Source organism: Helicobacter mastomyrinus (assembly GCF_039555295.1).
Lineage (GTDB): Bacteria > Campylobacterota > Campylobacteria > Campylobacterales > Helicobacteraceae > Helicobacter_C > Helicobacter_C mastomyrinus.
The window spans coordinates 1607377-1838062 of record NZ_CP145316.1 but is presented as its reverse complement, the minus strand read 5'-3'; the positions used below and the strand labels follow the sequence as shown (position 1 = coordinate 1838062).

At 38.8% G+C, this 230686-nt stretch carries 235 protein-coding genes and 3 tRNA genes (2 of these 238 running past the window's edge); 110 read left to right on the top strand and 128 right to left on the bottom strand.

The genetic code is table 11. The features are described 5' to 3' along the window. The 11 genes from prpD to V3I05_RS09255 all read right to left on the bottom strand — a co-directional run. A protein-coding gene (prpD, locus tag V3I05_RS09305) for a 2-methylcitrate dehydratase (protein ID WP_343353412.1) crosses the window boundary here: on the bottom strand, positions 1-1258 show its 5' portion. It extends 200 nt beyond the left edge of the window; only the first 1258 of its 1458 coding nucleotides appear in the window; its start codon is at positions 1256-1258; its stop codon lies beyond the left edge, outside the window. 22 nt (positions 1259-1280) lie between these two features. Next, complete coding sequence (gene prpC, locus V3I05_RS09300; RefSeq protein WP_300448217.1) at positions 1281-2429, bottom strand: bifunctional 2-methylcitrate synthase/citrate synthase; 1149 nt, start codon at positions 2427-2429, stop codon at positions 1281-1283. A gap of 11 nt (positions 2430-2440) precedes the next feature. Next, positions 2441-3313, bottom strand: coding sequence for a methylisocitrate lyase (gene prpB / locus V3I05_RS09295; protein ID WP_295701540.1), 873 nt, complete (start codon positions 3311-3313; stop codon positions 2441-2443). 59 nt (positions 3314-3372) lie between these two features. Beyond that, positions 3373-4719 (bottom strand): butyryl-CoA:acetate CoA-transferase, encoded by a 1347-nt coding sequence (locus V3I05_RS09290; RefSeq protein ID WP_343353410.1) that lies wholly within the window; start codon positions 4717-4719, stop codon positions 3373-3375. 286 nt (positions 4720-5005) lie between these two features. After that, entirely contained in the window at positions 5006-6703 is a 1698-nt protein-coding gene (locus V3I05_RS09285; protein ID WP_300448221.1) for a sensor histidine kinase, read from the bottom strand. 8 nt (positions 6704-6711) lie between these two features. Beyond that, positions 6712-7383, bottom strand: a complete 672-nt coding sequence (locus V3I05_RS09280; RefSeq protein WP_300450713.1) for a response regulator transcription factor — start codon at positions 7381-7383, stop codon at positions 6712-6714. Between the two features lie 41 nt (positions 7384-7424). Then, entirely contained in the window at positions 7425-7997 is a 573-nt protein-coding gene (locus V3I05_RS09275; protein WP_295701550.1) for a phosphate signaling complex PhoU family protein, read from the bottom strand. Further along, positions 7997-8755 (bottom strand): phosphate ABC transporter ATP-binding protein PstB, encoded by a 759-nt coding sequence (gene pstB, locus V3I05_RS09270; RefSeq protein WP_300448228.1) that lies wholly within the window; start codon positions 8753-8755, stop codon positions 7997-7999. The genes V3I05_RS09275 and pstB overlap by 1 nt, the downstream gene beginning before the upstream one ends. A gap of 11 nt (positions 8756-8766) precedes the next feature. Beyond that, positions 8767-9648 carry a phosphate ABC transporter permease PstA gene (gene pstA / locus V3I05_RS09265; RefSeq protein ID WP_300448231.1) on the bottom strand — a complete coding sequence of 294 codons (882 nt, stop codon included), beginning with the start codon at positions 9646-9648 and terminating at the stop codon, positions 8767-8769. Then, positions 9641-10513, bottom strand: a complete 873-nt coding sequence (gene pstC / locus V3I05_RS09260) for a phosphate ABC transporter permease subunit PstC (protein ID WP_300448234.1) — start codon at positions 10511-10513, stop codon at positions 9641-9643. The genes pstA and pstC overlap by 8 nt, the downstream gene beginning before the upstream one ends. A gap of 37 nt (positions 10514-10550) precedes the next feature. Next, positions 10551-11414 carry a substrate-binding domain-containing protein gene (locus V3I05_RS09255; RefSeq protein ID WP_300448237.1) on the bottom strand — a complete coding sequence of 288 codons (864 nt, stop codon included), beginning with the start codon at positions 11412-11414 and terminating at the stop codon, positions 10551-10553. A 556-nt stretch (positions 11415-11970) separates the two neighbouring features. On the opposite strand from V3I05_RS09255, the gene galE reads away from it, so the two are divergent. Next, positions 11971-13008, top strand: a complete 1038-nt coding sequence (gene galE, locus V3I05_RS09250; RefSeq protein WP_300448240.1) for a UDP-glucose 4-epimerase GalE — start codon at positions 11971-11973, stop codon at positions 13006-13008. Between the two features lie 145 nt (positions 13009-13153). On the opposite strand, the gene msrB is transcribed toward galE, so the two are convergent. From msrB to V3I05_RS09230, 4 genes are all read right to left on the bottom strand, one after another. Further along, the gene (gene msrB, locus V3I05_RS09245) at positions 13154-14329 is read right to left on the bottom strand and encodes a peptide-methionine (R)-S-oxide reductase MsrB (protein ID WP_300448243.1); all 1176 of its coding nucleotides are present in this window, start codon (positions 14327-14329) and stop codon (positions 13154-13156) included. Between the two features lie 84 nt (positions 14330-14413). Beyond that, positions 14414-15316, bottom strand: coding sequence for a DMT family transporter (locus V3I05_RS09240; protein ID WP_300450728.1), 903 nt, complete (start codon positions 15314-15316; stop codon positions 14414-14416). A 50-nt stretch (positions 15317-15366) separates the two neighbouring features. Next, on the bottom strand, positions 15367-15852 hold the full coding sequence (locus V3I05_RS09235; RefSeq protein WP_300448249.1) for an ankyrin repeat domain-containing protein: 486 nt from the start codon (positions 15850-15852) through the stop codon (positions 15367-15369). 706 nt (positions 15853-16558) lie between these two features. Next, positions 16559-17992 (bottom strand): catalase, encoded by a 1434-nt coding sequence (locus V3I05_RS09230; RefSeq protein ID WP_295701571.1) that lies wholly within the window; start codon positions 17990-17992, stop codon positions 16559-16561. A 178-nt stretch (positions 17993-18170) separates the two neighbouring features. Here V3I05_RS09230 and ribA point away from each other — a divergent pair, with 178 nt between their 5' ends. The 9 genes from ribA (at position 18171) to V3I05_RS09185 (ending at position 24585) form a co-directional block, all read left to right on the top strand. Further along, positions 18171-18755, top strand: a complete 585-nt coding sequence (gene ribA, locus V3I05_RS09225) for a GTP cyclohydrolase II (protein ID WP_295701573.1) — start codon at positions 18171-18173, stop codon at positions 18753-18755. A 20-nt stretch (positions 18756-18775) separates the two neighbouring features. Then, the gene (locus V3I05_RS09220) at positions 18776-20017 is read left to right on the top strand and encodes a molybdopterin molybdotransferase MoeA (protein ID WP_343353409.1); all 1242 of its coding nucleotides are present in this window, start codon (positions 18776-18778) and stop codon (positions 20015-20017) included. Between the two features lie 52 nt (positions 20018-20069). After that, entirely contained in the window at positions 20070-20294 is a 225-nt protein-coding gene (locus V3I05_RS09215) for a MoaD/ThiS family protein (protein WP_343353407.1), read from the top strand. Continuing rightward, positions 20294-20740: a molybdopterin synthase catalytic subunit gene (locus V3I05_RS09210; RefSeq protein WP_295701579.1), complete on the top strand. Its 447-nt coding sequence runs from the start codon at positions 20294-20296 to the stop codon at positions 20738-20740. Before V3I05_RS09215 ends, V3I05_RS09210 begins: the two co-directional genes overlap by 1 nt. A gap of 9 nt (positions 20741-20749) precedes the next feature. Next, on the top strand, positions 20750-21295 hold the full coding sequence (gene mobB / locus V3I05_RS09205) for a molybdopterin-guanine dinucleotide biosynthesis protein B (protein WP_300448261.1): 546 nt from the start codon (positions 20750-20752) through the stop codon (positions 21293-21295). Between the two features lie 8 nt (positions 21296-21303). Next, entirely contained in the window at positions 21304-21834 is a 531-nt protein-coding gene (gene mog / locus V3I05_RS09200; protein ID WP_295701620.1) for a molybdopterin adenylyltransferase, read from the top strand. Positions 21835-22127: 293 nt separating this feature from the next. Beyond that, positions 22128-22604, top strand: coding sequence for a cyclic pyranopterin monophosphate synthase MoaC (gene moaC / locus V3I05_RS09195; RefSeq protein ID WP_295701583.1), 477 nt, complete (start codon positions 22128-22130; stop codon positions 22602-22604). Further along, positions 22594-23943 carry a DNA recombination protein RmuC gene (locus V3I05_RS09190; RefSeq protein ID WP_295701585.1) on the top strand — a complete coding sequence of 450 codons (1350 nt, stop codon included), beginning with the start codon at positions 22594-22596 and terminating at the stop codon, positions 23941-23943. The genes moaC and V3I05_RS09190 overlap by 11 nt, the downstream gene beginning before the upstream one ends. Positions 23944-24201: 258 nt before the next feature. Then, the gene (locus tag V3I05_RS09185; RefSeq protein ID WP_343353406.1) at positions 24202-24585 is read left to right on the top strand and encodes a DUF1104 domain-containing protein; all 384 of its coding nucleotides are present in this window, start codon (positions 24202-24204) and stop codon (positions 24583-24585) included. Positions 24586-24604: 19 nt separating this feature from the next. On the opposite strand, the gene V3I05_RS09180 is transcribed toward V3I05_RS09185, so the two are convergent. The 13 genes from V3I05_RS09180 to V3I05_RS09120 form a co-directional block, all read right to left on the bottom strand. Continuing rightward, positions 24605-27709, bottom strand: coding sequence for a CusA/CzcA family heavy metal efflux RND transporter (locus V3I05_RS09180; RefSeq protein WP_343353405.1), 3105 nt, complete (start codon positions 27707-27709; stop codon positions 24605-24607). Next, complete coding sequence (locus V3I05_RS09175) at positions 27706-28668, bottom strand: efflux RND transporter periplasmic adaptor subunit (RefSeq protein ID WP_343353404.1); 963 nt, start codon at positions 28666-28668, stop codon at positions 27706-27708. Before V3I05_RS09175 ends, V3I05_RS09180 begins: the two co-directional genes overlap by 4 nt. After that, positions 28665-29891, bottom strand: coding sequence for a TolC family protein (locus V3I05_RS09170; protein WP_295701595.1), 1227 nt, complete (start codon positions 29889-29891; stop codon positions 28665-28667). Before V3I05_RS09170 ends, V3I05_RS09175 begins: the two co-directional genes overlap by 4 nt. A gap of 11 nt (positions 29892-29902) precedes the next feature. Continuing rightward, complete coding sequence (locus V3I05_RS09165; RefSeq protein WP_295701596.1) at positions 29903-30295, bottom strand: FixH family protein; 393 nt, start codon at positions 30293-30295, stop codon at positions 29903-29905. A gap of 205 nt (positions 30296-30500) precedes the next feature. Further along, positions 30501-32678, bottom strand: coding sequence for a ferrous iron transport protein B (gene feoB, locus V3I05_RS09160; RefSeq protein WP_343353403.1), 2178 nt, complete (start codon positions 32676-32678; stop codon positions 30501-30503). A 152-nt stretch (positions 32679-32830) separates the two neighbouring features. Further along, entirely contained in the window at positions 32831-34075 is a 1245-nt protein-coding gene (locus V3I05_RS09155) for an Opr family porin (RefSeq protein WP_343353401.1), read from the bottom strand. Between the two features lie 16 nt (positions 34076-34091). After that, entirely contained in the window at positions 34092-34922 is an 831-nt protein-coding gene (gene panC / locus V3I05_RS09150) for a pantoate--beta-alanine ligase (protein ID WP_295701602.1), read from the bottom strand. Next, on the bottom strand, positions 34919-36217 hold the full coding sequence (locus V3I05_RS09145) for an Eco57I restriction-modification methylase domain-containing protein (protein ID WP_343353398.1): 1299 nt from the start codon (positions 36215-36217) through the stop codon (positions 34919-34921). The genes panC and V3I05_RS09145 overlap by 4 nt, the downstream gene beginning before the upstream one ends. Next, positions 36214-36921 (bottom strand): orotidine-5'-phosphate decarboxylase, encoded by a 708-nt coding sequence (pyrF, locus tag V3I05_RS09140; RefSeq protein ID WP_300731842.1) that lies wholly within the window; start codon positions 36919-36921, stop codon positions 36214-36216. The genes V3I05_RS09145 and pyrF overlap by 4 nt, the downstream gene beginning before the upstream one ends. Positions 36922-36930: 9 nt before the next feature. Next, positions 36931-37368 (bottom strand): transcription antitermination factor NusB, encoded by a 438-nt coding sequence (gene nusB, locus V3I05_RS09135; protein ID WP_295701609.1) that lies wholly within the window; start codon positions 37366-37368, stop codon positions 36931-36933. Continuing rightward, positions 37369-37839, bottom strand: coding sequence for a 6,7-dimethyl-8-ribityllumazine synthase (gene ribH, locus V3I05_RS09130; protein WP_295701611.1), 471 nt, complete (start codon positions 37837-37839; stop codon positions 37369-37371). A gap of 16 nt (positions 37840-37855) precedes the next feature. Next, entirely contained in the window at positions 37856-38653 is a 798-nt protein-coding gene (gene kdsA / locus V3I05_RS09125) for a 3-deoxy-8-phosphooctulonate synthase (protein ID WP_300448287.1), read from the bottom strand. A 10-nt stretch (positions 38654-38663) separates the two neighbouring features. Further along, positions 38664-39308, bottom strand: coding sequence for a carbonic anhydrase (locus tag V3I05_RS09120; protein WP_300448289.1), 645 nt, complete (start codon positions 39306-39308; stop codon positions 38664-38666). A gap of 107 nt (positions 39309-39415) precedes the next feature. Between V3I05_RS09120 and V3I05_RS09115 the strand changes: the two genes are divergently transcribed. Together V3I05_RS09115 and thiD are read left to right on the top strand one after the other, a co-directional pair. Continuing rightward, positions 39416-40105: a DedA family protein gene (locus tag V3I05_RS09115; protein WP_343353395.1), complete on the top strand. Its 690-nt coding sequence runs from the start codon at positions 39416-39418 to the stop codon at positions 40103-40105. Positions 40106-40215: 110 nt separating this feature from the next. Further along, the gene (thiD, locus tag V3I05_RS09110) at positions 40216-41013 is read left to right on the top strand and encodes a bifunctional hydroxymethylpyrimidine kinase/phosphomethylpyrimidine kinase (RefSeq protein ID WP_300448295.1); all 798 of its coding nucleotides are present in this window, start codon (positions 40216-40218) and stop codon (positions 41011-41013) included. Positions 41014-41353: 340 nt separating this feature from the next. Here thiD and V3I05_RS09105 read toward each other — a convergent pair whose 3' ends face one another. From V3I05_RS09105 to folD, 9 genes are all read right to left on the bottom strand, one after another. Next, on the bottom strand, positions 41354-41512 hold the full coding sequence (locus tag V3I05_RS09105; RefSeq protein WP_295701618.1) for a hypothetical protein: 159 nt from the start codon (positions 41510-41512) through the stop codon (positions 41354-41356). Between the two features lie 836 nt (positions 41513-42348). After that, positions 42349-43449 (bottom strand): redox-regulated ATPase YchF, encoded by a 1101-nt coding sequence (ychF, locus tag V3I05_RS09100; protein WP_343353393.1) that lies wholly within the window; start codon positions 43447-43449, stop codon positions 42349-42351. 1 nt (position 43450) lies between these two features. After that, positions 43451-44872 carry a leucyl aminopeptidase gene (locus V3I05_RS09095; protein WP_300450763.1) on the bottom strand — a complete coding sequence of 474 codons (1422 nt, stop codon included), beginning with the start codon at positions 44870-44872 and terminating at the stop codon, positions 43451-43453. Between the two features lie 23 nt (positions 44873-44895). Continuing rightward, positions 44896-45651 (bottom strand): DedA family protein, encoded by a 756-nt coding sequence (locus V3I05_RS09090; RefSeq protein WP_300448847.1) that lies wholly within the window; start codon positions 45649-45651, stop codon positions 44896-44898. After that, the gene (locus tag V3I05_RS09085) at positions 45651-46190 is read right to left on the bottom strand and encodes an adenine phosphoribosyltransferase (protein ID WP_295701822.1); all 540 of its coding nucleotides are present in this window, start codon (positions 46188-46190) and stop codon (positions 45651-45653) included. The genes V3I05_RS09090 and V3I05_RS09085 overlap by 1 nt, the downstream gene beginning before the upstream one ends. A 19-nt stretch (positions 46191-46209) precedes the next feature. Further along, complete coding sequence (locus V3I05_RS09080; protein WP_295701824.1) at positions 46210-46548, bottom strand: hypothetical protein; 339 nt, start codon at positions 46546-46548, stop codon at positions 46210-46212. Positions 46549-46576: 28 nt separating this feature from the next. After that, positions 46577-47029 (bottom strand): ribose 5-phosphate isomerase B, encoded by a 453-nt coding sequence (gene rpiB, locus V3I05_RS09075; protein WP_300448840.1) that lies wholly within the window; start codon positions 47027-47029, stop codon positions 46577-46579. Positions 47030-47039: 10 nt separating this feature from the next. After that, positions 47040-47972, bottom strand: coding sequence for a signal peptidase I (gene lepB, locus V3I05_RS09070; RefSeq protein ID WP_369809106.1), 933 nt, complete (start codon positions 47970-47972; stop codon positions 47040-47042). 90 nt (positions 47973-48062) lie between these two features. Beyond that, positions 48063-48917 (bottom strand): bifunctional methylenetetrahydrofolate dehydrogenase/methenyltetrahydrofolate cyclohydrolase FolD, encoded by an 855-nt coding sequence (gene folD, locus V3I05_RS09065; RefSeq protein WP_295701830.1) that lies wholly within the window; start codon positions 48915-48917, stop codon positions 48063-48065. A gap of 65 nt (positions 48918-48982) precedes the next feature. Between folD and V3I05_RS09060 the strand changes: the two genes are divergently transcribed. Next, positions 48983-49312 carry a c-type cytochrome gene (locus tag V3I05_RS09060; RefSeq protein WP_295701832.1) on the top strand — a complete coding sequence of 110 codons (330 nt, stop codon included), beginning with the start codon at positions 48983-48985 and terminating at the stop codon, positions 49310-49312. 452 nt (positions 49313-49764) lie between these two features. Here the strand turns inward: V3I05_RS09060 and V3I05_RS09055 are convergent, their stop codons facing one another. From V3I05_RS09055 to V3I05_RS09015, 9 genes are all read right to left on the bottom strand, one after another. After that, positions 49765-49890: an anion permease gene (locus tag V3I05_RS09055; RefSeq protein ID WP_300450771.1), complete on the bottom strand. Its 126-nt coding sequence runs from the start codon at positions 49888-49890 to the stop codon at positions 49765-49767. A gap of 391 nt (positions 49891-50281) precedes the next feature. Then, positions 50282-51133 carry an ankyrin repeat domain-containing protein gene (locus V3I05_RS09050; protein ID WP_300448831.1) on the bottom strand — a complete coding sequence of 284 codons (852 nt, stop codon included), beginning with the start codon at positions 51131-51133 and terminating at the stop codon, positions 50282-50284. Positions 51134-51136: 3 nt separating this feature from the next. Next, positions 51137-51631: an HIT family protein gene (locus V3I05_RS09045; protein WP_295701836.1), complete on the bottom strand. Its 495-nt coding sequence runs from the start codon at positions 51629-51631 to the stop codon at positions 51137-51139. Between the two features lie 17 nt (positions 51632-51648). After that, positions 51649-53130 (bottom strand): UDP-N-acetylmuramoyl-tripeptide--D-alanyl-D-alanine ligase, encoded by a 1482-nt coding sequence (locus V3I05_RS09040; protein ID WP_343353391.1) that lies wholly within the window; start codon positions 53128-53130, stop codon positions 51649-51651. Positions 53131-53138: 8 nt separating this feature from the next. Next, positions 53139-53429 carry an acylphosphatase gene (locus tag V3I05_RS09035; RefSeq protein ID WP_295701839.1) on the bottom strand — a complete coding sequence of 97 codons (291 nt, stop codon included), beginning with the start codon at positions 53427-53429 and terminating at the stop codon, positions 53139-53141. Then, a complete protein-coding gene (locus V3I05_RS09030; RefSeq protein ID WP_295701841.1) occupies positions 53426-54169 on the bottom strand; it encodes an alpha/beta fold hydrolase in 744 nt (247 codons plus the stop codon). The genes V3I05_RS09035 and V3I05_RS09030 overlap by 4 nt, the downstream gene beginning before the upstream one ends. Positions 54170-54175: 6 nt before the next feature. Then, positions 54176-55228, bottom strand: a complete 1053-nt coding sequence (locus tag V3I05_RS09025) for a D-alanine--D-alanine ligase (protein ID WP_343353390.1) — start codon at positions 55226-55228, stop codon at positions 54176-54178. Next, entirely contained in the window at positions 55225-58065 is a 2841-nt protein-coding gene (gene uvrA / locus V3I05_RS09020) for an excinuclease ABC subunit UvrA (protein ID WP_343353389.1), read from the bottom strand. Before uvrA ends, V3I05_RS09025 begins: the two co-directional genes overlap by 4 nt. 22 nt (positions 58066-58087) lie before the next feature. Further along, a complete protein-coding gene (locus V3I05_RS09015) occupies positions 58088-58354 on the bottom strand; it encodes a putative Se/S carrier-like protein (protein WP_343353387.1) in 267 nt (88 codons plus the stop codon). A 376-nt stretch (positions 58355-58730) separates the two neighbouring features. On the opposite strand from V3I05_RS09015, the gene V3I05_RS09010 reads away from it, so the two are divergent. The 4 genes from V3I05_RS09010 (at position 58731) to V3I05_RS08995 (ending at position 61962) form a co-directional block, all read left to right on the top strand. Further along, positions 58731-59489, top strand: coding sequence for a TSUP family transporter (locus V3I05_RS09010; RefSeq protein ID WP_343353386.1), 759 nt, complete (start codon positions 58731-58733; stop codon positions 59487-59489). Between the two features lie 73 nt (positions 59490-59562). Beyond that, a complete protein-coding gene (locus V3I05_RS09005) occupies positions 59563-59985 on the top strand; it encodes a DUF1104 domain-containing protein (protein ID WP_343353384.1) in 423 nt (140 codons plus the stop codon). 50 nt (positions 59986-60035) lie between these two features. Beyond that, a complete protein-coding gene (locus V3I05_RS09000) occupies positions 60036-60734 on the top strand; it encodes a response regulator transcription factor (protein WP_295701853.1) in 699 nt (232 codons plus the stop codon). Continuing rightward, positions 60721-61962 carry a HAMP domain-containing sensor histidine kinase gene (locus V3I05_RS08995; RefSeq protein ID WP_343353383.1) on the top strand — a complete coding sequence of 414 codons (1242 nt, stop codon included), beginning with the start codon at positions 60721-60723 and terminating at the stop codon, positions 61960-61962. Before V3I05_RS09000 ends, V3I05_RS08995 begins: the two co-directional genes overlap by 14 nt. A gap of 68 nt (positions 61963-62030) precedes the next feature. Here the strand turns inward: V3I05_RS08995 and V3I05_RS08990 are convergent, their stop codons facing one another. The 7 genes from V3I05_RS08990 to V3I05_RS08960 all read right to left on the bottom strand — a co-directional run bounded on the left by V3I05_RS08990 (position 62031) and on the right by V3I05_RS08960 (position 69781). Further along, positions 62031-63353: a ComEC/Rec2 family competence protein gene (locus tag V3I05_RS08990; protein WP_343353381.1), complete on the bottom strand. Its 1323-nt coding sequence runs from the start codon at positions 63351-63353 to the stop codon at positions 62031-62033. A gap of 2 nt (positions 63354-63355) precedes the next feature. Then, entirely contained in the window at positions 63356-64828 is a 1473-nt protein-coding gene (locus tag V3I05_RS08985; protein WP_343353379.1) for a replicative DNA helicase, read from the bottom strand. A 256-nt stretch (positions 64829-65084) separates the two neighbouring features. Further along, positions 65085-65681, bottom strand: a complete 597-nt coding sequence (locus V3I05_RS08980; protein ID WP_295701861.1) for a peroxiredoxin — start codon at positions 65679-65681, stop codon at positions 65085-65087. Between the two features lie 711 nt (positions 65682-66392). Then, a complete protein-coding gene (locus tag V3I05_RS08975; RefSeq protein ID WP_295701863.1) occupies positions 66393-67286 on the bottom strand; it encodes a hypothetical protein in 894 nt (297 codons plus the stop codon). Then, positions 67279-68496 carry a replication-associated recombination protein A gene (locus V3I05_RS08970; protein WP_300448816.1) on the bottom strand — a complete coding sequence of 406 codons (1218 nt, stop codon included), beginning with the start codon at positions 68494-68496 and terminating at the stop codon, positions 67279-67281. Before V3I05_RS08970 ends, V3I05_RS08975 begins: the two co-directional genes overlap by 8 nt. Positions 68497-68505: 9 nt before the next feature. Beyond that, positions 68506-68868, bottom strand: coding sequence for a heat shock protein transcriptional repressor HspR (locus tag V3I05_RS08965; protein ID WP_295701867.1), 363 nt, complete (start codon positions 68866-68868; stop codon positions 68506-68508). A gap of 10 nt (positions 68869-68878) precedes the next feature. Beyond that, entirely contained in the window at positions 68879-69781 is a 903-nt protein-coding gene (locus V3I05_RS08960) for a J domain-containing protein (protein ID WP_295701869.1), read from the bottom strand. A gap of 161 nt (positions 69782-69942) precedes the next feature. Between V3I05_RS08960 and V3I05_RS08955 the strand changes: the two genes are divergently transcribed. Continuing rightward, the gene (locus V3I05_RS08955; protein WP_343353377.1) at positions 69943-72834 is read left to right on the top strand and encodes a RecB-like helicase; all 2892 of its coding nucleotides are present in this window, start codon (positions 69943-69945) and stop codon (positions 72832-72834) included. 1109 nt (positions 72835-73943) lie between these two features. Here V3I05_RS08955 and V3I05_RS08950 read toward each other — a convergent pair. The 5 genes from V3I05_RS08950 to accB form a co-directional block, all read right to left on the bottom strand. Further along, the gene (locus V3I05_RS08950) at positions 73944-75698 is read right to left on the bottom strand and encodes a methyl-accepting chemotaxis protein (protein WP_343353375.1); all 1755 of its coding nucleotides are present in this window, start codon (positions 75696-75698) and stop codon (positions 73944-73946) included. Between the two features lie 64 nt (positions 75699-75762). Beyond that, positions 75763-76929, bottom strand: coding sequence for a UDP-4-amino-4,6-dideoxy-N-acetyl-beta-L-altrosamine transaminase (gene pseC, locus V3I05_RS08945; protein WP_300451902.1), 1167 nt, complete (start codon positions 76927-76929; stop codon positions 75763-75765). A 5-nt stretch (positions 76930-76934) separates the two neighbouring features. Further along, the gene (locus V3I05_RS08940; RefSeq protein ID WP_300451899.1) at positions 76935-77627 is read right to left on the bottom strand and encodes a hypothetical protein; all 693 of its coding nucleotides are present in this window, start codon (positions 77625-77627) and stop codon (positions 76935-76937) included. A 47-nt stretch (positions 77628-77674) separates the two neighbouring features. Further along, positions 77675-79039, bottom strand: a complete 1365-nt coding sequence (locus V3I05_RS08935) for an acetyl-CoA carboxylase biotin carboxylase subunit (RefSeq protein WP_300449049.1) — start codon at positions 79037-79039, stop codon at positions 77675-77677. A gap of 9 nt (positions 79040-79048) precedes the next feature. Further along, the gene (gene accB / locus V3I05_RS08930) at positions 79049-79522 is read right to left on the bottom strand and encodes an acetyl-CoA carboxylase biotin carboxyl carrier protein (protein ID WP_295698167.1); all 474 of its coding nucleotides are present in this window, start codon (positions 79520-79522) and stop codon (positions 79049-79051) included. Positions 79523-79619: 97 nt separating this feature from the next. On the opposite strand from accB, the gene dcd reads away from it, so the two are divergent. Then, entirely contained in the window at positions 79620-80186 is a 567-nt protein-coding gene (gene dcd, locus V3I05_RS08925; protein ID WP_343353371.1) for a dCTP deaminase, read from the top strand. A 346-nt stretch (positions 80187-80532) separates the two neighbouring features. On the opposite strand, the gene V3I05_RS08920 is transcribed toward dcd, so the two are convergent. The 11 genes from V3I05_RS08920 to V3I05_RS08870 all read right to left on the bottom strand — a co-directional run bounded on the left by V3I05_RS08920 (position 80533) and on the right by V3I05_RS08870 (position 90465). Continuing rightward, a complete protein-coding gene (locus V3I05_RS08920; protein WP_300451896.1) occupies positions 80533-80928 on the bottom strand; it encodes a GtrA family protein in 396 nt (131 codons plus the stop codon). Between the two features lie 23 nt (positions 80929-80951). Next, positions 80952-82463, bottom strand: a complete 1512-nt coding sequence (locus tag V3I05_RS08915) for a DUF6056 family protein (RefSeq protein WP_343354258.1) — start codon at positions 82461-82463, stop codon at positions 80952-80954. Between the two features lie 677 nt (positions 82464-83140). Next, positions 83141-83512 (bottom strand): hypothetical protein, encoded by a 372-nt coding sequence (locus V3I05_RS08910; protein WP_295698175.1) that lies wholly within the window; start codon positions 83510-83512, stop codon positions 83141-83143. After that, positions 83466-85247 carry a hypothetical protein gene (locus V3I05_RS08905; protein WP_343353369.1) on the bottom strand — a complete coding sequence of 594 codons (1782 nt, stop codon included), beginning with the start codon at positions 85245-85247 and terminating at the stop codon, positions 83466-83468. The genes V3I05_RS08910 and V3I05_RS08905 overlap by 47 nt, the downstream gene beginning before the upstream one ends. Before the next feature lies 1 nt (position 85248). Beyond that, positions 85249-86034: a glycosyltransferase family 2 protein gene (locus V3I05_RS08900; protein ID WP_300449045.1), complete on the bottom strand. Its 786-nt coding sequence runs from the start codon at positions 86032-86034 to the stop codon at positions 85249-85251. Then, entirely contained in the window at positions 86009-86242 is a 234-nt protein-coding gene (locus tag V3I05_RS08895) for a glycosyltransferase (RefSeq protein ID WP_343353368.1), read from the bottom strand. The genes V3I05_RS08900 and V3I05_RS08895 overlap by 26 nt, the downstream gene beginning before the upstream one ends. A 59-nt stretch (positions 86243-86301) precedes the next feature. Beyond that, complete coding sequence (locus V3I05_RS08890; protein ID WP_300600189.1) at positions 86302-86772, bottom strand: hypothetical protein; 471 nt, start codon at positions 86770-86772, stop codon at positions 86302-86304. A 39-nt stretch (positions 86773-86811) separates the two neighbouring features. Continuing rightward, positions 86812-87387: a hypothetical protein gene (locus tag V3I05_RS08885; protein ID WP_343353365.1), complete on the bottom strand. Its 576-nt coding sequence runs from the start codon at positions 87385-87387 to the stop codon at positions 86812-86814. Continuing rightward, entirely contained in the window at positions 87365-87694 is a 330-nt protein-coding gene (locus V3I05_RS08880; RefSeq protein WP_295698186.1) for a hypothetical protein, read from the bottom strand. The genes V3I05_RS08885 and V3I05_RS08880 overlap by 23 nt, the downstream gene beginning before the upstream one ends. Before the next feature lie 324 nt (positions 87695-88018). Next, positions 88019-88996 carry a glycosyltransferase family 2 protein gene (locus tag V3I05_RS08875; protein ID WP_343353363.1) on the bottom strand — a complete coding sequence of 326 codons (978 nt, stop codon included), beginning with the start codon at positions 88994-88996 and terminating at the stop codon, positions 88019-88021. Between the two features lie 263 nt (positions 88997-89259). After that, positions 89260-90465, bottom strand: coding sequence for an HD domain-containing protein (locus V3I05_RS08870; RefSeq protein ID WP_295698191.1), 1206 nt, complete (start codon positions 90463-90465; stop codon positions 89260-89262). Positions 90466-90676: 211 nt separating this feature from the next. Here V3I05_RS08870 and V3I05_RS08865 point away from each other — a divergent pair, with 211 nt between their 5' ends. Further along, positions 90677-91261: a hypothetical protein gene (locus V3I05_RS08865; protein ID WP_343353362.1), complete on the top strand. Its 585-nt coding sequence runs from the start codon at positions 90677-90679 to the stop codon at positions 91259-91261. Positions 91262-91519: 258 nt separating this feature from the next. Here the strand turns inward: V3I05_RS08865 and V3I05_RS08860 are convergent, their stop codons facing one another. Genes V3I05_RS08860 through tig form a run of 6 tightly spaced genes read right to left on the bottom strand, consistent with a single transcriptional unit; the run spans position 91520 to position 97005 of the window. Beyond that, positions 91520-91798, bottom strand: coding sequence for a metal-sensing transcriptional repressor (locus V3I05_RS08860; protein ID WP_295698197.1), 279 nt, complete (start codon positions 91796-91798; stop codon positions 91520-91522). A 14-nt stretch (positions 91799-91812) separates the two neighbouring features. After that, entirely contained in the window at positions 91813-93348 is a 1536-nt protein-coding gene (locus V3I05_RS08855) for a YifB family Mg chelatase-like AAA ATPase (protein WP_300448970.1), read from the bottom strand. Positions 93349-93350: 2 nt separating this feature from the next. Then, entirely contained in the window at positions 93351-93878 is a 528-nt protein-coding gene (gene def / locus V3I05_RS08850; RefSeq protein ID WP_300448968.1) for a peptide deformylase, read from the bottom strand. Further along, the gene (locus tag V3I05_RS08845; RefSeq protein ID WP_343353360.1) at positions 93841-95013 is read right to left on the bottom strand and encodes a GGDEF domain-containing protein; all 1173 of its coding nucleotides are present in this window, start codon (positions 95011-95013) and stop codon (positions 93841-93843) included. The genes def and V3I05_RS08845 overlap by 38 nt, the downstream gene beginning before the upstream one ends. Positions 95014-95041: 28 nt before the next feature. Then, entirely contained in the window at positions 95042-95632 is a 591-nt protein-coding gene (gene clpP, locus V3I05_RS08840) for an ATP-dependent Clp endopeptidase proteolytic subunit ClpP (protein WP_295698207.1), read from the bottom strand. After that, positions 95632-97005 carry a trigger factor gene (gene tig, locus V3I05_RS08835; RefSeq protein WP_300448964.1) on the bottom strand — a complete coding sequence of 458 codons (1374 nt, stop codon included), beginning with the start codon at positions 97003-97005 and terminating at the stop codon, positions 95632-95634. Before tig ends, clpP begins: the two co-directional genes overlap by 1 nt. A gap of 73 nt (positions 97006-97078) precedes the next feature. Between tig and fliI the strand changes: the two genes are divergently transcribed. From fliI to V3I05_RS08820, 3 genes are all read left to right on the top strand, one after another. Continuing rightward, positions 97079-98458: a flagellar protein export ATPase FliI gene (gene fliI / locus V3I05_RS08830; RefSeq protein ID WP_300448962.1), complete on the top strand. Its 1380-nt coding sequence runs from the start codon at positions 97079-97081 to the stop codon at positions 98456-98458. Positions 98459-98594: 136 nt separating this feature from the next. Beyond that, positions 98595-99761 carry a NifS family cysteine desulfurase gene (locus tag V3I05_RS08825; RefSeq protein WP_295698215.1) on the top strand — a complete coding sequence of 389 codons (1167 nt, stop codon included), beginning with the start codon at positions 98595-98597 and terminating at the stop codon, positions 99759-99761. A gap of 23 nt (positions 99762-99784) precedes the next feature. Continuing rightward, positions 99785-100765 carry an iron-sulfur cluster assembly scaffold protein gene (locus V3I05_RS08820; protein WP_295698218.1) on the top strand — a complete coding sequence of 327 codons (981 nt, stop codon included), beginning with the start codon at positions 99785-99787 and terminating at the stop codon, positions 100763-100765. 670 nt (positions 100766-101435) lie between these two features. Here V3I05_RS08820 and V3I05_RS08815 read toward each other — a convergent pair. Next, complete coding sequence (locus V3I05_RS08815) at positions 101436-103277, bottom strand: menaquinone biosynthesis decarboxylase (protein WP_300732141.1); 1842 nt, start codon at positions 103275-103277, stop codon at positions 101436-101438. An 84-nt stretch (positions 103278-103361) separates the two neighbouring features. Next, positions 103362-103883, bottom strand: coding sequence for an outer membrane beta-barrel protein (locus V3I05_RS08810; RefSeq protein ID WP_300449332.1), 522 nt, complete (start codon positions 103881-103883; stop codon positions 103362-103364). Positions 103884-104133: 250 nt separating this feature from the next. Between V3I05_RS08810 and V3I05_RS08805 the strand changes: the two genes are divergently transcribed. Then, positions 104134-106227, top strand: coding sequence for an RNA degradosome polyphosphate kinase (locus V3I05_RS08805; protein WP_300449335.1), 2094 nt, complete (start codon positions 104134-104136; stop codon positions 106225-106227). A 31-nt stretch (positions 106228-106258) separates the two neighbouring features. Here the strand turns inward: V3I05_RS08805 and V3I05_RS08800 are convergent. Next, positions 106259-106335: transfer RNA gene (locus V3I05_RS08800), tRNA-Arg, on the bottom strand. A 146-nt stretch (positions 106336-106481) separates the two neighbouring features. Here V3I05_RS08800 and gap point away from each other — a divergent pair. Then, on the top strand, positions 106482-107486 hold the full coding sequence (gap, locus tag V3I05_RS08795) for a type I glyceraldehyde-3-phosphate dehydrogenase (RefSeq protein ID WP_295698229.1): 1005 nt from the start codon (positions 106482-106484) through the stop codon (positions 107484-107486). Positions 107487-107496: 10 nt separating this feature from the next. Continuing rightward, positions 107497-108753: a glucose-6-phosphate isomerase gene (locus V3I05_RS08790; protein WP_300732145.1), complete on the top strand. Its 1257-nt coding sequence runs from the start codon at positions 107497-107499 to the stop codon at positions 108751-108753. Between the two features lie 123 nt (positions 108754-108876). Here the strand turns inward: V3I05_RS08790 and der are convergent, their stop codons facing one another. After that, positions 108877-110352 (bottom strand): ribosome biogenesis GTPase Der, encoded by a 1476-nt coding sequence (gene der, locus V3I05_RS08785; protein ID WP_295698600.1) that lies wholly within the window; start codon positions 110350-110352, stop codon positions 108877-108879. Between the two features lie 125 nt (positions 110353-110477). Between der and V3I05_RS08780 the strand changes: the two genes are divergently transcribed. The 3 genes from V3I05_RS08780 (at position 110478) to V3I05_RS08770 (ending at position 112761) form a co-directional block, all read left to right on the top strand. Continuing rightward, positions 110478-111074: a hypothetical protein gene (locus V3I05_RS08780; RefSeq protein WP_343353355.1), complete on the top strand. Its 597-nt coding sequence runs from the start codon at positions 110478-110480 to the stop codon at positions 111072-111074. Positions 111075-111137: 63 nt separating this feature from the next. Next, positions 111138-112067, top strand: a complete 930-nt coding sequence (locus V3I05_RS08775; RefSeq protein ID WP_295698237.1) for a ribose-phosphate pyrophosphokinase — start codon at positions 111138-111140, stop codon at positions 112065-112067. A gap of 7 nt (positions 112068-112074) precedes the next feature. Next, positions 112075-112761: a sulfite exporter TauE/SafE family protein gene (locus tag V3I05_RS08770; protein ID WP_343353353.1), complete on the top strand. Its 687-nt coding sequence runs from the start codon at positions 112075-112077 to the stop codon at positions 112759-112761. A gap of 296 nt (positions 112762-113057) precedes the next feature. On the opposite strand, the gene V3I05_RS08765 is transcribed toward V3I05_RS08770, so the two are convergent. From V3I05_RS08765 to rplI, 9 genes are all read right to left on the bottom strand, one after another. Continuing rightward, positions 113058-113201 carry a hypothetical protein gene (locus V3I05_RS08765; RefSeq protein WP_295698242.1) on the bottom strand — a complete coding sequence of 48 codons (144 nt, stop codon included), beginning with the start codon at positions 113199-113201 and terminating at the stop codon, positions 113058-113060. Between the two features lie 275 nt (positions 113202-113476). Then, positions 113477-113785: a hypothetical protein gene (locus tag V3I05_RS08760; protein ID WP_295698245.1), complete on the bottom strand. Its 309-nt coding sequence runs from the start codon at positions 113783-113785 to the stop codon at positions 113477-113479. A 59-nt stretch (positions 113786-113844) separates the two neighbouring features. Further along, entirely contained in the window at positions 113845-114126 is a 282-nt protein-coding gene (locus V3I05_RS08755; RefSeq protein WP_300448943.1) for a hypothetical protein, read from the bottom strand. A 12-nt stretch (positions 114127-114138) separates the two neighbouring features. After that, positions 114139-114312 carry a hypothetical protein gene (locus V3I05_RS08750; protein ID WP_343353351.1) on the bottom strand — a complete coding sequence of 58 codons (174 nt, stop codon included), beginning with the start codon at positions 114310-114312 and terminating at the stop codon, positions 114139-114141. 234 nt (positions 114313-114546) lie between these two features. After that, positions 114547-115557, bottom strand: a complete 1011-nt coding sequence (locus tag V3I05_RS08745; protein WP_300449342.1) for a L,D-transpeptidase Cds6 family protein — start codon at positions 115555-115557, stop codon at positions 114547-114549. Between the two features lie 24 nt (positions 115558-115581). Continuing rightward, a complete protein-coding gene (era, locus tag V3I05_RS08740) occupies positions 115582-116487 on the bottom strand; it encodes a GTPase Era (RefSeq protein WP_300449345.1) in 906 nt (301 codons plus the stop codon). 17 nt (positions 116488-116504) lie between these two features. Next, positions 116505-117833, bottom strand: a complete 1329-nt coding sequence (gene hslU, locus V3I05_RS08735; protein ID WP_300732153.1) for an HslU--HslV peptidase ATPase subunit — start codon at positions 117831-117833, stop codon at positions 116505-116507. 4 nt (positions 117834-117837) lie between these two features. After that, positions 117838-118389, bottom strand: coding sequence for an ATP-dependent protease subunit HslV (gene hslV / locus V3I05_RS08730; RefSeq protein ID WP_300448932.1), 552 nt, complete (start codon positions 118387-118389; stop codon positions 117838-117840). A gap of 28 nt (positions 118390-118417) precedes the next feature. Next, the gene (gene rplI, locus V3I05_RS08725) at positions 118418-118864 is read right to left on the bottom strand and encodes a 50S ribosomal protein L9 (protein WP_300856066.1); all 447 of its coding nucleotides are present in this window, start codon (positions 118862-118864) and stop codon (positions 118418-118420) included. A gap of 57 nt (positions 118865-118921) precedes the next feature. On the opposite strand from rplI, the gene V3I05_RS08720 reads away from it, so the two are divergent. The 5 genes from V3I05_RS08720 (at position 118922) to V3I05_RS08700 (ending at position 124230) form a co-directional block, all read left to right on the top strand. After that, positions 118922-119605 (top strand): SprT family zinc-dependent metalloprotease, encoded by a 684-nt coding sequence (locus tag V3I05_RS08720; protein WP_300448925.1) that lies wholly within the window; start codon positions 118922-118924, stop codon positions 119603-119605. A 1481-nt stretch (positions 119606-121086) separates the two neighbouring features. Continuing rightward, positions 121087-121686, top strand: coding sequence for a hypothetical protein (locus V3I05_RS08715; RefSeq protein ID WP_343353349.1), 600 nt, complete (start codon positions 121087-121089; stop codon positions 121684-121686). A gap of 140 nt (positions 121687-121826) precedes the next feature. Beyond that, positions 121827-122957, top strand: coding sequence for a hypothetical protein (locus V3I05_RS08710; protein WP_343353348.1), 1131 nt, complete (start codon positions 121827-121829; stop codon positions 122955-122957). 396 nt (positions 122958-123353) lie between these two features. Next, the gene (locus V3I05_RS08705; RefSeq protein WP_300446352.1) at positions 123354-123830 is read left to right on the top strand and encodes an ImmA/IrrE family metallo-endopeptidase; all 477 of its coding nucleotides are present in this window, start codon (positions 123354-123356) and stop codon (positions 123828-123830) included. Further along, entirely contained in the window at positions 123823-124230 is a 408-nt protein-coding gene (locus V3I05_RS08700) for a hypothetical protein (RefSeq protein ID WP_300732159.1), read from the top strand. Before V3I05_RS08705 ends, V3I05_RS08700 begins: the two co-directional genes overlap by 8 nt. A gap of 281 nt (positions 124231-124511) precedes the next feature. On the opposite strand, the gene V3I05_RS08695 is transcribed toward V3I05_RS08700, so the two are convergent. The 3 genes from V3I05_RS08695 to V3I05_RS08685 are packed head-to-tail and all read right to left on the bottom strand — an operon-like array spanning position 124512 to position 125919. Continuing rightward, complete coding sequence (locus tag V3I05_RS08695) at positions 124512-124874, bottom strand: hypothetical protein (protein ID WP_034343749.1); 363 nt, start codon at positions 124872-124874, stop codon at positions 124512-124514. Positions 124875-124896: 22 nt separating this feature from the next. Beyond that, positions 124897-125655: a Fic family protein gene (locus V3I05_RS08690; RefSeq protein WP_300732165.1), complete on the bottom strand. Its 759-nt coding sequence runs from the start codon at positions 125653-125655 to the stop codon at positions 124897-124899. 39 nt (positions 125656-125694) lie between these two features. Then, positions 125695-125919, bottom strand: coding sequence for a hypothetical protein (locus V3I05_RS08685; RefSeq protein ID WP_300449363.1), 225 nt, complete (start codon positions 125917-125919; stop codon positions 125695-125697). A gap of 136 nt (positions 125920-126055) precedes the next feature. Here V3I05_RS08685 and secG point away from each other — a divergent pair, with 136 nt between their 5' ends. From secG to rplT, 6 genes are all read left to right on the top strand, one after another. After that, positions 126056-126430: a preprotein translocase subunit SecG gene (gene secG / locus V3I05_RS08680; protein WP_300446342.1), complete on the top strand. Its 375-nt coding sequence runs from the start codon at positions 126056-126058 to the stop codon at positions 126428-126430. A 9-nt stretch (positions 126431-126439) separates the two neighbouring features. Continuing rightward, positions 126440-126997, top strand: a complete 558-nt coding sequence (gene frr / locus V3I05_RS08675) for a ribosome recycling factor (RefSeq protein WP_295698271.1) — start codon at positions 126440-126442, stop codon at positions 126995-126997. A 2-nt stretch (positions 126998-126999) separates the two neighbouring features. Further along, positions 127000-128814, top strand: a complete 1815-nt coding sequence (thrS, locus tag V3I05_RS08670) for a threonine--tRNA ligase (protein ID WP_343353343.1) — start codon at positions 127000-127002, stop codon at positions 128812-128814. Beyond that, positions 128811-129335 (top strand): translation initiation factor IF-3, encoded by a 525-nt coding sequence (gene infC, locus V3I05_RS08665; protein ID WP_300446337.1) that lies wholly within the window; start codon positions 128811-128813, stop codon positions 129333-129335. Before thrS ends, infC begins: the two co-directional genes overlap by 4 nt. A gap of 20 nt (positions 129336-129355) precedes the next feature. Continuing rightward, complete coding sequence (gene rpmI / locus V3I05_RS08660; protein WP_295698279.1) at positions 129356-129550, top strand: 50S ribosomal protein L35; 195 nt, start codon at positions 129356-129358, stop codon at positions 129548-129550. A 76-nt stretch (positions 129551-129626) separates the two neighbouring features. After that, entirely contained in the window at positions 129627-129980 is a 354-nt protein-coding gene (rplT, locus tag V3I05_RS08655; RefSeq protein WP_295698281.1) for a 50S ribosomal protein L20, read from the top strand. A 291-nt stretch (positions 129981-130271) separates the two neighbouring features. Here rplT and V3I05_RS08650 read toward each other — a convergent pair whose 3' ends face one another. From V3I05_RS08650 to argB, 3 genes are all read right to left on the bottom strand, one after another. Beyond that, positions 130272-131942, bottom strand: coding sequence for a hydrogenase small subunit (locus tag V3I05_RS08650; RefSeq protein WP_343353341.1), 1671 nt, complete (start codon positions 131940-131942; stop codon positions 130272-130274). 80 nt (positions 131943-132022) lie between these two features. Then, positions 132023-132532: a hypothetical protein gene (locus tag V3I05_RS08645; RefSeq protein ID WP_295698286.1), complete on the bottom strand. Its 510-nt coding sequence runs from the start codon at positions 132530-132532 to the stop codon at positions 132023-132025. Between the two features lie 2 nt (positions 132533-132534). Continuing rightward, positions 132535-133401 carry an acetylglutamate kinase gene (argB, locus tag V3I05_RS08640; protein WP_295698288.1) on the bottom strand — a complete coding sequence of 289 codons (867 nt, stop codon included), beginning with the start codon at positions 133399-133401 and terminating at the stop codon, positions 132535-132537. A 65-nt stretch (positions 133402-133466) separates the two neighbouring features. On the opposite strand from argB, the gene V3I05_RS08635 reads away from it, so the two are divergent. The 7 genes from V3I05_RS08635 (at position 133467) to V3I05_RS08605 (ending at position 141806) form a co-directional block, all read left to right on the top strand. After that, positions 133467-134396 (top strand): D-2-hydroxyacid dehydrogenase, encoded by a 930-nt coding sequence (locus tag V3I05_RS08635; protein WP_343353339.1) that lies wholly within the window; start codon positions 133467-133469, stop codon positions 134394-134396. A 138-nt stretch (positions 134397-134534) separates the two neighbouring features. Then, positions 134535-135032, top strand: a complete 498-nt coding sequence (locus V3I05_RS08630; protein WP_300449380.1) for a PAS domain-containing protein — start codon at positions 134535-134537, stop codon at positions 135030-135032. After that, complete coding sequence (locus V3I05_RS08625) at positions 135029-136357, top strand: methyl-accepting chemotaxis protein (RefSeq protein WP_343353338.1); 1329 nt, start codon at positions 135029-135031, stop codon at positions 136355-136357. Before V3I05_RS08630 ends, V3I05_RS08625 begins: the two co-directional genes overlap by 4 nt. A 178-nt stretch (positions 136358-136535) precedes the next feature. Beyond that, positions 136536-137033 carry an S-ribosylhomocysteine lyase gene (gene luxS, locus V3I05_RS08620; protein WP_300446326.1) on the top strand — a complete coding sequence of 166 codons (498 nt, stop codon included), beginning with the start codon at positions 136536-136538 and terminating at the stop codon, positions 137031-137033. Positions 137034-137173: 140 nt separating this feature from the next. Continuing rightward, positions 137174-137341 (top strand): hypothetical protein, encoded by a 168-nt coding sequence (locus V3I05_RS08615; RefSeq protein ID WP_300446324.1) that lies wholly within the window; start codon positions 137174-137176, stop codon positions 137339-137341. A 199-nt stretch (positions 137342-137540) separates the two neighbouring features. Beyond that, positions 137541-138671, top strand: coding sequence for an efflux RND transporter periplasmic adaptor subunit (locus V3I05_RS08610; RefSeq protein WP_300446322.1), 1131 nt, complete (start codon positions 137541-137543; stop codon positions 138669-138671). A 9-nt stretch (positions 138672-138680) separates the two neighbouring features. Beyond that, positions 138681-141806 (top strand): multidrug efflux RND transporter permease subunit, encoded by a 3126-nt coding sequence (locus V3I05_RS08605; RefSeq protein ID WP_343353337.1) that lies wholly within the window; start codon positions 138681-138683, stop codon positions 141804-141806. 640 nt (positions 141807-142446) lie between these two features. Here V3I05_RS08605 and purH read toward each other — a convergent pair. Continuing rightward, positions 142447-143982, bottom strand: coding sequence for a bifunctional phosphoribosylaminoimidazolecarboxamide formyltransferase/IMP cyclohydrolase (gene purH, locus V3I05_RS08600; protein ID WP_343353336.1), 1536 nt, complete (start codon positions 143980-143982; stop codon positions 142447-142449). A gap of 63 nt (positions 143983-144045) precedes the next feature. On the opposite strand from purH, the gene V3I05_RS08595 reads away from it, so the two are divergent. The 4 genes from V3I05_RS08595 to trxB all read left to right on the top strand — a co-directional run bounded on the left by V3I05_RS08595 (position 144046) and on the right by trxB (position 146825). After that, entirely contained in the window at positions 144046-144948 is a 903-nt protein-coding gene (locus V3I05_RS08595; RefSeq protein ID WP_343353334.1) for a 3'-5' exonuclease, read from the top strand. After that, positions 144941-145177 carry a hypothetical protein gene (locus tag V3I05_RS08590; RefSeq protein ID WP_343353333.1) on the top strand — a complete coding sequence of 79 codons (237 nt, stop codon included), beginning with the start codon at positions 144941-144943 and terminating at the stop codon, positions 145175-145177. Before V3I05_RS08595 ends, V3I05_RS08590 begins: the two co-directional genes overlap by 8 nt. Then, positions 145170-145808 (top strand): imidazole glycerol phosphate synthase subunit HisH, encoded by a 639-nt coding sequence (gene hisH, locus V3I05_RS08585; RefSeq protein ID WP_343353331.1) that lies wholly within the window; start codon positions 145170-145172, stop codon positions 145806-145808. Before V3I05_RS08590 ends, hisH begins: the two co-directional genes overlap by 8 nt. Positions 145809-145889: 81 nt before the next feature. Next, complete coding sequence (gene trxB / locus V3I05_RS08580) at positions 145890-146825, top strand: thioredoxin-disulfide reductase (RefSeq protein ID WP_295698318.1); 936 nt, start codon at positions 145890-145892, stop codon at positions 146823-146825. A gap of 288 nt (positions 146826-147113) precedes the next feature. On the opposite strand, the gene V3I05_RS08575 is transcribed toward trxB, so the two are convergent. Further along, on the bottom strand, positions 147114-148493 hold the full coding sequence (locus tag V3I05_RS08575; RefSeq protein ID WP_343353329.1) for an MATE family efflux transporter: 1380 nt from the start codon (positions 148491-148493) through the stop codon (positions 147114-147116). Next, on the bottom strand, positions 148490-149209 hold the full coding sequence (kdsB, locus tag V3I05_RS08570) for a 3-deoxy-manno-octulosonate cytidylyltransferase (protein ID WP_295698323.1): 720 nt from the start codon (positions 149207-149209) through the stop codon (positions 148490-148492). Before kdsB ends, V3I05_RS08575 begins: the two co-directional genes overlap by 4 nt. 343 nt (positions 149210-149552) lie before the next feature. Here kdsB and dapB point away from each other — a divergent pair, with 343 nt between their 5' ends. From dapB to V3I05_RS08405, 33 genes are all read left to right on the top strand, one after another. Next, entirely contained in the window at positions 149553-150320 is a 768-nt protein-coding gene (dapB, locus tag V3I05_RS08565) for a 4-hydroxy-tetrahydrodipicolinate reductase (protein ID WP_295698325.1), read from the top strand. 852 nt (positions 150321-151172) lie between these two features. Beyond that, on the top strand, positions 151173-152570 hold the full coding sequence (purF, locus tag V3I05_RS08560) for an amidophosphoribosyltransferase (RefSeq protein ID WP_300446309.1): 1398 nt from the start codon (positions 151173-151175) through the stop codon (positions 152568-152570). Then, positions 152570-153532, top strand: coding sequence for a TIGR01212 family radical SAM protein (locus V3I05_RS08555; RefSeq protein WP_295698331.1), 963 nt, complete (start codon positions 152570-152572; stop codon positions 153530-153532). Before purF ends, V3I05_RS08555 begins: the two co-directional genes overlap by 1 nt. Before the next feature lie 106 nt (positions 153533-153638). Then, positions 153639-154643, top strand: a complete 1005-nt coding sequence (gene holA / locus V3I05_RS08550) for a DNA polymerase III subunit delta (RefSeq protein ID WP_343353326.1) — start codon at positions 153639-153641, stop codon at positions 154641-154643. Between the two features lie 76 nt (positions 154644-154719). After that, positions 154720-155142: a 30S ribosomal protein S6 gene (gene rpsF, locus V3I05_RS08545; RefSeq protein ID WP_295698337.1), complete on the top strand. Its 423-nt coding sequence runs from the start codon at positions 154720-154722 to the stop codon at positions 155140-155142. Between the two features lie 17 nt (positions 155143-155159). After that, positions 155160-155651: a single-stranded DNA-binding protein gene (locus V3I05_RS08540; protein ID WP_295698339.1), complete on the top strand. Its 492-nt coding sequence runs from the start codon at positions 155160-155162 to the stop codon at positions 155649-155651. Between the two features lie 27 nt (positions 155652-155678). Beyond that, positions 155679-155933 (top strand): 30S ribosomal protein S18, encoded by a 255-nt coding sequence (rpsR, locus tag V3I05_RS08535; protein ID WP_034587961.1) that lies wholly within the window; start codon positions 155679-155681, stop codon positions 155931-155933. Positions 155934-156047: 114 nt separating this feature from the next. Further along, positions 156048-158090, top strand: a complete 2043-nt coding sequence (locus V3I05_RS08530; RefSeq protein ID WP_343353323.1) for a hypothetical protein — start codon at positions 156048-156050, stop codon at positions 158088-158090. 97 nt (positions 158091-158187) lie between these two features. After that, positions 158188-158469 carry a hypothetical protein gene (locus V3I05_RS08525; RefSeq protein ID WP_300933367.1) on the top strand — a complete coding sequence of 94 codons (282 nt, stop codon included), beginning with the start codon at positions 158188-158190 and terminating at the stop codon, positions 158467-158469. A gap of 128 nt (positions 158470-158597) precedes the next feature. Then, positions 158598-158801: a hypothetical protein gene (locus V3I05_RS08520; RefSeq protein ID WP_343353321.1), complete on the top strand. Its 204-nt coding sequence runs from the start codon at positions 158598-158600 to the stop codon at positions 158799-158801. 1187 nt (positions 158802-159988) lie between these two features. After that, positions 159989-161041, top strand: a complete 1053-nt coding sequence (locus V3I05_RS08515; RefSeq protein ID WP_295698353.1) for a GDP-L-fucose synthase family protein — start codon at positions 159989-159991, stop codon at positions 161039-161041. A 21-nt stretch (positions 161042-161062) separates the two neighbouring features. Beyond that, positions 161063-161857 (top strand): glutamate 5-kinase, encoded by a 795-nt coding sequence (gene proB / locus V3I05_RS08510; protein WP_295698355.1) that lies wholly within the window; start codon positions 161063-161065, stop codon positions 161855-161857. Then, entirely contained in the window at positions 161854-162762 is a 909-nt protein-coding gene (locus V3I05_RS08505) for a methionyl-tRNA formyltransferase (protein ID WP_343353319.1), read from the top strand. Before proB ends, V3I05_RS08505 begins: the two co-directional genes overlap by 4 nt. Beyond that, on the top strand, positions 162756-163487 hold the full coding sequence (locus V3I05_RS08500; protein ID WP_300731346.1) for a biotin--[acetyl-CoA-carboxylase] ligase: 732 nt from the start codon (positions 162756-162758) through the stop codon (positions 163485-163487). Before V3I05_RS08505 ends, V3I05_RS08500 begins: the two co-directional genes overlap by 7 nt. Positions 163488-163496: 9 nt before the next feature. Next, positions 163497-164282, top strand: a complete 786-nt coding sequence (locus tag V3I05_RS08495; RefSeq protein ID WP_300446292.1) for a ParA family protein — start codon at positions 163497-163499, stop codon at positions 164280-164282. Between the two features lie 5 nt (positions 164283-164287). Further along, entirely contained in the window at positions 164288-165151 is an 864-nt protein-coding gene (locus tag V3I05_RS08490; RefSeq protein ID WP_300742479.1) for a ParB/RepB/Spo0J family partition protein, read from the top strand. A 78-nt stretch (positions 165152-165229) separates the two neighbouring features. Then, the gene (locus tag V3I05_RS08485; RefSeq protein ID WP_295698367.1) at positions 165230-165655 is read left to right on the top strand and encodes a FoF1 ATP synthase subunit B'; all 426 of its coding nucleotides are present in this window, start codon (positions 165230-165232) and stop codon (positions 165653-165655) included. A 9-nt stretch (positions 165656-165664) separates the two neighbouring features. Continuing rightward, positions 165665-166180, top strand: coding sequence for a F0F1 ATP synthase subunit B (locus V3I05_RS08480; RefSeq protein ID WP_300446288.1), 516 nt, complete (start codon positions 165665-165667; stop codon positions 166178-166180). Beyond that, positions 166180-166704 carry a F0F1 ATP synthase subunit delta gene (locus tag V3I05_RS08475; protein ID WP_295698373.1) on the top strand — a complete coding sequence of 175 codons (525 nt, stop codon included), beginning with the start codon at positions 166180-166182 and terminating at the stop codon, positions 166702-166704. Before V3I05_RS08480 ends, V3I05_RS08475 begins: the two co-directional genes overlap by 1 nt. A gap of 21 nt (positions 166705-166725) precedes the next feature. Further along, positions 166726-168240, top strand: a complete 1515-nt coding sequence (atpA, locus tag V3I05_RS08470) for a F0F1 ATP synthase subunit alpha (protein ID WP_300446286.1) — start codon at positions 166726-166728, stop codon at positions 168238-168240. 14 nt (positions 168241-168254) lie between these two features. Next, positions 168255-169148 carry an ATP synthase F1 subunit gamma gene (atpG, locus tag V3I05_RS08465; protein ID WP_295698379.1) on the top strand — a complete coding sequence of 298 codons (894 nt, stop codon included), beginning with the start codon at positions 168255-168257 and terminating at the stop codon, positions 169146-169148. 18 nt (positions 169149-169166) lie between these two features. Next, on the top strand, positions 169167-170567 hold the full coding sequence (gene atpD, locus V3I05_RS08460; protein WP_343353316.1) for a F0F1 ATP synthase subunit beta: 1401 nt from the start codon (positions 169167-169169) through the stop codon (positions 170565-170567). Between the two features lie 14 nt (positions 170568-170581). Continuing rightward, positions 170582-170986 carry an ATP synthase F1 subunit epsilon gene (gene atpC / locus V3I05_RS08455; protein ID WP_343353315.1) on the top strand — a complete coding sequence of 135 codons (405 nt, stop codon included), beginning with the start codon at positions 170582-170584 and terminating at the stop codon, positions 170984-170986. Between the two features lie 4 nt (positions 170987-170990). Further along, positions 170991-171554 carry a MotA/TolQ/ExbB proton channel family protein gene (locus V3I05_RS08450; RefSeq protein ID WP_300449417.1) on the top strand — a complete coding sequence of 188 codons (564 nt, stop codon included), beginning with the start codon at positions 170991-170993 and terminating at the stop codon, positions 171552-171554. Between the two features lie 6 nt (positions 171555-171560). Then, positions 171561-171959: an ExbD/TolR family protein gene (locus tag V3I05_RS08445; protein ID WP_370527816.1), complete on the top strand. Its 399-nt coding sequence runs from the start codon at positions 171561-171563 to the stop codon at positions 171957-171959. A 2-nt stretch (positions 171960-171961) separates the two neighbouring features. Beyond that, positions 171962-172654 (top strand): energy transducer TonB, encoded by a 693-nt coding sequence (locus V3I05_RS08440; protein WP_300446281.1) that lies wholly within the window; start codon positions 171962-171964, stop codon positions 172652-172654. Positions 172655-172674: 20 nt separating this feature from the next. Beyond that, positions 172675-173931 (top strand): Tol-Pal system protein TolB, encoded by a 1257-nt coding sequence (gene tolB / locus V3I05_RS08435; protein ID WP_300731358.1) that lies wholly within the window; start codon positions 172675-172677, stop codon positions 173929-173931. A 61-nt stretch (positions 173932-173992) separates the two neighbouring features. Beyond that, positions 173993-174463, top strand: coding sequence for an OmpA family protein (locus tag V3I05_RS08430; RefSeq protein WP_295698396.1), 471 nt, complete (start codon positions 173993-173995; stop codon positions 174461-174463). A gap of 18 nt (positions 174464-174481) precedes the next feature. After that, positions 174482-175351, top strand: coding sequence for a hypothetical protein (locus tag V3I05_RS08425; RefSeq protein WP_343353313.1), 870 nt, complete (start codon positions 174482-174484; stop codon positions 175349-175351). Then, entirely contained in the window at positions 175348-175917 is a 570-nt protein-coding gene (locus tag V3I05_RS08420) for an FKBP-type peptidyl-prolyl cis-trans isomerase (protein WP_295698400.1), read from the top strand. Before V3I05_RS08425 ends, V3I05_RS08420 begins: the two co-directional genes overlap by 4 nt. A gap of 38 nt (positions 175918-175955) precedes the next feature. After that, positions 175956-176054, top strand: a tRNA-Sec gene (locus V3I05_RS08415). Positions 176055-176082: 28 nt separating this feature from the next. Then, entirely contained in the window at positions 176083-176349 is a 267-nt protein-coding gene (gene fliQ / locus V3I05_RS08410) for a flagellar biosynthesis protein FliQ (protein ID WP_295698401.1), read from the top strand. 3 nt (positions 176350-176352) lie between these two features. Then, a complete protein-coding gene (locus V3I05_RS08405; RefSeq protein WP_300449420.1) occupies positions 176353-177144 on the top strand; it encodes a UDP-N-acetylmuramate dehydrogenase in 792 nt (263 codons plus the stop codon). Positions 177145-177316: 172 nt separating this feature from the next. Here V3I05_RS08405 and V3I05_RS08400 read toward each other — a convergent pair whose 3' ends face one another. From V3I05_RS08400 to mltG, 7 genes are all read right to left on the bottom strand, one after another. Continuing rightward, on the bottom strand, positions 177317-178480 hold the full coding sequence (locus V3I05_RS08400) for a metallophosphoesterase (RefSeq protein WP_295698405.1): 1164 nt from the start codon (positions 178478-178480) through the stop codon (positions 177317-177319). A 181-nt stretch (positions 178481-178661) separates the two neighbouring features. Further along, positions 178662-179216, bottom strand: a complete 555-nt coding sequence (locus V3I05_RS08395) for a 2-oxoacid:acceptor oxidoreductase family protein (RefSeq protein WP_295698408.1) — start codon at positions 179214-179216, stop codon at positions 178662-178664. Next, complete coding sequence (locus V3I05_RS08390; RefSeq protein WP_300446267.1) at positions 179213-180052, bottom strand: 2-oxoglutarate ferredoxin oxidoreductase subunit beta; 840 nt, start codon at positions 180050-180052, stop codon at positions 179213-179215. The genes V3I05_RS08395 and V3I05_RS08390 overlap by 4 nt, the downstream gene beginning before the upstream one ends. A gap of 1 nt (position 180053) precedes the next feature. Continuing rightward, a complete protein-coding gene (locus V3I05_RS08385; RefSeq protein ID WP_295698413.1) occupies positions 180054-181178 on the bottom strand; it encodes a 2-oxoglutarate synthase subunit alpha in 1125 nt (374 codons plus the stop codon). Between the two features lie 14 nt (positions 181179-181192). Further along, complete coding sequence (locus V3I05_RS08380; protein ID WP_295698414.1) at positions 181193-181504, bottom strand: 4Fe-4S binding protein; 312 nt, start codon at positions 181502-181504, stop codon at positions 181193-181195. 38 nt (positions 181505-181542) lie between these two features. Next, positions 181543-182499, bottom strand: a complete 957-nt coding sequence (locus tag V3I05_RS08375) for a malate dehydrogenase (protein ID WP_300449428.1) — start codon at positions 182497-182499, stop codon at positions 181543-181545. A 120-nt stretch (positions 182500-182619) separates the two neighbouring features. Next, positions 182620-183549: an endolytic transglycosylase MltG gene (mltG, locus tag V3I05_RS08370; RefSeq protein ID WP_300449431.1), complete on the bottom strand. Its 930-nt coding sequence runs from the start codon at positions 183547-183549 to the stop codon at positions 182620-182622. Here mltG and V3I05_RS08365 point away from each other — a divergent pair. The 10 genes from V3I05_RS08365 to V3I05_RS08320 all read left to right on the top strand — a co-directional run bounded on the left by V3I05_RS08365 (position 183497) and on the right by V3I05_RS08320 (position 192176). Then, the gene (locus tag V3I05_RS08365; RefSeq protein ID WP_343353309.1) at positions 183497-186556 is read left to right on the top strand and encodes an AsmA-like C-terminal domain-containing protein; all 3060 of its coding nucleotides are present in this window, start codon (positions 183497-183499) and stop codon (positions 186554-186556) included. The genes mltG and V3I05_RS08365 overlap by 53 nt on opposite strands. A gap of 429 nt (positions 186557-186985) precedes the next feature. Continuing rightward, the gene (locus V3I05_RS08360; RefSeq protein ID WP_295698425.1) at positions 186986-187216 is read left to right on the top strand and encodes a FeoA family protein; all 231 of its coding nucleotides are present in this window, start codon (positions 186986-186988) and stop codon (positions 187214-187216) included. A 16-nt stretch (positions 187217-187232) separates the two neighbouring features. Then, on the top strand, positions 187233-187904 hold the full coding sequence (gene nth / locus V3I05_RS08355; protein WP_295698427.1) for an endonuclease III: 672 nt from the start codon (positions 187233-187235) through the stop codon (positions 187902-187904). A gap of 57 nt (positions 187905-187961) precedes the next feature. Then, positions 187962-188366, top strand: a complete 405-nt coding sequence (locus V3I05_RS08350; protein WP_295698430.1) for a chemotaxis protein CheX — start codon at positions 187962-187964, stop codon at positions 188364-188366. A gap of 20 nt (positions 188367-188386) precedes the next feature. Further along, positions 188387-188743 carry a flagellar motor switch protein FliN gene (gene fliN / locus V3I05_RS08345; RefSeq protein ID WP_295698433.1) on the top strand — a complete coding sequence of 119 codons (357 nt, stop codon included), beginning with the start codon at positions 188387-188389 and terminating at the stop codon, positions 188741-188743. Positions 188744-188770: 27 nt separating this feature from the next. Then, positions 188771-189688, top strand: coding sequence for a flagellar biosynthetic protein FliO (locus V3I05_RS08340; RefSeq protein WP_295698435.1), 918 nt, complete (start codon positions 188771-188773; stop codon positions 189686-189688). Next, positions 189688-190449 (top strand): TonB family protein, encoded by a 762-nt coding sequence (locus V3I05_RS08335; RefSeq protein WP_343353305.1) that lies wholly within the window; start codon positions 189688-189690, stop codon positions 190447-190449. Before V3I05_RS08340 ends, V3I05_RS08335 begins: the two co-directional genes overlap by 1 nt. Before the next feature lie 165 nt (positions 190450-190614). Then, positions 190615-190785: a hypothetical protein gene (locus tag V3I05_RS08330; RefSeq protein ID WP_295698439.1), complete on the top strand. Its 171-nt coding sequence runs from the start codon at positions 190615-190617 to the stop codon at positions 190783-190785. 832 nt (positions 190786-191617) lie between these two features. Next, on the top strand, positions 191618-192013 hold the full coding sequence (locus V3I05_RS08325; RefSeq protein WP_300449437.1) for a hypothetical protein: 396 nt from the start codon (positions 191618-191620) through the stop codon (positions 192011-192013). A 13-nt stretch (positions 192014-192026) separates the two neighbouring features. Beyond that, on the top strand, positions 192027-192176 hold the full coding sequence (locus V3I05_RS08320; RefSeq protein WP_295698443.1) for a hypothetical protein: 150 nt from the start codon (positions 192027-192029) through the stop codon (positions 192174-192176). Between the two features lie 103 nt (positions 192177-192279). Here the strand turns inward: V3I05_RS08320 and V3I05_RS08315 are convergent, their stop codons facing one another. Next, a complete protein-coding gene (locus tag V3I05_RS08315; RefSeq protein ID WP_300446256.1) occupies positions 192280-192579 on the bottom strand; it encodes a YciI family protein in 300 nt (99 codons plus the stop codon). 11 nt (positions 192580-192590) lie between these two features. Continuing rightward, complete coding sequence (thiC, locus tag V3I05_RS08310) at positions 192591-193955, bottom strand: phosphomethylpyrimidine synthase ThiC (protein WP_300731370.1); 1365 nt, start codon at positions 193953-193955, stop codon at positions 192591-192593. 195 nt (positions 193956-194150) lie between these two features. Here thiC and V3I05_RS08305 point away from each other — a divergent pair, with 195 nt between their 5' ends. From V3I05_RS08305 to V3I05_RS08295, 3 genes are read left to right on the top strand one after another with little or no spacing between them, the layout of a single operon-like run. Then, on the top strand, positions 194151-195350 hold the full coding sequence (locus V3I05_RS08305) for a bifunctional 2-C-methyl-D-erythritol 4-phosphate cytidylyltransferase/2-C-methyl-D-erythritol 2,4-cyclodiphosphate synthase (protein WP_370527815.1): 1200 nt from the start codon (positions 194151-194153) through the stop codon (positions 195348-195350). A 28-nt stretch (positions 195351-195378) separates the two neighbouring features. After that, positions 195379-196284, top strand: coding sequence for a response regulator (locus V3I05_RS08300; RefSeq protein WP_300446253.1), 906 nt, complete (start codon positions 195379-195381; stop codon positions 196282-196284). A gap of 3 nt (positions 196285-196287) precedes the next feature. Then, positions 196288-196761 (top strand): phosphatidylglycerophosphatase A family protein, encoded by a 474-nt coding sequence (locus V3I05_RS08295; protein WP_295698453.1) that lies wholly within the window; start codon positions 196288-196290, stop codon positions 196759-196761. 605 nt (positions 196762-197366) lie between these two features. Here the strand turns inward: V3I05_RS08295 and ruvB are convergent. From ruvB to V3I05_RS08245, 10 genes are read right to left on the bottom strand one after another with little or no spacing between them, the layout of a single operon-like run. After that, positions 197367-198440, bottom strand: coding sequence for a Holliday junction branch migration DNA helicase RuvB (gene ruvB / locus V3I05_RS08290; protein WP_295698456.1), 1074 nt, complete (start codon positions 198438-198440; stop codon positions 197367-197369). Beyond that, positions 198440-199237, bottom strand: coding sequence for a 3-methyl-2-oxobutanoate hydroxymethyltransferase (panB, locus tag V3I05_RS08285; protein WP_300446251.1), 798 nt, complete (start codon positions 199235-199237; stop codon positions 198440-198442). The genes ruvB and panB overlap by 1 nt, the downstream gene beginning before the upstream one ends. Positions 199238-199262: 25 nt before the next feature. After that, positions 199263-199604: an SMR family transporter gene (locus V3I05_RS08280; RefSeq protein WP_295698459.1), complete on the bottom strand. Its 342-nt coding sequence runs from the start codon at positions 199602-199604 to the stop codon at positions 199263-199265. Further along, positions 199597-199965 carry a DMT family transporter gene (locus V3I05_RS08275; protein WP_295698462.1) on the bottom strand — a complete coding sequence of 123 codons (369 nt, stop codon included), beginning with the start codon at positions 199963-199965 and terminating at the stop codon, positions 199597-199599. The genes V3I05_RS08280 and V3I05_RS08275 overlap by 8 nt, the downstream gene beginning before the upstream one ends. Beyond that, positions 199962-200861, bottom strand: coding sequence for a prolipoprotein diacylglyceryl transferase (lgt, locus tag V3I05_RS08270; protein ID WP_295698465.1), 900 nt, complete (start codon positions 200859-200861; stop codon positions 199962-199964). The genes V3I05_RS08275 and lgt overlap by 4 nt, the downstream gene beginning before the upstream one ends. Before the next feature lie 2 nt (positions 200862-200863). Further along, complete coding sequence (locus tag V3I05_RS08265) at positions 200864-201181, bottom strand: hypothetical protein (RefSeq protein ID WP_295698467.1); 318 nt, start codon at positions 201179-201181, stop codon at positions 200864-200866. 24 nt (positions 201182-201205) lie between these two features. Then, positions 201206-201682 (bottom strand): hypothetical protein, encoded by a 477-nt coding sequence (locus V3I05_RS08260; RefSeq protein WP_295698470.1) that lies wholly within the window; start codon positions 201680-201682, stop codon positions 201206-201208. Then, a complete protein-coding gene (locus V3I05_RS08255) occupies positions 201683-203281 on the bottom strand; it encodes a methyl-accepting chemotaxis protein (protein ID WP_343353300.1) in 1599 nt (532 codons plus the stop codon). An 18-nt stretch (positions 203282-203299) separates the two neighbouring features. Continuing rightward, positions 203300-203872 carry a Holliday junction branch migration protein RuvA gene (ruvA, locus tag V3I05_RS08250; protein ID WP_300446247.1) on the bottom strand — a complete coding sequence of 191 codons (573 nt, stop codon included), beginning with the start codon at positions 203870-203872 and terminating at the stop codon, positions 203300-203302. 3 nt (positions 203873-203875) lie between these two features. Then, positions 203876-205741, bottom strand: a complete 1866-nt coding sequence (locus V3I05_RS08245) for a hypothetical protein (RefSeq protein ID WP_300446245.1) — start codon at positions 205739-205741, stop codon at positions 203876-203878. A gap of 75 nt (positions 205742-205816) precedes the next feature. Between V3I05_RS08245 and murJ the strand changes: the two genes are divergently transcribed. Both murJ and cysS read left to right on the top strand, forming a co-directional pair. Further along, complete coding sequence (murJ, locus tag V3I05_RS08240) at positions 205817-207301, top strand: murein biosynthesis integral membrane protein MurJ (protein ID WP_295698482.1); 1485 nt, start codon at positions 205817-205819, stop codon at positions 207299-207301. Continuing rightward, the gene (cysS, locus tag V3I05_RS08235) at positions 207301-208761 is read left to right on the top strand and encodes a cysteine--tRNA ligase (RefSeq protein WP_295698608.1); all 1461 of its coding nucleotides are present in this window, start codon (positions 207301-207303) and stop codon (positions 208759-208761) included. Before murJ ends, cysS begins: the two co-directional genes overlap by 1 nt. A gap of 474 nt (positions 208762-209235) precedes the next feature. Here cysS and truA read toward each other — a convergent pair whose 3' ends face one another. The 12 genes from truA to hisC form a co-directional block, all read right to left on the bottom strand. Beyond that, positions 209236-209994, bottom strand: coding sequence for a tRNA pseudouridine(38-40) synthase TruA (truA, locus tag V3I05_RS08230; RefSeq protein WP_295698484.1), 759 nt, complete (start codon positions 209992-209994; stop codon positions 209236-209238). Next, complete coding sequence (locus V3I05_RS08225) at positions 209994-211028, bottom strand: LptF/LptG family permease (protein ID WP_300446241.1); 1035 nt, start codon at positions 211026-211028, stop codon at positions 209994-209996. Before V3I05_RS08225 ends, truA begins: the two co-directional genes overlap by 1 nt. Next, positions 211006-211674, bottom strand: a complete 669-nt coding sequence (locus tag V3I05_RS08220) for a prepilin peptidase (protein WP_295698489.1) — start codon at positions 211672-211674, stop codon at positions 211006-211008. Before V3I05_RS08220 ends, V3I05_RS08225 begins: the two co-directional genes overlap by 23 nt. A 2-nt stretch (positions 211675-211676) precedes the next feature. Next, positions 211677-212312: a protein-L-isoaspartate(D-aspartate) O-methyltransferase gene (locus tag V3I05_RS08215; RefSeq protein WP_295698491.1), complete on the bottom strand. Its 636-nt coding sequence runs from the start codon at positions 212310-212312 to the stop codon at positions 211677-211679. Beyond that, positions 212312-213049 (bottom strand): carbon-nitrogen hydrolase family protein, encoded by a 738-nt coding sequence (locus tag V3I05_RS08210; RefSeq protein ID WP_300446239.1) that lies wholly within the window; start codon positions 213047-213049, stop codon positions 212312-212314. The genes V3I05_RS08215 and V3I05_RS08210 overlap by 1 nt, the downstream gene beginning before the upstream one ends. Then, a complete protein-coding gene (locus V3I05_RS08205; RefSeq protein WP_295698496.1) occupies positions 213039-214088 on the bottom strand; it encodes a ribonucleotide-diphosphate reductase subunit beta in 1050 nt (349 codons plus the stop codon). Before V3I05_RS08205 ends, V3I05_RS08210 begins: the two co-directional genes overlap by 11 nt. Before the next feature lie 114 nt (positions 214089-214202). Further along, positions 214203-214287 (bottom strand) — tRNA-Leu (locus V3I05_RS08200). Positions 214288-214335: 48 nt separating this feature from the next. Next, complete coding sequence (gene dxs / locus V3I05_RS08195; protein ID WP_300859895.1) at positions 214336-216201, bottom strand: 1-deoxy-D-xylulose-5-phosphate synthase; 1866 nt, start codon at positions 216199-216201, stop codon at positions 214336-214338. A 17-nt stretch (positions 216202-216218) separates the two neighbouring features. Next, a complete protein-coding gene (gene fliH, locus V3I05_RS08190; protein ID WP_343353298.1) occupies positions 216219-217040 on the bottom strand; it encodes a flagellar assembly protein FliH in 822 nt (273 codons plus the stop codon). Then, positions 217027-218058, bottom strand: coding sequence for a flagellar motor switch protein FliG (gene fliG / locus V3I05_RS08185; protein ID WP_295698503.1), 1032 nt, complete (start codon positions 218056-218058; stop codon positions 217027-217029). The genes fliH and fliG overlap by 14 nt, the downstream gene beginning before the upstream one ends. A 15-nt stretch (positions 218059-218073) precedes the next feature. Beyond that, positions 218074-219786 (bottom strand): flagellar basal-body MS-ring/collar protein FliF, encoded by a 1713-nt coding sequence (fliF, locus tag V3I05_RS08180; RefSeq protein WP_295698506.1) that lies wholly within the window; start codon positions 219784-219786, stop codon positions 218074-218076. An 8-nt stretch (positions 219787-219794) separates the two neighbouring features. After that, positions 219795-220910 carry a histidinol-phosphate transaminase gene (gene hisC, locus V3I05_RS08175; RefSeq protein ID WP_300449465.1) on the bottom strand — a complete coding sequence of 372 codons (1116 nt, stop codon included), beginning with the start codon at positions 220908-220910 and terminating at the stop codon, positions 219795-219797. A gap of 638 nt (positions 220911-221548) precedes the next feature. On the opposite strand from hisC, the gene V3I05_RS08170 reads away from it, so the two are divergent. From V3I05_RS08170 to V3I05_RS08120, 11 genes are all read left to right on the top strand, one after another. After that, the gene (locus tag V3I05_RS08170; protein ID WP_300449468.1) at positions 221549-222967 is read left to right on the top strand and encodes a phosphomannomutase/phosphoglucomutase; all 1419 of its coding nucleotides are present in this window, start codon (positions 221549-221551) and stop codon (positions 222965-222967) included. Between the two features lie 2 nt (positions 222968-222969). After that, entirely contained in the window at positions 222970-224001 is a 1032-nt protein-coding gene (gene pyrC, locus V3I05_RS08165) for a dihydroorotase (protein ID WP_343353296.1), read from the top strand. Beyond that, positions 223991-224866, top strand: a complete 876-nt coding sequence (locus tag V3I05_RS08160) for a glycosyltransferase family 2 protein (protein ID WP_300446227.1) — start codon at positions 223991-223993, stop codon at positions 224864-224866. The genes pyrC and V3I05_RS08160 overlap by 11 nt, the downstream gene beginning before the upstream one ends. 98 nt (positions 224867-224964) lie before the next feature. Continuing rightward, positions 224965-225144, top strand: a complete 180-nt coding sequence (locus V3I05_RS08155) for a hypothetical protein (protein WP_300446225.1) — start codon at positions 224965-224967, stop codon at positions 225142-225144. Further along, complete coding sequence (locus V3I05_RS08150) at positions 225108-225968, top strand: glycosyltransferase family 10 domain-containing protein (RefSeq protein WP_343353294.1); 861 nt, start codon at positions 225108-225110, stop codon at positions 225966-225968. The genes V3I05_RS08155 and V3I05_RS08150 overlap by 37 nt, the downstream gene beginning before the upstream one ends. Positions 225969-226013: 45 nt before the next feature. Next, positions 226014-226469 (top strand): hypothetical protein, encoded by a 456-nt coding sequence (locus tag V3I05_RS08145; RefSeq protein ID WP_300446219.1) that lies wholly within the window; start codon positions 226014-226016, stop codon positions 226467-226469. Beyond that, positions 226459-226857: a glycosyltransferase family 2 protein gene (locus tag V3I05_RS08140; protein ID WP_300446217.1), complete on the top strand. Its 399-nt coding sequence runs from the start codon at positions 226459-226461 to the stop codon at positions 226855-226857. Before V3I05_RS08145 ends, V3I05_RS08140 begins: the two co-directional genes overlap by 11 nt. A gap of 1 nt (position 226858) precedes the next feature. Next, a complete protein-coding gene (locus V3I05_RS08135) occupies positions 226859-227920 on the top strand; it encodes a glycosyltransferase family 2 protein (protein ID WP_300933905.1) in 1062 nt (353 codons plus the stop codon). Further along, positions 227806-228903 (top strand): glycosyltransferase family 2 protein, encoded by a 1098-nt coding sequence (locus V3I05_RS08130; protein ID WP_343353291.1) that lies wholly within the window; start codon positions 227806-227808, stop codon positions 228901-228903. The genes V3I05_RS08135 and V3I05_RS08130 overlap by 115 nt, the downstream gene beginning before the upstream one ends. Before the next feature lie 118 nt (positions 228904-229021). Then, complete coding sequence (locus tag V3I05_RS08125) at positions 229022-230206, top strand: glycosyltransferase family 2 protein (protein ID WP_343353290.1); 1185 nt, start codon at positions 229022-229024, stop codon at positions 230204-230206. Next, positions 230196-230686 carry the 5' portion of a glycosyltransferase family 2 protein gene (locus V3I05_RS08120; RefSeq protein ID WP_343353288.1) on the top strand. The gene runs 310 nt beyond the window's last position, so the window shows 491 of its 801 coding nt (coding positions 1-491); it begins with the start codon at positions 230196-230198; its stop codon lies beyond the right edge, outside the window. The genes V3I05_RS08125 and V3I05_RS08120 overlap by 11 nt, the downstream gene beginning before the upstream one ends.

Here is a 230686-nt window from a genome sequence, read left to right as displayed (position 1 = left end):
TTTGGCTCTTACTCCCATCTTTATAGAAAATCTGCACCGCATTAGCGATACTGCGCTTATCGGATTCTAAATACTCCTTTGTGTATCGGTCATCAACCTCCACTACCATCTTATCACGCAACGCGTCAATACGGGAATCCTGCGCGATAGAATCCTCATAATGCTCCGCCTTCAACTCCCCATACACAAGCGGCACGGCTACCATATATTGGATGCAATGGTCTCTATCGGCGGGATTTGCCAAAGGTCCTACTTTATTGATGATTCTATGTCCGGATTCTTGTGTGGTAATGATGATTTTCTCAATCTCATCAAGGCGATTTTTCACTTCGTTATGTAGCTTAATAGCGCATTCTACTGCGGTTTGTGCGTGAAATTCTGCCGGGAAGCTGATTTTAAATAACACATTCTCCATCACATAGCTACCAAACTCCTGAGGGATAGTGAGCTTCTGCCCCTTCATCTTGACATCTTCAAATCCCCAAAATGCAGCACTTAGCGCACTAGGATAACCCATTTCACCGCTTAAAGCCTTTAATGCAAGATTTACTCCCCTAGAACTCGCATCTCCTGCCGCCCAGCTTTTACGACTTCCTGTGTTAGGTGCGTGGCGATATGTCCTTAACGCTCCTCCATCAATAAAGGCGTGGCTCACTGCATTGCGCACTTCTTCAAAGTTCCCGCCTAGCATTACACACGCTACCGCTGTGCTAGCAATCCTCACAAGCAAGACGTGATCTAGCCCTACTTTGTTAAAGCAGTTATCCAATGCCAAAATACCTTGAATCTCGTGTGCCTTAATCATAGCACTTAGCACATCTTTGACAAGTAAAGGAGGCTTATTTTGCGCGATATTTTTGCGGCTTAGATAATCTGCTACTGCCCAAATCGCCCCGAGATTATCACTAGGGTGTCCCCACTCCGCAGCAAGCCACGTATCGTTAAAATCTAGCCATCGCACCATCGCCCCGATATTAAATGCCGCACGTTCAGGCTCTAACTGATAGCTTGTGCCGGGAATCTTCGCACCAAGCGGTCTGAACTCCGCTCCCTCTACCACAGGTCCTAAAAGCTTCGTGCAAGCCGGAAAGTTTAATGCCAAAAGTCCGCAGCCTATCGTATCCATTAGACAATATCGTGCTGTCTCATACGCTAAAGGCGATGTAATCTCATATTCCAACGCATACCGCGCAATCTTGGTGAGTAGCTCATCAAATTCCGGTCGTTTTGTTTCCAAAATACCCATATCTACGCTCATTGTATCTTCCTTGTGTGATTTTTTATCGTTTATCTATAGGCACAAATGCCTTGTTTTCAGGTCCTATATATTCGCTGCTTGGGCGGATAAGCTTATTATTTGCCCTTTGCTCAAAAATATGTGCCAACCACCCTGCTGTGCGTGAGAAAATAAAAATAGGTGTAAAATAAGCCGTAGGAATCCCCATAAAATGATAAGCAGACGCGCTATAAAAATCAAGATTAGGGAAAAGCTTCTTTTGATCCCACATTACCTTTTCTATGGCTTCACTGATAGGATACAAGCCCTTTGTATCGCCTACATCTTCGCTTAAGCGTTTGCTCCATTCTTTAATCACCACATTGCGCGGGTCAGCCTTGACATACACACGATGTCCAAAGCCCATAATTTTATCTTTCTTTGCTAACTTATCTAAAATGCCTTGTGTAGCCTCTTGTGGGCTTTTATATTCAGTGATAAGCTCCATTGCTGCTTCGTTTGCCCCGCCGTGTAGTGGTCCTCTTAATGCGCCAATCGCTCCTGTAATACCTGAATAAATATCCGACATTGTTGCAGTAATCACCCTCGCGCTAAAAGTGCTTGCGTTAAATTCGTGTTCTGCATAGAGTATAAGGCTTACGTGCATAGCCTTTACCCATAGCTCTTTTGGAGGCTTTTGATGAAGCAGCTCCAAGAAATATCCGCCAATAGAATCTTGATTTGATTGTGTGCTAATCTCCTTGCCACTATGATGATAATGATGCCAAAATGTCAGCACAGAGGGGAAAATCCCTAGCAATCTCACGGCGATTTTTTGCTGCATAGGAAATGATAGCTTATGAAGATCATATTCCTCACTCTCAAGACAGCCTAGCATAGAACAAGCTGTGCGCATAATATCCATAGGGTGCGCGTTTTTAGGCAATAGCTTTAATGTCTCCTTTAGTGCCTGTGGCAATGCTCTAGCCGCCATAAGCTCTTTTTTAAAGGATTCTAATTCCGCCTTATTGGGTAGCTTCTCCCGCAGAAGCAAATACGCCACTTCCTCAAACTCACACTCACGTGCCAAATCATAAATATCATATCCACGATAGTTTAGCCCGTGTCCTGTGCCAACGGTGCAAATAGCTGATTGTCCAGCATTTACTCCTGCAAGTCCGCCTACCTTTTGTATTTTAATTGCTTCTCCCATTTTTTACTCCTTTATTTTGATTGAAAAAGCCTATCAAGCTTTTGCTCGTATTCGTGATAGCCTAATGTCTCATAGAGTTCTGCACGTGTCTGCATTGCTTCAATACTATTTTTCTGTGAGCCATTTTGCAAAATATCCTCAAACACACCTAACGCCGCCTTACACATCGCCCTTGCCGCAGATAATGGATAAAGCACCATAGCTATCCCTACATCTCCTAGCTCATCGCGTGTAAAATAAGGTGTCTTACCAAATTCCGTGATATTTGCTAACACAGGCACTTTAATGTGCTGCGTGAATTGCTTGTATTCCTCTAATGTGTGGATAGCCTCGGCAAATATCATATCTGCTCCAGATTCTACATATAATGCCGCCCTATCAAGGGCCGCTTGCTGCCCTTCACTCGCGTGTGCATCTGTGCGCGCCATTACTACAAAGCTTGCATCTAATCTCGCATCTACAGCGGCTTTTACCCTATCGCACATCTCTTGGGGGCTTACCAGCTCTTTATTAGGGCGATGTCCGCATCGCTTCTGTGCTACCTGATCTTCGATATGACACCCTGCCGCACCGCTGCGGGTAAGCTCTCGTATCGTCCTAGCGATATTAAACGCCCCTCCCCAACCTGTATCGGCATCAACAAGCAAGGGTAAATCACTCGCTGCGGTGATTCTACGCACATCGACACATACATCTTCTAACGCGCTAATACCTAAATCCGGCACACCCAAGCTCATCGCTGCTAATGCACCTCCGCTCAAATAGAGTGCTTTTGCACCACATTTTTGCGCTTGTATTGCGCTATATGCGTTGATAACACCTAGAATCTGCAATGGGTGGTGTTGTGCGACCGCTTCCCTTAATTTTTCTCCTTGTGTCTTCATCGTATCTCCTTTAAAATGTAATGTCTATAAAACTGTAGTGTATGCCTCCTTTTCTTAGATTATGGGCGAATTTTGTTACTTTTTCGCCAGATTTTCATCTCCTCTGCTTTGAGGATAAGCTCATCTCTAAAATCCGGGTGAGCCAAACCAATAATCGCCTCGCATTTCTCCCAAGTGCTTAAGCCCTTAAGATTTGCCTTGCCATATTCAGTAACAAGATAATGCACATTTGCCCTCGTGGCAGTTACGATACTACCCTCGTGCAAGGTAGGCAAGATTCTGCTCTTAAGTGTGCTATCCTTTGCTTTCATTGTGGAAGAGCAGCATATAAAGCTTTTGCCATTGTTAGCCAGATATGCTCCAAGCACAAAGTCTAGCTGTCCGCCTGCACCGCTAATATGCCTTGTGCCTGAAGATTCAGAATTTACCTGCCCAAATAGATCTATATCCACTGCATTATTGATAGAAATGAAATTATCTAGCGCAGCAATCATACGTATATCATTGGTATAATCCACCGGCGCACTCATACATTCAGGATTATTATCCAAAAAATCATAGAGCTTCTTAGTCCCCATCGCAAAGGAATATGTCTGTCTGCCCTTATTGATATTCTTGCGTTTGCCATTGATTTTACCCGCTTCAGTCATCTCCACAAACGCATCAACATATACCTCCGTATGCACGCCTAAATCTTTCAAATGCGACTTTGCGATAAAAGAACCTACCGCATTAGGCATACCGCCTATACCTAATTGTATGCACGCTCCATCGCTTATCTCTTCTACTATCAGCTCTGCTACTGCCATATCTACTTGAGAGATTTCAGCTGAGGGCACTTCAATAAGGGGTGGATTACTCCCCTCGACTATCATATCCACTTGTGAGATATGCACATCTGTGCCAAAGCCCCCCAAACAACGGGGCATATTCGCATTTACCTCTACAATCACCACTTGAGCTTTCTCTATGCAAGCAGATAAATGCGAAGCACTAGGACCGAAGTTAAAATACCCGTGTGAATCCATCGGTGCAACTTGTAGCATTATCACATTAGGCATAGCTGATGTTTCCTTATAATATCGTGGCAATTCGCTATATCGCATAGGCATATAGAATCCCAAGCCTTGCTCTATAAGTTTGCGCCCTATGCCACTTGCGTGCCAAGTATGCCAAGAGGCGTGTTTGCCTTGTGTATCGATTTTAAAGACTTCAGGGACTTGAAGCAAGATACCTCCACGAAGCTTAATATCATCTAGTTCCTCGATGCGCTTACTCAAGGCTACATCAAGTGCTACAGGCGCAGTTACAGCCCAACCATAATCGACCCAATCACCGGACTTAATTACTTTCACCGCATTTTCTGCACTTGTAATCTTTTGCTTATACATTTGATGTATATCCATTTTTACCCTTTGCTCTAAATTTTCTCCAAGAGGTTTTATAATCCCCTTTTTTCAATGAGAATGAACTATTCTATATTAATTATATGTTTTTGTTTTGCACAACTTTTGATGTTTTAAAGACAGCTTTTAGACATAAAAATATATTTATGCACAAAATTTATGCAATTTTTATAGCTGATAGAGCTCTATTATATTATGAATCCCTCATATCCCTTGCTCTTACCCTTGAACGACTAGAGTTTTTTCATTCATCATTCGCACAAAACATCAATCTAAGCTTGTAAAATTAAGTCTCATAGGGCATAAACTCTACACTCATACTTGTGCCTTTACCTACTTTGCTTACAAGCTTAATGCGTGCATTATGTATCCCAACGATATGTTTTACAATACTTAAGCCCAACCCACTGCCGCCAAGCTTTTTGCTACGGCTTTTATCCACACAATAAAAGCGCTCAAAGATTCGCTCTTGCTCCTCAAGGGGAATCCCTATCCCCTCATCTTTCACACTTAGCGTAATATACTGCTCTTTGTGGCTTAGAGATATCGTGATAGTACTGTCCTCATAGCTGTATTTAATGGCATTTTCTACAAGATTATATACCATATCCTCAATAAGTGAGCTTATCCCCCAAATCTCACTCTTGCTTTGAGGTGGGGGCAAAAGGTATATGTGAATATTTTTATTCTGCGCTAAGGGCATAAGATTTTTTTGCACACGTTTGCATATCTCATACAAATCCACATACGATTTTTCAAGCTCTAGGGTGTTTTCATCAAAAAATGACAGGCGCAAAATATTATCTATAAGTGTGGAAAGTCGCTTTGACTCGATATAAATTTTTGTCAAAAAGCTTTGCTCATCTCCTTGCTTTACCAGACCGCTTTTTAGCATTTCACTACTCGCTAATATCACTGATAGAGGCGTTTTAAGCTCGTGTGTTACATTAGCACTAAAAGACTTCCTCAAATCCTCGGCTTGTTTTTGTGCGCTCTTATCAATCACAAGCAGCGCTAAGGCTTGTAGCATATTTTTCACCCGCACAGGAAGCGCGACAATATATAATGTCCGCTCCCCTATCACACATTCAAAATGCCTATCCTCACCTTGCGTATCATCAAGCATAGATGTAATCTCTGTATTCATACTCTGCAAATGTGGTATCTCAAACACTATATCCTCTGCTGTAATGTTAAGATACTCAAGCGCAATAGCATTAAAAGAGCGCACTGCCCCTTTTGTATCAAGCAAGATAAATCCCTCTTTCATATTATAGATAATCATCTCAATTTCCCGCTGTCGCGCCTTAATGATTCCAAGCTGCTTTTTGATTTTTTTCTTTTGTTTGGCAATACGTTGCATAAAGGGCTTTAGCTCGGGGTAGGGGTTGGTTTTAAGCGGGTGAGAGAGATTAATATTCTCAATAGGGACAATAATCTTTCTGCTTAATATTAATGCCAATACGCCGCTCAAAATAATGCCAAAAACACACAATGCGCTTAAATAAGGAAGCAAATCAAAAATCACTGCTTTAAACATCTTTTTTCTCTCACTTAAACGCACGATAATAGGTATAGAATCAACCTCAACAAGCGTTGTAGCATATAATGTCTGCTCATTTAATGTCTTAGATTCTCTTTGCGTAAAGATATATCGAGGACTTGTGTATGAACCTTTAAGCACCTCTTGCACCTCATCGCGCATTAGATGATTATCCATAGATTCTACTTGTGCTTTATTATCATAGAGGACTTCTCCTTGCGCAGAGAGCAAGGTAATGCGATAGGCTGTTGGGAATCCACTGCTTTGATGGGTAAGAATCTTATGAATTTCATCTGTATGCAAATGCGTCAGTACATAGCTTAGACGTGCGAAAGTTTGGGACTTTATGAGATTATCAAATATCAGCACCACACTGAGTATGCTTAATATTTGCACGCTAAAAATGCCAAAAAAGATAGCATAAAAAATCTTTTTTTTCACATTGTCCTCTATGATTCCAAGGTATTAAACTGATAGCCTATGCCGCGGATAGTCTTAATATATGTGCCATAGGCTCCTAGCTTAGAGCGCAAAGTATTGATATGTATATCGATTGTGCGTGTGCCTGAAATATTATACCCCCAAATAATCTCAAGCAATTCCTCGCGACTAAACACACGATTGGGCGATTGCAAAAATAAGCCCAATAGCTCAAATTCCTTTAAAGAAAGATGTAAAACTTGATGCCCAATGCGGACATTATGATTTTTCTTAGAATATGTAAGCTCGTGGAATGTAAATTCACATTCATTATGTTGGCTACTTCTACGTAGCAAAGCCTTGATACGTGCGATAAGTTCCAATGCGCTAAAAGGCTTTTTCACATAATCATCTGCCCCGCTCTCCAAGCCCTTGATAATATCGATTTCACTCTCTAAAGCTGTGAGCAAAATGATACATATATCTTTGTATTTATGATTATTGCGTAGCTTTTGCAAAATGCTTAATCCACTCTCCTCTGGCAGCATTACATCAAGCAAGATACAGGAGGGCTTTTCCTCATTAAGAGCCTCCCAAAATTCTCTTGGTGTGTGGAAACCCCTTGCATCAAGATTGGCAGATTCTAAAGCATAAAGCACAAGACTTAAAATTCCCTCATCATCTTCAAGAACAAAAATCACATCAATCCTTTATCTTTTCTCCCATCTTTTTCCTTTTAGCGCTAAGCATAAGTCATAGCACTGATATGGTCGGCAATTTTTTCAAAATATTTTGATAACATAAGTATTTCAAGCCACCAATGCGCATCTTGATAGGAATTTTGAATATTTTGTGCAATTTGTGCTTTAACCTGCCTAAAACAAGAATCAATAATATCCTCTAACTCTTTTACACGTTGCATATGATTTTCCCTAAAAGCGCTAAACATCTCATAGAGCAGATTTGCCATTTTTCCTAAAAGGCTAAATCTATATGCTTGGGGCATATCGACAATAATTCTAGCGCTATTGAGTGAAATCTCCCCAATACGACGCAAATCCAGAATCTGCCGAATAATGCGTGTAATAGATTCTAAATCCTGTGCTACGGGCTGCTGCTTTAAGATAATCATCTCACAAGCGTGAAAAATATCTTTTTCAAGCCCATTAAGCTGCTCTACTATAAACTCAATCTCTTTTATATCCATTTTTGAATCACCAAAACACGCATATGCTAATGAATCTTCACTCAAAGAAAGCATTATATTGCATTGCGCATTAAGTGCATTAAGCTGTGCTGTATATACATCACGCATTATCCAAACCTCCCTGTAATGTAGTCTTTTGTCTTTTGTTCCTTGGGTGTGGTAAATATCTGCTCCGTGCTGTCAAACTCAATCATCTCCCCCATAAGAAAAAACGCCGTCTTATCCGCTATGCGAGCAGCTTGCTGCATATTGTGCGTTACTATCACGATACTATATTGCGATTTAAGCTCATTAATCAAATCTTCAATTTTAAGCGTTGAGATAGGGTCTAGGGCTGAAGTGGGCTCATCCATCAAAATCACTTCAGGCTTTAATGCTAGCGAGCGGGCGATACATAGTCTTTGTTGCTGCCCTCCGCTAAGTGCTAAGGCAGACTTATGCAGCCTGTCCTTTACCTCCTCCCACATATTCGCACTTCTCAAACAAGATTCTATACTCTCATCAATCTCTATCTTTTTAAGAGAATAATGTGTGCGTAAAGGAAATGCGATATTGTCATAAATACTCATAGGAAATGGATTTGGTTTTTGAAACACCATACCTACACGTTTCCGCAAAATATTAACATCACAACTTTTATCATAAATATCCTGCCCACAAAAGTGTATATCACCTTGTATTACGCAATTTTCCACTAAATCATTCATACGATTAAGGCTTTTTAAAAGTGTAGATTTACCGCAACCACTTGGTCCTATAAATGCACTGACTTCATTGCGCAATAAATCCAAATGGATATTTTTAAGCGCGTGAAATTGCCCATAGTAGAGATTTAAACACTCTATGTGAAAAACTATATTCTCCATTCTCTATACCTTTAATGCTTGTAGGGATTTAAATATGCTGCAAGAATGTGCGAGAGTGTATTTATTCCAATCACTATGAGAAGGAGGATAACTGCACTTGCATAGGCTTGTTCCATATATTGCCCCTCACTCAAAAGCGCATACATATGCACGCTTAATGTCCGCGAAGAATCATACAAACCTGCTATTTGGGCTACACTTCCTGCGGTGTAGAGTAATGCCGCGCTCTCCCCTACTATCCTCCCCACACTTAGCACGATTCCCGCTACAATCCCGCTCATCGCACAGGGCAAAATCACAACAAAAATAGTGCGCAGTAGTGAAGCTCCAAGCCCAAGTGAGGCTTCTTTGTAAGTGTGAGGCACTGCTCGTATTGCCTCTTGGGTATTGCGTAAAATAAGAGGTAGCACCATAATGGCTAAGGTTAAAGCCCCGCTTAAAAGGCTTAACCCAAATCCACAATACACAACAAACGCTAGGTATCCAAAAAGCCCATATACTATACTTGGAATCCCAGCAAGTGTTTCAATAGCTAGAACAACAAGACGCACAAGACGTGATTGTGAATGTGTGTATTCCTCTAAGAAAATAGCGCCAAAAATCGCTATGGGTATTGCTAAGAGAAGCGAAATAAACACTATGGTTATGGTATTAATAATTGCGGGGAGCATAGATACATTTTGAGTAGTGTATTCCCACTCAAAAAGATTGATATGAATATGCTGTATGCCATTAAGCAAAATATAGCCAATCACAAAAACAAACATAGCTCCGCATACAATCATAGAAATATGCAAGATAAAGGAAAGAGCGCAAGAAAGCTTATCCTTATGCGATATATCCCATTTATATTTTTCATACGCTTGGGTGATAGCTAGCAATGCTCTATTCATTCACACACCTCCTTTTTAACGCATTAAGACAAAGATTAATCATTAAAATAAAGACAAAAAGCACCACACACGAGGCGATAAGTGCCTCCCTATGCAAATCTGCAGCATACCCAAGTTCAAGCACAATATTTGTAGTAAGCGTGCGCACTCCATCGCTTAGGGATTGGGGGAATATGGGCTGATTCCCCGCAACGACAATTACTGCCATCGCCTCGCCAATCGCCCTTCCTGTGCCTAGAATAATCCCTGCTAGCACACCACTTTGCGCAGCCCTTAGCATTACGAAGAATGCCACACGTTCTTTACTCGCTCCAAGTGCTAATCCTCCCTCTAAATAAGCCTTATCAATGCCTTGAAGACTTATTTTAGACACAAGAATGATAGTTGGCAAAATCATTATCCCCAAAAGCACAGAAGCAGCCAAGAGACCCTTGCCACTTGTGCCAAGCAGAGAGGAAAGAAAGGGGACAATCACAATCAGCCCAAAAAATCCATACACTATACTTGGAATCCCTGCGAGTAGCTCCACAGCAGGATTTAAAACATATCTCACCCATCTATGAGCGAAAAACACCAAATAGATAGCACTTAACACACCGCAAGGCACACTTATTAAGAGTGCAAGTGCAGTTACATACACACTTCCTACAATCATAGGTGCAATGCCATAGACTTCCGCATTGGGCTGCCACAAAGAGCCAAAAATAAAATCCATAAACCCTATTTTCATAATGCTAGGGATAGAGGAAGTAAATAAAAAGATACATATTATTGCCACGGCAAACACACAGGCAAAAGCGCATAAGGCAAACAATATCTGTACACCCATTGCATAAAGATTTTTTATGCTTTTTACTTTAGTCATTATTGTCCTTTGAGCGATGAAATGCAGTGTCATTCTTTTATTGGTTAATGACTTCATTCCATTGTGCTGTATTACCCTCAAAAATAGCCTTGATTTGCTCTTTTCTTAAGGATTGGATATGATTTTTTGGATTCACAATCACAGCCAAACCATCAAGGGCAAGAACTTGCGTTGTCAAATTTTTAGCCCTTTCACTCTCTTTAAGCTCACGGCTTACCATACCAATATCCGCGATACCTTGCAGTGTAGCGCTAATACCTGTTGATGAATCAGATTGCTGAATCTCAATTTTTGCATTTTTATTTTGCGCTAAATAGACTTCTTTGAGCTTTTCCATAAGGGGCGTTATAGAGCTTGAACCTGCAATAACAAGCTTGCCGCTAGGATTTGCGGGGGTAAAGCTTTTCTCTCCCATAGGGATATATCCTGCTTTGACAACAATATCTTGAGCCTCTTGAGAAAGCGCAAACTGCAAAAAATCTTGCGCTAGAGGATTGTATTTATTTGTAACGACATTAAAAGGGCGCGAAAGAATGTATTGCTTGTTTTTCACCTGCTCTATGCTTGGCTCTACATCATTAATTTTTAATGCCTTAACAGATGAATTAAGAGAGCCTAATGACACATAGCCTATGGCGTCCTCATCAGTCGCCACACTCACAAGCATAACGGCAGTAGAGTTAGTAATCTCCGCTTTTTTAGATATATTGTCAATCTTTTTATCTTTGATAGTTTGGTAGATTCCAAAAAGTTCAACAAATGCGCTTCTTGTGCCAGAGCCATCCTCTCTTGAAATAATATGAATATCTTGAGCTTTTGCAAACCCAAGCGAAACACCAAAAACACTTAAAAGCACAAAACATAAAGACCAAAATCGGCTATGCCATATTAAATTTTTCACAATAAATCTCCTTAAATAGAGTAGTGTCATATTTGACAGATTGAAGTGTAAAAAAACGATGTAAAGTTCTATAAAGTAGAAAGTAAAGAATATGTAAAGTGATAATTTTCTAGGGTTTAAAATCTCGTGTCAATTACAAGAAGCAACAAACAAATGGGGGGGGGGCTAATGCTAGAAATAAATCTGCTACAAAACATCAAAACTAAACCAATACCTACCATATTCTCTTTAATTCTTACAACTATCTCTTCTTTTCTTAATCAAACTTTTATAGAATCTTTCTCTTAAGGATTCTCTATCATACATTCCTTATAATATTGTGATATATCCCTATATAAGGTCTTATTAGCACAGGTTTCGCACAAAGTTTCCATATATACACGCGGTGTTTATCCATATTTGCAAAATCTTGCTTGTATAAATCATTATCCCTAGCCTTAGTTCTGCGGGATTACTCATCACAAGCGCTAAAAGTGATAAATTAAAACTTGCTTAAGCTATTGAAGTTGAGTTTTTAGTTTATTTAAGGGTGTAGATTCTAATAAAAAGGACAAATATGGCATATCTTTTATTTACCGGTGCGAGTGGCTATATCGGCTCACATACAGCTTATTGCTTTTTAAAAAATACAGATTATCATTTAGTGATTATCGATGATTTAAGCACAGGATTCAAAGAGAATATCAACTACCTACAATCGTGCTTCCCACAGAGAATTACCTTTATTAAAAGCAATATTAATGACACAAAGCAAATGTGCTCTTTGTTTGAAACTTACACATTTGAAGCCGTGATACATTTCGCAGCCTCACTCATCGTGGGAGAATCTGTATTCAAACCCATTGAATACTACACAAATAATACCCTAAACACAACAAACCTTATCGCCCTATGCGTAGAATATGGCATATCAAAGTTTATTTTCAGCTCCACAGCCGCTGTGTATGGTGAGCCTCCCCTAGAGCTTATACCTATTGATGAGAATGCCCCGCTTTTGCCTATTAATCCCTATGGGGCGTCAAAAATGATGAGCGAGCGAGTGCTACAAGATAGTGCATTAGCTTATAAACACTTTGAATATGTTGCTCTGCGCTATTTTAATGTCGCTGGAGCGAGTATGGATAACACCCCTGAAGGGCTTAAAAATCATCAAGGTTTGGGACAAAGAAGTAAAAATGCTACACATCTTATCAAGGTCGCCTGTGAATGTGCCTGTGGCAAAAGGGAGAGTATGGGCATTTTTGGCGTGGATTATCCTACTAAAGATGGCACTTGTGTGCGGGATTATATCCACATTGATGATTTAGCCACCGCACACCTTGAGGCATTGCACTATCTGCAACGCACCAAACAATCAAATATATTTAATGTAGGCTATTCTCAAGGATATAGCGTAAGAGAAGTGATTGATATTGTCAAAGAAGTAAGTAGCGTTGATTTCAAAGTTATAGAATCTGCTCGTAGAGAGGGCGACGCTATCGCTCTAAGTGCGAAAAATGAAAAGATTCTCTCCCTCACACAATGGAAACCACAATTTAATAATTTAAGGTTGATTGTCAAAAGTGCGTATGAATGGGAGAAAAGTCTAAGATAGGTGCTTAAAATCATTTGATGAAGAATTATATCTTCTTAGCCACTAAGTGGAATACAATATCCAGATTCTATTATAGTTATGGTGTGTCATTTATCACGGTTCATTCTATTTCTGCATACACTTGTGAGGTAGCCAATTAAAGTATTTAATCCACCAAATGCAGCAAATGCCCGTAGCCCTGCTTTTCCATATCTTCTTTTGGGATAAACTTCAAAGATGCGCTATTAATGCAATAGCGCAACCCTCCAGCTTCTCTTGGACCATCATCAAAGAGATGTCCTAAATGTGCATTTCCTCCCTCACTTCGCACTTCTATGCGACTCATACCATAGCTATTATCAGCTAATTCTTTCAAGTTCGTGCCTGAAATGGGCTTAGTAAAGCTAGGCCAACCCGAGCCAGAATCAAACTTATCTTTTGAAGAAAAGAGCGGCTCACCTGTGGTTATATCGACATAAATGCCCTTTTTGTGATTATTCCAATATTCGTTTCTAAAGGCAGGTTCTGTGGCATTTTGTTGCGTTACACAATATTGCAATTCACTAAGATTCTGTTTCAAAACTGCATCGCTTGGGGCAGTATATGTCTTTTGTGCTTCAAGGCTTTGCTGCCATATTGATGACTTTGAGGACAAAGGTGTGCTTTGCGAATTTTGTGCAAATCCTGTCAAACTCGTATCTCTAGCATTTTTTGCGTATTCAAACTTATCTTCGCCTATATGACAATAGCCATTTGGATTCTTATCGAGGTATTTTTGGTGATATTCTTCAGCCTTGTAGTAGTTTTTAAGTGGTAGCAATTCGATGGCGATTTTCTGCCCTTGATATTTTTGTGCCAAATTTTCAAGTGATTTTTTTGCGATTGCCTCATCATCAGAATCCACAAAATAAATGCCTGTGCGGTATTGTGTGCCTTTATCATTACCCTGCTTATTCACAGAAGTAGGATCAATCACCTTATAATACATATCAAGCAAAAAAGAGAGGCTTACTATCGTAGGGTCATACACGATATGCACTGCTTCCGCGTGATTGGTATTTTTATACACCACATCTTCATAGCTTGGATTCGCTATCCTGCCATTAGCATAGCCCACATCAGTTGCCACCACGCCCTTGATAGAATCAAAATATTTCTCCACACCCCAAAAGCAGCCACCTGCAAGATAAATTTCCTTATGTCCGTCCATCACTTTCTCCAATATATCAGTATTATCAGGCATTTCGCCTTTATTGTTCACTTTGCTTTTATTGCCGACCACAGCATACGCAACAACCGCAATGAGCGCAAAAAATCCTAGAAAAACCAGCAGTTTTTTCATTATTTATCCTTGCTTTAACTTTTTATAAGTGTATTTTGTTTTCTTAAATAAAGAGGTTAGCCCACTTTGCTTAAAATCTAAAAATCATTTTTGACTTAAAAATATCCCAAAAAGCGTTAATATCCCACCGATAATAATATACAAACTGATACTTTCTCCTAAAAGAATACAAGCAGCACTCACACCCACTACAGGCACAGCATAGATATATACACTCGCTTTAAGAGAACCTAAAAATTTAAGACTCATATTCCAAGTCAAATAGCATAACCCAGAAGCCACAACACCCAAAAACAATAGGTTGAGTGCATTTGTTATATCCATATAGCGCGAGAAATGCAAAATGGCTTCAAAATCACCATTTATAATGCCATTTTCATAACACATAACGGGTAAAGTCCAAATCAGCCCATAAAAAAAGATTTTCTTTAGAATTACAATATGAGAATAAGCCTTAAAATGTTTAAAAATCATCTCTAAAAACAATGTATAAATCGACCATGTAAGCCCAGCCAAAATACACAAAAAATCTCCCACAGGGTAGATTTCTATATGAAAATTTCCCTGAAAAATGACTAAAATAATCCCAACACACGCAAAAATAAAGCCAAAAATAAAAAATCTGCTCATTTTTTTATGATAAAAAATTGCAAATAATAGTCCCGTAAAAAAAGGATTGATTGCTACAAGTAACGAGGCATTAGACGCACTTGTGTATTGCAGAGCAATATTTTCAGCTAGAAAATACAAACACCCACCAAAAAGCCCAGCAAATATAAAAATCACTTCATATTTTAGCCCACAAAAGCCGATACTATGCCTACATAGCGCACTTAAAAACACAAAAGCAATCAAAAAGCGGATAAATAAAATCTCGCTAGGAGCGAAATCTGCTAATAATATCTTTGTCGAGCTAAAGGTAATGCCCCACACTCCAATCGTAAAAATCGCAAGAAAATGCCCTTTGAATGATGAATTTAAAAGCATAAGAAGCTCATATTTTGATATCCTTATAACATTACAAGATTTTAAGAAACTTAGAAAGTATCTCTTCTTATGTCCTTCACACACATCAAAAACATACTGATTTTTTGCATTAATGTGAGTTTCTTTTTAGACTTTTTTAGAAGTAGAGGGATAATGTCTTTGTGTCTAAACATACAGGCGCAATTCATCGGTGTAAGCCCCATTCCATTATCAATATCAGGGTCCGCACCATATTCAAGTAGTAATTTTGCCATATCTGTATAGCCTTTGAAGCACACACCAGCAAGGGGTGTTTGATTTTTATCATTCTTCTTATCGACCTTCGCACCTCGCTCTAGCAGCATTTTTACCACTTCTATATTATTATGATATGCGGCTAACATTAGCAACGTATTGCCTTTGTGATTAGCTAGATTAATATTTAATCCCGCATTTAGCATTATTTCTAAAGATTCTTTATCATTTTCTCGTGCGAAGTCAAATGCCTTAGCGCAAAATTCCTCGAGTTTTTGCTCTTCTTGTGGCGTAAGTGTCATATTGCTCCTTTTCTCATTGCTGCTTAGAATCTATCTTTTGTATGCATTTTTGATATTTTACTTTATGCTATTTTATAAGGCATTCCAAATATATTTTATAAATTGATTAAAAATCTTATCTATAATACTTAAGACATAAATCCAGCATATCCACGTATACACAGGGTGCAGAATCACATCATTTATCATTGCAAAATTAAAGAATAGAGCTAAAGCCTTATTTTGCCCTTGCAGAGTTTCAAAATGTTTATCTACACTTGCAAAGCAATGCTTCTTTAGAAAAGATCTTACTTTGCATCTGCAGCCCTCCTAAGGCAAATCTAGTAACAGCAAAACTACGAGGACAAAAGAAATTTCCTGTAAAACAAAGTTTTTTAGAAAAGCACACACTTAGTAAATATACTTGCTTTGATTGTCATACGCACGAAGTGTTTGCTAGACTACCTTTCTCACTTCACACTTGCAGAGTGAGTTTCTAAGGTTTAAAAATCTTACGGCACAGGAAATATAAAAATATCTGTGTGATATTTTTATATGTAAAAGTGAAATAGCCTATTTCCTGAATCCACATTTACTGCGGGTTTATGAAATATTTACAATACCCTGCAAGAGAGGGATTAAAGACAGAGAAGCCGACGTTATCCCATCATACGTGGAGTATTGGGAATCCACTTCCCTACGAGCGCAAATACTTTAATATAAATCCTTACAGCACTAGCTCCTCTACACGTTTGCCATAAGCAGGATCAGCCTTTTTAAAATGCTCAATTTGACGCTTTTTAATATCCGCTGGCACACCTTCCATTGCCTCTTTGATATTTTGACACAACGCCTCTTTTTGTGCATCATTCATTAAGCGATACAAATCTCCGGCTTGGACATAATAATCATCTTCTGTATCTCTGTGATTATATCGCATCGCTACATCGCCTCCTTGTGTATGTAATGGCGGCTCAATAGCATTGCTATCTTCGCTATAATCATCAAATTTACTTGGATTGTAGTTACGTTCCCCACCAAATTTACCCATCTGCATATAGCCATCTCGCTGTGTATTGGATACAGGAGAAATTGCCGCATTCACAGGCAATTGCGTATGATTAATACCTAATCTATATCGCTGCGTATCGCCATAGGCAAACAATCGCCCTTGTAGCATTTTATCGGGGCTATACCCAATGCCCGGCACGATATTAGCAGGATTGAAAGCTGCCTGCTCTACTTCAGCAAAATAATTTTCAGGATTCTTATTAAGCTCTAAAATCCCCACTTCAATCAATGGATAATCTTTATGACTCCATACTTTTGTTAAATCAAATGGATTAAAGCGATAATTCGCTGCGTCTTTTTCAGGCATTATCTGCACACAAAATCGCCATTTAGGAAAGTTACCTTTTTCGATATTTTCAAACAAATCGCGTTGATGGGATTCTCTATCATTTGCGATAATCTCTGCGGCTTCTTTATTGGTGAGATTGTGGATACCCTGCATAGATTTGAAGTGAAATTTCACCCAAAATCGTTCATTTCTTGCATTGATAAAGCTATATGTATGGCTGCCAAAGCCGTGCATTTCACGATAACTGCGGGGAATGCCTCTATCGCTCATCAAAATCGTTACTTGATGTAAAGATTCAGGGTGTAAGCTCCAAAAGTCCCACGCTGCTGTCGCACTTCTTAGATTCGTCTTTGGGTCGCGCTTTTGCGTATGGATAAAATCAGGGAATTTCAAAGCATCTTTGATGAAGAACACAGGCGTGTTATTACCTACAATGTCCCAATTACCCTCATTTGTGTAAAATTTCAACGCAAATCCTCGCACATCACGCTCCGCATCTGCTGCACCTCTCTCACCTGCGACGGTTGAAAATCTTAAAAATGCCTTTGTTTTTTTGCCCACTTGACTAAAAATATCCGCCTTAGAATATTTCGTAATATCATTAGTGATAGTTAGCTCACCATACGCCGCACTGCCGTTTGCATGCACTACTCGCTCGGGGATTCTCTCCCTATCAAAATGTGCGAGCTTCTCTAAAAGCCAAGTATCTTGCAAAAGCACACTTCCGCGGGCTCCTGCTGTCATTGAGTTTTGATTATCGCCAATGGGTGTTCCTGTCGCTGTTGTCAATTTCTTTGCCATTTTTTCTCCTTTGTATTAATTTGACTTTTTTAATTTAGCTAAAAATAATTAATAGATAATAATTATCCTTTATAAATTGATAAGCCATAAAAAATTATATGCAGATTTAATAAATTATTTTACAATGCGCTTTCTCAAAAATAAGACATTTTGCACTGCTATATATTAAAGGATAAATATGGAATATGAGGTATCACAGCAAGCAAAGCTCCCTACGCGTTTTGGAGATTTTCTTGCTATCAGCTTTCGTGAATATATCACTAAAGAATCTTCAAAAGAACATCTTGTAGTTTTCACATCGCATTTAGGAGAGATTCCTCTTGTGAGAATTCACTCTGAATGCCTAACTGGCGATGTTTTTGGTTCAAAAAAATGCGATTGCGGGAATGAACTCGCCCTTGCAATGGAACAAATTGCACGTAATGATGAGGGTGGAATGCTTATCTATTTACGTCAGGAAGGACGTGGCATAGGGCTATTTAATAAAATCAATGCGTATGCCTTACAGGACAAAGGCTATGATACGGTGGAGGCAAACCACGAATTAGGCTTTGAAAGTGATTTAAGGACTTATGAAATCGTGGGGGAGATTTTGAAGCATTTTCATCTCACACAAATTAATCTTTTAACAAACAATCCGCGAAAAATCAACGCCATAAAACCTTATGCAAAAGTTGTGCGCCATAGTATTATCACTCCTACTAATCCACATAATCAAGGCTATTTAGCAGTAAAAAAGCAAAAACTAGGACATTTGCTTTAAACTCAATATAAGGAGGCAATATGGCAGACTATCCTACCCTTATTAGCTATGATGAGGCTGTAAAAATCCTAAATACCCTGCCTATCAAGCCTCTTGGCACCCAGCAAGTGCATTTTAAAAACGCACTTCATAGAATCTGCGCAGAAGATATAACCGCTCCGTGTGACGTTCCATCTTACCCAACATCAGCAATGGACGGCTATGCGATAAATTTTGAAGATATGCCTACATTGCTTACAAATGGCTTAGAAATTTTGCCGCCCAACAAAGCAGGGAATCCTAACCGCCCCACCTTACAAAGAGGATATACGATAAAAACTTTTACAGGCTCTTTGCTGCCCATAAATGCAGATACGCTTATCATTGTCGAGCATATCACATTAAAAGATAACAGAATCTTTTTAAACACATCAGCAGATAATATCAAGCCACATCAGTGGATTCGTCAAGCGGGCGATAACTACAAAAAAGGTGAGGTGCTACTCAAACAAGGTGATAAAATCGGCGCTTTTGAAATAGGCTTACTCGCTGAACTCAATCAAAACTTCCTCCAAGTCTATCAAAAGGCGCGCGTGGGGATTCTCTGTGTGGGCGATGAAATCATCGAGGTAGGCGAGGAAAAAAAGTATGAAAATGTCGTTAGAAGCGTCAATCCCCATCTTTTAGAATCTATTTTATTGCAAATGGGGCAAGAGCCTATGGTGTATCCCTTGCTTAAAGATGATAAAGCGATGATTAAAGCCGCATATGAACGCGCTTTGCGTGAGTGTGATATGATTATCAGCACTGGCGGTATGAGTATGGGAGATTATGACTTCACACAAGATGTGATTAAAAAAATGGGGCAGATTCATTTCAAAGGTGTGCGATTGAAGCCGGGTAAGCCTGTGGCGTGTGCATCTTGTGGTGATACATTTATCTTAGGGCTACCCGGATTCCCTAATTCTTGCGCGGTAACCTTCCTCCTCTTTGGCTCTATTATTCTCGCGCGATTACAGGGTAGAATCCACAAGCCCACTTTCTTTAAGGCGCGTTTGCTTGAAAATATCAAAAGAGTGGATACGCGTATGGAATTCCGTGCTTGTGAGATTTATAATGATGAGCAGGGCACGTTTAATGTAAGCTTTAGTGCGAAAAAATCCCTCCAAAGCTCAATGATTAACAATCTTACGCATAATACCGCCCTAGCGATTTTAGAGGAGAATGGCAGTGATTTGGCAGCAGGAGAGGAAGTCAAAGTGATGTTTTTAAATCACTTTTAACTTCAGCTTTGGTATGCTTTACATATCAATAATCACGCAGCAAGGAATGTTTATGGTGAAAGTTGAATTTTTAGGTCCTATGAGTAATATCCCCTCACGTGAGCTAGAAGTCCAAAGTCTTAAGGAGCTAAGAGAGATTTTATCCCAAGATGAAACTTTGCATTGTTGGCTTGAAATCAGTGCAGTAGCTGTCAATGATGAAATCATAGAGGACATTAGCTATCCCCTAAAATCAGGCGATAAGGTCGTGCTACTCCCTCCTGTATGCGGTGGCTAATGCTTGAGCTATATCAAGGGGCATTACCCGCCGCGGAGATTTACACACAATGGGAGCGATTAGCTCAAGATTCTAATGCTGGGGCGCTAAGCGTTTTTACCGGTATCGTGCGTAAAGAATCCCAAATCAACGCCCTAAGCTTTGATATTTACAAGCCGCTTTTGCAAAAATGGTTTGATAAGTGGCAGCAGAAAGCGCAAAAAGAGCATAATGCCTATATCTGTATGGCGCATAGCATCGGCGATGTCCAATACTCCCAAAGCTCCTATATGTGCGGGATTATCTCCTCTCACCGCAAAGAAGCTTTTGAAGTATATATGCCTTTTATTGAGGATTTTAAGGCAAATGCGCCCATTTGGAAATATGATATTATCAATCAGCAGAGAATCTATGCGCAAAAACGTAGCAAACCTTTAGCAGGTAGCGGCATTCTAGCCAAACGTTGAGGACATCTTATGCAAGATTCTAAAAAGCCCATTGTCTTTGCCTTTAGCGGGAAAAGCAATAGCGGCAAGACTACGCTTATCTGCAAATTATGCGAGTATTTGCAGCATTGCAAAATAGCAGTTATCAAACACGACCCAAAGGATAAGGCAATGTTTGATACAAAGGGCAAAGATTCTTATGAGTTTTTTCAACGCTCCCACGCAGTCGCCCTTATCTCCCCTACACGCACTACCCTGCAGCTAAGGCACGCCTCCCCACATACAGAATCTACCCAAACCCAAGCCTTTTATGAAGCCCTAAATATGTTTCAAACGTATGATTATGTATTTATCGAAGGGCTTAAAACACTACCATTCCCGCGTATCGTGGTGGCAAGAGAATATATAGAATCTGCTTATATCCCCTATGCAAATGCCTTTGCCATTGATGAAAGTGTGGCAAATACACAGATTCTGCCCACGCATTTGCCTATCTTGCCACTCAATGATATTGCAAAAATTACAGATTTTATTCATCAATTTTCCCATACCCACCCCACTACAAAGGAGATATAATGCAAGATATGCAGACAATCCATATTGGCGTGCTTGTCTCTAGTGATAGAGCTGCACAAGGCATATATGAAGATATATCGGGCAAGGCAATACAGGAAGTGCTTGAGCGCTATATCCTTAATCCTTGCCAATACCACTATCATATTGTGAGTGATGAGCAGCAAGAGATAGAATCTTGCCTCAAAGATTTAAGCGATAAGCAAGGCTGTGATTTAATTGTTACCACTGGTGGCACAGGCCCAGCAAAGAGAGACGTAACGCCCGAAGCGACACAAAATGTATGTCAAAAGATGTTACCCGGCTTTGGGGAGCTTATGCGAAGTGTGAGTCTAAAATATGTGCCTACGGCGATTTTATCGCGGCAGAGTGCGGGTATTAGAGGCAAATCTTTGATTATCAATCTCCCGGGTAAGCCCAAAAGCATTGAAGAATGTCTAGCAGCGGTATTCCCCGCTGTGCCTTATTGTATTGATTTAATCGAAGGAAATTATATTTACCCCAATACACAATACATTCAAGCCTATCGCCCTAAATCCTAAAGCATACTTAAGGTAGTAAGGCGAATCTCGTAAAATTAAGTAGGAGTATTTGCATTATTATAAAGAATTTTGTATTCTATTTTTCACAAAGAAGATTTTAACCCTTATCCCCTTCGCGCTACTAAGAGGCTAGGAATAGAGATTCTATACCTTAGAAACTCACTTGAGAACCAAACGAAGTGTGGTTATAAGTGCATCCCTCAAGTGCGAAGCTGGATTTTATATCGTGCGAAGCAAGAGCCTTATGCGGCGTGAAACCCCAATAACATAGAAACATAACATAAAGGAGCATTATGCAGATTACTCATCTTAATGAACATCACAATCCCACAATGGTCGATGTGAGCGATAAGCACATTACTACACGTGAGGCTTATGCGAGTGGCATTATCACTATGAGCGCGGCAGCTTTCAAAGCAGCTATCACTCACACGGGTAAAAAAGGTTCAATCACGCAAACTGCGATTATTGCCGCGATTATGGGGAGTAAAAAAACAAGCGAACTCATTCCTATGTGCCACCCGCTTATCATCAATAAAATCAATGTCGATATTACGCCCGATGAAAAGACCCATAGCATTAAGCTTGGCGTGTTGGTAAAGTGTGAGGGTAAAACCGGCGTGGAGATGGAGGCGCTCACAGGCGTGGGTATCGGGCTACTTACCATTTATGATATGCTGAAAGCCATTGATAAGCGTATGGAGATTCATCACATTCACTTGGATTCTAAGAGTGGTGGGAAAAGCGGGGAGTTTCATTATGATAGCTGAAATGATTTCTATCGGTTGTATAGGGCTAATATGTGGGGCTTTGGGTATGTGGATATGGCAGAAAAGCACATTAAAAGCCCTAAAATCCACATATCAATATGAGATAGAGCAATACAAAACACAGATTCAAAGCCTCTCTACCTCGCTCACACAGGCACAAAGCAATATGCAAATGATAGAATCTAGTTCTACGCAGCGATTAGAAGATATGCAAAGGCATTTTGAGGAGCGAATAGCACAGGAAAAGACACACGCACAGCAGCTTTTGCAGCATTTACAAGAGCAATACACGCTCACACAGGAGGAGGCGCAAAAAAGAGAGGAGAAAAACAAAGAGGAGCTAAAAAATGCCTTTAAGGCTTTGGGGGCGGATATTTTGCAAAAAAATACACAAATTTTCAATGAAAATCAAACCCTTTCCCTGCAACCTCTAAAAGATGAAATCAGCAGATTCTCAAAACAGCTTTATGAAAGCCACACGAGCACTATTAAGCAGCATACTACCCTTAGCACACAAATAGAGCAGCTTCACAAGCTCAATATGCAGCTTTCAACTGATGCGCATAATCTCACAAATGCCCTTAAGGGCGAGAATAAAACGCAGGGAAATTGGGGGGAAATTATCTTGCAAAGGGTGTTTGAAAGTAGTGGATTGCAAGAGGGGCGTGAATATGAACTACAAGCTAATATGCACGATGAGGAGCATAATAAACTCCGTCCAGATGCTATTATCAAGCTTCCTAGAAGCAATGGTGAGGAGCGGTGCGTGATAGTCGATGCAAAAACCTCGCTTATTGCGTATGAAAGGCTATGCAATGCTCAAAGCGAGCAGGATAGAATCTTAGCCCAAAAAGATTTAGCAGATTCTATAAGGACGCATTTTAAGGGCTTAAGCCTGAAAGGCTATCAGCAATACACTCAAGGACAAAAGCTTGATTTTGTGCTGATGTTTATTCCTATTGAGGGGGCATTTTTAGAAGCCATGCAGCATAATGCAAACCTCTATGATGAGGCGTATCAAAAAGGTGTGGTGCTTGTCTCTCCTACTACAATTATGGCGGTTTTGAAAATCATCAATAATCTATGGCAGATGGAATATCGCAACAAAAATATTGATAAGATTTTTGAGGAGATTCACAGGCTTTTTGAGAGTATTAGACGATTTGAGGGGACTTTGGAGAAACTAGGACAGAATATTGGCACACTTTCTAAAACGTATGAAGATGTGATGAAAAAGTATGAGGGCAATCAGGGCATTGCAAACAAAAGCGAAAAAATTCAGCAATTGCTAAAGGGCGCAGGGGTGGAATCTATAGAATCTCTACCCTCTGCAGATTAAAATCTACTTAATTTTAGTTTTATCAAAATTATCTTTAAGGATTATAATTTTATACCCACCAACAACACATCATTTTTCAACAATTGAAGATATAGCCCTCCTCTTGATAAAATCTATTGATTTGTGTTTCAAATTATTTTTCCATTTTTCAAAAAGCATACATCACTCTTTAATTTATAGAATTACTCTTATTTTTTATATAAAATTAAGCCAAAATGCTTAACAATATCATCTCAATTTCATCATAAAGGAGCAGTTATGAAAGTAACTAAAATTTTGTTGGTAGCGGCTTTGGCTTTTTCTTTTGGCTATGGTATCGACCTTAGCAAGAAAAAAGACGATGATTTGGTGAAACTTCAAGGCACACTAAAGGGTGAAGATGCTGTTGATTTAGCATTGGAAGTGCGCAAAAGAGTGGCTAAAATGAGCGAAAAGAATAAGCCTAAATATATGGAAAAAGTAAAAGCAGCCTTTGAAAAAGCTACTGATAGTTGGAATGCTAAAGAGCTTCGCGCTTATAAAAAAGCCCTAAAAGAAGGTGTAAAAGCTCGTGTAGAAAAAATGAGCGATGCAGACAAAAAAGCTTATGGCTTTGATGAAGCTAGTGGCTGCCCTATGCACGCTGGTGAGCATAAGCACTAAAAACTTTCATTCTCTTTGTCTAGGACAAAGAGAATCCCTCCTTTTTCAATATCATCAAATAAAAGCATATCGGTATAATAAAAAGTGTCAAAAGTGCACTTGTTATCATTCCTCCTAGCATAGGTGCTGCAATGGCTTTCATTATCTCGCTTCCCACACCTTGAGCATACATAATAGGCATTAAAGAAGCGATAATGCTTATTGCCGTCATTAGTTTTGGGCGCACTCTTTGTGCCGCGCCTCTCATCACGCACGATTTCAAGCTTTCTATCGTAATGTATTGGGCAATGCTTTGCGTATCTTTGTAGCTTTGCTGTAAATAGAGCAACATCACAATGCTTGTTTCAGCCGCAATCCCAAGCAATGCCAATAACCCCACAATACCGGCTATGCTAAGGTTATAACCTAGTATCTCCATCATCACAAATCCCCCTAAAATCGCAAAAGGCAATGTCAAAAAGCAAAGCAAGGTATAACCCCAATGTCTTAAGGCTAAAAAAATCAAAATAAAAATCGCAAATATACTTAAAGGCACGATGTAGCTTAATGTATCAAGCGCCTTTTGCAGATACTCGCTCTCCCCGCTAAATTCATAATAGTACCCATTAGGCAACTCAATATCGCTTAAAGCTTGCGTAGCAAGCTCCTTGTATATCTTTGCACTTACATTATACTTAGGCGTGATATAGATAAAATTCACCCCCAAGCCCTTTTCACTCTTTAGCTCCATAGGTGCATTCACATACTCCACATCTACCAAACTCCCTAAAGGACGGAATCCAAAGTTAGTTTTGACAAAAATTTCTTTGATAGATTCAATATCATTTCTCTGCACATCTTGCAAACGCACAGAAATAGGATAATTCTCCACGCCATTAATCTGCCTTGTAATTTCAATACCCCCTAGCGCGGAATTAAGGACATTAAATATCTTTTCTTTTGATAGCCCATATCGAGCTAATTTCTCATCATTGATATTTAAATCCACATAATACCCGCTATTTGCCCTCTCTGCAAAGACAGAGAGTGTTTGTTCTAGGGTTTTAAGGCGAGATTCTATCTGTAAAGATACATCTTGCAATATCTTTCTATCATTCCCATAAAGCTTAATCCCTAAAGGTGTGCGAATGCCGGTTAAAAGCATATCTGTGCGTCCGCGTATAGGATAAGTCCAAGAGTTCGTAAGCCCCGCAATCTGCAAAGCATCCTCAAACTTATCGCGTAGCTGCGCATAAGAGATTTTCTCCTGCCATTGTGATTGTGGCTTTAAATGCACATACACTTCTAGCATAGACAGGGGTGCTGGGTCTGTGCTTGTATTTGCTCTCCCCACCTTGCCAAAGACAAGCTCCACTTCATCAAAGCTATAAAGTATAGAATCTACCTTTTTGAGATAGGCTAAGCCTGTTTGTATATTCATCGATACATGACTCACAGGCATATACATCACCACACCCTCATTGATTTGAGGCATAAATTCCCAATTGAGATGTTTATATATCACATACAAAAGGCTTAAAAATAATAAACACAGAGCTAAAAATATCCATTTGATTTTTAATGCAAAAGTGAGTGCTTTCTCATAAATGCGGATAAAAAAGGTATTGATCACATTTTTATCTTCAGGGATAATCTTACCCTTGATACATATTAGCATTAAAATAGGCACGATAGTGATAGAGAGCAACGCCCCAATAAGCATAGCAAAGGTTTTAGTAAAGGCTAAGGGCGTAAAAAGTCGCTCCTCCTGTCCGCTTAAAGCAAAAATAGGTAGAAAAGACACGACAATAATAATCAAAGCAAAAAATACAGATGCACCTACCTGCTGTGCGCTTTTAAGGATTGTCTCCCTTCTCTCATATTCAGTATATACAGGCTTATGGGCGAGATTCTTATGTGCATTTTCTATCATCACTATCGCCGCATCGACCATCGCCCCAATAGCAATAGCAATACCCCCTAAACTCATAATACTAGATTCTATCCCAAAAATCGCCATCAGTAAAAAGCTATACAGCACACATAGCGGCAAAGTAACAATGATAATAAGCGCACTTCTAAAATGCAGCAAAAATACCGCACTCACAAGCAAAACAATAACACTCTCCTCAAGCAATGTCCCCAAGAGATGAAAAATCGCCTTTTGGATAAGCTCACTCCTATCATACACGCTTTGAATCTGTACTTCATTATGACTTTGATTGAGATGTGCAATTTTCTCTTTGATTCTCTGCAAGGTGTCATAGGTATTACCGCCATATTTTACCATCACAATCCCGCCGACTACTTCCCCCTGCCCATTTAAATCCGCAGACCCCCTACGAGGTGCGGGGACAAGTCGCACAGAAGCGACATCACTCACGCGCAATGGTGTAGAATCTATCACTCTAATGACAATATTTTCTAAATCCTCAATGCCCTTGATATAGCCATTTGCGCGGATAATCTTCTCAAATCCCGCTTCAAATATCACACCTCCCCCACTCTCATTATTCGCCCTGGCCACCGCAGCAGTTACTTCCGCTAAATCCACATCATAGCGCACAAGCTTTGCATTATCTAATGTGATTTCATAATTTTGCCTAAAGCCCCCGATAGTAGCGACCTCACTCACTCCATCAATACCTAGTAGTGCATATTTGTAATAAAAATCCTGCAAACTCCTTAACTCTGCTAAATCCTTTGTCTTGCTAATAAGGGCATATTGATACGCCCAACCCACACTTGTAGAATCGCTCCCCAAGGCAATTTTCGCATTCGGTGGAAGATTGCTCACTTGGGCTAATTGCTCTAAAACGCGACTTCGCGCCCAATACAAATCCGTCTTATCCTTAAAAATCACATAAATGAGTGCATTCTCATAACCTGAAATCCCCCGCACACTCTCCACGTTAGCAATTGCCATAAGGGAGCTTGTAAGCGGATAAGTTACTTGTTCCTCGATAATTTTCGCACTTTGATTAGGGAAATCTACTTGCACGATGACTTGAGGTGGCGTTAAATCCGGCAGCGCATCAAGCCTTAGCTTTTGTAAAAAATAGAGTGAAAGCAAAGTGAGTAAAAAAACCGCTAAAAGTACGATGAGCTTGTTTCTCACGCTCCATACAATAATATGATTTATCACTCATAATCTCCATTATTTTGCGCATCAGAATCCAAAATAAACAGCGCATTTTGAGCGACTTTTTGACTTTCATCTACCCCACTTAAAATCTCATAAAACTTCGTGCCCATAATGCGTTTAGCCTCCACTTCTTGGGGTAAAAATGCCCCATCATCCTCCACAAACACAAAATACTTCCTATCCTTGTAAAGCACGGCATTACTTGGTAATGTCAGCCTCTGGGTAGCAGGAGATTCTATAAACACATAGGCAAACATATCAGGGAAAATATCACCCTTAGCATTATCTATCACAAAACGCGCTTTTAAAAAGCCCTCACTCACCTGCGGATACACCATTTCAAGCTCTGCAGGGATTTTTTCACTATTGCCTTCAAACATTATATATGCCTTCGTGCTACTTGCTTTTAAAAATGCTAAATCCTCTTGATTAATACTCGCTATCGCCCACACTTTATCAAGGTTGATGATTCTAAACACCTCATCGCCCTTTTTGACGCCACTTCCCACATTCACATTTTTTGTAAAGACTACGCCATCAATAGGTGCATAAAATGTTACTTCATTAAGAATCTTATGCGTTTTTGCTATCTTATCAATCTCTTTAGAATCCACGCCTAAAAGTGCTAATTTTTCATTTGAAAGCCTGTTTCTTGTAGCTAGAAACTCGCTTTGTGCATCAATTAGCTCTGCTGAATACAGTGAAAAAAGCGGCTCTCCTTTTGCTACTTGTGTATAAATCTTATCCACAAAAAGCTTTTGTATGAAGCCATCTACCCGCACACTAAGGCTTATATTGCGGCTTTCATCAGCGCTAATAGTGGCATAATATTGTTTGATTTGTGCGATATTTTGCTTTTTCGGGCTAATGGTAGGTATGCTAAATACCGCTTGAGGCTTTTGAGCCGCCATTGCAAACACACTTGCCAACACAATGGCACATATAAATGTAAGCTTCATATCTCCCCTTTAAGGCTTCTAAGATTCCAATATGCAATATACATTTGAGCGAGCATCTCTAAACGCAAGATATGTGTATCAATCTCATCATTCATTGCATTATAAAACTCTAAAAATGCACTACTTTGGCTTGTGGAGTGGTGCTTGTAGAGATTACTTATTTTTTGATTTGAGGGCAACAAAGTATCCTCAATAAGTTTAAGATTTTCCTGCAAATTTGTGAGTTTAGCTTGGAGATTAAAGGCTGTGTGCTTGATAGTATTTTGCATCTCTGCAATGCCGCTTTGGGAAAGCATATTTTCATAGCTACCCTGCTTGACAAGCTGCCTTTCTTTGCCATAAATAGGCAGTGGGATAGAGAGTGAGAGGGCAAACATATCAGGCTTTGAGACACGATACATATAACTACCACTTATAGTTAAATCTCCAATATAGGACTTTTTGGCAAGATTAAGAGAATCTTTTGCGATACTATCGCGCAAAAGGGCGATTTGAATCTCATAATTATTTTGCAAAATATCTTTTATAAAATCTGCCCTTTGGACAGATTTTAAAGCCTTTTCATCAGGCGTAGGTGGCGTGAGATTGGTTGTATGTTCAAAACTCACTTCGCTTATAACAATATGCGATGTTTGTAGTTGGTTTTGTATATCATTTTGCTTGATTTGTAGCTTTGCTTTTAGGAGATTAAGCTTATTAAGCTGCAAGGGGTTAAAGTTACTTGATTTGTGCAAACTCGCCATAAGCACATCAAGATTCTTAATCGCATCTTGGGTAAAGACAAGAATCTGCTGATTTTTCTTAACGTTAATAGATTCTATAAGCATAGAAAGTATGTATTGATTTTTCAAAGATTTAAGCTCAAGGAGCTTGATATTGGATTGTTTACGAGTGATTGTGCCTTGCAGATTCCTTTTAGCATTAATATCAAGATTCTGCCCCACACTCACAAAAATATTTTGCATATCATTTGCGCTAAGGTTAAGCGGCGTAGGCACTTGGGCATTACTCATTCCAAAGCTAAGGCTAGGGTTATCCCATTTAGATTCTGCTCTAGATTGATGTTCTAAAGCCTGTATTTCATATTCGAGCTGCTTTATCTTTTCATTCTTACTAAGCTCATTTTGCAAGAGCGCGCTAAACTCCTCCGTGAGACTCTCTCCTGCATTTAAGGCACTTAGCATAAAGAACGCGAGAGCAAGAATCAAAGGAGCATAACGCATTTTTATCACAATTAAAAATCAATACTGCTTTTTGCTTGATATTTAGTGCCATCAACGATAAATATGATTCTAATCTGCCAAGTCCCCCCGTGCGGGAAGCTCACCACTCCACTAAACTTATCACCACTTGCACTCATTTGCGCCTCTTCGGTCATCTTTGGCATACCGGACATTTCAGGCATACCAAAAGTTATCTTAAGCTCTGTGGGCTTAATTACCTTACCATCTTTTTTGATTACGACTTCAAAATTATTTTGCCCCGCAGTGAAGTTTTTAGCACTTGAGAAGGTAATCGCAAAATCCTTATGTGTGATTTCTTTATCAAAAGCACTCGCCATACATACGCTAAACACACACATAAAGACTACAACAAGCCATTTTTTAGACATTTGAAATACACGCATCTGCTCTCCTTTAACTCATATACAATCTTAAGAACCACAAATTATATGCTAGTTTTTTAAATACGTTTATACAATACATCAGCCATTCCACTGCCCTTTAGCATTCCAAAACTTGAGTATAAACTCCTAAATGATGGAAAATTATCCCTTACAAAATGAAAAAAGCTTTGTTTTATTTGTTATTCAAAAGTGATTGAACAATACCCTACTCTACAATCCACCGCGCAATGTTATATCCTACAAGGGCAAAGATATATGACACCACACTTGTAAAAAGAAACAAATATGCAATATATCGCTTTCCACCTGCCTCCTTGCCAAAGACAATGCTTGAGGCAAAACAGGGATTATAAAACATAATAAACAAAATAAAAGCAATAGCTGTGGGCAGAGAAATATACTCCCGCAATATATCGCGTAAAGGCATGTCATTATTCTCATCTATATCATTGCCAAGTGCATACAACACTCCCATACTTGAGATAATCATCTCCTTTGCCAAAAGCCCATTAAGAAGCGACACTGAAAGCTTCCAATCAAAATCCATAGGTATAAACACAGGCTGTATAAACTGTCCTATACGCCCTAGATAGCTTTGCTCCACTAATGCCGCCTGATAATTATGCTCTATCTCATCAATCTGTTCTTGCAATGCCTCCCTTTCCTCATCATTTGCTTCCTCCATACGCTCCTCTAGTGTTTCTACAGATTGACTCATTTGCGCTTCTAGAGCTGGATTCTTAGGGAATTGTGTCCCTACCCAAATAATCACAGAAGCAAGGAGAATATATGTCCCGGCTTTTTTCACATATCCCATCGCCTTATGCCATATACCAAAAGCCACAAGCCGCGCACTTGGCAAGCGATACTTAGGCATTTCCATCACAAATGGCTCATCATCCCCACTAAACGCTGTGAGTTTAAGAATCTTTGCCATACATAGCCCCACCAATGCGCCAAAGATATACACACCATAGAGAACATTACCCGCCACCTGCGGAGCAAAAAACGCTCCGATAAAAAGCGTATAAACAGGTAGCCTCGCGCCACAGCTCATAAAGTTAATAATAAAGAGTGTGAGCATTCTATCATTGCGGTTTTTTAACATTCTTGCGCTCATAAATGCTGGGACAGAGCAGCCAAAGCCTGTTACAAGCGGGATAAAGCTTTTCCCGTGCAAACCAAACTTATGAAAGAATCCATCGAGCAAAAACGCCACACGTGCCATATATCCCGTACTTTCTAATAGCACGATTCCAAAAAAGAGTATCAAAATATGAGGTAGAAAACTTAAAACCGCTCCAACCCCCGCGATAACCCCACCAGAGAGCAAAGAAGCCAAAAACTCATAGGGTAGATGCTCCTCCACCCATTCCCCAAACATCTGCATACTATCTTCAATCCACTCCTTAGGAAACTCTCCCAAATAAAATGTAAGCTGAAACAAAGCCCACATCAACAACAAAAATATAGGTATGCCTAGATACTTATTAAGCAAAATGTCATCTATCCTTTGCGTGAGGGACACTCTCTTTTCCGCACTTAGATGGCTAGATTCCATACTTGCGCCCTTTGCGAAACCAAGAACATCATTATTAAAAATATCTCGCACATTTTTTTCCCCACTTTGTGTATAGAGCTTATTAATGCATTTTTGGGCAAAAGCACTTATCTCACCCCAACAGCCCTTATCGTGCAATGCCTTACTTAGCGCATTATCCTGCTTTAAAAGCTTAATAGCCACATCGCGCATATTTTGTATATCCTTACGTCCCTGCTTTATTAGCTGCTCCACCTCATCATAATGCTTTTGACTAAGAAAATCTTCCAATGCTAAAATTTCATTTTCTAAAAAGTCTGCATATACGCGCTTATTTGACTTTGAATCTTGTGTAGCTACCTTGATGAGTGTATCAAGCAGCATATCCATATTCTCACCATAAAATGCCGATACGCTCACGCATTCCACGCCAAGTATGCTACCTAAAATCTGCGTGTCAATGTGGATTCCCTCTTTTTTTGCCTCATCACTCATATTAAGTGCCAAGCACATAGGTGTATGCAGCTCCAAAAGCTGTGTGCTAAGGAATAAGCACCGCTCCAAATTCGTAGAATCTGCTACATTAAGGATTACATCATATTTTTCATTTTCTAAAAACTGCCGTGTTACGCGCTCCTCAAAGGAATAATCATTCAGTGAATAAGTGCCGGGCAAATCGATGATTTTTAGCATATAGCCCTTGTGTTCTATCTGCGCCTCGTGTTTTTCAATGGTTACGCCAGTAAAGTTCCCTACTTTTAAATGCGCTCCGCAGATTTTATTGATAAGAGAGCTTTTACCCACATTGGGCTGCCCTACGCATACAATCATAATTGTTTTCATCGTGTATCCTAAATGTCATAAGACGTGTATCCTAAATGTCATAAGATTTGCTAGATTCTAAAGGTGATATTCTAACTTACTTTAGCATCTTAAGTCAATAAAATTCATATTTATTCTTAAGTTTCTCTCATTATGCTAAATAGCACAACTACTTAAAATGCGAGCTTCATACCAAGATTCACATTTGTGGTATGTGGATAATACCTCTGTGCACCCCCGTGCGTATTAAGCACATTTAAAATCGCGCTTAAATGTTCTGTAAAGCCAAAATCAAGCAAGAGATTGACTTCATTTATCCTGTCATAAGGATTTTGTATGTTATTAAGGCTTATTGCGCGGAATTTCGTGCTGCCATACACTACTGCAAAGCTCACTCTATCAATAGCAAACATCACTTTCCCATACCATAAATTCGCATCAACACCCTCTAGTAATGCCCTGCCACCCCACATAAAAAACGGACTCACACTATTGCCAAGCGTATTGAGCGACCCCCAGCCGATATTCGCGCCACTTGCGATAAAGCCTCCACTTGCTTCAGCCATCTCCTTGACGCCCACATATATTTTCACATCGGTATTATAACCATTGCCATACTCGCCATTTGCCCTACCATAGGTTTGCTCAAAGCTTGTGGTAAAATGTCCGCTCAAGCCGATATAAGATTGTGAACTTTCATATCTCGCACTTGCCTTTATTCCTGCTGCATAGAATATTTCAGGATTTGCCATACCATAGAATTTAAGACTAAACTTATCGCCAATATGATACTTAAAACTCGCCTGTGTCAGCCCTAGTGCATTGTGTGGATTAACATTATAGAATCCTGTCATTTTGTTATATTGCACATAGCCATTGCTCTTTACCCATAATGCCTCAATGAGCGTATTAGGCAAGGAACGATTGCGGATATTCACACCATCTATGAGCCTATCCGCCCATTCAAAATCCGCAAACACCCGCCCCATTCTAATGCTCGTATCACCATCAAAATATTCTATATAGGATTGCCCAAGCATAGTGCGGTCATTCATATAAAAATCCCTTGAAGCATCACCTGTGCCATAGCGTCCGGGATTGTTTAAGAGTGCATTTCCACTCCATTGAGAATCTTTATCATATTCATATAATGTCCCTACCGCGCGGAAGCTCACCGCCACACGCAAATACTTCCAAAACGCAGAATGATAGGCTAAGCCCACACTTGCTACCGCATATCCTGCTTCGCTTAAGTCATTTTTCAAAGCAGGATTTGTTGTGCTTTTCACGCCGCTTGTATAGTTACCATAAAAGGTAATATCGCCGCTTGAAATGCCATTCTCTAGCGCATCATCAATACTATCATAAGCCCACAGGCTGCTCCACATTCCCAAAGCTAAAAACATCTTTTTATACATTACCCTACCTTTATCTTTAAATCCATAAATTATCCAAAAGGCGCGTTTGCCCTACTCTCGCAGCAACTAGAAATATACTATTGCCCTTAATAATATGTGCGAGCGGCTCTAAAGTATGGCTAAAAAACCCCGCATAAAACACCTTATCGACATCTTGCAAACCCTCTGCTACAAGCGGTTGTAAATATTCTACACACATCTGCCCTCTTTCTATTTCTGCCTGAAGGTGCATAATCGTGCGAGGGATACAAAGCGCAGCTTCCCTCTCCTTTGTGCTCAAATAGACATTGCGTGAGCTAAGAGCCAAGCCATCGCTATCCCTTTGTATCGGGCAAGGCACAATCTCAATAGGCAAAAACAAATCTTTTGTCATCTTTTGAATAATCAGCACCTGCTGGGCGTCTTTGCATCCAAAATATGCCCTATGGGGCATAACAAGGCAAAAAAGCTTTAGCACGATTTGTATCACACCTGCAAAATGCGTAGGGCGGTCAAACCCCTCTAAAACATAGCCCATTTTCACAGGCGGATTGAAGCTTATTTCATCACTACCATACATCTCTTGCGCACTTGGAGCAAATACTACATCAACTCCCGCCCTCTCACATAATGCAATATCCTGCTCCAATGTGCGTGGATATGCACTAAAATCCTCATTTACCCCAAATTGCGTAGGATTGACAAAAATAGAGACAATCGTGCAATCATTGCCTTTAAGCGAAGATTCTATAAGGCTCAAATGCCCTTGATGCAACGCACCCATAGTCGGCACAAGCCCTATGCTTTGCATATATGGCAAATCCTTGCGATGGCTTTGTAAATCCGCTATGTGGTGTATGACTTTCATATATTACCCCCTGCTTTTTGAGCAGATTCAATGATTGCGATTTCTTTAGAATTTAGGTTGTAAAGCTGATAGACTAAGCTATCAATTTGCCTTTGCAGAATAAGAGATTGGCTTGTATGGGATTCTCTCCTCCCCCTAACCCCCTCCGCAGAGGGAGGGGGAATTAAAGCAGAGTTGCCCTTCTTAATGGAGAGGGAATTAGGAGAGAAATCCCCTGCCACAGAGGAGGAACAGATACTAGCCCCTCCCTTGGCGGGAGGGGTTGGGGAGGGGGCATTAATAGCTAAAATTGCCTCTACTAAAGCGATGATTTTATCAGCAATATGGCGATTAGAATCCGTGATTTGGGGAATAGGCAAACTTCCCACACTTAAAGTATCAAAGCCAAATGCACCCCCTTGCATATGTGAAGCAAAATATTTTTTTGCATAAAAATAGCTCATTAATCGACTATTAAGTATGCCTAGAATATATTTTCTGTCTATATTAAATTGATACAAAACATTGACTTTTCCGCCAAAATATCCATTAGGAGCAATACAACATCGTATAGAATCTGTCATTCTTGCCATAAATATCAATTCTTGTTTTTCAAAAATATTAATTTTTTCTTGCGTGTAATAATCTTTGATTTTATCAATGAATTTAGCATTTTTAAAGCTATATTTAAAAATATTGGAGGATTCTAAAAATTTTCTATTTATTTCACTAGGAATACAAGAGACATCAGCCCTAAAACCTGCTTTAGATAAACCGCAAAAGATACGACAAAAATCACTAAGTTTTGGATAATTTGCATTAAATATCTTGGCACTTATGGAATCTAAAAATACTGATAGATTCTCAATTTTCTCATTTTGAATAGGCTTCCATTGTATATGTGAAATGTCCTTATCGTTTGTTTGCCCATATTTTGTGATTGTGCGCTTATTTTTATGAGAAAAAATATTGACACAGGTATAAGTAGCAGCGTTTTCAAAGACTTTTATATTTGAAACATCAAGCATCTGCTTAAGGGTAAGGTTATTGTCAATAAATGTTCTTATACCCTTTCCTGAATCTTGGCAAATATATGCAATAGGATTAATAAAGCTAACATTTCCCTTATCTGCGAGCATTAAGAGAAATCTCTCAAGGAAATATACATATATACTTCCCTCTTTGCTTTTTTTATAAACCGATGAAGTTTCACTTAAAGATGTTTTTGTTTTCCCATCAATCTTACGATAATCGATATAAGGCGGATTGCCGATGATAATATCAAAGCCTTGAGATTGGGTTTTTTCTGCATTCATTGCATAGCCTTGCTTTGCAAGATTCTCTCTACTATGCTAAGGGGGTTTTCCGCCTTGTAGATAGGACGACCAATGACTACAAAATCACTCATTGCCGCCTTAGCGTCTTGCAGTGTCGCCACACGTCTTTGATCATTTGCTTCCTCGCCAAACGGGCGAATTCCCGGTGTGATGGTGAGAAAAGTATTTTGCGTTATTTGCTTAATCGCCCTGCCCTCCTGCACGGAACACACCACTCCATCAATCCCTGCACGATAAGCCAAAGAAGAGAGTTTAAGCGTATGTGAGAAAAGCGGGACATTGTATATCTCCATAAAATCATCATTATCAAAGCTTGTAAGCGCACTCACACCAATAATAAGGGGCAATCCCTCCTTGCTCTCTTTTAATTGAGCAATCATTTTCATCGCTTCAAATCCGCAGCTTGTGTGGATTGTGAGCATATCAACACCTATTTGAGACATCTCCATAATCGCATCAAGCATTGTGTTAGGAATATCATAAAGCTTCAAATCAAGGAAGATTTTATAATTGCCATATTTCTTTAACGCCTCTATGCCGCTAATGCCATCACGGATAAAGCTCCTTAGCCCAATCTTTAGCCAAATGTGCTCCTTTTGTGTAGGTAAAAGAGCAGAGAGTGAATCTACTAGCGCGATATTTTCTTTCAAAGTAGGGTTATCAAGGGCAATGCAGAGTGTCATATCTCTCCTTTATGATGTCTGTGAGGGATTAAAATCTATATCTTTTTTGTGTGTTTTGCTTAGTGCATCAAGCACACCATTGATAAATCTCGGGGCGCTATCCTCGCCACCATAGAGTTTACCTAGCTCTACTGCTTCATTAATCACCACAGGCGTATCCGTATCAGTATAGAGTATCTCATATGTCCCAAGCCGTAGCATAGCGCGCTCCATACCGCCTAGCCGCGCAAAATCCCATTCTTTCAAATGCGGAATAATACTTTTATCAATCTGCACGATATGCTCTATCACGCCTTGCAAAAGCGAGAATGCAAAGTCCTGCTGCTTATTTTTAATCTTTTTTTCATCTAAAATACTACGAGCGGTGAGCAAAATATCGCTATTTCCCATATCATAGGCATACAGCATTCCCACTACTGCTTCTCTAGCCTGTGTGCGTGTAGCCATCTATGCCCCAAGATTCCTATAGAGATTAATCAGCTCAATAAGCCCTGCCATTGATTCAAAGCCCTTGTTTCCTACCTTTGTCCCCGCTCTTTCAATAGCTTGCTCGATACTATCAGTTGTCAAAATACCAAAAGTTACAGGTGCGCCATATTTGAGCGTAACATTAGCTATACCCTTAGTCGCCTCCGCTGAAACATAATCAAAATGCGGTGTAGCACCTCGTATGACCGCACCTAAGCAGCATACGCCATCGTATTCGCCTTGAGAGAGAATCTTTTGTAATGCAAAAGGCACTTCATACGCTCCGGGCACAAGCACTAAATCAAGCATTTCATCACGTCCGCCATGCCGCAAGAAGCAGTCCTTAGCCCCCTCTACCAATCTATCAGTAATGAGATGATTGAAACGTGCGCTGATAATGGCGATTCGCTCATCGCCCATTAGCTGTAATTTACCCTCGATAATATTCATAGAATCCTCCTTAATGTTATTTTACAAAATTCCCTAATGCCTCAAGCTGTGCTACAAGTGGGATAAGCGCGTCTGTTTGCACCATATTGGGACCATCGCTTAGGGCTTCTTTAGGATTTAAATGCGTCTCCATAAAGAATCCATCTACCCCCACAGCCGCTGCCGCTCTAGCCAAATACGGTACAAATGAGCTATCACCTCCGCTCTTGCCTCCTGCTGCACCGGGCATTTGCACACTATGAGTTGCATCAAATATCACAGGCGCAAAGTGTCGCATTATCACAAGTGAGCGCATATCTACGACAAGATTCCCATAGCCAAAGCTGCTGCCCCGCTCTGTAAGCCATACATTATATTTTTGCGACTGCTCATAATTCGCCTGTGTGCCGCCACGTGTCTTTATCGCTTTTAGCACACTATGCTGCATATCCGCAGGATTCATAAACTGCCCTTTTTTGATATTAACAATGCGATCCGTCTTCGCCACAGCGACAATCAAATCTGTCTGCCGACACAAAAACGCGGGAATCTGTATCACATCTGCCACTTTTGCGATACTTGGAGCTTGGTAGCTCTCGTGAATATCAGTAATAATCTTATAGCCAAATTGCTTTTTGATTTGCCCTAGCATTTCAAGCCCTGCCTCTAAGCCCGGTCCGCGATAACTCTCTAAACTCGTGCGGTTTGCCTTATCAAAACTCGCCTTAAAATAAAAATCAATATGTGGATTCTCATTTAACGGTTTTAACCCCTCTGCCACCGCACTTAGAGCCTCATAACTCTCAATCACACAAGGTCCACTCATCAAAATCATTGCTTCCTCCTTATTTTACTTTATTAATAGGCTTAAACTCACGCTGAATCATATTATAGTTAAAAATCTCGCCTGTTTCGATAATATAATACCAACCATAAATATTAAGCTCACCCCTATCAAATCGCTCCTCCACAAAAGGATAGCTCATTAAATTTTCCAACTGATGCTCGATATTCATCTGCTCCATAAGCCATGTGCGCTTTGCTTTAGAATTAGGCTTTAGCTCATCTACCTTTTGCCTCACTGGCTCTAAAAGCTCTATCCATTTTTTCACATACGGCGCATTTTCTAACTTTTGAGCATCTTCATAAATCGCCGAACAAGCCCCGCAATCGCTATGTCCACAAATGATAACATTTTTAATACCCAAAATGCTTAAAGCATATTCAATCGCTGAAGTTGTCGCTAGATACCCGCCACGTATGCCCTTATCACGCCCTAGATAAGGTGGGACGATATTTCCCATATTACGTATAACAAACAAATCGCCGGGCAAAGCATTGGTAATAAGATTTGGCACGACACGAGAATCCGTGCAAGTGATAAATAATGTATGAGGCTCTTGCCACTTTTTTAAACTTTCATATAAGTCCTTATGCTCATTATAATCCTCCTCGCGAAACTTAATAGCTCCCTCAAATAGTTCTTTCATAAATGCCTCTTAAATGCTAGATTAAATGCAGAATCTGTAAAAATATGGCATTATATCAAACTAAAACAATAACAGGGATAGCATTTTATGTTAAGGAGTAAATATTTATGGGTGTGCTAGGAGATATTATTAACGCCATTGTCGAAATGGTGGGTGCTTTAGGCTATGTAGGGATTTTTATAATGATGTTTTTAGAATCTAGCTTCTTCCCCTTCCCCTCCGAAGTAGTAATGATACCTGCGGGATATTTAGTATATAAAGGCGAGATGAATGCCATTATTGCCGTGCTTTGTGGTATTGGTGGCTCTTTAGCAGGAGCGTTGTTTAACTACTATCTTGCATTAAAATTTGGCAGAGAATTTCTTATCACGTATGGCAAATATGTCTTTTTTACCGAGCAAACTATGCAGAAAATGGAGGCTTTCTTTCTTAAGCACGGACCTATTAGCACATTTGTTGGGCGGCTTATCACTGTGGTGAGGCAATACATCTCCCTCCCTGCTGGACTCGCACGAATGAATCTTGCGAAATTTTGCTTTTATACATCGCTTGGAGCGGGGATTTGGGTAGTTATCCTCACTATTATTGGCTACTATGCGGGTGTGTGGTTTGGCTCAAATATGAGTATAGATTCTATAATTCACGCCTTTACGTCAAAATCCCCAACCGAGGCAGAAATAGAAATTAGAAATATCGTCAAACAAGCCGGAATCTATACATTAGGCTTTGTCATCGTGTGCGTGATAGGCTACATTGCCTACTGGCGCATTAGAAGAAAGCAAAATGCTACTTATTAGTTTCGATGTGCCCTAGGTAATAGATTACTTGGAATCCACTATAATAGGCTTTTATTTTATTATTGCAAAGGATAAATATGTCTCATAATGATACAAACAATCAAGAACTTATGCAGCCACAAACTCAAAGTGCTATTCCTGTGCTTAGTATTGCAGGGAGTGATTGCAGCGGTGGAGCGGGCATTCAGGCGGATTTAAAGACCTTTGCTGCGCATAAATGCTTTGGTATGAGTGTAATCTTAAGCGTGGTAGCAGAGAATACCGCACGTGTGATTTCTAGCTATGATGTGCCGCCTCAATGTATCAGTGAGCAGATACAAGCCGTATTTGAGGACATTCCTCCACAGGCGACAAAGATAGGAATGCTCGGCTCAAATGCGATTATAGAATGCGTGGCTGAAAATCTTAGATTCTACAAGCCTCAAAATGTAGTGATTGACCCTGTGATGTTTGCAAAAAATGGCTTTCCGCTAATGCCTAAGGATTGTCGCGTGGCTTTTAAAGAGCAGATTTTGCAATATAGCAATGTGCTAACGCCCAATATCCCAGAAGCACAGGAGCTTTGCGGCTTTGAGATTGCTCATATCAATGATATGAAAAGGGCAGCGCAAAGGCTCTATGATATGGGTGCAAAGGCGGTGCTACTTAAAGGTGGGCATAGCACAAATAACGCTGATGATGTGTTTTATAATGGGGCATTTCATATTTTAGAATCTCCTAAGATTGCCACTAGCAACACACATGGCACAGGCTGCACTCTAAGCTCCGCTATCGCGGCAAATCTCGCACTTGGACTCGATACCCTGCAAGCCATAAAGAAAGCAAAGGACTATGTTTTTTATGCGATTTTATATTCCTTAAAACTTGGCAAAGGCAACGGACCTACCAATCATTTGTTTAGATTCTAAAAGCGCTTTTGGTATTGTAAAGGTTTATCTTAAAACATTCTCTTCATTATGAACGTTGCAGAGAATGTGAGTGCTTTACTCAATATACATCAGTGCATACACACTTTGTAAGGTAGTGCTTGCCCCCTTAACAAAATACATAACTCATTCTTAATGAAGTAAAATAGTCCAATGGATAACATTTCGCCTATGGGGGGGGGGGCGGTTATTTACCCTTACTTCTTTGAGTATTTCTTTAACATTCAAACAAAGGAAAATAACTCTCCCTGTTCTCATAGATAGCAATACCCTCTTGTGAATCTGCACTATCAATATGAGACATATCAAATGAAAGTACATCTTAACTCCGCTGATGAAAGACATTATAAGTCGCTTTGAATGCTTTAGCTGCATTTTGTGAATATACTTGCAAACCACCTATATCTCTACTATGAAAGGCAAAGAGCCTTTCATCAGTTAAAATTGTATGTGCTGTCTTCGTAATGTGCTCATCAAGCAAAATAGTGTTTGGGTAATATATAATCCCTCACAAGATTCTTTTAAATGGGGGAATTGCTCAACAATGATTCTCAAATGTGAGCCACTAAAACCATCAAAAACAAAACAATAATGTTCTCCTTATCCTTAACTTAATGCCCCAAATCGTTATGCAAAGATAGAATATATCCTTATAATTTTATGAATCTGGTATATCTAAATGCTCTGTCCTCAAGGATTCTATATTGTTAAAATAGATAACTTATGCACCATACAGCAAATAAGTCTATCAAAATAGCTTGTAATGCTACAAGCTATACACTTTTACCTATAAAAGCGCATTCCAAGCACTCCGCATACGATTATTCCACTGCCAAATCCACATATTTACTTAAAGGACTAGCAATCACGTTTAGAGCAACGATTCCTAGTTTTAAGAGTCTTGTTTTATAAAAGAAACTTGTAAGATAGACAATAATAAGACTGGAACATAAGAAAAAACCAAATAAAGCACAAAGTGTAATTAAGGTATTTGGTTATATCAAATTGAGAAATATCACTACTCTATACAGCAAAAGGTGTAAAGACACATACCATAAAGTATATATTCATAATAGCTAAGATTGAAATATCTCTATATGCTTTTTATAAGTGTGTGAATCTAAAGAAATATGAGAGAGGAGGAGAGATAGGTTTGAAAATATTTAAAATTAAAAAATGATAGAGCATTTTTAGAATCTTTAGGTTTTAGCTGAGCGTTGCTCCTACCACGAGATACTATATTGGCTCTATTGAGATATAGGCATGCTTCATACAAGTTTTCTTTTTGAAAGTTATTTAATAAACTCCTCTTGCAATCTATACATTGAATCTAAAGTGCATTACATCACCATCTTGCACGATATACTCTTTCCCTTCAATACGCATAGCTCCCGCTTCCTTTGCCTTTACCTCGCCGCCATATTTGATAAAATCATCATAGCTAATACACTCCGCACGGATAAAGCCTTTCTCAAAGTCTTTATGTATCATACCTGCTGCCTTTGGCGCACTATCGCCCCTTTTTATCGTCCAAGCACGCACTTCTTTGACGCCTGCAGTAAAGTAGCTAATCAGCCCTAGCCTACTAAAGCCCTCTCTAATAATCTGCTCCAATCCACTCTCTTCCGCCCCCAAAGATTGCAGAAATGCTCTCCTCTCGCTATCCTCCATACCTACCATTTCTTCTTCAATTTTTGCACATAGCTTAATGACTATACCACCTTGCTTTGTAGCGTATTCACGCACTTGCTGCACAAAAGTATTGTCTGCTTCTAAATTTGCTTCATCAACATTTACACCATAAATCACTTCTTTATTAGTCAAGAATCTTAGCTCTCTATTGAGCGTGATAAATGCCTCACTCTGGCGTTTAGCAAAGCTCCTTACAGGCATATTGGATTCTAAATGTGCTAAAAGCTCTAGGGCAAGGGTAAGCTGTGCGTTTTCACCCTTTTGTGCCTTGCTCTCCTTTTGAAGCTTTTCAATGCGTTTATTAAGCGTGGTTATATCAGCAAAAAGCAGTTCTAGCTCGATAATCTCAATATCATCAATAGGGTCTATCCTCCCCTCTATATGCGTGATATTAGCATCCTCAAAGCAACGCACAATATGCAAAATCATATCGCATTCTTTAATATTGGCTAAAAACTGATTGCCTAGCCCCTCACCCCTACTTGCACCCCGCACAAGCCCCGCAATATCGACAAACTCAATCACAGAATACTGCAATCTTTGGGGATTAACAATCTTGGCAAGTTCATTCAAGCGAACATCTGGCACACTCACAACCGCCTTGTTTGGCTCAATCGTGCAGAATGGATAATTAGCCGCTTCTGCATTTTGTGCCTTTGTGAGGGCATTAAAAGTCGTGGATTTTCCTACATTTGGCAATCCCACAATACCGATAGACAGCCCCATATCACGCCTTTGCAAGTGAGAGGATAAACTCTACTCCCGCTCTCACACCCGCGCCACTCGCGCCACTTGGGTTAATATCCCATTCTTTTTCCACATACGCAGGACCAGCGATGTCGATATGCAGCCATTTTTGCTTATATTCCTCACGGATAAACTCACTTAAAAATAATCCCGCGCTAATCGCCCCACCATAGCGTGAAGTAGAGACATTGCACACATCAGCAATCTTAGATTCTATAAGTTTCTTAATATGGCGGTTAAAGGGCAATTCAGCCATTAGCTCACCACTTTGTGCAGCATCTTTTGCAAACTGCGCCTTTAGCTTGTCATTATGTCCCATAATGCCACTTGTATATTCTCCCAATGCGACTACGCACGCCCCTGTAAGTGTTGCAAAATCCACCAAAACATCAGGTTTCAAATCCTGTGCGTAGCTTAAGCAATCGGCTAATACCAATCGCCCCTCCGCATCTGTATTCCTCACTTCGATAGTCTTACCCTCCCTGCTATAAAGCACATCATCGGGTTTATAGGCATTGCCACCTATCATATTTTCTGCCGCGCCCACAATACTATGCACTTCAATGGGTGCTTGAATCTGCGCTATAGCTTGAATAATTCCCATCACAGCACAGCCTCCGCTCTTATCTGCTTTCATCGTTACCATATAATCCGCCGGTTTAAGCGACAAACCTCCGCAATCATAAGTCAAACCCTTGCCTACAAGCACGATACGACTTTTTGCATTTTTAGGCTTATAACTTAGGTGTATCAGATGCGGAGGATTGCACGAAGCAGCATTCACTGCTAAAAATGCACCCATTTTCTCCTTTTGTAAATCTTTCTCATCTAGAATCTTGCATTCAATCTGCTCTATGTCTTTAGCCATTTGCTTGGCGTATTTTGCAAGATATGTAGGCGTGGCAACTTGAGGAATAGTATTAACCAACTCACGCACATCATTAACACTCTGTGCGACAATCTGCACCTTTTGTAGAATCTGCATATCTTTAACCTCACTCTTTATATCAAGAAGATTAAACTCTTTAAGCATAGAAGGGTGCTTTTTACTCTTATAGCTCACACATTCATATTCTCCACATAATGCCCCCATAAACAGCGCATACGCCTTAGCACTATCTATTTTTCCTTGCAAACTCACATTTACGCGCTCATAGGGCAATGCCTTAAAATAACGCACAATAGCTGCCCCTGCCTCTCTAATACAATCGACATCAAAAGATTCTAAACATATTAAAAGCGTGTGAGATTCTTGGATAAAAAACTTACCCTCTCCCTCAAAGCCATATACCTTACTTACCTTTGCGTAGGAAGATTTTGCAAAAGCACTTTTAGACATAAGCACGGCTTGTGCGCTTAGCCTTGTTCCTTTAGCTTGTATTTTTACAATATTTATTTTCATTAACCACTCCTTAAAAAACGATATTACTCTGCTATTTTGTCCTTTGCTTCAAGTCCTTGCTGAATCTTTGCAATTTTTTTATCTACCTTTTTTGTCTGCGATTGAAAATACCACCATACCCCTCCGACAATGCAGATTGCGAGAGGAACAAACAAATAAGGGCGTTCCTTAAACCAATCAAGCACAATAAAAATCTGTTCACCAAAAATATAAGTAAGCACAATAGTAATGGCCGCCCACACCCACGCAGAAAAGAGATTAATCATAGCAAATTTTAATGCGCTATATCGCGTTGTGCCAATACTCATAGGAATAATAGTCCGCATACCATACATATAGCGTTGGATAAAAATAATAGTCCAACCATACTTCCTTAAAAGCAAATGTGCAAGGGCAAACTTACGCTTTTGTGATATAAATTCCTCTTGTATAGTCTTGCGATTTAAACGCCCAATGTAAAAATAAATTTGATCCCCTACAAATCCACCAATTCCGGCAATAAAAATGGCTAACAATAGATTCATCTTACCATCGTGTGCAGCAAGTCCGGCAAAAATAAGCCCAAGCTCACCCTCCAAAATACCCCAAAAAAACAAAATTACATAGCCCCAGTCCTCTACATACTGCTCCCACAAATGCGTGATAAACCCCTCAAGTGAAAAATTTGATCGCTGATACAGTATAAAAAAGCCTATGCACAATACAAGCACTAACCCCCACATAAAAACACGTTTAGGATTATGCTTGATGTATGATACAATACGTTGTGTTAAGCCCATCATTTGCCCTCATATTCAACAATGCTAAAAACTTTTGTATAGGGTGTAAGCCTTTTCTCCCCCTCTAAACCCTTAAGGTTTATTACAAAAGCCGCTTCCACACATTGCGCTCCCATAGATTCTATAAGTTTCACACTTGCTTCTGCCGTGCCACCTGTGGCGATCAAATCATCTACAAGCACCACTCTTGCACCCTTTTTATCCCTGAAGGCATCAATGTGCATTTCTACTTCATCAAAGCCATATTCAAGGCTGTACTTCTCACTTACCGTTGTGTGTGGAAGTTTGCCTTTCTTACGTATAGGGACAAACCCGACCCCCATAGCAAAGCTAAGAGCCGCACCAAAGATAAAGCCTCTCGCCTCAATCCCGGCGATAAAGTCAATTCTTTCACTCTCATAACGTTTTTTAAAAATATCAATCACTTCAGTAAAGATTTCCGCATCACCTATAAGCGTAGTTATATCACGAAAGACAATGCCCGGCTTAGGATAGTCATAGATCGCGCGTATAGAATCTGTAATCTTCTGCTTATTCATTCTATCTCCTTATGTAGCACTAGAGTAATGCCTCAATTTTCTGCTCTAAATCTTTAATACGTGCTTTGTATTTATCCGTCTCAATTCTATATTGGGAGTTACGTGATTTTAACACTTTTACTTCATTTTTGAGCGCATTCATTTCTTGGGTGAGAATATCGATATTCCCTAATGCCCTTTGTAGCTGCAATTGATGCTTACGAATTAAGATTTCTGCCTCATTAAGGGTAAGCTTCATCGAAGCGGAATTGCGTTCCTCTTTTTGTGCCACAGAGTGATAAAAAAAAGTCCGCACAAGCATATATAGCACAAATAAAATAAATCCTGTGAGAAAAAACCACTGTGCAATAAATCCCATTGTCCTCTCCTTCAGCCTTTTATAGAATCTAGCTTAAATCCCCTAGTTTTTGCACACGCCCAAGATGTCGCCCACCCTCAAACTCATATTCAATAAAGGCTTGAAGTATAGATTCCACCTCGCCTACTCCACTGATACGCTCACCCATACATAGCACATTAGCATCATTATGAGTGCGCGCCATTTTTGCCATATACGCATCAGTGCAAAGTGCTGCGCGAATATGTTTAAAACGATTAGCAGCAATGCTCATTCCAATTCCGCTACCACAGATTAAGATTCCTTTAGAATCTGCCTCTGTTTTCATCGCTTCACACACTTTTTTAGCATAATCAGGGTAATCCACCCTCTCATTTGTTTGCGGGGCTAAATCAACCACTCTAAAGCCCTTAGCTTCTAAAAATGCAATCACAAATGCTTTAAGTGTGAATCCTGCGTGGTCAGTGCCTATAAAATAAGTAGTTCTTTGAGCGTGATTCATATTTTACCTTTTAATGCTTTGGCTTTGACTCTTTCATTCTTTCTTCAAGTCCCCCTGTGGTTTTAAAAATTCTATCCCAGCGAATCGTATAGCGCTTACTCTTATCCTCATCTGCTCCAATCTCTTGGCTATTTGCCTTATTGATACTAAAATATATAAACCACGGTTGCCCTATGATATTTTTATATGGCACACTGCCCCAAAAACGTGAATCAAAGCTATTGTTGCGATTATCCCCTATCATAAAAAACTCATCATCTGCAATTTTTTTATAGAATATATCGCCATCAAGCTTGAGCATACTGCTTATAGTCTCCCCATTTTTCATACTCGTATAGGCAATATTTGTATCCTCAATAAAAGATTCTAAAGGCTCATTACTATATGTTCTACTCCATAATTCGCAATTCTCTTCTCCATCGCCGATATTAAAGCCCTCACCACCTTCAACACACACACGCTGATACAGCCTCCCCTCTTCATCAACTAAGTAGCGCTCTCTACTTTTGGGATACTTATAAAATACACTTTTGTAAGCAATGCCCGGGTGTGCTGCCATATAAGGATCTTTCACAAAGAGTTTGCCCAATCTCTCTACGATAATATGGCTTGAATAATGCTCCCTCACATACTCATCACCCTCAAATGGGTGTAAATACAACCCATCTTTATCAAAAATCACCTCATCGCCGCCCACTGCAAAAGTGCGTTTGACATAATATGTCTTTTCTATATGGGGAGGGATAAAGACCACTACATCACCTCTTTGAGGACGCTCCCCCTCAAGCAAATGCCCATTTCCCCTAAAATCAGGTAATACATTAACCTCAAGCCAAGGAATGCGAGGTGTGGGAATCCCATAGCTAAACTTCTTAACAAATAAAAAATCCCCCTCTAAAAGTGTCCCCACCATAGAACGTGTGGGAATCACAAATGCCTGCATAATAAAAAATATCAAAACAAGCACAATAATAATCGTGCCAGTCCAACTAGAAGTAAATGCCCACAATCCGCTAAGAAACTTTTTCATTATCTATTTCCTTTGTTCTAATCTATAAAGTGCTGCCTTGTAAGTGTTTTGCAATAATGTAGCAATCGTCATAGGACCTACTCCACCGGGCACAGGCGTAATGAATCCTGCCTTTAAAGACACCGCTTCAAAATCCACATCGCCCACAAGTGCGCCAGATTCTAAACGATTGATACCAATATCCACCACTACTACGCCTTCTTTTATCATATCTGCCGTGATTAAGCCTACTTTTCCCACTCCTACACACACAATATCCGCATTTTTTGTATATGCGCTCACATCTTTTGTTAAAATATGACAACAGCTCACACTTGCCCCCGCATTAAGCATTAAGGCACTAAGTGGTTTGCCTACAATATTACTCATACCTACAATCGCTACATCTTTGCCCTTTAGCTCAATATTATAAGCCTTGAGTAGATTCATTACCCCAAGCGGAGTAGCAGGGGCAAAAGTATCTAGATTCGCCACTAATCGTCCTATATTGAAAGGGTGAAAGCCATCAACATCTTTTTGTGGATCGATGGCTTCAAGCACTTTTGCCGTTTCAATATGCGCAGGAAGCGGCAGCTGCACGAGTATGCCATCAATATTAGGATTATTATTAAGCATTTTAATTGTCGATAAAAGCTCATTTTCTGTAATAGTAGAGGGCATTTCGTGTGTTACAGAGTAGATTCCTACGCGTTTGCACGCTTTGGCTTTCATTTGCACATAAGCACAACTTGCAGGATTATTTCCCACTAAAATCACCGCCAATCCCGGCGTTACCCCCTGATGTGCAAGAGCGCTAATGTCTTTAGTCAAGCTATTTTCAATCTCTACACTCAAAGATTTACCATCTAGCAATGTCATTTTAAAGCCCTTTGTGATTATCGTTTTGCTATTATAATATAAGATATTAAAACAAAAGAGGATTTATGAAGAAAAAACTTATACTCTCCATACTAACAAGCACATTATTTGCCGCCCAAGATGAACATACAATCCGCAATGAATATGGCAAAAACCTTTATGAGAATCCTCGTGGCATTGCGTGCAATAAATGTCACGGGAACAAAGGCGAAGGCAGCGTTATCGCACGCTACAAACATAAAGGTGTAGAAAAGTCTCTTATAGCCCCTCGTATTAATAATATCGATTATAGCACTTTTAGTAAAGCCTTACATAAACAAAAAGGCGTAATGCCTAGCTATTACCTCACAGATGAAGAAATTACAGCAATTTATATGTATATTTACCAGCCATAGCCACCTCCATTGCATTCAAGGAGTACATACAAATAAGGTTATTACTCACTTTTTCTAAGAAAAAGTGAGATATGGAGTAATAAATGCACCCAAGAAATGCCCACCACAACATAAATAAAATATACATCGTAGCAAAGATAGCACCTAATAAAAAACTGATGACCTTTAATATAATGACTACCAAACCACAATGGTGAGCAACCTGTGTCATAAGGCGTAATAATGTCCATAAAGCCTATAGGTAAATCAAAGTAAGCAATGTTTGTGCGACATTAATATCAAGAATAGCTTGAATAAACGCTACAAAATAGGCATTGCAATAGCAGGTGATACATTAATCAGACTTACCATCAAGCAAATGCGCAAACCAATCTAAGAAACCAACATTTTTAAGCCCTGCTGCTATAACTACAAGTATGCCAAACTAAAATGTCCTCCAAGCTGCCTTATTGCTATAGCCTAATTCTAGAGTTGATTTGCCAAGTTTTGACACGATATAAAGATATACATTTGCCCAAGCCTGTTTTTACAAAGCCAAGCCCTATCGTAAAAGCTGTAAATATAAGCCATACAGCCACATTAAAAAAACCCGCTCAAAACCCAATTTATCGCATCAGCACTTTTAATAACCACATCATCTAAACCCAAATCTTACAGCAATAACACCTATAAATGCCAGTGTGCTAGACTCTAAAATGAATGCCAAAAAAGCACTAAAATATCGACAAGTAAAGCCAAGCATTAGCACTGCAGCCTTCTGGGGCTACCATTCCCCAAAATCGCTGTAAAATAAAAACGACTATCCCTAAAATCAAAGGAGTGCTAAGTTTAATACAAACGTTTTTGTCTATTTTATCCACAAATCACCTTGCCATAATTGTTTGCTCAATTATCAGCCTATAAATTAAGCACACAATCTAAAAGGCAAGAACGTATTTTCTATCATTGCCAAAACAAACATACATCATTTTACCATAATGTCAGCTCTGCATTTGTCTTTTTATATAGATTCTTTTTCTTGCCCTCTATATCGTATTCCACGGCAAAGCCATATTTTATATCTGTCGTGCCTGATTTTTTAAGACGGATATGCTCATAAATAGTAGAAGGGATTTTAAGGCTGGTTACCGCTGCACTTACATTAGGCGGAATCCTCTTAGAGACTTCTAGCTCACTTATCAAATCACCATTAATGTATAAAGCCACGTATTGGATATTTACGACCTTCTCGCTCTCATTTTTAATCGTAATATTTACATTACCATTACCTAGATTAAATGAAGAAGCATCAAGTGTAATATCTGCATTTTTGATACTTACTGCGGGTAGGGAATGAAAGGCAAGAATATAACGTGCAGGGGTATCCCCCTTAAAATTCTCCGAATACATATTTGCACCTTTTGATAAAAGTAGCTTTATCATCTCAGTATTTTTCTTTATCACCGCATAATGCAAAGGTGTATTGCCCAAATGCTCATCAGCGACATTGACTTTTGCACCTTTATCAATCAAAGCCTTAGCAAATTTATAATTATTAAGTGCCACAACTTTAAGCAATGCCGTCTCTCCGTGAGATACAGCATTTACATCAGCCCCCCGCTCAATAAGCAAATACAAAATCTCTAGATTCCCCTTACGTGCAGCATCATAAAGTGGAGTGCTACCACGCAAACGCGCCTCAATATCTGCCCCCAAATTGATTCCCTTACGCACATCTGTATAATTATTGCTAAAAAGCAGGTAGTTATATCTATCATTTGCCCCATAGCAGGATATTACCACACCTAAACACAAAATGATTTTCAAAGTACAATGCTTCATCGCTTATCCTTTCAAGGTGAAATATTTTTCTGCAAGAGTCTTGATTTTTACATACACACTATCAAATTCCATACCAAAAGTACGTGTCTGCGCAATGCTTGTTATAAAATTTGTATCACCTATATAGCGTGGGACAAAATGTATATGCAAATGCTCGGGTATCCCTGCTCCACCGGCTTTTTTAATATTGAGCCCCATATTTACACCCTGTGCGCCATATGCATAGAGAATCTGCATTGCTTGATGTGAAAGGCGATGCAAGTGTAGCCATACCTCTAAGGGCAGCTTTTCGGGGGAATCACAATGAATGAGAGGCAAAAGCATAAAATGCCCAGGTGTATAAGGATAAAGATTCATAACGCCAAATACCAACTCATCACGATAAATAATATGATTCTTTTCATCATCTTGTGGATTCTTGGCAATATTGCAAAACACACATTCCTCTGATCCGGCAGTGAAATACTTGCTTCGCCACGGCGCATAGATTCTATCCATTACCACTCCTTAAGCCCTTAAATATAGCTTGGTGCGTCATTGCTAAATAGCACCAAATCATTTGGCAAAGAGCAGGATTTCAGCATATCTTCTAGCATAACCTTATCTTTGAGAATAATTTTTTGCGTCTTATAAATATTTGAGGAAATAATCTTACTATTAAGTTCACCTGTAATAATAGCAATATCAAATACCCCATCAATAGCCCGTGCTAATTCGACATTTGCCTCTTTTTTGCTTTCTACAACGCCCGGGGTTACAATAATCTTTCGTCCCTCATAAAGAGAAGCTAGACGAATAGCTTCTTTCATACCCTTCAAATTTCCATTAAAACTATCATCAATGATAATTTTTTGGTTTGCCTCTATCTTATTTAAACGATGTGGGACAGGATCTAATCTTTTTATAGCCTTCTGTATCTCCTCCACTCTAAGCCCTAGTTCAATACCCATATAAATAGCCGCACTAAGATTAATAACATTAAACTGCCCTAGAACTATTGCTTCAAAATAATGCCATTCTCCTTTAATGTATAGCTCAAAGCTTATGCCCTCTAAATCTGCTTTGATATTACGTATATTCTCCGGAAAGGGTATAATTTTTTTATGTAAGTTTACATCAAGTTGGTTGGGCATAGGATTATCTTTAAAGATAAAGGCTTTTTTTAATCGCTTACTTTGCAAAAGTTCAAATTTCGTTTCCACGATATTGTCAAGATTCTTAAAATACTCTAAATGCTGCTCTCCTATTTCACCAATTACTGCATAATGAGGATTCAAAAATTCACTAATAATGGCAATATCTCCTCTCAACCGCGCACCAGCCTCGGCAATATAAATCTCTGTCGTATAATCAAGGTTACTATTAATATCTGCAATAATGCCTGTATGTGTATTTACACTACGTGGTGTAGCATAGACACGATATTTTTCTTTTAATATTTGTGCAAGAAAATTTTTAATACTTGTTTTGCCATAACTTCCCGTTATGCAAATCACCACCAAAGAAGACATAACATCGAGTTTTTCTTCAGCCAAAGCAATGTAACGATTAAGTAACACACTCTCATATATACGCGAAACAATCACCGCAAATACCAAAGGCATTAAATCAAGCAATGCACTTGCTATACCCAACACATAGCACAAGACTTCATTAAAAAGCATAAAAATAAAAAAGATACCTACAAACCTTATAACACGTAAGGTAAATTTCAATCTTTTATCTAATTTTATTGCCCACATCACAATCATTAGGGCATATACTATACTTAAAGCAATAAGCATATAATTCGCCACAGGACTTGGTACAAAAAATGTCCCTACATAGAGAATCAGGGGTACTATGCAGTAATAAATATGCCACATAAATTTATGATGCATAAATATCACTCGCTTAAGGCTATAGTTATACCATTGTAGATTCGTTAAGCCATAATAAGCAAAAAAAACCACAAAGACCCACTGAGCTATCACATCAACAATAAACATATTCTCCATATTGTTTCCTATTTTACAATCTCAAAACCATTCAAAATCTCATCTATCTCTAAAGTAGTAGATTCTATCCTTTCAACGACACTTTTAATCGTCCCCACTTTCAAAAGCTCTTCCAATTTTTGCAATATATCTTCATCACCTTGTGCTACCACCTGCACACTTCCATCGGCAAGATTACGCACATAGCCGCTTAAACACTCTTTTTCTTCATTCATAATATCCACTTTTGCTTTTACAAATCGGCGGAATCCGACACCTTGCACACGACCAAAAATCAAAAATTGTTTGCATATTTTCATATATTGCTCCCATATAGCTTCTCAATCCCCTCACCCTGCCTTAAAAAGAAGTAATGATCGCCCTCTAGCACAAAAAAACGACTATCCTGTATGAGGGCTGCTATCCTTTCTCCGCAAAAAAGCGGGGTGGCTCTATCATCTCTACCCCAAAATATACTCGCTTTTCCTTTATAATGTCTAAATATTCCTGAAAAATCTTCATCAACTACATTTTTAAACGTTTGATACATACCCTCATTCATTGCAATAACATCTTTTGAACGAAACATTTTGCCCAAATGTGAAAACCCACATTGCCCCATTATTTTAGCGAATGCAATTTTGCAGCGCACTTTGATAGACTTAGGCACTTTGATACCCGCACTTGAGAGCAAAATCACTTCTTTTGGCTCACACAGCAGTGCGACCTTACCACCAAAACTATGCCCTACCATCAGCACCTCTTGCGCACTCACTCCACATACATCGCGCAAGAATATCTGCACGATTTGCGCATAATCGCTTGTAAACAGTGGCTTATCATTAGGGCTATTGCCAAAGCCGGGCATATCGATATAAATATGCTCATATTGGTGAAAACACTTGCTAAAGGCGATTTTCATCACATCTTTATTACTCCCCCAGCCGTGCAAAAAGAGTATTATAGGCTTTGTGGCTATTTGTTTGGAATCTGTGTGATTTACCCTCTCATAGCTTATATCAAAGCATTCTCCTTGATATTCTATGCGTCTTTGTGCCATTTTGCCCTATTTTCCCTTTGCGTGATGAATCTGCTCTATATATTTATAGCTTACCTTGATAGAATGTTTTTTTGGCAAATTTAAGGCTAATTCTGCTAATACCGCCCCAAAATCCGCAAACAGATAGTTTGCCATCGAGCCAGGCACGGGATTAATCTCGTTGAGATACACCTCATCATCAATCACAAAAAAATCACATCGTATCAACGCTCCTTCAAAGGCATTTTCATAAAGTTTTGCAAAGCTTTCTTTAAGTTTTTTCTCTAAATCTTGACTAATATCCGCTTTCAACACCTGTGACGTGCGGGAAAAATCTAAATATTTATGCTCAAAATCAAGTAATTCTTTTTTGCTAGGCTCTTCGATGATAGAATACCTATACACACTCTCCGCGCCTTTTTTGACCTTACAGCCTGCGAGATTATATTCTTTAATGCCACTTTGAAAATGCTCTGCCACAATGCTATCATCGTACTCAAAGGCTAAGTCCATTGCATACTCTAGCTCTTTAGGCTCATTTACCACACTTACACCGATAGAACTTCCCAATCGTGCGGGTTTAAGAATCAGCGGATATTGCAAATGAGAAATATGCGAATTTGCTCTTGTTAGAATCTCATAATCAAGGCTCTTTACACCTCTTTGATGAGCAAAAATCTTTGTCAAAGCCTTATTAAAGCTCATCACGCCAGATTCTATCCTTGGACCAATGAAAGGCAAATGATAGAAATCAAGCATTGCGCTTATACTACCATCTTCCCCATCAGCCCCGTGTATGAGATTAATCACAATATGAGAAGTTAAGGGGCTAAAGCCAAAAAGTGATTTTTTGCAAAATGCCCCATTGCGTAAAAAAATTTCCGTGCATTTTTGATAATCCCCCGAGCTAAAGTATTTTGACTTCATATTCTCTGCGGAGATAAGATAAAAGCGATGTTTGCTATCAAGGAATATAAAATGCTCTATGTCCGCTCCTAGCACCTTTTTTAAGGCAATCGCACTCACTATGCTAATTTCGTGTTCAAAGCTCACACCACCAAATAGCACATCATATTTCATTTTTGCTCCTTTTTTGATAATTTGCTATCGCGTGCTAATTCTTTAGCAAGAAACTTGCCTGTGTAGCTACCACTCTTACTATGATTCTTGCTCACTTCTGCCACAGATCCACAATCTACGATTTTCCCTCCACCAGAGCCACCCTCAGGTCCAATATCGATAATATAATCAGCATTTTTAATCATATCTAAATTATGCTCAATCACAATCACAGAATTACCCAAATCCACTAAATGATGAAGTACCTTTGTGAGCCTATCCACATCGGCAAAATGCAGCCCTGTGGTAGGCTCATCAAGCACATAGAGTGTCTTGCCCGTATCCTTGCGGCTAAGCTCTTTAGCGAGTTTAATCCTCTGCGCCTCTCCTCCACTGAGTGTAATGGCATTCTGCCCTAGTGTGATATAACCCAATCCCACATCTTGCAATGTCTGTAGTCTTTGGGCTATCTTTGGCACTTTAGTAAAAAATGCGAGTGCATCATCTACGCTCATAGCCAGCACATCGGCAATATTCTTATCTTTATACTTAATTTCAAGCGTTTGTGGATTATACTTCGCACCCTTACACGCATCGCATTTGACCATTATGTCAGGTAAAAAGTGCATTTCAATCTTTATCTCACCCTCACCCTGACATTTCTCACATCGCCCACCTTTGACATTAAAGCTAAATCGCCCTACCCCATAGCCGCGCAGCTTAGATTCTTTAACCTCCGTAAAAAGTGCGCGTATATCGTCCATCACACCTGTGTAAGTCGCGGGATTACTGCGAGGTGTGCGCCCGATAGGACTTTGGTCTAAATATATCACTTTATCCAAATGTTCTAATCCTAGAATCTCCACTCCATCACACTTTTGCACCTTTTTAGCATTATTAAGTAGCTCCTGTGCTACAGGCAGAAGCGTTTGCAAAATCAATGAGCTCTTGCCCGAGCCGCTCACACCTGTTACACACACAAATTGAGAGAGCGGAATGGAGACATTAAGATTCTTAATATTATGAATATTGACATTATTAATATGTAGCCATTGTGAAACCTTGCGCTTATGTGGATAGGAGATGATTTTTGTACCCTTTACATATTGTGCAGTAAGCGTGTTTGAATCTAGCAGTGCCTTTACATCACCGCTAAATACCACTTCCCCACCGCGTAATCCCGCCTCCGGTCCAATATCCACGATATAATCTGCATTTAAAATTGTCTCCTTATCGTGCTCGACTACAATCACGCTATTACCCTTTTCCTGCAGACTTCGCAAAGTCTTAATAAGACGCAGGGTATCGCGCTCGTGTAACCCAATGCTTGGCTCATCAAGCACATACATCACACCTGTAAGCCCACTGCCGATTTGACTAGCGATACGAATACGTTGAGACTCCCCACCACTAATACTCCGGGCATCCCGCCCTAAAGTGAGATAGCCAAGCCCCACATCATAGAGAAAAAATAGCCTTTGATGTATTTCATTTAAAATCGGCTCGGCGATGAAATGCTCCTGCTCATTCAAATAAGCAAAATTCTCCCGCTTATCAAAAAACTCAAACACCTTCTGTATGGGCATATCAATCAACTCACCAATGCCTAATCCCCCTACTTTCACGCTTAAAGATTCTAACTTCAAGCGATGTCCCTTGCAGGTAGGGCATATCTTTTCAGTCGTGTAATCACCCAAATCCTTATCGTCCTTAAACATATCATAGGCAATTTGCAAAATCCCTCTCCAAGGACGCTTAAGCTTACTTGAGCGCCAATGAAGCTCCACTTCCTCCGTGCAGCCATATAAAAGTGCATTTTGCTGTGAGCTATTTAATTCATCAAAACTCTTTCCCGGGTCAATTTTCGCACTTTTGCAAAAGGCATAAAAAAGTTCAGCATAATAGTTACGATTGAATCCAAAAATGATTTTAATCCCGCCTTTATTGAGTGGCTGGGATTTATCAAGAATTTTTTTCAAATCAATAGCATATTTTGCCCCAAGCCCTAAACAATCTCCACACGCGCCCTTAGGAGAATTAAAAGAGAATTCAAGCGGTTCTAGCTCCTCAAAGCTCACTTTGCATTTAAAACACGCAAAATGCTCCGAATAATGCAAAAACTTTTTTTTATCATTATGTATCAGCTCTATTTCAATTTCCCCATAAGATTCTTTCAATGCTTTTTCCACGCCTTGCGCAATACGTGTGTGATTATCTAAAGTATTGCTTACCCTATCAATTACCACTTTAATGCTATGCTTTTTATTTTTAGCAAGTTCAATCTCCTCATCAAGACGCACCATCACACCATCAATCATTGCGCGGACATAGCCTTTTTGACGCAAAGATTCTATCTTATCGCCAAAACTACCCCTTTTTTCTTTCACAATCGGGGCAAGGATAACCATTTTCGCATCGCTTGGGAGTTTGAGAATCTGCTCAATAATATCCGTAGCACTCATTTGGGAGATTCTCTCTCCACAAATATGACAATGCTGAATCCCCACACGCGCATAAAGCAAACGAAAATAATCATAAATTTCGGTAATCGTGCCAACAGTGGAACGTGGATTCTTGCTTGTTGTCTTTTGATCAATGGCAATGGCAGGTGTTAGCCCCTCTATCTTATCAACATCAGGCTTACCCACTTTGTCTAAAAACTGCCGCGCATAGCTTGAGAGCGATTCTATATATCGCCGCTGCCCCTCAGCATAGAGGGTATCAAAGGCTAGAGTTGATTTACCCGAGCCAGACAATCCTGTGAAAACGATAAGCTGATTTTTAGGGATACTAAGGCTAATATTTTTGAGGTTATTCTCGCGTGCACCGCTAATATGAATATGATTATAATCTTTCAATATATATCCTTCTAGGGAAAAGCTAGAGGCGTATTATATCGTGCTTAATATGTTTTTGTGCTAACATTGAAATAATAGATTGCATAAATTGCTCCACACTCTCTCCATAGAGGCTTTCCCTTACTTCAAGTAAAATCGCTAGAGCGCAACTTTTACTATATTCTTTGGGTGTAGGCACAAGCTGCAAGGTAAAATCAAAATCAAAAAGCAGGGGAGAGCTTAAGACGTTTTGTGCGCTAAAGGCACTTGAAGCATTTTCAAATAGAATATATACTTTGAGCGATTGCATAGTATCTCCCTTGTTTGAGTAACAGAATCTATCTCAAGAGAATTAACCCTACAAATGGCAAAATAAACTATCCAGCAAACACTCTTAAAGGGAGAATGCTTATGTGGAATAAAAGAATTAAATAAATCCACGCTTTGTGTATCTTGGTGATGGTTAATGCAGTCTAACTCTTAGAAGCAAGTTACAATCATACCTTTCAACAACAAGTCTTAGTAAGATTTTGCTTTTCATTAGGATTTACAAGTTTATGGGGTATATTTTACATTTGATAAAAAGCAAGAAATTTTATGCTGCGATGTTTTCTTTGTTGAAAAAGGGTTAAAAATGAAATCATAGCATAAAGCAATAAAACAAGCCTGCGATGCAAAGGAAAAGGATGGAAGACATAAGCTTATGGACGCTTGGTGCGTTAATTTTAGCGGGATTTATAGCGGGATTTATTGATTCTATAGCAGGTGGTGGCGGTATGATTACCATTCCTGCTTTACTCCTTGCGGGAATCCCGCCGCTTGAGGCACTTGGGACAAATAAATTTCAAAGCTGTTTTGGGAGCTTTGGCGCGACTTTCCATTTCTACAAAAGAGGACATATCCACCTTAAAAAGCATATTCCCTTTGTGCTTGTCGTATTTTGTGCTTCAATGTTAGGAAGTGTGAGTGTGCAGATGTTTGAGGCGGATTTTTTGCGTAAATGTATTCCCTTTTTGCTTATCATCTTTGCATTTTACTTTCTTGTCTCCCCAAAAGTTACAGAGGCTTCTCAACACGTGCTCATAGGGGCTGTGCCTCTGGGCTTGGTGCTAGGTGCTATTGGATTTTATGATGGTTTCTTTGGTCCAGGGACTGGCTCGTTTTTGATGTTTGCGCTCATTATGCTTGGTGGTTTTGGGCTATTGCAGGCACTTGTTCACGCAAAATTGCTTAACTTTGCTACCAACCTTGCTTCAGTGGTTATATTTGCTTGTAGCGGGAAGATTTTTTGGATTGTGGGGCTGTGTATGGCATTGGGGCAGTTTGCAGGGGCAAATCTAGGCTCACATATCGCTATTGGCTATGGAGCGCGTATCATCAAGCCACTTGTAGTTATCGTCTCTTTATGTGCGAGTATTAATCTACTTTATAGGGAATATTTCTAATTCACTTTGGTTTTATACTCTTTTTATACAATCCCTAAGTCTATATGACAAATCTATCTCAAAGGAGTTTATTATGAGATGTGTAAAACCTATAGGAGCTTTGGCTCTAAGTGCATTGCTTTGTGGCACTCTTGGTGCGGCGGACTTTAGCAAAAAAAGCGATGCGGAATTGATTAATCTTTCAGGTATTGCCAAAGTTGAGGAGTTTGCGGATTATCAAATCGAAATCGCCAAACGTTTAAAAAAGAAATCCGAAAAAGAGGCAAAGGCTTTTAAAGAAAAACTTAAGGCTCAATACGAAAAAGCCACAGACAACCTCACTGTAAAGCAGCTAAGAGAATATAAACAAGCCACACACGAGGCAATGAAAAAACGTATAGAATCTATGAGTGTGAAAGAATTGCAAGAGAGTGGCTTGGATATACACAAACATTTTAAGAATCCAGAAAATAAGGCAAAAGACAAAAAAGATATGCCTAAAGATACTAAAAAATAAATTTCCCGCCTTATGCGCGGGGCAATCTATGCAATTCATAAGGAAGAGCAATGTCAGCAAAGATTATGTTACTCGAAGATGATTTCGTGCTTTCAGAGATTCTGTTAGAATTTCTACAAGAGCAGGGCTATGATGTGTGCTTATACGATAATGCAAAAGACGCGCTAAACGCTGCTTATGAGCAGTATTTTGACTTATGGATTTTAGATGTGAAAGTGCCTTATGGCAATGGATTTGATGTGCTAAAAGAGTTGAGAGGGTGCGGGAAAGACACGCCGGCTATTTTTATTACCTCACTTGATAGAATCACCGATTTGCAGAGTGGATATAAGGCGGGTTGTGATGATTATCTCAAAAAGCCCTTTGAACTCTTAGAGCTTTCTTATCGCATAAGCACTTTGCTTAAACGCTCCTTTTCACACACACAACAAGATTTTGTAACTCTGCATAATGGATATACTTTTGGGATTCTCACACAATTACTCTATGATGAGACGGGTAATATCGTCCCCCTTACGCAAAAAGAAAGCTTACTTTTGTCGCTTTTGTTGCAAAATAAAGGGCATTACGTCGCTCAAGAGATGATTTTTGATACCTTGTGGGAATACGAGCAGGAGCCTAGTGAAATGAGTTTGCGCGTATATGTGAAAAATTTGCGTAAGATTTTGGGCAAGGATAGTATTTTGAATCAGCGTGGACGAGGATATTGCTACAATGAAAATATAGGAGCACAAAGTGAGCAGGGATAATTCCAAGAAAGCTATTATTAAGATTCTCTGCCTCTATCTTGGGACAACAGGATTTTTTTTATGTGTGTTTTTTTGGTTTTTTTATGCAAAAGAAGAGCGGCATTTGACAGCGCAGCAAGTGAGTAATCTGCGTGAGATTAGCCTTGAGGTCTATGATATTTTACATACAAATAAAGATGATATATCTCTAGCCTTTAAGCAGATTGAATCTAATATCAGCCACCCTTTGCGAATCTACAACTACAAAGGCAATATCATTTATAATACCCTGCATATTACTCTAAGTGATGAGGAATATAAAAATGGCATTGCATTTCGTGGGGATAAGGTGATTATGGACCCTGCAATGCGCGAACGATTCGCAAGGTTGCCTCCACTCAATAAAAAAGAAAATATCCAAAATAAGAATCCTCTCCCCAAACCCTACAAAAGCCCACGTTATCAAATTTTTATCCAAGATAATACTTTAGATTCCCAAATTCTCTTTTTGCAAGTAAAGGTTGTGCTAGGCTTTCTTATCTCACTTTTTGCCATAGGCGTGATTGCCTATTTCTTAGTGCGATTGTCCCTAAAGCCTATGCAGGAGACGATTAATTCGCTCAATACGTTTATTAAAGATTCTACCCACGAGATTAACACACCCCTAAGCATTATCCTAATGAGTATAGAGACGCTCCAAACACATAATCTCACCGCTGCACAACTGCAAAAGATAGAACGCATCAAGCTTGCTTCAAAAAGCCTAAGCCATCTCTATAAGGATTTAGTGGCTTATAATTTTCCTCACACTATAAGCAATAAAAATGAGAATCTTGTCCTAGATTCGCTTCTTAAGGAACGTTTGGAGTATTTCGCACCATTCTTTGAGCAAAAGTCCATTCAAGTGCAAAGCCAGATAGGGCTCAGCACAATTATAGCAAGTGCGGAAAAGATGAGCTGTGTGATTGATAATCTCTTAAGCAATGCGATTAAGTATAATAAAAAAGGCGGTAGAATCGTGGTAAGCTTAGAGCAGGGGCAGCTCTGCATTAGCGATAGTGGCTGTGGTATCTCGCTAGAAGAAAGTAAAAAGATTTTTGAGCGATATGTGCGCTGTAATGCCTTTCAAGGGGGTTTTGGCATAGGTTTAACACTCATTAAAAGGATATGCGATGAGTATCATATCCGCATTGAGGTGCAAAGCCAAATCGAGCAAGGCAGTAGCTTCACGCTTTTGTGGGATAAATGATAGCAACATAGCCTCATTATACTACTACATCACTCTAGCCTTAGAACTCCAAAATCTCATTTGTAAAACTACGCAATATCCAATGCAGCAGCATAACATATACTAAGATAAGAAAAAAACATAATACCCAATATATGAAGTACATAATATGCCCTCTTAGAATATATTGCAGCGGTGCAAATCACACCAAAGAAGCACACAAACCACCAAGGCGTATAAAACTCTATAGCATATAATTTCATACCCATAGCCCACTCTAAGAATCCATCGCATAAAGCACCAAGCCCCACGATATGCGCTAGCAACATCGCAGGAAAAAAGATGACAAAAAGCAGACTTAAAGGAATGCAGAGTAAGCATAAAGGCGTAAAATAAGGGAAAAACCAATGCACGATCGGTAGCATATGAATAAAAATAAGCATATTAAAGCCCAATGGCACACACACCCATTTATGCAAGAATCCCTCACGTATGTGCATATGGCGCATAAAAAGATAGATAAAAAACACACCGCTTACAGATAAAACAAATCCTATGCTTAAAATCAGACGTGGAAAAAGTGCTAAGCACACGCACACCACGACAAAGAGTAGCCTAAAACTAATAAGCTTAATGCCACTATGCACGACAAAGAATCCACACATCGCCATTACAAACGCACGCAAAAACGAGGGGGTAAAATCAAGCAACAAAAGATAGCCAAAAAGGCAGATAAACACGATAATCCCTATATCAAAATACTTGTTTCGATAGCTCACATAAGGGTGGAAGATTCTATACACAAGACTCAAAGCCCCTCCGATAACAAAACTCAAAATCCCCAAATGGAATCCACTTATAGCAATCAAATGCGCAATTCCAAGCTTATTGCTCAAATCACGCCAAGTATATGGCAAAAAATCCGCCATAAAAAGCGTTTTATACAAAGATGCTACTAAGTGTTCATTATGTTGTGATTCTATCCATATCCTAAGTGTATCTCTGTAATCGCGCTCTGCTAACACGTTCATACGATAGGAGATAAAAAAGCAACTTCGCAAATACTCCACAAAAGTGCAATCTAGCCTTTTGCCATAGATTCTCACAAAGCGATGGCTAAGGTCTTTTATACCTTCCTTGCTCGTTGTGTAAAACACCTCGCCATTGGGACTTTTAAGCTTTAATACTTGATAGGTTTTGCCATTTTTTTCTTTTTCGTATTGAGCGAGGACTTGCGCATAAATCTCCTGTGTGTTATCTGGGGCGATATATGCCATATACTGCCTGTATTCTTGCGATAAACTCCACGCAAAGACAAGCATACAAGCACACAGGAAAAGAATCCATTGCTTCTTCGTGCTAAAAAGCTCTACCTCAAAGGGTGAATGTGCGGACTTAGTAGAATTTTGCACTGCTAAAAGATATTTGGGACTTCAACTTGAGGGGTAGACTCTACACTTTCTTGTATTTGCTGGATAAACTCCTGTCCCTCAATGCTTGTCTCACTCATATCATACTCTTGTTTCTTTGGCTTATCCTCAAATCGTATGAAACGCTTATTGAACTGAATCTCAATCGTTCTCACCTCGCCATTGCGGTTTTTAGCAACGATAATTTCAGTAGGCTCTACCTCGCGCTCCTCGTGCTCAGGCTTAAAGTCTTTCTCTTTACCCTCTTTTTTTAACCTTGCATAACGCTCTTTATCTGCACGTTTCTTATACACATCATCGCGATATAAAAACAAAATCATATCCGCATCTTGCTCTATCGCCCCAGAATCCCGCAAATCCGAAAGTGTAGGACGCTTATCATCACGTTGCTCCACAAGGCGATTAAGCTGTGAGAGTGCAATGATAGGCATTTCAAGCTCCCTTGCCAACATCTTAAGCCCACGTGAGATTTCAGCAATCTCTGCTTGTTTATTAAAATCACTGCCCTTCCCGCCATTCATCAGCTGCAAATAGTCAATGACAGCAATGCTGGTTTCAGGGTGCTGCTTTTTGAACCTACGCAACTCACTCTTAAGCTGTGCGATACTCAAAAATGAAGTATCCACAATATGCAAAGGCTGCTTTGCCATTATATCCGCTGCTTCGCTCAATGTGCTTAATTCATCGTTAGTAAGATTTGCCGTGCGGAGATTCTGCAGGGCAATAGATGCCTTAGCACTAAGCATTCTCATACCAAGCTGCAAGTAGGGCATCTCAAGGCTAAAAAACACCACGCCCTTTTGTGAATCTAAAATATGCTGCGCGAGATTCAACACAAAAGTCGTCTTTCCCATACCCGGGCGTGCCCCAATGATAATCAAATCGCCCTTATTGAAACCTGTGGTGAGCTGATTTAACTCCCTAAAGCCCGTATCAATGCCCACAACAACATTATTCCCGCGATTTTTCAGATCTTTAAGGTAGTCAAGCACGCCGCCTACCATTTCTTGAGCATTATACACACTTCCTTGTGCCTTGCCAAGCGAAACAGCATTGAGCTTTTTCTCTACTTCATCGATAATCTCTACCACATTTTGATTATTATCAAGTGATTTTTCACGCAAAAAGTTCGCTAAATGCTGCAATTCACGCTTAATACTTGCCTCTTTGATTTCGTCTATATATGCCTCAATATTGGCAATGGGGTTGATGGCGAGAATCTCAAGCATTTCTTCTTGTGTGATTTTCTTATGTGGAGGCTTCTTGCTAAGGAGTATTTCACTATCAATAGGCAGATTATTTTTACTAAGATAGAGGCACATTTCAAAAATATCGCGGTGAGCAGGAAGCAGGAAGTCATCAGGCTTTAACTCATCAGCAATCTCATCAAACTTTTCAGGGGAGAAAAAAATCGATGAGAGGACAATTTTTTCAATCGTAACGATAGCTTCTTGCATATACATTCCTTGCAAAATAAAAGTGCTATTTTACTCTTTGTTTTTAGAATCTAAGCTTTATGCTTGATAAATAGGCTTTCTCTTGCCATAAGCTATCACTTTGATATATGCAAAACCACAATGACAAATTATGCGAATATTATATTTGAATGAGTCTGTGCTTTGTGAAACTTGACTAAGGATTAAAAATGAAGTGAAACTCAAATGAGAATCTTGAAGAAAGCCTCCTCCTAAAAATACAGAGGAGACCAAATTATTAAAGCTTGTCAGCGTTTTTAGCAAGATATTCTGCCACGCCTTGAGCGTTAGGCTTCATACCTTCATCGCCTTTGTTCCAGCCTGCAGGGCATACTTCTCCGTGTTCCTCTACAAATAGCATAGCATCAACCATACGAATCATTTCATCAACATTGCGTCCAAGCGGGAGGTCATTAATCACTGCGTGGCGAATCACTTTGTTTTTGTCAATCAAAAAGCTACCGCGAAGTGCTACTGCGCCATCGAAAAGCACATCATAATCGCGAGAAATTTGCTTTTTTAAATCTGATACCATAGGGAAAGTTACTGCGCCGATACCGCCTTCATTCACAGGCACATTTCTCCAAGCAAAATGCACTTCTTTAGAATCAATAGACACACCAATTACTTTTACACCACGTGCTTCAAAATCTTTCACACGTTTGTCAAATGCGATAATCTCACTTGGGCATACAAAAGTAAAATCCTTAGGCCAGAAAAATATTACCGCGCCATTTTTGCCAATATTTCCATAAAGGCTAAACTCATTGTCAAAAGTCCCATCAGGCTTAACAGCTTCAGCTGTAAAATCTGGTGCTGGTTTTGTAACTAACATACCAAACTCCTCGTAAATAAAAAATATTGATAACAAATTATTATCATAGAGCGAGATTCTAATGTATACGAGTAACAAAATCCTAAACAAAACTACATTTTGCTTACATAATCAAGCAAACCTGCAAAACTTCGTATTGTATAACAAAGCCTTTGAAAGATAAATAAGGACTAAATATAAAACTATTGCTATGCCATATTTAGCACAAAACTCTCCAACAAATGCAATATTGCACCTCTCATAACAGGTAACTTGAAGTAGAGATAATATCACATTTGGCATTACCTATAAAATATGTCAAAAATGTAAAATAAACTCTTAGTATGCTTGCACTTTTGTGTATTGAACCTAAGGTTTCTTGTTGCAATAAATATTGTATTATGTCATAGCCACTTTGGACACACAATCCAACTTAACCCATAAGTATCTAAATATTTACCACGCAATTCAAAACAATGAGAAAAGACTACTTTGAAAAAGTAATGTTTATTGGGGGGAATAGAGTCGGCAAAGAACATAAAGATTTGCATTTGGCAGTGTTTGAGCGCTATCTATAAAGTATAGGTTAATAGATATCCTTTGAATAACAGAGATCGCAAGACTATGCAATATGATGGCAGTAGTATTAAGTTGCCAACGTGAAAGCTATTGTTTCAATATACCTTATGAACAACTAAGGGAAATTAAAATGCTTGAAAAGCAAGTTTGATATTATAGCACTCTTTGCTCGGTGCGTTTTGTCGCATCAAGGAATGTATACCCAAATGAGAGGGAAAAGCCAATGAAAAGATTGCTCCCTATTTCGTCTATATACCTTCCTTGCAGAGCATAATACTTCACAAAAGGAGCAATGGCTAGTTTTTTATAAAGCTTTGTATCCACACGTGCTTCTATTTCAAGCTGATATAGGGGGTTATAGCTCTCTGGCGCGGAGCTGTGAAGATAATGACGCAAGTTGGTATAGTAGTAGAATTTAGAATCTTTGCTAAATTTATACTCGATTTTTATGCCACTCTCCCAACCATAGTTTTTTGACGCTGTGCTTTTAGCAAAGTCTTCTTCAGTAAAAATATTAATATGTAAATCTTTAAGATATACTCCATCAAAGAGCTTTGCCCCTGCATTTAAACGCACGATTTGCCGCCTATCTTCAAAGCCACTTTGATAGTTTGCCTTGAGAAATGGACCAACTTCAAAGCCCCCTACAAACGTAGGGACATACCAGATTCTATGTGTGTAGTCTGTGGAAATAAGGATTCTATCTAATGTGGTGTTATTGATACGTTCATTCCCACGCACAAGGATAGTGCGTCCATATTCTGCAAGGGCGGAGTTAAAAATCACATAACGTGGTGCATAAAAATCGACCCCTAAGTCAAAATACCCCTGCCCAATCAGCTGCGAATCTCCGCTAATGCGGCTATCTGAGAAACTTTCATATTCAGTTTGCCCCTGTATAGAGGTGGAGCTAACATTAGCCGCTATACGTTTTAGCTCGATATGCCACCCACGTTTATCTGGGTTTACGTCAATACCCACGCCATAAAGAGACATCACGCAAAAAATACATAAGCATAATATTTTCACACCAAGACATTTATTCATTATCTATTGTCTCATTTTTAATCTTTGCTAACCACTCATTGAGCGTCTTTTCAAATCCTTTTGTAGTGGATTCTACCACATCTAAAGGCTCTTTTAGGTAATCTTGTGCTACCCAACCACCAAAATCGTGTGGATAGAGGTAATCTTTATGGTGTTGCGTGATATGAGGCGGCACTTCTGGCGCATAGCCCTCTTTAATCATATCCAAAGCCTTGTTAATAGCCTTGTAGGCGGTATTGCTCTTAGGTGAAGAGGCGAGGTAAATCACACATTGAGAGAGGATAATACGCGCTTCAGGATAGCCAATCTTACCAACGGCAAGCATTGTGCTTGTAGCAAGATTGAGCGCATTTGGATTAGCATTGCCAATATCCTCACTTGCCAAAATCACCAATCGCCGCGCGATAAACTCTGGATTCTCATTACTCGCAATCAGCCGCGCGAGATAATGCACACTTGCTTGCACATCACTACCACGAATGGACTTAATCATCGCGCTAATGAGATTATAATGGCTATCTGCCTCACTTGCCCCATCGTGAAGTGCAAATGGGCGTATGGATTTTAATATCTCTAGTGTAATAGTCTTATCATCTATGCTTAGGGCGACATCAAGGAGATTAAGCATAGCCCGCGCGTCTCCCACACTAGAGAAAATGAGATAATCTCTTGCATCTTGTGGTATGGAGGGATTCTTATCAAAATGTGTGTGTATGTAGCTAAGAGCGTGTGTGAGTATGCTCTCTAGATGTGCTGGGCTTAGAGGCTTTAGCTCAAAGAGAAAGCTACGTGATCGAATGGCATTAGTGAGCGTAAAAAAGGGATTATAAGTACTAGCACCAAAGATAATAGCACTATAAGATTCCATAATGGGTAGCAAAACCTCCTGTTGAGCGCGATTAATACGATGGACTTCATCAATAAACACAAGCGGCTGAAACAAAGAATCCTCATAACTTTTGACAAATTGCCTTAATTCCTCTATCTTAAAAGTTGTGGCATTATAGAACATAAAGGGCTTTTTTAATGCCTCTGCGATGAGTTTAGCTAATGTCGTTTTACCCACACCGGGCGGTCCATACAAAAAGCAATGCGCCAAAGCGTTGTTTTTAAGCATTTTAAAAAGCGGGGCACTAGGTGCGATTAAATGCTCTTGTGCGATAAAATCCTCTAAGGTCGTGGGGCGGAGTAGTGAAGCGAGATTTAGCAAAATAAGACTTTATTTTTTTTGAAACAAAATAATCTCATAGGAGCTTTCACTCGTTTTTAGCACATTGTTTTTACCCTTTTGCTTGGCAAGATCCTCACGCAAATCCCCTGCCATCTTATCAAGCTCATCAAGTCGATCTTTTAAACGTAGGATAATATCGACTCCAGCGAGATTCACTCCCATATCGCGCGTAAGCTTAAGTATGGTTTTAATTTTATCAATATCGCGTTGAGAATAGAGGCGCATTTTACCATCAGTGCGCCCGGGCTGGATAAGCCCTTCTTTTTCATATTGTCGTAAGGTTTGCGGGTGGATTTCTAGAATCTTTGCCACCACGCTAATAAGATACACAGGCTCATCATAACTATACATTTTCCCTCCTTTATGCGAGTTGCGCTTTTAGCATATTTTGCAATTCTTCACTTAGTGAATCTGTATGGGGCAAAATAATATTTGCCTTCACATACAAATCCCCAATAACACCGCTCTTGCGGTTTTTGATACCCTTGCCTTTAACACGGAATTTTTGATTATTTTTTGTATTGGGCGGGATTGTTAGGGTAACATCACCATAAAGCGTAGATAGGGCGATTTTACCACCAAAAAGTGCCATTTTGAGAGGAATATCAAGATTTTTAGATAAATCATCTCCCTCACGCTCATATTCTGGTGATGGAGAAATCTGCACCTTGAGCAATAAATCGCCATATCTACCATTCTGGGTATTTCCTTTACCTTTAAGGCGGATAGTCTCTCCATCTTTAATCCCCACGGGGACTTTAATATCAAAGCTCCCGCTTCTGCCGCTATAATGATAGCTGCTCCCAAGAGCCGCACTTTCAAAAGGGATTTGAATGCTATCTTGCACATCAAGGCTAGGTGTATTAAAATCACTAAAGCCAAAATCCCCGCTACCAAAGCTGCTAAATCCGCTATTGCCCCCACCAAAGTGGAATCTACTTCCATTCCCCGCGCTAAATCCGCCTTGCCCAAAAATAGAGGCAAGAATATCATCGAGATTGACATTACCCCCTTGTGCGCGGGAAAAATCGTGGAAATTTTGTCCGCCAAACATCGTATCGCCGAATTTGTCATATTGTGCCTTTTTATTTTCATCGCTTAGGACTTCATAGGCGGCATTGATTTCTTTAAACTTCTCTTCAGCCTCTGGGGCTTTATTAATATCAGGGTGATATTTGCGTGCAAGTCTGCGATAGGCTTTTTTAATATCCTCAATAGAAGCGTTTTCGCTCACTTCAAGCGTATCATAAAGACTTTTTGACATCATAAACTCCTTTAGATTCTGCAAAATAAATGATTGAGTTTAAGCGTTATTGTATCATAAAAGTTTAGTAAAGTATAATAAAGGTTTGATTTTTTATTTCATCGCCTTATAAAGCTATTACAAGCTATAATAATACACATTTAAATCTAAAGGAATAATGAGTGGCTGACACACAAGCGCAGTTTTTAGCTCTCAAGGCTTCGGCAGGGAGTGGCAAGACTTTTAATCTAGCTTTGCGATTTATATATTTACTTTTTTGTGGTGCAAAGGTTCATCAAATCCTCACGCTGACTTTTACCAAAAAAGCTTCTAATGAAATGCGACATCGAATCTATGAGCAATTGCATCTGCTTTTTATGAGTTTTAAACAGAACACATATAGTGAAAACTTGATTTATAAGGCATTGAGGGAAAAGGGTTTAAGCCATCAAATGCTTTATGAGCGCATAGGGGTGGTATATAATGAATTTATACGAAGCAATCCACGTATTACAACTATTGATGCATTTTTCCATACAGTATTAAAGAAATTTTGCTGGTATGTGGGAGTTTCTGTATATTTTGAAGTAGGCAACACAAACCAAAGCAATATTGATGAGATATTCTTAAAGCGCCTACACACAAATCAAATAGATGAAATTGTGGAATTTTGCTTTTATAATGGACTACGTATTAAGGACTTTTTACAACTTTTACATAATCTCTCCTTGCTTCCCACTCAAGACATAGAAAACGCATTTGCAAATAAGGCAGATAATGTAAGTCATATAAGTTTTAAATCAATTGAAGAAGCTATCAGGGTGCGTATGAAAAAGATAGATGATTATATCCAATCAGTAGAAGATGGGCATAAGAGTCTCAAGAAAGGTTTTTATAAAGATTCTATACAAGCTATTATCGATAGCCCTAATTATTTATTGCAATGGAGCGATCATTCACAGAGTAAAAAATTTGATTTTTCTGCGTTTGATAATGAACGTAAGGAAATTTTAGCCTCTATACAAATGTATTTTGCAAAAAAGGAGCAAGAGGCATTAAAACAGCTTGAGCAGTATTTTAGACACTTTAATCGAGCAAAGCATATCCATAATAGTCAGGAGAATGTGCTTAGCTTTACTGATGTGATGTTAAAAAATTATGAGCTTCTCGCACTGAATGATGATAGGGACTTTTTCTACTTTCGTCTTGATGATAAGATTACGCATATATTGCTTGATGAGTTTCAAGATACAAGTCTTACGCAATATCAAATTCTCTATCCCTTGATACACGAAATATATTCTGGCAATGGACGCATAAATGACAGAAGTCTTTTTATCGTGGGTGATGAGAAGCAAAGTATTTATATGTTTAGAGGGAGCTTTGCGGCTGTATTTGAGGAAGCGACAAAATCTTTCACGCAAGAAAATCTCCCCTTTAATTACCGCTCAAGCCAACGTGTGATTGCCTTTAATAACCACACTTTTGCTAAATATTATAAAAATTATATACCCCAAGAATGTCCTCAAGATTCTAAAAAAGAGCAGGGCTATGTACGTGTGCTAGAAGTGGCGGCAGATAATGAATCCTTACAAATGCAGGTGTATAACGAAGTAGAAGCACTACTCCATAAGGGCGCAGATGAGAATGATATAGCTATTTTAGTGTTTAAAAATGATGATGCTTCTCTATTGAAAGAATATATTAATGCTCAAAATCCGCATATTCATATCATTACCCAAGCGAGTGCCTCACTCTTTGAGAAAAAGGAAGTAAAGATTCTTATATATGCACTTACTTATATTCATTTGCACACACAGCTTGTAAGTCAAGATTCAAACTCTGCTGAAGGGAGGGCAAGGCAGATAAGCAATGCTCTAAAACTTTACGAAAAGAAATTATGCAAGCTTCTTGGCAAATCTTATGCAGATTCTAAAGATATTGTTTCAAAAATAAATACTATTCCTCGCTCCTCTAATATGCCCATCTCCCAAGTAGTGCTTATGCTTATTGAGATGTTTAATATAGCGCATAGTGCGTGTATGCTGTTTTTGGAGCTAAGTTGCGAGTATGCGAGTATTGAATCCTTGCTTGATGAAATCCCCAAATTGCAGTGCAATGCCCCTACGCAAAGCAATAATGGCGTTAAGATTATGACGATACATAAGTCTAAGGGCTTAGAATTTAAATATGTAATTTTATGCGATAGATTAAGTCAATCTCAGGCTAATAATAATAAGTTTATTTATGAATATGAAGGAACACATATCAAACATATATATTATAAAATGAAGGGAAGAGAGAACTTTGATAAGCAGTATAATCAAGCCTTAGAAGCACACAAAAAACGTCTTGAAAGGGAAGAGTATAATGTGCTATATGTGGCTTTCACACGTGCAAAATTTGGATTAAGCATAGCCCAAAAAGCAAAAGGAAGTGCATTTGGGATTCTACAATTAGATACAAAGGGTGATGAGATACCATCTCTATGCAACCTGCAAGATGCACAAGCAACTCAAGTGCCACTTTATATACTTGAAAATATGTCATCTTTTGGGCGACAAGAAGTGTTTTTAAAATATGAGAACGAGCAAGAGGGGATTTTGAGTATGGAGCAATGGCATAATATTATTTTTGGAAATGCGTTGCATAGCGTCTTTGAGTGGTATTTGGGCTATGGGATAGCACAAGAGGATGTGTATCATATTTTGCTTAATCGCTATGGCTTTGCCTTGAGTGATGAGAGTATCTCTCAAGCTATCAAATCTGCCATAGGCTGCATACAAAGCGAGACATTTGCAGCCTTAAAAAAGGGTAAAAATATAATGTGTGAAGTAAGCTATATCGCAGAAGGCTGTTTGTATCGTATCGATGTGCTTTTGTATGATGATAGAGAATGGATTGTGCTTGATTACAAGAGTGGAGCAGCAAATAAAGAGACACAAGCAGAGCAAGTAAAAGGCTATATGAAATTCTTAAATACATTAGACACAAAGCAGAATAAAGACATAAGAGGTTTTATTGTCTATCCGCTGAAAAAGCCAGATGGGCAGTTTTGTGAAGTGCATTTATAAGATGCCCTAGCCTTCAAACAGAGGTTTTGTTTTTTAAATTGTGTATCTCGTATAGCTAAAAGCCTTACGCCAGCATAGGAATACAAGAACAGAAACTACGAGCGATAGATTTCTTTAAAATTCAAAAATAGTGGGAGAGGAGCTAAATAACAAATCATCTTCTATAAAAGAACAATTTTTCTCTGCTGCAATATAAGGAGAAAAACTTCTCTTTTGGACAAAAGAGATTTTGACAGGAGATAAAATATTACAAATAATCGAAAGTATAAAGCCTCCATAGTTATACTACAGAATCTACCTTAAGAAAACTCATCTTATAAGTGGTAAAATACTATTTCATCCACTCACTTTGTTTATATTCTTACTTTATTCTTTATGGGGACTTTTTGCTTATTGTAGAATAAGCATATACAATAAATTTTTTATTTAGATGATATGCTTTGCTTCTTGAAGGTTTTAGTAAAGCCTTATCCTTCCTCCATTCATTCATAAGCTTTAGCTTCTTCCCTCTTACAGAGAGCAAACTAGAAGTATTACGCAAATTAATGAAGCTATCTCTCATTTAGAATCTCTAACCCACATAGCTTTAAAATAAGCAAGTAACAATAAAGAAAGCGATACTATAAAAAAGAATCATTCTTTTTTGTTTTAATCTCTATGTATAGCTTAAGAAGATTCTATCTCTCTATCAGTAAGATAAAGAGTTAAATACCATAGATAGATAACTCAATAATAGATAAAACAAACAATAACTCTAAATAGAGAGACAATAAACAAAACAAACAAATAGATAAATAGGAGATAGTAGATAGATAGGATAATTAAGGTAGATAAAGAGATAAACTCAATAAGCAAATAGCTAAACCAATAAAGAGATAGCCAAATAGATAGAATAAATAAGATAAATAAATAAAATAGCTACTAGATAGCTAACTCAATGAATAGCTAAATAAAATAGCTACTAGATAGTGCTAATTAATATAGATAAATGGCTAAGCAAGTAAAGAGTTAGTTAGTTAAATATTAAGTTAGTTAGTTAAATAGTTAACTCAATAAAGAGAGTTAAATAAATAACTAAAAGGAGTTAAATCAATAAAAGTTTATCCCCCCTAAAACTTCTTCTTATTCACATCATCAAGTATATCTCTAGCTACACTATCTACTCTCTCACTGATTTGAGCACTTGCATTCGCTATTTCTACATTCTCTTGTGTTACAGATTCTAAATGAGAGATAGCTTCATTGATTTGAGTAACACCTGTAGTTTGCTCTCTAATAGATTCTCCCATATCATTAATACTTTGCACTAAAAGATTTGTATTCGCTTCTATCTCTCCTAGAGATTTTTGAGTTCTCTCTGCTAGCTTTCTTACTTCATCAGCTACCACTGCAAATCCTCTGCCGTGTTCTCCTGCTCTTGCTGCTTCTATTGCTGCATTAAGAGCAAGTAAGTTTGTTTGGTCTGCTATATCTCTAATAATACCTATAACATTTTTAATATCTTCACTTTGTTGAATGACTTCTCCTGTTTTACCACTTACATTTTGCATAGATGAAGTAATCTCTTCTACAGCTTGAGCAGTTTGCTCTAAGCTACTTGCTTGAGAGTTAGTGAGATTTGTGAGATTATTCACTGCTTCTTGGAGACTTTGTGCTTCTTTACTTAATGTATGAGCAAAGTTTGCAGAAGTGGTAAGCATTTTTCTAATTTCTTCTCCTAGAGTATTTGTAACAACTTCTACTCGTCCTTTTGCATCTTTTACTTCTGTGGTGAAATCTAACTTGGTGTAGGTGTCAAAGACCCTATTAATCTCATGTAAATTTTTCCCCACACCTGTCATAAGAAGTGTTAAAAGATCATTAATGATATCTCTTAATTCATTAAGTTGAGGATTATTCCCTCTAAGCTCAATAAGATTTTCAGCATAACCCTCTTTTGCCCTACCTATAACTTGCGCAGATTCTGCAATAAGCTTTTGGTCGGCCTCTAAAGCTACAATAATCTGTTCCGCATTGCCTTTGATGACACGAGCCATTTGCGCAAATTCATCTTTGCCTTCAAGTGGAGTAAGCTCGATACGATCATTTTCTCGATTAAGATATTTAAAAAACGATAGCATATTATGTTGCAAAATCTGCACACTCTTCAATAACGAGCGGTAAAAAAGTACCGCTATAGGCACAAACACAATCAAGAAAACAACCAAACCACTTATTATGGCTTCTTTTAAAGTATGACTAATAAGATTCATAATCACTGATGAATGTTGCTGTGCGTAATCTCCCAATGTATCCACATAAACGCCAGTTGAAAGCCAAATATTTTGTGTGTTAGGAATAAGCCTTGCATAAGCAATTTTGGGTGCATTAGTAAGCGAACCATCAGGCAAAGGCTTTGAGAATACATAATATACAAATTTCCCTTCAGGTGTCTGCGTTTTGGCACTCTCAAACAATTCTTTTACATAATATACACCATTAATATCTTTAGTATCATGCAAAGATTTGCCAATCAAATCCTTTCGTGTAGGGTGAGCCACAGATACATATTCCTTATAGGCAAAGAAATAACCTGACTTGTCACTTTCAAAGCGAAAGTCTTCAATAGCTTCAGCGATAAGAGCGATTTGCTCCTCCTCTGGAAGTCCTTTAACGCGTGAGCCAAGAGAAATTGCTAATGCATCGGTGGAGAGCTTAATCTTCTGTTCTACTTCTATTTGAATAATTTGCTCTAAATACTCAGCACTATACGTAGTTAATTTCTTTTCATCAATAAGAATAAATACTATAAGTGCTGCAAAACTTAATATGGAGCCAATAACAAGGATTGCGATTTTTGTTTTGAGTGACAATCGTTTAAACATTCTTGAGCCTTCCAGTTTGATTCAATGCTACTATTCTACATCAAAAAACTTAATTTAAATGAAACTATCCGCGCTCACCACACACATTATTCACAATATCTACAATATTTTGCGCCTCTTGCATACTTAAAGCCTGATGACAGGGAATAGAGATTTGGGAGAGATAGAAGCTATCGGCACGAGGCAAAGTCATATCACCAAAAAGCTTTCTATAAAGGCTAAACTGATAAATAGGCTTGTAATGCACCTGCACCCCTAAACCGCGCTCTTGCAATGCTTGGAAAATATCTTCCTTTTGACACCACAAATGCGGATAGAGCAAAATAGGATACAAATGATGTGAGCTAACAATATGCGGGGGTATAGATATCACACCAAAATGCCTACTATGCTTAAAAGATTCATTATACAATGTTGCAATTTGATGACGATAAGAAATAAAGCTATCAAGCTTTTTGATCTGACTAAGCCCAAGAGCTGCACCAAGCTCACTTAGACGGAAATTCATACCCATAAGCACACAATCATAATTCCATAAAGATTTTTTCTCTACTCCGTGAGAAAGCAAAAGCCGCGCATAATGCGCCAACTCCTCATCATCAGTTAGCACAGCTCCACCCTCTGCGGTCGTAATAGGCTTTAACGCGTGAAAGCTAAAGATAGTCGCATTAGCAAGGCAACCTATGGGCTTACCATTATAGCTCCCTCCTAGTGAATGGGAACTATCGGCAAAAAGCAGGAGATTATGCTTATCCGCAAGAGTGCGCAAAGATTCTATCTCTACACTTTTGCCACCATAATCCACACTTACAATCGCCTTTATATACTGCCTTTTAGGGTGGGAATCTAAAAGATGAGAGAGAGCCTTTTCATCAATATTACCATCATCTTTTATATCGCAAAAAATAGGCTTAATGCCCCACTGTAACATCATATTAGTCGTGGCAACAAAACTTATAGGTGTGGTAACAAAATATATCTCCTCATTATGTTTTATATGCCTTGTGTCAAGCAAATGAGGGAAATATTTATACATAAACGCTCCATAGAGAGCATAGAGTGCAGATGTAGCAGAATTAAAACTAATAGCATATCGCGCTTGACACCTCTTGCTTAAAGCAGATTCAAAGGCTTTAGTTATCTCACCTTGCGTGAGATAAGAGGAATGCGCAGCAGCGCATAGCGCGTCTATGTCATCTTGCTCAATACATTGTGTGCTATAAGGTATCATCGAATCTAAGACAAAAGCTCTTGCACTCGCTGCTTGTCAAGCTTATCTGCATTATGAGATACGCTAAACAAAGAGCCTAATCGCTTTAGGAAAGAGCTATTCGTACCTTGGGCGTCTTTAGCCGCATTGCTGCCCGCAATTTTCTCCGTATTTCCCTCTGCTTGTTTTTGCAAAGTTTGAATAGCATCTTTAATCTGCTTTTGCTGTTCTTTCAATGTGTCATAAAATTTCTGCGCGTCAGCTTTAAGTAACTTCATATTAATTTTTGCTGCATTAAAGATAACCCTACCCTCGCTATCCTTGATATTTTTAGCAAATACATTGCTTCCTTCAAATGTTGCATTTTTGAGAGTAGATTCTATATTTTTTTGCAATGTGACCATCTCTTGCTTTATATCATCTTGGTCTGTTTTATCAAAAATTTCTTTGTATTCTTGTGAAAGTTTAGTGATTTTTTCTGCATCAGATTCTATAGAGTTGAGCGATTTTTGGGCAACTTGTAATTTTCCAATATCATTATTTGTGTCTTTAATTTTTTGCGCATATAGATTATTTTTTATATCATTTGTATCCACGCCTTGAGTAGCTTTTGTATCCGAGCTATTCTTGTTGATATTTTGAGTTTGTTTTGTTTCTTGTGTAGCTTGTTTTTTGAGATCCTCTTTGTTGATTTGTTGCGTTGCATTAGTGATTTTCACACTCCACTCCTCTCTTAACTTGAACAATAAGGCTATAAGCCCTATTATTACTCCATATCAAGCATATTTTGTTCCAAATACTTAGTGTGGATATTTGAGGCAAGGAAATCTTGATTTTTCATCATTTTGATATGAAAGGGGATAGTTGTTTTAATCCCCTCAATACAAAATTCCTTTAACGCCCTGTGCATACGATTTATGGCTTGGGCTCTATCTTCTCCCCATACAATGAGCTTGCCAATCATAGAATCATAATGCATAGGCACGACATAGCCACCATAAGCGTGAGTATCAAGCCGCACATTCGCCCCACCGGGTGATACCCATTTAGTGATTTTACCCGGACACGGATAGAATCTCTCTGGATCCTCAGCTGTGATACGACATTCAATAGAATGACCTTTGAAACTAATGCTCTCTTGACTAGGGAGCTTCTCACCTTCTGCAATACGAATCATCCATTCCACCAAATCAAGTCCGCTTACCATTTCACTCACGGTATGCTCGACCTGCAGACGCGTATTCATTTCCATAAAATAGAAATCCTCATAATTAGCATCAAGCAAAAACTCAAATGTCCCCGCGCCCACGTATTTAATGTATTGCGCTGCTTTAACTGCCGTCTCTAAAAGCCTTTTGCGCACTTCAGGCTTAAGCACCACTGCAGGAGATTCCTCAATGAGCTTTTGCTGTCTGCGCTGTGCGGAACAATCGCGCTCACCAATATGCACGACATTGCCGTGCTTATCTGCTAGAATCTGCACTTCAATATGCTTAGGATTGCGGATAAATTTCTCCATATAGATTGTGCCATCGCCAAAGGCACTTACTGCTTCAGATTCTGCTGCAAGATAGAGATTTTTAAGCATTTCTGGCTTTTCCACCACACGCATACCTCTACCACCACCACCAGCAGCCGCTTTTAAAATCACAGGATAGCCTATCTCTTCAGCTATCTTTTGCGCCTCTTTATAATCTTTCAATGCCCCATCGCTCCCTAAAATCACGGGCACACCTGCTTCTTTCATCACATCTTTTGCCTTTGATTTATCGCTCATTAGCACCATTACATCAGCCGTTGGTCCTATAAACTCAATGCTATGATGAGAGCAAATCTCCACAAAATTTTGATTCTCACTCAAAAAGCCATATCCGGGGAAAATCGCATCAACCTTAAGCAATTCAGCTGCACTCATAATCGCAGGAATATTGAGATAACTCTCACTTGATTTTTCCCCTCCCACGCAGATTTTCGCATCAGCCACATCAAGATAATGCACATCTTTATCCGCAGTTGAATAAATCGCTATGGCCTCCTTGCCCATTTCTTGGATTGTTCGAATGGCACGAAGCGCAATCTCTCCTCGATTTGCAATAAGAATCTTCTGTATATGTCTTTGCTTAGCACTCATTACACTGCCTTAGAGCTTTTCAACTTTAATAAGATTTGTGCTAAATTCCACAGGTTGTCCATCACTCACTTCAATAGCCACAATCTTACAATCAAATTCCGCTTCAATCTCATTCATAATTTTCATTGCCTCAATAATCCCTACAGTTTGTCCCTTTTTCACCATATCACCGACATTCACATAAGGTGCTGCACCTGGACTTGGTGAGCGATAGAATGTCCCCACCATCGGAGACGTGATAAAATGTCCTCCCGTATCTTTTGCTACACTTGGCGCAGCAGGGGCAGATTCTGCAACTGCAGGGGCAGAGATGGGGGCAACAAGTGGGGTTTGTGCGCTCACTTGGGGTAAAGCTGTAGTAGTGTATGTAGTAGCACCTGCCTTTTGGAGTTTTAGCTCAAAGCCCTCTTGCTTGAGGCTAAATTTCGCTATATCGCTATTATCAAAAAGCTCCATAATTTTTTTGATTTCTTGCAAATTCATTTTACACCTTTCCTCTTTTTTGGTAAAAATTTAATCTGCTATAATAACACGATTTTTTTTAAAATTAACAAAAATTTATACAAAGTGAGGCTTAAGTATGGGTTTAAAGTCGGATTTATGGATTAAACAAATGAGCCAAAAGGGTATGATTGAGCCATTTTGTGAAAAGCAAATGGGTAAAAATATCGTAAGCTATGGGCTTTCAAGCTATGGATACGATATTCGCGTAGGTAGTGAATTTATGATTTTCACCAATATTGGCGCGACACTTGTTGATCCTAAGTCCTTTGATGAGCGCAATGTAGTGGAGGTGAATGCTCAAGAAGCAGGATTCTGTCTTGTCCCACCTAATTCCTTTGCGCTCGCTCGTACGATAGAATATTTTAGAATCCCGCGCAATGTGTTAGCCATCTGCTTGGGTAAAAGCACGTATGCGCGATGTGGGATTATCGTTAATGTTACGCCATTTGAGCCTGAATTTGAAGGGCATATCACCATTGAGATTTCAAACACCACACCCCTACCCGCAAAGATTTATGCCAATGAAGGTATCGCACAAGTGCTATTTTTAGAGGGTGATGAGCCTTGTGAGGTAAGCTACAAGGACAAAAAAGGCAAATATCAAGGACAAAGGGGCATTACCCTACCTAAGGTATTAAAATAGATTTTGATAAAATCCTGCCATTGTATCACTTTAACTAAAGCCATTACACACTCTCAAGGCAAACTCTCCACTTGCCGCTTTAAAATTATTCTTTCTGCGCTATTGTAGTTTTACCGCCGCGTAAGACTTTTATAGAGGCATTCGCACTTGTACTAATCTACACTTGCAAAAGCCCTGCGGAATGCCTGAAAAATAAAACTAAAGCTGTGGTTTAACCTTATTCTTACCCTTGCGGGATTTTACCAAGTGAGGTATATCCTCGAACCGACCTCTTTAAGCCCTTCTCCCTTATAGAAAAAGGAATAATATAATTTCTAATCCAGCTCACATACTACTACATAGGTTTTCAATCTTTACCGTCCGTATTAAATACCCAAAGCCTACTCATCATAAAACCTACGCATACATACACTGCTCCGCCAATGATTTGAGAAAGATAGGGGTTAATGTCTAAGATTCTATAAGCAGCACTCATTACCATTAATTGCGCTATATACGCCACTCCCATAGCAAAGCCAAATCGAGGCAAATCACGCTTATGTGAGGCAGGGGAGGCAAATGTAAAAGTTTTATTCAAATAATAAGAGAGGATAAAGCCTAGCGCATAGCCGATAATATTCGCCACTTCAGGGATAATCCCTAGCCACAAAAATGCAAATATTGCACCATAGCCCACGCAGGTATTTATCACGCCAATACCAAGATACATAATACCCGATTTTTGCCACGAATGCCTACTCATTCACGCTCCAAATCTCTTTTTACTTATTCTACTCTAAAGGCTTTAACTCCAAAATAATGAGCATAGGTTGTATTAGGCCACTCATTAGGATTATCCCCGGGATTGCCCCAATCGCTATATTGAGCATAAAACGATGTGAAAGTAGAGGCTTTGACTATCACTTCATCTTTGCCTTCACGCTTTTGTGTGGCGATAGAATCTAGCATCGCATTCCATTTCAAGCGTCCATCAATATATGCGCCCAAAACATACGCGCCATACACGCAAGTAATGGCTATTAGAGCCACCTGAATACCTCTAATAAGCCGCGCAGATGAGAGCATACGCATAAATTGCTGATATGTGAATATCACCATCACCGCCATAACAAGTACATAGGCTAGTCGCGCCCTACTAGGAATACCCACCTGAATGGTCGTGCCTACCAAAAGGATATACACAACAAACGCGCTCAATAATTTCACAAAAAGGGCTTGCATATCTGCCTTACCCTGCTTGTGATAAAAATATATCATACATACATAAAATCCTAACAAGAAGGCAAAATACAAGATTCCAACATAATCATAAGTCTCAAAAAATGGAAAAAGCCGTATGTGGTTTTTCACCACAGGTAAGAAAACAGCGCAACCTATCACTACAAGGATAATTTTATATATTTTCATACCCGCCCTGTATCGCTCAAACAGCACAAGTGCGAGAGGAATGCAAAGCATATAAGGCGTGAGGGAGAAAAAGGCTCGATAGGTTTTGCTTAAATGCGTGATTTGCTCTCCTAAGCTCATAGAGAGGATATCGCCTAACGTATAGATAGAATTCCGTCCCAAAAGATCCCACCACACCGCGATTCTCGCAGCGTGTCCGGGGCTAAGATAGAGTGCTAACCACCCTAAACCCAAAGCCACAAATCCCACATAATACCACAGCGGCAAACGCACACACTTATAAAGTGCATAGATAAAGAATCCTATATGCACCACAAGTGCAGTAATGCCCACCATCTCGCTACCCATACCTGCGATGAAGCATAGCAACATCAATGCGAGAGCTTTAAGCAATTCCTTAGATATGCTTGAATCTTTAGACAAAGATTCACAAGCCATATACCGCGCCCAAAACAAACGATAAGGGATAAAGCTATATACTAACGCACAATACGCCCACAAGTAGTTTAAGCTCCCCGCCGCCCATAAGAAAATAGAACCAAATGCCGAGCAATACATCACAATAAGCAGAAGAACACTGAGTATCACCACATCATCAAAGCTTTGCGGCAAACGCGCAAAAATAAAGATGAAAAATCCAAAGATAAATGCCACCGCCACAAATGTATTAAGAATCACAAAATACGCACTAGGGGCGATAGCACCAATATATGCTACCCGTAACATTTCAAAGATTCTGCCATTCCAATTCATATAGCTACGCCAAGCACCCTTTAAACCCTCTGCTGCCACCCCTAAATCATCGCTTTGTGTGGGGAAAAGCGCATTGAGTGCTAATAAGAATCCACTAAAAACACAAAAGTATAGAATTACGCTTTTATGCCCCCCCCCCCCCCGCTATTTATTAACTGCTTCATATATACTCCTTTTGTGATATATTAATGACAAGTATATCATAGAATCACTTTGCCAATGTGGATTATCACTCCCTGCAAGCGTAATACGAAATGTCTATCCACACTTCCAAAGTGAGATTTTAGACATAGAATCCCGAGTCTAATGGCGTATATCTCTTGTTCTCACCCGATTCGTAGTGTGTAACATCGAGAAAAAGGAGGCAGTAGTGCCTCCGCCGATGCGGAGCTAGAAGCGGATTAAGCGATGTTCTCCCCTTGATTGCCGAAAAGATGTAATCCTGTAAAGGTAAAAAGTAGCAGCTTTATTCTTTTGCCCTCTGGGATTACATCGGGGTTAAGGGGAGCGGGGAGGGGATAAACCCCTTTTTGCCTTGCAGGATTACATCTTTTTGCAATAAAAAGAAGTTTAGAATATAGAAAAAGAAAATAGACTAGAGAATCTATATCCCATTATTCCTAAATTAAAGGAGAGTTTCAATTTTTACTGCTCCACCCCCCTGACTCCTTCCGCAAGAGAGAAGGGAAAGAGAAAAAATAAAAGCCCCTCCCCTGTGCTAAGAGAGGTTGGGGGATTCGCATTTGTATAAAATACTAATCCACACTTGCAAATAGTGCAATCATAAATAGAATCTATAGTATCTTATGTGTAGTCTTAGACTTCACAACCACGCTCTCTAAGCCTCCACTTTCATATAATGGAGAGACATCATAATGATTTAAAGCACATTTATGCTCCCTATCTGTAATCCACTCTATCGCGCCATAACTATCCACTAAATTCGGCAAATCTGCACAAGATTCTATAAACATCACTTGATGAGTTTTAGGCAGATACGGCACAATGAGCGAGACATAATAAGTAGAGCCTTTTATAAACGCCACCGCAGGGTATGAGAGCTTTTGATATGCCTCGCTTGATACGAATCGATGATGATTGAGAGCGTCTATTTTATGCTTATTTAAAGGTATAATGCTTCCTATGCACCACATAGCACAAAGCATTATACCCCCCCCCCCCCCCGAGCATTGGCAGAGTATATTTACGCAAATAGCAAGATACAAGATTATACATACTTGCCAAGCTATAAACAGGCAAAAGTAGCAAGATAGGGAAAATAGACATAATATAGCGCAAGTCCTTATAAGGCGCGATAAAAGTCACCACAAAAGCCCAAACAAACGCACAAAGCCCCAAAATCAAGGCAAGTGACATAGGAGGAAGCACCTTGTTGGAATCTTTCATATAGGCAAGAAGCGTAGCGCGGTATTTGATAATTTGAGCTAAAACAAGACATATCCCACAAAAACTTATGCATATCACACCATAAGAAAGCTGTGTGCTTAATATATCAAAGAAACGCTGCGTATTTGCCCCAAAATGCTGCGCCACGTAGTCCATATTGAGCTTATCACCCACTTCCTTGCCCCTCCCACCCGTAAATGCCAGAAAATAGCGCGGATACAAAAGTGTGCTTAAAAGCATTGTATATACAAAAGCCGTGATAAAAAATAGCTTGTCTTTATATACTCTTGCCCGATACGCCCATAAAGTCGCTAAGGCATATATCATCACCACAAATATAGTGGCAAAATATCCACTCAAAAGTAATAAAGCCGTCACGCTCGATAATATCAGCACTTCATAAGAAAGCAATCCCGCACAGATAATCACCGCACATCCTATTACATAGGCTAATGCAAGCATTGCATAGAGTTTAAAAGCAATATGCAGTGTATAAGGAATCCTCCCTAGTATCTCACCTGCTTGTATATTATGCTTTGTATCAAATATAAGATAGCGTGGATTCCCATCTATATGTATCGCAAGGGGCGTAAATGCACCATCTAAGGCACTCTCTAAATGTATAGAATCTAGCATTGGATTTATGACAATATAAGGGCTATGGTCGCGGAAAATATGGCTTGGAAAGAGCATTTTGCCCTTTATCTCATAGCCCAAATACTTAGTATCTGTATCCACTTTATGAGCCACGATTTGCGCATATCTCACCTTATGAGTAAAGCACTCTAAGCTCACACAAAAGCCTAAAACCACGATAATACAAGCACTCCATATCGCAATAGGCTTTTTTACCTTATGCTTATAATTCTCACATTGAAATAAAGACGTGTTAAACAATGGCTTTTTAAAAGATTGCAATATACGCAAAAGCACATAGCAAAAAAGCAGAAAGCTCATTTCCTGCAAAGCATAAGGTCTTATAAAAAGCGTATTGTTGATACTCGCAGGATTCCAAAATGCCAAGCACAAAAATACTAAGATGAAGTAACTCTCCCCAAATAGCCGCCTAGCCAACACAAAAGCACACGCAAAGCCACAGAGCAAAAATACAAAATTTAAGCCTACACCCCTATAAAATGTCTGCTTCAAGTCGGTATGTATAAAGCCTATATGCCACAGACGCAGAAGCGAGTAGTAGAGGTTTGTATGCGGGTCATCGCGGTTATTTACCCACAATCTTTTGACATCATTTAACGTGCCTTTGAGCGTGCTATCATTCCACAGGCTCATTTCCTGCATTTGCTCGGCAGTATAGATTGTATATGTCTCAAAGTCCTTACCCCAGCCATATTCATTATATTCCGCTAAGACAATAGAGAGTATCTCGTCCATATGTGCTATGTCTTTGTATTGTAGATAATACACCCTCAAACCACACGCTACAAGCAAAATCGCCACTGCCCCAAGTATAAGAATCTTTGATTTGGCTATCACATCAATCCTTAGTATCCCTTGGCTGCTTTTCTATATAGATAGGGCGAGATTTCACCTGCTCGTAAATACGCGCTATGTATTCGCCAATAATCCCTAAAATGATGAGCTGCACCCCTCCCAAAAAGGCTATCCACGCCACAAGTGATGTCCAACCAGCCACAGCATTATGAAAAATCAATGTGCTAATAATGGCATAGCAGCCATAGCCTAAACTTAAAACACTCATCACAAGCCCAAGCACAAAGGCAATACGCAAAGGCATAGTGCTAAAGCTCACAAAGCCTTCAATGGCGTATTTAAACAATTTCCAAAAGCTCCAGCCACTACTACCTTGTGTGCGGGGGATATATTCATACGCTAAACCTACTCTTTTAAATCCCACCCATTCAAACATAGCCTTTGAGAATCGATGATACTCACTCATCTTTAAAAGCGCATTGACTACCTGCCTATCCATAAGACGAAAATCCCTCACGCCAGATTCTAAACGCACCGCGGAGATAAGATTACTTAGCATATAAAAACACTGACTTAGCTTCGCACGGATAAAGCCCTCTCCTGTGCGCGAAATACGTCTAGCATAAATCACATCAGCCTCTTTACTATGCCATTTTGCAAACATATCCTTTAGCATTGAAGGCGGGTCTTGCAAATCCACATCAATAAGCGCCACACAATCGCCACTACTCGCCTGTAAGCCAGCATATATGGCACTCTCTTTGCCAAAATTACGTGAAAAATCAATGATTTTTATTTCGCATTCAGCAGGGGGGGGGCAAAAAAGCATTATTGTGCAAATCGCTCTTCATATTTTGCAATGCACATAGCATAGATAGGGTAGAATCCGTGCTACCATCGTTAATAAAAATACATTCAAATGCACTTTGAGGATACGTCTTTATAATATCTGCAAACACTACAAAAATATGCTCACAAAATGCAGAGAGATTCTCTGCTTCATTATAGCAAGGACAAATAAGAGAGAGTTTTGCCACTTTTGCCTCCATTGTCTTTTATCTCTAAATACAAATGGGCGATTATAGCAAATTTTCTATCAAGGCACTCTTAGGACATAAAAATGCAGCGGCAATCCATAAGCATTATGTGAAAGTATCATATCACCCTTTAAGATTCCTAGATACAACAGAGCAGATTTAAGAAATGCTTTTAATCCCAAAGGCGGCACATTATAGCCATACTCCGCGCTAAAGAGTAGCTCATACTTCTTGCTTATCGCTTCTTTGGTGATATATTGTGAAGCATAGGGGGTAAGTATCACTATATCCCCACTTTGCTTAGGCATAGCCTCCATACTTTTAAACACACTCCGCTCGCCCTCTTTAGCAAATGCGTGAAAACGCTCATCAACTTCATCGCTTGAGAGCAAATCAAAATCCCTCGCCCCATAGTGCTCAAGCCACTTGCCAAAGCTATGATACACCTCTACATTACTCACTCTATCCACAGATTCTAAATAAATTCTTGTTTGGGGGTGCTTATGTGTGTAATCACTCACAAATGCCAATGTAGCCTGAAAATTTTGCGGGACAAACTTATAATGCGCTCATAAATAAACCCAAGTAAAGCAGGTATTCCCAACAAACATAATGCCACATAAAATAAAGAGAGTCTTCGCCCATTTATCCCGCCACCACAGCAAAAAACCAGCCCCTATAACAACTAAACCAAAAATATATGCAGGAAGCACATAGTGATAGGAAACAATCCTAAGAATCGCATATTCAAGGAGTAAAATCGCACTGCCCCAAATACTCGCATCAAACAATGGATTAAGGGGAGATTTCTTTAGCAGCACGGCATAGATTCTATACAGAAAGCCGCCAAAAGTAATACCATACAAAAATGGCTCACTGCATATATTGGTAAAAAGTGCCTTTGCAAATACAAGCAGGGCATTATAGGGACTTTTTCCGTAAAATCCACTCTCACCTTTTTGTATTAAAACAACCACCATATACACAGCAAACCATATAATTGCACCCACTATCAGTCCATAATCAAAGATTTTTGTTTGAATCTTGCAAGATTTTTTGCCTTTATGCATACAACATAAATGTATAAAACCAAAGGCACAAAGAAATGCAAAAGCACTCTCTTTATAATACATTGCTATTAGCACATAGCGCCCCAGAAATAAGCGCGATATTTACATATATCTTGCGATGATTGCCTAATACAAAGGCATAGCACATCAAAAATAGGCTCAAAAAGACAAATTCCATACGTTCAGGCACAAAAAGCCGAAGCCACGAGCTAATAAATGCAGGGGAAAGAAGCAATAAGATAAGCAATATATCCACGACATAATATATTTTAGAGGAGTTAATATCTGCAGATTCTGTTATCTCGCGTAAAAACACTCTTAAAGCATAGCGCAATGCAAAGATAACCACCCACACGCAAAGGGCATTGAATGTATAAAACACATAGGCACTCGTGCCAAATAGTAGGCTTAGAATGTTTAATCCTGCCCATCTAACGGATAGAATCTCCCTATGCTAGGCTGGATAAAAAATCCAATGGGTTTATCTACAAAAAGTGTGTGAAGCAAAGTATGGTCATCAATGACGCTAAATCCAGATTATGCCTATACTATAGACATACAAAGGCAATAAAGGCTATTTGCCAATAGAGTGGAGCTTTAGCTAATAGCTGCTGCCCCCACCCCCACGTTATGGGTCATTTGAGTATTCATTATAAGCTCCTTTAATCTAAAAAGTTAGGAATGTATCTCAAATTCCCTTAGAAACTTATTTATTGTTTGATGTGTTTTTTTGTGGATTGGCAATCTCTTCTATAAAGTATCGTGGGCGCCCCTTTGTCTCTGCATAGATTTTGCCCACATACTCGCCAATCACCCCTAAACTCAAAAGCTGAATCCCGCTAAAAAAGCATAGTAGAATAATCGTTGAAGCCCAGCCATACACTACCCCATCGGTAAAAAGCTTTACATAAAGCGCATATAGCCCTAGCCCTAAAGAGAGTATAAAAAATGCAATGCCTAGCATACTCACTATTCTTAAAGGCATTACACTAAAGCTTGTAATGCCATTCCACGCAAAAGAGAGCATTTTAAACAATGGATATTTACTCTCCCCCGCCAATCGCTCTAGCCTATCGTACTCCACCCTATCGCTTTTAAATCCTAGCAAAGGCACGATACCGCGCAAAAATAAATTCCGCTCTTTAAAGCTTAAAAGTGCAGAAATCGCACGAGATGAGAGCAGCCGATAGTCGGCGTGATTATAGGTGATTTTCACCCCCATAAACGCCATAAGTTTATAGAATCCTAACGCGCTATATTTTTTAAAAAAGCTATCTTTATTGCGTGATTTTCTTACCCCCAAAACCACTTCCACCCCTCTCTTAGCCTTTTCTATAAATGTATCTATCACACTAATATCATCTTGCAAATCACAATCAATACTCAAGGCATAATCGCATTTATCAGCCACATATTCTAATCCGGCTAAAAGCGCATTTTGATGTCCGCAATTTCTTGAAAGCTTTATGCCACTACTTGCAATCAAACCATTTTGCTCCTGTGCAAGAGATTGGAGAATCTCCCAAGTCCTATCCTTGCTTCCATCATCGACAAAACATATAAAGCTATCTTTAGCAATCTCACCCTTTTGGGCTAAAGATTCTAAAATCGTGCTCATCTCTGTGTGTGTTTGCCTAAGCACCGCCCCTTCATTATATGCGGGTATCACAACACAAAGGCGCATTACACGCTCCTCTGCGGAAGCAAAAATTGCAAAATAATAGAAAAAGAAAAAAAGATAATAAAGTAGAGAATCTTACTATTTTTTAACGGGGGGGGGGGTGATGAAAGAAGTGGCAAAGATATAATATGTCATTTTATCTCCTTATATTTTTGCATATTTCTATACTATGCACTGCTAAAACCTTTTGCGCCATTTATTCCCACAAGCGCTTTATCACACAAGAGCGGATTGTAATGCCTCTATACTTAGAAACTACTAAATCTCTATACAAAATCCCTAAAGAGCTTACCCACATCGACATTTTGTATCACCCTATGGGCGCATTTATCATAGATTCCTGCCGCACCACTGACCAAATCATCGCTAGAGATTCCGTGACTGATAGAAATTTTTGCCTCTAAATACGCGCTTAGATTATCAAAAATCTTTAAGAACTCCCCATATATGCCATTGTATTCATTAAGGTTAAAATTCTCCATTAGCTCCTCGCCACTTGTAGCGTTGTGTGGGAAAGATTCTATGATATAACGATTAGCAAACTCATTTTGTGTAAAATATCGTATATCCTCTGCGATATTAGGCGGGACAATAGCAAGAATCTTCTTTTGCACCGCCTCTTCCTCTATTTCTTTAATCAGTTTATCAAGCCCCTTAACACTGCGTTTAATAGGCGAGATAATATCACGTGTGAGTATCTCAGGTAAATCGTGGAAAAGCCCGCAAAGGAAGTGGTTAATACGCATTTTTTCACAGCAGCCTATATCAAGGCTCACTAAATACGCACTCAAAGCCACTATAAGCGTATGCCCCAGAACCGAAGTAGCGGGGATTCTAGGCGTTTGACTCCAGCGCTTTTGGAATCTAAGCTGCCCAAACATCGCTATAAGCTCTCGCACATTTTCATAAAGCATAATCTGCTGCATACCCGCTAGATGATAATGCTCCTCCACCTCCTTATTTAGCTCATTTCTAATATGCTGCACATCATACATATAAGGATTAAAATGATAGATAATATCAAACTCCCATTTAGAAGCATAATAATGCGAGGCTTTGAGAATCTGCCTTTCGATATTGTCTTTTGAGCTTATCAAATACTCTTTCATCAAAGGGAAAAATTCATAATTGCTCAATTCATCTTGCAGCTGCGCATATACAAATTCCACTAGCTCCTTATTATGCGAGCGGCGGAGCTGATGAAACACAGGGGGCTTAATATCTGTCAAAACAATACGTTCAAAAAATTCAAAGCAAAATTGCAATATCAACCTTTCCCAGTCAATGCTCACGCCGCGATTTTCCTCATACTTTGCCAAAATATAGGCAATCACAATTTTATGCGCTTGTTTATCAAGCTCTACAAGCTCCACAGGCGTGGCTTGGTCATTCCATCGGCGGATACTTGCCGCCACAAAGATTCGCTTCAGCAATGCTGCACTTAAACGCGGGGCTTTGTATTGAGAATCCATAGCATTCCTTTATGCAGAAAGTAAAATATGGCAAAATAATACTTTTTTCTTAATAAAATTCAAAATATCCAATGGTTTTTTGATGCTTAAGTATCTAAAAACGTTTTACCTTAAATAATCTAGCAAGCAACTTAAGCACTATAAATTCTGTGCTAAATGCCTCTACAAATTTGTAAAATTTTGATAATCAAGGGATGATCACAACCTTTTAATGATAACTACAACAATACCACCGGGACACTCACGAACTTTAATAACCAAACAAACACTCAAGCCGGAAATATCACAAATACTGGCACTCTCACTACTGGCTCAAACTCCGGCAGCAGAACCACGCTCACCAATAGCACGAAACCAATATAAAGACATTACCAATAATGCCGGTGGAGATATACAGAATCTCAATAATAACAACACATTTTGCACGATTACGGGCGAAAATAATGAAGGGACAATCACAAATATCAGCAATACCACGAATGGAACCATAGATTCTATAAGTAACCAAGGACATATCAAAGATGGCACCAATGATGGACATATTAAAGGATTTGTAAATGTAAATCCTAATGCCCAAGCAGATGAAGGCAAACTTGATACATTTACAAATAATAAACAAATAGATAGCTTTGATAATCAAGGTGGTTCTGTGGGAACATTTACTAATGCTCAAAATGCAACTATAACTCAATTTACAAATAGTGCTCAAGGAAACATAGATACATTAAGCAATAATGGAACACTTGTAGGATTTACAAATGCTGTTAATGGGCAGGTAGGTTTGGAGGAGATTTAAGAAAAAACTAAAGGCTTCTTCAGTTTATACGAGGCTAAATAGCCTTGAACGCTTTAACGCTTTCTTTTTTTCTCTTTTCTCTCGTGTTCCTCATTACCAGAGATATCTTACCTTTATCTCCATTTTTTAGAGACATTATTTTACACATTTCTTTTTTTAAGGCTTATGGATTGCCTAAAAGTTTCTTTAAGATTTTAAAATCTCTAGTCTATCATTTCTGCGCTGTTGTATTTCACCACCGCAAAGGCATAATAGAATCTAGCTCATTCGTGAAAAATGCTCAATAGCCTTAGCAAGCTCATGTAAGGTCTTATCAATATCGCCCTTTTCATCGCATATACTATCGCGCACACAATGATTGATATGCCCTTCAAGCACGATTTGCCCAACTTTATGTATCGCGCTCTTAGCCGCATTAAGCTGGATAAGCACATCAGGACAAGGCGCATTATCATTTATCATTTTATCGATACCATTAAGCTGTCCTATCACTTTTTTTAATCGTTTATGAATATCTTGTGTAGAGTGTTCAGGCATATAAACTCCTTCGATTAGATTCTGCGATAGCTAAGGGCTTCGAGTATATGCGATTTATTAATCTCCTTTGTCTTAGCTAAATCGGCAATCGTGCGTGCAAGTTTTTTGACTTTATTTTGCGCACGATGTGAGAGGGCATATCGCTCACTTGCTTGATGGAGTAGCTTTAGACACTCCCCATCAAGCCGACAAACGATATCAATATCCTTTTCCTCAAGCTTACCATTTAGTGCCACTTGCCCCCTTGCCTTTTGCATAGTGAAAGCATCAAAGACCATTTTTTGCATACTTTGGGAATCTAACCCTGTATTTACCTCGCTCTTATCCTCTTCATTCTTATTCATTTGTATAGAAATATCGATTCTATCAAGCAGGGGCTGGGATAATCGCGCACGATATGCGTTAATCTCCCTATCTTGACAGCGGCATTCTTTAGTTTTGCTTAACTGATTCCCGCAAGGGCAGGGATTCATCGCAGCGACAAACATAAAACTTGTATCATACTCAAGCTTAGAATGCACACGTGAGATAACAAGCTTATTATTCTCAAGCGGCTCACGCAAAGATTCTAAAATATCACGCTTAAAATGAGGCAATTCATCAAAAAACAAAATGCCATTATGCGCTAGGGCAATCTCTCCGGGCTTGGCTTCAAATTGTGTTGCTGAGCCTAGAATACTTGATTTGCTTGCGCTTTGATGGGGATTGCGAAAGGGGCGTAAGGGCGTGTATTGTGCGTTTTGCTTATTGAGCGCTTGGGATTTTACATTCTCTATCATCTCTTGCAGGGAGCTTGGAGGCAAGATATATAAAAGCCGCTTGGCAATCATACTCTTTCCACAGCCAGGTGAGCCTTCCATAATGAAATTATGGAATCCTGCAGCAGCGATAAGTGCAGCGCGTTTAGCGATATTTTGCCCCTTGACATCGCTAAAATCATATTCAAAACTATCATTATAATAATATTTTTCCCCTTCAATCTCCATAGACTTAAAGCCCTTAAATGTCTCTAAAGTGGGCTGCATATTATAAGATTCTAAGGGAGCAGATTCTGGATTATTGAGTATATCTATTGCTTCTTTTAGATGTGAGATAAAATAAAAGTCAAGATTAGGAATAGGGCTTAGCAAGTCCTTTGCCGTATAGGGCACAAACACCCTTGCATTAGGATACAAAAGCGCAATATCAAGCAAAAGCGGAAAAATAGAATCAAGATATTTTACGCTCCCATCAAGCCCAAGCTCGCCAAAGGCAAACCATTGTGTATTATCCTGTGAAGCTTTTTGCAATGCAAGAGCGATAGGCAAATCAAAATGCCCTCCGCTCTTTGGCATATCAGAGGGCGAGAGATTGACATTAATCTTAAGAGGAGAAAGGGTAATGCCGCTATTAGTGAGGGCAGATTGGACACGTTGCTTAGATTCTTGTATGGAGCTATGGACAAGCCCAGTAATATTAAATTGAGGCAGACCCTTTGTGTAGGAGGCTTCCACCTCAACGATTTTTGCACTTGTGCCAAAACTTGTAGCACTAAGGATTGTTTGAACCACTATTAATCCTTAGCATTTTTGCACTTCTTTAATGCTTGTTCAAATTTTTTACGTCTCAAAATAGGAAGCTTATCGACGAAAAGAATACCATTTAAATGGTCTATTTCGTGCTGAATCGCCACAGCAAGAAAGCCCTCTGCCTTTAGAATCTTGTCATTGCCATATCTATCTTTGTAAGCAATGGATACTTTATTAAAGCGTTTCACATTTTCAAAAAAATCAGGCACGGACAGACAGCCCTCCTCCCAATCTATGCTTTCTTCTTGCACTAAAAATGTGGGATTAATAATTTCTAGCAAATCCTCTTTGTGTTGTAGATTATCTTCCTCGCGTGGAATATTGATGATAAGAATCTGCTTTGGCACTCCTACTTGTATCGCGGCTAAACCTACGCCTTTACGCTCCATCATCGTATCATACATATCATCAAGGAATGTATGGAGCTTTTCATCAAAATCCTTTATAGGCGTGGATTTCTCTCGTAACTTAGGATTAGGATAAGTCAAAATCGCCAAGGTCGCCAAGATCATCTCCGGGTATTTCAAAATCATCTTCGGAATCCGAAGAAGCATTTTTCTTAGATTGCTTTTGAGTGATTTTTAGTGTTTCACCCTCCTTTATTGCTTCTTGTAAATGCTCTTTTGCTTCTTCTAGTAATATATCAGGGGTTTTATTTACATCAAGTGTTACGCCGCCCATAACAATTTGTAATTGCAATTCCATATCACCAATAAAAATATTTGTTTCTTTACATCTTCTAATGACATCTTCGCATAATTGCACCGCTCCTTCAAGCTGCACATTTTTGAGCAACATACCAAAGCGCCCCTCACCCAAATAAGACACAATATCCTTCGCACCAATATTTTTAGAAACAATCTTAGCAATATTTTTAAAGGCTGTTATAAGCTTATTCTTGTCATTAAGTTGCCTTGCAAATTCTTTAGAAGGAGCAAAAACTATGACTGCACAATGTCTAGGAAACTCTCTGCCATTCTTACATTCTGTTTCGATAGCCTGCATTAAAAATGATCGCGTATATATACCTAATATCGTATCATACATAGCTCCATTTTTGGCTAGAGAAGATTTATTATACATATCACGATAAGCACGTGATACATAATCTGCTTCTTTGACAATTTGTTTGTGGAATCCCCTAATCTCATTTATAAGCACTTTGATGGCATTTTGTGCGCCAAGCGGATTTGTGATTTCCGTAATTTCTGCTAAGCGGTCTTTTGTGTTGCTTTCCATAGCAGACATATGCTTACATAACACCAGCAAATGCTCTAACACATTTTTCAATGTAGCAAAATTGTCATTAAATATTTTCTCAAGCGCAATCAAACGCGAATCGTGATTGCTGCTCTCAATCATCGCTCTAATTTTTTCCCTTATATCTTCGTCTTGCTCTTGCGAAAGCGTTTTCTCAAAATAGGCTTCAAAATTTTCAGGTAATGGTAAAATCGCATCTTTTTCTAAAGCTTCTAATGCCTGTTTAGAAATAGATGTGAGTTTTTGTGTTGTTTCAGCTAGATTGACAGGAGCGTTTCCACCTTGTTTTTGCTGACCTTTCTTCATAATTCCAAGCTCTGTATCATCAAGCCCCCCAAAAAAATCATTATTCCCAATATCTAAGTCTAATCCATTTAGATCCATCATAGCACCTCCATAAATACTGACCTATTCATCATTTTAAACTTTTGGTTAGAATCTCATCAACCAATCCATATTTTTTAGCTTCCTCACCACTCATAAAAAAATCGCGTTCTGTATCAAGACTGATCTTTTCAACACTTTGTCCTGTGTTTTGTGCCATAATCTCATTAAGTGTTTGCTTTAAACGCAAAATCTCCTTTGCCTGAATCTCAATATCCGTAGCCTGTCCTTGTGCACCACCTAAAGGCTGATGAATCATAATGCGTGAGTTTGGTAGGGAAAATCGCTTCCCCTTTGTGCCAGAGCTAAGGAGGAATGCCCCAGCAGACGCGGCCTGTCCAATGCAAATTGTGCTAATATCAGAGCGAATATAGTTCATCGTATCATAAATGCTAAAGGCGCTTGTAATCACACCACCGGGTGAATTGATATAAAAATTAATATCTTTATCGGGGTCCTCTGCCTCTAAAAAAAGTAGTTGTGCGACAATAGAAGAGGCTACGTGGTCATTAATTTCACCACTCAACAAAATAATGCGGTCTTTAAGTAGACGTGAGTAAATATCATAACTACGCTCCCCTCGCCCTGTACGTTCAATCACATAGGGAATATAAACACTCATTATGAATCCTTTTTGGCTGTTTTAGACTTTGAGTGAGATTCTGTTGTGCTAGCCGAATCTGCCTTTTTTGCATTATTTTTTCCACTTTCAAATTTTTGGTCAAGTAAGTATTGTAGCACTCTATCCTCAATCATAGTCATTTTAATTGCAGGGACAAGATTATTTTTTTGATAATGCTCTAATACTGCGCGTGGGTCCTGCCCCATCATCATCGCTTCATAATAAATAGTTTGCAGCACTTCATTATCATCAATAATAATATTATATTTCTTTGCTAAAGCGTCCATAATAAAGGTAATTTGCACACTTTTTTGCGCTTCATCACGTTGGAGTTCGCGCTGCCTCTTTGCTTCCTCTTCATTATTTTTAAGTTTTTCAAAAGATTCTGGTGCAAATTTAGAGAGAGTGTTTCTAAAGAGTATGTCCATCTCTTGCTCTACAATTAGTTCAGGTAAATCAAAGGATATATTTTTTAGCAATGCCCCTATAAGTTGCTCTTTTAATTCCTTATTATAAAGCTCATTTTTTTGCTCCATTTCAAGCTGTGCTTTTATGTCGCTTTTTAGTGTCTCAAGCGTAGCTTCCTCTCCGGCAATACTCTTAGCAAAGTCCTCATCAATTTTTACTTTATCTTTTTGCAGAATCTTATGCAAGCTTACCTCAAAACTCGCCTCCTTACCCGCTAAATGCGCAGCTTGATACTCTGCTGGAAATGTAACCTGTATCGTGCGTTTCTCACCCTTTTTCATACCAATAAGCGCGTCCTCAAATCCCGGAATAAATTGATTAGAACCAATAACAAGATTGAAATTCTCTCCCTTGCCGCCATCAAATGCTTTTCCATCAATAAATCCTTCAAAATCAATATTTGCTGTATCATCTTTTTGTAATGCCCTATCCTCTACTATTTCGCTTAAAGGCGCGCGATTTTTGGCAATTTCTTCCAAACGCTCATCTATTTGTGCTTTCGTAATAACCTTTAACTTCACTTCAGGCACATATTCCTCGACCTTATCAAGCTCAAATGTAGGCATTATGCTTAATTTAATTTCAAGTTCTATATCACTTTCACCTTTATCAAATTTAGAAATTATAGGATTGCCAATAAGCGCATTTGGGGCGATGCCAAGCTCCTTGAGTGCAGATTCTAATATATCTTGTATTGCTGCTTGTTGTGCATCTTGCTCAACCTGCTCTTTATAGCGTGTTTTAATGACTTTTGCAGGGACCTTGCCCTTCCTAAATCCATCAATCTTGACACTCTTTGCAATCTTTTTAACAACTCCTTCCATTTTCGTCTCGAGCACCTTAAGTGCAATTTTACCATCAACAATGGCATTAGCGTTGTTTGTGCGTTTTGTTGTGAAATTCATTAGGCTTCCTTAATCAAATAAAAAAGTATAATTTGGTATTCTATAATAAAAAATCTTAAAAGTAGGTTTTATAATGCCATTATCTCAAATCAAGCAAAAGCTCCAAAACAATATCAATCTTTCCCCAAGCTATGGACATTTAGTAAAAGTAATGCAAAATATGCTTGTAGCCGATGGAGTAAAACCATCTGTGGGAGATATTGTCAAAATTCTTCCTTCTTATAATAATAAACATTTTTCAAAATCCAATAAAGCCCATCATAATAAGCCAATTAAACAGCATACTTCTCTGTCTCGCACTCACAGCTTGGGTATGGTTATAGCCATTGAGGGAGAGCATTTTTTTATCAGTCCTTTTTCATTTACCGAGGGGCATAAATGTGGCGATAGAGTGGAGATTCTTAATCCGGGCTTACAAATCCCTGTGGGAAAGCATATTTTAGGGAGGGTTGTGAATCCGCTAGGAGAGCCTATCGATGGTAAGGGTGCGCTTAATGCCACAGCCGCTACACCGCTTATGCGCTCCCCCATTGGTGCGCTCAAACGTGGCTTAATCGATGAGGTGTTTGAAGTGGGCGTAAAGTCTATTGATTCTATCCTCACTTGTGGTAAAGGGCAAAAAATGGGCATTTTTGCTGGTTCAGGTGTGGGAAAATCTACGCTTATGGGCATGATAGTGCGTGGTTCAAATGCACCAATTAAGGTTATTGCGCTCATTGGTGAGAGAGGCAGAGAAGTCCCTGAATTTATACACAAGAATCTTAATGATGATTTGACAAATACCATTCTTGTGGTGGCAACTAGCGATGATTCCCCGCTTATGCGTAAGTATGGCGCATTTAGCGCAATGGCAATAGCCGAGTATTTTAAATCTCAAGGCAATGATGTGCTTTTCATTATGGATTCTGTAACGCGCTTTGCTATGGCACAGCGTGAAATCGGCTTAGCCTTAGGAGAACCGCCAACAAGCAAGGGCTATCCACCATCTGTGCTGACATTATTGCCTCAACTGATGGAACGTGCGGGCAAGGAAGATGGCATAGGCTCTATTACTGCATTTTTTACCGTGCTTGTGGAAGGCGATGACTTAAGCGATCCCATCGCAGACCAAAGCCGCTCTATACTTGATGGGCATATCGTGTTAAATCGCGATTTGACAGATATGGGGATTTACCCACCTATCAATATTCTTGCCTCTGCCTCACGTCTTATTAATGACATCATTACACCCGAACATTTGCAGGCTGTGCGGAAATTCAGGCGATTATACTCTCTCATTAAGGAAAATGAAGTGATTATCCGCATTGGAGCATATCAAAAGGGATCTGATGCGGAACTTGATGAAGCCATTAATAAACGTCCGTTAATGGAATCTTTTTTAAAGCAAGAAATGGACGAAAAATGGGATTTTACATCTTCCTTACAAGAACTTTTGCGTATTATGGGTGAATAAATAAATTATTATCTTTTTATATCTTTCTATATACATTAAATTAATTATAAAATGATAAAATCTAGCGCTTTCTTAGCAAGGTTAAAATAAACTTTACTTTTTAATACGATGTCAAACACAAACCAGGAGTTAAAGTATGAAAAGAGTCTATTTAGACAATAACGCAACGACAATGCTTGACCCAAGCATAAAAGCGCTGATGGAACCATATTTTTGTGAAAAATTTGGGAATCCAAATAGCCTTCACAAATACGGCACGGAAACCCACCCAGCTATCGCACAAGCTATTGAGTATCTCTACAATGGCATTAATGCCGCTGATAATGATGATATTATCATTACAGGCTGCGCGACAGAATCTAATAATTGGGTGATTAAGGGCGTATATTTTGACAAAATATACAATAAGAACAAAAATCATATTGTTACCACAGAGGTGGAACACCCCGCTGTGCGTGCTACTTGTGCTTTCTTAGAAACGCTTGGCGTGGAGGTAACCTATCTGCCTATTAATCAAAATGGCACAATCACCGCAGAGCAAGTGCGCGAGGCATTAAGAGATGATACCGCGCTTGTAAGCATTATGTGGGCAAATAATGAAACTGGGCTAATCTTCCCTATTGAAGAGATAGGTGCGCTCTGCAAAGAAAAAGATGTGCTTTTCCACACAGACGCAGTGCAAGCTATTGGGAAGATTCCCGTTGATGTGCAAAAGGCACAGGTGGATTTCCTAAGCTTTAGCGCACATAAGTTCCACGGACCTAAGGGCGTTGGAGGATTATATATCCGCAAAAATGTAGAGCTCACACCACTTTTACACGGAGGGGAACATATGAGGGGCAGACGCTCAGGCACACTCAACGTCCCCTATATTGTTGGTATGGGCGAAGCGATGAGACTAGCTCATCAATTCCTTGATTTTGAACTCACAGAAGTGCGAAGACTTCGTGATAAGCTAGAGGACGCGCTTTTATCTATCCCTGATGTGTTTGTGGTAGGCACAAGGGAAAATCGTGTGCCAAACACTACACTTATTAGTGTGCGGGGCATTGAAGGCGAGGCTATGCTATGGGATTTAAACAAAGCAGGGATTGCTGCCTCCACCGGAAGCGCTTGTGCGAGTGAAGATTTAGAGGCAAATCCTGTGATGGTAGCTATCGGCGCAGATAAGGAATTAGCCCATACGGCAATTAGAATCTCCTTAAGCCGCTTTACCACCAATGAGGAGATTGACTACACCATAGAAGTCTTTAAAAAAGCTGTGGAAAGGCTAAGGGCAATTTCAAGCTCATATAACGCATAAAACAACAAAAAAAGGAAAACAAAATGGCAAAAAATGATTTAATCGGGGGCGCACTTTGGGACGCCTACTCAAACAAAGTAAGTGAGAGAATGGATAACCCCACACATTTGGGGGTTTTGACACAAAAGGACGCTGATGAGCGAGGCGCGAAACTTATCGTAGCTGATTATGGCGCAGAATCCTGTGGCGATGCAGTGCGACTGTATTGGCTCGTGGATAATGATGATAGAATCATTGACGCGAAATTTAAAAGCTTTGGCTGTGGGACAGCAATCGCAAGTAGCGATATGATGGTAGAACTTTGTCTTGGAAAAAAGGTGCAAGAAGCAGTGAAAATCACTAATCTTGATGTCGAACACGCCTTGCGTGATGACCCTGACACACCTGCTGTGCCGGGGCAAAAAATGCACTGCTCGGTGATGGCGTATGATGTGATTAAAAAAGCTGCGGGAATCTATCTAGGCAAGGATGCAGAAGACTTTGAAGATGAAATTATCGTATGTGAATGTGCCAGAGTTAGTCTCTCTACGATTAAAGAGGTGATTAAACTCAATGATTTAAAGAGTGTTGAGGAGATTACTAATTATACTAAGGCGGGGGCATTTTGCAAAAGCTGTGTCAAGCCTGGAGGACACGAGAAAAGGGAATATTATTTGGTAGATATTCTTGCTCAAGTGCGTGAGGAAATGGAAAGAGAAAGTCTCAAAAATGTCGTGCAAAAAGGCGCGGAGGGGAATCTAGCCTTCAAAGAAATGACTATGGTACAAAAGGTAAAGAGTATTGATAAAGTCATTGATGATAATATCCGCCCTATGCTGATGATGGACGGAGGCGATATGGAGATTTTAGACATTAAAGATACAAGCGATGGGCATATTGATGTGTATATCCGCTATTTGGGCGCGTGCAGTGGCTGCGCGAGTGGGGCTACCGGCACACTTTTTGCGATAGAATCTGTTCTCCAAGAACAGCTAGATTCTCACATACGAGTGCTACCCATATAAGCTAAAATTCAATTAAGCATAGAAACCCAGATTTTTATGCTTAATTCGCAAGCAAAAAGCCAATTTTATTACACAAAAATAAAAATAGAGCGGTAGCTTCATTCCTCTCCATTCACAGAGAATAACTCACTTTTAAGATAATCTTATTTTACCTCAAAAACAATCCATTATTAATACTCTTCCAATCTCTCCACAAAACACGAAGCTTGTGTCCTTTATATACTTTTAGAGATGAAAGAGAGAGGTAATCACTGCAAAAGATAAACCCCCGCCTTCCTCTGCTTTTAAAGATATGTTCTTTCCCTTATCGCATACTTTTTTAAAGGTCTTTTATCTTTAACCTACTTAATAGATAAGAAGATGGATATATGCTAAAAACAAAGTAAAAAATGATGCCTTCATAAGGACAAAATATTCTTAAAATATCTTATCAAGCAATAGCCATTGCTAAAATTTAACTCCTTTAAACCAATCCGCTAGACAAAAATGAAACTTGATTATTAAATCAATAATTCTTATCTTTAATGGATTTTTTAAGCATAGGTAATTTAAAGAATCGCGAAATATATCCTTGCAGAACTTCCTTCCTTCTACCAAGAGTGTATGGCATTTTAGTACGCATCAAGAGATAAAACTGGCTCAAATCCCACAATAATATAACATTAAGAATCTAATCTAAGATTCTATATTTTTCTAAAAATGCCTCATTTATATCATCAAGCAAACCTTTCTCTTGCAATCGTTTGATGACAGCGGGATTGCAATTTGTATCCATAGGCCATTCGCGTAAATGTCTATCGCACTTGCCCTTTTGTGTCGCATCGATAAACACAAGGCTACTAGCAATGAGTATATCTCGCTTGGCATCGATATTATTCACAATGCGCCAAGTGAGCATATAGGGGTTATCGAGGGCATTATTTATAGAATCTACAAAAATCACTATACTTAAATGTGATTGTAATGTCTCAAAATATGCCATATTTGCCTTAAGTGCGTTAAAAATATTATCTTTTTTATCCACGCTAACAATGCAAATAGGATTAGGCGTGTGTGTGAAATACTGCTTCAAACCCTTTGCATTTGGGAATAAATGTGCGCATTTTTGCCATAACTCCTCATCACTTAAAGCTTTAAAATGTGGTTTGCTCACGGGGGTAATCGCCTCAATGCCTAGCTTGCCTCCGTGCGCAAATGTGGGGCTTGAATGATCGAGTGCATCGCAGATTCCCTCTGTAATCAGTAATTTATCTGGTGCAAATCGCTCTAACACATAAGTGCCAAAGGATTCATAATCTGTTAAATCTGGAGCATTTTCATCAACAAAAATGGCGTGTTTTACAAAACTCATCTGCCCTACACCCCAAAAATTGTGCATAATCTGCTGCGCGTGGCTTGGATATTGAGGCTTGATTTTTGCAAAAATAAGATTATGAAAAACACCATTTTCTGGCATATGATAGTCAATCAAGCCGTGTGCAGTAGTTTGCAATAATGGCAAAAATACGCGCTCTGTCAAATAGCCCATATATTTATCTTCAAGCGGAGGTTTGCCAACGATTGTGGCAGGAAAAATAGGTTTTTTGCGCATTGTGATTGCGCTCACTTCAAGCACAGGATAAGGCTCAATAGGCGTATAGAATCCTGTATGGTCGCCAAATGGTCCTTCATCACGCATTTGTGTAGTATCTACCCAACCCTCAATTACAATATCTACATCATTTGGCACAAAAAGTGGATTAGTAATGCAAGGACAAAGCACAGGTTTTTTTGCTCGTATGAAACCATAAAGCATAAGCTCAAAAATCCCCATAGGCAAGGGAGCTTGTCCGCACCAAATATACAGAGGATCACCCCCAAGTGCAATACTCACAGGCATTTTTTGTCCAGCTTGTTTGTATTGATGAAAGAAATGCTGTGAATCTTTGTGAATCTGCCAATGTAGTCCTAAATGCGTCTCATCATACACTTGCAAACGATACATTCCTAGATTTTTCTGTGTGCCTTGAAGATTCTGCGTATAGACTTGCCCCATAGTGATAAACGCCCCACCATCTTTCTCCCAAGTCGTAAGAACAGGCAAATCAAAAAGATTCAGATTCTCCATTTGCACGATCTCTTGGCATAAACCGCGTTTTTTGCTGTATTTGGGAAAGGCATAGCGCAAAGTATAGAGTTCTTTTAGCTTATTAAATAACTGCCCTATGCCCTTTGGCGGAGTGAATGCAAGGAGATTACGAATATCCTGTGCAATTTGCGGTATGAGCTTATCTAAAAGCAAATCAAGCCTTTTTTGTGAGCCAAAAACATTCATTAACACAGGTATATCAAATCTCTTGCCGCTTTTAGCACATATAGGATTTGTAAAAAGAAGCGCCTTACTTGTAGATTTTTTCACTTCAATATAAGCAAGTTGGGGGATTTCTAAATAAATATCAAGGGGCTCATCAATAATTTTTAACTCATTATGAGATTGCAAAAATACAATGAGTTTAGCAGAATCTAAAGCCATTCAATAGCTCCATAAAATTGAGTGGATTTGGATAAAAGTGTAGATTCTGTTTTTACAGAATCTACACAGAGGCGATTGCAAACTTTAGAAATGCAAGCCTATGAGTGCTTGAATCGTGTGCATTTTAGCCTTTACGTTGCCTATTTCAAACTCTGGATTTTGATAAGTATAAAGCACACCTAAAGAAACAGGGATAAAATCAATCTTTAGCTTCAATCCTGCATTATAAGAAATAGTATCCTTAAAAAGTCTATTAAAACTTGAATAATTCACACCCACATAAGGAGTAAGACGTGCAACAATTAGCCCGATATTGTATCCCGCAGATATGCCATATTGGAAATTCGTAAAGCTATCAGTTGTGCTTGTTTTTTTGTTATAATCATATTTTATTTGTGGAGCGACAACAAAATCAAATGCTCCAAGCCATATACGACCGAATGCACCATAATTAGTTATGTCTTGTTTTGCATCACCATAAGAGAACTTTGTCTGTCCTGCAAGTAAGCCAATCTCTGGGCTAAACTCAAATCCCATAATACTTGCGGCAAACATTTGCATACTTAAAACAGCCGAACCTAAAAAGCCAAATACAATTTTTTTCATTATAATCTCCTTGCATTGAAAAATTAAGGCAGTATTATAATCAAAATATGTTAAAAAAATATAAGCCATAATAAAATGACTTCAGGCATCACTTACAATCAGCATAATTTTTGTATTTTTAGATATAAAAACTGAAACGATTTTGCCATAGCTTATAAAATTGCTTTGCATAATCGTAATGGCAAACATTGCTTTAAAGCAAATTAAGCTAGAATCTTAAAATATTTTAAGCATTAAGACAGGAGGCAGTATGACGATTAATGATTCCAAAATGTATTTCAATCGGGAGCTTTCGTGGCTTAAGTTTAATACACGTGTACTAAATGAGGCTAAAAATACAAATATTCCACTCTTAGAGCGTTTAAAATTTGTAGCTATTTATGGCACGAATCTTGATGAGTTCTATATGATACGTGTGGCGGGATTAAAACGACTCTATGCGAGTGGTATTACCGAAGTGGGTGCAGATAAACTTACCCCTTTGCAGCAACTTAAAAGCATACGAGAACAGCTTGATAAAGAAAAGAATGTGCTTGAGGGCATTTTCAAAGAAATTCAAGATGAATTAGCAAAAGAGGGTATGCACATAAAACGTGTCTCTCAACTCAATGATGAGCAAAAAAAACAACTCCACGAGTATTTTATTAATTATCTCTACCCTGTTATCGTGCCTGTGGTGGTAGATGCTACTCACCCATTCCCGCATTTAAATAACCTTAGCTTTGCCATTGCTCTACAACTAAAAAGTTTGCATAATGGCAGCCTCAAATTTGCAATGGTGAGAATCTCACGCTTACTTTCACGATTTGTAGAGATTGAAAGCGGCATATTTGTCGCCATAGAGGACATTGTAGGGGAATTTGCAAGTGAATTATTTGGGGATTATGAGATTATGAATTATGTCCCCTTTAGAATCACGCGTAATGCGGATATGGAGATAGAAGAGGAGGAAGCTGATGACTTTATAGAATTAATGAGTGAGGGGCTAAAAACCCGGAGGAAGGGTGAAGTGGTGCGGCTTGAAGTAGGCACAGATAAAGATACAAGCCTGCTTGATTTTATCAATTCTCATTTAAAAGTAGATAGCAAAGATATTTATATGTATCGCATTCCGCTTAATCTTAGCGGACTTTGGGAACTTGTAGGAAGCAAGGCGTATGCACATCTTACTATTCCGCCTTTCAATCCTAAGACCTTACCCCCCCTTCACAGCAATGTAGAGATTCTCTCCACAATGGAAAATCACGATATTGTACTTTTTCACCCTTATGAGAGCTTTGACCCGGTGGTGAATTTTATCCAAAGTGCGGCAAAAGACCCCGATGTACTATCTATCCGTATGACGCTTTATCGCGTGGGGAAAAATTCGCCCATCGTCAAAGCCCTCATTCAAGCTGCGGAGAACAATAAGCAAGTAACTGCACTTGTGGAGCTTAAGGCGCGATTTGATGAGGAGAATAATCTCCATTGGGCACATTCTTTAGAATCTGCTGGAGCCCACGTAATCTATGGTGTGCCGGGCTTAAAGGTGCACGCTAAAATCGCCCTTGTGATTAAAAAAGTAGGCAATACCCTCAAAGAATATGTCCATCTTAGCACAGGTAATTACAATCCTAGCACGGCAAAAATCTATACGGATATTTCGCTCCTTACTTGCAATAGCGCATTTGCAAAAGACGCCATAAAACTTTTTCACTCCCTCTCCACAGGCTCGTGCTATCGCACAAAGCTTGATTGCTTGATGATTGCTCCCACGCAGATTAAAACAAAAATCCTAGAACTTATAGAAAATGAGATAAAGGCTGGAACTGAAGGACGTATCATCATGAAATGTAATGCGTTTGTTGATGTAGATGTAATACGCGCTTTATATCGTGCCTCAATAGCAGGGGTTAAAATCGACCTTATTGTGCGGGGTGTGAGTGCATTGCGTCCGGGAATCAAGGGTGTGAGCGAGCATATCCGCGTCTTTTCTATTGTGGGTAAATACCTCGAACACGCTAGAATCTACTATTTTAAACACGATAAAGTTGGAATTTACTTTGCTTCGGCGGATATTATGCCTCGTAATCTCGAAAGACGCGTGGAGATTCTCACGCCAAGCCTTAACGTAGATATGAGCAAACGTCTAATGGAAATCTTGCAAATGCAGCTTAATGACAATGTGCAAATGTATGAATTACAAAGCAATGGCGAGTATCACAAAGTACCTCATACAGATAAGCCATTTAGCTCACAGCTCGCCTATGAAGAGTATGTAAATGCTATTTATGGGGATTCTGTGCGAAATGATGAAGTAAGCAAGGCAAAGAAACTTGCTAAAAGAATGCTTAAAGAAAGTTGATTCCATCATTAAAAATTGAGAGATGAAGGAGTGGTGTCCCCAATGCGATTCGAACGCATGACCTCACGATTAGGAATCGTGTGCTCTATCCTGCTGAGCTATGAGGACAGACATAGGCTTAATATAAGCTAAAAGTTGGCATTCTACACTTTTGCGTGAGATAAATCAAGTCAAAAAGTGCCAAATAGGCATTTTTGTGATAGAATATATGTTTTTGCTTAAAATCAATGCTGATACGAGATGAAGGAGAAACTATGGCGATTAAACTAGCGATTAATGGCACAGGACGCATTGGGCTAAGTGCAGCTAGAATCATTGGTGAGCGCGATGACGTAGAGCTTGTGGCTATCAATAGCACGGCAGATATGGATACATTGGTACATTTGCTGCGTTATGATTCTGTACACAGAATCTATAAAGACGTGCAAAAGCTTAATGATAGCACTTTGCGTATTGGCAAGAGTAAAAATGTCAAACTCTTAAGCAATAGAGACCCGCTCAAACTTGATTTTGGTGAGGCAGTGGGGCTTTTGGAATGCACGGGCAAGTTTAATGCACTTGAAAAATCAAGTGTGCATCTTAAAGGCAAGATTCAAAGAGTGATTATCTCTGCCCCTGCTGATAATACGCCGACTTTTGTCTATGGAGTTAATCATAAGGACTATGCGGGGGAAAAGGTGATTTCAAATGCCTCCTGCACGACAAATTGTCTTGCACCCATTGTAAAGGTGCTTGATAGTGCCTTTGGTATTGAAAATGGCTTAATGAGCACAATCCATAGCTACACAAACGACCAGAATCTCCTTGATGTGAAGCATAAAGACTTGCGAAGAGCGCGTGCGGCGGCTCTCAATATGATACCTACAAGCACAGGAGCGGCAAAGGCAATAGGGCTTGTATTACCTCATTTAGCGGGTAAGCTTAATGGCATTGCTGTGCGTGTGCCTACACCTGATGTGAGCTTGGTAGATTTAAGTGTGAATCTTAACAAAGAAGTAAGCAAAGAGGACATAAATGAAGCCTTTTATCAAGCACAAAGTGGGCAAAGTATGGAGGGTGCAATGAAAGGGCTTATTCTTGTTGATGATGAGCAGAGAGTATCAAGCGACTTTATCGGCTCAAATGCAAGTGCGATTATTATCCCTGACAAAAGTATAGCTATTGGGAAAAGTGCGAAGCTTCTCGCGTGGTATGATAATGAAATGGGCTACACACATCGCCTTGTGGATATGAGTGCCTTTGTATGCAAGAATCTCTAAGGCATAGCTTGTGCTTACATTTTCATCACATTTTAAAGACATAGCCCCTAGCAAAGAAGCACAAGATAGACTTTTTAATGCGATATTGCAAGAGAGGCAAATGCAAAAAAGTGGCTACTATAATTTGCCTTATGACAATCAAGCCCTTGAAGAAGCATATCAATATGTGCGTCAAAATGAAGCCTTTTTAGATACTATCGCTCATTTGGTGATTATCGGTGTGGGTGGCAGCTCTCTTGGGCTAAAAGCCATAGATTCTATGCTGAGGCATTTGCCTTGCAGGAAAAAGCTAGATTTGATATTTTTAGAGCATACTGACCCGCTGCATATTACCCAAAGCCTCGAACATATTAGCATTCAAAATGCCCTTTTTATCGTTATTTCTAAATCCGGCACGACTATTGAAAGCATATCATTGCTCAAATATATGCTTGATAGATATGAGATATTGCAAAATGCCCAAAACAAGGCGCATTTGTTTGTCATTACAGATAATCGCTCTCCGCTTGAATCTTGGGCAAAGCAGCACAATCTGCATTGCTTTCATATCCCCCCAAATGTTGGCGGGAGATTCTCTATTTTAAGCGCAGTAGGTATAGTACCTTTAGCAATTTTAGGCTTTGATGTTGAGGCACTTTTGCGCGGTGGGAGAAATATGGCAGATGATTTTTTTGAACGCAGGGCAGAGCATATCTTACATAAAGCCCTTGTATATGCTACACACAGAGAACAAATCCCTATGAATGTGCTTTTTTCATACTCAAGCTTTTTTGAACATTTCAATGCGTGGTATGTGCAGCTATGGGGGGAGAGCTTAGGGAAAATTAATGTCCATCACCAAAAGATAGGATTAACGCCCATCGCGCTTATTGGCAGTATCGATCAGCATTCATTTTTACAGCTTATCGTGCAGGGCAAAGCAGATAAAAGCGTTACATTCCTAAGCGTTAACCCCGCACATAACCTTATACCCTGCATCCCCTCGCTTGAGCTTACATTTTTAGAATCTACTGATTTTGTTAATGGTAAAAGCTTTGCGACCCTGCTTAACAATCAGCGCATTGCAACTATGCAGACCATAGCAAATGAGGGGATTCTTACCGATTGCATTGAGGTGATGAGATTATGCGAGGAGAGTATAGGAATGCTGATTATGTATTTTGAGCTACTCACTTCTTGTATGGGAATCCTCTTTGAAATCAATACCTACGACCAACCCGGTGTAGAATATGGCAAACAAAGGCTTAAAGCCCTGTTTGACGTATAAGTGAAATATTTTTCTAATACATAAGATAATGATTCTGCTAAAAATTAGCATTATTTGCAGATTTATTTTGCATTTCAAGAAAATATAATAGCAAACCAAATTAAGATAAAGATAATAAATAAGCTAAAATCTTGTGTTTTTATCGCCTCTTTGGTATCTTTTGGGTGTTTTGGAGGTTTTATCATCTTTATCCTCTTGCTTTGATTTCACACTAAGATACAAAGGCACTCCTGTGAAATCAAAATGCTCCCTTAGTATATTAATCAAATATCGTTTGTAGCTAAAGTGCAAACTCTTTGGGCGATTGCTTATAAGGGCTATTCGAGGGGGCTTTATATCATATTGTGTCGCGTAATAAATCTTTACCAATTTGCCGTGATCGCTTGGGATATGATGCGCACTTATCGCCCTAGCTATCACATCATTAAGTGTGCTTGTGGGGATTCTATAACAAAATCGCTCATAGACTTTAAGAATCTCCATTTTAAGTTTATCGATATTGCGCCCACTAAGCGCACTTAGAGTAATCACAGGCGCAAAGGACAAAAAGGGAAAGCGATGAGTAAAAGCTCTCTTTATCTCCTCAAAACTCGCATATTTTTTATCCCACTTATTAAGCACTATAATCACCCCTAACGCATATTTAGGGATAAGAGAGCTAATCTTTTCATCTAATTCTACAAATGGCTCACTTACATCAAGCACCAAAATAGCGATATGGCTTTGAGAGAGTATGGTATTTGTTCTAAGGAGTGCAAATTTTTCAATTCCTTCAATCTTCCCCGCCCTGCGAATCCCCGCCGTATCGACAAACCTTATACTTTTCCCCTCGATATGCATCTCATCATCGACAGGATCAATAGTCGTCCCAGCCACCTCGCTTACCACACTGCGCTCTTTGCCCACAAGTGCATTTAAAAGTGAGCTTTTACCGACATTCACTCGCCCGATAATACCCACGCAAATGCTTTCATTTACCTCACTTTGAGGCTCTTGCAAGATTCCTAAAAATTCCTCTAAACTCTCATCTATCTCACCTTGCTTAAATTGCTCCCTTAGCTGATTTTCTACGCTTTGCTCTTTACTAAGACAAAGTGTGTCAAAAATATTTTCAAGCAAAGATGTTATGCCTCGATTGTGCTGCACCGAGATAAAGCACATATCTTGTGTCCCAAATGCGTTAAAATCCCACGCTCTCTGCTTAATCTTGTCATTATCAACCTTATTTATCACAAGCATTAAGGGCTTTTTGTGCTTTTGCAATGTGCGGAAATAGGCTATATCATCATCTTGAGGGATAGTGCTTCCATCAACCATATAGAGTATCATATCCGCCTCTAAGGCTGCCTTTTGGGAATGCTCACTCACTTTTGCAAAAAGTCCTTGTGTCTTTTCAAGCCCACCCGTATCGATAATCTCCACTTCCACACCACTAATGCTAAAAGAAGCCTTTTTCACATCGCGCGTCGTGCCACTTATGGCAGAGGTGATAGCTAACTGCTGCTTAATGAGACGATTAAAAAGTGAGCTTTTGCCGACATTTGGTTTGCCCACAATCGCAATGCTTTTCATTAATATGTCCTTATGACTTATGATAATACTCAATTCTTAAAGGATACATAGCAAACAAAATGTATTTTTAAGAATCCTTTAATCAAATATTTTTTATAACGATATGTTAGCTAAAGTTGGATTTACCTTGATAAGATTCACAAGGAGATACTATGAAAAAAAATTGTTTTATAGTCTGCTTTTTGCTTTTTTGCATCGTTATAGCCGATGATTTGGAAGATAATGCCAACAAAGCAAACGCTAAAGAAGTATTTGTAGATGAGGGTATAGCCTTTATACTCCATAAAAATGATGCACAATTTGCTATGTTTGGAAATTCTTACGTGCTTATACCTCTCTCACAAGCTCTTAAAAACTTCATCAATCAGCAAAATTCTAAACTTAAAATACGCACCTTGCGTTCAGGAAATAATACGACACAAATTTACAGTCAAGGTAAAGAGATTCTTTTTTATTATTCAGGCACTAAAGGTGCTGATTTATACAATAAAATTGCGCCTAAAAATTTTAAACTTATCCCTCAAACACACATTGATGAAAGCAATCCTAGTGAAACCACTTATTTTTATAAAATTGAGGGTTTTGATAAAGCCATTCTCCACTCTCCCTGCCACATCGTGCAAAATAAACATTTTATTCAAGATAGGGCAAGGGGTGAAATGCTTATTAACCCTGATAGTGATATTAATCCCAAACTTGCTAGTCAAAAACCTATTGAACTCATTTTAAAATGCGAGATTTTAGACTAAATAAGCCAAATATAAAATGAGATTGCTTATAATGCAGTCCAAACTTCACTTCAAAGGCACTCTATGCGTGGATTCAAAATCTTTAGCGGTTCAGCCCATACGCTTTTTAGTAATGAACTTGCAAAATATCTTGATGTCAGTTTATCCAAAGCTACGATTAATCGCTTTAGCGATGGTGAGATTAATGTACAAATTGGTGAATCTGTGCGGGGAAAAGATGTTTTCATCATTCAGCCTACTTGTGCGCCCACAAATGATAACCTTATGGAGCTACTCATTATCACTGACGCATTAAGACGAAGTGGGGCAAATAGCATTAATGCAGTGATTCCATACTTTGGCTATGCAAGACAAGATAGGAAAGCCTCTCCTCGTGTGCCTATTAGCGCAAAACTTGTGGCAAACCTCATCGAGCAAAGCGGCGTTCATCGCGTGATTACGATGGACTTACACGCGGGACAAATTCAGGGATTCTTTGATATACCTGTGGATAATCTCTATGGTTCGATTGTATTCGCAGATTATTTACGTGCGAAATCTTTTAAGAATCCTATTATCGCTTCGCCTGATATTGGGGGTGTGGCAAGGGCACGATATTTTGCCGATAGGATGGGTATGGATTTGGTGATTGTGGATAAAAAGCGCGAGAGGGCAAATGAAAGCGAAGTAATGAATATCATCGGCGATGTGCAAGGCAAAGATGTGATACTTGTCGATGATATGATTGATACCGCTGGGACGATGTGTAAGGCAGCTGATATGCTGAAATCACGTGGGGCAAATAGCGTGATGGCTCTAGGCACTCACCCTGTACTTAGTGGTCCAGCATTTGAGAGAATTGCTAAAAGTGCACTTGATGAAGTGGTGGTTACAAACTCCATTCCCTTGCGTATCACTCACACTAAGGTCAAGGTTCTTAGCGTTGCCCCGCTTTTTGCAGAAGTAATTCGCAGAATCTACCATAACGAAAGCGTTAATTCACTCTTTATTTAAACAACAAATGGAACATATAGAAATTCTCACGCTCATAAGCATTGCATTTTTTGCTTCACTCGGGCACTGCGTGGGTATGTGTGGAGGAATCGTCTTAGCCTTTAGCGCACTCTATGCCCCCGCACAAAATACGACAAAATATGTCTTTCTCTCTCAAATCCCTCTCCAACTCCTCTATCATAGCGGCAAAATCACTACTTATTGTGTGCTGGGCTTTATCGCTGGGAATTTGGGTTATTTAAGCGCACCAAATGAGACAATAAAATATGCTATTTTGCTCGTAGTGGGAATCTTGCTCGTGCTAGGTGGCTTGGGGATAGCACAATTTATACCTATTAAGCACTATTCTTTTAAGATTCCATTTTCTAGGAAAGTGCTTCATTTTATGCAAAATCTCCTCACCCAAGGCTCAAAATGGCGGTTATATATGCTTGGCTTATGCAATGGCTTACTGCCTTGCGGGATTGTATATTACTTCCTACTCACTGCCGCAGTAGCCGGAAATGGCATAAATGGCGCAATAGTAATGGGGATTTTTGGCGTGTGTGCGATGCCCTCACTCTTTATCTTAGGACTTGTGAGCGCGAGTGTGCAACGCAAACGGACACTTTTTTTGCGTTTAAGCGGCATAGGTATGGTAATATTAGGATTCTATGAAATATATAAGGCACTCAAGGTATTTTATACTTTGTAGTTTTACTCATCTTTACTGACAGAAAAAACAAATCGTATAGCACACCCACTTCTTGAAGCATAACTTAGGGAGTGAGACAGCATTGAATGATTTATAGAATAGAGCAAGATTGTATATCGCCAAATCAATCTCTTGTTGATTATTAGGCTACCCACTTTTACACTTAAGCTCCTCTATCTTGTAGAGAAAGAAAAGTAAAATACATACCAAAACTATATTTGATAAATAAACTGAAAAATAGACAAACTTGATGCTCTTTATTGCTCATAAGCCTTTAAGCTGGGTTTTTGCTCCTTTTAATCTACCTTGCCCGAGCCAAGCACAGATACAGATTTAACACATAAAATCTTAGCAAGTTTAAGCAAAGCAGGGATTTGTGCTTCCTTTATCGCCTTTTCTAGCTTTTCACTCTCTGCCTTATCACCGCTCACAAGCAGCACAGTACTCTCACCTTTTTGCTATTATCTACAGCTACGGCGACATATTTCAAACTCTCATCAATCTCATATTTTTCACAAGTTTTGCTACCTCCTCCTTAATCTCCCAAAGGCTTACCATTTCGCCGACCACTTTTGCAAATCGCGAGTATCTATCCACGCCCTGCCAAGCGTAGGCAGTATCTCACATTGTAAAGTCCACATAGTAAAAGGGAGTTCAAAGACCTTAGCTTCTACACGTTCTACAACAAATAAAAACAGATATGCCGCATCAATGCCTAAAACAGCAGCATACCGATATTTTGGATAAAGTTATTTCCCGTTAGAATCTTCCCAAGCTCTCCCTCTTTAGCGTGGCATTGTATCAGTGCATTAAATGACGCAATAAACAAAGCCCCACCCATACTAAATAAGAAAATTATAATCACATAAGGCGCAAGTGAAGAGGAACTTAAAAGTAGCATACCTATCAAGCACACAAGTGCTCCACTAAGAGGGATAAACTCTGTTTCAGTATAATGCTTTAAGAATCGCCCTGCGATGACAGAGCCTATAATAATCCCAAAGCCCGAGCAGCCAATAATCATTTACACCTTAAAGGTATCAAGCTTTAAACATATCGCTTTCACATAGGCAGGGAAAGAAGCTAAAAGCAGTTCAAAAAAGACCAAAGATGAGATTTAAGTGAATCTCCTTTAAAATATGCCTCTCTATCAAAAGTCTTTTGCGTAGGTTGGGTTAATGTAAGCAAACGATCACATAAAAACACCTCAATCACCACATATAATATTAAGATAAAGCCAAGTGGTGCAACACTCTGTAATATATCGCCCTTTTGTGCTAAGAATCCTAACCCGCTTGAGGCAAACATTACTTCAAAAAATAATGAAAAGCAGCTCATACCCGCTAAAATCACTACTGCTTGCATAGCGCCATTGCCCTACACAAGCAAATCTTTATCCACCAAATCCTTAATAAAACCATATTTTGCAGGAGCATAAATAGCCGATTGTGCTGCCATAAGCAAAGTAGCCATAAACACCAACCAAAAGAAGTAAAAACATAATGAAATCACAATACTTGGCAACAGCCCGACCCAAGCGCATAAACGCATAACGATATTTTTAGGAATTTATCCGCTATAAATCTTGATGGAGTAAAAAGAAAGATAAGAGGAAAGAAAATAAAGGTATTGACAATACTTATAAGAAGTGTTAATTCGCTACCATCATATACTTATAAAATGTATTTTGAATGGGAATCTTATGTCCCAAATCCATGAAAACATAAAGCCTGTAATTTTCTCTAATTGAGATATCTTTATCTTTACGCAATTATCAAATTATGCTTATCGCTCACTTAGAATCTTTATTTTGCCATTTTCGACAACTACATACATATCTTTTTTGCCTAGGGAGTTAAAGCTTGGTTTGCCATTCAATGTTGCCTTATAATCTTGGATAAAACTTATGCGATACATATTGCGGTGCCCTTCATTAGGGTAGATGGATACATTGATGTTAGAAATACGGATAGTTTTTGTCTCATTTTTTTCAAATACATTCTTTTTGTGTTCACTAAATGTGCGGAAACTCATACCATCAGGACGATAAAAATCCTTTTCATCATAGAAACTAAGATAACTTGCCAAATCACCTTTTTGCCAAACATCTTTCCATCGATAGAGGCTTGAAAGCACGAGGGCGAGTTCATCTATACTAGCGGGTTTGAAGGTATCTTCATAGGTGATAAGCATTGTTTTTCGCCAATCAATGAGATTATCGTATTTTTTCAGTAATTCATTATCAATAGCTATACAGCCCCGAGTATTTAACTCTTCTCTATCACCATTAAGCGGTAAGCCGTGTATCCATATCCCACCACCGGTTTTTTTGAGCGATTTATCATATACATTTGGATAGCTTGTAGAGAATGCAAGAGGTCCGTAATATTGGTTTAAGCCTGTTAAACGCGCGTCCAAGTCATACGAGCCTATGGGCGTTGTCAAATCACCCTCTTTTTTCTTATTGCCCTTGCCCTTTGCCACAAGTGCGCTTGAGTTACCCAGTTCCTTAAGCTTAGAATCTGTGAGTTCATAAAGTGCTAGTGATGGCGCAGATTTATTAGAAATAAATAAAAATTGCAAATCCTCAAAATAGCCATATTCTGTTGCGGTGTTTTTCAAATACTCTGCCCAATACTCCTTATTGAGCAAATAACCCTCAAGTTTGGCTTCTACCGCGCTTATGCCGTTTTTCTTATATTCATTGACTAATCCTACAAGCTGCGCATCAAGCCCATATAGATTCCCTAAACTGAAAATAGTCGCGCAGCAAAGCCACTTTTTTATGCCATTCATTGCTTCTTTTCCTTATAATTTCTTTCATATAAAATCATACCCTATTTTTTTTAATACATCTTTTTGCTTACTCCAGCCTTTATATACCACCACATCAAGCTTTAAGAAAATTTTTTTACCGCTAAAAAGCTGCATTTTTTGCCTTGCGTTTATGCCTAGACGTTTGATCCCACTGCCTCCCTTGCCAATCACCATAGCCTTTTGTTTTTCTCTTTCTACGATGATATGGGCATAGATTCTATGCTGTGTCTCTCCCTCCTCACAATGTTTTATCATCACATCAGCCTCATAGGGAATCTCATCACTCATTTTTTCAAACAAACTCTCACGTATCATCTCTTTATAAATCTCCCTTAATGTGCTTGGAGAGAGTAGCTCCTCATCATAATAAAAAGGCGAATGTGGCAAATGCAGGGCGATATGATGGAAGAGCTGCTCCTTATCAAATGGCTTTTTCACACTAATAGGGAAGAGTGCTAGAAAATGCTTGCTATATGCCTGATAAGCAGCAATTTTTCGTAAAAGCTCATCTTTGCTGCAAGTATCTGTCTTTGTCAAAAGCAAAATATGCGCTATGTTCTCACTTAAAGATAAAAATTTCTCATAATGTGCCACATCATCGCTCACAGGTGCGAGATAAAGGGCTATGTCACAATCCCCCATAGCTTTGAGTGCTTGTGAAAGCATATATTGATTGAGCAGTCTTTCCTTATGGTGAATCCCGGGTGTATCGACAAAGATTATCTGTGCTTGTAATGGAGGATAAGGCACGATGATTTGCATTTGTTTGCGTGTAGCATTTGCCTTATGCGATACAAGGGCGATTCTCTCTCCCAAGAGATGATTAAGAAGCGTAGATTTGCCCGCATTTGGCCGCCCAAGAACAGCTACAAATCCCGCACGTGTAGTAATATTTGCCTGTGTATTCATTGTCTCATTAAAGATTCTTAAAGAATATAACGTGCTAAATCTACATTTTCTACCAAATCTGCTAACGCCTCCCGCACCATTTCCACATTTACCTCTATTTCCTTACCTTGATACTCATCTACATTAAAACTAATATCCTCTAAGACGTGCTCAATAGTCGTATGCAGACGTCTTGCGCCAATATCTTCGGTGCGCTGATTAGCATTATGCGATAAACGGGCAAGTTCCCTAATGGCTTCATCGCTAAATTCAAGCCGAATATTCTCTGTCTCTAGCAGGAGTTGATATTGTCGCAAAAGAGAGCTTTTAGTTTGGGTAAGAATTTGATAGAGGCTTTCCTCATCAAGTGTGCTTAGTTCCACACGTAAAGGGAATCTCCCCTGTAATTCCGGGATTAAATCACTTGGTTTGCTTACGTGAAACGCCCCTGCAGCGATAAACAAAATATAATCCGTCTTTATCTGTCCATATTTTGTATTCACTACACTGCCCTCAACAATAGGGAGTAAATCCCGCTGCACACCCTCTTTGCTAGGGTCCTGCCTTGAGCTATCTTTGTTGCTTATTGCCACTTTATCAATCTCATCGATAAAGATTACACCATTTTGCTCCGCACGTCTTAAGCCCTCCGCGCGAATGCTCTCCGCATCTAGCACAGATTCTGTAGCTTCATACATCAGGGCTTCTTTAGCCTCTCTCACGCTCATTTCTTTTTTGATTTTATCTTGCGTAACATTCAGCACCTTAAAGATAGATTCTTGCACTTTTATCATATCTGGCGGGAGATTATCGTCGCCTATTGGGGCTTTCTTACTTATATCAATTTCAATCATCAAATCATCCACTTCACCCTTAATCACTTTTTGCTTCATTTTTGCAAAGCTTATTTCGTATTCATTTTTCTTAGCTTCACTCGCTCCGCTTGGCAATGGTGGCAAAAGCTTTTGCGTGATTTTTTCAATGATGTAATCATTGATTTGCGCTTGAGCCTTTTGCCTATGCTCATTCTCTACAAGATTCACACTCGCTAGGACTAAATCTCTTACCATAGATTCTACATCTCTCCCCACAAAGCCCACTTCAGTATATTTACTTGCCTCCACTTTGACAAAAGGCAAACCCATCATTTTTGCCATACGTCTAGCAATCTCTGTTTTACCCACACCCGTTGAGCCAATCATAAGGATATTTTTGGGCGTGATTTCCTCCTGCACTTCCTTATCAAGCTGCATACGTCTGTAACGATTCCTTAGAGCGATAGCCACCGCTTTTTTTGCCTCATTCTGCCCGATAATATAGCTATCAAGATATGCCACTATCTCTTTGGGCGTCATATTTTCTTTCATTGTTTCACTCCGCTGGTAATTCTAGAATCTTAATATTTGTATTGGTATAAATACATAATTCCCCCGCAATGCGCAAAGAATGCTCTACTATATCCTTAGGCGGTAACTCACTATGTGAATCTAGCGCACGTGCTGCACTCAAGGCATAGTTCCCCCCGCTGCCAATAGCCGCTATTTTGCCATCTTCTGGTTCTACAACATCGCCTGTGCCACTTAAAATATAGATATACTCCTTATTTAGCACTATCATCATCGCTTCAAGCTTACGCAAAAACTTATCCCTACGCCATTCCTTGCTAAATTCTAGCACACTCCGCACTAAATCGCCCTTACGCCCCTCTAAGATACGCTCAAAGTTATCAAAAAGGCTAAAGGCATCAGCTGTGCTTCCTGCAAATCCGCTTAGAATCTGCCCGTTGTAGAGAGTGCGGATTTTTGTCGCATTGCTTTTTAAGACACAATTCCCAAAGGTAACCTGTCCATCTCCGCCAATAATCGCATATTGTTTGCCTTGATATTCGCCCCTGTAACCAAGTATCGTTGTTGCTTCAAACATTCTCTATCCTTCATTTGCGCTTTAAGTGCTATTTAAGTGCTTCTACTACAATCTTAAAAGTCGCATTAATGCCGTGCCCTAGTTTCGCGCACACCTCAAATTCTCCTGTGTGCTTAATAGATTGAGGGATTTCAATATGCTTTTTATCGATATGAATCTTATGTGTGCTGAGTGCAGCAATGATTTCATCTTTTGTAACCGAGCCAAAGAGCGCATTATTCGCACCTACTTTTTTATGGATAATAGGTTTTAGAGACGTTAAACTCTGCTTTAACTGCTCCATTTGAGCGATTTCTAACGCTTCTAATTCTTGCTGTCTTTTCACCTGTGCTTTGTATTTATTAATCACCTCGTGCGTGGCGTGCTGCGCCTTGCCCTTAGCGATAAGAAAATTTTGCCCATAGCCATCTTTTACCTCTACTACCTCACCCTTTTTGCCAAGCCCTTGGACATTTTCTAAGAGTAGCACTTTCATATTTTCTCCATATTTAGGTTATAATATCAAAAAATTATAGCTAAAAGTGGCAATATTATGTTAAAAGCGTTGCAAAAATCCTATCCTATCGCCTCTGCGATATATATTGAGCATAAAAAGATTGCTTATCCACGTATTGTAATCAAAGCGGATTTATCGCTATTTGTGCGTGTGCCGCTGCATTTTTCACACGCACAAATTGAATCTTTTATCTATGCGTATCATAAATGGATAGAATCTACCCTCCATAAACTTCACACACGCCATCTTGCCTTGCAATCCACTTTGTGCATACATCATCATCAAATCCCCATTTTTGGGGTGTGGCAGGATATAAACGCGCTTTTTGATACCCTCCGCACACCTCAAAGACAGCTTAAAGATATGCTAAGTGCATATATTATGCCTAAAGTAGCAGAATACGCCGCCTTAATGAGCTTAACATATCATTCTATCAAAATCACTTCTGCTACTTCACGTTTTGGGAGCTGCACTTATGATAATCGCTTGTTTTTTTCTCTTATGTTGATTTTTGCTCCAAAACATCTTATTAATTATGTCATCATACACGAACTCGCTCACATCACGCATAAAAACCACTCGCGTGACTTTTGGCATTTAGTGCATAGCTTTTGCCCTAATGCAAAATCCCTCCGCAGCTCCTTACGACAAGAAGCGAGAATCTACCCCCTACTTTTGCAAAAAATTGCTGATTTTACCTCACCTTATCAGCAAAATTAGATATTTAAAATCTTAAGTTTTAGGAAATTTTGAAAGAAGAGTTTTGCTTTTATCCTTGGTTATGGAATATTTTCAAATGGAATATTTTCAAGGTGAGGAATAAGCGATATTTGCGAACACAACTCATACTTTACTACATCTGTTTCTAGGCTCTATATTGCATTAACTTAAATATGGGGATTTAGCAATGAGCCAAGCTTAATAGATTCTCTAATGGCTTCTACGCTCTCATCAACGTGTTTTGCCACTACTTGCAAGTTAGGTAAAATACCATTTGTTAGATTGCTTGCTCGCTTTACATTTACAGCATTGACTGGAATAAGCTAGGATCTAGCAGGGCTACTCTCCTTGTTTTCTTGATACTTTTCCATAAATATCAAGCTAAGCGAGAATCGCTTGCGCTTCTTTAGGTATTAAGAAAATATACAAAATCAGATTCTAAAGCTTTTTTAAAGGAATGGGAGTAAAAATATTTTGGGAATCTACACGCATTAACCTTAAAAAATCATTAAACACACTCTCACACACTTTTCTTTTTTACCCCTTAAAAACATTTTATCTTGCCTCTAATCTTTGTCTATCATTTCTCTATTCATTGCTTTTGCTTAGGGCTCTTTTAAAACTTTGGAAATTAATTTCCACACATATTAGATTCTAATATAAGGGAAAAGGTAATATAAGATTCTCTTTATAGTAATTTTATTTGTAATAGAATCTGTGTCATTATATTTCAGCTAGAATATTTTATAAAGCTTAAAAAACTTTTTGCCTTGAAGCTAATCTTAAGTTGTTTTTAAATTTTATTTTTTCTGTTCTTAGTTAAAAAAAAGAAGTTTGCTATGAAGTTTTTTGTATGGCATTGAAGCTAAAAAATTTTGCTTTGAAATATAAAATTTATAATGCTTTTAAGTCTTGGGAATATGTTTTTAAGTATGTGCCAAAGTGGCATAAGATTTAAGAAAAATTTTGATATGAAGTTTTTTTAATTTTGTATCGAAGTATGAAGCTTGAAATGCTCTTAAGTTTGTGGCAAAGTTGTATTCAATTTAAGTGAAATTGTTAGTCTATGATTTTGTATTGAATTTGAAGCAAAGTTGATATGAAATTATAGATTCTTTTTGCACTTTAAGTTTATAAATTTTGCTATGAAGTTAAGAGATGATTTTGTTCTATGATATGTGATTACTTTTTTATCATTTTTGCAAAAATTTAAGCTCAAATTCTTGCAAAAAATGACTTTTTGGCATTTTACCTATCTCAAAGCCCCTTGCATAAGGCATTCTTTATCTTTTTATGCACATAAAAAGGGTTATCCTGCACATTTGCATTTTTTCTTATTTTTGAAGCATATTTAAGGGATAATTTTTTATGATTTTTTGCAGAAAAAAAGTCAAAAGTCTTTATAAAATTTTGCTAGAATCCTTTGAGTGAAGTTTTGTATTTTTTGTAGTTTTCTTTGGTTAGAACCAAAGGATTTTTTTATGAATGATATTGTTATTGATGTGCCTTTAGAAAAGATAAAAGAAGATGAAAAACTTTTTGAATATATTTCTTTTAAAAAAGCTAGAAAAACTCCTGAAGTTTATCAAGCTAAAGTGCATAATGCTTTTATAAATTATTTCACTCAATCTAGTAGTCATTCTTCTACTTCTCACACTCATCATAGAAATAAGATTATCATCAAAAATATTGGCAATATGAAAAGAACACACTTGCATAATGCTCTAAGTTATACCATTGAAAAGAGCTATCAAGAATCTATGAATATTTTTGATGATATGGACTTTCATACAGAGCTTTTATCACAGCATAAAAAATGTGCGATTGATTATCTTGGTAACTTTGTAGGAGTAGATGAGATTCTAAAAGATTGGCAAAAAGATTTTTCATCGAATAAAAACACAAATGAAGCCTTGCATTTAGTCTTTTCTCTCAATGAAATACACTCTCCTACCATTATGGAAATACTCTTACAATCTGCTCAAAATACTTTGCAGAGTATAAATATATTCTTGTCCCTCACGCTCATCAAAACAAGCCACATATTCATATCATCATTAATAAGACAAACATCTTTTTAAAGAAAAAACTTCACTTCAACTCTAAGCAAGAATGTGCAGCATTTTATGATAGTTTGCGTGAGGATTTTAAACAAAACTTGTTTGTTCTTTCAAATGGAAAGTTAGATTATAGCAACGATGTCAAGGTAAATAGAGATTTTTTGCGCCAACATTTAGATTCTAAACTTGAAAACTTAGATAAATTTAACACAAGTAATGCTAATAAAGATGATAGTATAGAGCAAGATGTAAGATTCTTTGCTACTTATAAAAAAGCTATTAATAGCCTTAATGCTAAAATCAAATCTCTTTATTCTGCTAATGAAATCTTAAAGCAAGAAATGTGGCAAACTTCAAGACATTTAAAGAATGTAGAAAAAAAGATTAAAGAGCTAGAATCTAAAGGCATTAATCCTACTCAACTTAAAGAAAAAAGATTACTCCTCTTTGATGAACTTTCTCACGCAAAAAATCAAATGAATAAAAATGAGCGCAAAGCTAATGTTTTAAGGGAACATATGAAAAGATTTTTAGATTGGGAGGATACTTATAAAAGCTTTTCACATCATTTTACTTTGCTTAACAAAAAGAAGTCTATTCTTAGCTCGTTTAAGTCATATGAGCAATACTTGCCTCTTGATGTGATAGATACACTCAAACACTTTAAAAGAGATATAGCACAATTTGAACATACTCTAGGCACAAATATAGAGAAAATGAGCAGTGGAATTATTGCAGAAGCTACAAACTACAATCATAAAAGCAATGCCTTTGCTTTAAGCAAAAAGCTATCACATCTCTTGCATTATAAGCATATTGTCTCTACACTTACTTTTCCACAAAACAATGCCTTAGAATCTAAGAAGAAAGAGTGCATAGATGCTCTTGAATGTAACGCGCAAAGCTTACTCCAAGCCATAAAGCAAAGAATGATAGATATTAATGCACATTTAGCCCTTACAAAAGAGGATTTAGAGCAGTCTTTAGCGATTGAACATAAAGATATAAAGCGCATAGCCTATCTGCATAAAAAATGTAGCTTTCTTTTAAAAGAACAACAAGTGTGTGAAAGGACTTTACACAAGTATAATATTGCTTTAAATCCTATTCCAAATACGCAACAATCACAATTTAGCAAATCTATTGTAACTACTCTCAATCTCGCACATAAAGCTATACAAGATAATAGAGATTCTTATACTACTAAAGCACAATCACATAAACTTGTGATATTAGAATCTGCAATAGAAACTAAAGCAAAATTGACAATAGAATCTAAAAAGAAAAGATAAAGCTATGCAAGGAGATTTTAAGACTTTTGAGTGCTGGATTTATTTTTTAGTTTCTTAAGTTTATCTTCTAGCTCTTTGGCTAAAAGCTCTTGTTTGTAGGATAGGTAAAATCTTAAAGAATCCTCAATGAGTGAGCCTTTTGTTTCACCTCTTACGCCAAATTCATTTAAAAATGTCTCTACTTCTTGTAAAAGCGATTGACTAAGATAAAATGTGTAATATTTTTTATCCTTTGGTTTGACATTGTGATTCTTTTGTAGGGTAAGCTCTTGTGCGTGAGTAAGATTAATGGTATAATCAAACTATATTTTTATTCTTTTATTCTTTGAAGTCAATATGATAAAAGTTTATGTTTTTGTGGTAGGATTCTTCTTTACAAAAAGGAGGTGTTGTGAAATGATTAACGAATTGCGAATTATGGAAGCAGCAAATCAAGCCAGAATACTCGTTTATCAGTTATTTCCTATTGACCCAATCCTTATTGCAAAAGCTATGGGGCTAGAAGTTTTCACCGCAGCACTTCCCCGCAATGTAAGCGGACAAATTTTTTATAAAGAAAAAAAGATTTTTGTAGAGCAAACAGATTTCATTACGAGGCAGACTTTTAGTGTGGCACACGAACTAGGGCATTTTATTTTGCATAATGATGGCACAAGCCATACAAGCCTAAGAGACACTACCGCCACACAAGGAATAGACACAAAAGAAATTGAAGCAAATTGTTTTGCTGCTAATCTTTTAATGCCAAAAGATGAAGTTTTACGACTTGTAGGCTTGAATTTTGCAGTAGATTCTATGGCTAGTTATTTTGGTGTATCACCTATTGCTATGGAATACCGCCTAAATAATTTAGGTGTGTTTGCATATGTCTAATGAAATGCCAAAAGAGGCAACTCTTGCGCAAAGCAAAGAGGATTTAGCGAGTGAAGTAGAATTGCAAAAAATCAAACAGCAAAACGAAAAAGCACGTGAAGTTATAGAATATAACAATTTGCTAAAGAAACAAGATGACTCGGAAGCAATACTTCATAATGCAAAGATATTAAATGATTTAAGCAAAAATCTAGTCTCTTTCTTTTTCAAAAAACTTGCTTTTATCGGTTGGGTTGTTGTTTATATGGCATTAAATATATGTTTTCATTATCATCTTGGTGAGAAAGCAAGTTTTTATATTGGTTTGATAGATAAAATAGGTTTATTTATTATTGTGTGTATTTTGGGTAAGTTTTTAAAAGACAATCTAAGCCTCTTTATAGAAATGCTTAAGAAGTAAAAAGCACAACCTTTTGTTTTTATGCAGTTGTAACACTTTCTAATCTAAAGAATTATCATTTAGAGATTTTCAGGCTTTGATAGAATCTCTTTTACTTCCTGCTTTAGCAAATCTATTGTAACTACTCTCAATCTCGCACATAAAGCTATACAAGATAATAGAGATTCTTATACTACTAAAGCACAATCACATAAACTTGTGATATTAGAATCTGCAATAGAAACTAAAGCAAAATTGACAATAGAATCTAAAAAGAAAAGATAAAGCTATGCAAGGAGATTTTAAGACTTTTGAGTGCTGGATTTATTTTTTAGTTTCTTAAGTTTATCTTCTAGCTCTTTGGCTAAAAGCTCTTGTTTGTAGGATAGGTAAAATCTTAAAGAATCCTCAATGAGTGAGCCTTTTGTTTCACCTCTTACGCCAAATTCATTTAAAAATGTCTCTACTTCTTGTAAAAGCGATTGACTAAGATAAAATGTGTAATATTTTTTATCCTTTGGTTTGACATTGTGATTCTTTTGTAGGGTAAGCTCTTGTGCGTGAGTAAGATTAACATTTGAAGCAGATTCTACAAAGTCTTTTGCTTTTGTGCTCGATTCTAAGCTATTTATTTGTGCAAGTTTATTTTTTACATTGTATTTCATTAATATGCCTTTATCAAATTATCTATCGCCTTTTGATTTTTGTGGGCTGTGGTGATGTGTTGGTATTTACCTGCTTTTGTAAGTGTATAAGCTTAAGGCTTACATTTTGACATTCCTCTAAGAATTTACTTAATGGGCTAAAATTTGCCTCTTTTTGCGCAGTATGTAGGCAAGATAAATATGTCGCTCTTTGCGTATTTTCAATAAGTGGAGGAATCAAATTATTTTGAATACATTGAAAGCTCATCAATAATCGTCCGCTCCTGCCATTGCCATCAGCAAATGGGTGTATTTTCTCATAAAGGGCGTGAAATTCGGCTATCTTTGCCAAATCCAAATCATTACTTGGGAATTGATAGAGGAGATTCTCTATATCCTGTGCTATTTTACTTGGTTGGGATAGTTGAATATCAACGCCTGTGATTTTAGCATAATCCGTTCTGTATGCACCTATTGGTGTTCGCACGAGATGAGGGGTAACCTTATGAGCGTGAGAGAAAATAATATAATGCAAATCTTTGATAAAAGAGGGATTAAGCAAAATACTTTTATCGTTTGCCTCTCGTATTATCACATCGTAAGCATCTGCAAAACCTAAGATAATTAAATGCTCATCAAGGGGTTTATTATTAGCAGTTTTACCGCTCTCAAGTAGGCTTTTTGTCTCGCCATAGCTTAAAGATATACCCTCTATGGCGTTGCTATGGTGAGTAAGGCTTATGCGCAATGTCTTAAAAAGTTCCTCTCTTTGAATGAGTGTGAGCTCATTTAATTTTGTCATCATTTATCCTTAAAGTTATAAATTTATGAAGCCCATATCTTAAGCCATCTCTGTATTTAAAGCTACTTGTAATATCTCATCTTTGATATTTAAAAACTCTATTTGTGCCTTTGTATCATTATATTCATTAATGCCTAAGCCCTCACTAATAGCTCTTTTGTATGAGATTCTATCATAAAGAATAGATTGAAGTAAATACAAATGCTCATAACTTTGCTGTGCTTCTTTAATTGCGTTACATAAGTCTTGTAGCTCTTTATACAAAATACAAAGATTATCCATGGAATATTAAATTCTTAACAAAGCCTCACTTAAAGTTCTACAATCACAAGTTTGTTATAAGAATGTTTTGCTATAATCTTGCGCTTATTTTATGAATTACCTTGTTTATGGAGCAATTATGGCAAATGCTTTTTTTGTGATTCAAATTGTTTTAGCGGTGCTTATTACGATTGTAGTGCTTTTACAAAAAAGCTCAAGTATCGGGCTTGGCGCATATAGTGGCAGCAATGAATCTGTATTTGGAGCAAAGGGTCCTGCTGGGTTTTTAGCTAAATTTACAATGTTTCTAGGATTACTTTTTGTGCTAAACACCATCATGCTTAGCTATACCTACAATAAACAAAGCCAAAAGAGTGTGCTTGATAGCCTACCAAATGATACGCTTCTCGCCCCACCTGCAGCTAAACCTGATGACAAAAGCGCATTTATCGTAGATGAAAATGCCGCCCCATCTGCGCCATTACTCGCTCCAACACAAGATTCAAAACATTAAAGGAGCATTATGCTTAATGAGATTTATAACCATGCTAAATCCCATATGGATAAAACCATAGAATCGCTTCGCAGGGATTTTGCCACACTACGTAGTGGCAAGGTGAGTGTGAATATCCTCGATAATATTCGCATAGATTATTATGGCACTCCTACACCGCTTAACCAAGTAGGCTCTGTTATCGCTCAAGATGCCACTACCATTATCATTACTCCTTGGGAGAAGCCTTTACTAAAAGACATTGAAAAGGCTATCCAAGAGGCAAATATCGGTGTAAATCCAAATAGTGATAGCGAATGTGTCAAATTATTTTTCCCCCCTATGAGCAAGGAGCAGCGCATAGAAATCGCAAAAAATGCTAAATCTATGGGAGAAAAGGCAAAAGTCGCCATTCGCAACATTCGACAAGATGCTAATAATCACATCAAAAAACTTGAAAAAGACAAAGATATTACAGAGGATGAAAGCAAAAAAGCGCTTGAAGAGATTCAAAAACATACTGATGAGTTTGTCAAAAAATGCGATGAAATGGTGAAACACAAAGAAGAAGAGATAATGAAAGTATAAATATGAGTGAAGTTATAGGGTTCAAACACAAAGAAAACATTTATGACATCTGCACCGCTAAGGAATTAGGCATTAGTGGCAATGCAATACATTTTGACAATTCTAATGAATCTTTAGAAATTATCCGCCACTCCTGCGCCCATCTTATGGCTCAAGCCATCAAATCACTCTATCCTGAAGCGCAATTTTTCGTAGGACCTGTGGTTGATGAGGGATTTTATTATGATTTTAAGGTAGATAGCAAGATTGGTGAGGAGGATTTAGCACGTATTGAATCTGCTATGCGTGAGCTTGCCAAAAAAGCCTATCCTATTACTAAAACCACGCTCCCACGTGCACAGGTGGAGAAGAGATTTGCCAATGACGAGCTAAAACGTGCTGTAATGAGCCGCATTACAAGCGATGAGTTGAGCATTTACACACAGGGGGATTTTGAAGATTTATGCAGGGGACCACACTTGCCAAATACTGCGCTTTTAGAGCATTTTAAACTCACAAAAATAGCAGGAGCATATTTAGGCGGCGATGAAAAGGCGCGAATGCTTACACGTATTTATGGAATCGCCTTTGCTGATAAGGCATCATTAAAAGCTTATCTCTACCAACTCGAAGAGGCGAAAAAGCGCGACCATCGCAAACTCGGGCAAGAAATGGAACTTTTTACCTTTGATGAGGAAATCGGCGCGGGACTGCCTATTTGGCTACCTAAGGGAGCAAGATTACGTAAAAATATTGAGAATCTCCTCACAAAAGCCCTTATTGAGCGTGGCTATGAGCCTGTTAGAGGACCAGAGATTCTAAAAAGTGCGGTTTGGAAAACAAGCGGACATTATGCAAATTATGGCGAAAATATGTATTTTACAACTATTGATGATGTGGAATATGGCATTAAGCCTATGAATTGCGTGGGGCATATCAAAGTTTATCAAAGTGCTTTAAGGAGCTATCGGGATTTGCCTTTAAGATTCTATGAATATGGTATCGTCCATCGCCACGAAAAAAGCGGTGTATTACACGGATTACTCCGTGTGCGTGAATTTACACAAGATGACGCACATATTTTTTGCAAAACAGAGCAAATTTGCGCCGAAGTCAATGACATCATCGCTTTTTGCAAAAGCATTATAAATGCCTTTAATTTCAGCTATGAAATGGAGCTTGCTACTCGACCAGAAAAATCCATAGGAGATGAGAAGGTGTGGGAGAGTGCAACACAAGCGCTTAAAGATGCATTAGAGCAAAATCACATCGCATATCGTATTGATGAGGGTGGCGGGGCATTCTATGGGCCAAAGATTGATATCAAAATCACTGATGCCATTGGCAGAAAATGGCAATGCGGGACGATACAAATTGATATGAATCTGCCAGAGCGTTTCAAGCTTAGCTATACTAATGAGCATAATGAACAAGTGCAGCCTGTGATGATTCACCGCGCTTTGCTTGGCTCATTTGAGCGATTTGTCGCTATTTTGACAGAGCATTTTAGCGGTGAGTTTCCACTTTTTATTGCGCCCACACAGGTGATTCTTATCCCTATTGGCGATGCACAGCTTGAATATGCTAAGATATTGCGACATAAGATTCTTACTCAAAGTGAAGCTTATGCTGAAATCATCGATAAAAATGAGAGTTTGGGTAAAAAAGTGAGACTTGCTGAAAAACAGCGAGTGCCGCTTATTGTTGTCATTGGGGCAAAGGAAGTGGAAAGCAAAGTGCTTGCGATTCGAGATAGGAGGGAGAAAACACAATATGAACTCCCAGAAGAGGCGTTTATCGCTATGTTGCAAACAAAAATAAGAGAGGTTAGTTTTTGAACAAAGAAGAAACATTGCTAAATGAAGAAATAGACTTTAAAGAAGTGCGCTGTATAGGCGATGATGGGCAGGTGTATGGGATTATATCTTCCGCAGAGGCATTGAATCTTGCTAATCAAGCAGGGCTTGATTTAGTGTTAATCTCTCCCAATGCTAAACCGCCTGTGTGTAAGATTATGGATTATGGCAAATATCGCTATCAAGCCGAAAAAAAGCAAAAAGAAGCGCGTAAAAAGCAAAAACAAATCGAAATTAAAGAAATTAAGCTTTCAACGCAAATCGCGCAAAATGATATTAATTACAAAGTCAAGCACGCCATTGAATTTTTAGAATCTGGCAAACACGTGAGGTTTAAAGTATTCCTCAAGCAGCGTGAGTTGGGCATTCCCCAAGCGGGTATGGATACCCTACATAAAGTCGCAGCAATACTTGAAGACATCGCCATAGCAGAAAAAGAGCCAAAGCTAGAGGGCAAATACCTCAATGTGCTTTATGTGCCAAAGAAAAAAGACAAACATTAATCTTATGAAAGGAGAAAATAATGCCAAAGATGAAAACAAATCGCGGTGCAGCTAAACGTTTCAAGTTCAAAAAAAATGCTTTCAAACGTGGTAGTGCATTCAAAAGTCATATTCTGACTAAGAAATCACCCAAACGTAAAGCTAACCTTAATGCACCAAAATATGTTCACAGCACAAATGTTGATTCTGTAAAAAGCCTACTTTGTATGGCTTAAGAATCCCACTCCCCATCATATAAATATGGGAAAGAGAAGCGAAAGCTTACACCTCAATTAAGGTAAAGGAGATAAAATGAGAGTTAAAACAGGCGTTGTTCGACGAAGAAGACATAAGAAGATTTTAAAACTTGCTCGGGGCTTTTACAGCGGCAGACGCAAACATTTTAGAAAGGCAAAAGAGCAGTTAGAACGCAGTATGTGCTATGCTTTCCGCGATAGGAAGCAAAAGAAGCGCAATTTTAGGCAATTATGGATTACGCGTATTAATGCGGCGTGTAAAATGAATGGCATTAGTTACTCGCGCTTTATGTATGCTCTTAAATGCGCCAATATCGACCTTGATAGGAAGATACTTGCAGATATGGCGATGAATGACATCAACGCATTTAACGCTATCGTGGCAAATGTGAAAGATAAAATCAAGTAAAATTATGTCATAAGGTCTGCTTTTTGCACCTTATGACATAAATCACTATGACTCGTTATTATAATTTTGCTACTACATAGCATTACAAATAACACTAGGTGCTATCTGCCATCTTTATCTCCATCTAAAATCCCAATCTGAATCAAAGATTACCTTTTTATTAAAATGCTTTAGCGATTGCATTTCTATCACAAAGTATTTTTCCCTAAAACAATAGCTTCCCAAAATGCCTAAATACGCCTATGGCTAAGATTGTTTTATTCATCAAGTGAGTTTTTAAGATTTATATCATTAAACCACTTCAAGCCATTGGGGTAAATAGGTATGGAATCTATCTTGGATAAGGATATGATGAGCCATATCACCTTTAAATGCCACCTGCCCTATGTTATGGGCTTTAGCAAGGGTAGTAAGAGCGGCAGATAGAATCTCACACATTGAGCTTACTGCGCCATAGGCTACCCCCTCGATTTCTAATCCTCCTAAAAGGTAACACAAAGGCAGTCGCAAAGATTTATCAATATCGATTTGACACATTTGTGTGCCGCTTAGTTTCATATCGAGTTTGCTTATATGGGGGAAAAGATAACTTTGCGCAATGTGGAGCATATCAAATGTGCTATGCGCTTTACCAAACATTTGCGCGATAAGGGGCAGAATATCACTCAAATTTTGTGAGAGTTCTAAAGGATTAGATTCTGTAATTTGGCATATATCTGCAAGATTCCTTGCTGTGCGCCATTTGCTGTAATTTTCTACAAGCCTTGCTCCAAGCTTATTTTTCCCACTAAGATGTGCTAAAAGTGTGGGAAAATGTGCCTGAAAGCTACAATCAAGCAGATTTTGCGGAATGGCAGAATCTGTGGTTTGTATGTAGATTTTTGTGGGGGCATTGCTTTGCCATTCCAAGATAAGTGTATTGCTATCTGTTTCATCATCAATATTGTGTATATGAGGGAAGTGTGAAAGGGTTTTACGCGTTGTGATATAAGCATTTACGTTATTTAAAGGCTCTTCAATACGCCCAAAGCTATCCCAAAAATTTGGCTCACTACACGCGATACAGCCGTGTCCTGCGCGCACAGGCCAACTTGTCTTTGCATTAAATTTCACTTTCGGGCAGTTATTAGCGACATAGGGTCCCTTGCAGCCGACCTTATAGAGACAATAGCCATCTTGCAAATGCGGGTCATCAAAGCTTTCTACAAAATCCCCCGATTCAAACTTTGCCTTTCTCTCGCACATATCGTGTAAATTCTTACCATAGCTCCATAAAGGGCGATTGAAATTATCAAGTTCAGGGAGTTCATCAAAGAGGATAAAATATATCAAAGATCCGATAATATTTGCTTCACTTGGGGGACAGCCGGGGATGTTCACTACCTTTTGAGATAAAAATGTATCTATGCCTACTGAAGATGTGGGATTGGGAAGAGCAGCTTGCACGCCACCAAAGCTACTACAAGTCCCTACGGCAAAGATTGCTTTTGCTTTACTTGCTACTTCTTTGCTCTCCATCTCTCCTGTAATGCTATCCGCCCCTGAAGTCATAAAATAAGCATTCTCATCAAGTGATACGCCACCCTCAATAACGAGAATAAAATCCTCATCTAATGTGTCGTGGAGAGATTTTTTTGCCCCAAAGCCTACCGCGCCCATAATGGTCTCGTGATACTCTAGGGAAATATATTCAAGTAATAAGGATTCTACACCGGGCTTATCTAATCGCAAAAAGCTCTCGCTACAGCCGGTACATTCTGCCATATGGAGCCATATTAGGCGAGTTGGTGGCTTGAGAGAAAGGATTTGGACGCATAATTCTATACATTCTTTGGGTATGCCAATGAGTGTGCAAATCTGCCCTATCCATTCCTTATTTACGATATATCGGGGTTCTTTATATTGAGATTGAATCTCACTCAGACGTTGCTCTAGCCGCTCAAGCATTTGAGTTTTATCCATACAATATTCCTTTATTGAGATGGCATTATTCTATCGTATATCTTTTGAGATATGAATAAAGGCGCGCTATGAAACTATTTTTATTGCTTCTTTATATTTATTAACTTTACACGAGATTTACTTGCAGGCTGCTCCATACAATACTTTTCTTGATATGTTAGAAGGCGCAGATTCTCTTTGCTGAGCTGATAGTCTTTATCAAACTTTTTACGCACAATTTGCTCAATTATATCGCGCTCATCTCCTGTATCATCTTGAAATAAATCAAGCACAAGTGCATAAAGCTGAATATTATTTGAGATACATTCAATCGCGTATTGCCTTTCTTGAAGGAAAAGTTGCTCATCTTTAGCATATTCTTTGAGCTTGATAACAATATGATTAAAAACGCGTTGCACAAGATGGGGTTTGAGATATTGTGCTAGTATCTTTGGTAGCTCATTAAGCAATGTCTCTAAACGCTCCTTTTGCATAAAAAGCAGCACAGGCAAAAGCGTGATAATATCCTCTGTATTCTTATCTACCGAACGAGATTCTAATTTGAGCCATAGACGTTCGAGCAATCCGTATTTATAAGATTCTAATGTCATTTTTACGCCTCTTGTATGGAGTCATAAATCTCTGTGCCAATGCCCTGTGTGGTGAAAAGCTCTAAAAGTAGCGAATGCTCCACGCGCCCATCGATAATATGTGCCTTTTGCACACCATTTTGCACACAATCCACACAGGCTTCAAGTTTGGGTATCATACCGCCGCTTATAACGCCCTGTGCTACAAGGCTTTGAATCTGTGAGGGCGTGAGTGAGGAAATAAGCTCTTTGTTATTATTCAAAACACCTGCAATATCGCTTAGGAAAATAATCTTTTGTGCCTTAAGTGCCTTAGCAATATGACAAGCGGCAATATCAGCATTGATATTATAGCCCAAATGCCCCGCACTCTCGCCTGTGGCAATAGGGGCAATCACAGGCACAAAGCCATCATTAATCACTTGCAATAAAAACTCCGGATTCACATTTGTAATCTCGCCTGTGTAGCCAAGTGCGCCATTATCCTTTGCTTGTGCTTGAAGTAAGTGTGCGTCCTTGCCACTCATACCCACTGCCTTTGCCCCGTGGAAGTTAAGAAAAGCTGTAAGCTCTTTATTAATCTCCCCGCTTAACACCATCTCCACCACGCGCATAGAATCTGCACAAGTGATACGATAGCCATCTTTAAAGCTACTTTGTATGCCTAGTGTATCGAGCATTTCATTAATGCGTTTGCCCCCACCATGCACGATGACAGGCTTTAAGCCAAGCATATACATAATAACAATATCAAGGGCAAATTTTTCTTTGAGTTCAGGGCTGGTTTGTGCTGCACCGCCATATTTAATCACAATGATTTTGCCACGAAAGATTCGAATAAATGGAAGAGAATCTAGTAATATCTTCACAACCCTTGCATTTTTTTGCATAAAACTACCCTTGATAAAAATTAAAATGTGCTATTATACTCAAATTCTATATAAAAGGAACAGGTATGAAAATAGTAATACTTGATGCGGATACTCTAGGTGAATGCGATTTAAGCGAGATAAAAACACTAGGCGAGGTAACAAGCTATGGCTTTAGCAAAAAAGATGAGGTGCTTACGCGCTGTAAAGATGCAGAAATAATCCTTACTAACAAGGTCGTGCTTGATGAGAGCATTCTCTCTGCTCTTCCTAGCCTTAAGCTTATTTGTATTACTGCCACAGGTATGAATAATGTCGATTTGGATTGTGCCGCTAAGAGGGGTATAGAAGTAAAAAATGTCGCAGGGTATTCTACAAGCGATGTCGCACAGCACACAATGAGTATGGTGCTGCACCTTTTAGCAAAGCTAAGTTATTATGATGAATACTGCAAAAGTGGGGAATGGGCTAAGAGCCCCATTTTTGTGCATATTAATGGCGGATTAAAGGAGCTAGAGAATCTGCAGTGGGGGATTATTGGCTTTGGGAGCATTGGGCAGAGGGTGGCACACCTCGCACAAGCCTTTGGTGCAAAAGTAAGCTATTATTCTACAAGTGGTAAAAATACGCAAAGTAGCTTTGAGCACAAGGAACTCGATAAGATTCTCTCCCAGAGTGATATTGTCTCTATCCACGCTCCACTTAATCCTAGCACAAAAAATCTTATCAATCGCACAAATTTGCCTCTCTTAAAAGATGGAGCGATACTTATTAATGTCGGTCGTGGTGGGATTGTCAATGAGGAGGATATGACTACATTCCTTAAGGACAAGGATATGTATTTTGGCACTGATGTGCTAGAAGCAGAGCCAATGAGAGCAGGACACCCATTTTTAGATAAAAGTATTGCTACAAAGCTACTCATCACACCGCACGTAGCGTGGGCGTATGATAGGGCAAGAGAGCGATTACTCGCACTCACAGCAAAAAATATTCGCGATTTTTTAAATAAATAAAATTTTAAGCTAAACATCAAATATTGATGAGAATTAAAACTAGATAAGATATTTTTTATTAAAATAAACAAGGTATCATAGCAGAAATTAACTTTTTGGATAGATTTTCTTTTGATTAAGATGTTTAAAGGAGATTGAATGAGCAAGGAGAAGTTAGTTAGTGGGTTTTTGGTATCAAAAACAGATACAAAAGGCAGGATAACTTATTGCAATCGAGCATTTATTGATATTTCAGGTTTTTTAGAAAGTGAGCTTTTAGGTAAGCCACACAATATAGTGCGACATACAGATATGCCCCGCACCATTTTTGCCTATCTTTGGAGAGAAATTTCATCAAAAAGAGAAGTTAATGTATATGTCAAGAATCTTACTAAAGATGGAGGCTACTATTGGGTTTTTGCCAATGTAACACCCTCACTTGATATATTTGGGAACACTGTAGGCTATTATTCCGTGCGCAGAAAGCCTAATAAAGAAGGGCTTGATGCTGCTGTGAAGCTCTATCAAAAGATTAAAGAGGCGGAATCTAATGGCGGTATAGAATCTGGCTTAAAGTTTTTCCATAAATACTTTGAGGATCTAGGAGAGAGCTATGAAAACTTTATCTTGCGTTTGCAAGTAGGAGGCAAGCAATGATAGTAGCTATTTTAAGCATTATATGTGTCCTATTATTAGGCTATATTTTTATTCTCAAAGCAAAAATAGCACGTGAGAAGGTATCCATAGAAAAGATTACACGTCTTATTGATCAGGTGTTGAAAGGAAATTTTGAGCCTCGTATAGCCAATATTGGAAACACACAGCTATGCCACATCTCTAGGGGACTAAATGAGTTACTTGATAATTTCGAGACATTTCTTAGGGAAGCTAATATTGTGATTCAAAAATCCTCTTCCATAGGCGAATATAGACCATTTTTGACCGATGGTATTTTACCTAACTTGCAAGTAGTGGCAAAACACGTTAATGAGAGCATAGAAGCCAGTAGAGAATCTATTAAGCTTGGCTCATTTAGAGAAATAAATTTGACACTGAGCAATATCAACAACAACTTGAAACAGCAAAAATTTGTGCAAGAATCTTTCCACAAAAGCCTTTTGTATTTGCGTGATATTTCAAGTAAAATTACTTCTATGACAGTAAATTTCGAAGAGGGCTATAACAAAATAAGCACTTCAATGCAAGTCTTAGAAGACACACAGCAGCTTATTAGTGCAAATGATAATGCTGTGGGTGGGCTAAGTGAAAGAAGTCAAGAGATAAGCTCTATTATTGGCGTTATCAATGAAATAGCAGACCAAACAAATCTCTTAGCCTTAAATGCTGCTATCGAGGCAGCTCGTGCAGGAGAGCACGGGCGAGGCTTTGCGGTAGTGGCTGATGAAGTGAGAAAACTCGCAGAAAAAACACAACACGCCACAAAAAATATATGGACGCAAGTTAATCTCTTCCAGCAAACGACTAATGAAATTTATGAAAATTCTCAAAAAATGCTTGATCAAATGAATGAGTTTAGCGCTATGATTGGGGGATTTGAATCTATGTTTAAAGGCATCAGTCAAACTTCAATACAAATTGATCGTTCTGCAAAAACTATTAGTGCCCGCCTCAATGGCAATAGCTTGATGGTTGATCACATTATCTTCAAAAGCGATGCATACGATAAGGTATTGAAAGAAGAAGATAGCACAGCATTAGCAGATGATATTAAAAAGATTTTCTCGCAATGGTATGAGACACGAGGCAATCCAAACTATGCAGGCACAAAAGCATTAGAAAATATTGTTAATTTCCATAATGAGCTTATAAAGGCGGCAGAAATTGGCGTAGAAAATGCACAGAGTTGCTATGGTAGAGAATGTCAAATCACCTGCGTAGAATCCTTTAGAACAATGGAAAAAATGAGTGATTTGCTCTTTGCAGAAATTGATAATCTAGCTAAAACTTGGGAAAAAGAGTAGGTTACCATTTTTTATTCGTATATGTTTTAGGCTTTATTAGGCACTTTAATAAAGCCTTTAAGTTGCACGTATTTATTTAATCTCATTAAAAATATGGTAAATAGTTGCATATACAACTATTTACAAAATCACATTACAATTCCCATCTTTAGAGTAAAAACCACAAAAAGGAGTTTTTATGCCATTACTTGATAGTTTTAAGGTTGATCATACGCGTATGCCCGCTCCAGCAGTGCGTTTGGCAAAGAGTATGCAGACACCAAAGGGCGATGTTATTAGCGTTTTTGATTTGCGTTTTACTCGCCCAAATTGCGAGATTCTAAGCGAAAAGGGAATCCACACAATGGAGCATTTGATAGCCGGATTTATGCGTGAGCATTTGAATACTTCACGAGTAGAGATTATTGATATTTCACCAATGGGCTGTCGCACAGGATTCTATATGAGTGTGATAGGCACACCAAGTGAATATGATGTCAAAGATGCGTGGGAAGCGAGTATGCGTGATGTATTGCGCATACGTGATGAAAAAGATATCCCTGAACTGAATATTTATCAATGCGGCACTGCCAAAATGCACTCTCTCAAAGAAGCACAAGAAATTGCTCAAAATGTGCTTGATAGAGGTGTAGGGGTAATGAATACCCAAGAGCTACTTTTAAAAGATTTTGCATAATTAGTACAAGGTAATACCTTATAAGGTGAAATCTTCTCTCGCTGCTCGTATATTTATTTTTTACAATAAATATGATATGGAGAGAAGCCTGACTTTTACACCTCCTATAGGTTTTACATTGCGTCTTAAAGCTTTTTTAATTGAGAATCCATACAGACCAGCTTGATAAACCAAAGCAAATGCGGTTTTATCCTAGCGGAATTTGTCCTTTTGCAAAGGGCTGTATGGCGGCAAAGCGTGGACTCACACTCCGCGCAAATATTAACTACGCAGTGGTGAAGCCACCATCGCGCAGGAATGATGGATGAGAGATTGTATACCTTTAAACTCACTTGATAAATCCCGCAAAGGGTAAAATTAAGCAAAGCGCAGTTTTAAGTGTATTCTTTAGGCGTTAGCAGAGGCTTACCTCTGTAACAAGACCTTTATAGCGGCTTTAACCGCAACAGCAAAGGAATAATAGACTAAGGAGTCTATTATTCAAGATTATGCTTATTAGGAGACATAATGCGAGTAATACCCATATCATTAAATATTATTGCCATATTTCTAGTTCTTGGTATTTTTGTAGGTTGCAAAGATTCTCAGCAATCAAGACAAGCATCGGTATTAAAGGTCAAGACACAGACTATTGCCTATAAAAATACAAATCTAAACTTTGAATATCCAGCAAGATTAAAAAGTGTGCAAAGTGCAGGAGTATATGCACGAGTGCAAGGCACACTTTTAGCAAAAAACTTTAAAGAAGGGGATATTGTCAAAGAGGGACAATTGCTTTTTAAAATAGATCCCGCTCGTTATCAAGCAAAAGTCGATCAAGCAAAGGCTCAAAGGCAATCTGCAGAGGCAAATTTCATTAAGGCAAACCGTGATTGGCAACGTGTGGAAAAACTCTATAAACAAGGCGTTTATACCATTGACCAATATGACACTTCACGTGCGAACTTCCTCTCCGCTCAAGCCAATGTTGCAAGCACACAAGCAGCCCTTGATGATGTAAATATCGATTTGGGCTACACAGATGTGATAGCGACTATTAGCGGACGGATTGGTATGCGTAGCTATGATGTGGGGAATCTTGTCGGTGGAAGTGGTCAAGATGTGCTTACAACCATTACGCAACTTAGCCCTATATATGCGGAATTTTCCATTCCCAATACGGATTATTATCTGATGCGCGGCTTAGAAAATAGCCGCATACAAGTGGAATATGTGCTTAATAATGGGCGTGTGTATGACAAGATAGGCAAACTTGATTTCGTCGATAGTGTGCTTGATCCACAAACTTCTGCTATTAAAGCACGCTCAATCGTAGATAATGAAGATTATAAGCTTTTACCTAATGAGTTTGTAAGAGTGCGTCTTAAGGGGTTTGAAGCACAAAATGCCATTACTATACCAGAAAGCGCACTTTTGCAAGATACGCAAGGAAGTTATGTTTATGTTATCAAAGATGGCAAAGCAAAAATAGCTCGTGTGAGCTTAGGGCAAAGAGTTGATACGCATATATTGGTTAATAGCGGTCTCAAAGAAGGTGATGTTTTGATACTCAATCAACTCTCTAAAATTCGCGATGATAGCCCAGTAACTCCTGATAGCGATTCTCAAAGCGGCACAGAAAATAACGCACAAAATTAGGAGCATAATATGTCAAAATTTTGTATCAATCGTCCTATTTTTGCAATGGTCATATCCATTGTTATTACACTTGTTGGGGCTATTTGCATTACTATTCTACCTGTCGAGGAATATCCACAAGTAGTGCCAAATGAAATTATGGTGCAAGCCACTTATAGTGGTGCAAGTGCTGAGGTAGTGGCAAATACAGTAGCCAGTATCCTAGAGGATAGTATTAATGGTGTGGAAGGAATGCTTTATATGAAATCCTCTTCCACTTCAAGTGGGGTAATGAATCTTAGTGTATTTTTTGCCAACGATACTGATGCAGATATGGCACTTATTAATGTAAATAACCGCGTTCAAACCGCCCTCACACAACTCCCAACAGATGTACAGAGAGTGGGTGTTACTGTGAGGAAACGCTCTTCTACTTTACTGCAAGTATATGCGGTATTTTCGGATAATCCTGCACACGATATTACTTATGTGGCAAATTATACAATTTTAAATATTATTAATGAACTCAAACGCGTTCAGGGCGTGGGTGATGTAGCTGTTTTTGGCTCGAGGGATTATTCTATGCGCATTTGGCTTGATATTGATAAATTATCACAAAATAATCTTACGCCTGCAGAAGTGGCACAGGTACTTTCTGAACAAAATGCGCAATTTGCGGTAGGTTCATTTGGTAAAGAGCCCGTAAGAGGCGATATTGCCTTTACTTATTCTATTACCACACAGGGGAGATTTGTTAGCGCAGAGGAGTTTGGGAATATCATTGTGCGCTCAAATGCTGATGGCTCAGCATTGCGTTTAAAAGATGTGGCAACAGTAGAGCTAGGAGCAAAAGATTATAGTGTAAGCCCACTTTTTAATGGCAGAAATGCCCAAGCTTTTGGTATTGCCCTTCAGGCTGGAGCAAATGCACTTGAAGTAGCCGAAGGTGTTGAAAAAAAGATGCTAGAGCTATCAAAAAGCTTTCCTAGTGGAATGCAATATAAGATTGCTAATGATAATACAAAATTTGTGAAAATCTCTATTAAAGAAGTGGTGAAGACATTTATCGAGGCTATTGTGCTGGTAGTAATTATTATGTATTTTTTCTTGCAAAATTTCCGTGCAACTATTATCCCTGTGATAGCTATTCCTGTATCGATTATTGGGGCTTTTGCAGGTATGTATGCGTTAGGATTCTCAATCAATCTTCTTACACTTTTTGGGCTTATTTTAGCTATCGGTATTGTGGTTGATGATGCCATCATTGTCATTGAAAATGTGGAGAGAATCTTACACAATGAGAGAGATGAGAATGGTGAAAAATATTCTGTCAAGGCAGCTACGCTAAAGGCTATGGGGGAAATTCAAGGACCTGTTGTCGCTATTGTGCTAGTGCTTTGCTCGGTGTTTATTCCTGTAGCATTTATCGGTGGCTTTAGTGGAGCGATTTACAAACAATTTGCCATAACCATCGTAATTTCAGTGATTATTTCAGGGTTTGTAGCACTTACCCTTACCCCCGCACTTTGCGTATCAATCTTGAAAACTAAGGAGCCTAAGCCTTTTTATCTTGTGCGAAGATTCAATGAATTTTTTGATTGGCTAACACATAAGTTTGGCGAACAAATTGGCAAGGCATTACGGCGCGGTTCGTTGCTTTTGTTATGTTTTGTGGGTATTTTGGGGGTTACTTGGGGATTACTTGCTAAACTGCCTACCGGACTTGTACCAAGTGAAGACAAAGGCATAGTGATGAGCTTTATTCAGCTACCGCCAGCTGCCTCACTATCCCGCACAATAGAAGAGGGTAGAAAAGCCTTGGCTTTTCTAGAACAAGAAGATGGAGTAGAACAAAACTTCCTTATTGCTGGTTTTGATATGCTTGCAAGTGCTGCACGTTCTTCAGGTGCGGTTATTTTTACCTCATTGAAAGATTGGAGCGAGCGCAAAGAGAGTGCATTTGAAATTGCACAAAAAACAATGGGTGCTTTTAATGCCAGTCTTGACGCCTTTAGTTTATCAACGACGCCTCCAGCTATTATGGGATTATCAACAGTTGGCGGCTTTGAGCTGTATATACAAGATAGAAGTGGGGGCACCATTAGAGATTTGGAGAAATATGCTAGCTTATTTGTAGCCGAAGCAAATAAACGAGATGAACTTGTGGGTGTAAGAAGCCTCTTTAGCGCAGATATTCCACAATATTACTTACAGCTTGATAGAGAGAGGGCAAAGGCTATGAATGTTAATATCAATGATGTTTTCACAACCTTGCAAAGCACACTTGGGCAATATTATGTCAATGATTTTAATCTCTATGGCAAAACCTATCAAGTCAATGTGCAAGCTTTGAGTAATTTTAGAGAAATACCTGAAGATTTAAGCCATATTTTTGTGAAATCAGGTAATGGCGACCTAATTCCCATAAGCGCGCTTGTAAGATCTGAGCGTGTGATTGGTCCTGATATTGTGGATAGATTTAATCTCTTTACAAGTGCAAAAATTATTGGTAACCCCGATGAAAGCAAGGGATATTCAAGTGGTGCTGCATTAAGGGCAGTTGAAGAAGTGGCAAAAGAGGTGCTGCCTGATGGCTATACCATCGCATATAGTGGCACAAGCTATCAAGAGAAAAATGCAAGTGGCACAGGCACAATCGCCTTTGTTTGTGGGCTTATTTTTGTCTTTTTGATTCTATGTGCGCAATATGAGCGGTGGCTTATGCCTCTCTCTGTGCTAAGCGCAGTGCCTTTTGCAGTTTTTGGTGCGGCAGCAGCTACGGCATTGCGTGGGTTGAGTAATGATATATATTTTCAGGTAGGGCTTGTTATGCTTATTGCCCTATCGGCTAAAAATGCGATTTTGATTGTGGAGTTTGCACAGCATTTACACGAAAAGGAAGGTAAAGGCATTATAGAATCTGCCATAGGTGCGGCAAAATTGCGATTCCGCCCTATTATTATGACTTCACTTGCTTTTAGTATTGGGGTATTGCCCCTAGCCCTAAGCACAGGGGCAGGAAGCGCAGCTAGACACGCTATCGGCACGGGTGTGGTTGGTGGTATGATGGCAGCGACATTTATCGCCGTATTCTTTATTCCGCTCTTTTGGAGCTATATCGCACGCCTCTCTCATTGGTTGAAGAATAGAAAGTGAGATAAATTAGATATTAAAACATTTATGTCAATTTTAATATATAGCTTCATAAGGCAATTAAGCACAAGGTGCTATGCCTTATGATAATAAAGTAAGAGAATATATGTTTTTATTCTAGCTGTTGTATTTCACATTATATGAGTTGAGTATTTGTTAGGATTTTTTGTATCTTATGAATCTTTGATATGATACACAAGAACTTTGTTGCACGTTTTAGTTCTCCTATCCTACTTTCGCGTGCCATCTCTCCTACGTTTTTATTATATTCATACCCTCTATTTGCCTTAATCTAACAGATTCTTCATATCCTCATTCCCAAAAATCTTGCAAAAAATAGACAATCCACACAAATAGCAATCACACCACAGAAATTAAAAACTAAACTTAAATCCATCTTTATAAATTATTTATAGACTATGATTTATCAATAATAATGGCTAAAAAACAGACTCGCATATGTAGTGATATAAAATGCAAGAACTTAAATCGTTTCCTGTATTTAGATTTCTATTTGTGTAGTTCTCTACGCTATTATAAAACTGCTGCGTAGTCTTATAAATGCAATTAGCCTCCTTTAACCAAGTTATCTTACTTCTCAAGTCAGTTTCAAGGATATAGTTTCTATAAACTCATCCCTTATTTAATGCAAAAAGTGCCGTGTGTGCGTGAAATACATACTTATACCATATTCATCACAGGCTTTAATCACCTCATCATCTCTTATGCTCCCACCGGGCTGGATAATCGCGCTCACGCCATATTGATGAGCTATATCCACACTATCACGGAATGGAAAGAATGCTTCAGAAGCGCATACGCAGCCTTGCAAGTTTAGATTCATATCCTTTGCCTTTGCCATTGCCGCCCTTGTAGCATCAACGCGGCTTGTCATACCCATACCAATACCTACTAGCGCACCATCTTTGACATAACTCACGCAGTTTGATTTAGTAAGGGCTGCGATAATATAAGCGATTTTCAAATCCGCCTTTTGTGCTTTGCTTGCTGCCTTAGCACTCACAAGTTGGGCAGAATCTACCTCATCATCTCTTACCACATCGCTTTCTTGTAGCAATAATCCGCCCTGTATGTGCTTAAAATCATAGTTATCGTGTGGCAGGCTAAGAAAGGCATTATTTTGCGTGAAAATCTTTGTGCGCTTTTTACTTTCAAAAATATGAAGCGCTTCATCGGTTATATCCCCGGCGATTAGCACCTCTACAAAGATTTTGTTTATCTCTTCGGCTAAAGCCTTATCTATCACGCCATTGATAGCCACCACACCACCATAGGCGCTTATGCTATCACACGCAAGGGCTGCTTTATAAGATTCTAAAAGTGTATCTTTAAGCGCGAAACCGCAAGGATTGCCGTGCTTAATGATACACACGGCTTTTGCTTCATCCTCAAAGCTCGTGGCGATTTTGAGCGCAGCATTCATATCATTAAGGTTATTGAAACTTGGCTCACCTTTTTTGATGATAAAATGCTCGTGCCAAAAGCCATTAAACCCATATAATGCGCCCTTTTGATGAGGATTTTCCCCATAGCGCGTTTGCATAATCTTTTGCCCCTCTATAAACACTTTCTCCCCAAAGCCATCATTGAAACGCTTATTCATATAGTTAGCTATCATACTATCATAGGCAGCGGTATGCTCATAGGCTTTAATCATCATTTGCTGCCTTAGAGCGAGCGAGTTTGCGCCATTACGTAAAGATTCTATCACTTTTGCATAATCATTTTTATCTGTTATGACTAGCACGTGGGCGTGGTTTTTCGCCGCTGCACGCACAAGTGTAGGACCGCCGATGTCGATATTCTCTATAATCTCGCTAAAATCTGCTGTGCGCTCAATGGTTTGTTTAAAAGGATAGAGATTCACACATACAATATCGATAGGCTCTATATCGTTATCTTGCGCACTCTGCACATCATCTTTATTATCTCGTCGGTAGAGTATCCCCCCGGCAATCTTTGGATGCAAGGTTTTTACACGTCCATCAAACATCTCTTTACTCTGTGTGTATTCGCCCACATCAATAGCGTTGATGCCCGCTTTCTCTAGGAGTTTGAGTGTCCCACCTGTGCTAAGAATCTTATATCCTAAAGCACATAAATCCTGCGCAAATCCCTCAATACCCTCTTTATCACTCACGCTCAATAACGCATACATCTTTTGTCCTTATTTGGTAAATTTTGATAATATTGTAGCCATATTTTGCAAGAAGGCAGCTAAATGATATGCGTCTTTGATATTGAGAGTATCCCTGATTTTCATCTTTTGCGCGATAGCTTTGGCTTTGAAGGCTCGCCTTTGCAAATCGCACAAGCTGCCGCAGAGGAGCAATATGCAAAAAATGGTAGCTCCTTTCTTTCCCTTTGCTTTCATCGTGTTATTAGCATTGGTAGCGTGATATGCGATGATTTTGGACGATTTGTGAAGGTAGGGCATTTTGGCACACATTTTTTAGAATCGCTCCCCCATTCATTAGATTCCATAGATTTCTTAAGCAGTGATTTTTTAGACACATTAGAAAAGACACTTTTAAATGAGTTTTGGACATTTTTTAATAAAAACAATCCAAGACTTGTGAGCTTTAATGGACGGGGCTTTGACATACCTACAATGCTTTTACGTGCTATGCGTTATGACATTAATGCGTGGGCGTATTACGAGCAGGATAATCCTGCACATAACAAAAGCAAATGGGAGAATTACCGCCAACGATATAGCGAAGTCTTCCATACCGATTTGCTTGATAGTTTGGGGAATTTTGGCATGGCGCGCTCCTTAAAGCTTGATAATATATGTAAAATGCTTGGTTTAGTGGGGAAATATGATATGAGCGGAGAGCAGGTCTTTGACACCTATATCAACGCTCAAAGTGCTAAAGATAAGCTCACCGCACTTGAGACTATTAACCACTACTGCCATAGCGATGTGCTAAATACCTATTGGCTTTATCTCAAATACGAGCTACTCAAGGGGCATATCATAGAATCTGATTATTATCATATACTGCGGGAGTTTTTAGCCAATTTTCCTGCTAATAAGCCTTATTCACAGGTTTTTAAAGATACACTAGAGCGGCACATCACTAAATATACGCAAGATTCTACAAAGGATAATGATGGATAGCCCATATATGAGTAAAAATGGTGAAATCACCTCTAAAGCACAGCTGATTACAGAGATAGAATCTTTACTGAATGCTATCCCTGCAAAATCCCGTACTACACTCTCACGTGCGGTAATGGATAGCCTCTCTTGCCCTGATTTAGAATCTATCCGCGATAGCCTCATAGCAAAAAGCCACGATACCATAGCAGAAAATAAACAATGGCTTTTGGGATTAGCCAATGATTAAAATAGGTATTATTAACTATGGTGTGGGGAATCTAGGCAGTGTACAGAATGCCTTTGCGCGTATTAGCTCATTTAGCGATGTGATTTTGTTTGATGTGTGTATAGAATCTACACCCGATAGGCTAAAGAAATATGATAAGCTTTTACTACCCGGTGTAGGGGCGTTTGGCAATGCTATGGCGCATTTGAAACACACAGGGCTTGATGAGGCGATTATTGATTTTGCACGGAGTGGGAAGCATTTGCTAGGGATTTGTTTAGGGTTACAGCTACTTTTTGAGAGAAGTTTCGAATTTGGCGAACACAAGGGGCTTGGGCTATTAGAGGGTGAAGTCGTGGGCTTTAGCAATATCGCACCGCTTAAGATTCCACATATTGGCTGGAATAGCTGCCACTTCACCTATCAAGCGCGAGATTCTAAGCTATTTTGCGGTATAAATGATAAGAGCTTTTTGTATTTCATCCATAGTTTTCATATTAAGGCAAGGGAGGAGGATATTTTAGCTTATTGTGATTATGGCTATCCTTTTGGTGCTATTGTTAATCAAGAGAATCTCTTTGGGATTCAGCCTCACCCTGAAAAAAGCCATAATGTAGGCTTAAAATTGCTTGCAAATTTTATTAATTTATGAGAAAATAATGCAGTATTTACCTTTCAATTTAAATTAATAAGTTTTAATAATGGAAAATTTTTATAATTTATAGGAGAAAAGATGATTAATTTAGCAATTATTGGTGGCGGTCCTGCTGGACTTAGTGCGGGATTATATGCGACACGTGGCGGAATTAAAAATGTAGTGCTTTTTGAGAAAGGAATGCCCGGTGGGCAAATCACAGGGAGCAGTGAAATAGAAAATTATCCGGGTGTAAAGGAAGTAGTAAGTGGTATGGACTTTATGCAGCCGTGGCAAGAACAGTGCTTCCGCTTTGGATTACAACATCAAATGAGCGAAGTAGTGCGTGTGAGTAAAGAGGGAGATATATTTCATATCCATCTCTCCAGTGGCAAGGTAGAGGAAGCAAAGGCGGTGATTTTCGCCGCTGGTGGTAGCCCCAAAAAAGCTAATTTGAAGGGTGAAAGTGAATTTTGGGGGAAAGGGATTAGCACTTGTGCTACTTGCGATGGATTTTTCTACAAAGACCAAGAGGTTGTCGTGCTAGGCGGTGGCGATACGGCGCTTGAAGAGGCAGTATATCTTAGCCGTATTTGCTCCAAGGTACATTTAGTGCATAGGAGAAATGAGTTTCGCGCCGCACCTACTACGATAGAGCACGTAAAGAAAAACGATAAGATTCGCATTATCACCCCTGCCATCGTTGAAGAGATTAAGGGAGATTCATCAGGCGTTACAAGTGTGCTTATCAAACATACAGATTCAGGGGAAAATGAGGACATACCCGTGATGGGAATCTTTATCTTTGTGGGCTATGATGTGAATACAGCCACTTTAAAACAAGAGAATGGTTCAATGCTCTGTGAATGCGATGAATACGGAAGCATTAAAGTGGATTTATCAATGAGGACAAGTGTAGAAGGACTTTTTGCTGCAGGAGATGTGCGCACACAGGCTTCTAAACAAGTCGTATGTGCCGCCGCAGATGGTGCAACAGCAGCATTACAAGCCATTGCCTATTTAGAGCATAAATAACATTTGATTTCTAATCAAATGGGATTAGAATACTGGGGTAAGTGAATATACTGCGGAATAGAAGCGAGGACTATTTCGCATTTTGTTCTGCAAACTAAGCTTTTATCTTCGCCAACGATAAAGCAAATATTTACAAATTCGAGCCAATCTGCAGTATTTGCTTACCCCTAAAACACCAAAGCATTAATCCAATATTTGTAAAATATTCGCTTAGAATTCGTGCATATACCTTTGCCTCTATAACGTATGACAACAGCATAATACACAAAAATCTAAGTCTTTGGGCTGTTATGAACCACGTTTCAAAACTAATGCTCCACGATACATCTCATACACCACCACGCCAAGCACTACAATGCTTGAACACGCCAAAGAAAGCGGATAGGAAAGCCACACGCCAAACACTCCATAATAATGCGACAGCACAAAAAGAAAAATGATTACAAAAACAAAGTTATAGGAAATGGTGATAATAAATGAGCTTTTAGGGCGTTGAATAGACTGAAAAAATATCGCACTCACTATATTGACACCTAAAAATATATAACCGATAAAATACACTTGCATCGCTTCAAGCGTAGGCTCAAGGATACTCTCTTGCCCCTCTTTAAGGAAAAGCCGCACCAAATGTGAATCTACACTCATAAACAAGCCATACACCACCACGCCCATAATTGTGGCAAAAATCACACCAAAGGCATAAATACCTTTCACGCGCCTCATCGCCCCCGCCCCGTAGTTATAACTTGCAATAGGCTGAATCCCCTGCGAACAAGAAATCAAAATCGTAATACACACCACCCCCACATACATAATAATGCTATATGTGGCAAGATAGCTCACGCGTATATCCTCCGTATCTGCCAAAGCCTTTAGTGTGTGGTTAAACACGACCATCACAAACGCTACGCTAAGTTCAGCTATGCTTTGAGGCACGCCATTTTTCATTGAAGCAAACACCGCATTGATATGGAATCTTTTCACCAAATAAATGCGCCCTTTTTTACGCACAAAGTGGCTAAGTAGGATAAGCATACCCAAGCTATGCCCTAAAATCGTAGCTAAAGCAGAGCCAAATATGCCCCACTCAAGGACAAAAAGAAAAATATAATTCAAAACAATATTAGAAACAGAGCCTACAATCATTGCTACCATCGCTAAAACAGGGCGTTTGTCATTAATGGCAAAAACATCAAGCAAAGGGTGCAGCACGATAATCACAGAGCCTAGAAAAATCACCTGTAAATATTCCACCACATAGGGCAGCACTCGCTCACTCGCCCCAAGCGCGATAGATATTTGCTCGACATAGATAAAGAGTATTCCGCCAATGATAAGAGAGGAACTCATAGCAAAGTAAAACACGGAGCTAAACATCAGCCTCGCGCGATGATCTTGCCCCTTGCCTAAAAAATATGCTGCTATGGAAGCCGCCCCCATACTAAAAAGCAGCTCAAAGGCAATCAGCACAGGAAATACAGGCCAACACAGCCCAATAGCAGCCAATGCGTCCTCGCCCAGCTTCTTACCTACAAAGATTCCATCAAATGTAGAATATGTAGAAAGCGCGAGCATAGCGCACAAATTAGGGATAAAGAAATAAAAAAAGAGACGATAGATAGAATCTTTACTTAAATTAATCTTCTCATTAACGCTTATCACACTCATACAAACCGCTCCAAAATCCTTTTATAGTCTGCTTGTGTGTCAATGCCTATACTTTGTGTCTCCACTATGGCTAAGGCAATAACTTTGCGATGATACAAAGCTCTTAACTGCTCTAATTTCTCAATCTCTTCCAGTGGACTTTTAGGCAGGGTGCAAAATGTCTTTAGACTTTTAGCACTATATCCATAAATCCCCAAATGCCCTAAATATAGGATATTTGCTAATGTTTCACAATCCTTATCGCGGCAAAATGGAATAGGAGCGCGGGAGAAATATATCGCCTCATTATGAGCATTTAGCACGACTTTGACAAGATTAGCATCTCCTATATCATCCTCATTTATCACCTTTGCCAATGTCCCCATAAAAGGCTTTTTATGCTCCATTAAATGCCGCAATGTCTCTATCACATTATGCTCTAAAAATGGCTCATCAGCTTGGATATTAATCACCACCTCATCATCGGCTAATCCTAGCTTTATTGCTGCTTCCGCACATCTATCCGTACCGCTACTATGAGCTTTATCAGTTATCACACATTCTATCTTATGTGCCCTACATACAGATTCAATTTGCGCATCATCACAAGCGACCACCACATCATCTATTTGCTTTGCATTGAGTGCTGTCTGCACCACCATAGGCAGCCCATTTATATCACATAGCACCTTTTTTGGGAATCTTGTAGATTCTAGCCGCGCAGGGATTATTATCATCAAATCCTCCTTTGGGTAAAATAAGCAAGATTCTAACTAAAATCTTTCAATCAAATAAATGCTTTTGCTTTCTCTTATAACCTCCACTTACCTATGTTTTTTATCCCTATACGCAAGTTATTTAAAATCTCTGTGCTCATTTTGTTGTTCAAAGCCATAAACTCTCACTAGTCAAAAATCTTATATTACAAATTTGCAATACTAAGATTTATTGCCAAAAAAGATTAAAATTTTTGTTATTTTTTATTCACCTAAGAGATGTTTTTGTAGAATTGCTTATTGTTAAATATAAATGATAAAAATATTTATGATCTAAAATTTAGAGATTTGAAAAGGAGTATTTATGCTAAAAGTAGGGATTTTTGGAGCGACTGGGCGCGTGGGGCGGCTACTTATTGAAGAGATTTTAAATCATAAACATTTCGCTCTCTCAAGCGTGTATGTCCGCAATGAATTACAATATTCACTCCCCTCTAGCACTATGGTTACGCGTGATTTTGCCATATTTGTGCAATCAAGTGATGTGGTTATTGATTTTTCCTCTCCAGAGGCTACAAAAACCTTGCTTGAGGCAGCTATTGCTGCTCCTACGCCACTTGTCATAGGCACAACGGGACTTGATAGTGATACACAGCATTTACTTGAGGAAGCCTCGCACACAATGCCTATTTTGTATGCAACCAATATGAGTAAGGGCGTGGCGGTGCTAAATAAGATTGTAGGACTTGTGGCAAATACGCTCAAAGAAAGCGATATAGAAATTTGTGAGATTCATCATCGACATAAAAAAGATGCTCCTTCCGGGACAGCTTTAACTCTCGCTCAAACCTGTGCTAGCGCGCGCAATCTTAAGCTTAGTGATGTACGTATCAGCGGACGCAATGGTATGATAGGCGAGAGAAGCAAAGATGAAATTGCCGTGATGAGTTTGCGTGGGGGTGATGTGAGCGGACGACATACGGTGGGATTCTATCTTGATGGCGAATATTTAGAACTCACACATAATGCGACTTCACGGCTTACTTTTGCTAAGGGGGCGCTTGATATGGCAGGCTGGATAGTGCGACAGGAAAATGGCTTGTATAGTATTCAAGATGCTCTTTGTCTGTGAGATGATTTACCATTGTTACGCTATTTGCAAGTGTGGATTGGCACTTCGTGTAAATACATTTCACGTCGCATAATCTTACGCACTTAAGATAAAGCCTTTCGTGTGCGCCTAAAGGATTAGGGTTAAACTAAAGCTAAAGTCTTATTATTCAATTCATTTTGGTAGCCTCATATACCTTTGCTATTGTGTCAATCTATGTTTGAAAAAATTCTTGTAAAGCAAAAAAACACAATAAAACAAACAGTAAAAATTTTATTTCCTCTCAAGTAAAATGCTCATCTCATTCCCCTACCCCCTCTTAGCCACAGGTAGCAAAAAATCTTACTGAGATTCTAAGATGTAATATGGGTTAGCATTTTGCATAAATGCGAAGCTAGTTTGTTAGATTACCTACTCGCTCCCCTTGTATTATTTGTAGATATATCCCCATTCCACACAAAAAGAGCAAGCACTTTGTTTTAAAGGGGAATACAAGATAAATGCAACCTTTACATACAGACAGAAAAAAGAATGCTTTGCTTATTAAAGGGATAACTCTCTTCTTTAATTGAGTGAAGGTAAGGCAGTCTCTACCAAAAAAGGAACAGAAAGTGATGCGGTTATTCCAGGGGGGGGGGGGGAAGCGATAAAAAAGTGAAAAACAGGAACAGCCCTAGCTTCCCTCTCTCTTTATATATAGGGGAAAGTTGTCTCCTCTAGTCTCTCATATAACAAACTCAATATCTACAAATGTATCACACACAAGGCAAGTTTTAAAAGGTAAAGAATCCTAAAAGTTTTATAAAATCGCGTGTTAGCTTTGTTTCTATACAATCACATACCAAAAACACAAAGTAAGGACAAACTTTAGGTATGGAAAGTTGGAATGAAGAATGTGCTGTGGTGGGCGTGTATAATGTCAATAATGCGAGTGTTTTAAGCTATTATTCACTTTTTGCAATGCAGCACAGAGGGCAAGAAGCAAGTGGAATCGCCGCAAGTAATGGCACAAAAATCACTACAATCAAAAATACAGGGCTTGTAACAAAGATTTTCACTCAAAGGCAATTAGACAAACTACAAGGGCGCTCGAGCATAGGGCATAATCGTTATTCGACTGCAGGGGAAGATTCCATCAATGATGCCCAACCTATCTTTGCTCGATATGAGCTAGGGGAAATGGCTATCGTTCATAATGGGAATCTTACCAATGCAAAAGCTGTGCGTAAAAAGCTTATTGAAAATGGAGCAATTTTCCAAAGCCACCTTGATACCGAAAATCTCATACATCTTATCGCACAGAGTAAAAAACAATCTCTTACAGATAGAATCATTGACGCCCTAAAATGCGTTGATGGGGCGTATTGCTTTATATTTCTCTCTCGCACAAAAATGTTTGCTATCCGCGACCGTTATGGATTGCGCCCTTTGAGCTTGGGGAAGATTCAAAACGAGGATGGCAGCACAGGCTATGTAGTAGCAAGTGAGAGCTGTGCGTTTGATTTGATTGGGGCGGAGTTTGTGCGCGAGATTAAGGCGGGGGAAATACTGATTTTTGATGGGGCGTATGCGCTCAAAGATACGCAGCCTAAAAGCATTCAAGTTTTTGAGCCAAATCCTCACCCTTGCGTATTTGAACACGTCTATTTTGCTCGTCCAGATAGCAATATCTTTGGTAGCAATGTCTATAAGGCGCGCAAACAAATGGGTATTGAGCTTGCTAGGGAGCATAAGATTAAAGCGGATATGATAATCCCTGTGCCAGATTCTGGCGTGGCAGCGGCACTTGGGTATAGTAAGCAAAGTGGCATTGACTTTGAGCTAGGCATTATCCGTAATCACTATGTGGGGCGGACATTTATCGAGCCCACACAGCAGGAGAGGGAGCTGAAAGTGCGGCTCAAGCTTAATCCTATTAGAGAGCTGATTGCAGATAAAGATATTATTGTGATTGATGATTCTGTCGTGCGTGGGACGACAAGTAGGCAGATTATTAGAATCTTGCGTCAGGCAGGGGCACGGAAGATTCACTTACTTATTAGTTCTCCACCTACTATATCGCCCTGCTTTTATGGTGTGGATACGCCGCATAAAGAGCAGCTAATATGCGCAAATAAGAGTATTGAAGATGTGCGTAAATACATTGGGGCGGATTCTCTAGGATTTCTCTCTATTGAGGGCTTAGTGCGAAGTATAGGGGGGGAGAACAAATCGTGGTGCAAGGCGTGTTTTGATGAAAACTATATTGATGAATACACTAGGGGCTTGTGATGCGGCTTATACTAAGCGTGGGGCGGTATTTTAAAAGACGTTTTGGCACAAGGGTGCGGAAAATCCCTATATCTCTGCAAGGCTTTACCTGCCCTAATATCGATGGGAGCTTGGCAAAGGGCGGGTGCATATATTGCGATAATGAAAGCTTCTCTCCAAGCCTCATAAAGATAAATAAAGGCTCTCAAGTAAAGATGAATTTCTCCCTTAACTCCAATCCACTTTTGCCCAAGCAGCTTAAGCAACTAGAGGAGCAATTCTTTTGGCACGCGGAATTTCATCAAAGAAAATTTGGCATAAGTAAGTATATGGTATATTTTCAGTCTTATACAAATACTTATGCGCCCTTTGAGACGCTTAAGACTCTCTATGATAAAGCATTGAGTTTGCCCAATGTCGTGGGGCTGAGCATAGGCACACGTATTGATTGTGTGCAGGATTCACTCCTTGAGCTTTTGGGCGAGTATGTCAAAAAAGGTAAAGAGATTTGGCTAGAATATGGGATACAATCTGTGTATGATAAGACTTTAGAAATTACCAATCGCGCCCACAGCATTGCTCTGGCTAAAGAAATGTTTGCTAAGACACGAGCAAAGGGTGTGAAAGTCTGTGCGCACTTAATCTATGGCTTACCGGGTGAGACGCCGGATATGATGCTACACTCACTTGATAGCGTGCTAGAATGGGGGATTGATAGCATTAAGATTCACCCCCTGTATGTGGTGAGCGGCACTCGCCTTGCTCAGCTTTACAAAAATGGCGAGTATGAGCCTATTAGTATTGAGACTTTTAGCGATTTGATTGTCAAATCTTTGCAGAGGATTCCCCCTAATATTGTCGTGCAGAGAATCAGCGCGGGGGCACACGATGATACACTCCTTGCACCTATGTGGTGCTTTGATAAAAATATTCAAATGCGCTATATCCGCGATAGGCTAAGGGCAGTAGGGATAGAGTATTAAAACAAGGAATGAGCCTATACACAAGCCCTTTAAGCAAAAAACACATTATAATGATTAAACAAGCTAGTTTATAATTTAGCCTCATAATAAGGCAAAAAGGATTGCTATGTATAAATCACAGCTTGATTCACTCCTTAAGGCTTCAAAAGCCCCGCGCATAAGCTTTTTATATGGTGATAGCTTTTTGGTAGAGTATTATAGTAGGCTTATCGCCTCTGCTCTTATATGTGAGGAAAAAAATGTGTTTTACTTTGATGAATACAATGCCACACAAATAAACGCTCTCCTTTCACAAAGCTCACTTTTTGGCACACGCTCACTTGTGGTGCTTAAAATCAATGATAAAATAAATAAAAAAGATATTGAACTTTTTTTGCAATCTCTTTTTCATAATACACAAAATGCCCTTATTATCGAGTATTATCAAGGCTCAAAGTCCCCAGCAGATTATGCTAAAAATTCCAAAATATATGCTGGATATTTTAAGCACCCTAAAATGCCCAAAGATGACATTATAGAAGTGCGCTTTTACGAGCCGACTTTACACGAATGTATGGATTTTATGCGGCAAAAAGCTAAAACAATGTCTCTAAAAGCGAGTGATAAGGTGCTTCACCAAATCCTTAGCCTTCAAAATAATGACATTGCCCTTTCTTTGAATGAACTAGAAAAATTTGTTATTTATACTGATGGTAGGGAAATTGAGCCAAGTGATGTGAATCTGCTTTGCGATGGGGTGGCAAGCTTTAGCATAAGCGAACTATGCCACACTCTAATGGAAAAAAAGCCTTTTGTGGAAATGCTGCATAGCATTTATGAGGAAGGCGTGAATGAAATTGCGATGATCAGCGAGATTCAAAGATTCTTCTATCAACTCTTTTTATTTTATGCATTTATTAAGGCTAATGGTAGAGCAGATGAAAGAGAAATCCTAGGTTATGCCCCACCAAAACATATAGTAGAGCCATTAGTGCGGCATTGCATTCGCTTTAAAGAAAATGAGTATATTGCCATTTTTGAGCTCCTCTCTGCGTGGCGATATGAAGTGAGTAAGGGCAAATCTAAGCAGTCTATGAGTGCTTTAATCAAAATTCAAGAATTAATAAGATAGAATCCGTGCTTCTAACCCTTGCTCTTTTATGCTAGATTCTAGCGCGGAAAGGGCGACTACACCAAAAGGAGAAAGAATGAAATTTTATGAGACGATGTTTATCCTCAAACCTACGCTTGTAGAAGAGGAAATCAAAACACGTATTGATTTTTTTAAAGAAGTCATTACAAAAAATGGCGGTGAGATTGAAACCTGCCTTGATATGGGAACGCGCAATCTTGCTTATGAGATTAAAAAGAATAAACGTGGATACTATTTTGTCATCTACTTCAAAGCACAACCAACCCTAATTAGAGAGCTTGAGCGAAATTATCGCATTAATGAAGAGATTTTGCGCTTTCTTGTAGTGAAATATGAGAATAAAAAAGAGCAAAATGCGTGGCAAAAGCTCGTAGATAGGGCAAATAACAAGCCTGAAGCAAAAAAAGAGCTTAAAGCCTCTAAGGCTAAAAAAGAAGAGACAGCAGAGGCACAGGAGCAAGATTCTCAAGAATCGTAAGCAAACAAGGGAATGAGATGTATAACAAAGTGATTATGATGGGGAATCTTACGCGAGATGTGGAATTGCGATATTTGCCTAGTGGAAGCGCTCTAGCGACTATTGGCTTAGCGAGCAATCGCCGATTCAAAAAGCAAGATGGCAATATGGGTGATGAAGTATGCTTTGTCGATGTGAAGCTTTTTGGTCGTAGTGCAGAAGTGGCGAATCAATACTTGCGTAAGGGCAGCAAGGTGCTGATTGAAGGACGATTAAGCTTTGAGAGTTGGAATGACCAAAGTGGTGCAAAACGAAGCAAACATACGATTATTGCTGAAAGTATGCAAATGCTAGATTCTAAATCTGCAAGTGAGAATAGCGGCTACGCCCCCTCATCATATAATCAACCCAATCAACCTATGCAGTCTGCACAACCTCAAGCACAGAGCTATGGTGGGAATGCAGGAGTAGAGAACTACCCCCAAAATATCCCTGAAATCAATATTGATGAAGATGAAATACCCTTCTAGTTTTCACACATTTTACAAGGAGCAATGATGGAAAAGAAAAAATACTCAAAACGATACTGCCGATATACCGAGGCTAAACTTGAATTTATCGATTACAAAGATGTGGAAATGCTTAAGCATTCATTGTCTGAACGATACAAAATTATGCCAAGACGTCTTACAGGCAACACAAAGCGATGGCAAGAACGCGTAGAAGTAGCCATCAAACGTGCTAGACATATGGCACTTATTCCTTATATCGTGGATAGAAAAAAGGTTGTCGAGAATCCTTTTAAAATCTAAGTATTTCAATGGGCACTAGTATACCGATACTTAAGCCCTTTTGTCATTACAAGCGTTAGTGAAGTAATCCATAAGTGATATTTTCTAAGGGTATGGAATTCTAAAGGATAGAAAATGTGGGGTAAAAAGCTCTTTATTCCCTTTATCTTATGCTTTATTGCCATATTGGGAATCTTTATATGGGCGTTTGATGCAGACAGGATAAGCCAAGAAGTGCTTGACTTATTTCCGCGGAATGAGAGCAAGGCACTCATTGAAGCGCATAGATATTTTGCAAGCTCCAAATACATACCTGTAGCTATTGAGGGAGAATCTACGCAGGAGGTACTAGAGGAGATAAAGGCATATCTTTTGGCTATGCCTCATATCACTTCTGTGATAGCAGAGGAAATTCCGCTCTCTTATCAGCTTTATGACTTTCTATCGCATAATGAGAAATATCTCCTCGCCCACGCACATATAGATTCGCAACCATCTTCCACAGATTCAAAAGATGCAAATGAGCAAAGCCCAGATTCACTCTCTGCACAAAGCGCAGCGATTTACGCACCGCTTTTATCATCTTTTACCCCCTCACCCGATGAGGCAAAGCCTATTTACGCAGGAGATAGGGGCTTAATGCTCCTTGCGGAGATAGATAGCCTCGAAGACAGTGCCCTTAAAGATACCCTAGCGCACTTTAAAGAGCTAAAAACACATTATCCTTCTATACATTATTTTTCCACAGATTTTATGCGCGTAGAGAATCTAGGCTTAATTTTGCAAGAAGTGAATTTCCTCTTAGGCTTTGCCTCGCTTGTGTTTATTATCTTATATTTTGTGATTATCCGCATACCTCTTTTGACATTCAACACAATTTTTACACTCATTTTTGCAAATACGATTGCCATTTTGCTCACACTATGCGTGTATCCAAAGGTTACCATTATGGCTTTAAGTTTCGGTATGGGGATTTCAAACATCGCTATTGATTATATGATGCACCATCATTTCTTTGGGCTATACACTCACGCTCCCTCTTATGCAAAGCATTCACCCTTAGCACGTCCAGCCTTCAATCGCCCTGTGTTTTATGGGTATTTCACGACGATGATTGGCTTTGGGGTATGCTTATTTATCCCCTTTCCACTTTTGGCTCAACTCGCGCTCTATGCGATGATTTCACTCACTATCTCCTATGTGAGTTTTGCCTTTATTTATCCACGCATAGGCTTTAAGCCCCCTCGCCTTTTTGATAGCATTGCTAGACTTAGGAAGCCCTGTGTGCCAAGCATAGTGTTTTTAACTCTAGCCTGTGTAGGCTTTATCTTTGCATTTAGCACATTGAAGCTTGATTTTGACCTCTCCAAGCTTGATTATCAAAACAAGTCTATGCTTGATGAACGTGCCTTTTTTGCGAATATTGAGGATAAAGATGAAGTCAAAGTGCTGCTATTTTCGCAAGAAAGTGATGGGCTTATGCTCTTTACACGTGGGCTGCTTGAGCATATAGGTGCGGTGAAATTTTATGCTAATGCAGGTAAATCGCCATTAGAGCAATACTATTACCTCGCCTCTATGTCAAAGGCGCAATTTGCGACAATACGGGCACTTTTTGATGAACTTAAAACGCAAGGGATTCTATCACCACTTATCGCACAGTTATGGAATCCTGCAGAGATAGCAAAAATTACAGAATCTCGCATAAACTTTGATGAACGACCCTTGCAGGACATTATGGATAGTTTAGCAGATAGTATTTATCAGCCTATGCTGATTGTGCTAGGTATCGCGCTTATGGCAATGCTATGTGTGTTAGTCTTTAGTGTGCGTGGGGCGTTTATAAGCGCAGTGGGCTTCGTGCTTTTTCCCTTGAGTATGGCATTAAGCGTTGTGGCAAGCCATAGTGAGTTTAATATGATGCACCTTTTTGCCTTGCTGATTTTAGTAGTAGTAAGCGTGGATTATGGTATTTATGCGATTAAAGAGGGTGAAAGCCCACGCACAACACACGCGATTTTATTTTCCGCATTGACTACGGGAGTGAGCTTTGGGATTCTCATCACTTCGCACACAAAGGCGCTTAATTCCTTTGGGGAGGTCATATTCGCCGGTATGGGCTGCATACTAATCCTGCTTTTATATAATGCTTCCTATCAGCAAACAACAAAAGATTAGTAGCAAAATTAAGAAAAAGACAAAAAGGACAAATAGGCAGAGCAGAAGTCGAGCAGGATAGACAGACGTATATAAATCTCAATATAAAATGAGCAGTTTGTCATTTATAGAAAATGGGATTATAGCTGCCACGAGGACAAATATAGCAATAACGCGCAGTTTGATTGACAATATTTCATACAAGATATTTGGAGTGCGCGTAAAGTCTTTGCCAATCGCCCTCAAGTATAAATGGATTATTCATCGCTCATCTCCTTACGGGTATGCAAAAGGTTGTTATCTTGACATTCGCCCTACAAAGAATCACTTTGGCACAAGCTTTTTAAATACTAACTGGGGGGGGGGGCAACATATATTCAAGCTAATGCGACCCTCTTAGAAAATATAGCAGATAATTCGATGGGCTCTCTTTATGTGCTTTATGGTAGTGGAGCATTTCGGCTTGGGGTGATAGCGACCCTATCGAGCCAGACGCGTGAAAAAAGGCATTAAAAGCTTTTTCAAAGAATGCTAGAGCCTAATGGGAGGCTGTATTTTAGTGTATCTGTGGGGCAAGCGGGTAGGATATGCTTTAACGCACATCGGGTATTCAAGCCACAAACCATTATCGGTACTTTAGACCAAATCGATATTGTAGGAATGAACTCTATCTCCAACGAGCTTACTACAATTGAATATATCACGCATAAAAATGGCAAAAACACATATTGATGAGAATCCTGCATTCTTTACCTGATAAAATCCAAAACTAGGGCTACGCAGGGCTATTTAAGTTTATAAAAGATAAACTTTCTAAAACTTATAATCTTTGCTTTCGTAAATGAGATATGCCTCCTCATCTGCATAAAACTAAAGAGAGTTTGCTCAATTGCCTCTCTCTTAAATACTACTATGGAAAACGATGTATCGCTCAAATCAAGCCACCCTACAGACTACCCTCCCCCTCTTTAAAATTTTAGACTAGAGAATCTCTACCTTAAAAACTAACTTGATGAATAAGACAACGTCTTAGTCATAAGTGCGTCCTTTTGTCCTCAAGGGCTATTGCCCTTTGCGAGATTAAATCCCTTCGGGATTGAATGGTGCGAAGCAGATTTTATATCTGCAAAGCAAGACCCTTTGCAAGTGTGGATTAGCACTTCGTGCGAATGCGGCGATTACATCGCAACAGCAAGGGCATAGGATGGACTAGAGAATCTAAACCTTAGAAGCTAACTTGATAACCAACCAAAGTGCGATTATAAGTGTATCCTTCAGGCGCGAAGTGGAGATTTGACTGCACACGAAACAGCACTACGCGGTAGCTTTAGCTACAACAGCGCCGCCATAATACATTACAAGAATCTATACATAATCTTTGAAGCCCAAAACAAACAAAGAGGGAGAAAGTGAGTAATGAAGCAGTGTTTCTAAGGGAGTAGCTCCCTTAGGAGTGCCTGCCTTTTAAAAAATAAAAGGAGGTTGCAATGAGTAAGATTGTAAAAATCTTGGTTAAAAGATTGCTATCACGCCCATTAATACTCAAGTGCTTTTTACTTGTAGCTTATAGAGTGTCACCGCAGTCATTATGTAATCGGGTTTTACTTAGATTTTCTTCTTGCTGTAGTTTGGTAATACGATACAAAGATGTATACCCACCAAAAAAAGAGGGGGTACCCCGCCCGCCCCCACATACTCTCTTTTTAATCTCGCATTGAATCCGCCTTGCCTTAATCACACCAACACGAGATTCTTTATAAACATTGCTTTATTAAAATTGTAGATTTTTTATGTTTTTCTTTTTTTGTTTTATCAAACACCCATCTACACGTTTAAAAACGAGTTAAGTTATACAAATGAAATAAAAACTTAGATAAGTTAAGTATAATACATATTTCACATAAAGACAAGGACATACTATGCACAAGGATTCTAGAATCTATATTGCAGGACACAAAGGATTAGTAGGCTCAAGCATTTATGACTTGCTTCAATCTCAAGGCTATACCCATCTCTTAACACAAACACGCAAAGAATGTGATTTGCTCTCATCTTATGATGTGGAGGAGTTTTTTAGCAAAACTCGCCCTGAATATGTTTTTTTATGTGCAGCAAAGGTGGGAGGTATCTCTGCAAACAATACTTATCGCGCAGATTTTATCTATGAAAATCTTGCCATTCAAAACAACATTATTTTCAATGCTTATAAATATGGTGTCAAGAAGCTCCTTTTTCTAGGCAGTTCTTGTATCTATCCTAAAAACGCACCTCAACCGATGAAAGAAGATGCCCTCCTCACAAGTGAGCTTGAATACACCAATGAGCCATACGCAATCGCTAAAATTGCTGGATTAAAAATGTGTGAAAGTTTTGCGCTGCAGTATGGCTGTGATTTCATCTCTGTAATGCCTACGAATCTATATGGCAATAATGATAATTTTGACCTAGAAACCTCACACGTGCTTCCCGCACTCCTGCGCAAGATTCACTTAGCTAAGCTTCTTTATCTTGGGCAAATAGAGCAGGTAGAATATGATGTGAGCTTACAGGGCAAGGCATTGGAGGATTATCTTAGCTCTTATCATATTAGTAGCAAGAGTGTAGCTATATGGGGTAGTGGCAAACCTCGCAGAGAGTTTCTCCACGTGCAGGATATGGCAGAAGCCTGTGTGTTTGTAATGAATAATGTATCTTTTGGTGCTCATCTCTCATCCCATACATCGCAAATCCGCAATACCCATATAAATATTGGCTATGGCACAGATATTAGCATTATCGAGCTTGCTTATCTCATCAAGGAGATTGTAGGATTTGAAGGTCAGCTTGTGTTTGATAGCTCAAAGCCCGATGGCACATACCAAAAACTAATAGATTCTAGTAAGCTCCATCAGCTTGGCTGGAGGGCAAAAATCTCTCTTAAAGAGGGTATACGGAGCGTTTATGAACACTATCTTCATACGCATACCTTATAGATTCTGCTTAAGGAGTATGATATGCAAAAAACACGGATAGTCCTTAAAGTGGGGAGTTCCAATCTCTCTAATGGCAAAATTATCGACAAAGCCCAAATCAAAGCATTAGCGCAGATTATTTATGAGCTAAGAGAATGCTTTGATGTGATTTTGGTAAGCTCTGGTGCGATGGCAAGTGGCTACACAGCATTGCAAATTGATAAAAACATTATGCACAACAAACAAGCTCTTGCAAGTATCGGGCAGCCGCTATTAATGGAATCTTACCGCGAGGCTTTTAGGGAATACAACATCTATGTGGCGCAGCTACTTTTGGTATGGCGGGATTTTGATTCTCGCAAACATACTGCCTTTGCGCAAAATACGATTGATACATTGTTAGCACATAATGTCCTGCCTATTATCAATGAAAATGATACGATTGCCACAGATGAAATGATTTTTGGCGATAATGATAGACTAGGTGCGTATGTGGCGCATTATTTTGGGGCGAAACTACTTGTCATCCTAAGTGATATTGATGGCTATTTTGATAAGAATCCTCATCAGCACACAGACGCAAAGATTATCCCTATTGTGCATTCTATTCCGCAAGAGGCATTGCAGGAAAGTCATTCACCCCATGCGGGTTTTGCCACAGGGGGAATTGTTACAAAACTTTTAGCCGCAGATTTTTTACTTGGGCACAAGGGTATGATGTTTTTAAGCAATGGGCGCAAACTAGATGTGTTAAGAGACTTTCTTTTACATCATAATCATCGCTGTGGGACACTTTTCTGCCCTGCAGAGATTCAAAACATAGAGGGAATCTTGTGAAAATTGTATGTGCGGGAACACCGGAATTTGCCACAGATATTTTTCTGCCCATAAGCAAACATCATAAAATACTTGCGCTTATTTGTCAGCCTGATAAGCCCTTTGGACGCAAAGGAGAGTTAAAAGCCCCGCACACAAAAGCAATTTTTGCCCCTATGGGTGTGGAAATCCTGCAGCCTACATATATTGATGATGCTTTTAGTGAGTATATTAAGAGTTTAAAACCTGATATAATCCTTGTAGTAGCGTATGGGAAGATACTCTCACAGCATTTTTTAGACATCGCGCCTTGCATTAATATCCACGCTTCTATTCTGCCCTCTTGGCGTGGGGCAAGTCCTTTGCAACAAATGATTCTCTCTCAAATGCCTTATTTTGGTGTAAGTGCTATGTATATGAATGAAAGGCTCGATAGTGGGGAGATTCTAGGCATATCTTATGTAGAAAATACACAACAAAATATTATTGAGCTTTCACAACAACTTGCATTTCACGGGGCAAATCTCGCCCTCTATGTCCTTAAACATCTACAATCCATTGAGCCGCTTAAGCAAATTGACGCAGATTCAAGCTATTGCGCTAAGATTAAAAAATCTTGCGGTTGCGTGCAGCTTGATTCTGCGCTTGATGTGTATTGTGCGTATTTAGCATATTGCGTATGGCCCCATATCTTCATACAAAGTGCAAATGGCTATACACTCAAATTCTTTGATATAAGTCTTGAAGAATCTACACAAACACACAAAGTCGGTGAAATACTGCATATAGAATCTACATATATTATAGTAGGTTGCGCACGTGGAAGTTTGCGCATAGGGAGCGTGCAACAAGAGGGGAAAAATAAACTTCAATCCCCGCTTTATCTACGTGGCAAACATCTTAAAGTAGGTGATGTGCTATGCTAGATGAAATAAAACAAAAGCCTTGTTTTGATGAGACATTCATTACCACCCTAAAAACAAATATATACCATTTTGATACACTGCCCTCTACGCAAACTTATGCCATTGAGGCGCTTAAAACTCATTCGCTCACAGCACCATTTTGCATTCACGCTACACATCAAAGCGATGGCATAGGAAGTAGAGGTAATCAATGGGAGAGTATGTCAAATGCACTTTTATTTTCTTTTGCCCTGCCCCTTAAAAATCTCCCACAGGACTTAAGGATAGAATCTAGCTCTATTTTTTTTGGTGTGATAATGCGGGAATTTCTCGCTTCGCTTGGCTCACAGGTATGGCTCAAATATCCTAATGATTTATATATAGGGCAGCATAAAATAGGGGGGATTCTCACACAAAAAGTAAATGATTGCCTTGTGTGTGGCATAGGGATTAATATCTACCCTACTTTAGAATCTCCGCAATCACCACATCAGCACAATTATGCCACTTTAGAAGAACCCATAAGCCAAAATATACAGCCTGTGCGCTTTTTAGAGCGTTTTTTTGAGAGCTTTAAAAAATTTATATTATGGAAGCAGATTTTTAGTATTTATAAGTTAGAATTTCACAAAAATAACTCTTTCTTTTTTCATCTTGATGAGAAAAAGATTTATTTAAAAGATACTATTCTCAATGAGGACGGGTCTTTAAGCATTAATGGACACAAAATTTATAGTTTACGATAAGGAGAGATGATGTGCAAAATCATAACTATAGCTAATCAAAAAGGCGGTGTGGGTAAAACGACAACAACGGTTAATCTCGCAGCTTTCTTAGCCTCTGCAAACAAACGTGTGCTTGTGATTGATTATGATCCACAAGCTAACGCAACTACGAGCTTTGGTATCCGCCGCAATAAGATAGAATCCGATATTTATCACGTGCTTACAGGCTCAAAAAAACTCTCTCAAATTATATTAAAAACAGATATTCCCAATCTTGACATTGCGCCCTCAAATATTGGTTTGGCAGGTATTGAAAAAGAGTTTTATAACAAAAACAATGCAAAAGGACGCGAATTGCTTTTAAGTAAAAAAATCGAAGAGATAAAAGAGCAATATGATTTTATCATTATTGATTCTCCTCCTGCACTTGGTTCTCTTACCGTTAATGCACTTGCAGCAGCAGATTCTGTTATCGTGCCTATACAATGTGAATTTTTCGCTCTTGAGGGATTGGCACAGCTGCTTAATACAATCAAGCTTATTAAAGATACGATTAATCCAAAACTTAGCATTCACGGCTTTTTGCCTACGATGTATTCAGGGCAGCACAATCTCTCAAGACAAGTTTTTGATGAGTTAAAAGAGCATTTCAGCAAAGAACTATTCAAATATGATGATGACTTTATCATTGTGCCTCGCAGTGTTAAACTCGCAGAATCGCCAAGTTTTGGCAAACCTATTATGCTCTATGATAACCGATCTAATGGAAGTGTAGCGTATGAAAATCTTGCACGTGCAATCTTGCAAGGAGCATAAAAATAATGGCTAAAAAAAAGCTAGCGATGGGGAGGGGACTGGGGGCGATACTTTCCGAAACGGCGGAAGCATACGAGCAAAACTTAAGTGATAATTCATCACTCGTATTAGAGCTTGATGTGGATATTATTAAGCCAAATCCCTATCAGCCGCGCAAAACCTTCAATCTCCAAGCCCTACAAGAACTTTCGGAATCTATTAAAGAGCACGGATTATTACAACCTGTTGTTGTGTATGATAATGGCGATGGAGATTATATTCTTATCGCTGGGGAACGCAGACTCAGGGCGTCAAAACTCGCTGGTTTAAACAATATTAAAGCAATTATCGCTGAAATAGATTTCAAACGTATGCGTGAGTTAGCTATTATCGAAAATATCCAACGTGAGGAGCTAAACCCTATTGAGCTTGCCTTATCTTATGAAGAGTTGCTTCAAGAATATGGCATTACACACGAGGAGCTTTCTAAACGTATTGGCAAATCACGTACGCAAATCACAAACACCTTACGCTTATTGCAACTAAGTGAGGAAGTGCAGCAAATGCTTATTGAAGACAAAATCTCGCAAGGACACGCTAAAATGCTTGTTACCCTCGATGAGGGAGAACAAAAGCTTATAGTGGATTCTATCATTGGGCAGAAACTCAATGTGCGTGATACCGAAATACTTATTAAAAATATTAAAAATAAGGGTAAAAAGCGTATCAAAAAAGAACATATAGGCAATATCAATACCCAGCTTCTCCAAGCATTACAGGATAGTTTTAAAATATTAGGAATTCAAGCACATATTAATACATCAAAAATCACACTTTCCTTTGAGAATGATGCGGAAGTTACCGCCCTGATAAAAAAAATATCAAAATGATATGTGTTTTAAGGTTTAATATATTTTAACTTGTTAAAATACTTGCGGTTTTCATAGAATATAAATCAAGGAGAGCAAATGAGTATCACCCTCAACCCCTACCTTATGCTACTCGTTTTTATTACTTTTATAGTCCTAATCTATTTACTAAATCAGTGGCTTTTTAAGCCTATGTTTATCTTTATGAATGATCGGGATAGCTTTATCGAACGTGAAATCTCAAGCACTCAAGGGCATAGACATGACATTGAACAAATTGAAGGAGAAATTCAAAAAACCATTAGCACAGCGCGTAAAGAGGCAGCATATATTTTAGAAACAGCGACAAAAGAAGCAAAAGCTACTTATGAAGAAAAAATTAATGCAAAAAAAGCCGAGCATGAAAGCAAGCTTGCGCAATATAAGAAAGAATTAGAAGAACAAAAATCGCAGCTTTATGCAGAACTACTTGAACAACTTCCTGCTTTTAAAACAGCATTAAATACAAAGCTTAAGCAAATTTAGGGGGATATAATGAAAAAGACTTTATGTGCAATTATATTTTTAGTTCTGCCTTCTTTTCTCCTTGCTTCTGTGAGCATTGAACAGAGCGATTTTGTCGAACGTGTGATTAACTTTGTGATCTTTATAGCAATTTTATGGTATTTTGCTTTTGATCCCATTAAGGGGATTTTTATCAATAGAAAAAATGCTATTGCTGCTCGTCTTCAAGAAGCCCAAGACAACCTCCAAAAAGCAAAGCAAGAAAAGGAAGCGGCTCTAAAGGCTTTAGAAGAGAGTAAAGAAAAAGCTAAAGATATTATTACCGCTGCTAAGCAAGAGGCTTACTTGGTTGAACAAAAATATAATGAACAAATCAAAAAAGATATAGAGACACTCAAATATGCTCTAGAATTAAATATTGAATTTGAACAAAGAAAAGCCATACAAGAAAGTGTAAATAAACTACTTAATGAGCTTATAAAAAGTAATGATATTGCTCTCAACAAAGAAGAATATATCAATATCATTACAAAAAGGATTTCATAATGCTGTATATTATCGCTAAAAAATACACACAAGCGCTTATGGATTCAGATGTAAATCTCGATGAAACACTCCATATTCTTAAAGGTTTCTCTCTTGCGCTAAAAGAGAAAAAATATGCAGATATTATTGTCTCGCCATTTCTAAGCAAAGCTCAAAAGGAGCAGCTTCTGCTAGACAATATAGGCAAAATAGATACAAAACTCGAAAATTTCTTTCGTCTTTTGGCAGAGGCGGATAGAATCTTACTTATTCCATATATTAGCAATGAACTTGAAAAACGCTTACTTGCACGCAAAAAAGAATATGCGGCTACACTCACAAGTAAAGAGGAGCTTGATACTAAAACGCTAGAAAAGATTCAAATTGCTTTAGCCAAAAAGCTCGGTGTCAAGTTAAGCATCAAGCAAAAATTAAGTGGGGTTGAAGGCATTAAACTAAGTGTTGAGGATTTAGGTATGGAAGTATCTTTTTCCAAAGAACGTTTTAGTAGTAATTTGAAACATCATATCCTCAAAGCACTTTAATTTAATTTAAAAGGAGAACCAGTGGCAACAAAAATTAAAGCAGAAGAGATTAGCTCGATTATCAAAGAGAGAATTGAAAGTTTTAATATCAATATTGATATTAGTGAAACAGGTAAGGTCATTGCTTATGCCGATGGAGTGGCAAAAGTTTATGGACTTAATAATGTAATGTATTATGAAATGGTAGAGTTTGATACAGGCGATACGGGTATTGCTTTTAATCTTGAAGAAAGTAGTGTGGGTGTTGTGGTGCTTGGCTCTGGACACACTATCAAGGAGGGAACTTCTGCTAAACGTCTTAAAAAACTAATGAAAGTGCCTGTAGGCGATGCGGTAGTTGGACGTGTTATTAATACGCTGGGAGAACCGCTTGATGGCAAGGGAGCTGTGGAAGCAAGCGAATACCGCTTTGTAGAAGAAAAAGCACCTGGCATTATGGCACGTAAGTCTGTGCATCAGCCACTTCAAACAGGGCTAAAAGCTATTGATGCTCTCGTGCCAATCGGCAGAGGGCAAAGAGAGCTTATCATCGGGGATAGGCAAACAGGAAAAACAACAGTTGCTATAGATACTATTATCAACCAAAAGGGTCAAGATGTTGTTTGTATTTATGTCGCTGTGGGACAAAAAGAATCTACGGTTGCTCAAGTTGTGCGCAAACTTGAAGAACACGGCGCTATGGAATATACCGTTGTAGTAAATGCTCCTGCATCATTCTCTGCTGCTATGCAGTTTCTTGCACCTTATACAGGTGTAACCATTGGTGAATATTTTAGAGATAATGCGCGGCATGCACTCATTATTTATGATGATTTGAGTAAACACGCTGTAGCATATCGAGAAATGTCGCTTATCTTAAGACGCCCACCCGGACGCGAAGCATTCCCCGGTGATGTGTTCTATCTCCACTCTCGTTTACTTGAAAGAGCTGCAAAACTTAATGATGAACTAGGAGCAGGATCTCTCACTGCATTACCTATTATTGAGACACAAGCAGGGGATGTGGCTGCTTATATTCCAACCAATGTAATTTCCATTACCGATGGACAAATCTTCCTTGAAACAGACTTATTTAATTCTGGTATCCGCCCTGCTATTAATGTGGGCTTATCTGTTTCGCGCGTGGGTGGTGCAGCACAAATTAAAGCTACAAAACAAGTAGCAGGGACACTTCGCCTTGATTTAGCTCAATATAGAGAACTTCAAGCATTTTCACAATTTGCTTCTGACCTTGATGAAGCAAGTCGCAGACAACTTGAGAGAGGGCAAAGAATGGTAGAGATTCTTAAACAACCTCCCTATTCTCCTCTTGCCATAGAAAAGCAAGTGATTATTATTTATGCAGGTGCTAACGGATTCCTTGATAATATTCCTGCTAACAGAGTGGTTGCATTCGAAACAGAGCTATATCCATTCCTTGAGGCAAAGTATCCTAAAATCCTTGAAGATATTAGCGCAAAAAAGGCACTCGATAAAGATATTGAAGTTGAATTAAGCAGGGCCCTTGAAGAATTTAAAGCAAACTTCGGGGCATAATAAAGGAGTAAGTTATGGGAGGCAACCTTAAAGATATAAGGAAACAAATCACAAGCGTTAAAAATACGCAAAAGACAACTAAGGCAATGAAGCTTGTCTCTAGCTCTAAACTCAAAAAAGCTGAAGAATTAGCAAGACGCTCTAAAGCTTATGTGAAGCAGCTTGATGCAATTTTCAACGACATAATAGCAAGGATTCAATTACGTGGGCTTGATAGTATCAATAGCCCCTATTTTGCAAAATCAAAAGATCGTCAAATCAAAAAGCTTGATATTATTTTTATTACAGCCGATAAAGGTCTATGCGGCGGATTTAATACCACTACTATTAAAGAGGTTATGCGACTTATGGAATCATACAAGCAGCAAGGTGTCAAAGTGCGACTAAGAGGTATTGGTAAAAAAGGGATTTCTTTTTTTGCCTTCAATGATATTGAAGTCCTTGACAAAATCGTAGGTTTAAGCTCAATGCCTACTTTTGAAAAGGCTGAATCTTTCATTAATGGCGTAGTTGAAGATTTTTTAAATGATGCAACAGACGAAGTCATAATTGTGCATAATGGTTTTAAAAATATGATTTCTCAAGAGCTAGAAACATATGCCATTTTGCCCTTGACTATCAATACTCAAGAAATTACCCAATCTTCTATACTGAACATTGAGCCAGAAGATGAGGAAGATGTGATACTTGATGAGCTTGCAAAAAAATACATTCAATACAATATGTATTATGCTCTTGTAGATTCACTAGCAGCTGAACATAGTGCGAGAATCCAAGCTATGGACGCTGCGACAAATAATGCAGGAGATTTGGTCAAAAGCCTCACAATTTCACTCAATAAAGCACGGCAAGAAGCTATTACAACAGAACTTGTTGAAATTAATGCTGGTGTTGAAGCCATTAAATAAACTTACAAAGGAGATTAAATGCAAGGTAAAATTACACAAGTAATGGGTCCCGTGGTAGATGTCGAGTTCGACTCTTATCTACCGATGATTAATGAAGCCATTGATGTTGTTTTCAACATTGAAAGCAAAGAGTATAAGCTTGTCTTAGAGGTTGCCGCACACCTTGGGGATAATCGTGTCCGCACAATTGCTATGGATATGACAGAGGGGCTTACACGCGGACAGGAAGTGAAAGCTCGTGGAAAAATGATAGAAGTGCCTGTGGGAGAAGCAGTGCTAGGTAGAATCTTTAATGTTACAGGCGATATTATTGATGGTGGTGAACCTCTTAATAGCGATCTTAAATGGGGAATCCACAGAGAAGCACCGACATTTGAGCAGCAAAGCACACGAACAGAAATGTTTGAAACAGGCATTAAGGTAGTTGATTTGCTCGCACCTTATTCTAAGGGCGGTAAAGTTGGCTTATTTGGTGGTGCTGGTGTGGGTAAGACTGTCGTTATTATGGAGCTTATTCATAATGTGGCTTATAAGCATAGTGGCTATTCTGTGTTTGCTGGTGTTGGTGAGCGCACAAGAGAGGGAAATGACCTCTATAACGAAATGAAAGAAGGTGGCGTTTTGGACAAAGTGGCACTTTGCTACGGACAAATGAATGAGCCGCCGGGTGCAAGAAACCGCATTGCTTTCACAGGTTTGACAATGGCAGAATATTTCCGAGATGAAAAAGGACTTGATGTGCTTATGTTTATTGATAATATTTTCCGCTATGCCCAGTCTGGTTCCGAAATGTCAGCACTCCTTGGGCGGATTCCATCAGCGGTGGGCTATCAGCCTACACTTGCAGGGGAAATGGGTAAATTACAAGAGCGTATTACCTCTACTAAAAAAGGCTCAATCACATCAGTTCAAGCTGTGTATGTCCCAGCCGATGACTTGACTGACCCAGCTCCTGCATCTGTGTTTTCACATCTTGATGCAACAACGGTGCTAAATAGAAAAATATCCGAAAAGGGTATTTATCCTGCTGTGGATCCCCTTGATTCTACTTCTAGAATCCTTGACCCTCAAGTGGTAGGAGAGGAGCATTATAAAATTGCTACAGGCATTCAGCAAGTGCTACAAAAATATAAAGACTTACAGGATATTATCGCTATTTTGGGAATGGACGAACTCTCTGAAGAAGATAAGCAAATCGTGGATAGAGCAAGAAAGATTGAAAAATTCCTCTCTCAACCATTCTTTGTGGCAGAAATCTTCACAGGTAGTCCAGGTAAATACGTAACGCTTGAAGAGACATTAGAAGGCTTTAAGGGTATTTTAGAGGGTAAATATGATGATATTCCTGAAAATGCGTTTTATATGGTAGGTAATATTCAAGAAGTCTTGGAAAAGGCTCAAAAACTCAAAAGTGCATAGGGGATAAAATAGAAATGGAACATCTCACATTAAGCATTGTAACTCCCTATGGGAGTATCTATAATGGTGAAGTCAAGTATGTCATCATACCTGGTAGCGAGGGAGAATTTGGCGTTTATCCCGGACACTGCAATCTTCTCTCTTTGCTCAAGGTTGGAGTTATAGAATTCGAAAGTATGGATGGCGATAAGGGGCTTATAGCAATTGATTGGGGACACGCACAAATCTCTACCAAGGAAGCAGGCACTGATGTAAAAATCATTGCTGATGGTGCAGTAGCCATTGCTGGTAATACAGAAACTGAAATTGCTTCAGCTATTGATGAAACAAAAATGCTTCTAGAAAAAGCCTCAAATGACCGCACACTAGTTAGTATCGTCGTTTCACGTATTGAAAATATAGCTAAAAATAGAATCTAACAATATGGATACGATCAAAACTTTCTTTGAAGAAAGCACACTAACAACAATTATTGTGCTTGCGTGGCTTTCGCTTTACTTTCTTGCTACACTTTGGATTTACATCTACAAAACTTTTAGTCTTAATGATTGGCTTTCAGCAGAAAAATATCATCTTGATATGCTTTTAGCTAAAAGTATTCTTGTGCCAAAAAATACATTTATCAACGCTTTACTTGAAGCAAATGATGGGCGTATTACGCGAGAAATTTTGCAAATATGGAAACTTAAGGCAACGCAAAAAGCAACTTCTTCTCTTGTATTCTTAAATGTTATTGCCTCTACTGCCCCATTTATAGGTTTATTTGGCACGGTCGTGGAGATTCTAGAAACATTTAGTGTGCTTGGCGGAGGGAATGTTTCCTTTGATGTGATAGCTCCTGTGATTTCTAAAGCCTTAGTAGCTACTGCTGCAGGGATTCTTGTAGCCATTCCAGCTTATTCATTTGCCCTACTTCTTAAACGCAAGTCTTATCACATTATCACCTGCATTCAAATGCAAATTGACCTTATGCTCTCTCACAAGTAGGCTATTATGCACGATGATTTTGATTGGGAAGAAAAGCCAGAGCTTAATATTACACCCCTTGTGGATATTATGCTTGTGCTTTTAGCTATTCTTATGGTGAGCACACCCACTATTACCTATCAAGAAGACATCACGCTTCCCAAAGGCTCAAAAACAAAAAAGATAGCTAAAGATTCTATGCTTGAAATTCGCATAAGCGCAAATAGAAAAATCCACATACGCGACAAAGTATATGAGTTTAAAAATTTTGCAGATAGTTTTATACTTTTTAGTAAAAGTTTTGATAAGGATACAAATGTTTTTATCCGTGCCGATAAGAATCTCAAATATGAAGATGTAATCTATATTCTCAAAACTGCCAAAGAAGCTGGGTTTCTTAAAGTATCTCTTATTACTAGTAGCTAACAATGAATAATACTCTCTTATTTATCACTAGCGGTATTATTTCTTTTTGTATATATTTTCTTATCCTTGTTTCGCTTATTTTTACTTTCTTTTATTCTAATCCCACACATTATTCTTCTCTTAGAGAATCTGCCATTTCACTTAATGCTATTAGTATCGAAGCTATCATTGATGATAAACCCACACCAAGTGAAAGTAAAACACCAACCCTTAACAATCCTCTAGCTGGTTCAGGCATTAAGGATATGTTTGATAAAATCGATAGTAATGTGCCCTCGCAAAATGCGCCCATAGGGGATAATAGAGAAAAAATAGAACAAAATGCTAAAGTTGAAAAAATCAAAGAATTACAATCAAGCGCAGAAACACTACAAAATAAGCTTAACGCCCTAAGTAATCTGACCATAAGCACCAATAGCGCGCAAAACGATGGGGAATATGATGAATGGTATGCACAAATTGAAAAAATAATGCTGCAACAATGGCAAAAAACATTTTATGTCGAAGAAAAATTGCAAGCCTTAGTGCATATTAGCATTGCAGGCAATGGCAATTTTAGTTATAAAATTGTAAAATACTCTGGCAATGCAGTTTTTGACGATTCACTTAAAAGTATGCTTGAGGAATGCACACATTTACACTTTCCTCCCCACCCAAAGGGCAAAAAGGAAATTGCCACAACTTTTAAAAATTAGATTTGCATAAAAGGAGTCCTATGAGAATTATCGTTTTGTTTTTATTGTTAAGCTTCAAGTGCCTTGCTATTGATGCAACCTTAGAGATTGTGAAAAACACAAACAAAATTCCCTACATTATCGTTGAAAGACTAGATACTGATAATGCCGATTTTGGCGCAAAGATTCTTAAAATGCTTGTTGCAGATTTAAAAGTAAGCGGACATTTTCAAGTTCAAGATGGGGGTGTAAAAAAGCCTGCAGATATTAATTACAAAGAATATGCCGAACAAAAAGTTGATTTGCTTGCACAATTTAAGGTAAGCAAATCTTCCAATAACCTAACAGCTACTCTTTTTCTTTATGATATCAACACTTCAAAACTCGTATATACCAAAGATTATAGAGAAAATGAACTCAAACGTTTTCCTTTCATTGCTCATTCTATGGCGATTGACGCAAACAGTTATATTCAAGCACCAAGCATCCAGTGGATGCAACGTCTTGTAGTGCTTTCTCAATACAACACTCCAGGTAGCAGTGAAATTCTCATCGCTGATTATACACTCACCTATCAAAAAATAATTGTCAAAGATGGCTTAAATATTTTCCCCAAATGGGCAGATTCTAAGCAAGAGAGCATCTATTATACCAAATATCTTGAAGTGCCCACTATTGTAAAGCATGATCTCGCTACCGGACATATTGAGCAACTTGTAGGGAGCGAGGGCGTAGCTATGGTATCTGATGTGAGCAAAAATGGAGAGAATCTTATCCTTAGTCTCTCGCCCAATGGGCTTTCGGATTTGTATCTCTATAATACCAAAACCAAAAATTTACGCCGTCTAACAAACTATTCGGGTATTGACGTTGATGGTAAATTTATCAATAATGAAAAGGAAATCATTTTTGTCTCCGATAGACTTGGTTATCCTAACATCTTTGTAATGCGTCTTGATGGAGGAGGAATAGAGCAGGTTGTTCTGCACGGACGTAATAATAGCGCTGTTAGTTCCAATGGTCATTATGCCGTCTATACAAGCCGAGAAACAAATAATGAGTTTGGTAACAATACTTTTAATCTCTATCTTATTTCACTTGCTCCGGGTTCAAACTATATCCGCCGCCTCACAGCAAGTGGAAAAAATCAAATGCCCAAATATTCGAGTGATGGGGGGAGCATTATGTATTTAAAGCACTACAAAGCTCAAAGTGCACTAGGGATTATTCGCGTGGATTACAACACAAACTACTTTTTTCCTCTTAGCAAAATGAAAATCCAAGCTTTCGATTGGTAAAAGCTATATATTTACTTTTGTAGCTTAAAATAATTTTCATATCATTTTTTAAGGAGTTAAGATGAAAAAATATCTTGCAATAGGCGTTTTGGCTGCTCTTATTTCGGTTGGTTGTTCAGAGCCAGAAGCAGCTGATACAGGAAGCGGAACATCTGCTAGTAGTGGCTCAGATAACTTTGTAGATTTAGCCGCTGGAACTGCTGAAGGTTATGCAAAAGTATTGTTTGATTTTGATAAATATGATATTCGTGCAGATATGGAAGAACGCGTTACAAATAGCGCTACTGCACTTAAAAACACAGGCGCAAAAGTAGTACTTGAAGGGCACACTGACTCTTATGGTTCAGATGCATATAACTACGCACTTGGCACAAAAAGAGCAAATGCTGTGAAAAACGCACTTACTGCGCGTGGCGTAAATGCTTCTCAAATTAAAACCGTAAGTTATGGTGAAAGTAAGCCTACTTGCACAGTTGATACTCCGCAATGTAATCAAGAAAATAGACGCGTTGAATTTAAACTTTCTAAATAATGCTAGGGGAGGCACGGATTGATAAAGCGTTATATCATTCTGCCTTTTATTGCATTATCCCTTAGTGCAAATGAACCCTCTGCTTTTGAAAAGCAGAGCGGTGCTACAAAAAACGATATCAAAACCTTACAGAATCTTCTCTCCCGGCTTCAGCAAAAAGTTGATAGTGTTAGTCAAACTCAAGAGGGTATTTCTAGTCTTTATGAATCCCAAAGTGCAAAGCTACAGCAACAAGTCATTCAAATAACCCAAACCACAAAAGATATTGAATCCTTAAAAGCACAAATTGAACTTTTAGGACAGCTCAAATCACAAATTGACACCAATACGCGCGAGATTCAAACACTCAAAACTCATCTCAAAGAGGTCAATGAGAGTCTCACAGCACTTAATCAAACTATTCTTAAAGAACTAAAGCAACTAAGCAATACGTCTACACAAAATCAGCCTCCTGCAGCGAAAAACACTCCTACTAAACCTGCCACTACAACACCTAGCTTCACTAAAGATAAAACAAAAAAAGCAGAAATTTTTACTCAAGCACAGATTCTATTTAAAAAAGCTGAACATGAGGCTGCTAGGATACGTTTTGAATGGCTTATCCAAATTAATCACAAAAAAGCAGAAAGCTACTTTTATTTAGGTGAAATTTCTTTTGCAAATAAAGCCTATAATACCGCCATCAAACACTACAAGGAAAGTGTGTTGCTTGATGACAAATCTTCTTATATGCCTACACTTTTACTTCATACGGCTCAATCTTTCAACGCTATCAAAGATACAAAAAACTATAATAAGTTTTTAGATTCTTTGATAAACCATTACTCCACAAGTAAAGAGGCACAAGAAGCTAAAAAACTTAAAAATCAAAACAAGGAAAAGAAATGATTACACAAAATAAAATGGTAAGTATCGAATATGAAGTGTTAAATCACGCCGATAATACTCTGCTTGATTCCAATAAAGGTGGTTCACCCCTTGAATTTCTTATTGGTTCAGGGCAAGTAATTAGCGGACTTGAAAATGCTCTTATGGGTGCAAAAATAGGTGATAATATCAAGGCTACTATTGAGCCTAAAGATGCTTATGGTGAATACCAAAGCGATTTTGTGCAAGAAGTGCCAAAAGAGCAATTTGAAGGCATTGAGCTAAAAGCAGGTATGACGCTTTTTGGACAAGGCGAAGATGGGCAAACCGTGCAAGTAAGCGTAAAAGACTTTAATGATAAAGTAGTAATTATTGATTACAATCATCCTCTTGCAGGGAAAACATTGCAATTTGATGTGAAGATTCTTGATGTGCGTGAAGCCACAGAAATGGAGATATTGCAAGGCGGAGCTGGCGGAGGCTGTGGCTGCGGTAGCGGAGGTGGCCACGGGGGAGGAGGCTGCTGTGGTGGAGGTGGACATGCACACGGCGAACATAATGGCGGAGGCTGTGGCTGCGGTCATTAATGCCATTTAGAATCTAGCAATAGCTAGATTCTAATATAGGGAGGGCAAATATTTCTGGTGAATATCTTGGGCTTCAAACCCATTGAAAGGCTAGGTGTCTAGTCTTTGGGGAGTTCGATTCTCTCGCCTTCCTGCCAAATGCTAATTTATTTATGAGGATTCGATATGGAAGCACAACTTATGGCACTTGCAGTTCAAACTTATAAACTCACTCTTATTCTTTCGCTTCCAATGCTTTTAGCAGGGCTCATCGTGGGGCTACTTGTGAGTATTTTTCAAGCTACCACACAAATTAATGAAATGACACTCACCTTTGTGCCAAAAATCCTTGCTGTTGTCGCTGTAATTATATTTGCAATGCCGTGGATGGTAAATATGATTACAGATTATACTCGTATGCTTTTTACAATGATTTCTAGCATTAATTTTTAGTTTATGCACACTAGAGTTATCAATTTTGCTACCTACTCAAGCCTAAGGATTGGCTCACCCCTTGAAGTCCATCTCATACAAACTCCCCAAGATGCGCTTTATGCATTTTCTCATAATATGCTACTTATTGGTAAAGCAAACAATCTCCTCATCTCCCCTCACGCAGCAAATCTTGCTATGCTTGATGAAAATTTCTCCTATCTCACAGAGGAAGAGACATATATCGAAGTAGGCGGTGCATATAGCTCAAATGGTATTTTCCGCTATTTTAAATCTCATAATCTCATGGGAGTAGAGTTTCTCCAAGCCTTACCGGGTAGTTTAGGAGGGCTTATCAAAATGAATGCAGGAATGAAAGCCTATGAAATCGCCCAAAATCTTATGGAGATTAATGTCAATGGCACGTGGCATAAAACCTCGCATTTTCCTATGATGTATCGTAATAGCGGCATAGAGGGCGTTATCCTCGCTGCAAGATTCCATAAGATTGAAGGGTTTAATCACACACTTCTAGCGCAATGCAATGCCCTGCGCAAACACCACCCTAAAGAGCCAAGCTGTGGCAGCTGCTTTAAGAATCCTAAAGGTGATTATGCTGGCAGACTTTTAGAATCTGTAGGCTTAAAGGGGTATGCTATTGGCAATGCTGCCTTTAGCGATAAGCACGCAAATTTCCTTATCAACAAAGGCAAGGCGACTTTTGATGACGCCCTAGCCCTTATCGCCCTTGCTAAGAGGCGCGTATTTGAATCAAGCGGCATTATGCTTGAATGTGAAGTGCAGATTTTGCAATGAGGTGAGGGATTTATTATTTCTACGCTGTTTCGATGTAAATCGCTGCGTAGTCTTGTTCGCGTGGAATGAATCCACGCTTCACGCCATTCAATCCCATACACCCGTAAGCGTTTATCCACACCCGCAAAAGGGATTTAATCTCACAGTAGCAAAGGCATAGTAGAATAGAATTTTAATGAGGGGGTTGCAATTCAAGTAATGTAATCTCACGCTCACTGCCTATACGCATAGGGGGTCCCCAGAATCCTGTGCCTTGCGAGACATACACTTTTGTTTGGTGGAGATTCTCTAACGTGTGTAAGCCAGAGATAAAAGGCTGCTGCAAAAGCATAGCAAGAGAGAAGGGGAAGATTTGCCCTCCGTGCGTATGTCCGCTCACTACTAAATCCACATTATCATAAGGGGCTTTAAGATAGCTAATCACCTTTGGTTGATGTGAAAGCAGTATGGTGGGAAGGCTAGGGTCAATATCTGCAAATGTGGCTTCAATATTGGGTTTTAAATATTCCACATTACCACGCCACCCCATGAAGTCAGCTATCCCTGCAATATTGAACGTATTATCAAATGTGTAGCTTTGATTGATAAGTATATGGAATCCTAAGGATTTAAGCTTAGCAAGGATATTTTCTACATCGTGAAAATATTCGTGATTCCCCAATACATAGAAAATCCCGTCATTTGCCTTGAGATTGGCTAACTCATCTACGGCTTTTTCCACATTTTTAAGCGGTGCATCTACAATATCGCCTGTGAGGAAAATCATATCCGCTTCAAGTGCGTTTGTCATCTCTACAATTTGCTTAACTTTACTCTCCTCCATTAACCCACCGATATGCACATCGCTTAGCACAGCTATTTTAAAGCTCGTGCTAAGCCCTTCAATTTGTATGACTTTATGGACAATATCAGGCTTTCTTGTACCATTATAAGTGCCAAAAACAAGCATAATGAGGCTTAAAATAAAAATACCAACCTTTGCCCTATGCCTCCAGCGAGAACGTGCGGATTTTGTGCGTAGGGTCATAATGATAAGAGAGCAGCATTGATATAAAAAGGCAGCCATCGCAAATAAAAAGGTAATGCCTAAACAAAGTGAAAGCAGGAAGTAAATGGCCTGTGGCACATTGGCGCTATCGCGTAAAAAGAGATAGGCAATGCAGTAAAGGGTATTCAAACAAGTAAAGACTTTCCATACCAAACGTGCAAAGGGCTTAATAGAAAGCGATTTAAGTAATGCTTTATAAATGTAGATATGAAGCACGATGAATACAAGTGAGCCTACAAAGGGGAAAATGGCATTTTGCATTTGCGCAAATTGAGGTATATCCTGCATATATGTTCCTCACACAGAAAGTTTAAGCACAGCCACACAAAGCAATGCTATGATAATATAAATAATCCCTTTAAGTTTTGGTTAATCTTTAAATCCACTTACAAGCATAGCAAATCCCCGTAGATTCCTTTAATAAAGGATACCCTATAAAGGGCAATGAGTATATGGGGCAATAATAACCTTAAGCGTTTAGAGCTTCTTTGGCGTATTTTTCACCTAGTTCAAAAGCCTTTTTGTTTGCCTCCTGCACTTTAGCAGGGACTTTTTCTATCATCGTCTCAAAGACTAAATCCCTATCTACGCATTGAGTGAAAGCCGTAGTAATAGCAAGGGCTACGACAGATTGGGTTACGACATTACCTACTTCTTCTTTGGCAATGGTGATAATGGGGATTTCATAAATCTTAAACTTCTTTTTGTCCTCTTCACTAGGGCGCACGAGATTTGGTTCTACAACAATCACGCCACCCTCTTTCACGCCACTCTTAAAGGAATCATAGCTCACTTGAGCGGTGGAAAGCATAAATTCAATTTCCCCTTCATTGGCATAAGGATAGAGAATCTCCTCATCACTTAGCAAAATATCCACCTTTGTGGGTCCTCCACGCACTTGGCTTGTGTAAGTAGCTGCTTTAACACCATAGCCCTTGTCTTTAATCTGGGCTTCAGCGAGAATCTCACCCGCTAGGAGAACACCTTGCCCTCCTACTCCTGTAAATCGTAATTGATGCATCATTTTGTGCTTCCTCCTTTGGCTTTAGCTTGAGCTTTTGCAATCACGCCATCATAGGCTTGTGTGTATTCTATTCTGTCTGTTTCGTGTTTTAGCACACCTGTGGGAAATTTACCCACGCGCTCTTCGGGCGGGAGTGTGTCAAATTTATTTTTAGAAACAATGCGAGATTCTATCCATTTGAGCATTGAAGTCGCTTCTCCCATTTTATTTTTTCGCCCTAGGTTAATGTGGCAGTTGCTATGAATATCAAAGAAGCTAAAGCCCTTATGTGTGAATCCCTCCATAAGCACCTTTTCAAGCTTCTTAGGATTAAGCACACTCTCTCTTGCGACAAAACTCGCTCCTGCTGCGCTTGCCACCTCGCAAGGGTCAAAGTTAGGGTCAATATTGCCATATTGAGCCGTAACTGTCCAAAAATCCTTTGGTGTAGTAGGGGAAGTTTGAGAATTAGTAAGCCCATAAATAAAGTTGTTAATCATCACAAGATTCAAATCGATATTGCGTCTGCAAGCGTGAATGGTGTGATTACCCCCAATTGCCATAGAATCCCCATCACCAGAGATGACAATCACCTTTTTATCAGGATTAGCAAGTTTAATGCCTGTGGCATACGCCATTGTCCTCCCGTGTGTAGTATGCACGGTATTACAATTCACATACGAACTAAACCGCCCAGAGCAGCCAATACCGCTTACGATACATACATCATTCATATTCCACCCAAGCGCGTCAATGGCACGTATAACACTTTTAAGAATCACGCCATCTCCACAGCCCCAACACCAAAGTGTAGGCATTTTATCCATTCGCAAATATTCTTCGTAATTAAAAGCCATCTTACATCTCCTTGATTTTTGTGATAATCTCTGTGGGTGAGATACTGCGCCCATTTGCCTTGCCCAAGAAAGTAACATCTCTTTGCATAATACGCTCAATCTCTTGCTTATACTGCCCTTTGTTTAACTCAATAACAAGAATCTTTTTGAACTTCTCACCCAGTGCTTTAAGCTGCTTAGCAGGGCTAGGCCAAAGCGTAATGGGGCGGAATAGCCCTACTTTAATGCCATTTTTACGCAAGTTGGCAATAGCCTCTTTGACAGAGAGAGAAACAGAACCATAAGCGATAATCACAATTTCTGCATCATCAAGCTGAAATTCCTCATATTCAACAATATCATCTATATGAGATTCTATTTTGTTAAAGAGTCGATCGATGAGGTTTTGAGAGAGTTTTTCATCTTCAGTGGGGAATCCACTTCCGCCGTGATGAAGCCCTGTAATATGGTATTTGTAGCCTTTAAAAAATGGATTAAGAATAGCAGCTTCATCTTGGGGTACTGCATAGGGCTGATAATCCTTAGGGTCGCCTGTGAATACTCTGCGATTATAGATAGTTGGCTCAATGTCCTTAAAATCCGGAATAAGCGTTTTACCATGCATATGCCCGATAGTCTCATCAAGGAGCAAAAATATAGGGGTCATATATTTTTCGGCTAAATTAAAAGCGCGGATAGTTTGCGTATAGGCTTCTTGGAGATTCCCAACAGCAATAGCAACAGAGCAGAAATCTCCGTGGCTTGGCGATTTAGCCTGATTTATATCACCTTGTGATACACGTGTGGGTAATCCCGTAGAGGGTCCTCCACGCATTACATCAACAACAACAAGCGGAATCTCCGCCATAAAGCCATAACCAATTTGCTCAGATTTGAGTGAAATGCCCGGTCCAGATGTGGCTGTCATAGCCTTTACACCAGTCATTGAAGCGCCTAAAGCCACAGCAATACCGCTGATTTCATCTTCCATTTGAATGAATTTCCCCCCGATTTTTGGCAACTCCACGCTCATTTCGTGAGCGATTTCACTTGATGGCGTAATAGGATACCCGCCAAAAAACCGACAACCAGATTCTATCGCAGCGAGTGCGACAAGCTCATTTCCTCCTGTAATTAACTCACGCATATTCTCTCCTTATATTATATTGCCATAAATTTATTTTCTTTGATTTTTGCCGCTCTCTCTTGCGCTTCTTTGCTGACTTTAGCAAATGTAAATTCTGTCTTGTCAGCGACAAAAATAGCAAAATCTGGGCAATGTAGCTCACATTCCCTACAGCCAATACAACTTTCTGGATATGCTACGGAGATTATCTTGCCTAAAATTTTGTGTTCGTCCTTTCTCATACCTAACACTCCGCTTGGGCAAAGCGATACACATACATCACACGCCTTACAACGTGTCTCATCAATCCATACCGGCACATTTTGCGGTGCTTTTTTAATTCCCATTTTCCCTTCCTTTCTTTTGTTTAAGATTAACGCGTATCTTAGATTCCCTCTTTTAACAATCCGTTATTTTTAAGAATCTCAACTTGTTTTTTAACACCCTGTGCGGAAATACTTAACATTTCCTGCTCTTGCTTATTAAGTGATAATTCTACAATATGCTTTACTCCTTTTTTGCCAAGTTTGATCGGAAGCCCGATATAAATATCTTTTATACCATATTCTCCCTCTGTATATACGCTACATACGAGTGTATCATCATTAGATGTAGCAAGATGCTCAAGTATTTTCACCACCCCACTAGCAGGAGCAAAATAGGCACTTCCTTTTTGGTAGCAACTGACAATTTTCGCACCACCCTGTTTTGTTTCCTTTAATACAGATTCGCGCATAGCTGGAGTGAGTATTTCATCAAGACTTTTGCCATCACACATAGAGTGTCGCAACAGCGGCAACATCTCATCATTATGTGCGCCTATCACAAAAGATTCAATATGTTTATTGAAGTCATCAAGAATCGCTTTGCTCTCATAAGCAAGTCTAGCCCCATCAAGTAATCCTGCCATACCAAAAACACGGCTTTTATCAAATCCGCTCCATTGCTTTGCCACAAGACACATTACATCAAGTGGATTGGATACAACAATAAGCATTGCAGATGGTGCTACTCTAGCGATATTTTGGGCAATCTCTTGCATAATGTGAGCATTTTTAAGCAACAAATCATCACGACTCATATCTAGTGTGCGTGGGAATCCTGCACTGATAATAACAACTTCACAATCTGCAAGCTCTTCATAAGATTCGCAACCCTTAACACACACAGGAATATCAAACATCGCTGCAGCTTGAGATATATCAAGTCCAACGCCCTTACAATGAAGAGAATCAATACTAAAAAGAAGGAATGTTTTTGCAACTTGTCGCATTGCACCTAAAAACGCGATATGAGAGCCGACATTGCCAGAACCACCTACAATACCAACCTTATTGAACATCTATTCCTTCTTTCCCTAAAAGACAAAAATTTGTTTTGTTTTATTATAGAAACATAAAAGTTAAACAAAAATTTTAACTTGCTAACTATGAAACAATTTAACTTAAAAGCAAATTAAAAATTAAAAATGGCTTCGATGTTCTTCATAAGTTTTACTAAATTTATGTGTGCCTGTGTTTCTATCTCGCACAAAATAGAGATAATCTACTTGCGCGGGGTTAAAAACTGCCTCAATAGCCTGTAAGCTGACACTTCCTGCAGGATAGGGTGGCACACCTTTGTATTTATAAGTATTATAAGGGCTTGTATCATTGCGGATTCGCTCGGGTGTTACTTTACTATGTGAATACTGCCCGTAATTAAGAGAGCCATCCATCTGTAAGGGCATATTTTTTTTCAAACGATTAAAGACTACGGCAGCTACAAGGGGCATTTCTTCATTATTTGCTGCTTCTTTTTGTACCACAGAAGCAATTGCCACTTTTTGAAACCATTCTTTTTGATTATATGCTCCAAGGAGTTTAATGGCATTCTGCTCGTGTTTTTTTATAGAAGTTTCATAAAGAGTGAGCATCATCTCATCTTCATTCATACCAATAGGCAGCTGATAGGTATCGGGGAAAATCACGCCATCAGGATATGGAAAATACTTGTCGTAGGCTGTTTGTAGCTCACCAATGGAGAGATTAAAAGTCTGTGCTAAAACGCGGATAAAAAAATACATCGTCTCACCCGGAATCAAAGTAACTTCCTTTGTCGCAGCCTTTGAGCTAACAAGAGCCTTAAAAAAAGCACCCTTAGGCAATATCTCATTTTTCATATCAATGAATCCACTTTGAGGCTGTCCTAAAAAATGGATAAAAAGCGTATCGAGCTTATTGAAATGCCCTCCATTGTCATTTAAGTATGCTATAATCTTATTCAGTGAGCCTTTAGGCAGATTTAGTATTCGTTCAGTTTGCACGGGTTGAAGCAAATAAAATAAAACGGTTATAGCAATGATAAAAATAAAATCTAAAAATATTGCAAGTATTTTTGTTTTTTTGGGCATTGTACTTACACTCTCTGTAATGGGATATAAGATTCTCTCCAATGGTGTCTATAGCCCTTCACTCACGCTTGGAAAGATTCAGATTGATGGATTGTATCTTAGATTAAATAACAAGCTGATTTTGAGTATTAATGAAATCAATCTCTCAGCATTGCAAGCCTCTCAGGCATTAGAAGAGGAAGATGAAGAAGATGATATAAATGCTGATGAGGTGCTTACTTGGATTAAGCGATTTTTATTTGTGCTTTCATACTTTGAACAAATTGATATAGAAAATATTGTTTTAAATGATAATCATAAACGCAGTGTGCATTATGACGGGGTGGAATATAGCATTAACACGCCAAAGGTTCTAGCAAAATTTGCAGTTGAAAACGATAGTAAAGCAACACAATTGCATATTACACAGCTTGAAATTATTCGATTTGGCATACAAATACAAGGCAACCTTTCTTATCAAGGTGTAAAAAAAACTCTTGAGATGGATATAGCTATTTCGCCTAAAGAACCCACTAATGATGTAGAGCAGCCTACTCTCTATATACGTGCCATTACAGATTTTTATAAGATTGATTTGGAGGCTTCATCATCACATCTTTATAATCTTGAAAGCATTAAGCCCTTTATCACAAAGCTCAAAAATAAGACACTCAATGATTGGCTTTTTAAAAATGTGCATTATGATGTGTTAAAACTTCACGCTTTGCGGTTTCAAAGCACATTTGATAAATATTTTTTTACCAAACTTCAAAAAACACTCGAGCTTGATTTAGCTATAGAATCTCCTAAAATATATCTTGCTCCTCATCTTCAGCCTATTACAGCTACACGTATAATCGTATATATGCGTGATGAGAACTTGCATTTTTTACCCAAAGAACCATTTTTTGCAAATACTAACCTAGAGGATTCTAGCGTTACAATCAGCAATATCTTTACACAACCGCTTGGGGTTAAAATCTCTATTGCTTCACAAAATGCAGCCCTTAGCGATGAGCTAGCCAAACTTTTAGAAGTATATGATGTGAAGCTTCCTATAAGAAGTGTAGATTCTACCCTAAATGTTAAACTTGATATCGATGTGCAAAATAACAAAAAAGGCACAAATGTATGGCTCAATGGCAATATTGGTGCTCCACATACAACTTTAGTTCTAGGGAATCAAAGGCTTATACTCCATAATTTACAGCTTGTCTTGGCACATAAAGCCACTCAAGGATATATACAGATTCTCAATACCAAAGTTGATTATGCTAAAAGCATACAGGGGACATTGAATGTGTTATGGAATCTGCAAGATTCTACATTAAATGGAAATTTTTTAATCGATAAGTTTGCGCTTAATTCTACTGCATTTACCCACAATATAGAGACGCTTAAAATTCCCGAAGGAAGCGATGAACTGACACAGCGGATTATTCAAGCTATTTATGAAGATTCTAAAAAAGGTATGAGTGAGGATATTTTACACATTGATGCCAATGAACTTAAAAAAATTACATTTACAGGCAATCTTGGTGGGGAACATAAAAATATCACTCTGCCTGATTTTGGACTCAATATAAATATAGGCGATAGCAGTATATTTGAATTAAGCGATATAGCTAAGATATATCGTTATTCGCCTATGTTACGCTTTTTTGAAATCCCTAAGGGCTATATAAAAATACAAACCAAAGATTTTGAAACATTTGCCATAAATGGAGAGGTAGAGGATCTAAAATATCCCCTTTATGATAAAACAGGAAAAAAACTAAGACATTATGTACTTGAAGGCGTGATTAACCCAAAGGGCATATTTATTGGCTCACAGGATAAAAAATTTCGTTTTATTAAAGAGGGCAATATTGTCAAACTCATATTAGATGGCTATAACTTACGTATCGATGAGGTGTTTTCAAGCTCTGTCCCTCTCCTTGCTCAAATCAATCAAGAAAATGAAGTAAAAGAATCGCTCACGCCAGAGCAAAGACAGGAGCAAGAAGCATTTTTAAGGGCTAAGCAATCTTATGAGCAGAAAAATAATATCTCCCCTCATATTACCTATGTCGAAGCAGCTAATATGGACTTTTATTTACAAGATTATATGATTCCATCAGACTTCGCATCTATAGCTATACGCGATGGTCTGATACGTGCGGATATTACCTATGGTAATGGTGTGGCAAATGTCGATATGGCATATTCTCAGGCTAATTTACGACTAAGTAACTTTAGCGATAAATTTCTTAATCAAGTATGGCAGAGAGATATTTTTAGCGGAGGGCTTTTTAACTTTAAGGGTGTTTATAATGATGGGGCATTAAAAGGGCAAATTAGTGTGCAGAATACAACATATAACGATTTATCTATTGTGCAAAATATCTTAGCGCTCATTGATACTATTCCAGCATTGCTTACTTTTAGAAAGCCCGGACTTGGTGCTAATGGCTATGAAATCAAAAAAGGCACAATAGATTTTATGATTAATAATGAATTTTTGGTGCTTGAGAATATCGATTTAGTAGGTAGCTCTATTGACGTAGAGGGCGGTGGATTAGTAAAGCTTAATACAAAAGAATTAGATGTAGTACTTAAGGCTTCTACACTCAAAAGACTAGCAGATATTATTGATAAGATTCCACTTTTTGATTATGTGATTTTGGGAGATGATGGGAAATTTGCCACAGGGATTGTAATGAAGGGCACATTAGATAACCCTAAGAGCGAAGTGAGTGTGGCAGAGGATATTTTATTTAGCCCATTTGAAATGGTAGGGAGAATCTTAAAGCCTGTGGATAATTTTTTAGGTAATCTTTCAAATGCGCTCGAATCAGGCGTAGAATCCCTACCCATACCGGAAAAAGAACGAAGTATAAATATACCCGATACACCTATGGAACCTGAACAAGATTCTCAAAAAATAGATACACAACAGCCAGCTTTAGAGGAAAAAGAGTTAGATTCCTTATTGAATGAACCCAATCTACCACAAGAAGAGGAAGAAGCATTAGATGAGAAAGAATAGGACAAGCTGTTTTTGGATAGAATCCATTATGCCTTTGCTATTGTGCGAATCGCACCGCATTCGCACGGGGTGCTAATCCACACTTGTAAAAAGGGGTCGTAAGATTACCCGCAATTACCCCTAATAAATGGCAAAGCCGCAAGGACAAAGTAAAACTTCCTGTAAACTAAGGCTTTGCCTTAGTTTTACTTTGTAGGATTTCATCATGCGCACAAAGTATTCGTTGGATACCCTCCCGCTCGACACTTGCAAACTCATTTTCTAAGGCATAGAATCTCTAATCTATCCTATTTTCTTTTTTCTATAAAATAATGTGGGGGTGGGGACGAGAGAGATATCCAACAAGCCAACCTCGCATACCAGTAAAATTATGTAGTAGCGATAACCACAATAGTGTAAAATACGATAAAAATATGTAAAGGATATACTATGACACTCTATGATTGTGCATTGGGAAGTAAATGCAGGATTCTTGATTGCAAAACACAAGATGAAGCCTTAAGAGATAGATTTATCTCTTTTGGGATTACAAAAGATAAAGTATGTCAGGTGCTAAGCCATTCTATTGGGCGTTTAGCAGTGGCAGTGCTGATTGAAGGCACACGGGTGGCTTTGCGAGACAATGAGGCAAAAATGATTATTGTTGAGCCACTTAAGTAATGCTAGGGGTTATGTAATGGCAGATTCTAAAACAAAAGCAACATTTAAAAAATGCAAGAAAAAAGATGTGCAGACTATCAAAGCACTCTTTTTAGAGCATTATGCTAATGCAAAAACAGAGCTTGTGTATCATAATTTATATGAATTACTTGTTTGCGTAATGCTTTCAGCTCAATGCACCGATAAACGTGTGAATCTCGTTACCCCTGCACTTTTTGCAGCATTTCCTAATGTAGAGAGCTTAGCAAAGGCGGATATAGAAGAGATAAAAGCACTGATTAAATCTGTTTCGTTTTTTAACAATAAAGCAAAACATCTTAAGGCAATGGCAAATCAGGTGATGAATGAATTTAATGGGGCGATTCCTACGACACAAACAGAGCTAAAGAGTCTTGCAGGTGTGGGGCAAAAGACAGCCAATGTCGTGCTAATAGAATTTTTAGAACAAAATTATATGGCGGTAGATACGCACGTATTCCGTGTGTCTCATCGCTTGGGCTTAAGCGGGGCAAAAAGTGCAAAGCAAACAGAAGAAGAACTCACACTTTTGTTTCAAACACACCTTGCTACGCTTCATCAAGCATTTGTGCTGTTTGGGCGATATACGTGCAAAGCATTAAAACCGATGTGTGAAGAATGTTTTGTGAGTGCATTTTGTCAAAACAAATCAAACTTCAAGCCCGCTTGAGACAAAATATTATATAATACATAACATTTCATTTTACGACATTAAAGGTGGTAAGCAATGGATATTATTCATAATAGTTTTTTTGATGTTGTGCAAAATAGCATTAGTAAGACACCTCGCGATTCTATTATGCCGCTTAAAAAGGGATATTTAAGCAAAATTAGTATGCTTGGGACACATAATGATGTATTTTTGATTTTCAACAAAGCCTTTTTACGACTTTTTTGTGCTGCGTTTTTGAGTGATGAGAATCCTGATGAGCAAACACTTGAAGATATGGCAAAGGAACTAGCCAATCTTGTTGTAGGGAGAGCAAAAGTGATGACACAAGAGGTGGGAAAGAATTTTAATATCTCTACGCCTGATTATTTAGGACATCGTCTAATTAAAAATTATGATAAGGGGCTGCATTTTCGATTAGGAGCAGGACGATGCAGTATTTATATGCGGCGAACATATTAAACAGAAGATAAGGAGTTGCAATGGCGGGAGAAAGCATTTTAGATAAACAACGTATCCATACAGCTAAGGAAATAGAGCTCGCTACATATCTTGAAGATATGATGAAAAATTATAGTGGGCTTTTAGATATGGGGGTGTTATTCAATGCTGAACTTGGCAATGCAAAAATTTCTTTAGGAGAGATTTTACGTTTTGAGAAAGGCTCTATTATCGATCTTGGGAAACCTGCAGGTGAAAGCATAGAGATTTTTGTAAATGGTCGTATGGTGGGTAAAGGCGAAGTGATGGTATATGAGCGCAATCTTGCCATTCGTATTAATGAGATTTTAGATTCAAATGCCATTGTATATTATCTCACACGTGAGTTTCAAGTGTAGATTCAAAAAATAAGCAAGGATATTACTATGAAATGGCATATTGTATTTTTATGTTATATATGTATGATACAAATGCTCTATGCAGATATAGAAGTGCGTAATATCGAGCTAAAACAGAAGGGTGAGACATTAGAGATTTTTCTCAACCTTTCTAGTGTATATGAGAAGTCTCCATATCTTACCCAACAAGATGGCTATAAGGGCGTAATCTTCCCAAATCTAGGGGCAAAAGCATATAATGAAAGTTTTAAGAATTTTTTTATAACCCAAGTGCAGATTTTTAATATACAAGAAAGCCTCTATATACTTGGTGTAGGCGATACACGATTTATTGATGTAAATGTAAGTAAAACGCCTCATATTTTAAAAATTGTTTTTCAAAGGGTTACTCCTCCTCCAAGCGAGATTGATAAACTACTGCAAACATCTTATTCATCACAGATTCCAAATATCAATATAATCCAGCAGCCTATTACCCCTACACCTCCGATCTTAGACATAAAAACTGATAGTCTAATGAATATACTACCCTTCAAAAATGATTTAGGGCTCGATACGTGGCGATATGTAGCTGTGCTTGGAGTAATGGCTTTTTTAGTGTTAATATTATGGATAGTCAAACGCTATGTCGTGCATAAAAAACAATTTAGTAGCTATTTTGATACCCTTGCGTATAAAAAAGATGTATTTGATCCAACAAAGATAGAGGTTATCTCCCAAAAGCATATAGATTCTAAAAATAGAATCCTCACCATACAATCAAATGGTTATCGTTATCTAATACTCATTGGAGCGACAAGCACGACACTTATTGATCGTTATCTTATTCCTCAAAACATCACTCACGAGGAAAAGTCACGTTTTGATGATCAATTTGCTAAACTCTTAGAACAAAAGCAAGAGCGGCTTTCTAAGTATCTTCACAATAAGAGCGATAAGCTATAATGGCGCAAACATACCCTATCATCTTGCGGTATAGGCATTCACATTTGTGGTTATGGCTGCTCATTTCTGCCATTATACATATACTTATACTGATTTTACTCTTTGTGCGCTTTGAATCTATGCAGTTTAAGAAAGGCGCATCGCAAAATCCACATATGAAAGTGGCGGGATTCCAAATTCTAGGAGGGAATGAATACCCCCAAGAATCTCAAGAACCCAATATGCCATCTCCCGCACCTTCTGCTCCTCCATCTGCAAAATCACAAATAAATAAGCAAATGGGGAAAAACTTTGACTTACGATCTTTAAGCCTTTATGATGGTAAGAGCAGAACACCACAAGATAACACTGTTAGCACATCAAGCCATATCAAAGCTCTAGCAAAATTCCCAAGAGTGGATCATATCACCAAAAGAGATATTGAAGATCTTTATGGAGAGGAATTTGGGGATTATGGAATAGCTGAGCAAGAGTTTTTAGTGAATAATTTACGAGATATAGGGCGCATTACGCAGCGGTATTTGCAATATCCACCAAGTGCTGCGCGGCTAGGGCAACAGGGCGTAAGTGCAGTGGAGTTTTACCTCCACCCTAATGGCGATATTAGCGGATTAAAAGTGATTGTCTCGAGTGAATATATGCTTTTAGATCGCAATAGTAAGCGCACAATTGAAATTGCCTATAAGGATTACCCACACCCAAGCACAAAAACCAAAATCCGCATTTTTGTAACCTATGGATTATATTATTATGGATACTAAATTGCTTATTTGCCAATATATAACACATATTGATACATAAATATTAAGTGGCTAAATAGCGAAAATTTCATAAAAACCCTTTTTATTTTTGACACTCTCTTTTGGTTTAATTTTAACGCAAAAGGAAAGAGCATAAAAAGGATTCTATTAAGTGGAGCAGTAGTAATGCTCTTAGCAGGTTGTAGAGAGGATAAACTCGCACGAGAAGATATTGTATGTGTATTTGATAATGCTTATAATAGGGATTTTGGTGGCACAACCCCAACACAAGAGAGCGTGTTTAGTTGCACCAATAAAGCAGGAGGAAAGGATAAGCGATGTCTTAGAAGTAGATAAAAGTGATAAAGACAGGAAAGATATAAATAAAGTCTATTTTAAAGATGGGTTAAGTACAAAATACAAAAGAGAATGGGATAATAATAAAGGCAACAAAAGAGGAAGCTCTCTTTGAAAATAGTAAATTTTCTAAAGGAGTGGTAAATGGCAAAGAAGAATATGCAAATTATACTACATATGCAATCAAAAACATTGTTCCCAAAAATAATTTTATGGCAAGGGAATCTCTTGCCATAAAATTCCTATGAGTAAATAACTTCCAATTTCCCTATATTTTACGCTATAACCCCTCAACAATACTAAAAGAGCATTACTTACCATAGGCTTATTATTATCCATAAGCATAAATACCATTAAGGCAAACTTACCTGTTATAGATATACGCTCTATCGCTCAATCTATTTTGCAATATTCGCAAATGGTGCAAGAATTTGTCAAATATGAAGCAGAATTAAGAGCTTTGGGCATAGGATCCAGGGAGAGTAGGCAGTATTTTACAAGGTTTAGATGATATAGGTAGAGACCTTACAAGCGACATTGATAGCCTTAATAAAGAGCCAAATGAATTTACAAAGATACTTGAAAACGAGTGAGATTGTCAAAGCACCTCAAAGATTCTTGCGGTTGATAGCTGCATAATAAGCTAGAGTTTTAAATATACACAAGGAGTGAGAAATGAATAAATTATAATTATGGGGGGGGGGGTGTTTTCTCCATTACGCAGCTTGATGGTATTACTTTTTGCCTTTCCTTTTGTAGACATATTGCTTCCGCTTATGTGTGTTTATAGAATCTACCACATAGTCCGTAGGGGCGATAGCATAGCAGTATTTTGGATAGCATACTTGGCATTGCTTTATGTTATGTTGTAGCATTTTTTATTTTAGGTATGGCAAGTTTTCACTACTTTGTCCCTGCAAATGTGCTAAAGTGCTTATATATGCTCTTTTTCTGGAATCTCTACAAAGAACATATATTGCATAGTATCATCACAAAGTGTATTCACACGCTATGTGCTCTTATTTTTGTTCTTAATATATTACCCCAAAGCTTACATTATTATAGTTTTAATAAGATTCAAATGCACAATTACGAAGTGGCATTGCATTTTTTACCGACTATGCTACTACATCAGCACAAAAACCAAAAGTGCATTTCTATGGATTTTATGATAGTGGATATAATCAGTGGGCGTATGCAGCCTATTATACACTTTTATCTCTATTGAAGGGGAGATAGAATTGAAGCCACAAAAAGCGCTATCTCTGCTTTTTGTGGCTTTGGGTGATGTGTTTATTGATGATAAAATAGCAAATACATCGCTCTCACAATATGAAATTCTCTTTGAAAGTAAACATTATAGCTCTATATACCCCATTACAATCTTATAAGCTTAGGAGCATATCTTTTGCAATACATAGGTATAAGCCATACTCTAAGCAATAAGGGCAATATCTTTAGGCTGCCTCAGCAGGTTTATGTTCTTAAAGTTTCTTAGTCTTGTAAAAAATCTTTTAGAATCTCCGCGTGAAGCACGACTTCGAATGTGAGAATCTCATATCGCGCGAGATTGTGCCGCGTAAAAGGGTCATTTTGAGAAAAGGTTATTGCCTCATCTTTACTTGCAAATTTACCGATGATAATCCCGCCATCTTTTGGGATTCTAGGACCTGAAGCAAGTAAAAAGCCCTTTTCATAGCCCATTTTAAGATAAGTGCGATGTTCATCTAATCGCTTAAGGATTTCCTCAAATGGCTGTGTATAATGCACGAGACAGACAAAAAGCTGTGGCATATTTTCTCCTTTTATTGATTTGAAGCTAGGGGTGGCTTTTCGCCCTCTTTATAGTTTTTGAAAATATCTTGGGTGATTTTATAGCTGCAAAATTTTGGTCCACACATAGAGCAAAATTCCGCGTCTTTAAACACTTCTTGGGGCAATGCCTCATCGTGAAATTCTCTCGCTCTCTCCCCATCTAATGCTAATTCAAATTGTCTATTCCAATCAAAGCTATACCTTGCATCACTCATCGCATCATCTCTATCTCTTGCACCCACTCTGCCTCTTGCAATATCTGCGGCGTGTGCGGCAATTTTATAAGCGATAATGCCCTCTCGCACATCATTTGCATTAGGTAGTCCCAAATGCTCCTTTGGCGTTACATAACAAAGCATTGCCACGCCCTTCCACGCAGCTACACACGCCCCAATTGCACTTGCGATATGGTCATACCCCGCAGCAATATCTGTAACAAGCGGTCCTAGCACATAGAAAGGTGCCCCATTGCAAAATTGCTTTTGCAATTCCACATTGCGTTCAATTTGATTAAGCGGGACGTGTCCGGGTCCTTCTATCATCACCTGCACGTCAGCATTATAGGCTCTTTGTGCAAGTTCGCCTAGCACTTTTAGCTCGGCAAATTGCGCTTCATCACTCGCATCAGCCAAGCAGCCCGGACGCAGAGAATCCCCCAAAGAGAGACTCACATCATATTCTTGACAGATTTTTAGAATCTCATCAAAATATTCATAGAAAGGATTCTGTTTATGATAATGCAACATCCACGAAGCCATCAAGCTCCCTCCACGACTGACAATACCCATTTTGCGTTTTGCTACAAAAGGCATATGCTCTAGCAAAAACCCACAATGAATCGTAAAGTAGCTCACTCCTTGCCTCGCTTGTTTTCGCAGCACTTCTAGCATAGTGTCAATATCAAGCTTTAATACATCATTTTGCACATCATGCAAGATTTGATACATCGGCACTGTGCCAATAGGCACACTTGAAGATTTGATAATCGCCTCTCTAATCTTATCCAAATCCCCACCAGTGCTTAAGTCCATCACCGTGTCCGCACCATATTTGATGGCTGTTTGTAGCTTTGCCACCTCATCATCAATATCCTCTACAATCTGTGAAGAGCCTATATTTGCGTTAATCTTCGTGCGTGTGGCTATGCCAATCCCCATAGGCACAAGATTTCTGTGATTAATATTTGCAGGGATTATGAGCCGCCCACGTGCGACTTCTTTGCGGATTAGCTCTGCCTCTAGATTCTCAATATTTGCAATATAATGCATTTCCTCTGTAATAATGCCATTTTTTGCGTAATAGAGCTGTGTGGGAATGCTATCCTTAGTGCGTTTTTGCATCCATTGTGCTCTCATATAAAACCTTTATTTATGAAGTAAATTTGTTTGTTAAAGTATGGTGTTATACTAATGAAACTTACAAAATATAAAGAAATTCTTTAAAAAAAGTTAAACAATATGGGAATTTAAGTAACAATTTTTAGTTTATTTTTTGTTTTCTAGTGTTAAAATAATATCTTTACTTTGAATAAATCTATTTAGGAATTTATCTTGGATTGGGAAAAAGTTTCACTCATTATGATGGCAGCGGGCGATTCTACGCGGTTTTGCAAGGATTTATCTTGTAAAAAACAGTGGCTTCGCATAGATGAAGAGCCATTATGGCTTGTGGCTACTCGCAAAATACTGCACTATGCTTTTCATCAAGTGTTTATTACTGCCTCACCTGCGGATTATGCGTATATGCGCAGTATGTGTCCTAAACATATAGAAGCAAAAAGTCGATTCTCTATACCTTGCAATATCGTGCAGGGAGGAAATACACGTACACAATCATTGCGTAATGCCTTGCAATGCGTCGATACACCTTTTGTTTTGGTAAGCGATGTCGCACGATGGAATACCCTTGAAGGTTTGCTTGATATGATGGAAAATGAGATAAACCAAGATTCTACAATAGATTGCGTTGTGCCATTTTTGCGCGTGGCTGATACGACTTTTTATCAAGGTGATTACCTTAAAAGAGAGGATATAAAGCTAATCCAAACGCCGCAGTTAAGCAAGGTTAGCATTTTGAGAGAAGCGCTAAAAGATGAAAATAAAGACTTTAGTGATGAGAGTTCAGCGATTCACGCTTTAGGTGGCAAAGTCGCCTTTGTAGAGGGCAGCCCATTGATGAATAAAATTACCTTTGGCAGCGATTTATCCTTTCATATTGCTAAACTCGCACCCCCTAGTTCAAAAACATTTGTAGGACAGGGCATTGATGTGCATATGTTTGAAGATTCTAAACCTATGTGGCTAGGGGGTATAAAGATAGAATCTCCCTTTGGCTTTAAAGCACATAGTGATGGAGATGTTGTCTTACACGCACTTTGTGATGCGATTTTGGGTGCGATTGGTGGAGGTGATATAGGACAGTGGTTTCCCGATACAGATATGGCGTATAAGGGGGCAGATTCTAAAATACTTTTAAAGCAAATTTATACCTTTGCTCAAAGTGTCGGGTATGAGCTACATAATGCAGATATAAGTATTATGGCGCAGATTCCAAAACTCGCTCCCTATAAAGAATCTATGCGTCAATGTATAGCAGATATTTTGCAAGTGCCTCATAGCCGCATTAATATCAAGGCGACCACGACAGAGGGCTTAGGTTTTGTAGGGCGTAAAGAGGGTGTATGCGCTCAAGCACAAGTAAGTATGGGATTTGTCCATTGGGGGCATTTTATATTAAAGGAGGAATTATGAATAAAATCTATCATAAAGAGGAGTGCGTATGAAAGTGTTAATTATTGAAAATGAAATTTACTTGGCACAAAGCATTGCTAATAAGTTAAGCGATTCTCGTTTGGAGTGTATCATAGCCCATTCACTCAAAGAGGTGCAAAAAGACCATTATGATGTGATTCTCGCGTCATTTGGCACCATTAATGAAGGCTATACTGAACTCAGCAAGGCATATCCACAGGCGATTATTATTTTGATGATTGCATATATCAATGATGATACAGTGATTAAGCCATTGCGTAATGGCGTTACAGACTATATTGTGAAGCCTTTTATTGTAGATGAATTGATACGCAAGATTACACATTATAGAACCTATCGAGAGATCAATGAAGAGATTGGATTTTATAGAAATTATTTTAGTTTCATTGAGCGTGAGCTAGGCACACCAGAGCCATTTTTATACAATCCTCCTTTTGTGATTAAGAGCAATGCCCAACGAGGGGCAGATATTTATGCTATGCGATACGCACGGGAAAAACATATACAATTTCATTTTTATTCCCTTAAAGAAGAGATGTGGAAAAGTATTTTTCGTGTGCCACCAAAGAAAAACGAAATCTATTACATTACCAATCTTGAAGAGCTCAAAAAGAGTGAGCGAAAGGACTTTTTAGAAGTAGCCCTCAAATACAATGTAATTGTCTCTATTGTCTCGGGTGAAAAAATTGCCTTTCCTCAAGTGATTGATATCACCCGTCAGACCAACAATATGGAGCTAGGCGGGGAGATTCTCTCTGTAAAAGAATATGAAAAACTCATTATTAGCAAATACGAAAATCGCTATCCTGATATTGAACTAGCCAAAAAGCTTGGTATGAGTCGCAAGAGCCTATGGGAGAAACGTAAGAAATATGGCATTATCCGCAAAAACAAAAGCACTCCCCAAGCCTAAACAATGAAAAACCATAAGCTTATCAAAGATTTGTTTTTAAGCCTTTTTTATAGTGGCTATTCTCCTAAGGCTCCTGGAACGGCAGGAAGCGCACTTGCTACGATACTAGGTGCGCCCATTTTGTATTATTCGCAAGAGAGTTTGTTTTTACTTAGTGTTTTCATAGGGCTTGTGGCAATCAAGCATATTGATTTATATGAAGAGCGCACGAATACACACGATGATAAAAGTATAGTGATTGATGAGCTAGTGGGCGTATGGATTGCTATGTCAATGATTGGATTTGGGCTAATAGAGATTCTTGCGGCTTTTGTGCTATTTAGAATCTTTGATGTTTATAAGCCCTCACTCATTGGTAGAATTGATAGAGAATGCAAAGGAGGGCTAGGTGTAGTGGGTGATGATGCCCTAGCTGGCGTATTAGCAGGCATTACGGGTATTTTATTATTTTTGCTTATAGAAAAACTATCTTTTTGATACAAATAAGCATATTCAAAGCTTACAATTTAAAGCAAAAGTCCCTATGCAGCTCCTAAAAGGAAGAAGTACATTTAAAATCTTAAGCCATAGGAAAGACTATAGGATAACTCGCATAATATCTACCACAAGAGATAGGCTTATTTCATTGTTTAAAAAGGTATATACAGGTAGTTATCACTACCCTCTACTCTATACCTGTAAAATCCCTTAATTTTTGTCTCAATAAACAAATTTGTGTTTTTTTGAGTAAAAGTCTCTATCTATGCCTTTGCTGTTATGACATAATCGCCGCAAAGGTCTTACTTCGCGTGGAATGAAACCACAACCGCAAGGTCTGCTCGGCAATATATGTCTCACTCCCCCTTATATATCCCCCCACCTCTACGATGCTTTAAGAGGTTAGCATTATCGTGCGATTTATTTTATGCAAGTGAGGATATACCTCACTTGTGGGGAAAATAGAGAATCTATACTATTTATTCTTTTGCCACCGCACCTTACTAAAAACTACGTTTTTGCCGCATTTACATTATGTATTAACGCACACTTACAACATTCTTGGCTTATGGTAAAACCGCGAGCTATAAAAGCATTTCAAAATCTCAAAACAATGTTTTTTGCGTAATTGATGGAATCTGCAAAAGCTCATAAGTCTTAGCAGTAGCCACTCGTCCCTTTGCTGTGCGTTCTAAATACGCATTGACCAGCAAATAAGGCTCTATTACATCTTCAATAGTCGCCTCATCTTCACTCATAGCTGCTGCGATGGTATTTAGCCCTATGGGTTTGCCTTGAGCCTGTGCTAAAATACGCAAATAGCGTAAATCTAGCTCATCAAAGCCTAGCTCATTGACCCCAAGCTCATTAAGCGCATATCGCACACATTCAAGGCTAATCTCTCCCTCTTTAGCATAGATTCCCACCTCGGCGAAATCCCTTACCCTACGCAATAATCGCAAAGCAATGCGAGGTGTGCCTCTTGAACGTCTGGCTATCTCATTTGCACCATCTTGTGAAAGTGCTTTTTTGAGTTTTTTTGCGGCGATACAAAGGATACGTGCAAGTTCCTCTACCTCATAAAATTGCAATCGAAAGCTCATACCAAATCTATCGCGCAAAGGATTTGAAAGCATACCTGCACGTGTTGTTGCACCAATAAGCGTAAAAGGGGCAATATCAAGTTTTATAGTTTGTGCAGCAGGTCCAGAGCCAATGATTATATCAAGGCGAAAGTCTTCCATTGCCGGGTAGAGAATCTCCTCAATCGCAGGGCTTAAGCGATGAATCTCATCAATAAATAAAATGTCATTTTCATTAAGATTGGTTAAAATCGCCGCTAAATCACCGGCTTTTTCAATCATAGGTGCGGCACTCACCTTGATACTACTTCCCATTTGATGAGCGATGATATGGCTTAGTGTCGTCTTACCTAGTCCGGGTGGTCCAAAAAACAAAATATGATCCAAGCACTCACCACGTTTCTTACTCGCTTCAATGGCAATTTTGAGATTCTTTTTGATCTTTTCTTGTCCAATATATTCTTCCCATACGCTTGGACGCAAAGAGGATTCTTGTGTGGCTTCAAAGTTAAACTTCTCTACCTCAACGATACGATTTGTCTCTCGCGTATCACTTTTACTTTGAATCTCTGTCTTTTCAAGGGCAATTTTTTCCATTATGAGTAACTCTCCCCATCGCTTGGGAAGGCTAAAGATTTTACATCATTAGCATACGCTTTTATAGCCGTTTTGAGCATTGCCTTGCCATCGCAGTAGCGGCGCACGAACTTAGGCCTAAAGCTATCAAAAAATCCAAACGCATCACTCCATACGAGAATCTGTCCATCACATTCTACCCCCGCGCCAATGCCTATGGTAGGAATCTTTAAGGCTTCTGTAATCGCACTTCCACAAGGCTTACTCACACCCTCAATGAGGATTCCAAACGCACCGACTTCCTGCATAGCTAAAGCTGTTTCTACCAACTCTGTGCTTTGTGCGCTATCTTTACCCTTGACTTTGAATCCTCCATCAAAGCGCATAAATTGCGGCTTTAACCCGATATGTGCCATCACTGCAAACCCTTCATCGCATAATGCCTTGATGATAGGGAGTTTTTCCATACTTACTTCAAGTTTAATAGCATCTGTGGAGGTGTGTTTATAGAATCTTAGTGCGTTTTTGAGAGCTACTTTTGCAGTGGTATAGCTCCCAAAGGGCATATCCGCGATGACAAAAGAATGCTTAATGCCTCTGCACACGGCTTTTGTGTGATAAATCATCTCTTGCATACTTAAGCTTAAAGTATCACTCTGCCCTCCAAAGCTCATATTAAGACTATCCCCTACTAAAATCACATCAACTTCCCCATCAAAAATACTCGCCATCAATGCATCATAAGCCGTAATAGCTGTGATTTTCTCCACACCCTTTTTTGCCTTTAGCGCAGTAAGGCTTAATTTCTCATCAAGCATTCTCTCCTCCTTTCAATTCCACACTCTAAGATTCACAATGCAATAATACCACGCCACATACTACCATAACAATGCCTATATATCCTAGAGTGCTTAATCGCTCTTTAAATAATATATAGCCTCCTAATGTCGTGCCAATAATACCTATCGCGCCCCAAGTCGCATAAGCTACGCTTAAAGGCAAAACTTCTATGCTAATGGCTAAAACGCTAAAAGCAGCCCATACCATTAAAATACACATTGTAGTATAGCCCTTATGTGTAAAGCCTTGCGATTTTTTCAAAAGCAAATTTGCCCCAATATCAAGCAACGCAGCGATTAAGACACAAAGCAAAGCAAGTAATTTGCGATTAAGTAAGTCACTCATCATTTTCCTTTTTGTAAGAATCTGTACTTTTTATCTCTGCGTAATTAATGAGTAAAATCCCGCTAAGAGCAAGTAAAATCCCTAATTTTTCATAGAGTGAGAGTGTCTCGCCAAAGTAAAAAATCCCTATGAGTGCCACACATATCCCGCCAAGCACTTCCCAAATTGCATAGGCTACGCTGATAGAGAGGCGTTTGAGTGAAAGTGCCATAAAATAATAAGAGAGGACAAGCAGCACATACATACCTATAATGCCCAAGATTCTATATCCCTCCGTGAGAGTGCCTTTAAGCAAAGTTGTAGCTAATACTTCAGCCAAAACCGCACAAAGAAGCAATACGTAGGCTCTTTTTAAACTCATTTTTGCCTTCTTTGTTTGCTATGTTTGCGCTGCTTTATGCCTTGAGGCAATGGCGGGAGAGAGGGCTTTTGTATGTATATAAGAAGCAAAAGTAAGCCACTTATAGTTAGCATCACGAGGCTTAAAATCTGCCCCATTGATAAGCCAAACGCATAATAGCCCATCTGCACATCTGCCTCTCTAAAATACTCACACACAAATCGCGCGATAGCATAAAGTGCCGCATAAGCCACAAGAAGCAAACCGGGCTTCTTTATGAAACGTAGCAAACATATAAGGATAACAAAGACTACAATCCCCTCGCTAAAGGCTTCAAAAAGCTGACTAGGATAGCGTAACTCTCCATTGACAAGTATGCCTATGCTTTTCCCAAAGCTCCCCTCTGACACGAGGCGTCCAAACAACTCGTGATTAAAGAAATTTCCCAAACGTCCAAACACATAGCCTAATGGAATAGAAATAGCGGAGAGGTCCATAAATACCCAAAAAGGCTGTTTTTTAAGATAGCAAAATAAAATCGCTGCTATCACAAAGCCACTTACCGCGCCGTGATAACTAATCCCGCTAATCCCTACAAACACCCCATCAACATAGGGATTAAACATCTGCCAAGGCTGCATGAGGTATTCCCACCGCTGCGGTGAATAAATCAACACATAACCGATACGTCCACCTAAAATCACACCCACTTCCACCCAAATAAAAAAGCTATCAAGATTCTCTTGTGTAACAGGAAAGCGCTCATTGCGATATTTTACAAAAGCTTTTGCAATAAAAAGTGCAATGAGCATAGCACTCACATACATAATGCCATACCAATGCACACTTATGCCCCCTAATTCAAAGGCAATAGGGTCTATATAATCATAGATTCTATTCCACACACTATATTCCAAACCTATTCCTCCATAATCTTAATTTTAAATTCATCGACCATATCTACCTCCTCAAAGAGCATAAACAATCGCAAATCATCAACAACAATTTCAATCTGCATTTTATCGACATCTCTTAATTTAAATAAATATCCAAACATATAAGAACTTAGCGGATAAGCTCCGACAAAATAAATACGTAATATATTATCCTCTGTTACAAATTGTGGAATAAGATTCTCAAGCTCAATTTTAAAGGTCAAAAACGCATCATAACTCTTTAGTTTTCCTACGCTTCGTATCACTCGTAAATCATTGATAGTCTCAATATTTAACGCCATCTCTATCCTTTGTGCGAAAATATATTATAGCAAAGCTTCTTTGTAAGAGATTAAACCAGGCTTTTCTAGTGGAAAGCGAATTTTTACTTCAGCCATAGATTTGCTATGATGTATTTTTGTCCGCCATTGTGCTTTATAAAATCGCATTATACGCTTCCCCCTACCCCCAATTACCCTTTGTATGGGTGTTTTGACAAAATGATAGCAAGGCTTAAAAGGATATGAAAATATAATCAATATATGCGTAGCCCTTATATAAAGCGTGCAAGATATAAAAAATTGCTTATGAGTGATATATGATGGTGCCTTATCTCTAGTAAAAAGGTGCATTTTATCTATACGTATAATGTGGTGCTCGATGATATTATGCAGACTCTCGCACAATACAAGTTCAAAACTATCCACACAAGTAACATAAGGTTTCAAACGAGATTCTATCCACAGAAGAAAGGAAGGGATAGCCCCAAAATGCGCTTTAAAATCTATATAATACATTCGCATTTAGGCTCTAAACTTCATAATAGCATTATTGAGTTCCTTTACTTTTTGGGACATATCATTGGCTACTTTTTGGACATTATGCCCCACACTTTGGGTAGATTCTGAAGATTTGACAATCTCTTGCATCATCTCCGCAAGTTCTTTGGTGCTTTGAGCAATGGATATATTAATATCTTTAAGACAAATGGAATTTTGCTTTGTCGTATCAAGCTTTTTATGTGTGTGATGTGCTTCATCAATAAGCGGCGCTGTCTTATCTGCAATATGAGCCATATCTTTTGTTGTCTCTTTAATTGTCTCTCCTACATTATCAACGCTCTGGGTTACAAGATTCACATTTGTAGCAATTTCACTAAGAGATTTCTGTGTTCGCTCGGCTAACCTCCTTACCTCATCAGCCACCACCGCAAAGCCTCGCCCGTGCTCTCCTGCACGAGCTGCCTCGATAGCGGCATTAAGGGCTAAGAGATTGGTTTGGTCGGCTATATCACTAATGATAGAAAGCACCGATTTGATTTGCTCTGTATGCTCTATAAGCTCCTCAACACTTCCTAAAATCCCCTGCTGATTTTGAGCAGAGAGGGTAATAAGGTTAATAGAATCTTGCAAGTTCTTTACAAATTCATCTAAAATTGCTTCTGTTTGGGCTATATCATCTCCGGTAGCATTGGCAATTTCTTCAGCATTATTTAGTTTTTCGCTGACGCTATGGGCTAAAGCATTGACTTTATCAACAAGCTCAAATTGCTCATCAGCATTCTTTGACAGCACATTTGACATATCAAGTAGTCCACTGCAAGTTTGCATATTCTCTTCGCTCACGCGCTTACTCACAGAAATAGTCTCTTGAATGGTTTGAATAAATTTATTCACATAGCCTGAGGTAATACCCACCTCATCATTACTCTTAATAGCAATACGTTTGGTTAAATCTCCGCTTCCACCTTCAGTAAGCTCCTTTGCCATATCTCGCAAACGATTAAGAGGCTTTATAAGCTCTTTTTCAAAAAATATATACAATCCTAAGAGCATTAACACTCCCGCTACAATCATTGTAAGTAAAAGATAGTTCTCGCTTACTTCAATTTGCTCATAAAAGCTTTCTGTGGAAATTTTTAGCTCAAGAACACCTAACACATCACCTTCTCGCAATATACCATCTTGATGGCAGGTCATACACGATTCATCAGCGATTAATGGCTTTAAGAGCGCTACTTTATGTGTATTGCCTTCATATACTTCTGCAAATTGGGCTGTTTTGTTGGCAAATACCTCCATCACTTTTGGGTCATCACTTACATTATCTGCCATACCAAACAAATCAATCACATTTTGAGATTTATGAATCTTAAGATGAAGCACGCCGGGTATCTTACTTGCATTAGCAAGTCCCGCATCAATCATTTCTCTCGTGCCTATATTCATACTCATACGCACTGTTTGAAAGATAGAATCTCCAAGCATTTGCGCACTTCTCTTACCTTCTTTGACAGCCATATTTTGATAGCCTAAAGAAATAATGCCATAGAGCACGCTAAAACAAATAATAATGAATAGCAGCAATGTAAAAAGCACTTTAGAGCGAAATGTTTGCAGCATTCTAAAACCTTTTTTGACTTAAGCTAATCGTTTAAGAGCCTCCCTGACAGCCTCACTCACGCTAGAGGCATTCACACTCTCAAGCACCTTATTAATCTCACTTTCTTTGAATCCAAGTGAGCGCAACGCCAAAAAGGCTTCGTGCTTGAGAGTGCTTTGCTGATTCTGTAATAATTCTGCAAAAAATCCTGCCACATCTACCATAATCTTCCCCGCACCCTTTTGCCCAATACCAGGTACTTTTTTGAGTGCGTCAATATCTTTATTGGCAATAATATTAGCAAAATGCGCAGGGGTATAGGTAGAGAGTATAGCTAATGCCACCTTTGGACCCACGCCATTTATTTTAATTAAACGCTCAAAAGTTTTTCGCTCCGTTTCTTCCATAAAGCCAAAAAGCAAATGCGCGTCCTCGCGTATAATGTATGCACAGATAATTTTTACTTCTTTTTGCGGATTGTTTTCTATCTCTGCCCTTAATGCAGAAGTGGCATTAAGAGACATTTGCACCCCATAAATTACCCCTCCTACATCAATTTCAACAAACATTGGCTCCAATTTATACACAACACCCCTTAACCCAACAATCACTTTCTACTCCTTAATGTCTTCATACTCATCACGTGGTATTTTTTGCAACTTAAGTTGTTCTTTATTAATACCTATATATGTCTCCTCACCATCATTAATAAGTAGCATATCCTTTGCTTCAGGGAAAAAGCTTTCATAAGTGATTTCATTTTCTTTCTGCCAAGGCACATCAAGCATAATAATGGCATTCTGCGTTTGCTTATCAAGTTTCTCTAAATGAGCATTGAGCTTTTTGCTCTCCTCTTGCAAAACAAGTAGTCTATCTTTCAAATATTTTGTGCGACGTAGCAATACCACATATTGCGCCACACTTTCAGTGATATTACGCTCATTAGGCTTACGATTACGTTTATTTTCCTCCATAATGACCTTAATCTTTTCCACCACAGGCTTTGTTTTACGCACAAGGGCTAAGTCTTTATTCAACACATTCAAAATGGTATTCATTGATTGAATATTTTCCTTAATGCGAGCATTAATATGCTGCACTCCTTCTTTTTCTTTTGAAGAAGCTCGAGAAGAAATCATAAAACGATTTTCACCACCACTCATATTTTTAATATGCACTTGATGAGATAGAGTAATTTTAGTATGTGAATGGAGATTATTAATCTCTACCTCCCTAGCCATTACATTCCCTCCATTAGCCTGCTCAATAAATATCTTTTGAGCATCTACTTCACCTAATTCTAAACGATTAATATGGATTTTCTCCCCAATAGCCAAACCCTTGTGCATATCAATACTGATTTCATCAGCCTTTATGGTAGCACTTTGATGGGTTTGTCCATTAATCTCTACCTTTTTTGCTATCACCTTTGCATTTTCTGCAACACTCCCATAGATTTTAACCTCTTCTGCCTCGAGCACTATACCCGCACCTATAGCATCAACATTAGAATCTGTACAAGCCACTTCTACTATAAAACCTTTTTTATCCCCTCCAAGCAATGAACCATTTTTACGCAAACTTACTTCAGGGAAGTTAAAATCCGTAAGGATTCTTAGCTCTCCTTCCCCTACGGCGACATAGCCATCTTGTAAGGCATAATACGCTATTGCCTCTTGTGTATCCTCACTTCTAAAATCACTTTCTTTGAATCGTAGTTTCACTTCTGGTATCCCAGCCTCTTGCTTTTTTACATGGATATATTCTCCTTTAAGATTACGTCCACTCATACCTTCTTGTGCTTTCATACTTAAACCCACTAAATCACCACTTTTTGCCGCATATGAGGCAAATTCTAACCGCTGCTCGTGTGAGGCATTCCATTCATCTTCAAGGACAAATTTAAACGCACAATCCACATTTGGGATAAACCCTCCTGCTTTTGCAATTACTATACGTCGCGTAGATTCTATCTTGCCACTAATAGAGAGAGAATTGAGCAATTCTTTAAGGGATTGGATTTCTTCTTGGGTATCCTTGTCAAAAAGCCTTATGATAATATGCTGGCGAATCTTCTCTCGTGTGATTTGTGCATATAATTCATTAAAAAATGCATCATCATCACACACTTCTAAACCCGCCTTAAGCTCCAAGCTTAATTCATAGCATTCGCTATCCATATGCAGCGCAACAAATGGGGCTAAATCACCCTCTTTAATCCCACGCAAGACAATGTCATACACTTGCCTAATCTCAAAGGTATTGTCATTATATTGTGCTTCATTTCCCAGAATCTTCGTGCATTCCTCTTTAGAGAGCATATTAAAGTCTTTCTTTTTCTCGCCACGATAGAGTGTGTTAATATGTAATATATCAAAGCTTACCATTTGCTCTTCAATCGCATAGGTATCGCATATTTTTTTAAGCTCAACATTGACATCAGTGCAGGCTTTTATAGAAACTGGTTCAAAGAGTTGCATAAACACCCCATAGCTTAAAATTTGTCTATTATAGCTATAATTCTACAACTTTTCATCTTTAAAACAAGGTAAAATGTGATTAAAAAGGCATTTTTAACAAATAGCAGCGGGATTTTACTCTCTCGAATTGCCGGATTAGTGCGGGATTTATGCACAGCGAAAATACTGGGGGCAGGTGTATATAGTGATATTTTCTTTGCTGCTTTTAAGCTTCCTAATCTCTTTAGACGAGTTTTTGGTGAGGGGGCTTTCACACAGAGTTTTTTGCCTAATTTTATCCATAGTCGCAGGAAAGGAATGTTTGCCCTCATTACATTTCTTATTTTTGCATTCTTTATACTTATTCTTTCTATGTTTGTGATGTGCTTTAGTGGATTTTTTACCAAACTCCTCGCCTATGGCTTTGATGAGGCGACTATAAACCTCGCTAAACCCATCGTAGCCATTAATTTTTGGTATTTAGAGCTTGTTTTTATCGTTACTTTCCTCTCCTCACTTTTGCAATACAAAAATTGCTTTTGGGTCAATGCCTATAACACCGCACTTTTAAATCTCTCAATGATAGCCGCCCTATTTTTAGCCCACGATAAAGATTCTATGCAGGTGGTGTATCTACTAAGCTATGGCGTGATATGTGGCGGGATAGCGCAGATTCTTTTACATTTTTATCCGCTTTATCGCTTAAGATTTTTTAAGCTCTTATGGGTAGGCGTGATTGAATTCTGGCAATGGTTTAGCGCCAAAGAGACAGATTCTAAGATAAAAGTGCGGATTGCTCAAGCAAAGCAAGATTTAAAAAGTTTTTTTAAACAATTTTTTCCTGCTATGCTAGGTAGCTCCACTGCACAACTTGCCTCTTTTACAGACACACTGCTTGCCTCATTTCTTGCTGCGGGGAGCATTAGCTCACTTTATTATGCAAACAGAATCTTCCAATTCCCCCTAGCCATCTTTGCCATAGCCATATCCACCGCACTTTTCCCCCTCATCGCAAAAGCGATTAAAAATCAGCAAAACGCACAAGCCCTTAAAGCACTAAAAAAATCATTTTGGTTTTTGTTTATTGTGCTTTGTATGTGCGTGGTTGGGGGCATTTGGCTAAGTCCTGAAATCATTAGCCTCTTATACCAATGGGGGCAGTTTAGCGCGGAAAACACGCTCATTGTATCGCAAGTTTTTAGCGCATATATGATTGGCTTAGTGCCTTTTGGTTTGAGCAGAATCTTCTCTCTGTGGCTTTATTCCTATCAAATGCAAGGCAAAGCTGCAAAAATTTCAGCCATATCTTTGCTGTGTGGCGTTGGATTTTCACTTATCCTTATGCACCCCTTTGGTGCGATGGGCTTGGCATTAAGCGGGAGTTTGAGCGGCTTTGTGCTTTTTATTCTTACCATTAGAATCTTTGGCTTCAAGCGATTCTTGGATATAATAAACCACAAAAAAGCGTGGCTACTCCTTATTGGCATTATCAGTATAGAATCTTTACTTTTATATTGGCTCAAGCCCTATGTGAATGATTTTGTGCAGACATTTCATATTTTTGTGAGGAATTTAGTATGATTACCCTTTTTGATAGCGCGAAAAAGCAAAAAGTCTCTTTTGAGCCTATATGTGAAAATCAAGTGCGACTTTATGTATGCGGTCCCACGGTTTATGATGATGCACATTTAGGGCACGCGCGAAGCTCCATAGCCTTTGATTTGTGGCGGAGGTTGTTTATCTTTCTAGGCTTTGAAGTGATTTTTGTTAAAAACTTTACTGATATCGATGACAAAATCATTAAAAAATCCCTCCAAAGCGGTATGAGTGTAAATGAACTCAGTCAAAAATATATCCATTCATATCTTAAAGATATGGAGGCACTGGGCGTTTTACGTGCGGATATAGAGCCAAAAGCCACGGAAAATCTCCCTCAAATATGTGAAATGATAGAATCCTTACTTGCTAAAGGCTATGCATACACAGGAGAACATAATGATGTATATCTAAGCATTCATAAAGATTCGCTTTATGGCTCACTCTCCCACCGCAGCGAAGATTCACACAATCAAAGTCGTATCCAAAACGCACAAGATAAGCTAGAGATTAATGACTTTGCATTATGGAAAGGCTACAAGGGCGAAGATGATATTGCCTATGAAAGCACTCTAGGCAATGGGCGTCCAGGGTGGCATATAGAATGCTCGGCGATGGTTGAAAGATATCTTGCCTATAAAGACAAGCCCTATGCGATTGATATTCACGCCGGTGGAGCGGACTTGCTTTTTCCACATCACGAGAATGAAGCCTCGCAAACACGCTGCGCCACAGGGCGAGAGATTGCTAAATATTGGCTGCACAATGGCTTTGTCAATATCAATGGCGAGAAAATGAGCAAATCACTTGGCAATAGCTTTTTTATCAAAGACGCGCTCAAAACCTATGATGGCGAGATTCTGCGCAATTATCTTTTAGGGGTGCATTATCGCTTGGCACTCAATTTTAACGAAGAGGATTTATTGCAAAGCAAAAAGCGATTAGACAAGATCTATCGCTTAAAAAAACGTATAGAATCTGCTCATCCAAACACAGAGGGTAATCACACAGAGGATTTAAGCCATCTCTCTAGGCTTAAAACCATCACAAAAGATGCCGATAAAGCCTTTTTACACTCACTCATTGGGGCATTAAGCGATGATTATAATATTTCAAAGGCACTTAGCATTATTGAAGATATGCTCTCTCATAGCAATGATATGCTTGATAAGAATCCAAAGGACAAAGCCCAAAAGCAAATCATTAGGGCAAATCTTGCGTGCGTGGAGTTTTTACTAGGATTAGGTGGCAAGGTGGCACAAAGCTACTTCCAACTTGGGCTTGATGAAGCGACAAAAGCACATATAGAATCACAAATCGCCAAGCGTCTTGAAGCCAAAAAGGCAAAAGACTATGCCTTAGCTGATACAATCCGCGATGAGCTAAAGAATCAAGGTATTGAGATTATGGATACCCCCTCTGGCTGTATATGGGAGAAGGTGTAGATAAAGGATAGATGAAGATTCTCTATTTTATTATCCCTTTGCTATTGCGATGTAATCGCCGCATTTGCTCGGAGTGCTAATCCAAACTTGTAAAAGGTCTTGAACATAAAGAGCTAAGCCTTTTATTTCCACCTGAGGGATAAAGCAAAACTCCAATTTCGCCTTGTTTTGCCCTTGCGGGATTTCATCAAGTGAGATTCTAAGGTTTAGAATCTATTATGCCCTTGCTGTTGCACTTTGTGCCGCAAGGGTCTTGCAACTCAAAGCAAAGCTTTTTGTTGCGCCTAAAGGACGCACTTATCATCGCACTTCATTTGGTTATCAAGTGGGTTTTTAAGGTTTAGAATCCTAAGTCTATCTATAACCCCTACTCATATTTACCCATTGTAAAAGACGATAATATAAAAATATTTTTTTCTCAAGCCTTATTAGCATAACAACTTATAATATCTAATCTACACAAACTACATATTCTCACAAACCTAAAGAGTGTGAGCAAAGTTCATCATACCCCACACCGCAAAGATATAAGCCTTGTGGTGAGATGGGGTAAGCATAATGCTGCTTTTGTGCTAAAAGCTGCTCTTGCAAGTGTTGCATACTCATCTCTCCTCTACTCACGCTTAAAGCCGCGCCTACCATAAGCCGCACTTGTGAACGCAAAAATCCATTCCCCCGCACATACACGACATCTATACTCTTATAGCGATAATATTTTATATCAAAGATAGTCCGCACATTACTTTGTGTAAAAGAGCCATTTTTTTTAAAATACAAAAAGTTGTGCTCCCCTTTAAAACAATGCAAAGCAGCGATAAAACGTGCCATATCGCCTATTTTTTGATGTGTCACATAAGATGAGGCAAAAGGAGGAGGAAAAGTGGGAGAGAGTAAAAAACGATATGCCCTCCATTTGGCATCAAAGCGAGGGTGGAAATGATGAGGCACTCTTTTAAGTGAGCGTATCATAATATGCGGATAAAGCTTTGCATTTAAAAGTGAGAGCAAGAAGGCAGATTCATATCGATGCAAATGTGAGCTTTTGAAGCTAATCACCTGCCCTGTGGAATGCACACCCTTATCTGTGCGTGAAGCCCCTAGAATCTCCCCGCTAATCCCTACACGTCCTAAACCCTCTTGCAATGCACCCAACACACTTTTTTTATGCTTTTGCAAGGCAAATCCGCTAAATGCGCTCCCATCATAAGCTATCACGGCTTTATAAGTGTGCATTAATAAAACTTAGCAATAAACTTTTTATACAAAAAAAAGCCCAAAGCGAACCACACAAGTGGTATCAATACCATACCTGTAAGTGGAAAATGCTCTGAGGCAATATATACAGCAATAAAATAAATTGCTACTGAAGCAATAACATAAAAATATGATTTATTAGAGCTAAAGCGAGGATTAGCAATACCAAAGAGTGGAACAAAAAAAAGTGAAACCAAAGGAAAAAATGATACAGTAATAGCTTGAGTAAGCTTACGCGATTTTTGAGTAGTGTTAGAATAAAACGCATCGTGCCAATACTCAAATAAATCATAGCCCCTAAGTTGTGGTTCTCCCACATTTTGCCGCACACTCATCTCCTCATAATCGACTCTTTTAATCTCTTCAGGAGCGGCAAAATATGCGCTGCCTTGCGTTAAATGAAGTTCAAAAAGCCCTTGATTATTACTTGTCTTACCCGATTGCGCGATAATAAAAGTATCACCCTCAAAACCATTTTCAGAAAATAAAATAAGATTCTTATACATACGATTTTGCACGCTATCGACATACACAAGCCAATTTCCTAGCTTTTGCCCAAATTCACCGGGCTTGATATTTACATCAATATCTGCTCTTTTTTTTGCCACAAAGTTTTTAGAAGCGCTATTGGCAAGGGGCAACATAACTAAAGAGAATATAAGTAGAATCATAGTAGCAAGGAGCGTAATGGGCAAAAAAAATCTCACTATATCTAAAGGTTTGCTCCCAAGCGAAAAACACACCATCAGCTCATATTCATATGCTAAACGCGATATGCCAAGCACCACAGAAGCAAAGAAAGTAATAGGGATAATAAAAAATAAACTGCTAGGTATGAGATATAAAAATAATGTGCCCAAATCCAAAAAGCTCATTTTCACCACATAGGTGCGTCCTGCGATATCAATCAAAAGCACCACAGAAGCAATAAAAAGCAGCACAAAGAAAAATGGAAAAAAAATCTGTGCAAAAGATGTGAATAGGTAACGTTTAAGCATAGAGTAAATCCCCATAAGAGAGCCACAGCATTTGCATTATCGTGCCTACAAAGATAAAAAAGCAAAAAGGAAGCTTAAGATGAATAAGATTCCTTTTATACCATATCGCCAAAAATAGTGCATACACTAGAGCAACTATACTTCCTAAGAATACGCTCACAAAAGCACTTAATGCACCAAAAGCAATACCCAAAGCACTTAGCACAACAATATCAGCCTCCCCAATAATATCCTTATGCATAAAAGATTGATAAAGAATCTTAAGGGTAAAAAACACACCCCCCACACCAAAGCCTAGTAGCACCCTTTGCATAAAGCTTTCATACACAATACTGCTTTCTAAAAATGCATACACAACACATACAAGCAATAGCGAAAAATTCAACATATCAGGCAATGCAAGGCATTTAATATCAATCAATCCTAATAGCAACAAAAACATCAATATCACATACGAAGCACCTATATCCTGCCACACAAGAACAAAAAAAGAACACACACACAGCACAAAAAAGCAGATTCTATAATACCACGATGAAAAGACAAATGACAAAAGAGTCCGATATTGTGCCTGATAGTCGATATAAAGAGCCATTAGCACTACCCCAACAAATCCATAGCATAAAGAAAGAGCTATAAATATGGGTATTGCCTCTATCATAGCTACCTCACAACACCATCTTTTACATCAACGAAAAGACATTCTCCCAAACATTCAGCACTGCCCAAAACACCATTATGTTTTCTAAAACGTTTAACTATCTGTTTGCCACCCTCCAAAACAGGAGCAACTAGCACTCCACCATCTTCAAGCTGGTCGATTATCATCTGTGGAATGGCACTAGCACAAGCTGAAAATAAAATCGCATCAAAAGGCGCATATTCTGCCCAACCCCTCTGTCCATCATCAAGTTTGATGAAAATATTATGCACTTGCAATGCCTGAAATCTCTGTCTAGCTTGTGAAAGTAGCTTATCAATACGTTCGATACTAAATACACGGCGAAACAAATAAGAAAGCACCATCGCCTGATAACCGCTTCCACAGCCAATTTCTAATACAGAATCTCCACCATTAGGAGCAAGATACTCTGTCATTTGCGCTACTGTGAGCGGAGAACTGATATATTGAGATTCTGCCATAGGAAGAGGCTTAATGTCATAAGCTAGATGCTGTGCAAATCCTGTGGGAATAAACCTTTCCCTATCAACAGCACAAATTGCTGTAGCGACTTTTGGCGAGAGAGGGAAAATCTTTTGAATCTCATTGCACATTGCTCGAGCAGCAAATTTATACATTAATTTATCTTTATATTGGTATTGATATATTTTCTCATACGTGAAGTCTCACTAATATCGACTTCACACGCCACAAATGGCTTCTTGTCATTTTTATACACAATACCATAAGGTGTGATAATCGCGCTTCCCTTTGCCATCACATCATTAGCACTATTGCTTGCCATTACAAAAGCTTGATTGGCTATTGCTAAAGCTGTGGAGAGCACTTCAAAGTGATTTTTACGTGCTTTAGCCCATTGCGCAGAAACAAATATAATATCTGCTCCTTTTATCTGCTCCCATAGCTCTATAAAACGCAATTCAAAGCAAATGAGAGCCGCACATTTGATACCATCAATCTCAAAAATGCTTATCTCTTCTTTATCCCCCGGGCTAAAATGCAGTTGCTCATCACCGAGCAAAAAAAGCTTATTCTTGCTTTGCTTATGTATCATCTCACCCTTATGAAATACCTTGAGATTATTGAAAAATTTTTTATTTTTCTCCTCAATCATTGTTATAACCAATGTATTTTTATATTTTGCACTGCATTCCAAAAGCCGCTCGGTAGCAAGCTTTGAAAATGTGCTTGCCTCACTCATTTTTTGATAAGCAAATCCGCTTAGCGCCACTTCAGGCGCGCAAACAATCGCGTCCTTACCACATTGAGCTACAAACTCTTCTACATATTTAAGATTCTCTATAAAGTCCTGCCCTGTCTTCATCTGCATACAATATAATTTCTTAGAAATCATCAAAATTAATGCTCCCTTTTGAATAGTTTGTTACCTTAGCTTCGAAAAAGTTTGTCTTTTGATCATTGAAGTTAGCAAACTGATCTACCCATTTAATAGGATTCTTAGAATGATAAATAGGCTCAAAACCTACTGCTTTAAGACGAGTATCGGCTAAAAACTGGATATATTCACGTATAATATCTGCAGTTAATCCTAGAATCTGCCCTTGTGTGATATATTCACCCCAGCTTGATTCTATATCCACAGCTTTTTTAAACATCTCTATGACCTCTTCTTCAAGCGCGGGGGTAAATAAATGCCCCTCCTCCTTGCGCAAAGCATTAATCATATTTTGAAATAAAAGCAAATGCGTTACCTCATCGCGTTGGATAAATCGTATCATTTGTGCAGAACCTAGCATTTTCCCGCTTCGCGCTAATGTATAAAAATATGAAAACCCACTATAAAAATAAATCCCCTCTAAAATTTGATTAGCAAACATCGCTTTGAGTAAATTCAGCTCATTTGGATTCTTGGCTAATTCAATATATACATTTGCGATATTATCATTCTTGCTTCTAAGCTGCATATCCACACGCCACATATCATAAATCTCCTCCGTGTTTGCCGAGATAGATTCTACCATTACCGCATAACTTTGAGAATGCAAAGCCTCCTCATAAGCTTGCCGCACGAGGATAAGATTAATCTCTGGGCTTGTGATATAGGGATTAACATTATCAATTAAATTATTTGTCTGTAATGAATCCATAAAAATAAGTTGCGCCAATGCCCTATCATAGCCGAGCTTCTCTTGTGCGGTTAACCCACCATTGTAATCACGTTTGTCCGGATTCATATTCACTTCTTCAGGAAACCAAGTATTAGCAAGCATTACTTTCCATAGGTTATAAGCCCACTGATATTTGATTTTATTAAGTTCAAACATACTTGTAGGATTACCGCCAAAGATACGCCTTTCATTCACACTCTCTGTAGATTCAGGGTTATAAATAAGCTTACGTGCAATAGGCTGAAGAGCTTGTGCTTTATTCATTGAAATAACCTTTAAAAGAAGAAAAATAGAGCTACAATTCTATTTATTTCAGGCTTAAATTCTAATTTGAAAAGCAAATTGAAATGAGAAATTTAAAAATATAGAGAGAAGCGATGGTGCGGGAAAGAGGACTTGAACCTCCACGCCTTGCGGCGCCAGATCCTAAGTCTGGTGCGTCTGCCAATTTCGCCATTCCCGCAAGAAGATAGAAACAAAGTGTGGATTTTACTTATTTAATCTTTAAACTTTACTTAGAATCTAACCATTGCGTGATAGCTAGAGTAAGTTCTGCTGTGCCTAAGCCCAATGTAGATTCTATAATATCACTCTTGCCGTGTGGGACAAACTCATCTTTTATCTCAAAACTTTTAAGTGATATGCCCTGTATGTTTTCATCAGCGATACATTCTAAAATCGTGCTACCAACTCCACCCATATAATAGCTATCGCTAAACACACACACGTGCTTGTGATTTGCAAGTAATTGAACTAATGTTTGCCTATCAAGGGGCTTTACAAAACGCAAATCTAGCAAACTTGGCTTATAGCCCTCTTTTTGCAATGCTTTGCATACTTGATATGCCCTCCCCACACCATTACCATAGCCTATAAGCAAGAGATTTTCCCCATCTATTAACAACTCCGCCTTCCCTAGCACAAAACTACTTGCGCTAAAAATCCCATCATCAAGCACAAATTTACCACGTGGATAGCGAAAGGCGCAAGGCGAGGTATTATGGTGATAGGCAAAATCCACAGCCCTTTGCAAACTTGCATTATCACGTGGAGCAAACAGCACCATATTGGGGATAGGACGCAAATATGCAATATCAAAAAGCCCCTGGTGTGTCTCGCCATCTTCACCTACAATCCCTGCCCTATCGATACAAAACCGCACAGGTAAGCCTAAAATCCCTACATCATGGATTATTTGGTCATAGGCTCGTTGCAAAAATGTAGAATATATCGCTACAAAGGGCTTAAAGCCCTCTTTTGCCATTGCCGCCATTGAGGTAACCGCGTGAGCCTCACAAATGGCTACATCGATAAATCTTTTTGAATCTTTTTCTATAAGCTTATCTAGTCCTGTGCCACTTGGCATAGCAGCAGTTACACCCACGACTTTTTCATCACTCATATAAGTTGCTAAAGATTGGGCAAATATCTCTGTGGGCGATGTATTTGCCGCTTTTTTAAGCAAACAGCCTGTGCTGATATCAAAGGGACCTACTCCGTGCCATTGCTCAAACCGCCCTTCTGCAACATCATATCCCTTGCCCTTTAGTGTTTGTGCGTGGATAATCACAGGCTTATTCATATCCTTAGCCTTTTGTAAAGTAGTAAGGATAAGCTCCATATTATGCCCATCAATAGGACCAATATAATCTAGCCCTAATTCCTCAAATAAGATTCCCGGAGTAATAAGTTTAAGCGATTCTTCAAATCGTTTAGCCAAATAAGTAGCAGAATCTGGCATTTTAGTGAGGATTTTCTTTATGCTTTGGCGCGTTTTTTGATACAAAGGAGAGGTAAGAATCTGCGAGAGATAATTACTGATTGCCCCAATAGGCTTAGAGATACTCATTTCATTATCATTAAGGATAATTACCATCGGGTATTTCTTATCCCCTAGCTCGTTTAGTGCTTCATATACAAGCCCCGCGCTCATTGAGCCATCGCCTATCATTACAACAGGTATTTTCGTATTTGCACCCAAACTCCTTGCTCTCCCTACTCCCACAGCTAGAGAGATAGAAGTTGAGCTATGTCCTGCGATGAAATAATCACTTGAAGATTCTCTAGGATTGCAAAATCCGCTTATCCCGCCAAATTGTCTTAAGGTATCAAAGTCTTCCCACCTACCTGTAAGGAGCTTATGCGCGTAAGCCTGATGAGATACATCAAAGATAAAGGGGTGTTCTCTCACATCAAAAATTGTGTGCATACCCACAATCAAATCCACCGCCCCAAGTGTCGAACTCAAATGCCCTCCATTAGAGCTTACCACCTCTAAGATTCTCTGCCTTAAAGAAGCAGCAAGTAATTCAAGTTGGACAACAGAGAGAGTATTTAACTCTTCAAAAGCATAGCTTTTAACCAATTCATAAGTCATATAGCCCCTCACTCTCTTTAATCGTGCATATTTTCAAGCACAGATTGCTTAAGATTCTTATATCGAGACATAATCGTGCCATCGATATTACCGCTATCGCTCACAATCACCACACCTCCCAATGATACGGCATTATCGGCGATAATCTCCACCTTTGCATTATCCTTTAGCTGCTCTTTAAGAAAGATATAATCATTAGGATTAACTTTAATTTTAATATTTGTCGCATCCATAATAGAGTTTAGCAGTTCTTTAGTGAGATTTAAAGCTATCTTTTGGGAATTTTCACTCACTTCATTAATGAGCACTTCTTTAGCAATATCTACCGAAATCGCGCTTAATTCCTTTTCTAAATCCTCTAAATGCTTTTGGCTTGATTTTAAGGCATCTTCAAGGGTAATAATAGAATCTACTAAAGTCTTTTTTTGGGCATTCACTTCAGCAAATAAATCTTCTTTTGCCTTCTCCTCTGCTTCTCTATATCCATCTTTATAGCCCTCATCTCGGGCATTTGCCACACGCTGCTCACTCTCTACTTGGAGCTTTTCAAACTGAATTTGTAGCTTTGCTAAAGAGCCGGAGAGTTCATCAGTTTTTTGCAAAAGCCGCTCCACAAGCTCTTGCTCTAAGGTTGCAATTTTTTGCACACTTGTTTCTACGGTATTTTGAATCTCATCTTGATTATGTTTGAGAGTAGAATCTTCTATATTAGCATTCTGATTTGTATCCCTGCCTACCTCAATCATATCAGATGTAATAGTCTTAAATTCATACTTCTTAATATTATGATTCTTAAGTCGCTCTTGACCAATGATATTCTCTTGATTAAGCAATGACATCGTCTTGCTCTCCTAATTGGATTAAGCCCTGTTCTGAGAGGGTTTGCACCACTTCTACGATTTTTCTTTGTGCCGCTTCCACATCTCGAACCTTCACAGCACCCAAAAATTGCATTTCCTCCATAAACGCCTCACTCGCACGTTGAGACATATTCCCCATAAACTTTTGCTTGAGATCATCAGCAGCCGATTTAAGCGCAAGCGTAAGATCCTTTTTATCCGCAATTTTAAGAATCTCTCTAATAGCATTATTATCAAGCTTGCTAATGTCTTCAAAGGTAAACATCATCTCTTTAATTTCAATAGCAAGCTGCTCGTCGATTTGCTCGATATGCGCAATTGTCGCTTTTGCCGCCTTTTGTCCTAAGCGGTTAAAGATTTCTGCCACAGAGCGAGTGCCACCCACTTCAACCTTGTAGCTTGTAAGAGATTCTAGCTTGTTCTCAAGCACCGCACTCACGCGTTTAACCACACTTGGGGAAATGTCCCCAAGATTTGCCATACGAATAGCCACTTCAGCACGCAAGTCATCAGCAAAATATCCCAATGTCTCTGCAGCACCACTTGCATCCATATGAGCCAAAATAAGCGCAATAGTTTGAGGGTGTTCGTTAATAATAAAATCTGCAAGCTGTTGAGGGCGAATCTTGGAAAGATAGGCAAAATTCTTTTGAGACTGCATTGTCTTGGCGAGTTTGTCTAAAATCGCTTTTGCCGCTTCTGGTCCTAAAGCCTTCATCAATAAGTCACGTGCGTAGTCCATACCACCGGAATTGATATATTGATTAGATTGGAAAATCACATAAAATTCTTCTAAGACAGCTGCACCAATGGTCTTATCTATACCGCTTAATTGGGCGATTTGCTTACTTACTTCAGTAATAGCATCAATATCAAGATGATGAAAAATCTCCGAAGTAATGTCATCACCTAATTGCACAAGTAAAATGGCGATTTTCTCTGACATAGATAGCTCATCATATTGTGCTCTTTGACGGGGGCTAAGTGTAATTGCCATATCTACTCCTCTTGCTTATTTTTGCCCGATACCTTCACTCATATCAAGCTCGTCTCTAATCAATGTTTGAAACAATGCTGCAATTTCTTGCGGACGCTCTAAAATCACATTGCGCATTTTCTCAAGTAACACTTCATACTTGATGTTATCTTCATCAAAGCTTGAGCTAATACCAAGCTGGTCTTCCACACGCTTACGCAATTCACTGAATCTATTGACATCATCTTCATCATCATCAATTTGCATAAGCGATTCTATATCGTCATCTTCTTCCTCTTGCACTTCTAACATACGTTCTGCAAATGGTGCAACGATTTTTTTATAGAATATGAATATAATAACCGCAACAATAACATATTTAAGCAAAGGCATAAATGGGCTTAAATATCGCTCTAAATTATTTGCAAATACTTCCCACTTATCTTTTGGATGATAGTGAAGCTGTGTCATTTTAAAAGGCATATTAATCACTTCTACTTGGTCGCCTCGTGCCTCATTATAACCAATAGCTTTTTTAATCCCTTCTAAAAATTTGTCCATATCTTCTTGTGGGCGAGGAGTATATTCTAATGTAGGCTCACCATCTTCACCTATCACTTCTTTATACGTGCCATCAATCATCACAGAAGCACTCACACGTTTCAATACTCCATATTGTTCTTTAATATCACTTACAGTTTTGCCTATTTCATTATTAACAACAACTTCACTTTCTTTCTCCCACTCCATCATTTCATCATCTTTAAGCCCTTGCACTGGACCAATATTACTTACCACACCGGGCACACCGCCAATTTGAGGCGGACGGAATCCTTTGCGTTCCTTCTCATACTCTCTCGTGCTACGGACAACAGGATTATCATCAAATCTTTCCTGTGTGGATTTGCGCACACTGAAATCAAAATCCATTGTTACCTGCGCTTGTACTCCATCGCCTACACTTGGCTGTAAAAACTTAATAATTTTTGCTTCTAAAGCATTTTCTGCATTCTGCTGGAATTTTCTTTGAAACGCTGCCTGCTTAGCTATTGCATTTTGTTGAGTTGCTTCATTATCCTCACCTAATAGCTCACTATCTTGATTGATGATTTTTACAGCCTCTGGTGTGAGCCGCTCTACTGCCGCACTCACAAGATGTTTAATCCCTATAACCTGCTCAGGAGACAGAAACATATTATCACGAACAGTAACCTTCACCGAAGCTGATGGTGGATGTCCTCCTTGCACGAAGAGCGATTCCTTAGGCATAGAAATATTGACAATCGCCTTTTCAATAGGATTAAGACTCTCAATCGTCTTTGCAAGCTCATTTTGTTTAGCGATAAGATATTTCATATCTTGCGTGAAAGGTGTTTCTCCTACACTATTTTCAAGCAAAATATCAAAACCTACATTCTTGCTTGTTTTAGGCAATCCAATAGAACCCATAGCAATCCGCTGCTCATAGACTCTATCTTTTGGCACAAGGATAACGCTATCATTTGGAATCTTATAGGGAATCTTCTCTTGCTGTAATTTTTGAAGGATTGTCGCACTATCCTCTGGATCTAGATTACTAAAAAGCACTTCATAATTTTCATATTCATTTCTTGTCTGCACAGGGAAAAGTATGAGATAAGTTAAAAAACCAATAATCACAACAAGAGTAGTAAGAATAATAATACGCTGCTTTTTATTAAGTTTGTTTAAAACTCGCGTTACTTGTTCAAAAATTAGTTTTAAATCCACAATTGCCCCTAGTTATGAGCTTTTAAGTATGTTTGTATCATCTCAAGGACACGTGTATTTTGCCACTGCATACCAATAGTAATACGAAAAGCACTTAACCCATACGAATGCAAATCACGCACAATTACACCCTTTTGCAGCAGCCATTGGCATAAATGTGTAGATTCTATATCTTTATGCGAAAATGTGATGAAATTCCCATAAGAAGGGATAAAGTCTATCCCATTTTCTTCTGCAAATTGTTCATATCGCAACATTTCTGTAGCATTAGATTCTATACACTGCCTTACAAACACATCATCTTCTAGGGCGGCAATAGCAGCGCACAAGCTTAGAGTCGTGATATTAAATGGCGGACGCACCTTATAGAGCATAGAAATAATAGATTTATTTGCAATTCCATATCCTACACGCATACCACCCAACCCATACGCCTTAGAAAATGTCCCTAGATAAATCACATTGCTAAAACGTGCGATAAGCGCAGCTGGTTCAAAGGCTTTTACACTATCTTTGAATCTTGCAAATTCTTGATACGCCCCATCAATCACCACAAGCGTATCTTTATCGATTTTACCGATAAAGTCCTCTACTGCCTGTGCGTCTAAACACTCACCTAAAGGATTATTTGGCACACAGAGAAATATAGCACTCACTCTTTTACCTTGAGCCCTTGCCACATTATAAAGCTGCATAAACTCATCTAAATTATGCGCATCACTAGGAGTTTTGCAAATCTCCACACCTACAAGTTTTGCATACACTTCATACATTGCAAAAGTCGTCTTTGCCATTAGCACACAAGCATTTGTGTGATCCAAAGCCTGCATACAAAACTCGATGATTTGATCACTCCCCGCACCAATAATAATCTCTTTTGAGTCTATATTAAAGCGTGAAGTAAGAGCTGCTTTTAGCGCATACATAGAATCATCAGGATATAAATATGCCTTAGAGGCATTTTGCTCTAAAATTTTTATAACTTTAGGCGATGTGCCATAGGGATTTTCATTACTTCCTAACTTAATCACATCTTCTTGTTTAATGCCATATTCACGCATTACAAGCTCAATAGGCTTCCCTGCCTCATAAGTTATAACTTGCTCTAATGTCTTCCTAAACACACCCTTTCCCTCGCGTTTAAATAACTTTTAATTTTTTAGGTTTGAAATCGCTCATTCTATCTCAAAAGACTTAAAGATTCTATTAAACCTATGCTATTACACTTTGTGCCACACAGTCCTATAATAGGGGAGTAAAACCTCTATATATGCCTAAATAACGCACTTATAACTAAAGCTAATGCTTCATTCAATCATATTGCTTTCTTTGCTGTTGCACTTAAGCGCTACATCCGCACGAAATATTCGAGGATATGCTTCTCACTCCCCTTAAATATATCGCTCGCCGGATTACCCTTCATCCCCTACACCGCTTTAAGTAGTTTGCACTTCGTGTGATTTAATTTTATATGAGTGAGGATATGCCTCACTCGTGGGGAAAATAAAGAATCTTTAGTCTATTATGGCTACGCTGTTGTAGCTAAAGCTACCACGTATTCCTGCTTCGCGCGTGAACTTATTAACTTATTAGGTAGTGTAGCTACTCATAAGTTAAATTTTAAGGTAAGGTATAGATTCGCTCATCCATTATCACTACGCTTACGCCTTATAAGGATTCTTTCCCATTCCCCAATCCTTAAAGCTTACCCTTTTAATAAATTTGATACAATGGCGCATTGATTCCACACACAAGGCATAATATGCAGCACATTTTTCGCGAGTATGATATACGAGGCATTTTTGGAGAGGATTTAACACACGAGATAGTTTTTGGCATAGGGCAGCTGCTTGGGGCATATATTATAGAATCTAAGCTCTCCCCATCAATACATATCGGCTATGACGCACGGACACACTCACCTACACTTTTTACGTGGCTCAGTGAGGGCTTTAGGGCAGCGGGGATTGAAGTCTATATGCTTGGGCTTATACCCACACCTGTGGCATATTTTGCCACTTTTAACACCATCAACTCTATCACTTGTCCGCATTCTGTGATGATTACAGGCTCACACAACCCCCCACAATACAATGGCTTTAAAATTACCATTAATCGCGCACCCTTTTACGGAGAGCAAATCCGCGCACTAGGGGCAAAATTAGCACATATACTCCCTCATATCTCTCTCCCTAAAGATACAAACTCCCCGCAAATAGTGCAAATTAACGCAAAGGAAGCCTATATTCATTATTTAAGTGAGCATTTTGCCCATCTTAAAGACTTCCCCTACCCTGTCGTGTATGATTGTGGCAATGGCGTGGCAGGCGTGGCGATTACACAAATTTTAGAAAATCTTAATATCCGCTACACACCGCTATTTTTTGAGCCAGATGGCACATTTCCTAATCACCATCCAGACCCAAGCGAAGAGGAAAATCTTACCCAGCTCAAAGCAAAAATGGCACAAGAAGAGATCCCCATCGGTATAGCCTTTGATGGCGATGCGGATAGACTAGCCTTGCTTACAAGCGATTATCATTATAAGGGCGATGAATTAGCGATTTTGTTTGCCAGAGAGATGAAGGCACGATTTTTAAGCCCTATTGTCATTGGCGAGGTGAAATGCTCTCAAGTGATGTATGATGAGATTAATAAAATCGGCAAAGCGGTGATGTATAAAACCGGGCACAGCAATCTCAAAGTAAAGCTAAAAGAGCTAAACGCCCATCTTGCCGCAGAGATGAGCGGACATTTGTTTTTTAATGATAGATATTTTGGCTATGATGATGCCATTTATGCCTCATTTAGAGCTTTAGAACTATTTTTGCATTACACGCCGCAGGAGCTAGAATCTCAAATGGCGCACTTGCCTAAACTTTATAGCACTGATGAAGAGAAAATTCCCACCACCGAGGAGCAAAAGTTCACTCTTATCGAGGGGCTAAAAAATGTGCTAAAAAATCCACCTAAAGACTTTCCACCGCTTAAAGCCATTATTGATATTGATGGATTGCGCGTTGTATTTGAAAATGGCTGGGGATTAATAAGAGCGAGCAATACCACACCCGTGCTTGTTACGCGATTTGAAGCCACAAGCAAAGAAAATTGTGAGCTATACAAAACTAAGCTTCTTGCCCTGCTCACAAATCAGCAACTAGCAAACCAACAAAAAGGATAAATATGCCCCCTAGCCTCATACTTCACAATCCTATGGATATGCACCTGCACTTACGTGAGGGTGATATGCTTGCCTCTGTCCTACCCTTTAGCGCACAGCCCTTTAGTGCCGCAGTGGTAATGCCTAATCTTAAAACACCCATTACCACCACCGCTCTAGCCTTTGCCTATAAAGAGCAAATTACCGCGCTTAGTCCCCACTTCACACCATTAATGACTATCTTTCTCACGCCCGAGCTAGACAGGGCAGAGCTTATGAGGGCAAAAGCTGCAGGCATTAAGATTCTAAAACTCTATCCCAAAGGGGCAACCACACAGAGTGAAGGCGGTGTAAAAGATATACTTTGTGAGAAAACATTAGAGATTTTTGCTCTTGCAGAGGAGCTAGGCTTTATCCTCTCTATACACGGGGAAAGCAATGGATTCTGTATGGAGAGGGAGGCTCAATTTTTGCCCATTTTTGCCCATATCGCGCAAAATTTCCCTAAAATGCGCGTGATTATCGAGCATATGAGCGATAGGCGCAGTCTTGAATGTATTGAAAAGTATGATAATCTCTACGGCACACTTACCTATCATCATATCAGTATGAATCTTGATGATGTATGCGGGGGAATGCTTAACCCGCATCATTTTTGCAAACCTATGCTAAAGACAAAAAAAGACCAAGAAGCTCTCCTCTCTGCTGCATTGAGCGCACATAGGAAAATCAGTTTTGGTAGTGATAGCGCACCGCATTTAGAGAGCGCAAAACTCAATCCAAAAGCAGCTGCGGGGATATTCTCTTCTCCTATTGTGCTTCCAGCATTAGCAGCACTTTTTGAATCTCATAATGCTCTAGATTCTCTCCAAGCCTTTCTTAGCGATAGAGCCATAGAAAATTATAGCTTAAGTGATTTTGTGCCTAAAGCCATTACATTAGAAAAAGCTCCTTATGATGTACCTTGTGCCATTGATAGCCCATTGGGGCGCATTATCCCTTTACGTGCAGGAGAGAGCCTTTTATGGCGCATTAAGGCAGATGATGAGTGCTAATCTGCCTTGTGTGAGTATTATTACCATTGTTTATAATGATAGAGAGCATATCAAAGATACAATGGATTCAGTTATCAGCCAAGATTATCCTATGATTGAATATATTATCATCGATGGAGCAAGCACTGATGGCACAAAAGCATTTATAGAATCTTATATCGCCTCTATGTGCAATATAACGCTTAGAGATACACAAAGATTCTATATGGAAGCCACTCATCGCACAAAAGCGCATTTCACCTTTAAATTCCTAAGCCAAAAGGATAAGGGAATCTATGATGCGATGAATAAGGGTATTGATTTAGCCACAGGAGAGTGGTGTAACTTTATGAATTGTGGGGATAGATTCTACGCACACACCACCATAAGAGAGCTTTTTGAACGCTACTTATTAGGCAGCGGGGGGGGGGCATATAATATTATCTATGGCGATACGCACATCATCTATGATAGTTCCCACTCAAAAATCCTTTATGCACATAATACTTCCCACAAATATCATCATCGCTTCATTCATCAATCCGCCTTTATTGCTACTTCATTAATGAAACGCTTTAAATACGATACAAGTTTTCAAATCGCAGGAGATACGGACTTTTTCACCAAAGCCTATAATGCCAAATATACATTTATCCACATTCCTGTGATTGTCTCAAGCTTTGAAGTCATAGGGATAAGCTCACAGCTCTCTATGCAGATGTTTAAGGAGGATTGCAAGATCGGCTATAAATACAATCGCCTTTTCCCTGTGTTTCTCGCCCTCAAATACATTTTTTATATTATCCCTAGGGTATGTATCCGCAATGCAGTCCCCACAAGATTCCGCAATCGTGCGAGAATCTTGTTCAGCAAAAGACATAGCTAAGTTTATGTAGCACTCGCGCAACTTACTATTCCTAAGGTATGCTATAATCTTTGCTTTAAGATTCCTTAACCTACCCTAGAAAATAATTAGGAGAGATGATGAAAGAAATAAAAATCCATTTTTGTGATTTTGGCGATATGGAGGGGATTGCTAAAAAGATTATCAATATCTTATCCTCGCATTTTGATGTGATACTTGACAGCAAGAATCCCGAGTATCTCTTTTACTCTGTGTTTGGCGTGTGTTTGGCGTGGAGCATATCCATTATGATTGTGTGAGAATTTTCTACACAGGAGAAAATATCACTCCTAACTTTAATATATGCGACTATGCCATTGGGTTTGAGCATATTCAATTCCTTGACCGCTATATACGCTATCCACTCTATCTTTTTTATGAAGCAGATTTTGAAAAAGCCTTGCATAAGCACGAAAACATATCTTCAAAAACACTTCAAAACAAAACACGATTTTGCAATTTCATCGTCAGCAATGGTAGGGCTGATCCCTTGCGAGAGGCTACATTCCGCGCACTCAATGCTTATAAAAAGGTAGATTCAACAGGAAAATACCTCAATAATATCGGCGGAGCAATCAAAGATAAATTTGCCTTTCAACAGCAATGCCTTTTTTCACTTTGTTTTGAAAACTCCTCTACCCCGGGCTACCTCACAGAAAAGCTTATCCAAGCTGCTGCCGCGCAAACTATCCCTATTTATTGGGGCGATACGCATTTGCAAGGCAATATAGAATCTAGCGGGGGGGGGGTAAATACAAAAGCTCTTGTGTATGCGCATAATTTTCACAACACCCAATCCCTCATAGAATATATACGCCATATTGATACTAATGATGAAGCCAAGCTTAATATGCTTAAAGAACCACTTTTTTTAGACGCAGGGCATAAGGCATACTTTGATAAGACATTGCAAACATTCCTTCTCTCCATTATGGAGCAACCCTATGAAAAATCCTTTAGAAGAGGCAGAGCCTGCTTAAGACTATTTGAAGAGCAAAGGTACAAAAATTATATGCGCGTGCTTGGGATATTTAAAAAGGCAAAGCAACACTTAGCTGCCCTTAAATCTTATAAGTTTATATAAAACTTTTGCTATAATCTCCCCTTTATTTCACTTGCAAGGTTTGATATGACTACCACGCCAATAAGTGCCATTTATGGCGATACACTTTTTTATATCAGCGAACAGCACAGCAAGATTCCACATATTAAAAGTAATCCCGCGTATCGTATGCCCTTTTGCCACCAAAGTGTATTTGTTAAAACCTCACTCCTAAAGAAATATCATTTTGATACAAGCTTTAAAATCTGTGCAGACAATGCCTTTTTCACAAAGATATACAATCAAGGAAGCCGTTTTTACTATGTTGATATGATTGTGAGTGTTTATAATATCTATGGCATAAGCTCTAAGCCAAGTTGGCAATTTTTCAAAGAAGAATTACGTATCATCTCTGCGCACAATCCATATCATATTCCTATTTTTATCTGCAAATACGCATTGTGTCTCATAAAATATACCATCAAAATGCTTTTACCCACAGCCATATCGCATAAGATTCAAAGTATCTACAATGCTAAATAACCCCCTTATCTCTATCATTATCCCTGTGTATAATGTCGGAGCATATATTGAGCGATGTTTGCGCTCTTGTATCAATCAAACTCTATATGATATTGAAATCATTATCGTAGATGATTGCGGGAGTGATGATTCTATACATATTGCTACCCAGTATGCCCTATTAGATAAGAGAATCCGCATTGTCCATAATCCGTGTAATCTAGGACTATTCGCCGCGCGTATCACAGGAGAGAGGATAGCCAAAGGACGATATATACTGCCTGTTGATGGAGATGATTATATCAGCCTCCATACTTGCAAAATACTCTACAAAACACTTTATACTATCACAAACGCGCCCATTAAAGCCCTAAGGCTTATAAAAAATGTAACGGGGGGGGGGGCATAAGATGAATACCCCCATTATCTCGCTTATTATCCCTGTGTATAATGTCCGTCCATATATATCGCGTTGCTTAGAATCCTGCATTAACCAAAGCCTAAAAGAGATTGAAATCATTATCGTAGATGATTGCGGGAGTGATGGCGCAATGGAGATTATCAAAGCTTATGCGACATTAGATTCTCGCATTAAAATTATTCATAATCCACAGAATCTAGGGACTTTTGCTGCACGTATCAAAGGGGCAAAAGAAGCAAGGGGGTTGTATCTTAGCTTTATTGATGCTGATGATTATATAGACTTATATACCTGTGAAAAAGCCTATCAAAGAATCTTGCAAGAGGCTCAATGCACCTCTTACTCCCCTCAAAATATACAATCCTATGCCCCCTACCCCCTGCAAGATTCTCTCCCTGATATTGTCTTTTTTGGTATGCGCTTTGAACCAAGAACCTTTAGGCGTGTTAGTCCTCCTGTGATTACAAAGACACTCTACGAAGAGGAGGTGCTTAGTGAAGTCTTCGCCCATTGTGCCACACCTCCGTGGCACATATGGGCGAAGCTTTATAAAGCTTCGCACATAGTGCACGTCATCGATTTTATCGTAGCACATATGGGCGAGAATCCTCGCCTTACTATGGCAGAAGATGTGTTAAAAAGCTTTTGGCTATGTGCTTTAGCACAAAAAAGCATAGGCATTAAAGATAAACTCTATATCTATTGTGATAGCGCTGCCTCTATCACACGTAAGACCGACATTGCCACACGTGATAAAAAAATCGCTGATATTTCCTGCGTGATTAATGAGTTAAAAAAACTTAACCAAATACCGATTCTCAAAGCAAATCCTGCCTTTATCCCCGCACAAACCCACGCAATCAATATCCTAAAAAGTGTGCGAGAATTAGAATATCGCTATGATGGGCTATTAGCTAATGGGGGGGGGGGTATAAGATGCTTAATTCCCTACCTCAAAGCCTGCATTCGCTCTCTTGCCTTTCATCGCAAATGGCAAACCTATGTGAGAATCCTAGCAGCCCTCCTCACACTGGGCAAAATCAAACTCTAAGCAAAATCGCTATCATTATCCCTGTATATAATGTGCAAAGTTATATATCGCGTTGCTTAGAATCCTGCATTAACCAAAGCCTAAAAGAGATTGAAATCATTATCGTAGATGATTGCGGGAGTGATGATTCTATACATATTGCTACCCAGTATGCCCTATTAGATAAGAGAATCCGCATTGTCCATAATCCGTGTAATCTAGGCACTTTTCACGCTAGGGCAAGGGGTATCCTAGAGGCAAAAGGTGAGTATTGTATGTTTGCCGATCCTGATGATTATCTGGCTCTAAATGCCTGTGAAGTAGCCTACCATACGATAGAAGAAAAACAAGTAGATATAGTGCATTTTGGCATAGACTATAAGCCTAGAGAGCTTAAGCGCATTAAGCCCATCGTGCATAAAGGAAGGCTTGAGGGTGAGGCTATGCGCTACTTTTTAAGTGCGGGGAATAATACACAAAGCCTTTGTGATAAAATCTACCCAAAAAAGATTTTACTCCAAGCCCTGAAATCCTGTGAGTTTGCCCCTCCGCTCAATATGCTTGAAGATGGGCTACTCGTGCTAGTAGCAAGTCTGCACTCTCATAGCTATTATGGAATCTCCCAAAGCCTCTATACCTATTGCCATAACCCCCAATCCATCACTAAAGACAAAAGCCCAAAGCGATTAGCGCAAAAGCAATATTTTTTAGACAAGCTTTTGCATATCACTTCACATTTATGCATACTCTACCCCCATCATCACGCACTTATTTACAAGTATCAACGCAAAGTCGCCTCCACATTAATGATAGAAAGCAGGGATTTTAGCTCCTTTGAACTCTATGCCTCTATGCAAATTCTTAACAAACACGGCTTTAGCAAGACTTGCGATATCCCCCCTTATGTGAAAAGCACTATCCTATCGCTTCTCTATGCTTTCAGGTGGCAAAACTGCGTTCGTCTTTTTGTCTTTATCTGCAGCTTTGGCAAATGGCGGTTATAAAACAAATATTAAGTAATCCTACTTTATAATCCTATCCTCATCTTATCTTCTTAAGGATCTTTATCTTATGTCAGCAAATCCCATCACGCTACATTGCCTTATGTAGAAAAGGGCAGATATGTCGCCTAGAATCTCCCTTATTATCCCTACCTACAATACCAAAGATTATATAGCCATCTGCTTAGAATCTTGTATAAACCAAAGCTTTAGGGATATTGAGATACTTATTATCGATGATTGCGGGAATGATGGGGCAATAGATATTGCAAAATCCTACGCTAAGCGCGATTCTCGCATTAGAATTATCCGCAATTCTCAAAATCTAGGCACTTTTGCTGCACGCATTGAGGGTATCAAACACGCCAAAGGAGCATATATCTGCTTTATAGATGCTGATGATTATATAGAATCTAAAATGTGTGAAGTCCTAGAGCAAACACTATTAGCGCACAAAGAGCCTGATATAATCCACTTTAATATACACTATAAGGGCAATAAAAAGACTTCGCTTCTGGCAAATGCTGCACATAAACTACGCTATATCCTGCCTATTGGGCTCTCTCTCAAGCCATTAAGCAATACAAACATTGCTTATAATTTTTTCCTCAAAAACTATCATTTTCCTAAATTCACACTTTGGGATAAATGCTTCAAAAGCACTCTATTAAAGCAGACTCTACCACTTATACAAACCTATATCCCGCTAAAGCTTATTATGGCAGAGGATATGTTGCATTTTTTTATCATCAGCCTCTTGGCTAAAAGCTATGTGGGTATCAACGCACGACTCTATGTGTATTGCCTCAATCATATCTCTATCACGCAAAATAAAGCCAAAGTAGAGAAAAAAATCCTTGATATGCGCCATATTATCCAAGCTCTACATACTCTTGCAAAAGAGCTTGTAGTGCATAATCCTCTCGCACCTAAAATTGCCAAAATAATGGGGAACAACCTCGGCTCACTTATGATTTTAGAATCTCGCTTTTACACTCCGCAACACTATGGAATGAATAATAAAATAAACAGGGGGGGGGGCAAAGCAAACATCGCTCCTAGATATAATACGTACTCATCTATCACCCCTTGTAGAGCAAAACCTTATTGCTCCCTTAAAGCCTCTGCCATTTTACACAGGCATTTGTTCGCCCTATATGCTTTGCTGCATACTATCCTTGCAGTATTGGAATCGCTGCCTTACTTATATCCGTCTAAGTGTATATATCCTAAGCTTTACACATATCAAGCTCTAAGCACCCCTACCCCTCATTTTATTCTCTTAAGGCAGTCAAATGCCGCCTAGAATCTCCCTTATTACCACTGCTTTTAATGCTGCTTCTAGCATATCCTATACACTCGATTCTGTGCTATCGCAAAAATATAATGATTTTGAGCATATTATTATTGATGCTAAAAGTAGCGATGAGACCTTGCAAATTATAGAATCTTACCGCCCACGTTATGAAAAAAGGGGCTTGTCCCTCATAGTCATAAGCCAAAGCGATAAGGGTATATATGATGGTATGAATAAGGGCTTGAAATACGCTAATGGCGATATTATAGGCTTTCTTAATGCTGATGACTTTTTTGCTTCAAATGATGTCTTAGACTTTATCGCTTGGGGATTTGACAGACCCGATAATGTGCAAATTATTTATGCTAATATCACATATATTAATGCACACCATAAGCCCCTGCGCCCCCTTAAAGGCAAACCATTTAGCCGCCTTGGCTTTATGTGTGGATTCCACCCGCCCCACCCTAGCTTTTATGCTAAAAAGCG

Coding starts and splice junctions, on each gene's coding strand:
- prpC (WP_300448217.1), bottom strand. CDS start 2,429: ATGGGAGAAGCAATTAAAATACAAAAGGTAGGCGGACTTGCAGGAGTA.
- prpB (WP_295701540.1), bottom strand. CDS start 3,313: ATGAAGACACAAGGAGAAAAATTAAGGGAAGCGGTCGCACAACACCAC.
- V3I05_RS09290 (WP_343353410.1), bottom strand. CDS start 4,719: ATGGATATACATCAAATGTATAAGCAAAAGATTACAAGTGCAGAAAAT.
- V3I05_RS09275 (WP_295701550.1), bottom strand. CDS start 7,997: ATGCGTGATGTATATACAGCACAGCTTAATGCACTTAATGCGCAATGC.
- pstB (WP_300448228.1), bottom strand. CDS start 8,755: ATGGAGAATATAGTTTTTCACATAGAGTGTTTAAATCTCTACTATGGG.
- pstA (WP_300448231.1), bottom strand. CDS start 9,648: ATGAATAGAGCATTGCTAGCTATCACCCAAGCGTATGAAAAATATAAA.
- pstC (WP_300448234.1), bottom strand. CDS start 10,513: ATGACTAAAGTAAAAAGCATAAAAAATCTTTATGCAATGGGTGTACAG.
- galE (WP_300448240.1), top strand. CDS start 11,971: ATGGCATATCTTTTATTTACCGGTGCGAGTGGCTATATCGGCTCACAT.
- msrB (WP_300448243.1), bottom strand. CDS start 14,329: ATGAAAAAACTGCTGGTTTTTCTAGGATTTTTTGCGCTCATTGCGGTT.
- V3I05_RS09240 (WP_300450728.1), bottom strand. CDS start 15,316: ATGCTTTTAAATTCATCATTCAAAGGGCATTTTCTTGCGATTTTTACG.
- V3I05_RS09235 (WP_300448249.1), bottom strand. CDS start 15,852: ATGACACTTACGCCACAAGAAGAGCAAAAACTCGAGGAATTTTGCGCT.
- V3I05_RS09230 (WP_295701571.1), bottom strand. CDS start 17,992: ATGGCAAAGAAATTGACAACAGCGACAGGAACACCCATTGGCGATAAT.
- ribA (WP_295701573.1), top strand. CDS start 18,171: ATGGAATATGAGGTATCACAGCAAGCAAAGCTCCCTACGCGTTTTGGA.
- V3I05_RS09220 (WP_343353409.1), top strand. CDS start 18,776: ATGGCAGACTATCCTACCCTTATTAGCTATGATGAGGCTGTAAAAATC.
- V3I05_RS09215 (WP_343353407.1), top strand. CDS start 20,070: ATGGTGAAAGTTGAATTTTTAGGTCCTATGAGTAATATCCCCTCACGT.
- V3I05_RS09210 (WP_295701579.1), top strand. CDS start 20,294: ATGCTTGAGCTATATCAAGGGGCATTACCCGCCGCGGAGATTTACACA.
- mobB (WP_300448261.1), top strand. CDS start 20,750: ATGCAAGATTCTAAAAAGCCCATTGTCTTTGCCTTTAGCGGGAAAAGC.
- mog (WP_295701620.1), top strand. CDS start 21,304: ATGCAGACAATCCATATTGGCGTGCTTGTCTCTAGTGATAGAGCTGCA.
- moaC (WP_295701583.1), top strand. CDS start 22,128: ATGCAGATTACTCATCTTAATGAACATCACAATCCCACAATGGTCGAT.
- V3I05_RS09190 (WP_295701585.1), top strand. CDS start 22,594: ATGATAGCTGAAATGATTTCTATCGGTTGTATAGGGCTAATATGTGGG.
- V3I05_RS09185 (WP_343353406.1), top strand. CDS start 24,202: ATGAAAGTAACTAAAATTTTGTTGGTAGCGGCTTTGGCTTTTTCTTTT.
- V3I05_RS09175 (WP_343353404.1), bottom strand. CDS start 28,668: ATGAAGCTTACATTTATATGTGCCATTGTGTTGGCAAGTGTGTTTGCA.
- V3I05_RS09170 (WP_295701595.1), bottom strand. CDS start 29,891: ATGCGTTATGCTCCTTTGATTCTTGCTCTCGCGTTCTTTATGCTAAGT.
- V3I05_RS09165 (WP_295701596.1), bottom strand. CDS start 30,295: ATGCGTGTATTTCAAATGTCTAAAAAATGGCTTGTTGTAGTCTTTATG.
- feoB (WP_343353403.1), bottom strand. CDS start 32,678: ATGAAAACAATTATGATTGTATGCGTAGGGCAGCCCAATGTGGGTAAA.
- V3I05_RS09155 (WP_343353401.1), bottom strand. CDS start 34,075: ATGTATAAAAAGATGTTTTTAGCTTTGGGAATGTGGAGCAGCCTGTGG.
- panC (WP_295701602.1), bottom strand. CDS start 34,922: ATGAAAGTCATACACCACATAGCGGATTTACAAAGCCATCGCAAGGAT.
- V3I05_RS09145 (WP_343353398.1), bottom strand. CDS start 36,217: ATGAATGCAGAAAAAACCCAATCTCAAGGCTTTGATATTATCATCGGC.
- pyrF (WP_300731842.1), bottom strand. CDS start 36,921: ATGACACTCTGCATTGCCCTTGATAACCCTACTTTGAAAGAAAATATC.
- nusB (WP_295701609.1), bottom strand. CDS start 37,368: ATGGCTACACGCACACAGGCTAGAGAAGCAGTAGTGGGAATGCTGTAT.
- ribH (WP_295701611.1), bottom strand. CDS start 37,839: ATGAATATTATCGAGGGTAAATTACAGCTAATGGGCGATGAGCGAATC.
- kdsA (WP_300448287.1), bottom strand. CDS start 38,653: ATGATTTTGATGAGTGGACCTTGTGTGATTGAGAGTTATGAGGCTCTA.
- V3I05_RS09120 (WP_300448289.1), bottom strand. CDS start 39,308: ATGAAAGAACTATTTGAGGGAGCTATTAAGTTTCGCGAGGAGGATTAT.
- V3I05_RS09115 (WP_343353395.1), top strand. CDS start 39,416: ATGGGTGTGCTAGGAGATATTATTAACGCCATTGTCGAAATGGTGGGT.
- thiD (WP_300448295.1), top strand. CDS start 40,216: ATGCAGCCACAAACTCAAAGTGCTATTCCTGTGCTTAGTATTGCAGGG.
- ychF (WP_343353393.1), bottom strand. CDS start 43,449: ATGGGGCTGTCTATCGGTATTGTGGGATTGCCAAATGTAGGAAAATCC.
- V3I05_RS09095 (WP_300450763.1), bottom strand. CDS start 44,872: ATGAAAATAAATATTGTAAAAATACAAGCTAAAGGAACAAGGCTAAGC.
- V3I05_RS09090 (WP_300448847.1), bottom strand. CDS start 45,651: ATGGGCTTAACACAACGTATTGTATCATACATCAAGCATAATCCTAAA.
- V3I05_RS09085 (WP_295701822.1), bottom strand. CDS start 46,190: ATGAATAAGCAGAAGATTACAGATTCTATACGCGCGATCTATGACTAT.
- V3I05_RS09080 (WP_295701824.1), bottom strand. CDS start 46,548: ATGGGATTTATTGCACAGTGGTTTTTTCTCACAGGATTTATTTTATTT.
- rpiB (WP_300448840.1), bottom strand. CDS start 47,029: ATGAATCACGCTCAAAGAACTACTTATTTTATAGGCACTGACCACGCA.
- lepB (WP_369809106.1), bottom strand. CDS start 47,972: ATGCAGGCATTTGTGATTCCCACACGTTCTATGGTGGGGACACTTTTA.
- folD (WP_295701830.1), bottom strand. CDS start 48,917: ATGACATTGCTAGATGGTAAATCTTTGAGTGTAGAGATTGAAAATAGC.
- V3I05_RS09060 (WP_295701832.1), top strand. CDS start 48,983: ATGAAGAAAAAACTTATACTCTCCATACTAACAAGCACATTATTTGCC.
- V3I05_RS09050 (WP_300448831.1), bottom strand. CDS start 51,133: ATGAAGCATTGTACTTTGAAAATCATTTTGTGTTTAGGTGTGGTAATA.
- V3I05_RS09045 (WP_295701836.1), bottom strand. CDS start 51,631: ATGGATAGAATCTATGCGCCGTGGCGAAGCAAGTATTTCACTGCCGGA.
- V3I05_RS09040 (WP_343353391.1), bottom strand. CDS start 53,130: ATGGAGAATATGTTTATTGTTGATGTGATAGCTCAGTGGGTCTTTGTG.
- V3I05_RS09035 (WP_295701839.1), bottom strand. CDS start 53,429: ATGAAAATATGCAAACAATTTTTGATTTTTGGTCGTGTGCAAGGTGTC.
- V3I05_RS09030 (WP_295701841.1), bottom strand. CDS start 54,169: ATGGCACAAAGACGCATAGAATATCAAGGAGAATGCTTTGATATAAGC.
- V3I05_RS09025 (WP_343353390.1), bottom strand. CDS start 55,228: ATGAAATATGATGTGCTATTTGGTGGTGTGAGCTTTGAACACGAAATT.
- V3I05_RS09015 (WP_343353387.1), bottom strand. CDS start 58,354: ATGCAATCGCTCAAAGTATATATTCTATTTGAAAATGCTTCAAGTGCC.
- V3I05_RS09010 (WP_343353386.1), top strand. CDS start 58,731: ATGGAAGACATAAGCTTATGGACGCTTGGTGCGTTAATTTTAGCGGGA.
- V3I05_RS09005 (WP_343353384.1), top strand. CDS start 59,563: ATGAGATGTGTAAAACCTATAGGAGCTTTGGCTCTAAGTGCATTGCTT.
- V3I05_RS09000 (WP_295701853.1), top strand. CDS start 60,036: ATGTCAGCAAAGATTATGTTACTCGAAGATGATTTCGTGCTTTCAGAG.
- V3I05_RS08985 (WP_343353379.1), bottom strand. CDS start 64,828: ATGCAAGAAGCTATCGTTACGATTGAAAAAATTGTCCTCTCATCGATT.
- V3I05_RS08980 (WP_295701861.1), bottom strand. CDS start 65,681: ATGTTAGTTACAAAACCAGCACCAGATTTTACAGCTGAAGCTGTTAAG.
- V3I05_RS08975 (WP_295701863.1), bottom strand. CDS start 67,286: ATGAATAAATGTCTTGGTGTGAAAATATTATGCTTATGTATTTTTTGC.
- V3I05_RS08965 (WP_295701867.1), bottom strand. CDS start 68,868: ATGTATAGTTATGATGAGCCTGTGTATCTTATTAGCGTGGTGGCAAAG.
- V3I05_RS08960 (WP_295701869.1), bottom strand. CDS start 69,781: ATGTCAAAAAGTCTTTATGATACGCTTGAAGTGAGCGAAAACGCTTCT.
- V3I05_RS08950 (WP_343353375.1), bottom strand. CDS start 75,698: ATGTTTAAACGATTGTCACTCAAAACAAAAATCGCAATCCTTGTTATT.
- pseC (WP_300451902.1), bottom strand. CDS start 76,929: ATGATACCTTATAGCACACAATGTATTGAGCAAGATGACATAGACGCG.
- V3I05_RS08935 (WP_300449049.1), bottom strand. CDS start 79,039: ATGAGTGCTAAGCAAAGACATATACAGAAGATTCTTATTGCAAATCGA.
- accB (WP_295698167.1), bottom strand. CDS start 79,522: ATGAATTTGCAAGAAATCAAAAAAATTATGGAGCTTTTTGATAATAGC.
- dcd (WP_343353371.1), top strand. CDS start 79,620: ATGGGTTTAAAGTCGGATTTATGGATTAAACAAATGAGCCAAAAGGGT.
- V3I05_RS08920 (WP_300451896.1), bottom strand. CDS start 80,928: ATGAGTAGGCATTCGTGGCAAAAATCGGGTATTATGTATCTTGGTATT.
- V3I05_RS08910 (WP_295698175.1), bottom strand. CDS start 83,512: ATGCTTTGTGCTATGTGGTGCATAGGAAGCATTATACCTTTAAATAAG.
- V3I05_RS08900 (WP_300449045.1), bottom strand. CDS start 86,034: ATGCTTTTTTGCCCCCCCCCTGCTGAATGCGAAATAAAAATCATTGAT.
- V3I05_RS08875 (WP_343353363.1), bottom strand. CDS start 88,996: ATGCGCCTTTGTGTTGTGATACCCGCATATAATGAAGGGGCGGTGCTT.
- V3I05_RS08870 (WP_295698191.1), bottom strand. CDS start 90,465: ATGGATTCTCAATACAAAGCCCCGCGTTTAAGTGCAGCATTGCTGAAG.
- V3I05_RS08865 (WP_343353362.1), top strand. CDS start 90,677: ATGATAACTACAACAATACCACCGGGACACTCACGAACTTTAATAACC.
- V3I05_RS08860 (WP_295698197.1), bottom strand. CDS start 91,798: ATGCCTGAACACTCTACACAAGATATTCATAAACGATTAAAAAAAGTG.
- def (WP_300448968.1), bottom strand. CDS start 93,878: ATGATCTTGGCGACCTTGGCGATTTTGACTTATCCTAATCCTAAGTTA.
- V3I05_RS08845 (WP_343353360.1), bottom strand. CDS start 95,013: ATGATGGATCTAAATGGATTAGACTTAGATATTGGGAATAATGATTTT.
- clpP (WP_295698207.1), bottom strand. CDS start 95,632: ATGAGTGTTTATATTCCCTATGTGATTGAACGTACAGGGCGAGGGGAG.
- tig (WP_300448964.1), bottom strand. CDS start 97,005: ATGAATTTCACAACAAAACGCACAAACAACGCTAATGCCATTGTTGAT.
- fliI (WP_300448962.1), top strand. CDS start 97,079: ATGCCATTATCTCAAATCAAGCAAAAGCTCCAAAACAATATCAATCTT.
- V3I05_RS08825 (WP_295698215.1), top strand. CDS start 98,595: ATGAAAAGAGTCTATTTAGACAATAACGCAACGACAATGCTTGACCCA.
- V3I05_RS08820 (WP_295698218.1), top strand. CDS start 99,785: ATGGCAAAAAATGATTTAATCGGGGGCGCACTTTGGGACGCCTACTCA.
- V3I05_RS08815 (WP_300732141.1), bottom strand. CDS start 103,277: ATGGCTTTAGATTCTGCTAAACTCATTGTATTTTTGCAATCTCATAAT.
- V3I05_RS08810 (WP_300449332.1), bottom strand. CDS start 103,883: ATGAAAAAAATTGTATTTGGCTTTTTAGGTTCGGCTGTTTTAAGTATG.
- V3I05_RS08805 (WP_300449335.1), top strand. CDS start 104,134: ATGACGATTAATGATTCCAAAATGTATTTCAATCGGGAGCTTTCGTGG.
- gap (WP_295698229.1), top strand. CDS start 106,482: ATGGCGATTAAACTAGCGATTAATGGCACAGGACGCATTGGGCTAAGT.
- V3I05_RS08780 (WP_343353355.1), top strand. CDS start 110,478: ATGAAAAAAAATTGTTTTATAGTCTGCTTTTTGCTTTTTTGCATCGTT.
- V3I05_RS08775 (WP_295698237.1), top strand. CDS start 111,138: ATGCGTGGATTCAAAATCTTTAGCGGTTCAGCCCATACGCTTTTTAGT.
- V3I05_RS08770 (WP_343353353.1), top strand. CDS start 112,075: ATGGAACATATAGAAATTCTCACGCTCATAAGCATTGCATTTTTTGCT.
- V3I05_RS08760 (WP_295698245.1), bottom strand. CDS start 113,785: ATGATTATTGGCTGCTCGGGCTTTGGGATTATTATAGGCTCTGTCATC.
- V3I05_RS08755 (WP_300448943.1), bottom strand. CDS start 114,126: ATGCAAGCAGTAGTGATTTTAGCGGGTATGAGCTGCTTTTCATTATTT.
- V3I05_RS08750 (WP_343353351.1), bottom strand. CDS start 114,312: ATGCGTTTATGCGCTTGGGTCGGGCTGTTGCCAAGTATTGTGATTTCA.
- V3I05_RS08745 (WP_300449342.1), bottom strand. CDS start 115,557: ATGAATGGCATAAAAAAGTGGCTTTGCTGCGCGACTATTTTCAGTTTA.
- era (WP_300449345.1), bottom strand. CDS start 116,487: ATGAATACACAGGCAAATATTACTACACGTGCGGGATTTGTAGCTGTT.
- hslU (WP_300732153.1), bottom strand. CDS start 117,833: ATGAAAGAAAATATGACGCCCAAAGAGATAGTGGCATATCTTGATAGC.
- hslV (WP_300448932.1), bottom strand. CDS start 118,389: ATGTTTGAAGCAACAACGATACTTGGTTACAGGGGCGAATATCAAGGC.
- rplI (WP_300856066.1), bottom strand. CDS start 118,864: ATGAAAGTGCTACTCTTAGAAAATGTCCAAGGGCTTGGCAAAAAGGGT.
- V3I05_RS08720 (WP_300448925.1), top strand. CDS start 118,922: ATGTTAAAAGCGTTGCAAAAATCCTATCCTATCGCCTCTGCGATATAT.
- V3I05_RS08715 (WP_343353349.1), top strand. CDS start 121,087: ATGAATGATATTGTTATTGATGTGCCTTTAGAAAAGATAAAAGAAGAT.
- V3I05_RS08705 (WP_300446352.1), top strand. CDS start 123,354: ATGATTAACGAATTGCGAATTATGGAAGCAGCAAATCAAGCCAGAATA.
- V3I05_RS08700 (WP_300732159.1), top strand. CDS start 123,823: ATGTCTAATGAAATGCCAAAAGAGGCAACTCTTGCGCAAAGCAAAGAG.
- V3I05_RS08695 (WP_034343749.1), bottom strand. CDS start 124,874: ATGAAATACAATGTAAAAAATAAACTTGCACAAATAAATAGCTTAGAA.
- V3I05_RS08690 (WP_300732165.1), bottom strand. CDS start 125,655: ATGACAAAATTAAATGAGCTCACACTCATTCAAAGAGAGGAACTTTTT.
- secG (WP_300446342.1), top strand. CDS start 126,056: ATGGCAAATGCTTTTTTTGTGATTCAAATTGTTTTAGCGGTGCTTATT.
- frr (WP_295698271.1), top strand. CDS start 126,440: ATGCTTAATGAGATTTATAACCATGCTAAATCCCATATGGATAAAACC.
- thrS (WP_343353343.1), top strand. CDS start 127,000: ATGAGTGAAGTTATAGGGTTCAAACACAAAGAAAACATTTATGACATC.
- rpmI (WP_295698279.1), top strand. CDS start 129,356: ATGCCAAAGATGAAAACAAATCGCGGTGCAGCTAAACGTTTCAAGTTC.
- rplT (WP_295698281.1), top strand. CDS start 129,627: ATGAGAGTTAAAACAGGCGTTGTTCGACGAAGAAGACATAAGAAGATT.
- V3I05_RS08650 (WP_343353341.1), bottom strand. CDS start 131,942: ATGGATAAAACTCAAATGCTTGAGCGGCTAGAGCAACGTCTGAGTGAG.
- V3I05_RS08645 (WP_295698286.1), bottom strand. CDS start 132,532: ATGACATTAGAATCTTATAAATACGGATTGCTCGAACGTCTATGGCTC.
- argB (WP_295698288.1), bottom strand. CDS start 133,401: ATGCAAAAAAATGCAAGGGTTGTGAAGATATTACTAGATTCTCTTCCA.
- V3I05_RS08635 (WP_343353339.1), top strand. CDS start 133,467: ATGAAAATAGTAATACTTGATGCGGATACTCTAGGTGAATGCGATTTA.
- V3I05_RS08630 (WP_300449380.1), top strand. CDS start 134,535: ATGAGCAAGGAGAAGTTAGTTAGTGGGTTTTTGGTATCAAAAACAGAT.
- V3I05_RS08625 (WP_343353338.1), top strand. CDS start 135,029: ATGATAGTAGCTATTTTAAGCATTATATGTGTCCTATTATTAGGCTAT.
- luxS (WP_300446326.1), top strand. CDS start 136,536: ATGCCATTACTTGATAGTTTTAAGGTTGATCATACGCGTATGCCCGCT.
- V3I05_RS08610 (WP_300446322.1), top strand. CDS start 137,541: ATGCGAGTAATACCCATATCATTAAATATTATTGCCATATTTCTAGTT.
- V3I05_RS08605 (WP_343353337.1), top strand. CDS start 138,681: ATGTCAAAATTTTGTATCAATCGTCCTATTTTTGCAATGGTCATATCC.
- purH (WP_343353336.1), bottom strand. CDS start 143,982: ATGTATGCGTTATTGAGCGTGAGTGATAAAGAGGGTATTGAGGGATTT.
- V3I05_RS08595 (WP_343353334.1), top strand. CDS start 144,046: ATGATATGCGTCTTTGATATTGAGAGTATCCCTGATTTTCATCTTTTG.
- V3I05_RS08590 (WP_343353333.1), top strand. CDS start 144,941: ATGGATAGCCCATATATGAGTAAAAATGGTGAAATCACCTCTAAAGCA.
- hisH (WP_343353331.1), top strand. CDS start 145,170: ATGATTAAAATAGGTATTATTAACTATGGTGTGGGGAATCTAGGCAGT.
- trxB (WP_295698318.1), top strand. CDS start 145,890: ATGATTAATTTAGCAATTATTGGTGGCGGTCCTGCTGGACTTAGTGCG.
- V3I05_RS08575 (WP_343353329.1), bottom strand. CDS start 148,493: ATGAGTGTGATAAGCGTTAATGAGAAGATTAATTTAAGTAAAGATTCT.
- kdsB (WP_295698323.1), bottom strand. CDS start 149,209: ATGATAATAATCCCTGCGCGGCTAGAATCTACAAGATTCCCAAAAAAG.
- dapB (WP_295698325.1), top strand. CDS start 149,553: ATGCTAAAAGTAGGGATTTTTGGAGCGACTGGGCGCGTGGGGCGGCTA.
- purF (WP_300446309.1), top strand. CDS start 151,173: ATGGAAAGTTGGAATGAAGAATGTGCTGTGGTGGGCGTGTATAATGTC.
- V3I05_RS08555 (WP_295698331.1), top strand. CDS start 152,570: ATGCGGCTTATACTAAGCGTGGGGCGGTATTTTAAAAGACGTTTTGGC.
- holA (WP_343353326.1), top strand. CDS start 153,639: ATGTATAAATCACAGCTTGATTCACTCCTTAAGGCTTCAAAAGCCCCG.
- rpsF (WP_295698337.1), top strand. CDS start 154,720: ATGAAATTTTATGAGACGATGTTTATCCTCAAACCTACGCTTGTAGAA.
- V3I05_RS08540 (WP_295698339.1), top strand. CDS start 155,160: ATGTATAACAAAGTGATTATGATGGGGAATCTTACGCGAGATGTGGAA.
- rpsR (WP_034587961.1), top strand. CDS start 155,679: ATGGAAAAGAAAAAATACTCAAAACGATACTGCCGATATACCGAGGCT.
- V3I05_RS08530 (WP_343353323.1), top strand. CDS start 156,048: ATGTGGGGTAAAAAGCTCTTTATTCCCTTTATCTTATGCTTTATTGCC.
- V3I05_RS08520 (WP_343353321.1), top strand. CDS start 158,598: ATGCTAGAGCCTAATGGGAGGCTGTATTTTAGTGTATCTGTGGGGCAA.
- V3I05_RS08515 (WP_295698353.1), top strand. CDS start 159,989: ATGCACAAGGATTCTAGAATCTATATTGCAGGACACAAAGGATTAGTA.
- proB (WP_295698355.1), top strand. CDS start 161,063: ATGCAAAAAACACGGATAGTCCTTAAAGTGGGGAGTTCCAATCTCTCT.
- V3I05_RS08500 (WP_300731346.1), top strand. CDS start 162,756: ATGCTAGATGAAATAAAACAAAAGCCTTGTTTTGATGAGACATTCATT.
- V3I05_RS08495 (WP_300446292.1), top strand. CDS start 163,497: ATGTGCAAAATCATAACTATAGCTAATCAAAAAGGCGGTGTGGGTAAA.
- V3I05_RS08490 (WP_300742479.1), top strand. CDS start 164,288: ATGGCTAAAAAAAAGCTAGCGATGGGGAGGGGACTGGGGGCGATACTT.
- V3I05_RS08485 (WP_295698367.1), top strand. CDS start 165,230: ATGAGTATCACCCTCAACCCCTACCTTATGCTACTCGTTTTTATTACT.
- V3I05_RS08480 (WP_300446288.1), top strand. CDS start 165,665: ATGAAAAAGACTTTATGTGCAATTATATTTTTAGTTCTGCCTTCTTTT.
- V3I05_RS08475 (WP_295698373.1), top strand. CDS start 166,180: ATGCTGTATATTATCGCTAAAAAATACACACAAGCGCTTATGGATTCA.
- atpG (WP_295698379.1), top strand. CDS start 168,255: ATGGGAGGCAACCTTAAAGATATAAGGAAACAAATCACAAGCGTTAAA.
- atpD (WP_343353316.1), top strand. CDS start 169,167: ATGCAAGGTAAAATTACACAAGTAATGGGTCCCGTGGTAGATGTCGAG.
- atpC (WP_343353315.1), top strand. CDS start 170,582: ATGGAACATCTCACATTAAGCATTGTAACTCCCTATGGGAGTATCTAT.
- V3I05_RS08450 (WP_300449417.1), top strand. CDS start 170,991: ATGGATACGATCAAAACTTTCTTTGAAGAAAGCACACTAACAACAATT.
- V3I05_RS08445 (WP_370527816.1), top strand. CDS start 171,561: ATGCACGATGATTTTGATTGGGAAGAAAAGCCAGAGCTTAATATTACA.
- V3I05_RS08440 (WP_300446281.1), top strand. CDS start 171,962: ATGAATAATACTCTCTTATTTATCACTAGCGGTATTATTTCTTTTTGT.
- tolB (WP_300731358.1), top strand. CDS start 172,675: ATGAGAATTATCGTTTTGTTTTTATTGTTAAGCTTCAAGTGCCTTGCT.
- V3I05_RS08430 (WP_295698396.1), top strand. CDS start 173,993: ATGAAAAAATATCTTGCAATAGGCGTTTTGGCTGCTCTTATTTCGGTT.
- V3I05_RS08420 (WP_295698400.1), top strand. CDS start 175,348: ATGATTACACAAAATAAAATGGTAAGTATCGAATATGAAGTGTTAAAT.
- fliQ (WP_295698401.1), top strand. CDS start 176,083: ATGGAAGCACAACTTATGGCACTTGCAGTTCAAACTTATAAACTCACT.
- V3I05_RS08405 (WP_300449420.1), top strand. CDS start 176,353: ATGCACACTAGAGTTATCAATTTTGCTACCTACTCAAGCCTAAGGATT.
- V3I05_RS08400 (WP_295698405.1), bottom strand. CDS start 178,480: ATGCAGGATATACCTCAATTTGCGCAAATGCAAAATGCCATTTTCCCC.
- V3I05_RS08395 (WP_295698408.1), bottom strand. CDS start 179,216: ATGATGCATCAATTACGATTTACAGGAGTAGGAGGGCAAGGTGTTCTC.
- V3I05_RS08390 (WP_300446267.1), bottom strand. CDS start 180,052: ATGGCTTTTAATTACGAAGAATATTTGCGAATGGATAAAATGCCTACA.
- V3I05_RS08385 (WP_295698413.1), bottom strand. CDS start 181,178: ATGCGTGAGTTAATTACAGGAGGAAATGAGCTTGTCGCACTCGCTGCG.
- V3I05_RS08380 (WP_295698414.1), bottom strand. CDS start 181,504: ATGGGAATTAAAAAAGCACCGCAAAATGTGCCGGTATGGATTGATGAG.
- V3I05_RS08375 (WP_300449428.1), bottom strand. CDS start 182,499: ATGTTCAATAAGGTTGGTATTGTAGGTGGTTCTGGCAATGTCGGCTCT.
- V3I05_RS08365 (WP_343353309.1), top strand. CDS start 183,497: ATGATAAAAATAAAATCTAAAAATATTGCAAGTATTTTTGTTTTTTTG.
- mltG (WP_300449431.1), bottom strand. CDS start 183,549: ATGCCCAAAAAAACAAAAATACTTGCAATATTTTTAGATTTTATTTTT.
- V3I05_RS08360 (WP_295698425.1), top strand. CDS start 186,986: ATGACACTCTATGATTGTGCATTGGGAAGTAAATGCAGGATTCTTGAT.
- nth (WP_295698427.1), top strand. CDS start 187,233: ATGGCAGATTCTAAAACAAAAGCAACATTTAAAAAATGCAAGAAAAAA.
- V3I05_RS08350 (WP_295698430.1), top strand. CDS start 187,962: ATGGATATTATTCATAATAGTTTTTTTGATGTTGTGCAAAATAGCATT.
- fliN (WP_295698433.1), top strand. CDS start 188,387: ATGGCGGGAGAAAGCATTTTAGATAAACAACGTATCCATACAGCTAAG.
- V3I05_RS08340 (WP_295698435.1), top strand. CDS start 188,771: ATGAAATGGCATATTGTATTTTTATGTTATATATGTATGATACAAATG.
- V3I05_RS08335 (WP_343353305.1), top strand. CDS start 189,688: ATGGCGCAAACATACCCTATCATCTTGCGGTATAGGCATTCACATTTG.
- V3I05_RS08330 (WP_295698439.1), top strand. CDS start 190,615: ATGCTCTTAGCAGGTTGTAGAGAGGATAAACTCGCACGAGAAGATATT.
- V3I05_RS08315 (WP_300446256.1), bottom strand. CDS start 192,579: ATGCCACAGCTTTTTGTCTGTCTCGTGCATTATACACAGCCATTTGAG.
- thiC (WP_300731370.1), bottom strand. CDS start 193,955: ATGAGAGCACAATGGATGCAAAAACGCACTAAGGATAGCATTCCCACA.
- V3I05_RS08300 (WP_300446253.1), top strand. CDS start 195,379: ATGAAAGTGTTAATTATTGAAAATGAAATTTACTTGGCACAAAGCATT.
- V3I05_RS08295 (WP_295698453.1), top strand. CDS start 196,288: ATGAAAAACCATAAGCTTATCAAAGATTTGTTTTTAAGCCTTTTTTAT.
- ruvB (WP_295698456.1), bottom strand. CDS start 198,440: ATGGAAAAAATTGCCCTTGAAAAGACAGAGATTCAAAGTAAAAGTGAT.
- panB (WP_300446251.1), bottom strand. CDS start 199,237: ATGCTTGATGAGAAATTAAGCCTTACTGCGCTAAAGGCAAAAAAGGGT.
- V3I05_RS08280 (WP_295698459.1), bottom strand. CDS start 199,604: ATGAGTGACTTACTTAATCGCAAATTACTTGCTTTGCTTTGTGTCTTA.
- V3I05_RS08275 (WP_295698462.1), bottom strand. CDS start 199,965: ATGAGTTTAAAAAGAGCCTACGTATTGCTTCTTTGTGCGGTTTTGGCT.
- V3I05_RS08265 (WP_295698467.1), bottom strand. CDS start 201,181: ATGGCGTTAAATATTGAGACTATCAATGATTTACGAGTGATACGAAGC.
- V3I05_RS08260 (WP_295698470.1), bottom strand. CDS start 201,682: ATGCGAATGTATTATATAGATTTTAAAGCGCATTTTGGGGCTATCCCT.
- V3I05_RS08255 (WP_343353300.1), bottom strand. CDS start 203,281: ATGCTGCAAACATTTCGCTCTAAAGTGCTTTTTACATTGCTGCTATTC.
- V3I05_RS08245 (WP_300446245.1), bottom strand. CDS start 205,741: ATGCAACTCTTTGAACCAGTTTCTATAAAAGCCTGCACTGATGTCAAT.
- truA (WP_295698484.1), bottom strand. CDS start 209,994: ATGCACACTTATAAAGCCGTGATAGCTTATGATGGGAGCGCATTTAGC.
- V3I05_RS08225 (WP_300446241.1), bottom strand. CDS start 211,028: ATGGGGATTTACTCTATGCTTAAACGTTACCTATTCACATCTTTTGCA.
- V3I05_RS08220 (WP_295698489.1), bottom strand. CDS start 211,674: ATGATAGAGGCAATACCCATATTTATAGCTCTTTCTTTATGCTATGGA.
- V3I05_RS08215 (WP_295698491.1), bottom strand. CDS start 212,312: ATGTATAAATTTGCTGCTCGAGCAATGTGCAATGAGATTCAAAAGATT.
- V3I05_RS08210 (WP_300446239.1), bottom strand. CDS start 213,049: ATGATTTCTAAGAAATTATATTGTATGCAGATGAAGACAGGGCAGGAC.
- V3I05_RS08205 (WP_295698496.1), bottom strand. CDS start 214,088: ATGAATAAAGCACAAGCTCTTCAGCCTATTGCACGTAAGCTTATTTAT.
- dxs (WP_300859895.1), bottom strand. CDS start 216,201: ATGACTTATGAATTGGTTAAAAGCTATGCTTTTGAAGAGTTAAATACT.
- fliH (WP_343353298.1), bottom strand. CDS start 217,040: ATGTCATTGCTTAATCAAGAGAATATCATTGGTCAAGAGCGACTTAAG.
- fliG (WP_295698503.1), bottom strand. CDS start 218,058: ATGGCAATTACACTTAGCCCCCGTCAAAGAGCACAATATGATGAGCTA.
- V3I05_RS08170 (WP_300449468.1), top strand. CDS start 221,549: ATGCAGCACATTTTTCGCGAGTATGATATACGAGGCATTTTTGGAGAG.
- pyrC (WP_343353296.1), top strand. CDS start 222,970: ATGCCCCCTAGCCTCATACTTCACAATCCTATGGATATGCACCTGCAC.
- V3I05_RS08160 (WP_300446227.1), top strand. CDS start 223,991: ATGAGTGCTAATCTGCCTTGTGTGAGTATTATTACCATTGTTTATAAT.
- V3I05_RS08155 (WP_300446225.1), top strand. CDS start 224,965: ATGAAAGAAATAAAAATCCATTTTTGTGATTTTGGCGATATGGAGGGG.
- V3I05_RS08145 (WP_300446219.1), top strand. CDS start 226,014: ATGACTACCACGCCAATAAGTGCCATTTATGGCGATACACTTTTTTAT.
- V3I05_RS08140 (WP_300446217.1), top strand. CDS start 226,459: ATGCTAAATAACCCCCTTATCTCTATCATTATCCCTGTGTATAATGTC.
- V3I05_RS08135 (WP_300933905.1), top strand. CDS start 226,859: ATGAATACCCCCATTATCTCGCTTATTATCCCTGTGTATAATGTCCGT.
- V3I05_RS08130 (WP_343353291.1), top strand. CDS start 227,806: ATGCTTAATTCCCTACCTCAAAGCCTGCATTCGCTCTCTTGCCTTTCA.
- V3I05_RS08125 (WP_343353290.1), top strand. CDS start 229,022: ATGTCGCCTAGAATCTCCCTTATTATCCCTACCTACAATACCAAAGAT.